A 229,845-nucleotide genomic window follows, 5' to 3' on the forward strand; every position below is an offset into this window, starting at 1 on the left:
CGGCTATATCCCACCTGACGCGCGCCCCACTCCGCCTCCTCTGAACCTTCAGGCAGCGTAAATGGGACGTAAGCCAAACAACGCGGGTGCGATACCGAATTTCCGGACTCGATTGAACCGGGACGGAACGGCCCGCTACTACTACGACTACGGCTGGGCGGACGGAAAGCGATCGTTGGAGCCGCTCGGTAGCGATCGTCAGGCCGCACTGCTCAAGTGGGCGGAGATCGAAGGGCTGCGCACCGCCGCAGCCGTCGACGTGCGGCCGACGTTTGTCGCGCTGGTCACCGAGTATCGGAAGAAGGAGTTGCCCGCCAAGGCGCTGTCGACACGACGCCTCTACGACATCATCCTCACCCGCCTGCAGGGCACCCTAGGCGAGCGAGCGCTCGACGACATTCGCCCAGCGGACGTGGCCCAGATCTGGCAGGCGACGGCGGAGAAACGCGGCGTTGTCACCGCCAATCGCACCAAGGCGGTGTTGTCGTTGACGCTCAATCAGGCTCGTTTGTGGGGCCTCATGACACAGGCAAATCCGTGCGTTGGTGTTCGCGGCCGTAAAGAAACCGGCCGCAAGGGCGTACTTGTCTCCGACGAGCTGTACGACGCGGTTTATAAGCACGCCGACCTGCCGCTTCGCAATGCGATGGATTTGGCCGATCTGACGAGCCAGCGCCCCGGCGATCTGCTCGCCGTTCGGCGCACGGACGTATCGAATGGATACCTGCGATTCTCGCAGGCGAAGACCGGCAGCGTTGTCGTTATAGAAGTCACCGGCGAGTTGAAGAAACTCGTAGACGCGTTGCTGGCGTGGCGAGGAAGCGAGGTCGACGTCTCGCCCTACCTGCTGCGCGATGAGAAAGGGCACCCGCTAACGCGCGGACAGCTGCGCTCGCGCTTCGACAACGCGCGGGACAAGGCCAAGATCGACAAGGCGGATTTTCAGTTCCGGGACTTACGCGCTCGGAGCGTCACGCGCAAAGCGATTGAGTCGGGATTGGAGGAGGCTCAACGTCTCGCAGGCCACACAACGCCCGGGATGACAGCCCACTATTCGCGTGGCGCACGCCCCGTAAAACCGTCTCGTTGAGGGAATTGCGAACGCGGAGGGGGGATTGCGAACGTCGGGCCTTTGCTGAAACTGGCCGCAAAGGCCCGACTGTATTGGTGCCGGCTGCAGGACTCGAACCCGCCACCTGATGATTACAAATCAACTGCTCTACCAGATGAGCTAAGCCGGCGAAGTCGTGTATTGTAACCGATTCGTCGGTCACTGCGACTACCTGTTGGTGCGAAATCGCTCGATATTTCGCAGCGCGACGCGACACCCGAAAGCCTCGCGTCTCACCGCCGTCACGAATTACTTCACGACCTTCAGATGCGCACGTCCGGCATTGCTGCCAGCCGCGCCATTACCGCCGGGACGGGTCGGATCCGGGTCGTCGCCTTCCGGCTCCTGCACCGTCGGCACCGCTTCCAGCTCGGGGCTCTCGTCCGCAGACGCCTGCTTGTCGACCGGGAACGCCATGCCCTGACCGTTCTCGCGCGCATAAATCGCAAGCACGTTCGGCACCTGCACTTCCACCTTCTGCGAAATGCCGCCAAAGCGGGCGCTGAATTCAATCCAGTCGTTGCCCATCTGCAATCCGCTCGTGGCGTCGAAGCTGATATTCAGCACGATCTCGCCATCTTTCACAAACTCGCGCGGAACACGCGTTCTGGCATCGACATGCACGGCCAGATACGGCGTGTACCCATTGTCGGTACACCACTCGTACAGCGCGCGCAGTAAATAAGGCTTGGTAGACGTTTCAGGCATATAACCAACTTATCCCGCCGCGAAACCCGTTCGCCATTCCCCGGCAAACCAGCCTCGCCAGCGGGCATATCGACACATTAGCGACGCATGACCTTTTCAGACGGCGTCAGTGCTTCAATGTACGCCGAACGGCTGAAAATCCGCTCGGCATACTTCATCAACGGCGCAGCGTTCTTCGACAGTTCGATGCCGTAGTGATCCAGACGCCACAGCAGCGGCGCGATCGCCACGTCGAGCATCGAGAACTCCTCACCCAGCATGTACTTGTTCTTCACGAAAATCGGCGCAAGCTGCGTCAGACGATCGCGAATCGACAAACGTGCCTTCTCGTGAGTCTTCTCCGCTGCCTTGCCCTTCTCGTTCTCGAGCGCGCTCACATGCACGAACAGCTCTTTCTCGAAGTTGAACAGGAACAGACGCGCACGCGCACGCTGCACCGGATCGGCCGGCATCAGTTGCGGATGCGGGAAACGTTCGTCAATGTACTCATTGATGATGTTCGATTCGTACAGAATCAGGTCGCGCTCGACAAGAATCGGCACCTGACCGTACGGGTTCATCACCGCAATGTCTTCCGGCTTGTTGAACAGATCGACGTCACGGATTTCGAAATCCATGCCCTTTTCGAACAGAACCAGCCGGCAACGCTGGGAGAAGGGGCACGTCGTGCCCGAGTACAAAACCATCATAGCGCGTCTTCCTTAAAAACCAACGGGGCCGGGGCGGGAAACCGAGCTTCCCAAACCCTGGCCCCGTCGTACAGACGTTATTTTACTTCACGTCCTTCCAATAGGCCGAATTCAGGCGCCAGGCAAGTACCGTAAAGAGTCCCAGGAACAACAGAACCCAGACACCCAACTGCCGGCGCGTGCGCTGCGCCGGTTCCGACATCCAATCCAGATAAGATACCAAATCCGCTATAGCAGAATCAAATTCCACTGGCTTCATCGTCCCTTGAGTGATTTGTACGAACTGCGCCGGACCATGTTCCGCCCCTTGCGCATGCTTCAGCCCCCGCTGTCCCTGCAACTGCCAGAACGGGTTCGGCATGCCCACATTGGGGAACGCGACGTTGTTCCAACCGGTCGGACGGGAATCGTCCCGATAGAACGTACGCAAGTAGGTGTACAGCCAGTCCGTGCCCTTGGCGCGGGCCTCGACCGACAGGTCGGGCGGGGCCGAGCCGAACCACTCCTTGGCGTCAGCCGCGCGCATGGCCACGGTCATCGTCTCGCCGATCTTGTCGGTCGTGAAGAGCAGATTGTTCTTGATCTCCGTGTCCGACAAGCCCAGATCCTTGAGCCGCGAATACCGCATCGACGCCGCCGAGTGGCAGTTCAGGCAGTAGTTCACAAACAGCTTGGCGCCCCGCTGCAGCGACGCCAGATCGTCGATCCGGTTGGGCGCGGTGTCCAGCGCCCCACCCTCTTCAGCCAAAGCCGGCGCCGTGAAGCCACTCAGGAGCGCCAGGATAAGCAACAGTTTTCTCATCTTGATATCCCTAGTCGTCGTTTGAGTGCGCTCAATGCGCCGCGAAGGTCACGCGCTCCGGCACCGGCTTGAAGGTGCCGCGCTTGCTCCACAGCGGCATCAGCCAGAAGAATCCGAAGTAATACAGCGCGCCAATCTGCGAGATGGCCGTCTTCACGGGCGTCGGCTCCTGGATCCCCAGATACCCCAGCACCGCAAAAACAACGACGAGAATACCCAGCAACACCTTATGGAAGCCCGGACGGTAACGAATCGACTTCACCGGGCTATGGTCGAGCCACGGCAGGAAGAACAGCGTCACCACCGCGCCGCCCATCACCACCACGCCCCAGAACTTCGCCTCGGTCAGGTACATCGCCAGCAGCAGCAACACCACACCGCCGGACGCAGCCACCTTGGTCGTCACCGCAGCCTTCCCCTTGATCCACCAGACCGCCGTGACCAGCACCGCAATGCCCATCAGCAGATGCTTGAAGTCATCGGTCGTGGCGCGCAGCATCGAATAGAACGGCGTGAAATACCAGACCGGCGCGATGTGCGGCGGCGTCTTGAGAGGGTCCGACGGGATGAAATTGTTCGCTTCCAGGAAGTAGCCACCCATCGTCGGCGCAAAGAACACGATCGCCGAGAAGACCATCAGGAACACGCCCACACCCATGATGTCGTGGACCGTGTAGTACGGATGGAACGGAATCCCGTCGAGCGGACGGCCGTTGGCGTCCTTCTTGTCCTTGATTTCGACGCCGTCCGGGTTGTTCGACCCGACTTCGTGCAGCGCGATGATGTGCGCAACGATCAGCCCGATGAGCACCAGCGGAATCGCAATCACGTGGAACGCGAAGAAGCGGTTGAGCGTGGCGTCCGACACCACGTAGTCGCCGCGAATCCACAGCGACAGGTCCGGGCCGATGAACGGAATCGCCGAGAACAGGTTCACGATCACCTGTGCGCCCCAGTAGGACATCTGGCCCCAAGGCAGCAGATAGCCCATGAACGCCTCGGCCATCAGACACAGGAAGATCAGGCAGCCGAACACCCACACCAGCTCGCGCGGCTTACGGTACGAGCCGTAAAGCAGCCCGCGGAACATGTGCAGATACACCACGACGAAGAACATCGAGGCGCCCGTCGAGTGCATGTAGCGGATGAGCCAGCCCCACGGCACCTCGCGCATGATGTACTCGACCGACGCGAACGCGAGGTTGGCGTCGGGCTTGTAGTTCATCACCAGGAAGATGCCGGTGAGAATCTGGATCACCAGTACCAGCATGGCCAGCGAGCCGAAGAAGTACCAGAAATTGAAGTTCTTCGGCGCGTAATACTCGGATGCGTGGTCTTTCCAGAGCTGCGTGAGCGGAAACCGGCGGTCGATCCAGCCCAGCAAGCCCGTCGTGTCGACTTGTTTGTCGGCGGCCATTTACGCTTCTCCTTTTTCGTCTTTACCGATCACGATCTTGGTGTCGCTCAGGAACATGAAACGAGGAACGTCGAGATTCTTTGGCGCCGGCTTGTTCTTGAAAACACGGCCAGACATATCGTAGGTCGAACCATGGCACGGGCACAGGAAGCCCGGGTCCTGGCCAAGGGCCGGGATGGTGTTCGCCACATAGGGACCGGAAGGGATGCAGCCAAGGTGCGTACAGACGCCGATGACGACGAGCAGATCCTTATGCTCGACGCGCGTGCGGAACTCGTTCTTGGCGTAATCGGGCATCGGAAACGAAAACGTTTCCTTGGAGTCCGGATCGGCCAGTTCGGCAGTCACTTTGGACAGCGAAGCCATTTCGTCCGGTGTGCGGCGTACGATCCACACGGGAAGGCCGCGCCACGCGACCGTCATCTTCTCGCCGGGCCGCAACGCGCTGACATCGGCTTCGACGGGCGCTCCGCCAGCCTTGGCGCGCTCCGAAGGTTCGAGGGAACTGACGAAAGGAACCAGTGTTGCAACGCCGCCTACGCCTCCAGCTACGGACGTTGCAATCAATAGGTTCCGGCGGTTGCTGTCGACGGCACGTTTCTGATTGTTACTCATCACAAGCCCCACACGGTTGAATTTGTATTTCCGTCAACCTTAAATCATACGCGAGCGTAAATGCCTGAAACAACGGCTAAACGCCCCAGTCTCCTAGTGGTTTTCGCGTATTTTCAAAGGATTAACGTACCCTGCGGGTGGCTACCGCCCACCCGGGGTTTCGCTTTTGGGATGCTGCTCGAGAACCGCTATCATCGCCGCTTTCGTTGACGCGTGCACGACATTTAGTCATCATTTTCCTTGTCTCGCCCCGGTGACATCGTGCGTGACAGCGATGCTCCCTGGCCACTCATTAAAACAGCGGAGGAATGGCATGAGCTTCATGTCGGAATTCAAGGAATTTGCCGTCAAAGGCAATGTGATCGATCTGGCCGTCGGTGTGATCATCGGCGGGGCCTTCGGCAAGATCGTCGACTCGGTGGTCAAAGACCTGATCATGCCGATCGTCGGCGCGATCTTCGGCGGACTGGACTTCTCGAGCAAATTCATCCTGCTCGGCACCATCCCGCCTGACTTCAAAGGCAACCCTACGTCCTACGCCGACCTGACCAAAGCCGGTGTTGCCGTGTTCGGCTACGGCAACTTCATCACCGTCGCCCTGAACTTCCTGATTCTGGCGTTCATCATCTTCATGATGGTCAAGCAGATCAACCGCCTGAAGCGTCCGGAGCCGGAAGCCCCGGCCGCCCCGGCACCCACCCCGGAAGATATTGTTTTGCTGCGCGAAATCCGCGACAGCCTCAAAAAGCAGAACGGGTAAGGCAACCGCAAGAACCGCCTGAAGCCGCCGCCCCTCGGGTGGCGGCCTTTGCTACCCCCGGTCTCAGGCCGGGTTCGGCATATCGAAGAATCGATGTTCGAGTCCGAAGCGTTCGGCGACATGCTCGCCGAGCGCGCGCGCGCCGCCACGCTCGGTCGCGTGATGCCCCGCCGCCAGATACCCCACGCCGCTTTCCATCGCGAGGTGCTGTGTGGGTTCGGACACCTCACCACTGATATACACGTCCGCCCCGGCGGCAATCGCCGCTTCGAAGAAGCCCTGCGCCCCACCGGTACACCACGCCACCCGACTCACTTGACGGCCGGGGTCGCCCAGCATCAGGGGTTGGCGTCCCAATTGGGTTTCGACGTGCGCCGCGAGGGCCGCCAGCGTCATCGGTTGCGCGGGCGCGCCGAGCCATCCGAGCTGATCGGGGCCGAAACGGCCACCATCGTCGGCGAATCCCAGCAGTTTGCCCAGTTGGGCGTTGTTGCCAAGCTCAGGATGCGCGTCGAGCGGCAAGTGGTAAGCGAACAGACTGATGTCGTGACCGATCAGCAACCCGAGACGCTTGCGCTTCATCCCGGTAATGCGGGCATCTTCGTTCTTCCAGAAATAACCGTGATGAACGAGCACGGCATCCGCGCCCCAGTCGCGGGCGGCTTCGAGAAATGCCAGGCTGGCGGTCACACCGCTGGCGATTTTCTTTATCTCGCTGCGCCCTTCGACTTGTAGGCCGTTCGGGCAGTAATCGCGAAATTGCGCGGTTTGCAGGGTATCGTTCAGATACAATTCGAGTTCAACACGATTCATATAAGGCCTCGCTTCTTCATGCTCAGACGCTTCTGGCTACTGTTCGCGCAAGCGGTCACCGTGCTGCTTGCGTTGCTCTTCATCATCGCCACTCTCAAGCCTCAGTGGCTGCAACGCCAGGGTTCCTTCGGCAAGCAACTCGCCAATCCGATCATCGCCTTGCAGGAAGTCGCGCCGAGTCTGTCCGACAAACCGGCAGCGGGTTCCTATGCGGATGGCGCACAAAAGGCCATGCCCGCGGTCGTCAGCATCTTTTCCAGCAAGGAACAAAAGCAGAATCGCGACCCGCGCCTCGATGATCCGCTGTTCCGCTATTTCTTCGGAGACGGCGGCGGCACGGTGCGTCAGGACCCGGTATCGAGCCTCGGTTCTGGCGTGATCGTGAGCAGCGAAGGCTATATTCTCACGAATCATCACGTGGTGGATGGTGCCGACGAGATCGAAGTCGCCCTCGCCGACGGCCGCAAAGCCCGCGCCAAGCTGGTCGGCAGCGACCCCGAGACCGATCTGGCCGTGCTCAAGATCACGCTCGACAATCTGCCCGCCATCACCCTCGGCCGTATGGAGCAGGTGCGCGTGGGCGACGTGGTGCTCGCCATCGGCAACCCGTTCGGCGTCGGCCAGACGGTCACGATGGGTATCATCAGCGCGCTGGGCCGCAACCACCTCGACATCAGCACGTTCGAGAACTTCATTCAGACGGATGCCGCCATCAACCCCGGTAACTCGGGCGGCGCGCTGGTCGACGTGAACGGCAATCTGCTGGGTATCAACACGGCGATCTACTCGCGCAGCGGTGGCAATATGGGCATCGGCTTTGCGATTCCCGTGTCGACGGCGCGCTCGGTGCTCGAAAGCATCATCACGACCGGCGGCGTCACGCGCGGCTGGGTCGGTGTCGAACCGCAGGACATTACCTCGGATATCGCCGAGTCGTTCGGCCTGCAACAGGATTCCGGCGTCATCATCGCGGGCGTCGTGCAGGGTGGTCCGGCCGACAAGGCAGGCGTCCAGCCGGGCGACATCCTGACGAAGGTGAACGACGAGTCGATTCGCGACACGACCGAGTTGCTCAACGTCATCGCCCAGATCAAGCCGGGCACGCAGACCAAGCTGCACGTCACGCGCAAGAAGAAGGAACTGGATCTGACGGTGACGATCGGCAAGCGTCCGCCGCCGCCCAAGCGCGCAGCGCAGGACGAGGACGACGGCAGCGACGAAAACAACGCTGACTGAAGTCCCGGAATCAAGAAAACACGGCTGCGCTTTCCGCGCGGCCGTTTTTCTTTATGCCCAACAAAAAAGCACGGGACGAAACCCGTGCTTCCTTGTGTTGACCCGGCAGGCGGCGATCAGGACGTTGCCTTGCCGTCCTCTTCGTTGTTCTCGCCGTTGGGGGCATGCCCCTGTTTGACGAAGATCCGTGCAGCAATAAGGCCCAGCTCATAGAGGATACAGAGCGGTACGGCCAGCATCAGTTGCGAGAGAATGTCCGGCGGCGTGACGACAGCGGCCAGCACGAACGCCCCGACCACCACATACGGACGAATCTGCTTGAGCTTGGCGATGCTCACCACGCCCATGCGTGCGAGCACCACGACCACCACCGGCACTTCGAACGTCACGCCAAACGCCATGAACATCGTCAGCACGAAGCTCAGGTAGTTGTCGATGTCGGTGTTCATCTCCGCGCCAAGGGGTGCGTTGTAGTGCGCGATGAAGTGAAACACCGTCGGGAAGACGAGGAAATACGCGAACGCCATGCCGATCAGGAACAGCGAGTAACTGCTCACAACCAGCGGCATCACCAGCTTCTTCTCGTGCTGATACAGCCCCGGTGCGATAAACGCCCACACCTGATACAGCACAATGGGCAGCGCAATCACGAACGCGACCATCAGCGTGACCTTCATCGGGACGAAAAACGAACCGGTGATGTCGGTGACGATCAGTTTGCCGTCGGCGGGCAGCGATTGGGTGAGCGGCCGGGCGAGCAGCCGGAAGATGTCCGGGGCCCAGTAGACCAGCGACAGGAAGACCACGATCACGGACGTGCCCGCACGAATGATGCGGTTGCGCAGCTCGACCAGATGCGAGATGAAGGTCTCTTCGGTGCCCCCTTCGGGGATTTGTTTCTCGTCGCTCACGTCGACTTATCCAGGAATGAAGCCAGCACAGTGCCTGATGGCAGGAAGTTCGGCGCGATTATGCCTCGGAAGGCCTCAGAAGAACTTGATGGGCCGGCGCAGCTTGGCCGGTGTGTGACGCGCCACGCGCGCCGCACCCGACTGCACCTGCGTGCGCGTCGTGCTGGCCTGCTTGAACCACATGGGTGTCGCTGCCCGGCGCACACGCCAGTTGCGACGCTTGGGCTTCGCGCGGAGGCTCGACGTCACCACCGGTTCGGACAGATAGCTGTCGGAGTACCCGGTCGCGGCATCGGTACCGCCCCCCGCGATCTCGTTCGACGACGTACCGGTGGCGCTCGCCCAGGCGTCGTTGAGCGACGCCTCCTGCTCGTGCAACTGCTTCTGAACGGTGTTCTGCGCACTGCGGGCCGCGTCCTCGAACTGGTTGCGCATGTTGCGCAGCTCGTCGAGTTCCATCTCGCGGCTCACTTCGGCCTTCACGTCGTTGATATAGCGTTGGGCGCGGCCAAACAGCGCGCCCGCCGTGCGCGCCACTTTAGGCAGGCGTTCGGGACCGATCACGACCAGCGCAACCACGCCGATCAACATCAGTTTGGAAAGGCCGAGATCGATCATGTCGACGCCGGCTTAGCCTTGCTTGTGATTGCTCGCGTCCTTGGCCTGCACGTCGATGGTGGTCGAATCGCGCAGTTCCTTGGCAGCCGCCGGATCTTCCTTGGACGGGGAGGCTTCGCCTTCCTTCATACCGTCCTTGAAGCCTTTGACCGCACCGCCCAGATCACTACCCATATTGCGCAGCTTCTTGGTGCCGAAAACCATCATCACGATCACCAGCACGATCAGCCAGTGCCAAATACTCAACGAACCCATGACCACTCTCCTTGCGTTTACCTACCTCTGCCGCGTCGCGACGAGGTTTTATCGAGCCCCACTGCGCAGGCCCTCCGGCCTTTGGCGCAGTGCGCTATGTTTGCCCCTTGTTACGCAACCATGTGCCCCATTGTGGCACATTGCGCGTCACGTCCAGCATCGTAACCGGGCGCGGCGCCGGGTAGAAATAAATGTTTCGTGAAACCTATCCCGATGCGGGCGCGTTGCACCATTCCATCACATAACGCGGCAAACCGTCGCGATATTCCCAGACTTTGCTGTCACGCTGACGTTACATGCGCTTCCACGGCCGCGGTCCGGCCAGAATGTGCATGTGAAGATGATAAACCTCCTGCCCACCCCCCGGCCCGGTGTTCATCACCACGCGAAACCCGTTGCCGTCGATGTTCGACGCGTCGCCATCGAAGGCATAACCCTGCTCACGGGCCAGCTTTGGCGCGAGCAGCATCATCTTGCCGAGCAGCGCCTGATCTTCCGGCTGGCAGTCCTGCAACGTGGCGATGTGCTTGCGCGGAACCATGAGCAGGTGCAGGTCGGCGGCCGGATTGATGTCCTTGAACACCACCACGTCGTCGTCGCTATAGACCTGCGCGCTCGGGATCTGCCCGGCGACGATCTTGCAGAAGATACAGTTGTCGTGCGTCATGCTTGTGTCTTCCTCTCGAATGCTCTGATGAATCGAAGCGCCACCCTGCGTACGTCAGGCGCGCGTCGCGTACATAGGTTTGTTGTCGTTCAGATACAGCCAGCCCTTGACGATCCGGTACAGCGTCCAGATGCCCAGCACCCAGAGAATCGCGAACCCGACCACCACGACGGCAAGCGCCACGCCCAGCACCGCCCAGACCACCGACCACCAGAAGGTGCGGATTTGCCAGGTGAAATGCGACGCGTACAGCGTGCCGGCCGCGTCGTCGCGCTTGATGTAGTTGATGATGATGGCCACGATGGCGGTCACGCCGCCCGTGAGCCAGAACAGCGCATACAGCGCGTAGAGCACGTGCGTGAGCTTGCGCATGGCACGTTCCTGCTCCTCGCTAGGCGCGCTCGCGACCGACGTCGTGTTGACGGTATAGGGATGGCCCGGGCCGCCGGATTGTTGCGGATCGTTCATGAAGCGTCTCCTCTTGAGAGCCTGCGTGATGAGCGTGATGACTCGGCAGTGTCGGACAAATGGAGTGCAGAAAGCAAAGTGGCTGGGGGGCTGCCGCCAGACAGCGGCAGACGCCGATATCAGTCCGCGTGTTCGCCGCGCGTGCCGCGCTGCGCCTTCTCGACAAGACCCGACAGCCCTTCGCGGCGCGCCAGCTCGGCGAGCACTTCGTTCGGGCTCAGGTCGTGGTGAGCGAGCAGCACCATGCAGTGGAACCACAGATCGGCCGTCTCGTTGACGAGCTTCTGACGCAGATCGTCCGCTCCGCCAATGCGAATGTCCTTGGCCGCGAGCACGACTTCGGTCGCTTCTTCGCCGATCTTCTTGCAGATGGCGTCGTCGCCCTTGTGAAACAGACGGGCAACGTACGACTTGTCGGGATCGGCGCCTTTGCGCGACGCGATCACTTCGGCAACACGCTCGAGCGTATCGTTCATGGCAATCACTTGTAGATCTTGTTCGGGTCCTTGAGCACCGGCTCGACGGTGGTCCACTGACCTTCCGCAGCGTTGCCCTCGAACTTCTGGAAGAAGCAGGAATGACGGCCCGTGTGACAGGCGATGCCATCGTTCTGCGTCACCTTGAGCAGCACGACGTCTTCGTCGCAATCGAGACGGATCTCGTGCACTTTCTGCACGTGTCCCGACTCTTCGCCCTTGTGCCACAAACGCTTGCGCGAACGCGAGTAGTAGACGGCCTCGCCGATTTCCACGGTGCGCGCGAGCGCTTCGCGGTTCATCCAGGCGAACATCAGCACGTCGTTGCTGCCGACTTCCTGCGCAATCACGGGCACGAGGCCCTGCGCGTCCCAACTTACCTTGTCCAGCCAGTCTTGCGTCATGATGCGTCGAGTCCCGTTCAGAGGCCTTACAGACGTACGGAAATGCCCTTATCGGCCATGAAGCGCTTCGCTTCGCCGACGGTGTGCTCGCCGTAGTGGAAGATGCTCGCGGCCAGCACGGCATCCGCGTGGCCTTCGGTCACGCCGTTGGCCAGATCGGCCAGCGAACCCACGCCGCCCGAGGCGATCACGGGAATGCTCACCGCGTCGGAGACGGCGCGCGTGAGCGCCAGGTCGAAGCCGCTCTTGGTGCCGTCGCGGTCCATGCTCGTGAGCAGGATTTCGCCAGCGCCCAGCGCCTCGATCTGTTTGGCCCAGGCCACAGCGTCCAGACCGGTGTTCTTGCGACCGCCGTGCGTGAAGACTTCCCAGCGCGGCGCTTCGCCGTCGGCTGAGACACGCTTGGCGTCAATGGCCACGACGATGCATTGCGAGCCGTACTTGGCTGCCGCATCGGCGACCAGTTGCGGATTCGCGACGGCCGACGAGTTCATGCTGACCTTGTCCGCACCGGCATTGAGCAGACGACGAACGTCTGCCACTTCGCGCACGCCACCGCCCACCGTGAGGGGGATGAAGACCTGCGCGGCCACCGCTTCGATGATCGGCAAAATGAGATCGCGTCCGTCGGAGGTCGCGGTGATGTCGAGGAACGTCAGTTCGTCCGCGCCCTGCTCGTCATAACGGCGGGCGATCTCGACGGGGTCGCCCGCGTCGCGAAGTTCGACGAAGTTGACGCCCTTGACCACGCGGCCGGCCGTCACGTCCAGACACGGGATGATGCGTTTAGCGAGAGCCATGATGTTGGCACGCGAGACGGCCGCAGCCGTAATCCCGCTTATGCCGCTCCTTCGGAAAGCTCGTCGGCACGCGTTTGCGCCGACGAGAAATTCAGATCGCCCGAGTAGATGGCACGGCCGCAGATGACGCCTTCGACGCCCTCGCTCTCGACCTTGCACAGCGCATCGATGTCGCCCAGATTCGACAGTCCGCCGCTGGCGATCACCGGCACGGTCACCGCCTGCGCGAGGCGCACCGTCGCGTCGATGTTGATGCCCTGGAGCATGCCATCGCGGCCGATGTCGGTGTAGATGATCGATTCGACGCCGTAGTCCTCGAACTTGCGCGCCAGATCCACGACTTCGTGGCCGGTGAGCTTGCTCCAGCCATCGGTGGCAACCTTGCCGTCCTTGGCGTCGAGGCCGACGATGATGTGGCCGCCGAACGCGCTGCAGGCGTCGCGCAGGAAACCGGGGTTCTTCACGGCTGCCGTACCGATGATGACGTACGACAGACCGGCGTCGAGAAAGCGCTCGATGGTGCCCAGGTCGCGAATGCCGCCGCCCAGTTGCACGGGGATGTCGGCGCCGACTTCCTCGATGATGGCGTGGATGGCCGCTTCGTTACGCGGCTTGCCAGCAAATGCACCGTTCAAGTCCACCAGATGAAGGCGGCGCGCACCTTGCTCGACCCAATGTCGAGCCATGGCGGCGGGGTCCTCCGAGAATACGGTGGCTTGATCCATGTCGCCTTGTTTAAGGCGAACACATTGACCGTCTTTAAGGTCGATGGCCGGGATGAGCAGCATAGGCAATCGTGAAACGTCGCTAGTGGGAAGTAAAAGGAATTCGCAAGTTACGCGGACAACATAAAACCGACCCCGGTCTTGCCGGACTTCGGCGCGTCGGGATCGGGTTCATCAGCATGACACAGTATAAGCCGTGATGGAGGGCACGCTCGGGAAGGAAACCGGATACCGGCGCGTCGCACGGGTCGTCATCAGGGCTTCCACTGTGCAAAATTGCGGTAAAGCGCAAGGCCCGCCTGGGCGCTCTTTTCCGGGTGAAACTGAGTGGCGAAGATATTATCTTGGGCCACTGCACAGGTAAAGGGCACACCGTAGACCGTCTCGCCGGCCGTCAGTTCGGGCTTCGCGGGCACAACATAGTAGCTGTGCACGAAGTAAAAATAGCTGTCGTCGGGCACGCCCGCCCAGATCGGGTGAGCGCCCTGCGTCTGACGCACGCGGTTCCAGCCCATCTGCGGCACCTTGAAGCGCGAACCGTCGTCCTGCACCTGACCTTCGAGATCGAAGCGCACCACGCGGCCCGGCAGCAGGCCCAGCGCAGGTGTGTTGCCTTCGTCCGACATGTCGAACAGCATCTGCTCGCCCACGCACACGCCGAACATCGGCTTGGTGGCGGCAGCTTCGACGACGGCCTCGCGCAGGCCCGACTCGTTCAGGCAACCCATGCAGTCGCGCATCGCGCCCTGCCCCGGCAGCACCACGCGGTCGGCGGCGCGAATCTCGGCGGCGTCGCTGCTGATGCTCACGTCGGCCTCCGGGGCTGCGGCACGCAGCGCCTGATAGACCGAGCGCAGGTTGCCCATTCCGTAGTCGACAATCGCAATCTTATTCATCTCAAACCCGGCAGCAGTATTTTCAAACCATCGATAATGAATTCCACGGCGAGCGCCGAGAGGATCAACCCCATCAGGCGCGTGCCGATGTTGATGCCCGTTCGCCCGAGCCAGCCTTCGATGCGACCGGCACTGCGCAACGCCACCCAGCACACTGCACCCACGCCCACACCGATCGCCATGAGCGCCAGAATCTGCGCCCAGCCATGCGCGCGGCCGGAGTAGATGATCACGGTACTGATCGTCCCCGGCCCGGTGAGCAGCGGAATCGCCAGCGGCACCACGGCGATGTTCGGCCGCTCCTCCGCTTCGTGACGCTCTTCCGCCGTCGCCCGCGTGTTCCCGGTCTGCGCGTTGATCATGTTCACTGCCATGAGCAGCATGATCACGCCGCCGCCGACTTCCAGCGACGCAATCGAGATACCGAAGAAGCGGATGATCGCCTCGCCGAACAGTCCCGAACCCGCGACCACCAGTGCGACGGCAATCGCCGCGACGTTGATCGTGTGGCGCTTCTCTTCCCGTGTCTGCGTAGACGTCAGGCTGATGAACAGCGGAATCGCCCCGAGCGGATTGATCAGGGCCAGCAACGAGATGAAGAACTTGAAGGCGTCGAGCGTCATAAGGGGCACACGGCGCCGGCGTGCGGCCGGTCGATGAATCGTCGCAGGGGCGCCGGACTCGCGTCCGGCGGGCTATCCGGCTGGCGACGCCGGTCAGACCGGCGTCACGAGCGCTACAGACCCGTCAATGTCAGAGGCTTCCCTTCGTGGACGGCACGACACCCGCCGCACGCGGATCGATCTCGACCGCCATGCGCAGGGCACGACCGAACGCCTTGAACACCGTTTCGCACTGGTGGTGGGCGTTGATGCCGCGCAGGTTGTCGATATGCAGCGTGACGCCCGCGTGATTCACGAAGCCACGGAAAAATTCGATGAGCAGGTCGACGTCGAAGTTGCCCACGCGAGCGCGCGTGAAAGGCACATGGAATTCGAGACCGGGACGGCCCGAGAAGTCGATCACCACCCGCGAGAGGGCTTCGTCGAGCGGCACATAGCTATGGCCGTAACGCACGATGCCCTTCTTGTCGCCGATGGCCTTGGCCACCGCCATACCCAGCGTGATGCCGACGTCTTCCACCGTATGGTGATCGTCGATGTAGGTATCGCCCTTGGCTTCGACATCCATGTCGATGAGGCCGTGGCGCGCGATCTGGTCGAGCATGTGGTCCAGAAACGGCACGCCGGTATCGAGCGTCTTCCGGCCGGTGCCGTCCAGGTCGATCTTGACGCGTATTTGCGTTTCGCTGGTATCGCGAACGACTTCCGCAATGCGCATGATGGTGAGTTCTCGTCGTATAGCTTGTTAGAGTGATGCCGCCAGAGCCTTGGCCATTGCGGCATTCTCCGTGGGGGTGCCGACCGTCAATCTGAGGCAATTGGCCAGCAATACGTGCATTTTACCCACGTTTTTGATCAACACCTTGTGCGCGAGCAGGCTGGTGTGGGTTTTGTCGGCATCCGGCACCCGAACGAGCAGAAAATTCGCGTCGCTGGCGAACACCGTCACCCCGGGAAGCGCCGCCAACGTGGCCGCCAGCCGGGCGCGCTCAGCACGCAACTCAGCCGCCTGCGCGTCGAGCACGTCCAGGTGATCGAGCATGAATTCGGCACACGCCTGCGTCAGCACGTTCACGTTATAGGGCGGACGCACCTTATCGAGCTGATCCAGCCACTCGGCGCTGCCGGCCACATAACCCAGCCGGATACCCGCCAGTCCGAGCTTGGAGACGGTGCGCATCACCAGCAGATTGGGGAATTCGGGCAGACGCGGCATCCACGTCTTGCCCGCGAAAGGCTGGTATGCCTCGTCGATCACCACCAGCCCGTTGCCTGCCGCGCGCACCAGCGTCTCGATATCCGCATCGGCAAACAGATTGCCGGTCGGGTTGTTCGGATACGCCAGATAGACCACCGCGCCGGGATGCGCCGCAATCGCGCCCAGCATCGCAGGCATATCGAGCGAGAAGTCGGCCGTGAGCGGCACGCCGACAAACTCGATCCCAGCGAACCGCGACGACATCTCGTACATCACGAAACCCGGCATCGGCGCGATGACCGCTGCCCCCGGGCGCGCCGTCGCCATCGCGATCATGCTGATGATTTCGTCCGAGCCGTTGCCGAGCAGCAGCTTCGCGCCTGCGGGCACGCCCATCGTGCGCGAGAGCTTCTCAAGCAACGCCTGCGGACGCGGCGCCGGATAGCGGTTGAGCGCCACATCGGCCAGACGCTGCGCGAGCACGGTGCGCAGCGCTTCGGGCAGACCGTACGGGTTCTCCATCGCGTCGAGCTTCAGGAAGCCGCTGGCATCGGGCACGGGATAAGTGCTCATGGCGAGCACGTCGGGGCGAATCACTTGGTCGACGGACATGGCGAATCGAAGGCGATGGATGACGGGTTAGGGACGAATCAATCAGAACGGCTGCGGCAACTCAATTGAACGCGAACGTCAGCAAGCCTGCGTCGGCCCCGTCGATCTTGACGGTGCAGCGGCGGCCGGTCTCCACGTTGCCCAGCGCGTCGGTAATGCGCTGCACGCGCACGCCCGTCTGCCACGACAACGCCTGCGCCACGGCCGGACTCACCCGCGCGGGCGACTCCTCGGCCTCGCAGCGCATGGCGACGAGCCGGTTGCCGACTCGGCCGAACACGCCGTGTGCCACCTCCTCGTCGGTGCCGCGCAGCGCGGTCTTGCCGTCCAGACGCAGCACATACACGTCGTTATCGAACGCCTGACGTCGCACGCACACCGTCATCTTCTCGACGGACGCACCTTCGAATCTGGCGTGCTGACAATAGCTACCCGCAGCGTGCGCGGCCGTGGCCATCGTCAGGCCCAGACCGAACAGCACGACGGTCTGCACGATAGAACGCAGCGCAGCCCGCACAAGGCGGGCTGGCAACGAAATCGTTTTGTAAAACTTGGAAAACTTGGGAGCAGCGTTTGCGCGGGTCCGACGCCGGGCAGTGGCCGGCGTCGAAGGACAATACGCGGGCCGCAGGGCGTCGTCGCGCATGTCAGGACTCGTGATGCAAACGGTATTCGGCGCTGCGCGCGTGCGCTTGCAGGCCTTCGCCGTACGCCAGTTCGGCCGCAATCTCGCCGAGCATGCGGGCACCGCCCTCGCTCACTTCGATGAGGCTCGAACGCTTGATGAAGTCGTACACCCCCAGCGGCGACGAGAAACGCGCGGTACGCGAAGTCGGCAGCACGTGGTTCGGACCGGCGCAGTAGTCGCCGAGGCTTTCGCTCGTGAACTTGCCCAGGAAGATCGCACCGGCGTGGCGGATCTTGTCGCCCCACTGCTGCGGCGTCTCGGCCGAGATTTCCAGGTGCTCCGGTGCGATCACGTTGGCGATCTCGCACGCTTCCGCCATATCGCGCACCTTGATCAGCGCACCACGGCCTTGCAGCGAAGCTGCGATCACCTCACGGCGCGGCATGTCGTCGATCTGACGTTCCAGCGACGCGTACACGCGCGCGATGTATTCGGCGTCCGGGCACAGCAGGATGGATTGAGCGAGTTCGTCGTGCTCGGCCTGCGAGAACAGGTCCATCGCCACCCAGTCGGGATCGGTCGAACCGTCGCAGATCACGAGGATTTCCGACGGACCGGCGATCATGTCGATACCGACGGTACCGAACACGCGCCGCTTGGCCGCCGCCACGAAGGCATTGCCCGGGCCGACGATCTTGTCGACAGCCGGCACCGTTTCGGTGCCGTACGCCAGCGCGCCGACCGCCTGTGCGCCACCGATGGTGAACACGCGGTCGACACCGGCAATGTGCGCCGCCGCCAGCACCAACGGGTTCTGCACGCCGTCGGGCGTGGGCACCACCATGACGATTTCCTTGACGCCAGCCACACGCGCCGGAATCGCGTTCATCAGCACCGACGACGGATACGCGGCCTTACCGCCCGGAACGTAGATGCCGACGCGATCGAGCGGCGTCACCTTCTGCCCCAGCACCGTGCCGTCCGACTCGGTGTATTGCCAGCTATGGCTGCCGCATTCGATGCGCTGCTTCTCGTGATACGCGCGCACACGCGCAGCCGCTGCTTCGAGGGCGGCACGACGCTTCGGCTCAAGCCCTTCGAGCGCCGCCGCCAACACGTCGGCAGACAGCTCCAGCGCACCCATGTCGGGGGCGCTGAGACGGTCGAACTTGTTCGTGTATTCGATGACGGCAGCGTCGCCGCGCGCTTTCACGTCGGCGAGAATTTCGGCAGCCGCACGGTCGATGGCGGCGTCTTCGCTCGCTTCGAACGCCAGTACGTCGCGCAACTGTGCGGCGAATCCTTCAGCGGACGAATCGAGTTTGCGAATATCGAGTTTCATGCTGTTTGCCGGGACGCCTGCTCAAAGGCATCCAGAATAGGCTGCAAAGACTCACGCTTCAATTTGAGCGCAGCCTGGTTGATCACGAGGCGGGACGAGATATCCATGATCTCCTCCACTTCCACCAGATTATTGGCCCGCAGCGTGCCGCCGGTGCTCACCAGATCGACAATCGCGTCGGCCAGACCCACGAGCGGACCCAGCTCCATCGAGCCATACAACTTGATCAGGTCGACGTGCACGCCCTTGGCCGCGAAGTGTTCTCGCGCGGTTTGCACGTACTTGGTCGCCACACGCAGACGTGCGCCCTGACGTACGGCATTCGCGTAGTCGAAACCCTTCGGTACAGCCACAGACATGCGGCAACGCGCAATGTTCAAATCGATCGGCTGATAAAGGCCGCCACCGCCGTGTTCGATGAGCACGTCCTTACCGGCCACGCCGAAGTCGGCGGCACCGTATTGGACATAGGTCGGCACGTCCGTCGCGCGCACGATGATCACGCGCAGATTCGGATCGGTCGTCGGCAGGATCAGCTTGCGCGAGGTTTCGGGATCTTCCGTCACCTCGATACCGGCCGCGGCGAGCAACGGCAGCGTCTCCGTAAAGATACGCCCTTTCGAGAGCGCCAGCGTAAGCGGTTGGGCCAGCGGCTGGGCCGACTTCACGGTACTCATGCAATCTCTCCCTGGCATGCTTCGACACGCCGGATTCGTGCGCCCACGGCGCACAACTTGGCCTCGATACGATGATAGCCGCGATCGAGGTGATGAATGCGGTCGACGAGGGTGCGGCCTTCAGCCGTCAGACCCGCGACGATCAGACTGGCGGACGCACGCAGATCGGTCGCCATCACGTGCGCGCCGGACAGACGATCCACGCCGGAAATCCGCGCCGTGTTGCCTTCGATGCCGATATTCGCGCCCAGACGCATCAATTCCTGCACGTGCATGAAGCGGTTCTCGAAGATCGTCTCGACGACCTGCGACGCGCCCCGCGCAATGCAGTTCAGCGCCATGAACTGCGCCTGCATGTCGGTCGGGAACGCCGGATATTCCGACGTCCGGAAACTCACGGCCTGCGCGCGACGATCCATCTGCACGCGCAGCCAATCCGCACCGCCGGTCACATTCGCGCCGGTCTCGCGCAATTTTTCGATGACGGCGTCCAGCGTGCCAGGTACCACGCGGCGCAGCGCAATGTCGCCGCGCGTGGCCACAGCCGCGCACAGGAACGTGCCCGCTTCGATACGGTCGGGCACGACATCGTGCGTTGCACCATGCAAGCGCGCGACGCCCGTCACCACCAGACGATCGGTTCCGATGCCGTCGATCTTCGCGCCCATCTTCACGAGCAATTGCGCCAGATCGGTCACTTCCGGCTCACGCGCGGCGTTGGCCAGCACGGTCACGCCGTCGGCCAGCGTGGCCGCCATGAGCAGGTTTTCGGTGCCCGTCACGGTGATCATGTCCGTCACGAGCGTCTCGCCACGAAGACGTGAAGCCCGCGCCACGATGTCGCCATGCGTCAGCGTGATCTCGGCACCCATCTTTTGCAGGCCCTTGATGTGCTGATCGACGGGCCGCGCGCCGATGGCGCATCCGCCCGGCAGCGACACGCGCGCTTCGCCACAACGGGCGAGCAGCGGGCCGAGCACCAGAATCGATGCGCGCATGGTCTTCACCAGCTCGTACGGTGCGGCCGGCTCGGTAATCTGCGACGCGTCCAGCGTCACCGACTCGCCGTTGCGTTCGACCTTCACGCCCATGCGCGCGAGCAGCGTCAGCATGGTGCGCACGTCGTGCAGATCCGGAACGTTGCCCAGCACCAGCGGCTCGGCCGTCAACAGGCTGGCACACAGAATGGGCAGGGCAGCGTTCTTGGCACCCGAGACGGTAATCTCGCCCTCCAGCCGCTCGCCGCCTTCGATTTCCAGGTGGTCCGCGGCCACACGCTCGCCGGCGAGAACCTCGCCGTTGCCGGCAGCGCCAGCGCTTTCTTGCGTAATCCTCATTGCGCCTGATACTCCGCCGGCGTGAGCGTCTTCATCGAGAGCGCGTGGATTTCGGCCTTCATGCGGTCGCCCAGCGCGCCGTACACGAGTTGATGGCGCGCAATGAGGCGCTTGCCTTCGAACTGCGCGCTGACGATGGTCGCGAAGAAGTGCTGACCGTCACCTTCGACGGCCACGTGATCGCAAGCCAGACCGGCTTCGATGTACTGTTTGATTTGTTCGGGGGTAGGCAGCATGGCTGATCCTGGAGAAGTTCAGTGACGCAGTTTGTAGCCACGGCGCAGCAGATTCAGCGCCACGGTTGCGAGTATCAGGAAAGTCACGCCGACGACGGCGAGACTCGTCGTCGGAGCCACATCGGACACGCCGAAGAAGCCGTAACGGAACCCGTCGATCATGTAGAAGAACGGGTTGAAGTGCGACACGGCCTGCCACAGCGGCGGCAACGACTGAATCGAATAGAACACGCCCGCGAGGAACGTTGCAGGCATGATCAGGAAGTTCTGGAACGCCGCGAGCTGGTCGAATTTCTCGGCCCAGATGCCTGCGATCAACCCCAGCGTGCCGAGGATCGCCGCGCCGAAGAAGGCGAAGCCCAAAATCCACAGCGGTGCGGCAAACGTCAGATGCGTGAACGCGACTGTCACGAGGAAAACGCCCAGCCCGACCGCCAGTCCGCGCACTACGGCCGCCAGCACGTACGCGCCGTACATCTCCCAATGCGAGAGCGGCGGCAGCAGCACGAACACGAGGTTGCCCGTGATCTTCGACTGGATCAGCGACGACGAGCTATTGGCAAACGCGTTCTGCAACACGCTCATCATCACCAGTCCCGGCACGAGGAAGGACGTGTAGTTGATCTGGTCGTAGACCTTCACGCGGTCTTCGAGCACGTGGCCGAAGATCATCAGATACAGCAGCGCGGTGAGCACCGGTGCGGCCACGGTCTGGAAACTCACCTTCCAGAAACGCAGCACTTCCTTGTAAAACAACGTGCTGAAGCCGGTCATGCTGCCACCTCCTGCGCGCGCGAACCCGACATGATCTGCACGAATACGTCCTCGAGGTCGGCCTTCTGAATGTCGATGTCTTCGACGATGCCGCCTGCCGCACGGCAGGTGGCGAGAATGGATTCCACTTCGTCGCAGCCCGACAGGCGCAGCGCGAACTGATGTCCGTTCGTATCCTGGCCGTCGACCAGCAACGGACGCAGCTCGGCCGGCAATGTGCCCTGCTTGAAGCGCAGCACGAGACGCGTACCCGCAAAGCGCTGCAACAGCGACGCCGTACGCTCGAGCGCCACGACTTCGCCGCGCTTGAGCATGGCGATGCGGTCGCACAGCGCTTCCGCCTCTTCGAGATAGTGAGTGGTCAGCACGATCGTGTGACCTTCGCGGTTCAGACGCGAGATGAACTTCCAGAGCGTCTGACGCAGTTCGACGTCGACCCCGGCGGTCGGCTCGTCGAGCACGATCACAGGCGGGCGGTGCACCAGCGCCTGCGCCACCAGCACGCGTCGCTTCATGCCGCCCGAGAGCTGACGCATGTTCGCGTCCGCCTTGTCGGTCAGATCGAGGTTAGCCATCACTTCGTCGATCCAGTCGTCATTGCGCTTGAGTCCGAAGTAGCCGGACTGGATACGCAGCGTCTCGCGCACGGAGAAGAACGGATCGAAGACGAGTTCCTGCGGCACCACGCCGAGCTTGCGGCGGGCGTCGCGGTAATCACGCACGACATCGTGACCGAGCACGCTGATGTTGCCCGAGTCCGCGCGCGCGAGGCCCGCAAGGATGCTGATCAGCGTGGTCTTGCCCGCGCCGTTGGGGCCGAGCAGACCGAAGAATTCGCCCTCTTCGATCGAGAAGCTGACGCCCTTGAGCGCCTGCAACGCCTGATAGCGTTTTTTGACGTTACGGATTTCGATGGCGGCCATGACTGCACGCACCCGTCTTCGCGGGTACGCCATTATTGTTTTCCGGGTCGGGGGATTGCACCCACCATAATGGCGGCGCCGGAGCCCGGACGGGGGGTCACTGCCCAAAAGTCGGCAGAAAACCTCTGATTATAAAGGAAGCCGGTGGTGGCCGTGCTCGCGCCCGCCCTAACCCACCTTAGCCCGGCTGTAACCCCGGTAACGCACAAGCGGCACGGCACCGAAGACTCATGGCCTGCACCGCCCTGCGCCCGGCCACAAAAAAAGCGCCGTCATATGACGGCGCTTCTTCGAAAGGGCGGCAGTCCGGCCGGACGAATCAGCTCGAGAGCAGATGGTCGACGCCGTACACCAGTGCAAGACTGGCCAGCCCTGTCGGCAAGTTAGTGAACGCCAACGTCGCACCACGCCGACCCGCGTGACGGCGCAAGGCCAGCAGCACCGCGAGCGCCGACGAGTCGAAATGCGTGAGCCCGGCGCAGTCGATCTGGGTCTCCCCCGCGTCGATGCGATCGATGGCCTGCGCGAGGACGTCGCCGGCAGTGTCGTGAGTCAGGTCGGTTTGCAACGCGAGCATGGGCTTACTTGCCGCCTGCGAGTTGCTGGTTACGTTGCGTCAGGAACTGGATCAGGCCGTCGACGCCCGATTCGGTGACCTTTTCCTTGAACTGATTGCGGTACGTCTGAACCAGCCACGCGCCCAGCACGTTCAGGTCATACAGCTTCCATTCGCCGCTCGCCGTCTTGTACAGACGGTAGTCGAGTTCGACCGGCTGGCCGTTGTTGATGACGTCGGTGTACACCACGGCATCGGTATCGCCCGGCTGACCGCGGAACGGCTTGTAATTGACCTGCTGGTCGCGAATCTGAGCGATGGCACCGGCATAGGTGCGCAGCAGCAACGTCTTGAACTGTTCGGTCAGCTGCTTTTGCTGCTCCGGCGTGGCCTTGCGCCATGCCGCGCCGGTCGCCAGTTGCGTCGTCTTGGCAAAGTCTGCGTGCGGCATGATCTTCTGCTCGACCAGGCGCGTAATGCTGTTCAGATCGCCCTTCTGGATGTTGGGGTCGCTCTTGGCCGCAGCCATCACTTCGGTCACGGTCTGCTTGACGAGTGCATCCGGGGACTGAGCCTGTGCCATGGCCGAGCCGGCGGCGGTGTACGTCATGAAAGCCATGACGGGAATGAGCCAGAACTTCTTCATTGTGGACTTCCTCTTTCGAGTGACGATTGTTGCGGGTTTTGATACCCGCGCGGCGTCTGGAGTTCTCGGATTGCCGGGAGTGTCGTGTAACAAACTGTTGCCCGGAGACGACGCGACTATCGCCTGGATAGCGCGCCGGACCCGTTTTCAGCAACAGTCGGCGACAGTCACCGACGATCGATGACGATTAGCGACGGAAGGGCAAACCGCCCGGCACCATCTTGCCCGGCACGGGCGAGCCTTGCGGTGCGTCCGGTTCGGCCTGCGCACCTGAGGCGGGCGCCGGAGCGCTCGCGCCCGAGGCCGGCTGGGCAGCGGGCATCGGCTGTGCGCCAGCGCCACCGGCCGCTGCTGCACCTGCCGCACCTGCACCGTCTTCATCTTCGTAATTCGGCAGCGACGTATCGCTCGTCGCCCCGCCGTTCACCAGATACTTGCGACGTGCAAGATACGCATCACGCGTGAACGAATACGGATCGAGCGCGGCGGCTTCGAGCAGGTTCGACGCATCGAGCAGGTTGGCGCGCGTATTCACGAGACGCACACCGTACAGCGAGTAGCTGATCCAGTCCGGCTTGATATACGAGGTCGGGTCGATGAACATGTTGCCAGCCATGCCGACGCTGTCGCGCACCGTGCTCGGGCCGAGCAGCGGCAGCACGAGGTACGGACCGTCAGGCAAGCCCCACTTGCCCAGCGTCACACCGAAATCCTGGCTGTGCTTCGGCAAGCCGGCCGGCGTGGCGAAGTCGAACAGACCACCGACACCGAAGAAGGTGTTGATCGTCAGGCGCATCAGATCCTGCGCGGCGGCCGTGACCTGCAACTGAAGCAGGTTGTTGGCGAGGTTGTACACGTCGCCCACGTTCGAGAAGAAGTTCGTGACCATGTCACGCGCCGGTTCCGGCACCGTGAAACGGTAGCCCTTTGCCACGGGCACGAGCACGGCCTTGTCGAGCGTGTCGTTGAACTTGTACATCGAACGGTTGAAACCTTCGATGGGGTCAGCGGGGTTGGGGTTCGTGACAGTGGCACAGCCTGCCAGCGCCAACGCGCCAGCGGCCAACACTGCCGAAGTACGGAAGCTGGTCATTTTCTCTTATTTTCCTTGGGTTACCGGTGCTGCCCCAGCCGCCGGCGCTGCCGCCGGCGCTGCCGATGCGCCGCCCGCCTGGGCGCCGCCGGCATCTGCTGCCTTGTTGTACAGGAACTGGCCAATCAGGTTTTCCAGCACGATGGCAGACTGCGTGAGCGTGATCGTATCACCGCCCTTGAGCATCTGATCATCACCGCCAGGCTCAAGTCCGATGTATTGCTCGCCGAGCAGACCCGACGTCAGAATCTTCGCCGAGGAGTCCTTCGGGAACTGGTACTGCGAATCCAGATTGAGCGTGACGTCGGCCAGATAACGCTTGTCGTCGAACTTGATCGACGCCACGCGCCCCACCACCACGCCGGCACTCTTGACCGCCGCGCGCGGCTTGAGACCGCCGATGTTATCGAACCGCACCGTGATCGGATAGGTATTCGAGAACGACAGCGAACTCATGTTGCCCGCTTTGAGCGCGAGGAACAGGAGGGCGGCAAAGCCGAGTACCACGAACAGGCCGACCCAGAAGTCGAGAGGGTGTTTTTTCATTATGTCAGTGTGCGCAAACTGTCTGTCTATGTCTTGGCAGGCGAGCCGGCCTCTTAGCTGAACATGAGTGCCGTAAGCAGGAAGTCGAGGCCGAGCACGGCCAGCGATGCCTGCACGACCGTACGCGTCGTTGCACGCGACACGCCTTCCGGCGTCGGCTGTGCTTCGAAGCCCTGATACAGCGCGATGAAGGTGACGGCAATGCCGAACACGATGCTCTTGATGACGCCGTTTGCGACGTCCGACCATACGTCCACGCCGCCTTGCATCTGCGACCAGAACGCCCCGGAATCCACGCCGATCATCTCGACGCCGACGAGGTAGCCGCCGAAAATGCCGACCGCAGAGAAGATCGCGGCGAGGATCGGCATGGCGATCACGCCCGCCCAGAAACGCGGTGCGACCACGCGTGCGATCGGGTCGATCGCCATCATCTCCATGGCCGTCAGTTGCTCGCCCGCCTTCATCAGTCCGATCTCGGCGGTGAGCGACGTGCCCGCACGCCCGGCGAACAGCAGCGCCGTGACGACCGGCCCCAGCTCACGCACCAGCGACAGCGCAACGAGCAGACCGAGGGCCTGCTCCGAGCCGTACTTGTTGAGCGTGTAATAGCCTTGCAGGCCAAGCACAAAACCGACGAACAAACCCGAGACGGCGATGATGACAAACGAATAATTGCCGACGAAATGAATCTGATCCGTCACCAGCCGCGGACGGCGCAGCAGCGCGGCGCTCGATCCGAGCATGCGCAGGAACATGCGCGCACCGTAACCCAGGCGCTCGACGTGGCCGCGAACAAAACTGCCAATGGTGGTAATCATGCACGCGCTCCGATACCGAAGTCTTCCGCGAGCGGCGGCGCGGGATACTGGAATTTCACGGGGCCGTCCGGCTGGGCATCGATGAACTGACGAACCGTCGGGTCGTTCGAGGCGCGCAGCGCATCGGGCGCACCCTCGGCGGCGATGCGGCCTTCGCTAATGAAGTAGATGTAGTCGGCAATGGTGAACGTCTCGGCGACATCGTGCGAGACGATGATCGACGTTGCGCCCAGCGCGTCGTTGAGCTTACGGATCAGATTCGCCGTAATCCCCATCGAGATGGGGTCCAGCCCCGTGAACGGTTCGTCGTACATGACGAGGTCCGGATCGAGCGCAATCGTGCGGGCCAGCGCCACCCGGCGCGCCATCCCGCCGGAGATCTCGGCGGGCTTCATGTCACGCGCGCCACGCAGGCCCACGGCATTGAGCTTCATCAGCACGAGGTCACGAATCAGGTCTTCGTCGAGACGGGTGTGTTCGCGCAGCGGAAACGCCACATTGTCGAACACCGTCATGTCGGTAAACAGCGCGCCGAACTGGAACAGCATCCCCATGCGGCGACGCAGGCGGTACCAGCCGTCGCGGTCGAGCGTGGAAACGTCGGTCCCGTCGAAATCGACCTGACCCCGACTGGCGTGCACGAGGCCCCCGATCAGACGCAGCACGGTCGTTTTACCGCAGCCGGAGCCCCCCATGACCGCGATCACCTTGCCGCGGGGAAACCGCATATTCAGCCCGGAAAGCACCAGACGTTCGCCATATCCAAAGCTGACGTCGCGCAGTTCGAGCAGATTTTCCGGATTCGGGGTAGGCACGTTTCGGGTCTTATAGTGCGGCGCAAAACGCCAATTATAGGGGGGTTTATCAATCGATGCCGTCCACGCCGGGTCGGCGAAAGCAAGGAACGGCGCTGCCCAGCGGGATTCTACAGGCCCCGGACGTATTGCTGCGAGAACGTTCCAATAGCCGCAACGCCGCAAAAACCCAACGGCACCAAGGACTTATCGTCTTCTGACCCCGCGCCGGTGTTGCGCCGTTGCTACAATACGACGTTTCGCGCTCATCATCGTTCCTCGGGATGTCCTCCGCTACCCCTCCCTCTTTGCGCCCCGTCTCGCCGCAGTCTACGGCGACGCAGGACTTTCGGATTCGTCCGATGCAACCTGGCGACCTTCCCCACGTGCTGACGGTGCAGGCCCTCGCCTATGGCCACCTGATGCTGGAATCGGAAGCCACGCTCGCCTCGCGTCTGGACTTGTCGCCGACGACTTGCTGGGTGGCCGTGGATGCGGGAACGACCGGGCCGACGGACACGGGCATCGCGGGCTATCTGTTCACGCACCCCTGGCGTCTCGCGGCACCGCCGCCGCTGGACACCGTCCTCGACGCGCTGCCGGACGCCCCCGACTGCTGGTACGTGCACGACATGGCGCTTGCCCCGCGTACGCGTGGCGGGGGTGTGGCCGGTCAGCTTTATGCCGCCGCGTTGTCGGCGGCGCAATCGCTCGGCCTGCGCGCCTCGGCGTTGGTCGCGGTGCAGCAATCGCAGGGATTCTGGGCCCGCTTCGGGTATCAGGTCACCGTGGACGTCTCGCCTCAGATCGCCGCCAAACTGGCGGGCTATGGCGATGGCGCAGTCTTCATGACGCGCAAACTATAACCACCGCTAAGGGCGTACCGCATTCGTGCCGCGCTTGTAGCGAGCTTCTGCCGCACTCGTGCCGTGCTTGTGCTGCGCTTGCGCCATTAACTCACGCCCGCCGCGCGAATTCCTTCTGCATCGAACGGACCGCTCCTGCCACGTCGTCGGCTTCCGTTACTGCGCGCACGACGGCCGTGCATCCCACCCCCGTCTCGAGCACCTGCGGCAGGTTAGCCGCGTCGATGCCGCCGATCGCTACCAGCGGGTAATGCGGTGCGATGAGCTTCACGTAACGCGCCAGCTTCGCCAGTCCTTGCGGTGCGGTGGCGATGACCTTGGTCGTCGTCGGAAACACCGCACCGACGGCCAGATAGCTCGGACGGAAGTGATGCGCCGCGAGAATCTCGAAATAGCCGTGCGTGCTGATGCCCAGCCGCATGCCGCTCGCGTGCAGCGTCGCGACTTCATCTGCCGAGAGCGCCGCCATGTCTTCCTGACCGAGATGCACGCCGTAGGCGTCGGCCTGCGCCGCCTCACGCCAGTGATCGTTGATGAACCACGCACTGTTGTGCGTCACGCGGCGACCCGCCGCCACTGTGCGCTCGATCTCGCTGCGCAGCCCCGGGTGCTCAGGGTCCTTGATGCGCAACTGGACCGTCCCGACCTGAAGATCCGCCATACGCTCGCACCAATCGGCGTTGGGCAGCACCGGGTAAAGACCCAGTCGCGCCGGGCATGCAGGAAAGCGCCCCGGCGACGGCACCTGCCCCAGCACGGCGGGGAACGTCTCCAGCACGGTCGGCCATGCGCCCAGCGTGTCGACGTCTTGCACACGCGCATGACTGCCGTCCGTGCGCCATGCGCGGCCGAGTACCAGCGCGTCGTGCGGGGCGAAACCGCAGTCCAGAAACGCGGCAAATGCAGGAAAGAATGCAGGATCGTCGAGACCCGCCACACGATAGACGCCATCCGGCGTGTACAGCGTGTCTTCCACGTGCCCCTGTGCGAGCGCGTGCGAGCAAAGCACGACCGCGCCACTCGCGCGCCATGCGTCCAGGCTGACGGACGCCAACGTGCCCAGTCCATGCTCAGGCACCAGCGGCAGCCAGACCACATCGCCCTGTCCCGCGCTAACGGGTGTCTCGGCGTGCAGACGCCATTGCGGCGATGTCGCCTCATCCGGCCACGGTGCGAGGCGCGCGCGGATCGCGTCGGCGGCCTGCTGCCAGGCCACCGCGAGCGGTGCGTCGGTGGGCAGGCATTGCACGTGCTGCATATGCACAGGCCCGGCGGCGCCAGCGTGCGTCGTCATGAAAAATCCTTGTTGATCCGGCCCCGCATCGCGCGACCGTTGGTCATGAAATCAGGCGCGATCAGCTACCGGACTGATGCCAGAAGGGAACACCCACGACCGGGGTGCTGGCTTCGGCGCTCTCGCGCTCGGCCATCGGACCCGCGAGCCATGCAGCGCGTCCCGCCTTGATCGCACCGGCGAACGCGCCAGCCATCTCCACGGGCTGCGCGGCGAGCGCGACAGCGGTGTTGAGCAGCACGCCGTCGTAACCCCATTCCATCACCTGACACGCATGCGACGGCAAGCCGAGGCCCGCGTCGACGATCAGCGGCGTATCCGGCAGACGGTCGCGCAACAGACGCAGACCGTACGGATTGATCACGCCCTTGCCGGTGCCGATCGGGGCGCCCCACGGCATCAATGCCTGACAGCCGACGTCGAGCAGTCGACGGCACAGCACCAGATCTTCCGTGCAGTACGGCAGGACCTTGAAGCCCTCGCGAATCAGTTGCTCGGCGGCCGTCACCAGACCGAACGGGTCGGGCTGAAGCGTGTAGTCGTCGCCGATGAGTTCGAGCTTGATCCAGTCGGTCTCGAAGACTTCGCGCGCCATTTGCGCCGTCGTCACCGCTTCCTGCACCGAATGGCAGCCCGCGGTATTGGGCAGCACGGGCACCGCAAGGCGGCGCAGCGTCTCCCAGAAATGACCTTCCGATGCTTGCGCCCCGGTGCCCGAGAGCTGACGGCGCAATGCCACCGTCACCATGCCCGGACGCGCTGCGTCGATGGAATCGTTCAGTGCTTGCAGCGACGGATAACGCGCCGTGCCGAGCAAGAAGCGGCTACCGAAGCGGGTGTCGTAAAGCGTGAGCGCGTCACGCGTGCTGCTGGCCGCCACGTTGTTCGATTCGGTGAATGCGTTCATTTCAGCCTCCGGCCACCGGTTGCACGACATCGATCTTGTCGCCCTGCGCGAGCGTGCGCGCGGCGTATTGCGTCTTGGGGACGAATTGCCCGTTGATCGCCGCCGCGAAAGGCGGCTTGGCGCCGTAGGCGGCGAGCGCCTCGGCCAGCGTCGCCGTGTCGGCCACGCTCAGCATCTGTTGATTGATATGGATGTCCATTGCGTACCGCTTCCTCTCATGCCTGACGAAACAGTTCCGGCCACGGCCGGCTGGCTCGCCACGTCTCCCAGTCGAACGCATCCGCCGATCCCGACGGCGCGCCCTTCGTTTGCATCAGTGCCTGCGCCAACGCGCATGCTTCGCCAGTGACTGCCGGTGCCAGCAAATAGCCGTGACGGTACAGACCGTTCACGCGCAGCAAACGTGCGCCGTCCCACTGCACGCGCGGCAGATGGTCGGGCAGCGCCGGGCGGCAGTTGACGTTCAGCTCGACGATGCGCGCTTCGCCGAACGCCGGGTTCAGCGAGTGCGCCGCCGAGAGCAGTTCGAGCGCCGAGCGCACGGTCATCGGCGACATGTCTTCCGATTCGAGTTCGGTCGCCCCGATCACGTAAAGATCGTTTTCCTTGGGCGCGATGTAGATCGGATAGCGCGGGTGCAGCAAGCGCACGGGGCGACGCAGACCGATCCCCGGCGCGTGAATGCGCACAACCTCGCCTCGCACACCGCGCAGTTGGGTGAGCGCTTCGCGCGCGCCCAGTCCGCGACAGTCGATGACCAGACCGGCGTCCGGATACTCGCCCTCGGCAATCGCGGTGTTCCAGTGCAGGTCCGCGCCCGCCTTCGCAAGTCCTGCGGCCAGCGCGCGCAATAACTGACGGTTATCCAGTTGCCCTTCGTTCGGCAGCAGCCAGCCTTCCTGGAAACGTCCAGCGAGCGCCGGCTCCACATCTTTCAGTTGTGCCGCCGAAATCCGCTCGACGCCGCCGCGCAGCAGTTCGGGCGGCGCATTCGCCCGCATCCGACGATCGAACATCACGGCCTCGGCGCGGTCGGGCTGATGCCACACGACCAGCGTGCCGTTGCGTTGGAAGAAGACATGTTCGGGAAGGCCGTCGATCAGCGCGGGCCAGCGCTCAAGCCCGACCGCGCCCATCTCGACGATGCTCGGCTCAGCCACGGCGGCCTCGGCCAGCGGCGCGAGCATGGCGGCGGCGACCCAGCCAGCAGCGGACGAGCCATCGGCGTCGCCCCGCTCGTACAGCGCCACGCGCGCGCCGGCGCGAATCAGTTGCCACGCCAGCAGACGGCCGGACAACCCGCCGCCGAGCACGGCAATGTCGGGACGAGACACGGCCGAACGCGAAGTGGAAATGGCAGCGGTCGCGCTCATACGCGCATTGCCGCGCAAGCCGTCAAGGCGCGCAGGCACTGAGGGGAATACGAAGAATGTTGTGGAAGGCAACGCATGGGGCCCTTTCCTCATGAAAGCAAAAGGACGAAACGGTGATGGCCACCTTACCCCAATGGAGGAGTCGGAAACTTCCCACGCCGGTATTACCCGGGTCGGGTGCAAAGGGTCTCTCTCAGCCCCGCGACTTCTTTGACGTGACTACGCCAATTACGGAGCACCCCTGTTTCGCCCGCAGCCATTACAACATAGATGCCGACGCCCGTGCAAGCTGGCTTCCCGGGCGATTGCACGCTCGTCGCGTCTCGTTTTTTGAGATCTCCCGCCCCTGATTCCGGCCGCTTGTAACGGTCCGTAAACTGAAAATCCCCGTCACGCGCGGCTCTGGCCGTAAATCGTGCAACGCACCATCGGGAACTGCGGTCAAATGGGCCATATGTGCGAAACGTATAGATAACAACGCTGCCCCACTGCGGTCCCGCCGCCCGACGATCATGGCCAACACGCCGACCCACACACCACACGCCCCGCAACCCTCGGGCGACACCGCCGCGCCACCACCCAATCCACCCAAACATCCCACCGCCTGGCAACTGATCCGTCCCTACTGGGTCTCGGAGAAGCGCTGGGAGGGTCGACGCCTGCTTGCGCTCGTGATCGCGCTGAACCTTGCCGTCGTGTTCATCAACGTGCGGCTAAACGCGTGGAACGCCAGCTTTTACGACGCCCTCGACAAGCGCAACTGGCCGGTCTTCAAGTCGTCGCTCGCGGAGTTCGCGGTGCTGGCGTTCAGCTTCATCATCATTGCGACGTTCCGCACCTACTTCCGTCAGATGCTGGAGATCCGCTGGCGGCAATGGGTGACGGACGCGAACCTCACGAAGTGGTTCGCGCATCGCGCTTACTACCGCATCGAACGCGATCACCTCGCCGACAACCCCGACCAGCGTATTTCCGAAGACATCCGCACACTCGTCAACTCGTCGCTCGCGCTGTCGCTCGATCTGTTGACGACGCTCGTCTCGCTGTTCTCCTTCATCACGATTCTGTGGACGATCTCGGGCGCAGTGTCCTTCGCGCTGGCGGGTATGAACGTGACGATCCCGGGCTACATGGTGTGGGTCGCCGCGCTGTACGCCATCGTCGGTTCGTTTCTGATCTTCAAGGTCGGGCGCCCGCTCGTGGGACTCAGCTACCGGCAGCAACAGGTTGAAGCCGACTTTCGTTTTCTGCTGGTGCGGCTGCGCGAATCGGCCGAGCAGGTCGCGCTCTATCGCGGCGAAGGCGCGGAGTTATCGCGTCTGAAGTCGGCGTTCGGCGCGGTGCGCGACAACTGGTGGCAAATCATGGTCGTCACGAAACGCCTGATCTTCGCGAACTCGATCTACGCGCAGATCGCCATCGTCTTTCCGATCATGGCGGCAGCACCCCGTTACTTCGCGGGAGCGTTCACGCTGGGCGTGCTGATGCGGATCATCGACGCCTTTGGGCAAGTGAGCGACGGTTTCTCCTGGTTCGTGAACAGCTTCTCGACGCTGGCCGACTGGAAGGCGACGATCAACCGTCTGCGCGAATTCACACGCGTCATCGACGCCACGCCGCACCCTCAAGGCGGTATTGCCGTGGTGCCCGCAAGTGGTGCTCCGGCCTACACTGCCGCCGACCTGCGGCTATCGTTGCCGAACGGCGCGCCGCTCGCGGCCGCCGGGTCGTTTGCATTCGCCCCTGGGTCGCGCTGGCTGGTGCGCGGCCGCTCGGGTTGCGGCAAGAGCACGATGCTGCGCGCACTCGCCGGACTGTGGCCGTTCGGCAGCGGACGCATCGAAGTACCCACCAATGCCCGCGTGTTGTTCCTCTCGCAGCAAAGCTATCTGCCGATCGACACGCTCAAGGCCGCGCTCGCGTTCCCGTCATCGCCCGACACGTTCACCGACGCCGAGTGCCGAGACGCCCTGAACGCCGTGAACCTCGGGCAATACGGCGACGACCTGCTGACCTCGGCGCATTGGGCGCGACGCCTCTCCGGCGGCGAACAACAGCGACTGGCGGCCGCGCGCGCACTGCTGCAAAAGCCCGATTTCCTGTTTCTGGACGAAGCGACAAGCGCGCTCGATGTTGAAACCGAAGAAGCCGTGTACGACGCACTGCACGCGCAACTGCCTGACACCGCCATCGTCAGCGTCGCGCATCGTGACACGCTGGCCCGCTTCCATCAGCACACGATGACGTTGCACGCGGTGACCGAGATCGAGCCGCCTCGGGTCGTCGGCGCGGTGTAGTGGACGCGAAGTGATGGCGCAGGGGGCGGACGATCTCACGCCATCCCGCGCCATTCCCACCGGGCGATTCATCCATTTTGTTCACTTCGTAAATAATATTGACGCGGCTGTTCCGGCACCGAGGCGGTTTGGCATAATCACGAGCACCCCATCAGGCTATCTCCGGGCTCATCGTGACTACTTCAGCTACCTCGTCCGGCCAGTCGCCGAATTCCTCTGAGCGCGACGGACGCACCGTTGTCGTCACCGGCGCCGCCTCCGGCATCGGCGCGGCCATCGCCCGCCGCCTCGCCTCCCCTGACACTCGCTTGCTGCTGCACACACGCGGCGCGTCCGACGCCAGTCAGGCGCGGCTCACTGAGGTGCGTCGCGCATGCGAAGACGCCGGTGCGCAGTGCGCCACATGGTTCGGCGATCTGACGCACGCGCAGTCCGCCGCGCGACTCGTCGACGCCGCGCATGACGCCTTCGGCCCGGTCGATCAGATCGTGAGCAATGCGGGCTTCGCCACGCGTCAGTCGTTGGCCGACATCGACGACGAGGCCTTCGCACGCACGCTCGCCGCCATGCCCGGCGCATTCGCCGCGTTGCTGCGTCACACGCTGCCCGATCTCCAACGTTCGTCGCAAGGCAGCGTAGTCGCCGTCAGCTCGTTCGTAGCGCATCGCTTCGCGCCGAACCAACCCGGATTCCCGGCGACGGCTGCTGCCAAGGCCGCCATCGAAGCGTTGGCGAAAAGCGCCGCCGCCGAGTACGCCCGCGCAGGGGTGACGATCAATTGCGTCGCGCCCGGCTACACGCGCAAGGACAGCGGCCACTCTGCCATCGATCCGGCCGCATGGCAGCGTGCGGCCGACGCCACACCGACCGGACGCCTCTGCGAGCCCGACGACATCGCCGCCCTTGCCGTCTTCCTGCTCGGCCCGCACGCGCGACAAATCACCGGCCAGGTGATTCATGTCGATGGCGGCCTGACACTCTGATGCTGCCCTGATAACTCACTGCTCACCGCTCACCGGGTCAGACGTGGACCCGAGCGTCGATGCCCCACATCGACACACAACATCCACACGTCGCACACATAACGACAAGCACACGATCCACCGAGGAGTTTTCATGGCGTTTTTTTCCTGGTTCCAAGAACTCAACACGAAGGAGCGCAAGGCCCTGTATGCGGGCTTCGGCGGCTATGCCGTCGATGCGTTCGACTTCATGATCTATTCGTTCCTGATCCCCACGCTCATTGCCGCGTGGGGCATGACGAAGGGCGAGGCGGGCATGATCGCGACCAGCTCGCTCATCTCGTCGGCCGTCGGCGGATGGCTTGCGGGCATTCTTGCGGACCGCTACGGTCGCGTGCGCGTACTGCAATGGACGATTGCCACCTTCTGCCTGTTCACCTTCCTCTCGGGCTTCACGAATTCGTTCTGGCAGTTGCTCGTGACGCGCACGTTGCAGGGCATCGGCTTCGGCGGCGAGTGGACCGTCGTCACGATGATGATGGGCGAGATGATTCGCTCGCCGCAGCATCGCGCGAAAGCCGTCGGCACTGTGCAAAGCAGCTGGTCGGTCGGCTGGGCCGCCGCCGCGCTGCTGTACTGGTTTTTCTTCGCAGTGCTCGATGAAGGCTACGCATGGCGTGCGTGCTTCTGGATCGGGATTCTGCCCGCGGTGTGGATCACGTATGTGCGTCGCAACGTATCGGATCCGGAGATCTTCACGCAAACGCGCCGCAAGATCGCCGAAGGTCAGTTGCAGGGCAACTTCACGCAGATCTTTGCCCCCGCGCATCTGAAGACGACGATCCTTGGCAGTCTGCTGTGCACCGGCATGCTCGGCGGCTACTACGCCATCACGACGTGGTTGCCGACGTATCTGAAGACGGTGCGCGGTCTGTCGGTGTTCAACACGAGCGCCTACCTGATCGTGCTGATCGTCGGCTCGTTCGTAGGTTATATCGTCGGGGCGATTCTCTCGGACAAGCTCGGACGCCGTGGCGCGTTCATCTTCTTCGCCGTCGCGTCGTTCGTGCTCGGCATGGTCTACACGATGCTGCCGATCACCGACAGTGCCATGCTGCTGCTCGGCTTCCCGCTGGGTATCGTCGTGCAGGGCATTTTCGCGGGCATCGGTGCGTATCTCACGGAGCTGTATCCGAACCACATTCGCGGCTCGGGTCAGGGCTTTTGCTACAACCTCGGGCGCGGCATCGGGTCGTTCTTCCCCATCGCAGTGGGCACGCTCGCGCAGACCGGCTCGCTCGTGAAGGCCATCGGGATGGTCGCGGGCGGCGGCTATCTGCTCGTGGTGGTGTGCGCGTTGCTGCTACCCGAGACGCGCGGCAAGTCGCTCGTCTCGACCGACTTCGTGCATTGATGGCGTATTGACCGTCAGCATGGCAAAACGGGACGCCGGATCGAACACCACGATCGACCCGACGTCCCGCCGCCTCACCGGATGGCCATTGTGTAAGCCAGCCAACCCGGAACCGCTTCAGTGCGCGCCGCTTATGCACTACCCGCGCGACGTCGCCACCTTCGTACCCCCGCCTACACCCTTGCCACCGGCAGCACGCCTGAATAAGGTGCTTCCGGTAATCCTTGCACGCCGCATCGCACGGCGAAGACATGACCGTCGTGTTCGTTCGCGTTCGCGCCGGGGCGAATCGACGTGACGAACAACGTGTCGAAGTCGCGCCCGCCAAACGCGCACATCGACGGCTTCGACACCGGCAACACGATCTCACGGTCCAGAACACCCTCTGGCGTGAAACGAAGCAAACGGCCACCGTCGTTGGCGCATGTCCAGTAACACCCGTCGGCATCGACGGCTGCGCCATCGGGACGCCCCGGATACTGGTTCATGTCGACGAAGAGACGGCGGTTGTGAATCGTGCCGCTGTGCGCATCGAAATCGAACGCCCACACGCGACGCACCGTCGGGTGCGAATCGCTCAGGTACATCGTGCGGCTGTCCGGTGAGAAGCCGAGACCGTTCTGTGTGACGAGTCCGTCGACGAGCGGTGCGGACAGCCCGTCCTTTGCATCGAAGCGATAGAGCGATCCGGCGTCGCGCGCGAGCGACATATCCGCCACCATCGTGCCCGCCCAGAAGCGGCCCTGACGGTCGCAACGCCCATCGTTGAAACGCATGCCCGAGGCAGGAAATTCGGGAGCGGCCAGACGCGTCAACGCGGACGCAGCCACGTCGCCCGGTGCGCCCAGCCGTACGGCGAACACCCCCGTCTCACACGCGGCGAGCAACGTGCCCGCCGTGTCGAACGAGAAGCATGCGACCTGCTCGGGGAACGTCCACTGACGGTGTTCGCCGTCGGCGGGCGTCACACGATGCAGTTGCTTTGCCGGGATGTCGACCCAGTAGAGCGCCTGTTCGTCGGCACGCCAGAGCGGGCTTTCGCCAACCGCATGCGGCGTCTCGCGCGACGGCGCCAACCGCTCGATGGAGACTCCGGCCACACTCATGCCTTCGGCTCCATCGGCCCCATCAGCACGAACGGGCCGCCCTGGAAGCGTTGCGTCCAGTCGTCCATTTGCGGATCGGGGGCCTTCGCGGGGAACAGACCGGCGAACTCGGCCGAACTGTCCTGCGGACGGAAGCCGAGGAAAGCCGCCTTGGTGTTGTCGACCCACAGCGTCGGGTTGTCCGACACGCCGTAGATGATTGCGTGGCCGACGCGATTCGTGAACAGCGAGCAGCGCACAAGTTCGATGAAGTCGCGGTAGCTCAGATACGTCACCATCATGCGCGGATTCTTCGGCTGTTCGAACGACGAGCCGATGCGCAGACACACGGTCTCGAGGCCGAAGCGGTCGAAGTAGTAGCGCGAGAGGTCTTCGCCGAAGCACTTCGAAATGCCGTACATGCCGTCCGGGCGGTGCGGCGCGTCGATGTCGAGTACTTCCGTCACGGGATGGAAACCGACGGCGTGGTTCGAGCTGGCGTAGACGATGCGCTTCACGCCTTGCTTCTGCGCGGCGCTGTACACGTTGTACAGCCCAAGGATGTTCGCTTGCAGGATGTCGTCGAACGGCGCTTCGACGGACACGCCGCCGAGGTGCACGAGCGCATCGACGCCTTCGAGCAGCGCATGCACGGCCGCACGATCGGCGAGGTCGACCTGCATCGACTCTTCGTGCGCAGCGGCGTCGGTGATCGGCACGATGTCGCTCACGCGCACGATGTCCGCCCACTCCGCGAGCTTGCCGCGCAGTTGTTTGCCAAGGTTGCCCGCAGCGCCGGTCAGCAGAAGACGGCGGAAGGGTTTGCCGGAAGTCTGGCTCATAGTGATCCTTATTGCTCCTGATTCATCGGTACAACAAAACCGACGCCGCGCCGCACACCCAAGGGGGAGTGTGCAGCGCGGCGTACGCTAAACCTTCAAACGTCTCGCTGGCTACGCATTCGCGGTCCGGTTCACATCCACACCGCTGGTGCCACGGCGAGCCTGCACCGGCGACGGCGTGGCCGTGCCCGTGATGTGCGGCTTGACCACCGTCCACAAAATCACCGCGCCGATCAGATCGCCCAGCCCCAGCGCCACGAAGAACGGCGCGTAGCCGACCGCCGTCACGAACGTGCCGATCACCAGCGTGAACAGCAGGTTGCCGATCCCGGCGGACAGCCCCGCCAGCCCCGTGACCGTCGCCACTTCGTTGCGCTGGAAGAGGTCGGCCGACATCGAGATCACAGTGACGGAGAGCGTCTGGTGCGCAAAACCGCCGAGGCACAGCAGGAAGATCGCCATCATCGGATCTTTCACGAAGCCCACGCCGCACATCGCCGTCATGATGAGCGCGCCGATGGTGAACACGACACGCTTGCCGTTGAAAATGGTGATCTTGAAGTGCTTGTTGAGCCACACCGACACCGTCCCGCCCATCAGGCACCCGATATCGGCCGCGACGAACGGCAGCCAGGCAGTCGCGGCAATCGTCTTCAGATCGAACCCGCGCGCCTGATTGAGGTACAGCGGCATCCAGAACACGATCGTGCCCCACACCGGATCGGCGAAGAAGCGCGGCAGCGCGATGCCCCAGAAGTTGCGTTGACGCAGGATCGAGCCGAGGTTCGGCTTGCGGGCATCGGCGGCGGCATCGACCACGCGGCCTTCGTTGATGTAATCGGACTCGGCCTGCGAGAGCGCCGGGTGATCGGTCGGGTGACGATAGAACACGAACCACAGCACGCCCCACACGAGACCGAGCGCACCGGCGATGACGAATGCCGTCTCCCAGTTGTAGCGCAGGATCGACCACGCGATCAGCGGCGGCGCGAGAATCGCGCCGATGGACGTGCCGATGTTGAAGATGCCCGCCGCGAGCGCACGCTCCTTCGACGGAAACCAGAACGCCGCAGCACGCATGCCCGCCGGAATGAACGACGCTTCGGCCAGCCCCAACAGTCCGCGCAGCACAAACAGTCCGACCCAGCCGTCGGCCAGACCGTGCAGCATGCACACCACCGACCACATCACGCCGCACAGCAGGAAGCCCAGACGCAGACCGATACGGTCCATCAGATAACCGGTGATAGGGGCACCGATCGGATACAAGACAAGGAAAGCGCCCGTGATCCAGCCGTACTGCTGGGTCGTGATGTGGAGATCCTTCATCACCGTAGGGGCGGCAACGGCAAGCGAGCTGCGTGCAAGGTAGTTCATGACGGTGCCGAGCGTCAGCAGTCCGATCATCCACCAGCGCAGGCCTTTGATCTTCAGTGCCATGATGGTTGTCTCTCTTTCGTGGATATTTTTATGGCAAGCATCGCGCTTGCTTGGAGAGGCATCCTACGTGAGACGATGTACGATGACAATGAAAGATTACGCGGTTTACGGATAATCCCTAGTCTTTCGCCGGATTCGCTATCGCAGCGCCATAAGCCTTATGTGGGTTGAAGTTTGCACATGTTGGGAGGGTTATCTCACATGTGCATGTGAGCAAATGGCATCTTGTTGTATGACGTCTTATATTTAGCCACCTACAGAATTTCGGCGACCGGCGGGATCGCGACGCACCGCGGGTAATGCGGGAGGAACAGGCAAGAAAAAACCGCCCGGACGTTTCCATCCGGACGGCTTCTTCACAGTGACGCAGATGCCTACCTCCGCGCCCCCTCCTCTCAAATCACAACCACCCCGTATTTGTGGTTTTGGCAGGCACAAACCTGCGCGCACCCGAAGGTGCGCTATCCAACTTAGGCAGACTTAGCGCGGCAGTTCCGAATGGCCCATCAGGAACTCGTCCACGGCACGGGCGCACTGACGGCCTTCGCGAATCGCCCACACCACCAGCGACTGACCGCGACGCACGTCGCCGGCCGCGAACACCTTCGGCAGGTTCGTCGTGTAGGCGCGCTCGCCTTCGGTCGAGGCACGCACGTTGCCGCGCGCGTCCTTGTCCACGCCGAACGCGTCGAGCACCGTTTGCAGCGGCGAGACGAAGCCCATCGCGAGCAGCACGAGGTCGGCCTTCAGTTCGAACTCCGAGCCCGGCACTTCCTGCATCTTGCCGTCCTTCCATTCGAGACGCACGGCGATCAGCTTCTCGACCTTGCCGTTCTTGCCTTCGAAGCGCTTCGTGGCCACCGACCAGTCGCGCTCGCAGCCCTCTTCGTGGCTCGACGACGTGCGCAGCTTGGTCGGCCAGTACGGCCACACCATCGGCTTGTTTTCCTGCTCCGGCGGTTGCGGCAGCAGTTCGAACTGCTTGACCGTCTTCGCGCCGTGACGGTTCGACGTGCCCACGCAATCCGAGCCGGTGTCGCCACCGCCGATCACGATCACGTTCTTGCCCGTCGCCAGCATCTGGTTCACCAGCTTGTCGCCCGCGTTGACCTTGTTTTGCTGCGGCAGGAATTCCATCGCGAAATGGATGCCTTCGAGCTCGCGGCCCGGCACCGGCAGATCGCGCGGCTGCTCCGCACCACCTGCGATGACCACGGCGTCGAACTGCGCCTGCAACTGGTCCGGCGTGATCGTCTCTTTCGAGAAGTTGTTGATGTGCGCTTCGGGGGCCTCTTTGCCCACGTAGACGCCGGTGCGGAACGTCACACCTTCGGCTTCCATCTGGCGCATGCGGCGGTCGATCAGCCACTTCTCCAGCTTGAAGTCGGGGATGCCGTAACGCAGCAGGCCGCCCACGCGATCGTTCTTCTCGAACACGGTGACGTCGTGACCGACGCGCGCGAGTTGCTGCGCGACCGCCATACCAGCAGGACCGGAGCCGACGACGGCGACCGTCTTGCCGGTCTTGTGCTTCGCCGGTTGCGGCTCGACCCAGCCTTCACTCCAGGCCTTGTCGATGATTGCGTGCTCGATCGACTTGATGCCCACAGCGTCGCTGTTGATGTTCAGCGTGCAGGCCGCCTCACACGGCGCGGGGCAGATACGTCCCGTGAATTCCGGGAAGTTGTTAGTCGAGTGCAAGACCGCGATGGCCGACTTCCAGTCCTGGCGATACACCAGATCGTTGAAGTCGGGAATGATGTTGTTGACCGGGCAACCGTTGTTGCAGAACGGAATGCCGCAGTCCATGCAGCGTGCGCCCTGCACCTTTGCCTGATCGTCAGAGAGCGCGAGCACGAACTCCTTGTAGTGCTTCACGCGTGCCAGCGGTGCTTCGTAAGACTCGCTCTGGCGCTCGAATTCGAGAAAACCTGTGACCTTGCCCATGTTTCTTCAGTCGGAAAGTTTTGTGGTTACCGTGCCTCACCCGCGCGCGGCACGCCTGCGGGGCCCTCACCCCGCGCAGCGTGACCGCGCCAGCGGATTCAGGCCGCCAGTGCTTGTTTGTCGCCCGCCTTGGCCATTTCGCCCAACGCGCGTTTGTATTCGCTCGGGAACACCTTCACGAACTTGCGGCGTGCGCCGTCCCAGTCTTCGAGCAGCGCCTTTGCACGCGTGGAGCCCGTGTACTGGAAGTGACGCTCGATGAGCTCGCGCAGTTGTGCCTCGTCCGTCTGGCCGCGATGCCACAGACCCTGGCTCACCGTACGCTCCTGCTCGCCGTGCGGCAGCACCGGATCGAGCGCGACCATCGCCGTGTTGCACTTGGCGGCGAATGTGCCGTCAGCGTCGTACACGTAGGCCACACCGCCCGACATACCTGCCGAGAAGTTACGGCCGGTCTCGCCCAGCACGACCACCGTGCCGCCCGTCATGTATTCGCAACCGTGGTCGCCCGTGCCTTCCACGACCGCCGTCGCGCCCGAGTTACGCACGCAGAAACGCTCGCCGGCCACGCCGTTGAAGAACGCTTCGCCTTCGATGGCGCCGATCATCACGGTGTTGCCCACGATGATGTTGTCTTCGGCATTGCCGCGGAAGTCGTTGGTCGGACGCACGATGATGCGGCCACCCGACAGGCCCTTACCGACGTAATCGTTACCGTCGCCCACGAGATCCAGCGTGATGCCGCGTGCGAGGAACGCACCGAAGCTCTGACCCGCCGTGCCCTTGAGCTGCACGTGGATCGTGTCTTGCGGCAGGCCTTCATGACCGTAGCGCTTGGCCACTTCGCCCGAGAGCATCGCGCCGACCGTACGGTTACGGTTACGCACCGGCTGGATGAACGAGACGTGCTCGCCCTTCTCCAGCGCCGGCATCGCCTTCTCGATCAGCGCGTGATCGAGGGCACCGGCCAGACCGTGGTCCTGCGTCTCGACATGCAGACGCGGCACGTCGGCTTCCATTTCCGGCAGGTGGAAGATGCGGCTGAAATCGAGGCCCTTCGCCTTCCAGTGCTCCACGCCCGACTTGGTGTTGAGCAGATCGGCGCGGCCGATCAGGTCGTCGAACTTCGCGATGCCCAGTTGCGCCATGATTTCGCGCACTTCCTCGGCCACGAAGAAGAAGTAATTGACGACGTGTTCCGGCTTGCCCTGGAATTTCTTGCGCAGCACCGGATCTTGCGTCGCGACGCCGACCGGGCAGGTGTTCAGATGGCACTTGCGCATCATGATGCAGCCCTCGACGACGAGCGGTGCCGTCGCGAAGCCGAATTCGTCTGCGCCGAGCAGCGCGCCGATCACCACGTCGCGGCCGGTCTTCATCTGACCGTCGGCCTGCACGCGGATACGACCACGCAGGCGGTTGAGCACCAGCGTCTGTTGCGTCTCGGCCAGGCCCAGCTCCCACGGCGTGCCGGCGTACTTCACCGACGACAGCGGCGATGCACCCGTACCGCCGTCGTGACCGGCGATCACCACGTGATCGGCCTTGGCCTTCGCGACACCGGCAGCCACCGTGCCCACGCCGACTTCCGACACGAGCTTCACCGAGATCGACGACGACGCGTTCACGTTCTTCAGATCGTGAATGAGCTGCGCCAGATCTTCGATCGAGTAGATGTCGTGGTGCGGCGGCGGCGAGATCAGACCCACGCCCGGCACCGAGTAACGCAGCTTGCCGATGTACTCGGTCACCTTGTGACCCGGCAACTGACCACCTTCGCCCGGCTTCGCGCCTTGCGCCATCTTGATCTGAATCTGATCGGCGGAGACCAGATAGTCCGCCGTCACACCGAAGCGGCCCGACGCGACCTGCTTGATCTTCGAGCGCAGCGAGTCGCCGTCTTGCAGTTCGATATCGGTCTCGATGACGTCGCGGCCCACGATCGAGGCGAGCGACTCGCCCTTCTTGATCGGAATGCCCTTGAGTTCGTTGCGATAACGACGCGGATCTTCGCCGCCTTCACCCGTGTTCGACTTACCGCCGATACGGTTCATGGCAACGGCCAGCGTAGCGTGCGCTTCGGTCGAGATCGAACCGAGCGACATGGCGCCCGTGGCGAAACGCGTGACGATGTCCTTCGCCGGTTCCACCTGATCGAGCGGGATCGCACGCTGCGGATCGACGCGGAATTCGAACAGACCGCGCAGCGTCATGTGGCGCTTGCTCTGGTCGTTGATCAGGTTCGCGTATTCCTTGTACGTCTGGTACGAGTTCGAGCGGGTCGAATGCTGGAGCTTCGCGATGGCGTCCGGCGACCACATGTGGTCTTCACCACGGATGCGGAACGCGTATTCGCCGCCAGCGTCGAGCATGTTCGCAAGCACCGGGTTGTCACCGAACGCGTCGCGATGCAGACGCACCGCTTCTTCGGCCACTTCGAAGATACCGATACCGCCGACGTTCGACGCCGTGCCCTGGAAGTACTTCTGAATCAGTTCCTGCGACAGACCGATCGCTTCGAAAATCTGTGCACCCGTGTACGACATGTACGTCGAGATGCCCATCTTCGACATGACCTTGTGCAGGCCCTTGCCGATGGCCTTCACGAAGTGCTTGATCGCCTTCTCGGGCGTCAGGTCGCCGCCTTGCTTGCGAGCGATTTGTGCGAGCGTCTCCATCGCGAGGTACGGGTGAACGGCTTCCGCGCCGTAGCCCGCGAGCAATGCGAAGTGGTGCACTTCACGCGCCGAACCCGTTTCGACCACGAGACCCGTGCTCGTACGCAGACCCTGTGCGACCAGATGCTGATGCACGGCCGACGTGGCGAGCAGCGCCGGAATGGCAACTTGTTCGCGGTTGGTCAGACGGTCCGAGACGATGAGGATGTTGTAGCCCGACTTCACGGCGTCGACGGCTTCCGCGCACAGCGAGGCGAGACGCGCTTCGATACCTTCCTTGCCCCATGCAACCGGGTAGCAGATGTTCAACTCGTACGAGCGGAATTTGCCGCCGGTGTACTTGTCGATGTGACGGATCTTCGAGATTTCCTTGAAGTCCAGCACCGGCTGCGACACTTCGAGACGCATCGGCGGGTTGATGTTGTTCGTGTCGAGCAGGTTCGGCTTCGGACCGATGAACGACACCAGCGACATCACCATGTTTTCGCGGATCGGGTCGATCGGCGGGTTCGTCACCTGCGCGAACAGCTGACGGAAGTAGTGATAGAGCGTCTTGTTCTTGTTGCTCATGACCGCGAGCGGGCTGTCGTTGCCCATCGAGCCCGTGGCTTCTTCGCCGTTGATCGCCATCGGCGTCATCAGCAACTTCACGTCTTCCTGCGTGTAGCCGAACGCCTGCTGCAGATCGAGCAACGGCGTGGCCGTGTCGTGATGCACACCCGCTTCCTCGACCTTGGAGTCGATCTCGTCGAGCTTGATACGCACGGCGTCGATCCAGCTCTTATAGGGCTTCGCGTTGGCGAGGTTGTCCTTGAGTTCCTTGTCGTCGATGATGCGCCCCTGATCCATGTCGATCAGGAACATCTTGCCCGGCTGCAGACGCCACTTCTTGACGATCTTCGACTCGGGGATCGGCAGCACGCCCGATTCCGAGGCCAGGATGACGACGTCGTCGTCCGTGATCACGAAACGCGCCGGACGCAGACCATTACGGTCGAGCGTCGCGCCGATCTGACGGCCATCGGTGAACGCGATGGCGGCGGGGCCGTCCCACGGCTCCATCATCGCGGCGTGGTACTCGTAGAAGGCGCGGCGATTCTCGTCCATCAGCGTGTGCTGTTCCCAGGCTTCCGGGATCATCATCATCACGGCGTGGGCGAGCGGGTAGCCGGCCATCGTGAGCATTTCAAGGCAGTTGTCGAACGATGCGGTGTCCGACTGGCCCGGGTAGATCAGCGGCCACAGCTTTTGCAGATCGTTGCCGAGCACGGCCGACGAGATCGCACCCGTGCGAGCGTTGATCCAGTTGACGTTGCCCTTCACCGTGTTGATTTCACCGTTGTGCGCAACCATGCGGTACGGGTGCGCGAGTTCCCATGCGGGGAACGTGTTCGTCGAGAAACGCTGGTGAACGAGGGCGAGTGCCGAGACAGTGCGCGGATCGGCCAGGTCGCGGTAGTAGCGGCCCACCTGATCGCACAGCAGCAGGCCCTTGTAGACGATCGTGCGCGCCGACATCGATGGCACGAAGTATTCCTTGCCGTGCTTGAGCTTGAGCGCCTGAATACGGTGGCTGGCGGTCTTGCGGATGACGTACAGCTTACGCTCGAGCGCGTCCGTCACCATGATGTCCTGACCGCGACCGATGAAGATCTGACGGATGATCGGCTCGGTGGCCTTCACGTTGGGCGACATCGGCATGTCGCGATCGATCGCGACATCGCGCCAGCCCAACACGACCTGACCTTCCGCCTTCACGGTGCGCTCGAGTTCCTGTTCGCAGGCCAGACGCGACGCGTGTTCCTTGGGCAGGAAGATCATGCCGACGCCGTATTCGCCAGCCGGCGGCAACGTCACGCCTTGCTTGGCCATCTCTTCGCGATAGAACTGGTCGGGGATCTGGAGCAGGATGCCTGCGCCGTCGCCCATCAGCGGGTCAGCGCCCACAGCGCCCCGGTGATCCAGGTTTTCGAGAATCTTCAGACCCTGTTCGACGATGGCGTGGCTCTTCACACCCTTGATGTGTGCCACGAAGCCGACGCCGCAGGCATCGTGTTCGTTGGCCGGGTCGTACATGCCCTGTGCGTCCGGCGCCAAGTACGCCTCACCCGGCAGCGCTGCTGCCGTCGCAATCGGTTGCTGTTTCTTTTCCACGAGTTACACCGTCTCTTGGCGAGGCCGCCGCGCGCATGATCGTCGCGGTCGACCGGGTTAAGTGGGGTTGGCCGGGCGGGCCAGAACTGCGGATTCGCGCGCGTCGAAGGTCATTCTCGGGCGTCGCCACAGGGCGCCGACTCAGCGCGCACGGTTTTCCGCATCGCACCAATCGGCCGAAGTTGGAATATACGCCATGAAATTCACAATGACAAAAGAATTTAATGGGGTCAGATTCCAATTAAAAACCGCACCAAAAGAAGGCTTGATTTTATTGGGGTCAGATTAATTTCGCGCGAGGAAGATTTAGTAGAAAAATCCGTAATTTCAAACGCTTGGAGAGCTTACCGGGGAGGGCGACAAGCCGGAGCCGGCCTGTCGGATTCTTGCATCAAAGGGCGTTGGGTACCGGTTTGCGGGGCCGCCCGCGCGTGAGAGGGCTCACCCGGCGATTCGCGGCAAGCGACATTCTCGCCTGATATTCGGGACCGCCGAGTAGCCATCCCTTTTGCGTGGCTGTACGCAATGCGTCCACTTCATGCGCCGGCAGCGGGATCGAGAACCCCTCCGCGTAAGCGCGCTGCCGCTCGAACGGCGTGTTGCCCAATTCCCAATAGAGCGCGTGGTCCGTCACGAGGCTGTCGACCGTCAAACCGACGTGATGGTTGTAACTCGACCACAGGTAGTTACCCGGAGCGTCGACCAGACCGGCACGAACGGGATTGAGCTCGACATAGCGGCTGGCGAGTAACAAATAGTGCTCTGCCTCGATCACTGTGGCGCGATATCGGCCCTCCCACAACGTGCCTGTGCGCTGATGGCGTCGGTTGAAATAGAGCACGTAGTAGCGACCGACCGCCTGCAAAGTGGCGGGCAGACTGCGCTCGTCGGAGGGCGTCGCGACCAGATGCAGATGGTTCGGCATCATGCACCAGGCGTGAATAGCCAGGCCGTTGGCACGTGCGGCGTCGCGCAGACGGTCGTGGAACACGCGCCGGTCCTCGTCGTCGACGAAGATGGCCTGCCGGTTATTGCCCCGCAGAATCACGTGCTGCGGCTGACGCGGAATGAAGAGTCTCGGTAATCGGGCCATGCTGATTCAAATGTAATGCTTTAAAGCTGGACATCACGATTTGCGAGAGAGTTTCACCATCAAAAATCTCTTTAAATACTGATATCTAGCTAAACCCCGTTGATTCGTACAAAAGTTCTAGATCCGACGATTGCGCACCGAAATCCCAAGCGCATAATGCATCGAAAAATAAATAAATAATCTTGGGAGGAAAGACAAATGACAACTCGGACCTATCGGTCCGCGGCGTGCTTATGCGCGCTCGGACTCGGCATTTCCCTGGCGTCCACCAGCGCCAGTGCACAACAAGCAGGCGATAACGTCGTCAACCTCGGTTGGTTCCACATCGCCCCGCAGGACTCCAGCAAACCGATGACCACCAGCGTCACTCAGGAGGGCCTCACACCCACCCTGGTGCCATCGAACTTTACTTCACCCGGCAGCGGCGCGAAGGTCAGCAACGCCGACACGCTCGGGCTCGTCATCACGCACTTCTTCACCGACAACATCGCCCTGCAGACCGTGGCCGGCGTGCCGGCCAAGTTCAAACTCACCGGACAAGGCGTGATTGCACCTCCGGGACTGGCCGGCGCGCTCACGAGTATCGACCTCGGCGCCGCACAAAACAACCCGATCGTGCAAAGCGTGCGCCAATGGAGCCCGGCCCTCGTGCTGCAGTACTACTTTGGACAAGCCAATTCGACGTGGCGCCCTTTTCTGGGTGTCGGTGTGAGTTATACGTTCTTCACGAACGTCAATCTCAATCCGAATTTTGAAGCGGCGCTGAATCAGAATTTCGGCAGTGTGCTGGCTTTTACTTCCGGACATAACGGGCCGACGACGGTCGAAGCCAAATCCTCGGCGTCGTGGCAACCGGTTTTCAACGCCGGTGTTTCTTATGCATTCGACAAGCACTGGGTTGCCAGCGCGTCGGTCTCCTACCTGCCGCTCAAAACCACTGCGAACATCAAAATCAAGGCGCAGGACGGAACGGTGCTCTCGTCGTCCGACGCAGAAATCAAGCTCAACCCGATTGTGACCTTCGTATCGGTCGGCTACAAGTTCTAAACCCAGCAGGCGGGACGCTAATTGCGTTCCGCCAGTTGCGGCCAGAATATCGGACTCCGCAGTTATTTCCGAAAGCGTGCATGACGTATAAGGGCACGCTTTTCTTTCGTCCAGCGCTTTCTTCTAAGGGCATTCCATAGGTCGATGCGTGGATACAACACCTTTAGAGCGACACCTCCAGAGTCGCGCTATCCGCGAATTTGCACGGTCGGCATAATGGCCCTGAATTTCATTTAACGAAATTCTCGACAATAAAGAATCTTGAGCAGGAGACGAAATCGATGAAGTTGAAGCATTTGACGATTGCTGCCGCGGCTATGCTGACGGCATCGGGGGCCGCCTTCGCACAGCAAGCCGGGGATACGATGGTCAGCGCAGGCTGGTTCCATCTCTCGCCCCAGGTTTCGAGTGATCCGCTGCACGTGACCGGATCGAACGTCCCGGGACTGGCGAATGCGGTGAACAGCCGTCTGGGCAACACGGGTGCCAATGTCGATGACGCCGACACGCTCGGCCTCACGCTGACCCACTTCTTCACCGACAACATCGCCGTGGAAGGCGTGTTCGGCGTGCCGCCGAAGTTCCGCCTGTATGGCACGGGCAATCTGGCGCTGCCGGGCGGGGGATCGCTGGCCTCAGCCAAGCAGTGGAGCCCGGCCATCTTGCTGAAGTACTACTTCGGTAAGGCGGGCGACACGTGGCGTCCGTTCCTCGGTATCGGCGCGAGCTACTTCTGGTACTCGAACATCGAACTGACGCCGGGCTTCCAGCAGCTCGCCAGCGCAAGCCTGACCGGCGGTGCGGGCGGCAACACCACGGCATCGCTCACCAACTCGTGGGCACCGGTGTTCAACGCAGGTTTGAACTGGAACGTCGACAAGCACTGGACGCTGGCTTTCTCCGTGTCGTATATCCCGGTGAGCACGACGGCCAAGCTGACGACGACGCGCGGCCCGATCACGACGACCAGCGAAGCCAAGGTCAAGCTGAATCCGGTCGTGACGTTCCTGTCGCTCGGCTACCGCTTCTAAGTCGCAGCACGACGCAAGTTACACCAAGTCGCATCAAGCTGTACTGGAAACGCCGCCTTGTGCGGCGTTTTCGCATTTCATGACGAGATAACCCCCATCTCAGCGCATGTCAGCGTATTCCGACAGCATCTTCAGCCAAAGCGCCGCAACTTTCCTTTTTTCGAAACTGTCTCTTCAGGTGTACGCACGCAAGTGGGCGGGCCATAATGGCCGCTCGCCTCAGGGTTCCACCGACGTTCGCCCCCCCCTGGGCTTACCGGACGTCGCATTTCAATACCACCTCTTGGGAGTCTGAAAATGGGAATTGCCTCGAAAGCGGAAACGGCACTCAACAGCAGCATGGAAGACGCACGCTTTGCCGGTCGTCGTACGGCACGTGCGGCGCGGTTAGCGAGTAGCGATGTGTCGTCGCGAGTCCGCGATCTGCTCGACGATCTGGACCACGCACTGTCCAACGCCAAGTCGGCGTCGGATGTCGAAGCACTTCGTGCGGAGATCGGCGATAAGCTGCGTCAGGCGCGCGACGACTTCGGCGATGCGCGTGCGAATCTGCGCCGTCGCGCCAATGAAGTCTGGGAAGAGGCCGATGGCTACGTGCATGAGCGCCCGTGGCAGACCGTCGGCACGGTGGCCGCAGCAGCACTGGCACTCGGCTTTATCCTCGGTCGCAGTTGATTCCGTTGGATGCATGGTGGCGGCGCGGTCGCGAAAGCGCGCCGTCTTCCGGTGGTGTCCGACTCGACGTAATCAGCTTTGAAATGAAAACAGCCGGCAAATGCCGGCTGTTTTTTTGTGCTTTGCGCCCAACCCTTATCGCCAATCTCAGAACCGAAAACGTGCGAGCGTCCGACATCCGTGACTCAAAGCGTCGGTTCGACGCTGAACAGTCTGCGGTATTCCTTAATCGCGTAACGGTCGGTCATACCGGCCACATAGTGAGCAATCCAGCGCGGCTGATCTTCCGGATTCTCCGGGCGGTAGTTCGGCGGCAACAGGCGCGGTTCGGAAATGAAGGCTTCGAACAACTCCTGCACGATGCGCTGTGCCTTGGCGGCCATTCGCATCACGAGATAGTGCCGGTAGAGGTTATCGAACAGGAACCGCTTGAGACTTCCCGCCTGTTCGCGCATCTCGGCACTGAATGCGACGAGCGGTCCCGAAGCGCGCACGTCATCCATTGAGAACGGCGAGGCGTCGGCTACGCGCTGACGTGTCGTCGCAATCAGGTCGACGATCAGCGCATTGATGATGCGCCGCGTGGTCTCATGCACCAGACGGCGACCGGAGATGTCCGGCCATGCGAGCCTGGCTTCCGTGCAGTACCGGTGCCAGAGCGGTACCTCATCGAGCTGTTCAAGGGTCAGCAGACCGGATCGCACACCGTCGTCGATGTCATGGTTGTTATAGGCGATCTCGTCGGCCAGATTCGCGATCTGCGCTTCGATGCCAGGCTGAAGCCCCTTGAGAAAGCGCTCGCCCAATTCGCCAAGCCCTCGCGCGTTCGCTCGCGAGCAGTGCTTAAGAATGCCTTCGCGCGTCTCGAAGCAAAGGTTCAGCCCGTTAAAGCCACCGTAGTGCTCTTCGAGCTCATCGACAACGATGAGGCTCTGCAAGTTGTGCTCGAACCCGCCGTAGTCCTGCATGCAGACGTTCAACGCGTCCTGCCCCGCGTGGCCAAACGGTGTATGGCCGAGATCGTGCGCCAACGCGACCGCTTCGACCAGATCTTCGTTGACGCGCAGATTTCGCGCGATCGACCGACCGATCTGCGCCACTTCGAGACTGTGCGTGAGCCGCGTGCGGAACAGATCGCCTTCGTGATTCACGAAGACCTGTGTCTTGTATTCGAGACGCCGAAATGCCGTCGAGTGGATGATGCGATCGCGGTCGCGCTGGAACTCAGAGCGTGTCGTGGGCGCGCTTTCCGCGAAGCGTCGGCCACGTGACGCGGTGGAGCGCGCCGCGTAGGGGGCAAGCGACGCTTCGTAATCGATCATCGCCAGCCCTCCTGACTCAGACGTTAGCGCGCAGCGTGGCGCGAAGTTCGGCGTCGGGCACACTCGTCATGAATGCCTGCCCCAACCGGTTGAGCAGCACAAAGCGGATATCGCCGCCTTCCGCCTTTTTGTCGACACGCATCAGATCGATATACCGGTCCTCGCCCAGGTCCGGCCCCGTCACAGGCAGCTTGGCCGCCGCGACAAGCGCCTTGATTCGCTGCACCAGCGTCTCGTCGATAAAGCCCAGACGCGCCGACAAGTCCGCCCCCATCACCATGCCGCAGCCCACGGCCTCGCCGTGCAACCATTCGCCATAGCCCAGGCCTGATTCGATCGCGTGACCGAACGTGTGACCGAAGTTGAGCGTGGCGCGCAATCCCTGCTCGCGTTCGTCGCTAGCCACGACCTGCGCCTTGATTTCACACGAGCGTTGCACGGCATACGCCAGCGCCGCCGTGTCGCGACCGTTCAGGGCATCGATATTGGCTTCGATCCAGTCGAAGTACTTCTCGTCCGCAATCGCACCGTGCTTGATTACTTCGGCCATACCGGCCGCCAGCTCACGATCCGGCAACGTCGACAGCGTGCCGATATCGGCCAGCACGGCGCTCGGTTGCCAGAAGGCGCCGATCATGTTCTTACCGAGCGGGTGATTGATGCCCGTCTTGCCGCCAACCGAGGAGTCGACCTGCGAAAGCAGTGTCGTCGGCACCTGAATGAAGGGCACGCCGCGCATGTAACACGCGGCAGCGAACCCGGTCATGTCACCAACCACACCGCCACCCAATGCGATCAGCGTGGCTTTGCGGTCCGCTTGCGCGCCGAGCAGTTCATCGAAGATCAGGTTGAGCGTCTGCCAGTTCTTGTAGGCCTCGCCATCGGGCAGCACCGCCTTCACCACGCGCTTACCGAGACGTTGCAACGTCGCCGCCACCCGATCCGCATAAAGCGGATCGACGGTCGTATTGGTCACGATCACGGCATGCGTGCCGCGCACGTGCGGCGCAAACAGCGCGTCCTGCGTCAGCAGGTCGGTGCCGATGTGAATGGGGTAGGCGCGCTCGCCAAGGTCGAGTTTCAGGGTAATCATGCCGCTTGTTGGCTTGTTGTCATGTTCTGCGATATCGGTCCGTGCGGGCCACTATCAGCGAGCAAAGGTATCACGGCCAGGCGTCACGGGCGCGGTCGTTATCGCGTCACCGGAGTCCACGGCATGCGTCGCGCCAGCGTCATCCGGAGGTAACTGTTGCGCTTCGGCATCGCCATGAGCGCTCTCCGAGGTGTCTGTCGCACCCGCTGCATCTGCTGCGTCCAGCGCATCCGTCGCATCAGGCGATAGCGCTGCGTTGCTCGGCACGATGCCCGCCATTTCCAGTTGCATCAGCACCATGTTGACGAGCGCATTGACGCTTGGCCGTCCGGTTTCGATGATGAACGTCGCGCATTCCCGGTAGAGTCCGTCACGCTCCTGATACAACTGTTCGAGTCGCGCACGCGGATCTGCCGTCTGTAGCAACGGCCGATTCTTGTCGCGACGCGTGCGCAGCCAGAGGTCGTGCGGATTGGCGCGCAGGTACACCACCGTGCCGCGCGACTTGATGTACTCGCGGTTTTCCGCGCGCAACACCGCGCCCCCGCCGGTGGCGAGCACGATTCCGCTGCGTTGGGTGAGTTCGTCGATGGTCTGGGTTTCGCGCTGACGAAAGCCGTCCTCGCCTTCGTGCTCGAAGATGACCGGAATGCGCACGCCCGTTCGCGCCTCGATCTCATGGTCGGAGTCATAGAACTGCCGTCCAAGACGTCGTGCCACTGCGCGTCCAACCGTGGTCTTGCCCGCCCCCATCAGTCCGACAAGTATTACGTTTTCCAGCATAAATCGCTGATATTTGGGTTCCAATCCCTGATGATACCGGTATCTGCGTCGGGCGTGCGGAACGCGTGGCCTCGGTGAACACCCCGAGAAGCCGGGGATGGCCGGGTGGAAGGTCATCACGCGGGTCGTCTGAGAAGGGCAGCGACGCCGCATCGGCGCTCGCCCCGGGCACAGCGGGCTCCCCAGACACATGAGGCATCTCGTCCGCGTCTGTCACGACTTGCGCCGAGGCTTTCCGCTCCGGCGCGCCGTGCCCCAAGGCGCCGGGAGCACCGTCCGCCACGCCGTCCGGCACCACGCTGGGTGTCAGAAATACCAGCAACTCCGTACGCCGGTCCTCATTGGCGCGGTTACGAAAAAGGGCGCCCAGTACCGGCACGTCTCCCAGCCAGGGAACGCTTGCGCGGCTGTTCCGCTTGACCTCCTGGTAAATCCCGCCGATCGCGACCGTTCCGCCGCTTTCGACTTGCACCTGGGTCCGGACATGCCGGGTATCGACGGCGAACCCTTCTGCCACGGCCTGCCCCACGCTGTCCTTGCGCACATCCACATCCAATATCACTTGCCCGTCCGGCGTAATCAAGGGCGTGACCTCAAGTCTTAGGGTCGCCTTTCGGAACTGCACGGATGCCACATTGCGTCGCCCATTGCGCGTTTGATAAGGCAACTCTGTGCCTTGCTCGATGAGCGCCTGCACCTTGTCTGCCGTGACCACGCGCGGGCGGGAGACCACTCGCCCTCGCCCGCTGGTCTCCAGTGCTGAGAGTTCCAATTGCAGGAAACGGCTTGCGGACCGGCCGAACAACGTGATCGCAAGACTCGGTGGCGCCACGCCCGCCAGCGCCGCCGCCGAAAGTCCGACATCCACCGCACTGCCGGGAGCGCTCGTGTCGCCGCCCGTTCCGCGGGTGCCACCGTTTGCGACGCGCCCGCCGTCCGGCGCATCTAATGATCCCAACGGTCCCGTATCCGACGTCGGACGCTTGTCGCCGCCACGTTCCGCATTCGCACCACCGTGTTGTCCCGCCAGCCGGACGCCGAGCGACTCGCTGAACCGGTCATCGGCTTCGACGATGCGGGCTTCGATCAGCACCTGTCGAACGGGCACATCGATGCGCTCGATGAACGACGCCAGCGCATCGAGCTTCTCGGGCAGGTCGGTGACAAACAGCTGATTTGTCCGTGGATCCGCAATGAGACCGCCGCGCGCGGACAAGAGTCGCTGCCCTTTGCTGTCCTTCTGTCCGAGAATGATCTCCCTCAACGCCTCGGCCCGCGGATAGTTCAGCCGGAACCGGCGTGCAGCCAGTGGCTGCAACGCCTCACGTTTCGCCGCAGCTTCCAGTTGCGTTCGCTCGTCGGCCAGCAGATCGGCTCGCGGCGCAATCCAGTCGACGCCGTTCACGGATTGCACACCCAGGCCCGCACTTCGGATCATGACGTCGAACGCCGTCGCAGCAGACACTCCCGTCACCTCCATATCGAGTCGCCCCGTGACCCGCTCTCCGATCGCCACGCTCCGGCCGGTCAACTGCGCAAACACCCGCAGCGCATCTGCAGCTTCAGCACCGTGCAAGGCCACGTCCACCGTCGAAGGGTCGGGATTCGACAGCGCCTTACCCGGCAATGCCCCGTCATCGCTCCAGGTGGCCGACAGCCCGGCGGTTGCGGTCCGGCGCAACACGACGCGACGAGCACCTGCACGCATTGCCCCCACAGGCTCAACATTTTCGACGGGCACCTGAGGCATCGATTGGGCCATGGTCACGGCATCCTGGGCAGACCGCCGTGTCATGGGCGTGAGAAACACGTCGACGATATCCACCGGCATCTCCCATCGCGGTAGCGGTTCAGGCAGCGCAGGGAGCGCATGTGTTGTCGTCATGTCGAGCGACTCGGCGGGCTCGACCGAACGGCGCCAACGATAGGCAGACACGGTGACGCTCAACGATGCTTCTGCGCTGTCGGGATGCGTTGCACCGCCAGTTGTGCCAGTTTGCACGCTAGGGCCGTCCAGCGAGAACTGCTCGATCACCAGATGTCGTGGCAGCCGGTCCACCTCAGCAAGCCAACCGAGCAAATTCGCGACCGTGCCTCGAAGACGCAACTCGGCGCGCTCGGTTTCCAGTTCGCTGGATGCTGCCGCCGGTCCCGGACGCGAAAACTCCAACGTCAGCCCGCTCCGGGAAACGAGCCGCTCAAGATCGGCGCGCCATGCTGTAAGGGCCTCGTCGTCAGCCTCGGGGGCGTCACTTGCATGCTTTGACAGGGTCGACGAAGCCGACGACTCGCCTTCGGACGCCCCCGCAAATGCCTCAGCCCCCGGCTCGACGACGGGCAGCATGCGTTGCCATGTTCTGGTTTCCGCCCCTTCGTTCTGAAGTCGGCGCATAAGCGTAGGTAAACGGTCGGCAGCATCGTTGGCACGCGCCAACATCTGTCGCTCGGCATCGAGCCCCTGTTTCAGGGCCGCACGCGCCGGGAGACTCATCAACCACCCAATCGACCATGCAAGACAGAAACCCGTCAGCGCCGCAGCGATCGCGAGACCCCACCGTACACCCGGCGACCATTCGGTCGGTGAAATGGGAAACCATGTCGCCCAGCGCGCCCGCCAACGCGCCTTCACTTCATGAAACATGTCACGCACATCGTCTGGAGGGTGATTTTCACCGTACATCAGGCACCTCCTCCGTCGTTTGGCCCTCGAGATCCGAAACACCGGCCAAGACGGCTGATGTTGGCATGGGTTTTAGCGCAATGCGCAGCGTGAAGCGACGAACGTTAGGTGCTCCGGCCTGCGTCTGCGCGTCCGTCCATTGGCGACGGACGCTTTCCGGCACCACACTCGATTCGACCTCGGTGACCTTGCGCACCCAGGACAACGCACGCAGTCGCTTCTGCGTTTCGCGCACCCGCGATTGCGTCGTCGCATAGCCCTCGATTCGCAGATGCGCGTCAGCCGCCTTCACCATCGACAACCGCACGCCATCGGCGCAGGCCCGCATGATGTCGAGCAGACGATCGGCTGTAGCAGACCGACGCTCAACCAGCGCAACGACGGTTCTGCGGTGAGCCCGCAGTTCCGCGAGCTGTCGCCGCGTCATGTCGAACGCCGCCACCTCACCGGCCAGCCTCTCGTTCGTCGCGCGTAATGCCGTTTGCTGCGCCAGCATTTCGCGGCGCTGGTGAAGGTCCCACGCAATGGGCACCAGCGAAGCAGTGGCGCCGCACGCCGCCAGGCAGGCCCAAACTCGCCATTGCCGACGCGTATCGCGGCGTCGCCACTGTGCCAGCGTGGGAAGGAAGTCGAGCGGCGGAAATGCCTTCGTCACTCGCATGCCACCCCCTGCATCGACATGGCTCGCAGCGCCAGCCCACAGGCGACAGTGAGGGCCGCACGCGACACGTACGTATCCTGACGCCGCCCTGCAGAATCGCCCCCCTCGAATGTCGCGAGCGGGTCGAAGGGACGCACAGCAATGCCGCATGCGCTTGCGACAGCGTCACAGATCGCCACCAGTTCCGCCGGACTAGCCCCTTGCGTCGCGACATCGATAACCCGTGGCGAGATCGGCAATGCTTGCGTCAGATCGCGAACCGCGCTTGCCAACGCCTCCGGGTGTCCGCGAACGCCGTCAAAGCGCTCACGAACATCCCCGACGCAAACCCCACCATCGAACACCGCCAGATCGAGTGTCTGGGCATCGATCTGCAATAGCGCGCCCGGCCCGCCCGTTCGATCTACGTCAACGGAGGCCGTAAGCGCGAATGCAGCGTGGTCATTGGATGCCGACGTTCGCTGGGCTGCACGCTGCGCCCACAGAAACGCGCGTCGGCCCGCCTGATGCGCGGCATCGATGGCTTGTGCGCGTAGCCCCGACATTTCAAGCACGGCCATCCTGTCGTCCACCGGGGTCGCTTCGCAGGCATACAGCCGGAGACGATGACTGCCCGGTTCAGCCCACGCCACGCCGACACGGCTGCGCAAATCGGGGTCACCGTCGCCGGGCAGCAAAAGCGCCGCGCGACGCTGACACCACGCCCGCAGCGCGCGCGGTGGCAGGTCCGCCGGACAGTCGATCACCTGCGTTTTCAGTCCGTGCGACGGAAGCGCCAGCACGATGGCGTCGTCCTGCAACGCCTCCGCCCGCGTGCCCAGGCGCTCCAGCAACTCCTCCAGACGACGCGCCACGGCCTCCGGCTTGACGATCAGTGCGCCACGCAGCATGTTGTCTTCCAACGCGGCAGCGCCATACGCGTCCAGACGCAATCGGCCGCTCCCCGATGTTCGCGTGATGCGAACGAATTGCATGCCATTGGCGTCGAAGTGAATTCCGCAACCGCCACCGCCGTTGCCCGGGCCCCTCGCCGCCCAGCGCTTCCCCATGTGACGCACCCCGCGCAAAACCGCTGCGATCATGACTTCCTCCTGCCCTTCGTCGTATCGATGCGATCGATGCTATCGGGCATGACACAGCGGTCCAATCGGACGATTCCGAATACTGGCGAGGGAAAGGCGAGCGAAAGGCGCTTTCGGAATTCATGCCGTTTTTGGCTCGGACGATTCCTAGCCCCCATAGGCTCAAATGCTGATTTCGGGGGGCTGTCGAAAGAGGTCGCGGGGCGTTCGTTATAATCGGCCCATCGTTTTTTCCGGTTCTCCCATGGCAAGCACACCCCAAACCGAGACACCCCGCGACAAGCGTCCGCCCAAACCGCGCCGCTCCATCTGGCTGCGCATCGCACTATGGTTCGTAGGCCTGATCGCTGCGATGGCCGTCTGCGGCGCGTTGCTCGCTGGGTACATCCTGGTGGTGATGACGCCACAGTTGCCGTCGCTCGACACGATCGTCGACTACCGGCCGAAGATCCCGCTGCGCATCTATACCGCCGACGAAATCCAGATCGGCGAATTCGGCGAAGAGCGTCGCAATCTCGTGCGTTTCGCCGATATTCCCGACGTCATGAAGAAAGCCGTCCTCGCCATTGAGGATGACCGCTTCTATCAGCACGGCGGCGTCGACTTCATCGGCATTTTCCGCGCGGGCGTCGCAAACTTCACGCGCGGCGGCTCGTCACAGGGCGCGAGTACGATCACCATGCAGGTGGCGCGTAACTTCTTCCTTTCCAGCGAGAAGACGTACACACGCAAGATTTACGAAGCGCTGCTCGCCTACAAGATCGAATCGCGCCTGACCAAGGATCAGATTCTTGAGCTGTACATGAATCAGATCTACCTGGGGGAGCGTGCTTACGGCTTCGCCAGCGCAGCACGCGTCTATTTCGGCAAGGATCTGAAGGACATCACGCTCGCCGAGGCTGCCATGCTTGCCGGGCTGCCGAAAGCGCCGTCCGCCTATAACCCGATCGTCAATTACAAGCGTGCGCGTGTGCGTCAGGAATACATCCTGAAGCGCATGTACGATCTCGGCTATGCATCCAAGGCCGAATACGATCAGGCAATGGCGCAGGAGCTCGTGGTACGCGGACTGGGCAGCGAATTCAGCGTGCACGCCGGGTATGTGGCGGAAATGGTGCGTCAACTGCTCTACGCGCAGTTCAAGGACGAGATCTACACGCGCGGCTTTAACGTCTACACGACCATCAATTCGGCGGATCAGGAAGCGGCGTACGAAGCGCTGCGCGCGGGCGTCATGGCGTACGAGCTGCGCCACGGCTATCGCGGCCCCGAAGCGAATATCGACTTGCCGGACGGCAAGGACGAGCGCGAACAACTGATCGACGACACGCTGGTCGAGCATCCTGACAGTGGCGACATGGTCGCGGCCGTGGTACTGGCCGCCTCGCCCCAGCAGGTGAAAGCCGTGCTTCTGAATGGCGACGATGTCACCGTGACGGGCGACGGGCTCCGATTCGCGGCCGCCGGGTTGAGCGCCAAAGCGCAGCCGAAGCAGCGGATTCGTCCGGGCTCGGTCATTCGCGTGACGAAGGATGCGAAGGACAATTGGCGCATCGTGCAGATGCCGGACATCGAAGCGGCATTCGTGTCGCTCGACCCGCAGAACGGTGCCATCCGCTCGTTAGTCGGCGGGTTCGACTTCAACCGCAACAAGTTCAACCATGTGACGCAGGCATGGCGTCAGCCGGGGTCGAGCTTCAAGCCGTTCATCTACTCGGCCGCGCTGGAAAAAGGCTTTGCGCCGGCGACCATCATCAACGACGGTCCGCTGTACTTCTCGGCAGCACAGACGGGCGGACAGCCGTGGGAACCCAAGAACTACGGCGGCGGCTTCGACGGACCGGAGCCGATGCGCGTGGCACTGATGCGGTCCCGTAACCTCGTGTCGATCCGCATTCTGCAAAGCATTACGCCAGCCTATGCCCAGAAGTTCATCGGACGATTCGGCTTCGAAGCGGACAAGCATCCGGCATATCTGCCGATGGCGCTGGGCGCGGGCATGGTGACGCCGCTGCAAATGGCGAGCGGTTTTGCCGTGTTCGCCAACGGCGGCTTCCGCGTCAATCCGTTCATCGTGGCCCGCATCACCGATTCGAAGGGCAACGTGATCATGGAAGAGAAACCGGTCGCGGCAGGCGACGAATCGATTCGTGCCATTCCTGCGCGTAATGCCTTCATCATGAATTCGATGCTGCACGACGTGGCGACGCGCGGCACCGCCGCAAAGACCAATGTGCTCAAGCGCAGCGATCTCGCGGGCAAGACGGGCACGACCAACGATTCGCACGATGCATGGTTCGCCGGGTATCAGTCTCAGTTGGTGGGTGTTGCCTGGATCGGTTTCGATCAACCGCGCAATCTGGGTGATCGTGAAACCGGTGGCGGTCTGGCTCTGCCGATCTGGATCGACTACATGTCGAAAGCGCTGCGTGGGGTGCCTGAGGCCCCGCGCGCGATGCCGCCTGGCGTCATTCAGGCGAATGGCGATTACTACTACGACGATTATCCGCCGGGACGTGCCGTCAGCACCCTCGGCCTGAGTGCCGAGACGGCACCGGACGGCTCGGCAGCCCCGGGGCCGTCCACGGGTGCCCTGCCCGGTCAGATGCCGGCGCAGCCGGGTGCAATGCCAGCACCCGCACCGGCCCCTGTGGACCGCCAGGAGCGTCAGCGCATCCTGGACATGTTCAACAGCAAGCCCTGACGAACTAAGGGAAAACGGGACTTTCGATCGCCGCAGCCCTTCGGGTTGCAATGATCGAAAGCGCCCCCGTGATCCGAGGCGCTTGCAATTCCTCAGTAACAGAGAACTCCCTCAGAGAGAACTCCCTCAGCGAACGCTCCGAAAAACGTTCAGACCGGTTCAAGCGTGACCGTCTCTCCGGCCTGTTGCGACGCAAAGCGCGACAGCGCTTCGAACAACTCGGAATCGTCGCGCGTGTCGCGCCACTCGTCGCCCTTCAGGCGGAAGTGGAAACCGCCAGAGCGTGCGGCAATCCAGATCTCGCTCATCGGCGTCTGAACGTTGACGATGATCTTGCTGCCGTCGTCGAATTCGAGCGTCAGGACATTCCCCGTACGCTCGCAATCGATATCCACATCGCTGTCGTCGACCACCGCCTCGACCGCCGCCTCCACCTGCGTCAGCACTGCCTCGGCGAGCGCCAGGAATTCACTTTCCGTCATGCTAAACTCCACGGTTTGCGTCATCGTTAGCATGCCGCACCACGCGGCGATACCCCCATGACTGCACCTATTCGAACCTGCGCGATTGTAGCGTCGATTGCTCTGTTAAGCGCGTTGGCCGCCTGCGGCCAGGCCGGTCCGCTCTACTACCCCGCCAAACCGGTGAAACCGACGCCGCCGCCGGGCGCCCCGCTGCCTCCGCCGCCACTCGTGCCCACGCCTGAGCGCGGGCCGTCCGTCGATGTGCCGCCGGCCGCCTCGCGCCCCGCAGCAAAACCGGAATAAGCGTAAATTAGCCGATGTTGACCGAATTCCGGCGAATTTGCCCTCGACGTTCGGGGCACATCGCCTTCGGCCCGTCTGGCGTCCCCTTGTTTTTCCCGTTGATTACCGAGCACCTCCGATGTCCGACGCCATCTTCTCCTACCGCGACGACGTGCTTCACGCCGAAGGCGTAGCGCTGCCCGCCCTCGCCGAGCGCTTCGGCACGCCGCTGTATGTCTACTCGAAGGCGGCTCTGACGAACGCCTATCAGGCCTATGCCAAGGCCTGCGAGGGTCGTAACGCCGCAGTGCATTACGCCGCCAAGGCCAATTCGAACCTCGCGGTCCTCGGCGTGTTCGCCAAGTTGGGCGCGGGCTTCGACATTGTTTCGGCAGGTGAGCTGGCACGCGTCATCGCCGCAGGCGGAGATCCGAAGCGCGCCGTGTTTTCCGGCGTCGGCAAGCATGCAGACGAAATGCGTTTCGCCCTGGAAAAGGATGTGTTCTGCTTCAACGTGGAATCGCGTCCGGAACTGGATCGCCTGAACGCGGTGGCTGGGCAAGTCGGTAAGCGGGCGCGCGTGTCGTTGCGCGTGAATCCGAACGTCGACGCGAAGACGCACCCGTACATCTCCACGGGCCTGCGCGGCAACAAGTTCGGCGTAGCGTATGAAGAAGCCTTCGACGCCTACCGCGCGGCGGCCGCCATGCCCAACCTCGAAGTCGTCGGCATCGACTGCCACATCGGCTCGCAAATCACCGAAATCTCGCCGTACCTCGACGCGACCGACAAGGTGCTCGATCTCGTCGAGAAGCTCGAAGCGGCTGGCATTTCGCTGCATCACATTGATGTAGGCGGCGGTCTTGGCATCACCTATACCGACGAGACGCCGCCGGACATCACGGCGTTCGCCACGACGCTGCTCGACCACATCGCCAAGCGTGGTCACGGCCACCGTCAGGTGCTGTTCGAACCTGGCCGTTCGCTGGTCGGCAACGCCGGTGTGCTGCTCACTCGCGTGGAATTCCTCAAGCATGGCGAGACGAAGAACTTCGCCATCGTCGATGCAGCGATGAACGATCTGGCCCGCCCGGCCATGTACGAGGCGTATCACGGGATCGACCCGGTGGTGCGTCGCGCCGGCGATACCGCGACGTTCGACGTCGTCGGCCCGGTCTGCGAGAGTGGCGATTGGCTCGGTCGTGACCGCGCATTGGCGATCGACGCCGGCGACCTGCTCGCCATTCGTTCCGCTGGCGCCTATGGGTTCACGATGAGCTCGAACTACAACACGCGTCCGCGCGCCGCCGAAGTCATGGTCGACGGCAATGAAGCCCATCTCGTACGCGAACGCGAGACGGTCGAATCGCTGTTTGCGGGCGAGCGGCTTCTCCCGGTCTGATCCTCACGATCTGCCGGATACACCGCATCCCCGCCTAAGGCTGCCGCCGCAACGGCCTGCGCAGCGCCCAGATCACACGGGCGCCCAGCAGGCCGGCTACCACGATCGCATAGATCAGCGGCTCGGCAAGATCGTTCTTGCCCGCCTTCATCCACCAGTAGTGCAGGATCGAGAGCACGGCTATCGCATAAATCGCGCGATGCAGCCGCTGCCAGCGTCGCCCGCCCAGACGGCGCATCACCGCGTGCGGCGACGTTATCGCTAGCAACGTCATCAGGACAAACGCCACGAATCCCACCGTGATGAAAGGCCGTTTGCCCGTCACATCGCGCAAAATGCTGGCCCAGTCGAACCATTGGTCGAGCCAGAAATACGTCGCGAAATGCAAGGCGGCGTAAAAGCACGCGAATAGCCCGAGCATGCGACGAAATCGCAGCAGCCATGACATACCGGTCATGCGTCGCACCGGCGTAACGGCGAGGGTGATGCAGAGCATCACGAGCGTCCACGTCCCCGTCGAACGCGTGATGAATTCCACCGGATTCGCACCTAGCTGGTCTGTCAGTCCATAGACCACGAGCCGCAACAGTGGCGCAAGCGCGAGCAGGAAGACAACGACCTTGGCCCACGGCACCCACCGATTCGGACGCTGCGCTGAACGACTGCCGTCGCGAGCGTTGGGCATCGAAGCAGCGTTGCCGGGTGTCGACGTAGGCGGCAATCGAGAAGGGGATGGCAGCACGGCGCGTCGACTCAGAAGAATTTACGTAGATCCATGCCCTGATACAGGCTGGCGACCTGATCCGCATACCCGTTGAACATCAGCGTCTTGCGCTTGGGCGTGAAAATGCCGCCCTCGCCGATGCGGCGCTCCGTCGCCTGACTCCAGCGCGGGTGATCGACCTCGGGATTCACGTTCGAATAAAAGCCGTATTCGTTCGACGCCGCGCGATTCCAGCTCGTCTGCGGCATCTTTTCGACGAAACGGATCTTCACGATGGACTTGGCACTCTTGAATCCGTACTTCCACGGCACCACCATGCGCACCGGCGCGCCGTTCTGATTCGGCAGCACTTCACCGTACAGGCCGAACGTCAGCAGTGAGAGCGGGTGCATGGCTTCGTCCATACGCAGCCCTTCGACGTACGGCCAGCTCAGCACCGGATAGGACAGTCCCGGCATCTGCTTCGGATCGGCCAGCGTCACGAACTCCACATACCGGGCGTTGCCCGTCGGCTGCACTTGCTTGATGAGCGCCGAGAGCGAGTAGCCGATCCACGGAATCACCATCGACCAGCCCTCGACGCAGCGCATCCGATAAACGCGCTCTTCGAGCGGTGCAAGCTTCAACAACGCGTCGAGATCGTAGATCTTCGGTTGCTTGACCTCGCCCTCGATGGCCACCTGCCAGGGACGTGGCTTCAGCGTGCCAGCGCGACGTGCCGGATCGGACTTGTCGGTGCCGAATTCGTAGAAGTTGTTGTAGGTGGTGACGTCCTTGATATCGGTCGGCTTGTCGGTCACGACATAGTTCGCGTTGCGCGTCGCCGCCAGCTTGGCCAGCCCGGCGCCGGGACTGTCAGCCGCGAAGGCCACACCGGACGGAAGCAGACCGAGTGCCGCACCGCCCATCCCCGTCAAGCCAATACCGGACGCCTGCAAGAAGCGCCGCCGACCTGTCGCCACTTCCTGCGGCGTAATGCTGCTCGCCGGGATGTCTGCCCCGCGCAGACTCGCTTTGCTTGTACTCATGATGCCTGCCTCCCGAACGTATCCGAGTTGTCTCACCGACTGACGTGCCGCCAAGTTGCGGGCTGCGCGCCGCCCAATTGTCACCTATAGGAGATGGGACTGGCATCCAAAGAATGCCGTTCCCCAAGTTGCGTTGTGAAAAATCACATATCAGGATGAAAAAAGCCGCCTACACATGAGTGAGGCGGCTTTTCAAACGCGATGGCCTTGCGGTCGCCCCTCGGTGACAGGGGCATCGCGGCGTCAGAGCTGTCCGTAACTATGCAGTCCGGAGAGGAACATGTTCACGCCGAGGAATGCGAACGTCGTGATCAGCAAACCGGTGAGCGACCACCATGCCGCCACCACACCGCGCAGGCCCTTCATCAGGCGCATGTGCAACCAGGCCGCGTAGTTCAGCCAGACGATGAGCGCCCAGGTCTCCTTCGGGTCCCAGCTCCAGTAGCCACCCCAGGCATCCGCCGCCCACAGCGCCCCGAGAATCGTGGCGATCGTGAAGAACGCGAAACCGACGGCAATCGCCTTGTACATCACGTCGTCGAGCAATTCGAGCGACGGCAGACGCGACGAGAAGAATCCGCTGTCGAGCGGCTTGCCATTGGCAGCCAGACGCTTGTTCTCCCCAGACTTGAGCAAATAGGCCACCGCCACCATCGCTGCGAGGGCGAACGTGCCGTAGCCGATGAAGTTCGCAGGCACGTGAATCTTCATCCACCAGCTTTGCAACGCGGGCACCAGCGGCTGGATTTCGTAGGCGCTACGCGCCACGCTGTACCAGAGGTTGAAACCGACGGCAGCACTGATCACGAGCAGCACGAACGGGCCGAGCGAGCGCGTCTCATAGCGCTGTTCGTAGTACAGATAGAACAGCGATGTAATCAGGCAGAACAGGACGAAGACTTCGTACAGATTCGAGATTGGAATATGGCCGACATCTGCGCCCACCAGATAGGACTCGTACCAGCGCACCATCATGCCGGTGAAGCCGAGCAGCACAGCCGCCCAGCACAGCGACGAACCGACGCTCGCCCCGAACGGCGAGCGGGCGAGGAGACCGCCCCAGTAGAAGAGCGTCGACAGGAAGAATAGCGCGCTCATCCACAAAATGGCGGACTGGCTCGACAGAAAGTACTTGAGGAAGAACGCCTGATCGGCCCGCGCCAGATCGTGGTGATACATCCCGATGCCCGCGAGCGCGAGAATCGCGATCCCTGCCATCAACCATCGCACCGAGCGCCAGTGCCAGCCGAGCAGGGCAAACGTCGGGACGGAGAGCACCAGAATCGTGTGCTCGTAATAGTCCATGAAGTGGCCGTAGCGATTGAGTGCGAAGCCCGCGCCCAGCGCCAGCGCCAGCGCAAACAACCAGTCGCCGATGCTGCGACGGCGCAGCCACGAGACCTCTGAATAGCCTTGGGATAACTCCATCTGTCTCACCTTCATCGTTTTGTGACGATCTCGTTCATCTCCGCCTTCGTGCGGGCGAATTCCTTTTCGAAATCCAGGGTGCGACGCGTCGTCGACACTGCCATCAATACCGAACTGCCACCTTCCGGCGTGTCCTTGACCCACAGCCACAGACGCCGCTCGCGCACGTAGAACATCGAGAAGATGCCCAGTACCAGCAGCAAGCTGCCAAGATACACGATCTTCTTGCCCGGCGAGCGCGTGAGCTGGAAGACGCTCGCCTGGATCTGCTCGAACGAATCGAGTTGCAGGAACACCGGGGCGTCATACAGGAAATTGTCGGACAACGCGTTAGTGGCCGTGTGCACGAAGCGCTCGGTCTCTGGCGACGGCACCGCCGCCGGCTGCCCCGCTTGCTCACGCGCGACCTGCCACAGTTGCCAGATCGTGCCGTCCAGAATGCGACGGAACATGTCGGCCGCACTCGACTGCTGTTCCTGCGGCACCTTCTCGTTCACGAACTCGGCAATTGCCTGCAAACCACCCGTCGCATGGCCGTTCTTGCTCGCGGGCATCGCACCAGCGAAAAGGTCCAGTTCGCGCTTGGCGCTTTCCTGCAATTGCCCGCGCAACTCGGCGGACGTCTGCGACGGCAGCGATTGCATCGCAAACCGGCGAGCCGCTTCGGTCCGCGCGCCGTCGTCCTGAAGCGCCGCGCGCAACAACATCCACTGCTTGACGGAGCCGTCGGCATCCGCGGGAATGCGCAGGTACTGGAACGGACCGTCCGGCGTGTCGCGCACGCCCGTCATGAACACACGCTCGCCGTCTTCCACCAGAATCGGCAGCATGTAGTTGCGGTATTCCTTGGCCTGACCGCTGCGGTCGCGCACCTTGTATTGCACCGACGGACCGACGTTTCGCAGATCCTTGCCCACGTCGGTTCGCGCACCGGAACCCAGTTGCGCCCCCAGTTCGTCACGCAACGATTTGCGAGCAACGCCGCGCACGTCGCGCTCACCGCCGCCGTTGCTGATGTTCTCGACGTTGATGGCACGGAAGTCGCTGAACTCGACGGTGTAGGCGTCCTTACCAGCAGCACCACCACGCAGTTGGGTCGACCCGCCGATGTCGCCGGAGAACGCGAACGGACGATCGGTCGCGCCGCGCATCGGGTAGCCGGTCAGCTTCAGCTTGCTGCCGCCGTCCTCGAAACTCGACTGATAGATCGCGACGCCCTTGTAGATGAACGGTTCGTTGACCTTGACCGTCGCATCCATCGACTTGCCGGTTTCAGGGTCCGTCACCACGATGTCGCTGGCGAACAGCTTCGGCATGCCCGTCGAGTAATAGTCGACGTGGAATTTCTTCAGTTCGATGGAGAACGGCAGATCCTGCACGACCGAGCCGTCCTGAAAATTCAGAATTGCCGTGGTGGACTTGCCGCCTTCCGGCACGAATGCGTAGCCGCGAAACGCGGGGTTGTTCGCCGACAGACGATGGTTCTCGGGAATTTGTGCGATGACGGCGTTGCCTTGCAGCGGCGACTTGCCGAATAGCGCCATCTGGACGCGGATCAGCAGGTCGCTGTCGACCAGACCGCCCAGACAGATGATCACGATGGCGCTGTGCGCGAAGATATAGCCGATCTTGTTGATCGCGCCTGCCTTGGCGGCCACCAACGTCGCCCCTTCGCGCTCGCGTACGACGAAGCGGTAACCGCGATGTCCGAGATAGCCCGTGACACGCTTGAGCAGATCCGTGCGCGAGAGGGGACCGGTGTACTCGGCCTTGTGACCAAACGCGCGCAAACTCCCTTCGCGCACGTGATCGCGCCAGCTGCGGATATCCGCGATCATCTTCGGCGCATTGCGCACGATGCACAGCGTCGTGGACGCCATCAGGAAGAAGAGAATCAGCAGGAACCACCACGAGCTGTACACCGTGTACAGGCCGAGCGAGCGGAAAACGTCGGCCCAGAACGGGCCGAACTGGTTGACGTAATTGGGGTAAGGGTCGCCCTGCTTGAGCACGGTGCCGACGATGCTGGCAATCGCGAGCACGGTCAGCAGACTGATGGCGAAACGCATCGAACTGACGAGCTCGACGCCATCGCGCACCCAGCGCTGCGCTCCCTTGATCTGCATTCCGGAGGTACTGATGCTCATTCTGTTTCCGACAACAAAAAAGGGCGGGGACGCGTATTTCACGCGCCCACCACCCTGTGTATGCTAAACCAGTTACCCCCGGTCGCTCTGCGGCACCGTAGCGGGTTTCGTTATAAGTCAGCGAATATACCCTGACGTTCACATGATGTCAGGGCAGGGCTCCCGATCATCACGCTTAGCGCAGACCGGCCACGTAATCGGAGACGGCCTTGATTTCCTTATCGGACAAACGTCCGCCGATCGTATGCATCGGCGCGTTGTTGCCGCGCGTCTCGTTACGGAAGGCGATGAGTTGTGCCTCGGTGTATTCCGCCCATTGCCCGGACAGGCGCGGGTATTGCGACGGCATGCCGGCACCGGTCGGGCCGTGGCATGACGCGCACGCCGGCACGCCCTTCTCCGCGATGCCGCCACGGTAGATCTTCTCGCCGAGCGGCACGGTGTCCTTATTGCGGGCGACGCCCGGCTTCTCGGTTTGTGAGGCAAAGTAAGCGGACACGTTGCGCATGTCCTGCTCGTTCAATGCCGCGACCATACCGGCCATGATGGGGTTGTTGCGTGCCGGGGTCTTGCCGGGCTGCGCCTTGAAGTCGACGAGCTGCTTGTAGAGATATTCGGCATGCTGACCGGCCAGCTTCGGATAAGCGCCACCGGGGCTATTGCCGTCTGCCGCGTGGCAGGCCGCACACACCTGTGTGGCGATGGCCTGTCCCCGGGCCAGGTCGGGTTTTGCGGGCGTCTGAGGCTCGGCGGCTTGTACTACACCGCTCAGAAGAATGCATGCCAGCGCCAACGGTGTTGCAGCGAGAGACTTCCACACTCCTCGGTTCATTCGCACACCTTATATCTGTTTTGTCGGGAAATCGGTCGTTCGAACTCACCGTCCGACGCCGCGTTTCTCCTCCAACCTCACGGCGCGCGAGACGTTCGGGCAAGCCTTGGCAAGGCCAAGGTTAACTTTCATATTGTACAATAAAGACTTTCCCCGGCTTTAGGGGATTTCCATGTAGAAGGCCGCAGAACGGGGCTTCCCGGCCTGTCGCCGGTGAGTGTTCAACCCCACCGTCTTGCGTGCCTGCGCCCGCGTTGCGGCCCGATTCCAGTGGCTGCGGCGCTCCCCGGTTTCCGTCATGTCCCTACTTCATCAAGCCCGCTTCTTTACGACCGTCAATCATCTGCGCGACCTGCCGCCTACGGCCGTGCCCGAGGTCGCCTTCGCGGGTCGCTCGAACGCGGGCAAATCCAGCGCGCTCAACATCCTCTGCAATCAGAAGCGGCTGGCCTTCTCGAGCAAGACGCCGGGCCGCACGCAGCACATCAACTATTTCGAGATCGCCCACCTCGAACACCTTTACGGTTACCTCGTCGATTTGCCGGGATACGGCTATGCCGAGGTCGGTGGCGGTGTGAAGGTGCACTGGCAACAGCTTCTCGGCGACTACCTCGTCCAGCGTCCGCAATTGCGCGGCCTCGTGCTGGTGATGGACTCGCGCCGCCCATTCACGGACCTCGATTGCGAACTGATCGACTGGTTCATGCCCACCGGACGTCCGATCCACGCCCTGCTGACGAAAGCCGACAAGCTGACGCGTCAGGAAGCCACGAACGTGTTGCGGGAGACGCAGAAACGCCTGTCAGCGCTGCCGCGTACCGATGGGCTGCCGTCCGACGACCCGACGATTGCGCCGCAATTCACGGCGCAACTGTTCTCGTCGCTCAAGCGCACCGGCGTCGACGCCGCGCAGCGCACGCTCGAAGACTGGCTCGCCATTCCGGCGCGCGAGAAGGCCAAAAAGTAAACGCCGGCCCGTAGACCGCACGCGGGTCTGGCTTCCAAAGGTAGACGTTCGGCTCCCCGGCCGTGCGCGACAAATCGTCGCGGCGAAGATCTGTGGGTCACGCGGCCCTCTCGGGGAAATCGATGGGGTCGACGCGGCGAGCCGCCGTATCGGCCGAACGGATGATGCCTGCGTGAACTCACCGGAAAGCGAGACGATCCGGGAGGTTGCCGTGGCGTTACGACACGATTCGAGCGCACATAAAAAAACCGCCGTGTAGGCACGGCGGGTTTAAATAAGCCTTATCGTAGAACGACAGGCGCCCGCTCAGGGAGGAGAAGCGGGGGACGTCACACGCAGTGCGAACATCCGGTTGGTATGATATACCATGCGTTCGAAAGTTTCCCGGCAAGCGCCCTTTTTTGCGCGCCTTCCCTCTTACGGAATCGTTGAGCCAGTCGCAACGACAGCACCGTTTTCGGGACACGTCAAAACGTCCGATTCACGGGAATTTCCGACGCGCCATTCTTCGTCCAAAGGACCGATCGCATGAGTTCCTACCCCCTGCTTCGTCCGCGCCGCATGCGACGCGATGACTTCTCGCGCCGTCTGATGCGCGAAAACCGCCTGACTTGCGACGACCTCATCTACCCGGTGTTCGTGCTCGAAGGTGAGAAACGCCGCGAGGCTGTCGATTCGATGCCCGGCGTCGAACGTGTTTCCGTCGACGAATTGATGCGTGTGGCCGACACCTGCGTCACGCTTGGCGTCCCAGTCATTGCACTGTTCCCGAACATCGAAGCCTCGCTCAAAACGCCGGACGGCATCGAGGCGACCAACCCCGACGGCCTGATTCCCCGCGCGGTGCGCGAGCTCAAGCGCAACTTCCCCGACCTCGGCGTTCTGACAGACGTCGCACTCGATCCGTACACGAGTCACGGACAGGACGGCGTACTCGATGAGAACGGCTACGTCATCAACGACGTGACGACGGACCTGCTCGTGAAGCAAGCGCTCACGCAAGCGGAAGCGGGCGTGGATATCGTTGCCCCCTCGGACATGATGGACGGCCGCATTGGCGCCGTGCGTGAAGCCCTGGAAGCCGGCGGCTATATTCATACGCGGATCATGGCGTACGCGGCGAAGTACGCATCGGCGTTTTACGGTCCGTTCCGGGACGCTGTCGGCTCGGCTGCGAACCTCGGCAAGAGCAACAAGATGACCTACCAGATGGACCCGGCCAACTCGGACGAAGCAATCCGTGAAGTGGCGCTCGACATCGAGGAAGGTGCCGACATGGTGATGGTCAAGCCCGGCATGCCGTACCTCGACATCGTGCGTCGCGTGAAGGACGAGTTCCGTTTTCCCACATACGCCTATCAGGTCAGTGGCGAATACGCGATGCTCAAGGCTGCCGCACAGAACGGCTGGCTCGATCACGACAAGGTGATGATGGAATCGCTGCTGGCCTTCAAGCGAGCCGGTGCCGACGGCATTCTGACCTACTTCGCACTCGACGCCGCACGCTTGCTTCGCGCGCAGGCATAGGGTTCAGATCGATTCGGGTCGGCGCCTCAGGCAGCCGGCCCGAATGCTTTCTCGAGGCTTCGCAGGAACAGATCAGCTGACTGCGCGCCGATCACGCGCGTTCCGGTGACTTCCTTGCCACTGCCGTCAAAAAAGATGATGCCCGGCGGGCCGAACAAGCCGAAGCGTTTGAGTAGCGCCTGATCGTCTGCGTTGTTGGCCGTAACGTCAGCCTGTACGAGCACGACCTGATCGAGGCGGGCTTTCACGCGCGGATCCGTGAAAACGAAACGCTCCATCTCCTTGCAGCTAATGCACCAGTCCGCATAGAAATCGAACATCACCGGCCGCCCGGCGCTCGCCACCACCTGATCCAGTTCCGCCACACTACGAACGCGTCGGAATTGCACACCCTCGACAGCAGGTGCGCCGGCGTTGGCGTTGCCCGACGCCACGGTCGACAAGCCAGCCAGCGGCGCTAACGGATCGCGCGCTCCGGCGGCTGCACCGACGAGCGCTACGGCCCCCAACAGGGCCACGGCAACGCCGAGGCCTTTCAAAAGACGTCGCGCACCGCTCACTCCATCGGGCAAATTGTCGAACACACGCATGAACGTGGCCGAGACCAACAGGAGAACACCTGCGCAGAGAAGCAGCACCGGCGTCGACAGCAGGGGACGAACGATCCACAGTGCAACCCCGAGCAGTAGGAAACCAAAGAAACGCTTCACGCCATCCATCCATGCGCCCGCGCGCGGCAACAACGTGCCCCCGCCACCTGCAAGGATCACCAGCGGCAGTCCCATCCCCAGCGACAGCGCAAAGAGCGTCGCACCACCGAAGACGGCATCACCGGTTTTGGCGATGAACGCCAACGCTGCTGCCAGAGGGGCCGTCACGCAAGGACTGACGATCAGCCCGGACAGTACACCCATCATTGCCGCACCGACCCACTGTCCCGACTGCTGTTTGCGCGCGGCATTGTCGATCCGGTCACGCAGCGCGGCAGGCAGCTGGATCTCGTACATCCCAAACATCGAAAGGGACAGGATCACCATCAGCAACGCGAACAGGGCAAGCACCCAGGGGGCCTGCAAGAAGGCAATCAAGCCCTGCCCTAGCAGTCCGGCCGCCACGCCAATAAGGGTGTTCACGATGGCCATGCCGAGGACGTACGCGATGGCCAGACGCACAGCCTTCCCACGACTGGCTTCCTGTCCCGCGACGATCGACAGGAGAATCGGCACCATCGGCAAAACGCACGGGGTGAAGGCGAGCGCAAGGCCTAGCACGAAGAAAACCCCCAACGCCAACGCAAAGCTGCCACCCGAGAGAATCCGCTCCGCCTCGTTGTAGTCGTCTCGTGCGGACAACCATCCCCCTGCCGAGCTACCAGTGGGCGCGACCCCTGCGGGGGAGACGATCGAAGCGTTTCCAGCCCCCTGTGCACCGCCACCCAGCAATGCTTGCGTCGCCGGGCCGACAGAGGAACCGGCGCTGGAAGTTCCACCGCTCCCATTGCCAATCGCCGCGGCGGAAATCTTCAGCGGTTTGTCCATTGGCGGATAGCACAGGCCTTTGTCTGCGCACCCCTGCATCGTGACGTTCAGCGTAAACGGCCCGCTCGCCTGATCGACCGGAATCCGGACATCGATCGGCTCGTGATATACCTCCATGTCCTTGCCGAAGGTGTCGTCGTGCTTGACCTCACCTTTCGGGAACACCGGCGCATCGAGTTTGACGGCGGGGTTATCCGCAGCAAAGGCGAACCGTTCACGATAGAGGTAGTACCCCTTCGCGACGTCGAAACGCAGCACCACGACCCCGGGCTGTTCCGATTTCGACACCTTGAAGGCGACGTCAGGATCGAGGAAGTCGTCCGCTGCATAGGCACGGCCCACGCCCAACATCAGCACGACCACCAGCATGGTCAGTGCAAGCACCCAGAGCCGCTGGACGCGATACGGCATCGTCGCTCCCCGGGTGCTGCTAGAAACCGCTAATCCCGGCCCGGCCAACGTCTTCTCGTCAAACATGCAACTGCCCCCGCGTTTCATCCTCGACCCATCGGGCGTAAGCGGGTAGTGCCGCCGTCGCGGGCCACGCCACAATCTCCGGGACGTCGTATGGATGGTGTTCTTTGATGTACTGCTCCAGCGCACCATAACGCGCGGCAGTCGTCTTGATGATGAGCGGTATTTCGACGCTCGTTTCACGCTTGCCCTGCCAGCGATAACTCGACCGCACAGGCGCCATTTGCTGCACACATGCCGCCAGACGTCCGGCAAGCATGCCGTCGATAGCCGCTTCTGCGCTGGCTTCGTCGGGAAATGTCGTCATGACGACGAGAAGGGCGTCCATGGTGTGCTGTCGACCGTTCAGGCGTGAGAGGTGTCCACTGTACACCGACACAGGCAATGATGTGTGCGGCGACAACGATTTCCGGACTGTGCCGATGCCTGCTCGGACGATGCCCAAAAACAAAAAAGCCAGGTCGATGACCTGGCTTTTTTTACGGCTGACGGCCCAAAAAGACCGTTGCGCGAATCGCTTACTCAGCGACTTCCGGCGCTTCCGTGTCGACTTCCGGACGATCCAGCAGTTCGACGAAAGCCATCGGAGCGTTGTCACCCACGCGGAAACCCATCTTCAGGATACGCAGGTAGCCGCCCGGACGGTTGGCAAAACGCGGGCCGAGTTCGTTGAACAGCTTCGTGACCATTTCACGATCGCGCAGGCGGTTGAACGCCAGACGACGGTTAGCGACGGAGTCCTTCTTGCCCAGCGTGATGAGGGGCTCGACGACCTTACGCAGTTCCTTGGCCTTCGGCAGCGTGGTCTTGATGGCTTCGTGCTGGAGCAGCGAATTCGACATGTTACGCAGCATAGCCAGACGGTGGCTGCTGGTACGATTCAGTTTACGCAAACCATGACGGTGACGCATTTTCACTTTCCTTTAAACAGAGTTTTCGACCAAGCTCTTCTATCGGTGGCAACCACCGCGGGCCGGTACCTTCGCAATCGGCCGTATCGGACATGCCGACGTGCCGCACTTACGTAGCAACACGGCCGCCCGAAGGCGGCCATGTCGTTACATTACTTCTCGAGACCAGCCGGCGGCCAGTTTTCGAGCTTCATGCCGAGCGTGAGACCACGCGAGGCAAGCACTTCCTTGATCTCGTTGAGCGACTTGCGACCCAGGTTCGGGGTCTTGAGCAATTCGTTCTCGGTACGCTGGATCAGGTCGCCGATGTAGTAGATGTTTTCGGCCTTCAAGCAGTTGGCCGAACGCACCGTCAACTCGAGATCGTCCACCGGACGCAGCAGGATCGGATCGATCTGCGGCGCACGCGACGGCGCTTCGCTGGCGGCTTCCGTGCCTTCCAGCGCAGCGAACACCGACAGTTGGTCGACGAGGATGCGAGCCGATTGACGGATCGCTTCTTCCGGCGACACCACACCGTTGGTTTCGATGTTCATCACGAGCTTGTCCAGGTCCGTACGTTGTTCCACACGGGCCGATTCGACCGCGTAGCTCACACGCTTGACCGGCGAGAACGACGCGTCGAGGACGATACGGCCGATAACCTTGGCCGACTCGTCGCCATAACGGCGCACGTTACCCGGGACATAACCACGACCCTTTTCGATCTTGATCTGAACGTCGAGCTTGCCGCCCTTCGCCAGATGCGCGATCACGTGATCGGGGTTGATCAGTTCCACATCATGCGGCACTTCGATATCCGAAGCGCGCACCACACCTTCACCATCCTTGCGCAGCGTAACGGTGACTTCGTCACGGTTATGCAGCTTGAACACGACACCCTTGAGGTTCAACAGGAAGTTGACGACATCTTCCTGGACACCATCGATGGTGGAATATTCATGCACAACGCCGGCGATCGTCACTTCGGTCGGCGCGTAGCCCACCATCGACGACAACAGCACGCGGCGAAGCGCGTTGCCCAAGGTGTGGCCGTAGCCACGTTCGAACGGCTCCATCACGACTTTGGCGTGATGCTCACCGACCGGCTCAACCGCAATAATCTTGGGCTTCAACAAACTGGTTTGCATAGGTTTCCTTTTCAATACCCTCGGCTCGTTACACCGATAAGGCTGATGGATGACAACCTGCACGGAACGCAAAACGCGCCGTGAGGCGCGTCAAGCATCATACGGATTAACGCGAATACAATTCGACGATCAGGCTTTCGTTGATGTCGCCTGCGATATCGCTACGTTCCGGCAGTGCCTTGAAAGTGCCTTCCATCTTCTTGGCGTCAACCGAAACCCAGATCGGGAAACCGACTTGCTCAGCCAGCGTCAGCGCTTCCTGAATACGCACTTGCTTCTTGGCCTTTTCGCGAATGCTGATCACGTCGCCGGCCTTAACCTTGATCGACGGGATGTTCGAAACGACACCGTTCACCACGATGGCCTTGTGGCCAACGAGTTGGCGCGCTTCAGCGCGCGTCGAACCAAAGCCCATGCGGTACACGACGTTGTCCAGGCGCGACTCGAGCAATTGCAGCAGGTTTTCACCCGTGTTGCCCTTGACGCGGTCGGCTTCCGCGAAATAACGACGGAACTGACGCTCAAGCACGCCGTAAATACGCTTAACCTTCTGCTTTTCGCGCAGTTGGTTGCCGTAGTCCGACGTACGAGCACCCGACGTGCGGCCGTGCTGACCCGGCTTGCTATCCAGCTTGCACTTGTCGGCGAGCGAGCGACGTGCGCTCTTCAGGAAGAGGTCAGTACCTTCACGACGGGAGAGTTTGGCCTTCGGGCCGATATAACGTGCCACGGTTGTTCCTTTATCTCAAAATTTGACGCAGCGAACTTTGTCCACTACGCAAGTCCGGTACCAATGTACCGGACGGTGGTCTTAGAAATTACTACGCGCACGGCCGAGACCGTGCGCGAACCCGCGATTATAGCAGGATTTTCTAAAGCGTCTTAGATACGACGACGCTTCGGCGGGCGGCAGCCGTTGTGCGGGACCGGCGTCACGTCCGAGATGGCCGTGATCTTGATACCCAGCGCATTCAGCGCACGAACCGCGGATTCGCGACCCGGGCCCGGGCCCTTGATGCGAACTTCGAGGTTCTTCACGCCGTATTCCAGTGCCACGCGGCCAGCCGACTCAGCAGCAACCTGGGCAGCGAACGGGGTCGACTTACGCGAACCCTTGAAGCCCTGGCCACCCGACGTCGCCCATGCCAGCGCATTGCCCTGACGATCGGTGATCGTGATGATGGTGTTGTTGAACGAAGCGTGGACGTGCACGACGCCTTCGGCAACGCTCTTCTTGACCTTCTTGCGAACGCGCTGCGAAGCGGCGTTGTTCTGTTGCTTAGCCATGAGTTCCTATCCTCTGGTTACTTCTTCAGCGAGACGCCGGCCTTACGCGGGCCCTTGCGGGTACGCGCATTGGTACGGGTGCGCTGACCGCGAAGCGGCAAGCCCTTGCGGTGACGCATACCACGATAGCAGCCCAGGTCCATCAGGCGCTTGATGCTCATGGTCGTCTCACGGCGAAGGTCACCCTCAACCGTCAGTTGACCAACTTGATCACGCAGCTTTTCAAGATCAGCGTCGTCGAGGTCCTTGACCTTCTTCGAGTGAGCCACACCGGCTGCGTCGCAAATCTGGCGAGCGCGCGTGCGACCGACACCGTAAATAGCCGTCAGGCCAATGACAGTGTGCTGGTGGTTCGGGATGTTAACCCCTGCGATACGAGCCATTCGTAATTCCCCAACTAAATAGCGTTAAAGGCCGATTAGCCCTGACGTTGCTTGTGGCGCGGATCCGAGCTGCAGATCACGCGCAGCACGCCTTTGCGCTTCACAAACTTGCAATTGCGGCAGATGCACTTAACAGATGCCAAAACTTTCATGACAATTCCCTCTCTCTAATCACTTCGCCCGGAAGACGATCCGCGCACGCGACAGATCGTAGGGCGTCAACTCTACCGTCACCTTATCTCCGGGAAGGATGCGGATGTAATGCATCCGCATCTTGCCGGAAATATGTCCGAGTACTACATGGCCATTTTCCAGCTTTACCCGGAAGGTGGCATTGGGGAGGTTTTCAACGACCTCACCCTGCATTTGAATAACGTCGTCTTTCGACATGATCCTGGATGATCAGCGAAGCGTCATGTTATTGCCGCCCTTGAAATTCGCCTTGCGGAGCAGCGACTCATATTGTTGCGACATCACATACGACTGCACCTGCGCCATGAAGTCCATCGTCACCACCACGATAATCAGCAGTGAGGTTCCACCGAAGTAGAACGGGACATTCCAGCGCAACACCAAGAACTCAGGCAGCAAACACACTAAGGTGACGTAAGCTGCACCGGCCAGTGTCAATCGCGTCAGGATCTTATCGATATAACGCGCGGTTTGGTCGCCCGGACGGATGCCCGGAACAAACGCGCCGCTCTTCTTCAGGTTCTCGGCGGTCTCCTTGCTGTTAAACACCAGAGCGGTGTAAAAGAAGCAGAAGAACACGATCGCCAGTGCGTAGAGCATCACGTAGATCGGCTGACCCGGCGACAACTTTGCCGCGATATCCTTGAGCCAGCGCGCGTTATCACCTGCGCCGAACCAATTCGCGATCGTTGCCGGGAACAGGATGATCGACGATGCAAAGATCGGCGGAATCACGCCTGCCATATTCAGCTTAAGGGGCAGGTGTGAAGCCTGACCACCGTACACCTTGTTGCCGACCTGACGCTTCGCGTAGTTCACCAGAATCTTGCGTTGACCACGTTCGACGAAAACGACGAAGAACGTCACGAGCACCACCAGGGCACAGATCACGATCGCCGAGAACGGACCGATCGAACCGGTACCGACCAACTCGAACAAGCCACCCACAGCGTTCGGCAAACCTGCCGCAATACCGCCGAAGATGATGATCGAAATGCCGTTACCGAGACCGCGTTCGGTGATCTGCTCACCAAGCCACATCAGGAACATCGTGCCGGTCACGAGCGTGATCACCGTCGTCAGGCGGAAAAGCATGCCCGGATCGACGACGAGCCCTGGCTCGCTTTCCAACGTCACCGCAATGGCAGCTGCCTGGAAGAGCGCAAGCACCACCGTGAAATACCGGGTGTACTGCGTGATCTTGCGTTGTCCGGCCTGGCCTTCCTTACGCAATGCTTCCAGCTGAGGCGAAACCATCGCCAGCAACTGCATGATGATCGACGCCGAAATGTACGGCATGATCCCCAGCGCGAAGATCGTGAAACGCGACAACGCACCGCCAGAGAACATGTTGAACATGCCCAGGATCCCGCCCGACTGGCGCTGGAACAACTGCGCCAGCTGATCGGGGTCGATGCCCGGCACCGGGATATGCGCACCAATACGGTAGACGATCAACGCCAGCAGCAAGAAAACCAGCCGCCGGCGCAGATCCGCATACTTCGGGCCCTGCGTACCAGGCTTAGCGAGATTAGGAGACTTGGCCAATGATGGCTCCGGGGTGTCCTAACTTACTCTGCGACCGAACCGCCAGCCGCTTGAATGGCGGTGAGCGCACCCTTGGTGACGCCCAGACCCTTCACAACGACCTTGCGGGTGATCTCGCCAGCGGCGATGATCTTGGCCGAAAGCGACAGCTCGCTCACCAGACCGGCCTGCTTCAGAACCAGCAGATCGATCTCGTCGACCGGCAGGTTGTTCAGGTCCGACAGGCGAACTTCGCCAACGAAACGACGCGTCAGCGACTTGAAACCACGCTTCGGCAGACGACGTTGCAGCGGCATTTGACCGCCTTCGAAGCCCACCTTGTGGAAGCCACCCGAACGCGACTTCTGACCCTTGTGACCACGGCCGGCGGTTTTACCCAGACCCGAACCGATGCCACGGCCGACGCGGCGCTTGGCGTGCTTGGCGCCTTCTGCCGGCTTAATCGAATTCAATTCCATTTTGCCCTCGCTCAGTCGACGATCTTCACAAGGTACGAGACCTTGTTGATCATGCCCCGCACAGCGGGCGTATCCTGCAACTCGCTGACCGAATTGAGGCGACGCAGGCCGAGGCCCTTCACGGTGGCGCGATGTTCTTCGCGCGTACCGATCAGGCTCTTGACCAGCTTAACTTTCACAGTTTGCTGCGACATATTGATCACCCTTAGCCGAGGATCTCTTCCACCGACTTGCCACGCTTAGCGGCGATGTCAGCAGGAGTCGATTGTTTCTTCAGGCCGTCGAGCGTGGCGCGGACCAGGTTGTACGGGTTCGTCGAGCCAAGGCTCTTCGTCACCACGTTGGTCACGCCCATCACCTCGAACACCGCGCGCATCGGGCCACCGGCGATCACGCCGGTACCGTCCTTCGCCGGCGACATCAGGACGCGCGAGGCGCCATGCTGGCCGAGAACGTTGTGTTGAAGGGTGCCGTTCTTCAGAGCAACCTTGAACATATTGCGGCGGGCTTGTTCCATTGCCTTTTGAACGGCAACCGGGACTTCCTTCGCCTTGCCCTTGCCCATGCCGATGCGGCCATCGCCGTCACCAACCACGGTCAACGCGGCAAAACCGAGAATACGGCCACCCTTCACAACCTTCGTGACACGGTTGACCGCGATCATCTTCTCGCGAAGGCCGTCGTCGCGTTCGTCAGCCTGAACTTTCGCTTGCATCTTTGCCATGACGGATCCTTACTTAGAACTTGAGGCCGGCTTCACGGGCTGCGTCGGCGAGAGCCTTAACGCGACCGTGATAGCGGAAGCCCGAGCGGTCGAAAGACACGCTTTCGATGCCGGCGGCCTTCGCCTTTTCGGCGATACGACGACCGATCAACGCAGCAGCGGCAGCGTTGCCGCCCTTGCCTTCCTTGTCGCCCAGTTCCTTGCGCACTTCGGCTTCCAGCGTCGAAGCGCTGGCCAGCACTTGCGTGCCGTCTTCCGAGAAAACTTGCGCGTAAATGTGCACGTTGGTGCGATGCACGGAAAGGCGATGCACCTTCTGAGCTGCCAGCTTGATACGAGTCTGGCGAGCGCGGCGCACACGTGATTGTTTCTTGTCCATGTTTCGCACCCTTACTTCTTCTTGGTTTCCTTGAGGATCACCGTCTCGTCCGCATAGCGGACACCCTTACCCTTGTAGGGCTCGGGCGGACGGTAACCGCGAACTTCCGCAGCCACTTGTCCGACGCGTTGCTTATCAACGCCTTTGATGATGATCTCCGTCTGCGTCGGGGTCTCGACCTTCACGCCTTCCGGCATGGCATGCACAACATCGTGCGAGAAACCCAGCTCGAGCTTCAGGTTGTTACCTTCAGCCTTGGCACGGTAACCCACGCCAACGAGTTGCAGCTTCTTTTCGAAACCCTTGCTCACACCGGTCACCATATTGTTGACCAGTGCACGTTCCGTACCATACAGCGCATTCGCTTCACGGCTTTCGTCGGCCGGGGCGAAGGTGATGGTGCCGTCTTCAATCTTGACGTTCACAAGGGCGTTCACGCCACGGGTCAACGAACCCAGGGCACCCTTGACCGTCAGCACATTGCCAGCCAGCGTCGTTTCAACGCCCTTCGGCAGTGCAATGGGACTCTTACCTACTCGAGACATTTCAACTCTCCTCGGTTAGGCCACGTAGCAGATGACTTCGCCGCCCACGCCAGTGGCGCGTGCCTTGCGATCCGTCATCACGCCCTTCGGGGTCGAGACGATTGCAACGCCCAGGCCATTCATGACCTGCGGGATATCGTTGCGGCTCTTGTACACACGCAGACCCGGGCGCGAAACGCGCTCGAGGCGCTCGATCACCGGACGGCCAGCGTAGTACTTCAGTGCGATGTTCAGCACCGGCTTGGTTTCTTCTGCTTCAACCGCGAAGTCTTCGATGTAGCCTTCGTCCTTCAGGACCTTGGCGATCGAGACCTTCAGCTTGGACGAGGGCATCTTCACCGATGCTTTCTCAACCATCTGAGCGTTGCGGATGCGAGTCAGCATATCGGCGATAGGATCGCTCATGCTCATGGTGCTTCTCCTATTACCAGCTTGCTTTGGTCACGCCCGGGATTTCGCCACGGAAGGCGATTTCACGGATCTTGTTACGGGCCAGGCCGAATTTGCGGAACGTGCCGCGCGGACGACCGGTCAGCTCGCAACGATTGCGTTGACGCGTCGGGTTGGCGTTACGCGGCAGCTGTTGCAGCGCCAGACGTGCTTCATAACGCTCGTCTTCCGACTTGCTGGTGTCTTCGATGATCGCTTTGAGGTCAGCACGCTTGCCAGCGTACTTCGCCGCCAGACGGGCGCGCTTCTTTTCGCGTTCGATAAGTGCCAGTTTAGCCACGATTACCTCAGTTACGGAACGGGAATTTGAACGCCGACAGAAGAGCCTTGGCTTCTTCGTCAGTCTTCGCAGTCGTCGTGATGCTGATGTTCAGACCACGCAGTGCGTCGATTTTGTCGTATTCGATTTCGGGGAAAATGATCTGCTCTTTCACACCGATGTTGTAGTTGCCACGACCGTCGAACGCACGACCCGAAATACCACGGAAGTCACGCACGCGCGGCAGAGCCACGGTGATGAAACGATCCAGGAATTCGAACATACGCTCGCCGCGCAGCGTCACCATCGTACCGATCGGGTAACCTTCGCGGATCTTGAAACCGGCGATAGCCTTACGAGCCTTCGTCACCACCGGCTTTTGACCGGCAATCTTCGTCAGGTCGCCAACGGCGTGCTCAATGATCTTCTTGTCAGCGACGGCTTGACCAAGGCCCATGTTCAGGGTGATCTTGGTGATACGCGGCACTTCCATCACGGACTTGTAACCGAACTGCTTGGTGAGCTCGGCGACAATCTTGTCCTTATAGAATTCTTGCAAACGGGCCATTATCTATACTCCCTTAGGCACCGACGACCGCACCGGTCGTCTTGAGGAAGCGGACCTTCTTGCCGTCTTCGACCTTGATGCCCACGCGCGACGGCTTGCCATTGGCATCCACCAGCGCCACGTTCGAAACGTGGATCGGCATCGTCTTGTCGACCACGCCACCTTGCGTACCCTTCATCGGGTTCGGCTTGACGTGCTTCTTGGCGACGTTCACGCCTTCGACGACCAGCTTGTCACCATCAACGGCCAGAACCGTGCCACGCTTGGCCTTGTCCTTACCCGTCAGAACGATGACTTGGTCACCCTTACGAATCTTGTTCATGTGTCGGCTCCTTACAGCACTTCCGGGGCCAGCGACACGATCTTCATGAAGCGTTCGGTACGCAGTTCACGCGTAACCGGCCCGAAGATACGGGTGCCGATCGGCTCGAGCTTGGTGTTAAGCAGCACGGCGGCGTTGCCGTCGAATTTGACCAGCGAGCCGTCCTGGCGACGCACGCCCTTGGCGGTGCGCACGACCACTGCGTTGTAGATTTCGCCCTTCTTGACGCGACCACGCGGGGCAGCATCCTTCACGCTGACCTTGATGATGTCGCCAATGCCGGCGTAGCGACGCTTGGAGCCGCCCAGCACCTTGATGCACATCACTTCGCGCGCACCGGTGTTGTCGGCTACTTCGAGCCGGGTTTCAGTTTGAATCATGGTGTTATCTTCCCAACTTAATCCGACACCTAGGCGTCGGTCAGTCTTGGTCCCCGTCAGCACCAAAGGGTGCCGTTTGGGTTGAGTCGTTCAAAAGTGGACAACCTTGCTACCTCGTCCAGACCCGTAGAGGATACGAATCGGCTTCGGAAGCCATCCACTCCCTTGCGAAACCAAAGACCGGTTTTGGCGAAAGAAGCGGAAAGTCCGGAATTATACATCGATAATTCCGGACTTGCAAGTCAAGCCTTCGCTTCAGACTGCCTTAGATGATACGGGCAGCTTCCACGAGACGGGCAACCGTCCAGGCCTTGGTCTTCGACAGCGGACGGGATTCTTGAATCTCGACCAGGTCGCCTTCCTTGTACTGGTTGGTTTCGTCGTGCGCGTGGTACTTCTTCGAGCGCACGATGTACTTGCCGTAGAGCGGGTGCTTCATTTGACGCTCGATCAGCACGGTAACCGTCTTGTCCATCTTATCGCTGACAACGCGACCAACGAGGGTGCGCTTCAGCGAAGTCTTAGCGGTATCGTTCATTTCTGGCTCGCCTTCTCAGTCAACACGGTACGCACACGCGCGATGTCCTTGCGCACCTTCTTCAGCTGGCTGGTGTTGCTCAGCTGTTGGGTGCCCGCTTGCATGCGAAGACCGAATTGGGCCTTCAACAGATCCGACAGTTCCTTGTTCAGGCCGTCGACATCCTTGGCACGAAGTTCGGATGCTTTCATTTCAAATTCTCCCTTCAGGCGCCAAGGCGACGGACGAAGAACGTCGTCTGAATCGGCAGCTTGGCAGCAGCCAGGCGGAACGCCTCGCGCGCCAGCGCTTCATCCACACCGTCCATTTCGTACAGCATCTTGCCCGGCTGAATCTCGGCGACGTAGTACTCAGGGTTACCCTTACCGTTACCCATACGCACTTCTGCCGGCTTTTGCGAGATCGGCTTGTCCGGGAAGATACGGATCCAGATACGGCCACCACGCTTGATGTGGCGGGTCATAGCACGACGAGCAGCTTCGATTTGACGAGCCGTCAGACGACCACGACCGACCGCCTTCAGACCGAATTCGCCGAACGACACTTCGTTGCCACGGGTGGCGACGCCAGTGTTACGGCCCTTCTGCTCTTTGCGATACTTTCTGCGTTTCGGTTGCAGCATGATTATTCTCCAGTCTTGGCGTCGCCTTCAGGCTTGCCAGCCGGACGGCGTGCACCACCGCGCTTCGCACCGGCCTTGTCGCCAGCATCGTCACGACGGGGGCGACGGTCGCCCGGACGCGCATTGCGGCGCGGACGCTTTTCTTCGGCCGGCTCTTCAGCCACCGGAGCGTCGTTGCGGCCCAGCGTGTCACCCTTGTACACCCACACCTTGATACCGATGATGCCGTACGTCGTCTTCGCTTCCGAGGTTGCGTAGTCGATGTCAGCGCGCAGGGTGTGCAGGGGCACACGGCCTTCGCGGTACCACTCGGTACGAGCGATTTCGATACCGTTCAGACGGCCAGCGCTCATGATCTTGATGCCTTGGGCGCCCAGACGCATCGCGTTCTGCATCGCGCGCTTCATTGCGCGACGGAACATGATACGGCGCTCAAGCTGCTGAGCGATCGAATCGGCGATCAGCTGCGCATCGGTTTCCGGCTTGCGGATTTCTTCGATGTTCACGTGCACGGGCACGCCCATGCGCTTTTGCAGCTCAGCCTTGAGGATTTCGATGTCCTCGCCCTTCTTGCCGATCACAACGCCCGGACGCGAGCTGAAAATCGTGATGCGAGCATTCTTGGCCGGACGTTCGATGACCACGCGGCCAACCGAAGCATTCTTCAGCTTCTTCTTCAGGTAATCGCGAACGCCGATATCTTCCTGCAGCATTTTCGCGAAATCCTGGTTGTTCGCGTACCAACGCGAAGCCCAGTTACGACTGACAGCCAGACGGAAGCCAGTCGGATGAATTTTCTGTCCCATCGTGACCCCTTAGTTGCCCAGCGTCACAGTGATGTGACAGGTTTGCTTCTCGATGCGGTTACCACGGCCCTTAGCGCGCGCGGTGAAACGCTTGAGCGAGGTCGCCTTGTCAACGAAGATGCCCTTAACGCGCAGCTCGTCAATGTCAGCACCTTCATTGTGCTCGGCGTTGGCGATAGCCGACTCCAGCACCTTCTTGATGATGACCGCGGCCTTCTTCGGCGAGAAGGTCAGTACATTCAGCGCACGCTCCAGCGGCAGGCCGCGAATCTGGTCAGCGACCAGACGCGTCTTCTGCGCCGAGATACGGGCACCGCGGTGAATTGCTTTCACTTCCATGATCGGCCCCTTATTTCTTCGCCTTCTTGTCGGCCGCATGGCCCTTGAAGGTACGGGTAAGTGCGAACTCACCCAGCTTGTGGCCGACCATGTTTTCCGTCACGTACACCGGCACGTGTTGACGGCCATTGTGTACAGCGATCGTCAGGCCGATGAAATCGGGCAGGACGGTCGAACGACGCGACCAGGTCTTGATCGGCTTCTTGTCACGCGATGCAGCTGCCGCTTCCACTTTCTTCAGCAGATGAGCGTCGCAAAACGGACCTTTTTTAACAGAACGAGTCATTTGCTAGCTCCAATTAGCGCTTCTTGCGACGCTGAACGATCATGCTGTCGGTGCGCTTGGTCGAACGGGTACGCTTACCCTTGGTATGCTGACCCCACGGGCTGACCGGATGACGACCAGCTGCCGTACGACCTTCACCACCACCGTGCGGGTGATCCACCGGGTTCATCGCCACACCGCGAACGGTCGGGCGAATACCGCGCCAACGCTTGGCACCGGCCTTGCCCAATTGGCGCAGGCTGTGCTCTTCGTTGCCGACTTCACCGATGGTAGCGCGGCACTCGATGTGCACGCGACGGACTTCGCCCGAACGCAGACGCACTTGAGCGTACGTGCCTTCGCGAGCCAGCAGCATTGCCGACGTACCAGCGGCACGGGCGATTTGTGCGCCCTTGCCCGGCAGCAGTTCGATGCCGTGAATCGTGGTACCGACCGGAATGTTGCGGATCGGCAGTGCATTGCCAGCCTTGATCGGGGCTTCGGAGCCGCTCACCACTTGCTGGCCGACGGTCATACCCTTCGGAGCAAGAATGTAACGACGCTCGCCGTCGGCGTAGCAAAGCAGTGCGATGTTCGCGCTGCGGTTCGGATCGTACTCAAGACGCTCAACCTTCGCCGTGATGCCGTCCTTGTTGCGACGGAAATCGACGATACGGTAGTGTTGCTTGTGACCGCCACCCATATGACGGGTGGTGATGTGACCGTTGTTGTTACGGCCAGCGGTCTTGCTCTTGGTATCGAGCAGCGGGGCGAACGGCTTGCCCTTATGCAGATCCTTGTTGACGACCTTGACCAGCGAACGGCGGCCCGGCGACGTCGGTTTCGTTTTGACGAGTGCCATGATTACTTGGCCTCCGCTTCAAAATTGATTTCCTGACCCGGCTTCAAGCTCACGTAAGCCTTCTTCTCGTGGTCGCGACGACCCATGAAGCGGCCAAAGCGCTTTTGCTTGCCCTTACGGTTCAGGATCTGCACCGACTCGACTTCAACCTTGAAGAGAAGCTCAACAGCAGCCTTCACTTCTTGCTTGTTCGCGTCGCGTGCAACTTGGAACACCACTTGTTCATTCTTGTCAGCCACCAGCGTCGCCTTTTCGGAGATCACCGGCGCGAGCAAGACCTGGTACAGACGATGGTCGTTTTTACGCACGTCGCTCATGACAGCATCTCCTCAATCTTGGCGATCGCGCCCTTCGTCAGCAGCACCTTCTTGAAGTAGATGAGCGACAGCGGGTCGGCGAAACGCGGCTCGGTGACGGCAACGTGAGCCAGATTGCGCGAGGCCAGGAACAGGTTCTCGTCCACGCTATCCGTGATCAGCAGCACCGACTCAAGACCCATGGCCTTGATCTTTTCAGCGAGCAGTTTGGTCTTCGGCGCATCCAGCTTGATGTCCTCGACCACCGACAGACGACCTTCACGGGCGAGCTGCGACAGAATCGAGCACACACCGGCGCGGTACATCTTCTTGTTGACCTTGTGGGTGAAGTTCTCTTCCGGCGAATTCGGGAAGATACGGCCACCGCCGCGCCACAGCGGGCTCGACGACATACCGGCACGAGCGCGGCCCGTACCCTTCTGACGCCACGGCTTCTTCGTCGTGTGCTTGACCTGTTCACGGTCCTTCTGCGCACGGTTGCCGCTGCGGGCGTTGGCTTGATAAGCCACCACAACCTGATGGATCAGCGCTTCGTTGTAGTCACGGCCGAACACGACGTCCGACGCGTTGACAGCAGCGCCTTCCTGACCTTGCTCATTCAGGAGCTTCAGTTCCATTGTTACGCTCCCTTCGCGAGTTTGGCCTTGACTGCCGAGGTCACGAAAACCTTGCCTTCGTTGGCGCCCGGAACGGCACCCTTCACGAAGATCAGGCCACGTTCAGCGTCAATGCGCGCGATTTCGAGATTCTGTACCGTCGTCGTGACGTCACCCAGGTGACCCGTCATGCGCTTACCCGGGAACACACGGCCCGGATCCTGCGCCATACCGATCGAACCCGGCACGTTGTGCGAACGCGAGTTACCGTGCGATGCGCGGCCCGAAGCGAAGTTGTAACGCTTGATGGTACCTGCGTAGCCCTTACCGATCGACACGCCTTGCACGTCGACCTTCTGGCCTACCTGGAACAGATCGACACCAACGGCTGCGCCCGGCTGCAGTTCAGCAGCTTTGGCAGCATCGATGCGGAATTCCTTGAGGATTTCACCGGCTTCGACACCAGCTTTCGCATAGTGACCGGCGGCGGCTTTGGTCACGCGCGAAGCGCGACGATTGCCGAAAGTGACTTGAACGGCGGTATAGCCGTCCGTTTCATCCGTCTTGATTTGCGTCACACGGTTGTTAGACACGTCGAGCACGGTGACGGGAATCGAATCGCCGTCGTCCGTGAAAATACGCGTCATGCCAACCTTGCGACCGACAAGGCCAAGGCTCATGATTTTCTCCATTCCCGACTGCGATTGGCCGGGGCTAAATGACAAAAGGATGGTCCACGGATGTGGGCCATCTTTTCAAAACTACACTTGAGCCCGCCATTATAGGCGGACTTTTATCGCTTGACAAGTGTTGCTAAATCACATAACAAAAGCCCCGCCGGGTCCAGCATTGGCGGGGCTTTCAAGAGCGAAAACGCTCGCAAGCCTTACTGCAGCTTGATTTCGACGTCGACGCCAGCCGGCAGATCGAGCTTCATCAGCGCGTCAACCGTCTTGTCCGTCGGATCGACGATGTCCATCAGGCGCTGGTGCGTACGGATTTCGAGCTGGTCGCGCGACGTCTTGTTGACGTGCGGCGAACGCAGGATGTCGAAACGCTCGATACGCGTCGGCAGGGGCACCGGGCCCTTGACGATTGCGCCGGTGCGCTTGGCGGTTTCAACGATTTCGGCAGCCGACTGGTCGATCAGGCGGTAGTCGAAAGCCTTCAGGCGGATACGGATCTTTTGGTTCTGCATGGAATTTCTCCAAAGAGCATGGCAACCCTCGTTCGGGCGCCGGGTAAATCACAAAGAGCAAACAGAATCACGACGATGGGGGCCAAAACCCCGCACCGTCGTTCAATCCGCTATTAGGCGACGATCTTAGCAACGACGCCCGAGCCAACCGTACGGCCACCTTCGCGGATTGCGAAGCGCAGACCTTCGGTCATGGCGATCGGAGCGATCAGCTTGACGCTGATCGACACGTTGTCGCCCGGCATGACCATTTCCTTGTCGGCCGGCAGGGTGATCGAGCCCGTCACGTCCGTCGTACGGAAGTAGAACTGCGGACGGTAGTTGTTGAAGAACGGCGTGTGACGACCACCTTCATCCTTCGACAGAACGTACACTTCGGCCGTGAAGCTCATGTGCGGCTTGATCGAGCCCGGCTTGGCCAGAACCTGACCACGCTGAACGTCTTCACGCTTCGTGCCGCGCAGCAGCAGACCCACGTTGTCGCCTGCCTGACCTTGGTCGAGCAGCTTGCGGAACATTTCAACGCCCGTGCAGGTCGTCTTGTCGATGTGCGGCTTGTCGCCGTCCATCTTGATACCGACGATTTCGATTTCTTCGCCGACCTTGACCACGCCCGACTCGATACGACCCGTCACCACCGTGCCGCGACCCGAGATCGAGAACACGTCTTCCACCGGCATCAGGAACGGCTTGTCAACAGCGCGCTCCGGCGTCGGGATGTACGAATCCAGCGCGTCGGCCAGGTTCATGATCGCGACTTCGCCCAGTTCGCCCTTGTCGCCTTCCAGCGCCAGCTTGGCCGAACCCTTGATGATCGGCGTGTCGTCGCCCGGGAAGTCGTACTTCGAGAGAAGTTCGCGCACTTCCATTTCGACCAGCTCGAGCAGTTCGGCGTCGTCGACCATGTCGCACTTGTTCAGGAACACGATGATGTACGGCACACCGACCTGACGGGCGAGCAGGATGTGCTCACGCGTTTGCGGCATCGGGCCGTCAGCAGCCGAGCAAACCAGGATAGCGCCGTCCATCTGGGCAGCACCGGTAATCATGTTCTTGACGTAGTCGGCGTGGCCCGGGCAGTCAACGTGTGCGTAGTGGCGCGTAGCCGTTTCGTACTCGATGTGTGCCGTGTTGATGGTAATGCCGCGTGCCTTTTCTTCCGGCGCTGCGTCGATTTCGTCGTACTTCTTGGCTTCGCCGCCGAACTTGGACGACAGAACCGTTGCGATAGCAGCCGTCAGGGTGGTCTTGCCGTGGTCAACGTGGCCAATGGTACCGACGTTCACGTGCGGCTTAGTCCGCTCGAATTTTTCCTTTGCCATTTCCGAATCCTCAGATACTGAATAGACGATTAAACAGTGTGTCGGGCGCCGCATCGAATGATGCGGACACCCTACAAATGAATTACTTGCTCTTGTTGCTGATGATGGCTTCGCTCACGTTCTTCGGAGCTTCAGCGTAGTGCTTGAACTCCATCGTGTACGTGGCGCGGCCTTGCGTAGCCGAACGCAGCGACGTCGAATAACCGAACATTTCCGACAGCGGAACTTCAGCGCGCACGATCTTGCCGCCGCCGACCATGTCGTCCATGCCCTGGATAATGCCGCGACGGCTCGACAAGTCGCCCATCACGTTACCCATGTAGTCTTCCGGCGTTTCCACTTCCACGGCCATCATCGGCTCGAGGATGACCGGCTTGGCACGGCGCATCGCTTCCTTGAAAGCCATCGAACCAGCCATACGGAACGCGTTTTCGTTCGAGTCCACATCGTGGTACGAACCGAACGTCAGGTGGACCGTCACGTCGACGACCGGGAAGCCAGCAAGCACGCCACTCTTGAGCGTGTCCTGGATACCCTTATCAACGGCCGGAATGTATTCACGCGGAATCACACCACCCTTGATTTCGTCGAAGAACTTGTAACCAGCGCCTTGCTCGCTCGGCTCAAGCGTAATGACAGCGTGACCGAACTGGCCGCGACCGCCCGACTGCTTGACGAACTTGCCTTCCACGTCGGCGGCCGTCGCGCGAATGGTTTCGCGGTAGGCAACCTGCGGAGCGCCGATGTTGGCTTCCACGCCGAATTCGCGCTTCATGCGATCGACCAGAATTTCGAGGTGGAGCTCGCCCATACCCGAAATGATGGTCTGACCCGATTCTTCATCGGTCTGCACGCGGAACGACGGGTCTTCCTGCGCCAGGCGGTTCAGGGCGAGGCCCATCTTTTCCTGGTCGACCTTGGTCTTCGGCTCGACAGCCTGCGAAATCACCGGCTCCGGGAACACCATGCGCTCGAGCACGATCGGTGCCGACGGATCGCACAGCGTGTCACCCGTCGTTGCATCCTTCAGGCCAACAGCAGCGGCGATGTCGCCAGCGCGCACTTCTTCGATTTCTTCACGCTGGTTCGCGTGCATCTGCACGATACGGCCCAGGCGTTCCTTCTTGCCCTTGACCGAGTTCAGCAGCGTGTCGCCCTTGTTCACAACGCCCGAATAGACGCGGAAGAAGATCAGCTGACCAACGAACGGGTCCGTCATGATCTTGAACGCCAGCGACGAGAACTTCTCGTCGTCCGAAGCCTTACGCTCCGTCGGCTGTTCCTTGTCATCCGTACCCTTGACCGGCGGAATGTCGACCGGCGACGGCAGGAAGTCGATCACGGCGTCCAGCATACGCTGCACACCCTTGTTCTTGAACGCGGTACCGCACAGCATCGGCTGGATTTCGCATGCGACGGTACGCAGACGAATGCCTTCGATGATGTCAGCTTCGGAGAGGTCGCCCTCTTCGAGGTACTTGTTCATCATCTCTTCGCTCGACTCGGCAGCGGCCTCGACCATGCCTTCGCGCCACTTCTGGGCTTCCGCTTGCAGCTCGACCGGAATGTCGACGTAGTCGAACTTCATGCCTTGCGAAGCCTCGTCCCAAATGATCGCCTTCATCTTGATGAGGTCGACCACGCCCTTGAAGTTTTCTTCAGCGCCGATCGGCACCACCACCGGCACAGGGTTGGCCTTCAGGCGGTTCTTCAGCTGGTCGTAGACCTTGAAGAAGTTTGCGCCGGTACGGTCCATCTTGTTGACGAACGCCAGACGCGGCACGCCGTACTTGTTGGCCTGACGCCACACGGTTTCCGACTGGGGCTGCACGCCACCCACGGCGCAATACACCATGCACGCGCCATCGAGAACACGCATCGAGCGCTCGACTTCAATCGTGAAGTCGACGTGACCCGGGGTGTCGATGATGTTGATGCGGTGCTTTTGATAGTTGTTGGCCATGCCGGACCAGAAGCAGGTCGTGGCAGCCGACGTAATCGTGATGCCGCGCTCTTGTTCCTGCTCCATCCAGTCCATCGTCGCCGCGCCATCGTGCACTTCACCGATTTTGTGGTTCACACCGGTGTAGAACAAAATGCGCTCGGTCGTCGTGGTTTTACCTGCGTCGATGTGAGCGCTAATACCGATGTTGCGGTAGCGCTCGATAGGGGTTGTACGAGCCACTTTAAGCCTCTTTCAATGTAGCCGCCATTTTTGAGGGGGCTACTAACACAAACGGGCGAGGCGCAACTTCTCATGCGCACCCGCCCCGGTTTCTGCTCTAGGTACTGCTTGCCAGCGTCAGAAGCGGAAGTGCGAGAAGGCCTTGTTGGCTTCAGCCATGCGGTGAACTTCGTCACGCTTCTTCATGGCGCCGCCACGACCTTCCGAGGCTTCAATCAGCTCACCAGCCAGGCGCAGGGCCATCGACTTCTCGCTACGCTTCTTCGCGGCCTCACGCAACCAACGCATCGCCAATGCCATACGACGCGACGGACGCACTTCGACCGGAACTTGATAGTTTGCACCGCCAACACGGCGGCTCTTGACTTCAACCACAGGCTTCACGTTACCGAGAGCCGTGTTGAAGACTTCCAGCGGATCCTTGCCCGCCTTGGTTTGGATCTGCTCGAAAGCACCATAAACGATGCGCTCTGCAACCGACTTCTTGCCGGCAAGCATGAGCACGTTCATGAATTTAGCGACTTCAACGTTGCCGAACTTCGGATCGGGCAACACTTCGCGCTTGGGGACTTCGCGACGACGCGGCATGATTTCTTCCTTAATCAATTCAGTTGGAGCTGAGCTCCAGGCCACCTACTAGCCATTTTTTGGCCGAGTGACCACTTACTCAGTGACGATGTACCACCATCACCGAACGTATATCCGCTAAGCCGCTTAGGCCTTCGGACGCTTCGCGCCGTACTTCGAACGGGCTTGCTTACGGTCCTTGACGCCTTGCGTGTCGAGGCTACCGCGCACCATGTGGTAACGCACACCCGGCAAGTCCTTCACACGACCGCCGCGAATCAGCACGACCGAGTGTTCCTGCAGGTTGTGGCCTTCACCGCCGATGTACGAAATGACTTCGAAACCGTTCGTCAGGCGCACCTTGGCAACCTTACGCAGTGCGGAGTTCGGCTTCTTCGGCGTCGTGGTGTACACACGGGTGCACACGCCGCGACGCTGCGGGCAGTCCTGCAGGGCCGGGCTCTTGCTCTTGATTTGAGCAGAGGTGCGCGGCTTGCGGACCAATTGGTTAATCGTTGGCATTGTGATTTCCTAAACGTGTCAAAAGCATGAAAGCCAAGGCGGGCCGTCATGCGACTTTACTGCGTACTCCCCGGCTGCTCTTGCGGATAGTCCGCATCTAAACGCTTGATGCATAAGCACTTTGCATTAGGCACGGGCATGCCGCCGGAAAAACCGGAGCCTGCGACTATACCCCCGCTGTTGGCAAGTGTCAACGCACTCTCGCGCAAATTCTCGTCGTAAGTCGTTGATTGTTAACGGTCATGGTCTTCATCACCATGGATCGCCACCGCCGCAGGCACCGCCTCAAGGTGCGTCTCCCCCTCTCAAATTCAAGACTTGCGACCCACATGTATGCAAACTACACTGCATACACAGGGTATTTACGTACGAATTTCCATACATAACACCGACATGGCTATGGACACTTCTCACGACACGCTTCGCGCCACCTTCTGGAAACCTGCGCTCACCGTAGGCAAAGGCCCCCGTTATCTGAGACTGGCGAGTTTCATCGAGCAGTCGGTCGCGGACGGCCGCCTGCGCCCCGGCGACCGCCTGCCGGCGCAGCGCGAGCTGGCGTCGTGGCTCGGCATCGACTTCACCACAGTCACGCGCGCCTACAACCGGGCCCGCGACCGGAGCGCCATTGAGGGTCGCGGCCCGCTCGGCACCTTCGTCAGCAAGCCACGCGTGGCGCTCGATCAGGTGCTTGATCTGGGCATGAACATTCCGCCCGCACCGGCCGGGCAGTTCCTTGGCGAGTTACTGCAAAAGGGGATCGACGAAGTCCTGCGGCACACCGATGCCTCGATGCTCATGGCGTATCAGTTAGGGGACGGGGGCGTTGCCGACCGCCAGGCCGGTACGCTCTGGCTCGCGCCCATGCTCGGCGCCCTCGACCCGGCAGACGTGCTCGTCTGCCCCGGCGCACAAGCCACGCTGGCAGCGTTGCTGCTCACCGAGACCGAGCGGGACGAAACGGTCTTGTGTGAGCCGATCGTCTATCCGGGGGTTCGCAGCGCGGCCCGCTCGCTCGGTCGCCGTCTGGAGGGCGTTGCCACCGATGCCGACGGCATGCTGCCCGACGCGCTGGCCGCTGCCGCCCGAGAGCACCGCGCGCGCATCGTCTATCTGAACCCCACGCTGCAGAACCCGACCACGCGCACGATGTCCGAGCGCCGCCGCCGGGAACTGCTCGCCGTGGCGGACAAACTCGACCTGACGCTCATCGAAGACGACCCCTACTGGCGTCTCATGCCGGACGCCCCGACGCCGCTCGCCCGCCTCTCGCCGCATCGCGTGCACTATGTGTCCACGCTGTCGAAATGCCTGACGCCGGGCCTTCGCACTGCGTATGTCCGTCTCGCCGACGGCCGCAAGCGCGACGTCTTCCTCAGTACGTTGCATTCGTTCGCGCTGATGGCGCCCCCGTTGATGGCGGGATTGGCGACGCAATGGATTCACGACGGCACTGCCGACCGCATCATGGATGGTGTGAAGGAAGCCGCCGCGCAACGTCAGGCCATTGCTGCCGATATTCTCGGGGACGCGAGCGCCCCGCCGATTCAGGGCATCCACCTCTGGCATGAGTTGCCCGCCCCCTGGACGGCCCGCGAACTGACCATGGCCGCCCGCGCCGAGGGACTCGCCGTCACACCTGCGGACGCCTTCTGTCTGTCGTCGGACGCGCCCAACGCGATCCGCATCTCGCTGGGTGGCGTACGTGATCCGGAGCGTCTGTCGAGTGCGCTCAAGCGTCTGCGGTCGCTGCTGCGCGAGGCGCCGCCGAGCCTGCGCGCCGCGATCGTCTGAGACTATCCGTTGGCCGCAGGCAAGTTCGACGGCCTCGGCCTGCGGCAACGGGCCCAGGTCTTCGAGCGCATGCCGCAGTGAGTGCGCAAGAAGCGGAACGGCTGACGGTAGCAAAGGGTCGGCGCTGACGTCGTGCACGCGCAGCGAGAGCGCCAATCCCCATCTGCAAACATCCCGGCCTCAACGCGACAACCCGATTTGCCCCAGCAGGAATACTCCGGTTCACGGAAATCCCCGTGACCTCAACCGGAGTGACGATGATTCTCTATTCAATGTCCGATTGGCTGACGTCGGCCGTGAGCGTAGCCAAGGAACTCCCCCGACTGCACACGCAAGCCCACGCGCCCCGCATCGCGAGCGACCTGGCACGCGCCTCATCCGCGCCCATCACATCCACCATGATTTCACCGGCGCTCCCGGACCGGCAGCCCGCGCAAGGGGCGGCATCCTTCAATTGGTCGCAACCGCCGGTCACACGGGCCCGCGTCTTTGCGGAGCGGTTGGCGGACGTGCGGCCAGTGTGCGTTGTCGGTGCGCGCGACGATACACAGAACTGCCTTCTCGACCTGCCTGCCGATGTTCATGTCGACGTCGACGCAAGCCGTCTGCTGCTCGCAGGCTGTGAGGCGTCATTGGGAGCGGAGATGCGCAAAACACTTTCGGGTGAGCGGCGTGACAGCGCGACACTGGAGCGGGAATTCTCCAGGGCCCGCGCTGCTGAATCTCGAGGTCAATATTCCGTTCGCTCCATTGAGCGGCGCCTGACCAAGCGACTGAACCAGTTGTTGCCCGGCATGGAACGCCTGCTGAAAGACACCAAAGCCCATATCGAAATCCCGCAGTTGTCGGTGACGCGCTTGCTCACGAGCGTGCCGGAAGCCCGACGGCATGGCATCGACGTTCCGTTTCAACACGCAGAGCTGCGTCTACCGCTGGGTGAGCCTGAGAACCAACGCGCCACGCTAGGCGCGTACATCCGCATTCCGGCCCGTGACCGGCAGTTGCTCCTGTTTGTTTCGCTGGCCACGCCGGATACGGTCGAATGGGTCAACCAGGACCTCACAACCCACGCCGCCCAGCACCGGAAGCAGTTGTTCGGCGAGATTCCCGAGCATTTCGATGCGACGCCGTTACCCATGCCTGCTGAGCTACGAGGCCCCAATCTCGTCCGGACTCTCGCGAAGCATCTTCATGACGGACATCTGCGTTATCACGATGTTGCCTACGGCGCGACCCGCGAGTCGCTGGCGCCGATATCGCACGCCGACGTCAGGCAGCCGCTCTGTTCGCTGCGTGGGCAAGAGACACCATCGGAGGCGAAGCGCTCGCCCCGCGCCCACGAACCGGTACCCGTGACACCCCTGACGCGGGCGCAAGCGTCAAAAGCAGTGGCAGAAGCAGCGGCAGAAGCAGTGCAAGCCACCGAACCTCCCGCGCCGCTGCTTAAGCGTCGCACGTCCCGCTCGATGAGCGTGTCGCTCGATGAAATGGCCAAGGCGATCGCGGCGCTTGAGCAGCTGGATCGGACGTACCGCCAGCTTGCTCGCCCCCGCTTCGGAAAATAGCGCAGTGCTTGCCCGGTGCGGTATGCGCGCTTGCGTCCGTCGCAAGTCACGTCAAGCTATCATTTCCCATAGCCCGATCTGTCGCATTAGGCGTAGCTGCTGTCACTCGGCACGTTTTACTTACTCTGGCGAATTCGTACACTCCCACATTTCGGCGGCAGCTCCCCCACTCCGCCCTGACACGAGTCCACTACCCGCCATGCAGGCAAGTTTCGAGAAAGACAGTATTTTGGTCCTCGATGTCGACGGTACGCTGACCGACTCGGTGCGCATCCATCAACGCGCCTTGCTTGGCGCGATGGAATCGCTGGCGTTCGATGAGTTGAACACCGACTGGGGAAGTTATCCGCATCACACCGACACCGGGATCCTGATTCACGCCCACGTCGAGAACGGTCGCGCCTTGCCGCAGCCGCACGATCTGGCCCGCTTCGAGCACGAGATCGACGAGCGCTTCACCGCCCTGCTCAATGCACACGGGCTGGCCGAGATCCCCGGTGCGCGCGCCTTCGTCGAGGCCGCGCACCGCTCCCGCTGGGGCGTGGTGTTTGCCACCGGCGGCATCCGTCAGGTCAGTCATCGCAAGCTGCGCTCCGTCGCCATCGATTACACGGACGCCATGCTCATCACTGCGTCCGAGTACAGCTCACGCGACCAGTTGGTGGCCGAGGCGATCAAACGGGCGCAGGCTGGCTACGGGATTACGCGCCCGCGGGCGGTGGTCTCGATCGGCGACGGGATGTGGGACCTGAAGGTCGCGCGCAAGCTCGGCATCGACTTCGTCGGCATCGGCTCGAAACGTCAGCGCTCGCCGCTGCTCGACGAAGGCGTACCGGTCTACGACGACATGTGGGACGCCATGCACTGGCTCACTCCGGGCCGCGGGCGCGCGTCAGGTACTCGCTTGGCGTCACGCCCATAAAGCGGCGGAACATGGTGGAAAAGGCGCTCGGCGTGTCGTAACCGACTTCGAGCGCCACTTGCGTGATGGGCCGTCCGGCCCCCAGCAACGGCAACGCACCCAGCAAGCGCATCTGCTGACGCCACTCCCGGAACGGCAAACCGAACTCCGTCATAAAGCGACGCTCCAGCGTACGGCTCGACGCCCCCACCTCCACGGCCCAGTCCTGAAGACTGCGGGGGTCGGCAGGCGTTGTCAGATAGGTGTCGAAGATCTTGCGCAGACGCGCATCGCGCGGCACCTGCAGGTGGAGCGGCGAATCGCTTTTCCACTCGACTTCTTCGAGCAGCAGCGCAATCACGAGCGCATCCTTGCCCCGCGGCGCCCAGTCGGGCGGCAACGACATTGCGCGCAGAATCAGCTCGCGTAGCAGCGCCGAGACACGAATGACGACGGGCACATCGGGTGCTGCCATGCCGAGTCGTTCGACATCGACATAGACCGTGCGCATCTCCACTTTGCCGCGCATGCGCACTTCATGCGTAACGTTGGCCGGAATCCATAATGCGCGCTGCGGCGGAATCACCCAAAACGACGTATCGGTGCGGACTTCCAGAATACCGGCGCTCGCATACATCAATTGCGCGCGTCGATGACTATGAGGACGCACTACATGACCATCGGGGTAATCTTTCGCCAACGCGTCGACGGGGCGGTCATGAGCCTGAAACTCCAGGGGTATCGCACTGGTGATCGGCATGGGGACCAAGCCTCAAAAAAGGCGAAATTTGGGACGTATTTGGCGACGTCGTCAGCGTAACACCGCCCACACGCCCAGACCAAGCCCAAACCAGGCCGAACGGAGGCCGAATCCCTTACCGCAGCGTTGCACCATGCGCACCGTTCAGAACGGTTTGACGATCACGAGCGCGACGACGATCGCCATCGAAATGAGGGTGACGGGCAGCGCACGTCCGAACACTGCAGGTGGCTGCGTGCTCTCGTCGCGCTCCAGACGCCGCAATGTGGCCGACAACCGACCGTGTAACGCCGATAGAACGATCACGAAAACAAGCTTCGCCATGAGCCAGGGGGCGTGCCACCAGTTGGCCATGATGGCGAGCGTCGGCCCCGTGATCCACACCACGATCAATGCGGGCGACGCCAGTGCGTAGTCCGCCCGTCGCGCCACGCGGCGCCACTCGGGCTGCGCCAGACGCCCGCCCAGCGCCATCGTCACAAGCCCCGCAATGAACGTGATGACCGCGATCAGGTGCACCGCCTTGATCCAGAGATAGAGCATCGGATGTCTCCTGTTAGGTTCGAACGATTATTTCCATCCATGCAACAGTTGCTTGTAATAAGTCGTCTTTATCGCGAGAGGTGACATTAATACACTTCAACTGTCGACGATGAATTGAACATCGCCTCTTTCAAAAGACAGGAGAAATATCATGAAGCGCACCCTTATTACTTCGGCTTTGGTTTCCGCAATGCTGGCTGTTTCGGCCGGTTCGGCTTTCGCCAGCGATGCATTCGACGGCCCCTCGGAATTCTCGTGGGTTCCGCAAACCAGCGCCCTGAGCCGCGCCCAGGTTCGTGACGAACTCATTCAGGCGCAGCAAGCCGGTCTCGTGGTGCAACACGACGCCGTCTACCCGAAGGCAGCGCCGAGCGCACAGCCGGTCGCAGCCAGCGCCCCGATCACGATGGGCTCGGTGGGCGGTCAGCAACGTGCCGGCACGACCTACTTCGGTTCGTAATGTAACTCGCCGCGCTGCGGACCTCTTGCCTGACGAGAGGCCGCGGCGCGGCGCGCGTTCTGCGCATAACGACGCACCGGTTGCCGGTGCTCAGTGTGATCTCCGGTCTTTTCCGACCTAAGACTCCTGTCGCTGTGCGTAGCGGTTCGACGCACAGGACTTTGCCCGTCGCTTCGGCGACGGGCTTTTTTAGCCGGGATGCTACCCGCCAAAAAACCGGCGACAGGTCCACAGTTGGTCGACAGTAGGCCGAAGAAGCAGGACGTACAAAAACGAAGAAGCCCGCATTGGCGGGCTTCTTTGCGTTTACCGGTCCGATGGCCAACGCGGCCATCGGGGGTGACAATGCCTTACTTCGCGAACGACTTCGCCAGGAATTCGAGCGCACGGCCGTGAGCCAGCGCGGCCGACGGCTGATGGTACGACTCGCGCGACCAGCAGTTGAAGCCGTGATCTGCGTTCGGGTACACAAACACTTCGGTGTTCGGACGCGACTTCACCGCGTCGCTCACCTGCGTGACGATGTCCGGCGTGATGTGGCTGTCGAGCGCGCCGTAGTGGAACTGCGTCGGCACGTTGAGGTTGGCCGCTTCGCTCAGATAGTTGTGAATGCCGCCGCCGTAGTACGGCACGGCAGCGTCGACCAGACCGCGTGCGGCGCTCAGGTACGACAGCAGTCCACCGAAGCAGTAGCCAATGGCGGCGACCTTGGCACCCGCATCCAGCTTGCCGCGCAGCGCCTTTACCGTCGCTTCGACATCCTTCACCGCCTTCTCGACGTCGACCGCCTTGCGCAGTTCCATCGCACGGCCCCAGTCGTCGCCCGAGTAGCCGAGTTCGACGCGCGGTGCCGAGCGCCAGAAGATGTCCGGTGCGAGCACGACATAACCGTCCATCGCGTACTGATCGGCCACGCCACGAATGTGCTCGTTCACGCCGAAGATTTCCTGCACCAGCACGACGCCCTGGGCGTTGGCCGTCTTACCATTCGGCGGCAATGCCAGATAGGCATCGAAGGCGCCATCCACGGTTTCAACACGAATCCATTGACTGTTCGACACGGAAGTTGCTCCATCAAAAGGGGGGAAATGCCTGCGCCCTGACATCGAAAAACGCCCGCGGGGGGATCGGGCGCGGCCGCTCGATACGTTCGAACTGGCCAGACGCAGTTAGGCCGGATCAGTATAGGGACTTTTGAGACGATTCACAGCGCGCCGGAAAGCCCGCCGGACAAGGCCCGACGCCACTTTACGCGACGCATCGCGCGACCTCCTGCCGCAGAAATCACGTCTTGTCGCGCGTCCTGCGCCGTTCATCGTTTCGACGTTCGAACCCACTGCGGCTCAGTCTGACGCTCTCAAGAGCGCTGCTTCCAGCAGTTTCACCACGCCGCCGAACCCCGCCACCTGCGCGGAGTCGATGCCGTACAGCGCGCTCAGCGAGGGTCCGGGATTCAGGAAATCCACCCGTACATCGTCGGCGCTTGCCGCCCACACCATCACTTTCAATGGCAATTCCAGTCCTGCATGGGGGTTTGCGGCCATGACGGGCGTACCGCCCTTCGGATTACCGAACAGCACGAGCCGGGTCGGACGCAGCGATGTCCCCGCCGAGGCCGCCGCCGCGCTCTGGTCGATGTCGGCGAAGATGGTCATGCCGTGCTGCTTGAGCGCATCGATCACGCGTGTGAGCGTAGCGTAGAAGTCGACCGGGCTGCGTAGCGACGTAACGCTCGCCGGATGCGCATGGCCGGCGGATGCGGCAGATTCGTTGGCTTGAGTGGCTTCGGTGGTCATACAGGCTCCTCGAACACTGAGGCGAGACAGACAGTAACGCCCGCGCAAAGTTCGCCGGGCAGCCGGGCCAGTGTACCGCCGCCCTCCTATGCGCATCACCCCCCGCATCACCCCCCGCATCACCCCCTTTAGGCAGCGCCGCCCACGCGCGCCTATCGTCTTCGCCAGCCGTTCGCATCACGCCCTCATACCCGCCCCACCTTACATGTCGTTACCGTCCCCCTGTCTGCTATTCGAGGCACGTTACGCTTGGCCTCGTCGTTCGACAATCGAGCGAACGCATTTAATACGGAGTCCATATGATAAAGATTTCGATGCACCAGACTGTAAGCGGGATTGCGCTGATGCTCGCGCTGACGGTTACCGGCGTCAGCCTGCCTGCGGCCGCCGCCACCGACGCCCCGCCGCCCGCCTGCACACAAGCCGCTGCCCCGGGCGAGATACCGCCCCCGCCGCCGGGCATGGGCAAGCACTTCGGCGGCCCCGGACCGCGTGGTCCGATGGGGCCTATCGGGCCGATGGGGCCTATGGGATCTGCCGGTCACGGCGGCCCGGGCTTCGCTGCGGTTCGCACCATCGAGGAGATCGCCCACCTCTATCGCGTCGGCGGCCACCCGGAGAACGTTCTGCCGTTCTACCGCGAGACGCTAACGCAAACGCGCGATCCGATGCTGCGACACCACTTGCGCGAGGCCATCGCGCGTGAGGAGCTAAAGCCCGCCGACACCACGGCGGCCATCGTCACGTTGCGCGCGCAATTAAGCGAAGACCTCGCCGCACTCCCCTCGCCCGACGCCAAGCGTCGCTAAGTTCTGACATTCACCGCACCCGGCGACAATGCGTAATGTGTAATGCGTCAGCTCGGGTGCGCCGCTCGCACATCAGAAAGCGTATTTCGCGCCGACGTTCACGAGCACGCCGCGCATGCCGCCCGTGCCGAAGCTCTTCTGATACGACACACGGCCGTACAGCGAAAAGCTCGCGCCCTGCACACTGTTCACCCCGAGCGAGAACATCATCGAGTCGCCGTACTTTCCGGTCTGGAACATTGCGTCACTGACCTGAACGCTGGTGCCACCCACAAACGCATGGATGACGTCGAACCCGAAGTACGGCGTGATGCGTCCGGTGCTGACATCGAAGGGACGCGTGAGCCGCATGCCAAGCCGACCGGTGAACTGGTTCTGTGAGCCGATGTTCACGGAAAGTCCGTCGGCATCGGTCACATTGTCGAAGCCAAGGTGCTGGCCAACGAACTGCAACTGCGGCTCCAGATTCATGCCATACGCCAGCGCCAGCGGATACCCGGCCTCGATGGACGCCGCGTAGCTGTTGCCTCGCATTGGCGCGACTTCACCGCGCGCGTCGGTCGTCGTGCGCCCATTGAACCAGCCGACCGACGCGATGCCGTCGACGTACCAGCCCTGCTGACTTTGGTACGTTCCATAGCCATACAGACGATAGACGCTGGCGCGCGTGGTACTCGGCCCGTCGATGGCGGTCGGCTCGTAATGCAGCCATCCCATCGAGCCCGCCGCGCCGAAGCGCCACGTGCCGTTGTCGGTGAAGTGTTTGAAGAGATTGCCGCCGATCTGAATCGCACCGTAGTCGGCGTTCATGTCGTAGCCGAACGCCTGAAAGCTCTGGTTGGAGCGGTACTTGAAGCTGCCGCCATAGCCACGCATGAACATCTCGCCCGGTCCGCGATCGCGGCCGAGAATCCGGTCGTCGCGCACTTCGCCCAGACGCCGGTGCAACGAGTCGATGTCCGTCATCCCTGCTTGCAGGAAAGCGGCTGGCGCGCTCAGATAAGACGCCACCTGCGGCGCCACTTCACGCCGCGCGTCCGGCGGCACTGGCTCGTCGACACCGCCCCCGGGGTTGCCCGGCCCCTCGGGATCGACCTCCCCTCCGGGTGATACATAGGCGCTCTGCAACCGGTAGTCCCAATAGCCCGCGCCGGTGCCGACAAGGTTCTGCGTCGGGTCGGCCGTCCCGTGTGCCGAACCGGGACCGTAGGCGTAAAGCCTGTATTCGTAAGGCGAATTCGGAGCCACGACATAGCCACCCGCCAGGCTGAACGCGTTGAACGTCGATGCGCCTGCCACCTGCACCAGCGAAATCCCTTCGTGGTTGTTGATGACCCCATTGAGCGACGTCAGCGCGCCCGGACTGCCTGTCGTCGGTCTGATACGCAGCGTTGTCGTGCCGCTCGCGCTGCCTTGAATCAGCAGACGGTCGGTGTATTGATTCGATAGCGCACCGCCTTCGTTCAGATATGTGTTGAGTGCGACCGTGCCACTACCGCCCGTATAGCCGTTGCCAATCGTCACGTTGCGATACGACCCCTGACTGGTCGGCGCGGAAGTGAGCAGCGCCGTCACCGGAAAATCGATCAGGCTGTTGGCGTTGTTCAGCTCGGTGACGTTGGACGATCCCGTCACCTGCCAGACGCTGTTGTTGCTCAGGTTGACGACCGACGTGCTGCTGTTGTCCGTGTAAATGCGCCCCGTAATGGTCGAGTGGCTGGCGTCGAGATTGAGCGTCGCGCCGAGACCGGACCTCGCAGAAGCATTGATCGCACCGCCGCCACCGCTCAGCGTCGAGTTCGTCAGATTAACGTTGGCGATGCCGCCGTAGATCCACAACGCGACCCCGTTGTCCGACGTCACCGTCGTGTCCTGCAAGGTCATGTTGTAGCCACCCGCGCGCGGTGGCGCGGCGATGCCCGCGCGTGATACGGCGGTCAGCACGGGCGACGGCACATCGCTGCCGAGATCCGTGGGCGCGGCGGGGACCGGCGTGACGATGGCGAATGGCGGGGCTGGATCGGTCGACGGGAGCAACGGCGTCGTCGCAGGCAAGGTCGGCAAACCCGGCGTCGGTGGCGGTGTCTGAATACCGGTGATGGCCTGCGGCGCGTCAAACACGATGGCGGCCGTGCCAGCGCCCGTGGCGCGTATCGCCGCGCCGGTCGCATTGAACATGCCGCCGTTCTGGATACGCACGGCGTACGCGTTCGTCCCCGCCGTGGTGATCGACGTTCCCGCGCCGCTCGCGCTGCTGCGCAGCAGGTTGACCGTCCCCGCATTGGCGTAGATGCCGTACGTGCTCGCCTGATCGGTCGTGATGGAGCCACCGGCGAAGTTGGTCGTGCTGCCCGTCCACGCATAAATGCCGTAGGCCTGCGTGCCGTGCGTGGCGATGGCGAAGTCGGAGAGATTCACCGTCGCCGCGCCGCTGCCGGAAAGCAAACCGTAGGCCGTCTGCCCCTGCGTGGTGATCGAACCGACGTTCAGCGTGGCCGTTGTGCTGCCCGAAATCCACATGCCGTAGGCGGAGGTGCCTCGCGTGTTCACCGCGACCTGCGATCCGGTGACGGTCGACGTGCCGTTCACGAGCAAGCCGTAAGTCGAGTTCTGCGTGGTCGAGAGGCTCAACCGGTTCAGGTTGCCGTTCGCCGTGCCGATGCGCACGGCGTGGCTGCCCGCGCTGGTCGTGCTGACGGTCACCGTGCCGGGGGTGTTGGGATCAGTGTTCGTGTTCAGCGTGCCGCCGGACTCCGCGTTCAGTCCGAGATTGCCCGCCACCGCTGTGGAGATGGTCGAATTACCGTTGATGGTGGCGATGGAGCCATTGAACACCTGCACACCGCCCGCGCCCGAGCCGACAGCACCATTCGACGTTACCGTCGAGTTCGTGAGTGTGATGTTACTGCCGCCCCAGGAACGCACGCCCCAACTGCCCTGACCGTTCACGGTAATCGACGTATCGCGTAGATTGATGGTCGACGATGCGCCGTAGGCACGTATGCCGTCGGCGTCCAGGCCCGTGGTGACAATGGTCACGTTGGCACCGCTCAGTAGCGAGTTGCCCAGCGACGATTGAGGCATGTAGACGCCCTGCACCTGATCGCCGACGCCCGTCAACAACACACCCGCCTGACTCGCGACGATATTGACCGTGCCGTTCGCGATGTAAAGCGCGTCGTTCGGCGCGCCCGCACGGTAGTCAGATGTCACCGACACAACGCCGGGCGTGCCGAGATTCGGATTGATCGTGACGCTCGCACCGCGAAACACCGCGATCCCCGCACCGCCGAGTTGCGCGGGATAGGGCGGTACGGGGTGAATCGTCACACTCCCCTGAATGACGCCGACCGGTACGACGTTGCCGTCGTAATACTGTTCGTAAGTGAGCGTGGTTCCCGAAACGATTTCGGGGAGCGGATAGGTCTGTGCGTGCGCCGCACCGGCGGCACCCGCGAGAAGGAAGACCAAAGATGCAGCCGTCGCAACGGGATGACGACGGGGCAAGCGTTCGTGCTTGGCGTGAGTCACTCTACCTCCTGGGGGATGGAGTCAAGCAGACACATCAGTAGCAATACGAAGCGTTTTAGGTTTTGCATCTCAATGGATGCTGGCGTAAACACTAAACCAATCGCTTCGAAAACTACAGCACGGACACGCGCCGGTACGTCGCTATTTCAGCGCATTTCGATAAGTGATTATTTAAATGATTAGATTCGGTGTGCTGATCGTAATAGTAATTACCGAATCGTTGCTTTCCGTGCGCCGCGACACACCCGATACGTCACGGACTCACGTCTTTGCGGTCTCCATGATCCGTGCGTTCCACTTCGGCAGCCACTCAAGCAGGAACTGGGCAAAACCTTCGGCCGCCGGAGACGGCGTACGCGACAACGGCTGGTAGACGCAAACCTGCCGAATCGTCTCGGGCGAGACGACACGACGCATCAGCAAACCGAACGGATGGGCGAGCGCCGCCACATAGCCGGGCGTGAGCGTCGCGGCCAAGCCTTGCGAGGCGACGCCAAGTGCCGTCGTCACGTTGTCGACGACATCGATGGACGTGATGCGCGCATCGGGCGGCGCAGACTGACGCATCTGCGCGACGCTGCGCTCGTGGTCGCGTCCGGCGGCGACGAGCGGCGTGTCGCGCAGGTCGGTCCACCGCACGCGCTTGCGCCGCGCAAGCGCGTGTTGCGGCGCGCACCACAGCACCCACGGGCTATCGAACGCGGGCGTACCGGCCACATGCGCGCCCGTTGCGCGATTCGGACCGATGGCAATGTCGAGATCGCCGTTGGCAACATGATCGATGAGTGCATCGACGGGGGTATCGACCACGCGCACTACGACCTTCGGCCGCGAGGCGGCGTATTCGCGAATCGCAGCGGGCAGCGCCATGCTGGCCAGCACCAGCGGCGCACCGACGCGCACGATGCCCGCGGCGCGGTTGCGCAGGTCGTCGGCCGTTTTCTCAGCGGCTTGCACGTAACGCAGCACCGACTCGGCAGACGCCAGAAAATCGCGTCCGGCGCTGGAAAGGGCGACGCGCCGCGTAGTGCGGTCGAAGATGCGAAAGCCGAGCACCGACTCCAGCTCGGCGACCAACTGACTGATGGCGGACGATGTGAGTCCCAGGCGATTGCCCGCCTCGGCAAAGCTGTGCAATTCGGCGATGGCTACCAGTGCTTCGAACTGGCGCAGCGTGACGCGGGTCAGGGGCATGGCGTTTCGATTATCAAGTTTCGCTTACGAATGGACCAGAATCGATTGATTGTTCCGCAAAGGGACGTCGCCCACAATCGATTTTCAAAATTCCCCCGTGAACCGAAGATCGAGACGGAGCGAGCCTCATGTTTTCCCACGTCGACGCCTACCCTGGCGACCCCATCCTCAGCCTGAACGAAGCCTTCGGTCAGGATCCCCGCCAGCACAAGGTCAACCTGTCCATCGGCATCTACTTCGACGACGACGGTCGTCTGCCGGTCATGCAGGCCGTGCGCGACGCCGAGTCGGCTGTCCTCGCCGACATCGGTCCACGTCCCTATCTCCCGATGGCGGGCACCCCGGCGTACCGCGACGCAGTGCAAGCCCTTGTCTTTGGCGAGCAGAACGCCGCGCGGCGCGAGCAGCGCATCGCCACCTTGCAGACACTGGGCGGCGGCGGCGCATTGCGTGTCGGGGCCGATTTCCTGAAACGCTACTTCCCCGAGAGCACCCTCTGGATCAGCGATCCGAGCTGGGACAACCATCGCGTGGTGTTCGAGAGCGCCGGATTCCAGGTGAAGTCCTACCCCTATTACGACGACGCCACCGGTGGCCTACGCTTCGACGCCATGATGGACAAGCTGTCCTCGCTGCCGCCGCAGAGCATCGTGCTGTTGCACGCGTGCTGTCACAACCCGACCGGCGTCGACCTCTCGCAGGCGCAGTGGGAAGCGCTCGTGCCGGTGCTGCGCGAGCGCGGGCTGATTGCGTTCGTCGACATGGCGTATCAGGGGTTCGGCGACGGACTCGACGCGGACGCCTTCGCAGTTCGCGCGCTGACCGACGCAGGTGTGCCGACGGTCGTCGCCAACTCCTTCTCGAAGAACTTCTCGCTGTATGGAGAGCGCTGCGGCGCGTTGTCGGTGGTTTGCGCCACAGCGGACGAAGCGTCGCGCGTGTTCGGCCAGCTGATGGGCACCGTGCGTGCGAATTACAGCAATCCGCCGACGCACGGTGCGCGGCTCGTGGCAGAAGTGCTGACGACGCCATCGCTGCGCAGCGCGTGGCAGACCGAACTCGACGGCATGCGCACGCGCATTGCATCGATGCGCAAGCAGATCCATGCACGCCTGGAACCCCATGTGAGCGGCGAAAAGCTGTCGCGCTACATCGCGCAGCGCGGCATGTTCACGTACACGGGCCTGTCGGCCGCGCAGGCGGACACGCTGCGCGAGACGCACGGTGTCTATGTGCTGCGCTCGGGACGCATGTGCGTTGCGGGCCTGAACAACCGCAACGTCGACACTGTGGCGCACGCCATCGCACAGGTGCTCACGCAGCGCTGACCGGGCATGACCGGCATTAACGCGGCGCGCATGCTCGCCGCACAACGCTAGACGAGCATGCGCAACATATAAGACAACGACTGGAGACTTCATGAACACTGCAACGGCTGCCGGTGCCCACATTCGCGGGCATTCGACTTCACACACCTGGCGCGCGGTGATATCGGCGTCCATCGGTAACGCGCTGGAATGGTTCGATCTGGTCGTGTACGGCTTCTTCGCCGTCACGATCTCGAAGCTGTTCTTCCCCACGCACGACGACACGACCTCGCTACTGCTCACGCTCGGCACGTTCGGCGTGTCGTTCTTCATGCGACCACTGGGCGCAATTGTGATCGGCGTCTATGCAGATCGACGGGGGCGTCGTGAAGCGCTGACGCTCACGATTTTGCTGATGATGGCGGGCACAGCGATCATCGCTTTCATGCCGACGTACGAGACCATCGGTTTGCTCGCACCGGCCGGCATCGTGCTGGCACGCATGATTCAGGGCTTTTCGGCGGGCGGTGAGTTCGGCAGTGCCACTGCGTTCCTTGCCGAACACGCACCACAACGGCGCGGCTTCTTCGCGAGCTTTCAGGTCGCGAGTCAGGGGCTGACGACGCTACTGGCAGCGGGCTTCGGTGCGGTGCTCACGAGCACGTTGACCCCGGATCAGATGATGAGCTGGGGCTGGCGCGTGCCGTTCCTGTTCGGCTTGCTGATCGGCCCGGTGGCGTATTACATCCGCCGTCACGTGAGCGAGACGCCGGAGTTTCTGGAATCCGAACCGACGCAAACGCCGCTGCGCGACACGTTGAGTCATCAGAAGATGCGTTTGTTGCTGGCGGTCGGCGCGGTCGTCGTTGCCACTGTCTCGACGTATCTGGTGCTGTACATGCCGACGTATGCCATCAAGCAACTGGGCCTGCCTGCGTCGGTGGCATTCGCAGCGACGGTCGCAACGGGGATCGTGCAGATGTTCCTCTCGCCGGTCGTAGGCGCGTGGTCGGATCGTGTGGGACGCGCCAAACCGATGATGATTGCCGCCGCGCTTCTGCTCGTGACGATCTGGCCGATGTTCTGGTTGCTGTCGACGCACCCGAGCTTCGGCGTGATGCTAGCATTGCAGACGGTGTTGGGCGTGTTGATGACGATGTACTTCGCGCCGCTCCCGGCGCTGGCTTCGGAGATCTTCCCGGTGAAGACGCGCACGACGGGCCTGTCGCTGTCGTACAACCTGTCGGTGACGTTCTTCGGCGGCTTCGCCCCGTTCATTCTGACCTGGCTGATCACCGCGACGGGCAGCAAACTCGCTCCGAGCTTCTACATGATGGCCGCTGCCGCTGTGGGACTGATGGCGCTGAGCCAGGTGTACCGGCACACGGGTGTGCGCTGATCGGCGCGCGTCATCCGAATCCATAAGAGAAAAGGGGCACCGCGGTGCCCCTTCTTCTTTATGCCCTGCCAGCGACGAACGACTTACTGCGGATACAACCCATGCACCCGACCGAACAATCGGGTCAGGCCCAGCAGCGCATCGATGTTCGGCGTCGGCACGCCGACCCGCTGACCGATCTCGCGCACAACGCTCACCAGCGCGTCGAGTTCGATGGGACGGTTCGCTTCCACGTCCTGCAGCATCGACGTCTTGAACGCCCCCAGCTTTGCCGTCACCTGATGCCGGTCTTCCGGCGACTGGTCGATGGCGCATCCGATCTTCGCGCCGATGGCCGCGGCCTCGCGCATCGCCGCCGAGCAGAAATCGCGCACCAGCGGGTCGTCGAGCAACCGGTCGATGGTTGCGCCCGTGATCGCCGACACCGGGTTCATCGTGAGATTGCCCCAGAGCTTGTACCAGATATCCAGACGCACGTTCTCCGACGCCTTCGCCTCGAACCCCGCACGCTCAAGCAACGCCGCCAGACGCTGCACGCGCTCGCTCGCACCGCCTCCCGGCTCGCCGATGATCAGCCCACGGCCCATCTTGTGATCGACCAGCCCCGGCTCCGGCGTCGAAGCACTCGCGTGCACCACGCAACCGATCACGTTCGCCAACGGAATCGCCGCGCCGATGGCACCCGCCGGATCGATGCTCGTAAGCGTCCCATCGCCAAACCCCGGCACGCCCTGACAGAACCACCACGGCACGCCGTTCATCGCGGGTAACACGAGCGTTTGCGGCCCGAGCAACGGCACCACCGACGCCGCCACCTGCGCCAGCGCCGGTCCCTTCACCGCAATCACGACCAGATCCTGCTCGCCAAGCTTCGCAGCGTCCTCCAACGGATGCGCCGCCGCCACCGGGCCGGTTGCCAGCGTCTCGCCCTGCCTGACCCGCCAGCCCCGCTCTCGCAGTGCGGCCAGCGTCGCGCCACGCGCCAGCGCGCTGACCTGCGCTTCGCCCGTCGCCGCGAGTCGCTGCCCGATCAGCCCACCGATGGCGCCCGCGCCAATGATCGTCACCTTCATCCGTCTACTCCGGTTGTTGTGCCGCGAGACGATAGTTCTCCTTGAATCGCTCCGGCACACGTTCGTCAAAACCCAGCGCCACACGGCGCACTTCCGGACTGTCGCCCGGCGGATGGCCCACACCGAGCGCCGCTGCACGCGGGGCATCGATCTGCACGACCCGGCCGGAGAGCCGTCCCAATCCCGTAATCTCGCACTCCACCAGATCGCCCGCATCCACCGAACGCGAGTGGCACGGCGTGCCCATCAGAATGACGTCACCCGGCATCAGCGTGATGTGACGCGCAATGTCCGCGATCACGTAATGCGGGCCCCAGATCGTTTCGTCGCCGATGTGCGCTTCCTGCACGACACGTCCGTTGCGATAGGTGCGCAACGTCTGTTCGAACAGGTTCACGCCTCGCACGATACCCGGTCCGATGGGCAGCAGCGTGTCCGCCCCCTTCACCCGCAGCATCGATCCCTGATCGGTGTCGCGAAAGTCCTGCAAGCCCATGTCCAGCGCCGGACAGAAGCCTTCGATGTAATCCCATGCTTCGTCCGGCAGCACGTTGCGACACGTGCGCCCGATCACCACCGCATACTCGCTTTCGTAGTTCAGATACCGGCAATCCGTCGGTTTCAGAATCTGGCCGTCGTGGCCGTTGAGCGACGTCGTCGGCTTCATGAAGTACGTCGGCGTGTCGGTGGGCTTGGGTTTGTTGCGCGTCTCCATGCTACGCGAGCGATAGGAGATGTGCACGGCGATGATCTTCGACGGATTCACCGGTGGCAGATGCGTCACCGTTTGCGGATCGACAAGACGTCCATCGTCGAGCCGGAGCATGCCCTGCGCGTCTCCCGTCTCATCGATCATCGTGCCCCAGAACGCGCTGCCGCCCAGCAGAATATGGCGACGCTCCACGCGCGGGCCGCGCATCACCGCAGGCAATTCACGCAGCGGAAATTCGAAATCCATGATGTCGCCTCGTCAGATCGTATCGAACCAGATATGCACGTTGCCCGTGCCTCGCGCGTTCTCGTAGTCCGACAGCACGGTGCCCGCGCTGCGGCATTCGGCCCCACCGAGCGCACCGACCATCTGCAGGTAGTGCGCGCCGTGCGCTTCCCACGGACGCTTCCGGTAGTCCGTATCCCAGTCCGCCAGAATCCGGTCGTGACGTCCCTCGCGAAACGCTTCGATGGCCCGCTTGTCGCTCTCGATGTTCTCCGGGCGCGACACGTTGCTCTCGTGAAAGATGCGCGGATGATTCGGCTTCCAGTCGATGCCGTTGAACTTGTGACTCAGCGCGCCTGACGCCAGCATCACCACCCGCAGATCGCTGCGGCGAATCGCCTCGCCGATCACTTCGCCTGATTGCAGGAAGTGCTGCGTCTCGCAGTTCTGGCACGAGCTCACGGTGACGATCGGCCATGCGTCCAGACGCATCTGTTTGATGACGTTAATCGTCGGGTAATGCCGTGCGAGATCCGGATGCTGCACGGCGCGCGCACGCACGCCACGCTCACGCGCTACGCCGTCGATGGCGAGCGCCAGTTCCGGGTGTCCGCGATAGTCGTAGGGCACACCGTGCAGATACCAAGGCATCTCGTCCGACGTGTACATGCCTGAGTAGCGCGCGCCGCCGTCGATCAGGTGATAGCCGGTCGTGAACCAGTGCGAATCGAAAATCATGACGACGTCCGGACGTACCGCTTCAATGCGCTCGCGCACTCGTGCGTACCCGGGAATCAGGTCCGAATCCGCCCCCGCGCCCTGCAACACGCGAAACTCCTCACATTGCATCAGGCCGGGGTGATGCGACACCAGCGCCGCGCCAACGATCTGTCCCATGCTGCTCTCCTCTTGTCCTATTGTCTTGCTGATTGTTTTGGCGATGCGACAGCGCGCCATCAGCGATGGCTGAAGCTCGCCTTGAACGGTTGTTTCGGCACGACGACATCCTTCACGTCGCAGAAGAATTCGAAGCTCCAGTCGCCGCCCTCGCGTCCAACGCCCGAGCGTTTGATGCCGCCGAACGGTGCAGCCAGATCGCGAATGCCGAAGCTGTTGATCCAGATGAAGCCCGTGCGCACGCGCTCGGCAATCGCGATGGCATGCGCCTCGTCGCCGTAGCAAACGCCGCCCAGCCCGTAGTCGGTGCCGTTGGCCATGCCGACGACTTCGTCGTCGCTCGCGAAGGTTTGCAGTGTGAGCACCGGGCCGAAGACTTCCTGCTGCACGATCTCGTCCTGCTGGCGCAGATCGGTGAGCAGCGTCGGCGCGAAGTACTGCGCGCCGAAGTCATGCCGCGTGCCGCCCCACAGCACGCGAGCGCCGAGCGCGACGGCGCGCTCGACGAACCCCTGCACACGCTCTAGCTGACGCATATGGATAATTGGCCCGACTTCGGTCGCGGCGTCGCGCGGATCGCCCACGACGAGACGCCCGACCACCTCGCGCAGCTTTTCGATGAACATGGGGGCCACGTCCGCATGCACGAGCAGACGCGTCCCCGCGAGGCACACCTGCCCCGCGTTGCGGTACATCAGCGCGGCGGTCGCAGCGGCAGCGTCGAGATCGGCGTCGGCCAGCACGATAAACGCCGACTTGCCGCCAAGTTCGAGGCTGCACGGCACCAGGTTGTCGGCGGCCGTCTTCGCAATCCATTTGGCCGTGGCGACCGAGCCGGTAAACGAGATGCGCGCGAGCCGTGCATCGCTGACCAGCGCCGCCCCGGTCTGCGCACCCGAGCCCTGCAACAGGTTGAAGACCCCCGGCGGCAATCCCGCCTCGTGCGCGCAATCGGCCAGTAGCGACGACGTCAACGGTGCCCACTCGGGCGCTTTGAGCACCACCGTGTTACCCGACGCCAACGCCGGGCCGATCTTCCACGTCGCCAGCATCAGCGGCGAATTCCACGGCGTGATGATGGCCACGACACCGGCCGGATCGTGGCGCACGAGGTGGCGTGCCTGCGGTGTCTCGATCACGCGGTCCTGCAGCGTCAGGGCATGCTCGGCGAACCATGTGATGTTTTGCATGGCGCGTGGCACGACACCGTGTGCCATGCGCGAGCGCAGCACGCCTGCGTCTGCGCTCTCAAGCGTAGCGAACGCGTCGGCGCGGCGACCGATGGCATCGGCGAAGCGCTGAAGATACGGTTGACGTTGCGCCGCGCTCAGCGCCGCCCACGCGGGAAACGCCAGCGAGGCCGACGTCACCGCAGCATCGACGTGACCGAGGTTGCCGCTGGCGATATTGCCCAGATGCGTCTGGTCGATGGGCGAGACGCACTCGAACGTCTCGGCAGACGCCACGCGACGGCCATCGATGTAGTGGTCCGGCGACACCGACACACCGGCGACGTCAAAACGGGTATCACTCATGCCTTGTCTCTTTAAATGAATATTCGGGGGAAGCACAAAGGGGTGGGCGGGGAAGGCAGGGAAGGCGCGCGATTCGGAACATCGGGGGGATCGCGCGCCCTTTTGTTGCCCGCTCAGCCCTTCTCGGGGTTTGAGGTGTCCGGGACAGCAAACTTCGCGGCCAGTGCGCGGCTCGCGTTGGCGAGCAACGTGGTGTCGATGCCGACCGCAATGAACGTCACGCCGAGGTCGAGGTAGTGGCGTGCCAGCGCCTCGTCGACGCACAGAATGCCCGCCGCCTTGCCCGCGCGACGAATGCGCGCAATGCCGTCTTCGACGGCGCTGCGCACTTCGGGGTGAGTGGCCTGCCCGAGGTAGCCCATCGACGCCGCGAGGTCCGCCGGGCCGATGAACACGCCGTGCACGCCATCGACGGCGGCGATCTCGTCGACTTGCGCGAGTGCATCGGCCGTCTCCACCTGGACGAGCAGACACGTCGTGTCGTTCGCAGCGTGCAGATAGTCCTCGTATCGATTCCAGCGCGACGAGCGCGCCAGTCCGCTACCGACGCCACGCGTGCCCTGCGGCGGATAGCGCGTGGCGCTCGCGAGATCGCGCGCCATCGCGGCAGACTCGACCATCGGCACGAGTAGCGTCGTTGCGCCGATTTCGAGCACTTGCTTGATGAGCGCCGCGTCGCCGTGCGGCAGACGCACGACCGGGTGCACCGGATAGGGTGCGACGGCCTGCAATGTCGCGAGCATCGTGCGCAGATCGTTCGGAGCGTGCTCGCCGTCGATCACGAGCCAGTCGAACCCGCTGCCTGCGCATAGCTCGGCGGCGTACGGCGTGGCGAGTCCCATCCACAGGCCGATCCGGCGCTCACCGCTTGCCAGTGCCTGACGGAAGGTGTTCGGAGGTGTTTTCATAACAAGGGCTTCCTGATGTGAGGGGCAGTCGGAGGCGGTCTATGGCCGCATCCGGCCGCAAACTAAACGTCAGACGAAGCGCACACCGATGGCGCCGAGCGGACCGTAATCCGCATGAAAGACGTCGCCCGCCGCGCAGGCCACCGGCCGCGTGAACGAGCCCGCCAGCACGATCTCGCCCGCCTGCAGCCCTTCGTCGAATGCGCCCAGCTTGTTGGCGAGCCATGCAATACCGTTGCCCGGATGGTTCAGCACGGCGGCACTCAACCCGGACTCTTCGATCACGCCGTTGCGATACAGCAGCGCGCCTGCCCAGCGCAGGTCGATGGCATCCGGCTTGACGGGACGGCCGCCGAGAATCACGGCGGCATTCGCCGCGTTGTCGGCAATCGTGTCGAAGACTTTGCGCGGCGCTTTGGTGTCGCGGTCGAACAGTTCGATACGACCGTCGATCAGTTCCAGCGCGGGTGTCACCCAGGCGGTGGCGTCGAGCACGTCGAACAGCGTCACGCCCGGGCCTTTGAGCGGCTTGGCGAGAATGAACGCCAGCTCCACTTCGAGACGCGGCACGATGAAGCGCGACGCCTCCAGCGTTGCGCCGTCGGCGACAAGCATGTCGTCGAGCAGCGTGCCGTGATCGGGTTCGGTGATCTGGGCGGCGACCTGCATGGCACGCGACGTCAGCCCGATCTTGTGCCCGATCACGCGACGACCCTCCGCGAACTTCAGCGCGAGCCACGCCTGCGAAATCGCATAACTGTCGGCAATCGTCATCTCGGGATAACGGCGGGAGAACTGCATTACGGGCGTGCGGCTACGCTCGGCTTCGTGCAGTTCGCGGGCAAGGGCCTGATGGGTCGAGGCGTCGAGCTTCGGCATCGCAGGGTCTCCGTTATCGGCATCGTTTTGAGTAGTCCCCTATTCTTGCGGCCCGGTGCACCACGAACAATCAATCGATTTTGGGCGATTGATAAGCAAAACTGGATAATCCGACGCCGCCGGAAACCCTATATACCGTGCGGTTGTAGCGCTGCAGCCACAGTCTCAACCGACCGTTGAAGCAAACATCGAGGTCGGCGTTTGCGATCGCTTCTTCCAGCTTCCCCCCGACATTGCACGCCATCTCGGCGCAATGTCGCGCATTCCCCCGGGCTTTGGTTGTCGTGCGTGCTCCCGCGTAATCCTCCTCACCCGAATACCGAGAGACGTTTGGCGACACCCATCAAAAATGAGAGTGATTTGCATTTATAATCCGCGTCGCTTTATTACAACGTATTACTCATAACGATTCGCACGCCGCAGATGTGCCTTGCCGTCACGCGCACATCCCTCAGCGGCCTCGCTCGCCACCGCCAGAAGTTACGAAGGTCTGCCAAGATGAAGATGTCCGCAAGTCGCCGCACCGCCGCTGCTGCCGTTGCCGCCGTTGCTACTCCCGCGATCCATTCCGCCGTCATTCCTGCCCATCGCCGCCAACGCCTGCCCCGCGCGACCGCTTGCGCCGCCGCATTGCTGATGGCCACGTTGGGGGCCGCGCACGCGCAGCAAGCCACGTCGGCGGCCGAAGCCAAAGCCGACGTCGAGCTCGGTGCAGTGAACGTCTCCGGCGACTGGCTGGGCACCGGCCTCGACAACAGCGCGAAGACCTTCCCGGGTGCGCGCACGGTGGTGAAGAAGGAGCAGATCGAAGAGTCCGGCGCGACGAGCATCGGTGACGTCATGCGCCGCATTCCGGGTGTGCAGTCGAGCGACAACTCCGGCACTGCGGGCAGCGCCATCTCGCTGAACATCGGGGTCCGCGGCCTCACCGGCCGATACTCGCCACGCTCGACGGTACTGCTCGACGGCATTCCGATGGCTGTCGCGCCTTACGGCCAACCGCAGTTGTCTTTCGCCCCGGTGAGCCTGTTCAACATCGAGAGCATCGACGTCGTGCGCAGCGGCGGTGCGGTTCGCTACGGCCCACAAAACGTGGGCGGCGTGATCAACTTCAAGACGCGTTCGATCCCGAACACACCGGGGCTGACCGCCGACGCGACCGTGCGCGAGAACATCTACACGACAGGTGGCGGCGCAAACACGCAGTACGGCGCGTTCCTCGGCACACAGATGGACAACGGTCTCGGTCTGGCGTTGCTGTACTCGGGTATGGTCGGACGCGACTGGCGTAAGGGCAGCGACGAGCACGTGAACGACGTCGCACTCAAGTGGCGCTATGACATCACACCCAGCCAGCAGGTGTACGGCAAGCTCTCCTACTACGACGTGAAGTCGATGACGCCCGGTGGCCTGAGCGTCGCGCAGTTCAATGCCGATCCGTTCCAGAACACGCGTCCGAACGACTACTGGAGCGGCAATCGCACGGGGCTCGACTTCGGTTACCTGAACACGATCTCCGAGACGCAGGAATTCGAGATTCGCACGTTCTACAACTCGAGCTACCGTCAGAGCACACTCATTAACGCGACGGGCACGTCGACGACGCATCAGCCGCGCAATTACGAGACGTTCGGCATCGAGCCGCGCTTCACGCAGCGTCTGTTCTTCGGCCCGACCGCGCACGACGTGACCGTGGGTTATCGCTACATCCACGAGCGTGGCGACGACAACAGCTGGACGACGACGCTCGCCACTGGCAAGAACTCGGCTACGCAAACGTTCAACAACTACACCAGCGCGAACGCGTTCTACATCGACGACCGCATGGCGTGGGGCAACTGGCGCTTCACACCGGGTCTGCGTTACGAATTCATCAATTCGCAACGTGTCGACAACGCGTCGGGTGCGACCTTCCGTTCGGACAACAACAAGGCGCTGCCGTCGGTGAACCTGTCATATCTCGTGAACAGCGCGTGGACGGTGTTCGCAGACTACAGCACGTCGTTCGGCCCGGTGCAGAACACGCAGCTGAACTCGATGTCGGCCACGAACCCGCTGGAACCGGAACTGGCGCGCACGTATGAAATCGGTACGCGCTGGACGGACAACCGCTGGAAGGCGGAACTGACGGCGTTCAAGATGAAGTTCGACAACCAGATTCTGCAAGTGCCCGGCTCAAACCCGGCCGTCTTCCAGAACATCGGGGCGACGGACCACGACGGCATCGAAACCGCCATCGACTACACGTTCGATCGCGACAGCGTGCTGCGCGGCCTGAACGTCTACGCCAACTTCACGTTCACGCGGGCGATTCAGAAGTCCGGCGCGACCTCGGGTCTGGACGTGCCGTTCTACTCGCGCTTCACCGACACCCTCGGCGCGCGCTACGCGATCGGCCAGTGGACGTTCAACGTCTCGACCACGCACCAAAGCTCGCAGTACTCGGATCTGGCGAATACCGAAGCCGAATCCGCCGACGGCAGCAACGGCAAGGTGCCGGGTTTCCGCGTGTGGAACCTGCAGGCGAGCTACAAGATCCCGTTCTACAAGAACGCCGACGTCACTGTGGGCCTGAACAACGTGTTCGACAAGCGCTTCTACACGCGCAACGTCGACGGCAACGCGGGCCGTATGGTCGGCGCACCGCGCATGGTTTATGTGCAAGGGCACTTCGGGTTCTAAGCGACGCTCTGAGCGACTGAGCAAAGCCCCGCCCTCGATTCGACGGCGGGGCTTTTTCATTTAGACCACTTCGTCTTCTTGGTCTTTTTCGGCTCGTAGTCGAGGTCCTTCGGATCGTCGTAATCTTCGGATTCCTCGTCGTCCCAATCGTAGCCCCCACTATGTTGGACACCACGCATCGGGGTGTGCGCTTCGTCGTCATCGGTGTCCGATAACGTTTCCTCTTCCGACAGACTCTCGTGGATAGTTCGCTTGCGGTTGAGGCTTGTCGACTTCGGTTTTGGTTTTGGTTTTGGTTTTGGTTTTGGCGTCGGTGTTTGCTTTGGTGTTCGCTTCGGTATCGGCGTTATCGTCGTTGTCGTTTGCTTCGGCGTTGGATTCGGCTTCAGTTCTTTCTGAATCTCGCGCGATATCGCAATTGTCAGACGACGTTTCAGCGCAATCGCGGCGGCATAGCGTTCTGGCTTGGTCGATGGCTCGACGTGTCCCCGCTTCTTCTTTTTTCTGCTCTCCCGGCGCTCGGCTTCCTGGCGCTCGTAATAGGCTTGCACGAATTCCGCCATCTCCTGACCAAACTGCGGCTGCAACCACGAGGGGAGATGTAACGCCAACGCAAGCAGCTCCTCTTCGACCCACATGTCTGCGTCATCGACGTCGGACTTGGAGATCAGAGCCTTTTCCTCCGCATCGACCTCCTGAAGCCGCTCAGCCATGTTCCCGCCCGCCAGACTGCCAATGAAGTCGTAAGCGCTATCCATGTCCGTCAGGGGCACGGTGCTCGGAGACCGCTTGCCTTGCGTCTCCGTCCCCGGCCGATAGTCGGCGAACTGGTTTTCCCAATCCGTGGGCGACGTGGTCTGGTCCTTGTCCTGATCGAACAAGCGCAACGGCTTGTCGCCGTATCCTGCCCGACGAAGGATCAGATAGGCATACGCGCGGCTCACGCGTCCGTTGGCGTCGTGGAGCGGATGCAGCACACTGATCTGCTGCTGAACACGTGCTGCCAGCTTCGCAATCCGGATTTCCTTTTCCGTGCCCGAGCCGACGTTTCGGCGTCCCTTCGATTTCGGGGCGAGAATCTTGTCGAATTCCTGCTTGCTTCGCGCAAGCAGCTCACCGAGCCCCGACACCTTGTCATCCTGCCGGTAACTCACATTGAACAAGCCTTTGTTGGCTTGTTCTGTGGCTTCCGTCACCGAGAGACCGTGCGCTTTCAGGTTCTCCTGCTCCTGAGGCGTCAGATTCACCGGCGCGCCCCAGAATGACGGCTCGTCGTCCTCTGCGATGAACTCGACGCCACTGCTCGTCTTGCCGGATAAGCGCGCGGCCACCGTGCGGAATCCGTCCACCGACCAGATGTCGATGCCATTGTCGGTAATGACGTCATGCCAAGCTTGCGCGGTCTTCTTCCCATAAGGAAATGCGAAGCTGGCGTCGCGCTGCCCCTCCACGGTGCCGCCGGTGCTGTTGGAAATGAACCACGACTGCGTACGCTGGTCGATGCCCGTATCGCCTAGTTGAGTCAGCCACCGGTCATTTCTGTTGATCAGCGCATCCTGACTCCGCTTGACAGCATCGATCTGCGACGTTGACTCCCCCTGTTCGACCATGGTGACGAGCCGCGTCGCGCCCGCACCGAAATTGCCTTGCTCGATGGTCAGGACTTTGAACGTCGCACTGGCCCGGAAGACGACCTCGCGTTGCCCATGCCCGATATCCGGGGCAACGGGGCTGATCGGTATTCCGTTCATTCCCTTGGCATAGATGCGGTAGCGATCGATCTGACCGCCTTTCTTCGTCATGCCACTCTTTGAAAACGCGACCGTCCCGCCCGCAGATTCGCTCGCGCTCAACGGCGTGCCCTGACTGAACAGATGACCGGGTGCGAGCGAGTCGTTTCTCGGGTAGGCGGCGTACAAGGTGCCCTCGATCGGCGCAATCCGTGCGAGCGTCGAATCCAGCAACGCGATATCGTCACCTGCGTGTTTCGGCGTTTGGCTCTTGGTCGCGATGCGGTCGTCCATGCCCGCGTTGTTCTTCTGCACCCCCGTCGCAGGCGAAGCCCACTTGGTCAGCATGTCCAGCGCATTCTTATCCTCCTTCGGGTCAAGATGTCTGTACACCTGTTCTCTTCGCTGACGCAGGAAGGGATGATCTTCGATCAGCGCCTTGTTCTTGGTCCAGTCGATGGACGACACCTGACTGAAGTTACGCGGCTTGTAAGTGTCGGACTCAAGCCCCTTTCCGCTTCGGATATCGACGATCTTCTGAACGTATGCGCCGTGATCCGCGAACCCCGCTTCCGCACCCACGGCGCGGGCGTCGCCCCGCAAGGCGGCGAGATGACTGTAAAGCGCGATGACGTAGTCGTTGCCCTTATCCGGCGCCTCGCTGAGCAGCCATTTCAGCTCGTCCATCAATACGCCGGGCTTGCTCCTATTCTCCAGCAGCGTCTCTTTCTGATAAAGCTCGAGGTTGTCCCACGTCGTGAAATCGACGGCCGGCAAGCGCTCCTCGAACTTGCCCGGCTTCTCGGGGTTCCACGGCTGGCGCGCCTCGTCGGACTCCTCTCTGGCGTAAGGAAAGATCGTGTTGGCATGCTTTCCGATTGCAGTTCGATGTTTGGGGGCATCGAAGCGTGACGTCATCGGAATGGCGCTCGCAGCCTTATCGAGAAGGTTTGCGTCATCTTCGGGGTATTGGGGAAGCGAAGTGGAAGCTTTGGCGCCGCGGCGTTTCGGCGTCGATACAGGCGTTGATGCCGACGTGGTTGGTGGCTGGAACGGTGCCAGCTTTGCCCAGGCCATCTCGATGTTGTCGGGCAGCGTGATGTGTTCCGTGGAGGCTTCGGCAGCGATCCACGTCCGCCGAATCTCGTCGAACGACAGATGACTGACGTGCATGAGCTTCGTCAGATACGCGTCTTTGGTGTACTGCCGCTCGACGTCGGCCGAGAAATCGATGACGCGCTGGATAGGGGCCGATGACGACGGCGTTGCGGTGCGCGGCGGCGGTGACGCCAGCGCTTGCTGCTGGGCCACCGCGCGGGTGCGCGGACTGGCGTCGATGGTGGTACGCATTTGCGCGTGAGCGCGACTGATCGGGCGATTATCGACGAGCGCGAGCGTGGAGGCGGATGCGGCCGATGCATCACCGACGAGCGGCACGCCCTCCTCGCGCGCAGTCACCGCTGGCCTTCGTGCCTTCGCCCCCTCGCTCATCGCTGCCCCGTGTCATTCGTGATTTTGTCGAACAACGTCTTTTGTGCTGCGCGTGCCCTGGTCGTGCGGCTCGCCCCTTCATCGGGGCGAGCGGGACTGCTCGGTGCTTGTCAGTCGCTTCCTGTGTCCTTCTGTGTGCTTCCTACGTGCTTCCTGCGTGCTTCCTGAGTACTTACTTCGTGCGGCCGTAGTCGTCCTGGAAGCGGACGATATCGTCTTCGCCCAGATACGCGCCGGACTGCACCTCGATCAGTTCGAGCGGCACGCGGCCGGGGTTCTCCAGACGGTGCGTCGTGCCCAGCGGAATGTACGTCGACTGGTTCTCGGTCAGCAGCGTCGTCGTGTCGCCGTTCACCACGCGCGCGGTGCCCTTCACCACAATCCAGTGCTCCGACCGGTGGAAGTGCATCTGCAAACTCAGCGAGGCGCCCGGCTTCACCACAATCTTCTTCACCTGGAAGCGGTCGCCCACACAGATGCCTTCGTAGTCGCCCCACGGGCGGAACACGCGCTGATGGAACACCGACTCCGAGCGGCCTTCGGCGATCAGCGTCTCGACCACACGCTTGACGTCCTGCACGTGATCCTTCGAAGTGACCAGCACGACGTCCGGCGTTTCCACGATCACGAGATTCTCGACACCGATGGCCGCGACCATTCGGCTCTCGCCACGCACATAGCTGTTCTTCACGCCGTGCGTCACCACGTCGCCGATCAGGCTATTGCCGTTCTCGTCACGCTCGGCAATCTCCGCGACTGCCGACCACGAACCGATGTCGTTCCATCCCAGACCGTCGGCATCCACCACGGCGGCGCGCTGCGCCTTCTCCATGACGGCGTAGTCGATGGAGTCCGACGGGCAGGCTTCGAGACTCGCCTTGTCCAGACGGAAGAAGTCGATATCAACCGCGCCGTGCTCCACCGCCGCTTTCACTTGCTTGAGCATCGCCGGGGCGAGACGTTCGAGTTCGTCGAGATACGCCGACGCCTTGAACATGAACATGCCGCTGTTCCAGTAGCAGTTGCCAGCGGCGATGAGGGCTGCGGCCTTCTCGGCGTCCGGCTTCTCGACGAACTGGTCGATGCGGAAACCGCTCGCGCACACTTGCGTGGCGACGCCGCGGCGAATGTAGCCGTAACCGGTATGGGGAGACGTCGGCGGAATGCCGAAGGTGACCAAATAGCCGTCGTCGGCGAGCGTCTTGGCCGCACGCACCGCTTCGAGGAACTTGGCCTCGTTGGCGATGGCGTGATCGGAGGGCAGCACGAGCAGCGTGGCGTCGGCGTCCTGGCGCAGGGCCACCAGCGCCGCCGCCGCGACCGCCGGTGCGGTGTTGCGTGCCACGGGTTCGAGCACGATGGCGCCCGGCGTCGTGTCAATCGCGCGCAGCTGCTCGGCCACGAGGAATCGCTGTTCGTTATTGGAGATGATCAACGGTGCGGCCACACCGTCGAGCGCGCCAACGCGCTTGACCGTCTGCTGGAGCAACGTGTCCGAACCGGCGAGCGCGAGATACTGCTTTGGATAGCTGGCTCGCGACAAAGGCCACAAACGTGTACCACTACCGCCGCACAGAATTACAGGAGTTATCGCCATATTCCGGTTCGTAGAAAGTTACGCCACACCGCTTAGGGAAGCGAAAATTATATCGTCATTTCAAACACTTAAAACGACATTGCGATGACGGAAGTTGCCGTCGGATTGGCGTTGGGGCCACGTTTTACCGTCGTGCAAAAGAAAAGCGGCACCCCGCAAAGGGTGCCGCTTTCGTACAACAGTACAGCGATACAGCGTCGTGCCGAACCGGCGGTGCCGGCTTGCGCCAGCGCCGCCTGCGTCCGGCTTACTCTGCCGTCGGCTCTTCCACCGAAGTGGGGATCGGGGCAAACGCCTCTTCCAGAGCGATCTGGTCGTGACGCTCGCGATCCGACGATTCGCGGGCCTTGCGGGCCTTGTGATACGCCAGACCCGTACCTGCCGGGATCAGACGGCCAACGATGACGTTTTCCTTCAGGCCACGCAGGTCGTCCTTCTTGCCCATGATGGCGGCTTCGGTCAGCACGCGCGTCGTTTCCTGGAACGATGCAGCCGAGATGAACGAATCCGTCGACAGCGACGCCTTCGTAATACCCAGCAGCACGTTCTCGTACTGCGCCGGACGCTTGTCCGCGGCGTTCATGGCGTCGTTCTCGTAGAGCATGTCCGAACGCTCGACCTGTTCGCCGATGATGAAGCGCGTATCGCCGTTGTCGGTGATCTGCACACGACGCAGCATCTGGCGAACGATCACCTCGATGTGCTTGTCGTTAATCTTCACACCCTGCAAGCGGTACACGTCCTGCACTTCATCGACGATGTAGCGCGACAGCGCCTCGATACCCTGCAGACGCAGGATGTCGTGCGGGTCGGCCGGGCCGTCCACGATCATTTCGCCCTTGTTCACCACCTGACCGTCGTGCACCAGCACCTGCTTTTCCTTCGGAATCAGGAATTCGTGCTGGTTGCCGTCCAGATCGGTAATGACCAGACGCTGCTTGCCCTTCGTGTCCTTACCGAACGACGTCGTACCCGTGACTTCGGCCAGAATGCCGGCGTCCTTCGGTGCACGCGCTTCGAACAGTTCGGCCACGCGCGGCAGACCCCCGGTAATGTCACGCGTCTTCTGCGCTTCGGTCGGGATACGTGCGAGCACTTCACCCACCGGCACTTGCTGACCATCCTTGATGGTGATCAGTGCGCCGACCTGGAAGCCGATCGTCACCGGGTGATCCGTACCCGGGATCTTCACTTCCACGCCGTTCTCGTCGAGCAGCTTGACCTGCGGACGCACGTTCTTCGACGCCGGACCACGACGCTTCGGATCGATCACGACCAGCGTGGACAGACCCGTCACATCGTCGATCTGCTTGGCAACCGTGACACCTTCCTCGACGTTCTCGAACTTGGCGAAACCACCGTGTTCGGTAATGATCGGGCGCGTCAGCGGATCCCACGTAGCCAGTTGGGCACCGGCCTTGACCTGTGCGCCGTCCAGTTGCAGCAGCGTGGCGCCGTACGGCACCTTGTGACGCTCGCGCTCGCGACCGTGATCGTCCGTGATCAGGACTTCACCCGAACGCGAAATCGCAATCTGCTCACCGCGGCCGTTCGTCACGTAACGCATGGTTGCCGTGAAGCGAACCGTACCGTTCGACTTGGCTTCGATCGACGAGGCCACTGCCGCACGCGACGCAGCACCACCGATGTGGAACGTACGCATCGTCAGCTGCGTGCCCGGTTCACCGATCGACTGTGCTGCGATCACGCCGACCGCTTCGCCGACGTTCACACGCGTACCACGGCCCAGATCGCGACCATAGCAAGCTGCGCACAGACCGAAACGCGTATCGCAGGTCAGCGGCGTGCGCACGCGCACTTCGTCGACACCCAGCGCCTCGATCATTTCGACGACGTCTTCGTCCAGCAGCGTGCCAGCTTCGAACACCGTTTCTTGCGTTTCCGGATTCACGACGTCGGCCACAGCCACACGACCCAGGATACGGTCACGCAGGGCTTCGACCACTTCACCGCCCTCGACCAGCGCCTTCATCGCCACGCCGTTGCTCGTGCCGCAATCGTCTTCAACCACGACCAGATCTTGCGTCACGTCGACCAGACGACGCGTCAGGTAACCCGAGTTTGCCGTCTTCAGTGCTGTATCGGCCAGACCCTTACGTGCACCGTGGGTCGAGATGAAGTACTGCAACACGTTCAGGCCTTCGCGGAAGTTCGCGGTAATCGGCGTCTCGATAATCGAGCCGTCCGGCTTGGCCATCAGGCCACGCATACCGGCGAGCTGGCGAATCTGGGCGCTCGAACCGCGAGCACCGGAGTCGGCCATCATGTAAATCGAGTTGAACGACTCCTGATCCACGACGTTGCCATCGCGATCGGTGGTCTTTTCCTTCGAGAGCTGCTCCATCATCGCCTTACCCACGGCGTCACCGGTAGCACCCCAAATGTCCACGACGTTGTTGTAACGCTCTTGCGCCGTGACCAGACCCGACATGTACTGACGGTCGTATTCCTTGACCTTCTTCGACGCTTCGCCGATCAGCTCTTCCTTCTTCGTCGGCACGAGCATGTCGTCGACGCAGATCGAGATACCGGCACGCGTTGCCAGGCGGAAGCCCGACTGCATCAGCTTGTCGACGAAGATCACCGTCTCGCGCAGACCGCAACGGCGGAACGCCGTGTTGATCAGCTTCGAGATTTCCTTCTTCTTGAGCGACTTGTTCAGCACCGAGAACGGCAGGCCCGGCGGCAGAATTTCCGACAGGATCGCGCGGCCGACGGTCGTCGGGTACAGCGTGATCTTCGGCGTCTTCTCGCCCGTTTCTGCGTCGACCAGGTACTCCGTAATACGCACGTTCACGCGCGAAGCCAGTTCGACTTCCTTGTTGTCGTACGCACGCAGCACTTCGGACACGTCGATGAACGACAGGCCTTCGCCCTTGCCGTTGATCTTGTCGCGCGTCGCGTAGTACAGACCCAGCACGATATCCTGCGACGGCACGATCGACGGATCGCCGTTAGCCGGGAACAACACGTTGTTCGAGGCCAGCATCAGGGTACGCGCTTCCATCTGCGCTTCGAGCGACAGCGGCACGTGAACAGCCATCTGGTCACCGTCGAAGTCGGCGTTGAACGCCGCGCAAACCAGCGGGTGAAGCTGAATTGCCTTGCCTTCGATCAGCACCGGCTCGAACGCCTGAATACCCAGGCGGTGCAGCGTCGGTGCGCGGTTCAGCATGATCGGATGTTCGCGGATCACCTCTTCCAGGATGTCCCACACCACCGCCGTCTGGTTCTCGACTTCCTTCTTCGCGGCCTTGATGGTCGTGGCCACGCCCATCACTTCCAGCTTGTGGAAGATGAAAGGCTTGAAGAGTTCGAGCGCCATCAGCTTCGGCAGACCGCACTGATGCAGCTTGAGCGTCGGGCCCACGGTAATCACCGAACGACCCGAGTAGTCGACGCGCTTACCCAGCAAGTTCTGACGGAAACGACCGCTCTTACCCTTGATCATGTCGGCCAGCGACTTGAGCGGGCGCTTGTTCGCACCGGTCATCGCCTTACCGCGACGGCCGTTGTCGAGCAGCGAGTCCACGGACTCTTGCAGCATGCGCTTTTCGTTGCGCACGATGATGTCCGGGGCCTTGAGCTCGAGCAGACGCTTCAGACGGTTGTTACGGTTGATGACGCGGCGATACAGATCGTTCAGGTCCGAGGTCGCGAAACGGCCACCGTCGAGCGGCACCAGCGGGCGCAGCTCGGGCGGGAGCACCGGCAGGACTTCGAGCACCATCCACTCGGGCTTGATGCCCGAGCGCTGGAATGCCTCGAGAACCTTCAGGCGCTTGGCGTACTTCTTGATCTTGGCTTCCGAGCCCGTGGCTTGCAGCTCGGCGCGCAGATGCTCGACCTGTGCGTCGATGTCGATCGAGCGCAGCAGCTCGCGCACGCCTTCCGCGCCCATCTCGGCACGGAATTCGTCGCCGTATTCCTCGACCTTGTTGTAGTAATCCTCCTCGGTCATGATCTGGCAACGCTTGAGCGGCGTCATGCCCGGCTCGAGAACCACGTACGCTTCGAAGTACAGCACGCGTTCGATGTCGCGCAGCGTCATGTCGAGCACCATGCCCAGACGCGACGGGAGCGACTTCAGGAACCAGATGTGCGCGACCGGCGAAGCCAGTTCGATGTGGCCCATGCGCTCACGGCGCACCTTGGCCAGCGTCACTTCAACGCCGCACTTCTCGCAGATCACGCCACGGTGCTTCAGGCGCTTGTACTTGCCGCAAAGGCACTCGTAGTCCTTGATCGGACCGAAGATCTTGGCGCAGAACAGACCGTCGCGCTCGGGCTTGAAGGTCCGGTAGTTGATCGTCTCCGGCTTCTTCACTTCACCGAACGACCACGAGCGGATCTTGTCCGGCGAAGCCAGACCGATCTTGATCGCGTCGAACTGTTCGTCCTGCTGGACTTGCTTGAATAGATCGAGCAAAGCTTTCATTGCTTTCTCCTGTTGCCTGAACGCGATTAACCGCGCTCCAGGTCGATATCGATACCGAGCGAACGGATTTCCTTGACCAGCACGTTGAACGACTCCGGCATGCCGGCATCGATCACGTGATCGCCCTTGACGAGGTTCTCGTACACCTTCGTACGACCCGTCACGTCATCCGACTTCACCGTCAGCATTTCCTGCAGCACATACGATGCGCCGTAAGCTTCCAGTGCCCACACTTCCATTTCACCGAAGCGCTGACCACCGAACTGAGCCTTACCGCCCAACGGCTGTTGCGTCACCAGCGAGTACGGACCGGTCGAACGTGCGTGCATCTTGTCGTCGACCAAGTGGTGCAGCTTGAGCATGTGCATGAAGCCGCAAGTGACCGTACGCTCGAAGGCTTCGCCAGTACGACCGTCGAACAGCGTGACCTGGTTCTTCGACGGCGTCATGCCGAGTTCCTTCGCGATGTGATCCGGGAACGCCAGATCCAGCATGCGACGGATTTCCTCTTCATGCGCGCCATCGAACACCGGCGTCGCGAACGGAACACCGTTCTGCAGGTTGCGTGCCAACGACATGATTTCGTCGTCCGACAGGCTGTCGATATCTTCTTGCTGACCGCTCTCGTTGTAGATCTTCGTCAGGAACTTGCGAAGCTCCTGGACCTTGGTGTGCGCTTGCAGCATTTCGCCGATACGCCAGCCCAGACCCTTCGCTGCCCAGCCGAGGTGCGATTCGAGAATCTGACCCACGTTCATCCGCGACGGCACGCCGAGCGGGTTGAGCACGATGTCTGCCGGACGGCCATCGGCCATGTACGGCATATCCTCGATCGGCACGATCTTCGAGACCACACCCTTGTTACCGTGACGGCCGGCCATCTTGTCGCCAGGCTGCAGACGACGCTTGACCGCCAGGTACACCTTGACCATCTTCAGCACGCCCGGCGGCAGTTCGTCGCCTTGCGTGAGCTTCTTGCGCTTCTCTTCGAAAGCCAGGTCGAACGAGTGACGCTTCTGCTCGATCGATTCCTTGATCTGTTCGAGCTGTTGCGCACCTTCGTCTTCTGCCAGACGAATGTCGAACCAGTGGTAGCGGTCCAGATCGGCCAGGTATTCCTTGGTGATCTTGGTGCCCTTGGCGAGCTTCTTCGGGCCGCCATTGGCGGTCTTGCCCACCAGGAAACGCTCCAGACGCTGGAATGCGTCGCCTTCCACGATACGCAGCTGGTCGTTCAGGTCGAGGCGGTAGCCCTTCAGTTCATCGTCGATGATCTGCTGAGCGCGCTTGTCGCGCTGAATGCCTTCACGCGTGAACACCTGCACGTCGATGACGGTGCCGCTCATGCCCGACGGCACGCGCAGCGAGGTGTCCTTCACGTCCGAAGCCTTCTCGCCGAAGATCGCGCGCAGCAGCTTTTCTTCCGGCGTGAGCTGGGTTTCGCCCTTCGGCGTGACCTTGCCCACCAGCACGTCACCGGCTTCGACTTCTGCACCGATGTACACGATGCCCGACTCGTCCAGACGGCTAAGTTGCACTTCCGCCAGGTTCGAGATGTCGCGCGTGATTTCTTCCGGTCCGAGCTTCGTGTCGCGAGCGACGACGTTCAGTTCTTCGATGTGGATCGACGTGTAACGGTCTTCCGCAACGACACGTTCCGAGATCAGGATCGAGTCTTCGAAGTTGTAGCCATTCCACGGCATGAACGCGATCAGCATGTTCTGACCCAGCGCCAGCTCACCCAGGTCGGTCGACGCGCCGTCGGCGATCACATCGCCGCGCGCAACCTTATCGCCCACTTCCACGATCGGACGCTGGTTGATGTTGGTGTTCTGGTTCGAACGCGTGTACTTGATCAGGTTGTAGATGTCCACGCCGACTTCACCGGCAACGGCTTCATCGTCGTTCACGCGAATCACCACACGGCCTGCGTCGACGTAATCGACCACGCCGCCACGGAACGCCTGCACGGTCGTACCCGAGTCAACGGCCACCGTACGTTCGATACCCGTACCGACAACCGCCTTTTCCGGACGCAGGCAAGGCACGGCCTGGCGCTGCATGTTCGAACCCATCAATGCGCGGTTCGCGTCATCGTGTTCGAGAAACGGAATCAGCGAAGCTGCGACCGAGACGATCTGCGACGGTGCCACGTCCATGTACTGGATGCGGTCCGGCGTGACCATCAGCGTTTCACCGGCTTCACGCGACGACACGAGTTCGTCGGTGAGTTCGCCGCTGGCGCCGATCGACGCGTTCGCCTGAGCGATCACGTAACGACCTTCTTCAATGGCCGACAGGTAGTCGATCTGGTCGGTGACCTTGCCGTCTTCCACCTTGCGGTACGGCGTCTCGAGGAAGCCGTATTCGTTCAGGCGGGCGTACAGTGCCAGCGAGTTGATCAGACCAATGTTCGGACCTTCCGGCGTTTCGATCGGGCACACGCGGCCATAGTGGGTCGGGTGCACGTCGCGGACTTCAAAGCCTGCACGCTCGCGCGTCAGACCGCCCGGGCCCAGTGCGGAAACACGACGCTTGTGCGTGATTTCCGACAGCGGGTTGGTCTGGTCCATAAACTGCGACAGCTGCGACGAACCGAAGAACTCGCGAATGGCCGACGAAATCGGCTTGCTGTTGATCAGGTCGTGCGGCATCAGGTTTTCCGACTCGGCCTGACCCAGACGTTCCTTCACGGCACGCTCGACACGCACGAGACCGGCGCGGAACTGGTTTTCTGCCAGTTCGCCGACGCAACGCACACGACGGTTACCCAGGTGGTCGATGTCGTCGACTTCGCCGCGGCCGTTACGCAGATCCACGAGGATCTTGATGGTCGCGAGAATGTCGTCGTCTTCCAGCGTCATCGGTCCGAGCACTTCGTCACGGCCAACACGACGGTTGAACTTCATACGACCCACCTTCGACAGGTCGTAAGCTTCTTCGCTGTAGAACAGACGGTTGAACAGGGCCTCGACCGCATCTTCGGTCGGCGGCTCGCCCGGGCGCATCATGCGGTAGATCGCGATACGTGCGGCCGTCTGGTCGGCGGTTTCGTCGATACGCAGCGTGGCCGAGATGTACGAACCCTGGTCCAGATCGTTCGTGTACAGCGTCTGGATGTCCGACACGCCCGACTCGCGCAGCTTGAGCAGCACGCTTTCGGTGATTTCATCGTTGGCGTTGGCGATCACTTCGCCGGTGTCGCCATCGATCACGTTCTTCGCGAGCACACGGCCGAGGAGATAGTCTTCCGGCACCGAGATGAACTTGGTGTTGGCGTTCTCGAGGTCGCGGATGTGCTTGGCGTTGACACGCTTGTCCTTCTGGACAATGACCTTGCCTTCGCGATCCGTGATGTCGAAGCGAGCCACTTCACCACGCAGACGCTCCGGCACGAACTCCATCTGTGCGCCTTCCGGCATCAGCTTGAAGTTGTCGAACACGAAGAAGTTCGCGAGGATCTGTTCCGGCGTCAGGCCGATGGCCTTGAGCAGGATCGTGACCGGCATCTTGCGACGGCGGTCAACGCGGAAGTACAGAATGTCCTTCGGATCGAATTCGAAGTCGAGCCACGAGCCGCGGTAGGGGATGATACGCGCGGAGAACAGCAGTTTGCCCGAGCTGTGCGTCTTGCCCTTGTCGTGTTCGAAGAACACGCCCGGCGAACGGTGCAGCTGCGAGACGATGACACGTTCCGTGCCATTGATGACGAAGGAACCCGTCGAGGTCATGAGCGGAATTTCGCCCATGTACACTTCCTGTTCCTTGACTTCCTTGACTACCGGCTTGTTCGGCGATTCCTTATCGAGAATCACCAGACGAACCTTGGCGCGCAGGGCCGAGCAGAAGGTCAGGCCGCGCTGTTGACATTCCTTGACATCGAACGCAGGCGTGCCAAGCAGATAGCTGACAAACTCCAGGCGTGCGAACCCGTTGTGAGAAACGATCGGGAAAATGGAGGAGAAGGCTGCTTGCAGACCCTCCGGCTTCCGCTCCGATGCAAGCGCATCGGCTTGCAAGAACGATGTGTACGAGGCGAGCTGGGTGGCCAGCAAAAACGGCACCTTGTGCACGGTCGGACGCTTCGCAAAACTCTTGCGAATGCGTTTCTTCTCGGTGAAGGAATAGTGCATTACGATCTCCGAATCACTACGCTGACGACGACGGCAGGCATCGCCAACGGGTGTTCATCGACTGAGACCAGACGTCCCCCACGGCGGGCTTGCCGCGGAGCAACGAGCTTGGTGGTTGGCCGCTACCAACCGCTGGCTGACGGCGACGGATGCCTGTGTTGCCCGTCGCCCGACCAAACTTGCCTTCTGCAGTCGCTTCAGAAGACAAAGAGAAAACCGTTACGGGCCGATGCCTGACGCATCGAATACGCTTCCCGTCGCGATTTTTTCTTTGGCCTCTCGCTTACTTCCCCAGTGCGGCACGTTGGCCGCCATCGCATGTCCTCAGACTCGTCTCGTCGGGCGAACGCCCGTTTGAAACCGTGCGAGTCACACGAGGCACAGCGAAATCACTTCAATTTCAAACACTTGGCTTAGCTTCAAGCCCACTTTCGAATTTGAAATCCCGGTTTTGGGATTTGCATCTCCTGAAAGCACAAAAAGGCTGACGACGTTTCGTCGCCAGCCTTCCCTACGCGCAGAGCCGAATTACTTAACTTCGACCTTGGCGCCGGCTTCTTCCAGCTTCTTCTTGGCTTCTTCAGCAGCAGCCTTGTCGACGCCTTCCTTGACAGCCTTCGGAGCGCCATCAACCAGATCCTTGGCTTCCTTCAGGCCCAGGCCGGTGATTTCGCGGACGGCCTTAATGACGCCGACCTTGTTTGCACCGACTTCTGCCAGGATGACGTTGAATTCGGTTTGCTCTTCAGCAGCTGCAGCAGCACCGCCGCCAGCAGCACCGCCAGCGACCATCATCGCGGCAGCCGACACGCCAAACTTCTCTTCGAACGCCTTGACCAGGTCGTTCAGTTCCATAACCGACATCGCGCCTACGGCTTCGATGATTTCGTCTTTCGAGATTGCCATTTGTAAAACTCCTAGATTGTGTTCGGACCGAAGTCAGCGATCGTGTAACCGGGGAGAGAATTAAGCAGCTTCCGCTTGCTTCTTCTCTGCCACGGCAGCCAGGACGCGAGCAAAGCCGGAAACCGGCGCTTGCATGACACCCAGCAACTTCGCGAGCAGTTCGTCGCGGCTCGGGATCGAGGCCAGCGCTTGCACGCCTGCCTTGTCCATCACCTTGCCGTCGTACGAGCCGGCCTTCAAGATCAACTTGTCGTTGCCCTTCGAAAAGTCGTTCAAGACTTTCGCAGCGGCTACGGGATCCGTCGAGATACCGTAGATCAGAGGACCGGTCATCTGTTCAGCCAAGTCAGCAAATGCAGTGTTTTCCACTGCACGGCGTGCCAGCGTGTTCTTCAGAACGCGCAGGTAGACGCCTTGCTGACGCGCATTGGCGCGAAGCTTCGTCAGATCGCCAACCGTGATTCCGCGATATTCAGCCACAACGATGGTCGAAGCGGCGGCGACTTGCGCCGATACTTCTGCCACGACGGCTTTCTTATCATCAAGATTAAGTGCCACGGTTAACCTCCAAAATTGACATCACCTCATGGTGATGCCGTTCCACTAACGGCTTACCGACATGTCTGGAGTTTCAACCCTCGCGCCCGGTTGCCCGCGTGCGACGGTGTGACTGCATAACTTGTTCGGGTTCGCCATCTGCGTTGGCTGGCGTATTAAGGGAGCGTCAGTGAATGCCCGTTCCCGCCAACGGTCTTTGATAACCGGAAGCGTCTTCCGAAGATTCCGCTTCCGCCCAAAGTCTTTTGCTACAGGCTGTCGATCTCAAGGATCTCAGCCATCGCAGGGGACGCCATCACCCTGCGATTGCGATACTTATCGCTTAGGCCGACAGGCTGGCCTGGTCCACACGCACGCCAACGCCCATCGTGCTCGACAGGGCGATCTTGCGCAGGTAGACACCCTTGCTCGAAGCCGGCTTCGACTTCGTCAGGACTTCCAGCAGAGCCGAAAGGTTCTGCTGCAGAGCAGCGGCTTCGAACGAAGCGCGACCGATCGTGGCGTGGATGATACCGGCCTTGTCGACGCGGTATTGCACCTGGCCTGCCTTGGCGTTCTTCACTGCCGTAGCGACGTCCGGGGTGACCGTGCCAACCTTCGGGTTCGGCATCAGGCCGCGCGGGCCGAGGATCTGACCCAGCGTACCGACGATACGCATCGTGTCCGGCGAAGCGATCACGATGTCGAAGTCCATGTTGCCGGCCTTGATCTGCTCGGCCAGGTCTTCCATACCGACGATTTCAGCGCCGGCAGCCTTGGCTTGCTCAGCCTTTTCGCCTTGGGCGAAAACGGCCACGCGAACCGACTTACCGGTACCTGCCGGCAGAACGACCGAACCGCGAACCACTTGGTCCGACTTCTTCGCATCGACGCCCAGTTGAACGGCGACGTCGATCGACTCGTCGAACTTGGCGCTTGCGCATTCCTTGACCAGGGCCAGAGCGTCGCCGACCGGGTACAGCTTGTTGCGGTCGACCTTTGCGGCCAGTGCTTGTTGACGCTTCGAGATCTTAGCCATTACAGACCCTCCACCGTGATGCCCATCGAACGTGCGCTGCCAGCGATGGTGCGAACCGCAGCGTCCAGATCGGAGGCGGTAAGGTCAGGCATCTTGGTCTTCGCGATTTCTTCCGCTTGTGCGCGGGTGATCTTGCCCACCTTGTCGGTGTGCGGCTTGGCCGAACCCTTTTGCAGGTTGGCAGCCTTCTTGATCAGCACCGTTGCCGGCGGGGTCTTCAGGACGAACGTGAAGCTCTTGTCCGCGAAGGCGGTGATCACCACCGGAATCGGCAGACCCGGTTCGAGGCTCTGCGTTTGCGCGTTGAACGCCTTGCAGAACTCCATGATGTTCAGGCCACGCTGACCCAGGGCCGGGCCCACGGGGGGCGACGGATTGGCTTTACCTGCAGGAATCTGCAGCTTGATAAAGCCGATGATTTTCTTTGCCATGGTTTACTCCGGAACGAATATGTGGCGCATATTCGGGGTTGAGTCATAGCGCGCGTTCACCAAAAACGGGCTACTGACGCTCCTCGGCGACGGGTGTCACCAACGCAAAAACGCGCCGGACGTCGCGCCGGCGCATTTTATTCTTAGATCTTTTCGACTTGTCCGAACTCCAGTTCTACCGGAGTTGCCCGTCCAAAAATGGTGACGGAGACACGGAGGCGGGACTTTTCGTAGTTCACTTCTTCCACCGAGCCGTTGAAGTCCGTGAAAGGACCATCCTTGACTCGAACCAGCTCGCCCACTTCGAACAACGTCTTGGGACGCGGCTTTTCAACCCCATCCTTGATTTGCGACATGATCTTGTCGACTTCGGCTTGTCGGATCGGAATCGGACGCGTGCCCGTGCCGCCGATAAAGCCCGTGACCTTGGGGGTGTTCTTCACCAAGTGCCACGATTCATCCGTCATTTCCATCTCACACAGCACATAGCCGGGGAAGAAACGACGTTCGGTGACCTTCTTATGGCCAGCCGTAGTTTCAACAACTTCTTCGGTCGGAACGAGAATCTGACCAAAGTAATCTTGCATGCCCTCACGCGTAATGCGCTCTTGCAGTTGCTTGGCTACGCTTTTTTCCATGCCGGAGTAGGCATGAATGACGTACCAGCGCTTCTTGCTCGGTGCAGCTCCGGTATCAGACATATCACTTCCAGCCAAGAATCAAAGAGAACACTGCCCATTCGATCGTCTTGTCGCTGATCCACAGATACAGCGCCATGATGATGACGAACGCGAACACAATCGCGGTCGTTTGGGCAGCCTCTTTACGGGTCGGCCAAACGACCTTACCCACTTCCCGATACGCATCCTTGGCAAAAGCCAGGAAGCCTTTGCCAGTTTGCGATGCCAATGCAACACCTGCTGCGATGGCCAGAACGACGACGATGGCAGCAACGCGCACATACAGTGCTTGTTGCTCCAAAGCGTAGAACGCCACGACGCCAGCAATCACCAGCAGCCCGGCCAGAGCCAGCAGCAGCTTGTCGCCAGTCGTACGTACAGTTTCTACGGGAGAATTCGCCATTTCCAGCTTGCAGACAGTTGTTTGGCAGGGGCAGAGGGAATCGAACCCCCAACCTTCGGTTTTGGAGACCGACGCTCTGCCAGTTGAGCTATACCCCTAAAACAGCAGAGAGGTCAGCTGCCAAAAGCTGACCTCGTAAGCGCGGACCGTTAAGGTACCGGCTTAAGCTACGATCTTTGCAACGACGCCCGAGCCAACCGTACGGCCACCTTCGCGGATTGCGAAGCGCAGACCTTCGGTCATGGCGATCGGAGCGATCAGCTTGACGCTGATCGACACGTTGTCGCCCGGCATGACCATTTCCTTGTCGGCCGGCAGGGTGATCGAGCCCGTCACGTCCGTCGTACGGAAGTAGAACTGCGGACGGTAGTTGTTGAAGAACGGCGTGTGACGACCACCTTCATCCTTCGACAGAACGTACACTTCGGCCGTGAAGCTCATGTGCGGCTTGATCGAGCCCGGCTTGGCCAGGACCTGACCACGCTGAACGTCTTCACGCTTCGTGCCGCGCAGCAGCAGACCCACGTTGTCGCCTGCCTGACCTTGGTCGAGCAGCTTGCGGAACATTTCAACGCCCGTGCAGGTCGTCTTGTCGATGTGCGGCTTGTCGCCGTCCATCTTGATACCGACGATTTCGATTTCTTCGCCGACCTTGACCACGCCCGACTCGATACGACCCGTCACCACCGTGCCGCGACCCGAGATCGAGAACACGTCTTCCACCGGCATCAGGAACGGCTTGTCAACAGCGCGCTCCGGCGTCGGGATGTACGAATCCAGCGCGTCGGCCAGGTTCATGATCGCGACTTCGCCCAGTTCGCCCTTGTCGCCTTCCAGCGCCAGCTTGGCCGAACCCTTGATGATCGGCGTGTCGTCGCCCGGGAAGTCGTACTTCGAGAGAAGTTCGCGCACTTCCATTTCGACCAGCTCGAGCAGCTCGGCGTCGTCGACCATGTCGCACTTGTTCAGGAACACGATGATGTACGGCACACCGACCTGACGGGCGAGCAGGATGTGCTCACGCGTTTGCGGCATCGGGCCGTCAGCAGCCGAGCAAACCAGGATAGCGCCGTCCATCTGGGCAGCACCGGTAATCATGTTCTTGACGTAGTCGGCGTGGCCCGGGCAGTCAACGTGTGCGTAGTGGCGCGTAGCCGTTTCGTACTCGATGTGTGCCGTGTTGATGGTAATGCCGCGTGCCTTTTCTTCCGGCGCTGCGTCGATTTCGTCGTACTTCTTGGCTTCGCCGCCGAACTTGGACGACAGAACCGTTGCGATAGCAGCCGTCAGGGTGGTCTTGCCATGGTCAACGTGGCCAATGGTACCGACGTTCACGTGCGGCTTAGTCCGCTCGAATTTTTCCTTTGCCATTTCCGACTCCTAACGGGTTATCTATTGCCGAGGTTGCTCGGCATGTTGATTGCCGCGCTTCACACTATCTTTTGGTGCCCATGGGCAGGATCGAACTGCCGACCTCTCCCTTACCAAGGGAGTGCTCTACCACTGAGCCACATGGGCGAATCCTGTACTACTGCTTCTGCGCGTCACCTGGAGCGGGTGAAGGGAATCGAACCCTCGTCATAAGCTTGGAAGGCTTCTGCTCTACCATTGAGCTACACCCGCTTGGATTTCGACTCTCGCCACTTGGTAACAAGCGCCGGAGAACTTTTGTTTCCGGCGCTTATCACTTCCGCATTCTGGTGGAGGAGGTTGGATTCGAACCAACGTAGGCGTAAGCCAACAGATTTACAGTCTGCCCCCTTTAGCCACTCGGGCACCCCTCCGCAGAGAATTTGCAATTATGGAGATGTCCCCCTGCCTTGTCAACACCTTCCACGCATTAATTATGCAGTTTCTATGCCTGCGGCCCGAAATAATTCATGAGAACGCGGCAACTGTTTGATTTATTGGATTATCTTGATTTTCGGGGGAATCGAGGAAGGGTGGTCAGCGAGCGCCCGCTAACAGTCGTCTACGCAAGACATACATATGGCTGTTCAGGCAGTCCATTCCCATATAAAACTCTCGCCGCAGCTTTTGCGCTAGACTCCGTTCCGCCTTTCGGCGGCCGACGATCGTGGTACCGAGATCGTCGCCGACGTCGACTACGATGTCTGGCGACATCGAGATCATGCGCACGCCATGCTCCCAATTGCGGTTCAGCATGTCATCGACTGGATGGATCATCCGTTTGGCGTAGTCCAACAGGGTCAACGCGGCGTCGCGACGAATAAGGTAGCCCTGCGTGCCGCCAGGCTGCTTGCGGTGGTCGTGGAGGATGCCGCCCTCCGGGAGCTCACCCACCTTCCAACGTCCGGAATCTCCACCACTCTTTAGCCTCATGATCCCCCAGTGGATCGAGACTTCCAGCGCCGCAGCGAGGCGCCCGGAGAAGTCAGGCGTCAGCTCGACGTCGTCTTCCAAGACACACCAGATATCGTCATTAGACCGCGCGAGCGCTTCCCAGATGCGATAGTGGCTGTCATAGCACCCCACTTCCCCGAGCGTCAGGTGACTGGAATACATTTTGAGGCGAGTCGCCTCGTCGTACGTCACCGGATATTGGTCAATGCGCTGCGCATCGAAGAATCTGAATGGGACGCCCGCTTTGTTCAGCTGCGCAGTGATATGAGCGCGCCGCTTATGACTGTCGACTAATGACACAACAATAACGGGAGGAAGACGTAACCCCGGGATGCACGTCTGGTTCATTTTTTTGGTCTACGTGAGCACCGCGTCGAGCATATGAAGCGCTCATATTGCTGTTCGAAACGACTGACAGCATAAACCGTAAATATGTCGAATTGCTAACTCAGCCATGCGCTTTCAGAGTTGTCTTATCCGAACTGAGCGTTTTCTTTTCCGGTCTTTAAATACCGGTCATTTTCTGTGGGGAAAAGCATAACAAGGCGTACGGACAAGGCTTCCACCAAGATCCGAGCCCGCACGACTCAACATGAATGAGTGCAGGAATAACGCTGCTAAAAGGCCGGATGAGTTGTTCGAATCACTTCGATGAACCCGGCGTGCTTGGCCGGACTGCAACGACACGTCCGAACGACTGGTCGAGAGAGGGCAGCGATCGTTGGAGGGGAATCGCGCACCATTCAACGAGCGAATCTTCTGCGAGCATCGTTTGTCAGTCGACGTTCAGTTTCCAAGAGCCCACGTCTAGGAGCAGACCTCATAGGATTTGCCGAGGCGTCCATGCGACGCGATTACGCCAACGGCTGCGACAGATCCCCTGCGGTCTTTCTCGAAGGCATTTACGTTAGCCCTTTGTCGCGACGTATGGGTGTCGCGCGCGCCTTATGTACGTCGGTCGAGCCGTGGGGTGTCTCGTAAGGATGTGAGGAGCTTGCGTCCGACACAGACATCAATAATGCCGACTCCCGGAGGCTCCACGAAGCGCTGGGCTTCGCAGAAACGGAACGCGTGGTTTTCTTCAAGAAGCGCTGCCGTAACTGCGCTATGTGAGCGGGACGCGTTAGGAGCGGTGGATACCCGAGCGCGCTCAAAGCGAGTGCTGCAAAGCGAGCGCTACAAAGCAAAAACCCCTTGCTACTGTGGTAGCAAGGGGTTTTTAAGGGGAGCCTGACGATTACCTACTTTCACACGGGTATCCGCACTATCATCGGCGTGGAGTCGTTTCACGGTCCTGTTCGGGATGGGAAGGGGTGGTTCCAACTCGCTATGGTCATCAGGCTTAACTTGTATGTTCTGCTGACCTGGGGTCAACAAAACCAATTCGGAAGAAGCGTAGTACAACAAATATTGTGGGTTGTGAGTTGTATCGGCACATTGCGATACTCACACCAGGAAAAACACACTGGTTATAGGATCAAGCCTTACGGGCAATTAGTATCAGTTAGCTTAACGCATTACTGCGCTTCCACACCTGACCTATCAACGTCCTGGTCTTGAACGACCCTTCAAAGGAATCGAGTTCCTAGGGAAGTCTCATCTTAAGGCGAGTTTCCCGCTTAGATGCTTTCAGCGGTTATCTCTTCCGAACATAGCTACCCGGCGATGCCACTGGCGTGACAACCGGTACACCAGAGGTTCGTCCACTCCGGTCCTCTCGTACTAGGAGCAGCCCCCTTCAAACTTCCAACGCCCACGGCAGATAGGGACCAAACTGTCTCACGACGTTTTAAACCCAGCTCACGTACCTCTTTAAATGGCGAACAGCCATACCCTTGGGACCGGCTACAGCCCCAGGATGAGATGAGCCGACATCGAGGTGCCAAACACCGCCGTCGATATGAACTCTTGGGCGGTATCAGCCTGTTATCCCCAGAGTACCTTTTATCCGTTGAGCGATGGCCCTTCCATACAGAACCACCGGATCACTATGACCTGCTTTCGCACCTGCTCGACTTGTCAGTCTCGCAGTTAAGCACGCTTTTGCCATTGCACTATCAGCACGATTTCCGACCGTACCTAGCGTACCTTCGTACTCCTCCGTTACACTTTGGGAGGAGACCGCCCCAGTCAAACTGCCTACCATGCACTGTCCCCGATCCGGATTACGGACCTAGGTTAGAACCTCAAACAAGCCAGGGTGGTATTTCAAGGACGGCTCCACAGAAACTAGCGTTCCTGCTTCAAAGCCTCCCACCTATCCTACACAGACCGGTTCAAAGTCCAATGCAAAGCTACAGTAAAGGTTCATGGGGTCTTTCCGTCTAGCCGCGGGTAGATTGCATCATCACAAACACTTCAACTTCGCTGAGTCTCGGGAGGAGACAGTGTGGCCATCGTTACGCCATTCGTGCAGGTCGGAACTTACCCGACAAGGAATTTCGCTACCTTAGGACCGTTATAGTTACGGCCGCCGTTTACCGGGACTTCAATCAAGAGCTTGCACCCCATCATTTAATCTTCCGGCACCGGGCAGGCGTCACACCCTATACGTCCACTTTCGTGTTTGCAGAGTGCTGTGTTTTTATTAAACAGTCGCAGCCACCAGTTTATTGCAACCCCTTCACCCTTCTGGCGCAGGCCAGTCAAGCTACAAGGGCGTACCTTATCCCGAAGTTACGGTACCAATTTGCCGAGTTCCTTCTCCCGAGTTCTCTCAAGCGCCTTAGAATACTCATCTCGCCCACCTGTGTCGGTTTGCGGTACGGTCTCGTATGACTGAAGCTTAGAGGCTTTTCTTGGAACCACTTCCAATTGCTTCGCGAACAAGTTCGCTCGCCCCACAGCCTTGAATTACGCGCCCGGATTTGCCTAAGCGCCTTCTCCACTGCAGGGACCGGGACTTCCAACACCCGGACAACCTTCCGCGATCCGTCCCCCCATCGCATCATACGACGGTGCAGGAATATTAACCTGCTTCCCATCAGCTACGCATCTCTGCCTCGCCTTAGGGGCCGACTCACCCTACGCCGATGAACGTTGCGTAGGAAACCTTGGGCTTACGGCGAGGGGGCCTTTCACCCCCTTTATCGCTACTCATGTCAGCATTCGCACTTCTGATACCTCCAGCATCCTTTACAAGACACCTTCACAGGCTTACAGAACGCTCTCCTACCATGCGAGCAAGCTCGCATCCGCAGCTTCGGTATATTGCTTAGCCCCGTTACATCTTCCGCGCAGGACGACTCGATCAGTGAGCTATTACGCTTTCTTTAAAGGGTGGCTGCTTCTAAGCCAACCTCCTGACTGTTTTAGCCTTCCCACTTCGTTTCCCACTTAGCAATATTTAGGGACCTTAGCTGGCGGTCTGGGTTGTTTCCCTCTTGACACCGGACGTTAGCACCCGATGTCTGTCTCCCGTGATTGCACTCTTCGGTATTCGGAGTTTGCTATGGCGAGGTAATCCGCAATGGACCCCTCAACCATGACAGTGCTCTACCCCCGAAGGTGATACACGAGGCACTACCTAAATAGTTTTCGGAGAGAACCAGCTATTTCCAAGTTTGTTTAGCCTTTCACCCCTATCCACAGCTCATCCCCTAACTTTTCAACGTTAGTGGGTTCGGTCCTCCAGTACGTGTTACCGCACCTTCAACCTGGCCATGGATAGATCACTTGGTTTCGGGTCTACACCCAGCGACTGAACGCCCTATTCGGACTCGCTTTCGCTACGCCTTCCCTATTCGGTTAAGCTCGCCACTGAATGTAAGTCGCTGACCCATTATACAAAAGGTACGCCGTCACCCCTTACGAGGCTCCGACTGTTTGTATGCATGCGGTTTCAGGATCTATTTCACTCCCCTCCCGGGGTTCTTTTCGCCTTTCCCTCACGGTACTGGTTCACTATCGGTCGATTACGAGTATTTAGCCTTGGAGGATGGTCCCCCCATCTTCAGACAGGATTTCACGTGTCCCGCCCTACTTTTCTCAAGCTTAGTTCCACACCAGGGTTTTCTCATACGGGGCTATCACCCACTATGGCCGGACTTTCCATTCCGTTTTGATAACACCGGTGCTAAATCTTGAAGGCTGGTCCCATTTCGCTCGCCACTACTTTGGGAATCTCGGTTGATTTCTTTTCCTGCAGCTACTTAGATGTTTCAGTTCGCCGCGTTCGCTTCGCTAGACCTATGTATTCAGTCTAGGATGACCTAAAAGGCCGGGTTTCCCCATTCGGACATTTGTGGATCAATGCTTATTTGCCAGCTCCCCACAACTTTTCGCAGGCTATCGCGTCCTTCATCGCCTGTAATCGCCAAGGCATCCACCACATGCACTTATTCGCTTGACCCTATAACGAGTGTGTCTTGCCGAAGCCAGACATTCGCTACAGGTTGAGTATTAGCGTTGTGCCGTATTCCAAGTCATCTTTCGATCACTTAAATACTGGTTGATACAATCACAACCCGTACAATTTCCACGCGCCATCTCTAACGCGCTTCCGTTGTACTACTTCTTCTTCCAAATTGTTAAAGAACATAAACTGCATGACATTGCTGTCATTCAAAAGCATTCACTTAGCTTGTAATTCATCACAGGGGATTTACTACAGACGTAAAGCGCTTTTGACTGACATCGATGTGATCTAAGGTTTTTGGTGGAGGATGACGGGATCGAACCGACGACCCCCTGCTTGCAAAGCAGGTGCTCTCCCAGCTGAGCTAATCCCCCAATCAAGCCGACTTACCACCACTTGAGTCTGTCACGCAGTGGTTAAAAGCTTGGTGGGTCTAGATGGACTCGAACCATCGACCCCCGCCTTATCAAGACGGTGCTCTAACCAACTGAGCTATAGACCCGACTTAGATCTACGCAGTCAACAACCGATAAGCGTGAACACTCAACTTCCAGTGCATGCTCTAGAAAGGAGGTGATCCAGCCGCAGGTTCCCCTACGGCTACCTTGTTACGACTTCACCCCAGTCATGAATCCTGCCGTGGTAAGCGCCCTCCTTACGGTTAGGCTACCTACTTCTGGCAAAACCCACTCCCATGGTGTGACGGGCGGTGTGTACAAGACCCGGGAACGTATTCACCGCGACATGCTGATCCGCGATTACTAGCGATTCCAGCTTCACGCAGTCGAGTTGCAGACTGCGATCCGGACTACGATCGGTTTTCTGGGGTTAGCTCCACCTCGCGGTTTGGCAGCCCTCTGTACCGACCATTGTATGACGTGTGAAGCCCTACCCATAAGGGCCATGAGGACTTGACGTCATCCCCACCTTCCTCCGGTTTGTCACCGGCAGTCTCCTTAGAGTGCTCTTGCGTAGCAACTAAGGACAAGGGTTGCGCTCGTTGCGGGACTTAACCCAACATCTCACGACACGAGCTGACGACAGCCATGCAGCACCTGTGTTACGGTTCTCTTTCGAGCACATCCACCTCTCAGCGGACTTCCGTACATGTCAAGGGTAGGTAAGGTTTTTCGCGTTGCATCGAATTAATCCACATCATCCACCGCTTGTGCGGGTCCCCGTCAATTCCTTTGAGTTTTAATCTTGCGACCGTACTCCCCAGGCGGTCAACTTCACGCGTTAGCTACGTTACTAAGGAAATGAATCCCCAACAACTAGTTGACATCGTTTAGGGCGTGGACTACCAGGGTATCTAATCCTGTTTGCTCCCCACGCTTTCGTGCATGAGCGTCAGTATTGGCCCAGGGGGCTGCCTTCGCCATCGGTATTCCTCCACATCTCTACGCATTTCACTGCTACACGTGGAATTCTACCCCCCTCTGCCATACTCTAGCCTTGCAGTCACGAATGCAGTTCCCAGGTTGAGCCCGGGGATTTCACATCCGTCTTACAAAACCGCCTGCGCACGCTTTACGCCCAGTAATTCCGATTAACGCTCGCACCCTACGTATTACCGCGGCTGCTGGCACGTAGTTAGCCGGTGCTTATTCTTCCGGTACCGTCATCCCCCGAGGTATTAACCCAGAGGATTTCTTTCCGGACAAAAGTGCTTTACAACCCGAAGGCCTTCTTCACACACGCGGCATTGCTGGATCAGGCTTTCGCCCATTGTCCAAAATTCCCCACTGCTGCCTCCCGTAGGAGTCTGGGCCGTGTCTCAGTCCCAGTGTGGCTGGTCGTCCTCTCAGACCAGCTACAGATCGTCGCCTTGGTAAGCTTTTACCCCACCAACTAGCTAATCTGATATCGGCCGCTCTTGTAGCGCGAGGCCCGAAGGTCCCCCGCTTTCCTCCTCAGAGCGTATGCGGTATTAATCCGGCTTTCGCCGAGCTATCCCCCACTACAAGGTACGTTCCGATATATTACTCACCCGTTCGCCACTCGCCACCAGGTGCAAGCACCCGTGCTGCCGTTCGACTTGCATGTGTAAGGCATGCCGCCAGCGTTCAATCTGAGCCAGGATCAAACTCTTCAGTTTAAACCTGTTACTGTTTTCGGTTTTTCGTGATAAATCACTAGAACCGGTCGCTCTCAAAGTATGCTGACAAGTTAATTACTTAACTTACCTATTACTATGTGAGCCTCAATAAATTTAAAGCCTATCTGCCGAAGCAGACGCACTATTCATCGAGTGCCCACACTTATCGGTTGTTTAATTTTTAAAGATCAATCGCATCTGACTTGGCTTCGTCGCTTAATTACCGCGCCGTCGCTTCGTTTTCTGCGTCGCTGCATCAGCAGCAGAGAAGTGAGATTATGTCGCAGCTTCTCGTCGTCGTCAACAGTTTTTTTCGCTTTCTTCGCTCGTCGCCGTAGCGACTCGCAAGCTCCAAAACCACTAACCATCGGGCTTTGCGGCCCGTCGCTTCAACCTCGTCGCTGCTTTCGCTGCGTCGCTGTCGTTGCGAGAGACGAGATATTAGTGAAAACCCCGAACACTGGCAAGCACTTTGTGAAAATAATTTGAAAAGGGCAAAAAAAGGCCCGCGTCGTGAGCGGGCCAAGATCCATGGGACAGGACACATGGAGGAGACGGGTTCAATGTATCCGCCCCACCCCCGGCGACGCAACGAATGAAATCGCATATGCTTCCTGAAAGCTTCCCTATATGGAAAGGAGAGGCCTGCGTCGCAGTTTCCGTGCGTCCCCTGATCTCTATATAAGAGCGTTTGAGATGCTCCCAGCGCGCGCCCTTGTCTCTTGCGTCGTCCAGCCGGTTCGCCGCTGGCGCATCGCGATGCTCATCCCGCTCGTCATGCTGGCCGGGGCTTGCACGTCGGTACGTCCACCGCCGGAGCCATCGCCGTGGACATCGCACACGCCAGCCGCCACGCCCGGTGAATTGGCCGCCGCCCTCGCCCCTGCCATTCGCGCGCATCCGCGCCAATCCGGCTTTCAGTTACTCTCGACGGGGTCTGCCGCCTTCACCACGCGTCTCGCGCTCGTTCAATCTGCCCAACATAGTCTCGACGTGCAGTACTACAGCGCGGGCGAGGACATCACCGGCCGTCTGCTGCTCCAGTCGCTGCTCTACGCCGCCGACCGGGGCGTACGCGTGCGCATGCTGGTCGACGACATCAACCGTCGCCACACCGATCCGGCCTTCGCCGCGCTGGACCAGCATCGCAACATCGAGATCCGGGTCTTCAATCCCTTCGGCACCCGCGACACCACGCTTCTCGAACGGGCGGGCAACCTCCTCACTCAGTTCGACCAGCTCAACCGCCGCATGCATAACAAGGCGCTGATCGCAGACAATCAACTCGCGATCGTCGGCGGCCGCAATCTGGGAGACGAATATTTCGACGCCAATCCCGACCTCTCCTTCCGCGACTTCGACCTGTTGTGTGCCGGACCGGTGGTCGAGGCCGTCTCCCGCAGCTTCGACCATTTCTGGACGAGCCCTCAGTCATATCCCCTCAAGCAAGTCCAGTCGAAGATCGACAAGGAGACGCTGGACGCCACACGCGACGCCCTCGCCCAACACTGGCGCGACGCGGACACCGTCCCTGCCGGGCACGAAGCGCTGAACCAGCCGCCCCTCGCCGCCGGACTGCGCGATGGCACGGTCCCGCTCTTCTGGGCCCCCGCCGAACTCGCCGCCGACACCCCGGACAAACTCGACGCCCCGGCCACCGAAACCCAGAGCGCCCCGGCCGACAAACTCCGCCAGCTCGCCGCGAAGGCGCAGCGCGAGGTGCTGATCATCTCGCCCTACTTCGTGCCGCTGGATGGCGGTGTCCGGTTCCTGTCGACGCTGGCGCAACGCGGCGTAAAAGTCCGCGTGCTGACGAATTCGCTGGCGGCGACGGACGTCGTCCCCGTCCACGCCGGATACGCACGTTACCGCCCGGCCCTGCTGCAAGCCGGTATCGAACTGTACGAGTTCAAGCCGATCCGCTCCGACGACGGCGAGCGCCCCACGCGCCGCGTCACGTTCGGCGGGTCATCGAAAGCGAGCCTGCACGGCAAGGCGTATGTCATCGACCGGCGCGACGTCGTCCTCGGCTCGTTCAACCTCGACCCTCGCTCGGTACGCCTGAACACCGAACTGGCGATCGTCATCCACAGCCCCGAATTTGCCGAACGTATGGCGCGCATCTTTGACCGGGCGACGTCACCGCGCAGCAGCTTCCGGGTCGAGCTGGCACCGCCGGGCACAGCGCCGCCCACGCCGACGCCACCGACAATGCCTGCGCTTCGCTGGGTCGGCGAGGAGAACGGCAAACCACGCACCTTTGACGTAGAACCCTACGCGACCTTCAGCCGCAACGCCGTCGCGGGCGCGTTCACGCTGCTTCCGAGCGACGACCTGCTCTGATCTGCCAGACCCACCCAGCTGACCATCCTCCAATGCAAAACCGCCGCCCCGATCTCTCGGGTGCGGCGGTTTCTCTATATAGAGACGACGGAAAGCGAACCCGCGCCGTCGATCAGAACTCGAACGTCGCCGACAACGTTGCGGAGCGCGCGTCGCCGATGGCCACGACCGTCTGGCTGACGCTCGACGGGTAGTAAGTCTTGTTGAACACGTTCTTCACGTTGAGCTGATAGTGGACGGGATGCCGCCCGATCTTCGTGTCGTAAGTCGCGAACACATCGGCGACGAAGTACGCGGGCAGCGTAAAACTGTTCGCCGAGTCGCCCGGTCGCGACCCGATGTACCGCCCCACCGCCCCGAGACGCAGGTTGCCGCTCCCATTGCCCAGCACCGGCCCCCAGTCATACACCCCTGCCAGCGACGCCGTATGCCGTGCCGCGTTGACCAGCGTGTTGCCGGCGTACATCGGATCGTCGGTGATCTTCGCATCGATGAAGGCGTAGCTCGCGATCACGTTCCAGCGCTGGCCGATGCGCCCCGACACATCCAGTTCGACACCCCGCGAGCGCGCCGCCCCGGACGTGCGCCAGTCCAGCGTACTGCTCCCGGGCACCGCCTGCGACACCAGCACGTTGCGCTTGTCGATATTGAAGACCGCGAGGTTGCCGCTCAGCCCGTTCGGCATATCGAGCTTCGCCCCGACCTCGTACGACTTCGCGTGTTCGGGCGCGACGTTCGAGTCGATGACCACGCCCGTCGACAGCGGCGCAATGGTGGACGTCGGCTTGAGCGACTCGGAATAGCTGCCGTAGAACGACAGATACTCCCGTGCCTTATAGACGACACCCGCGCGCGGCAGCCACTTCGAGTCGCTGATGTTGGTATTTTCCTTGAACGGCCGCCCCTTGCCCGCGATCTGGCTATACGTCAGCAGCCGCACACCACCGACGACAATCCAGCGATCGGTCAAATGAATGGCGTCCTGGAAGAACAGCGACGCGTCGTGCAGCGTATCGGTCTGATCGCTATCGGCGGCGGACACCGTACTCGGGATCACCTCGCAGCCGTACACCGGATTCAGATAAGAGAACGTGCACTTCGCGGCCTGACGCAGCAGATCGCGCCGATAAATGCGTCGATACTCCCAGTCGCCGCCGAATTGCAGGTCGTGACGCATCCCGGCGAGCATCACCTTGCCGTCGAGATACGCCGTACCGAAGCTGTCGGTACTGTCCGAGCCGAGCGTACCGTCGTTACTGCGCGAGACGATCCCGGTCGTGGAATTCACACCGGTAATGCGCAACTGCCCCGCGTCGTAGGTCTCGGTGTTGTAGCTGTAGCCGAAGTGCGCCTTCCAGTCCGGATTGAACTGATGGTCGACGGTGATCTGCGCCAGATGTGACTGCCCGGCCATTTCGTTGTGGACGTCATCCAGACGCTCCCGCGCCGAAATCGCCAGCGGCCGGTTCGTCTTCGGGTCCAACGCGGTGCCACGGTCGAACGGTGTCAGAAAGTTGCGGTACTCATAGGAGGCGACGACCTGCGTATCGCGTCCGTAATAGGCGAGCGTCGGGGCGACGAGCGTCTCGCGCTGCGAACCGAAGACGCGCCAGTACTGCTGATTGTTCTGATCGACGACCAGCCGGTAAGCCAGCCCTGAATCACCGATCGGACCGGTCGTATCGAGCGACTCCTCGACGCCGTTCTTGCCGTGACCATAAGTCGTGCCAGCCACGCTCACTGCGGTGTACGGCTTGAGCAGGGGACGCTTGCTCACCACGTTGATCACGCCACCGGGATCCATGATCCCGTAGAGCAGCGACGTCGGCCCTTTGAGCACTTCGACCGAATCCGCGTTCGCGTTCAGCCCCCGGCCCTGCACGAGTGGCATACCGTTGTGCATGATCGAGCCGTCGCGGTTGCCACCGAAGCCGCGCTTGAGCAGCGTGTCCTGCGTACTTGCGAGCGTATTGCCCTGCACGATGCCGCTGACATTGATCAACGCGTCGTCGAGCGTGCGGGCACGCTGATCGGCGAGCACCTGACGCGGCACCACGTTGATCGCCTGGGGGATGTCGAGGATCGGCGTGTCGGAGCGCGTGACGTTCGCGTCTACCGGCAGACGGTAGGCATCGGACCACGCTTGCCCCTGCACGTGCGTCGTCGGCAGTGCGACGTCGCCCGAGCCGCCACCGGAAGCCAGCGTCGCGGCCGCCGGGGCCGCCTGCGGCACGAGCGTGTAACCGGCCCCCTGTGGCGACGCCGTCAGTCCGGTGCCCGCAAGCATCTGACCGAACGCCCCCGGCACATCGAAGCGGCCTCGCACGCCGGGGCTCTGACGCCCGGCCGTCAGCGCAGGCGTGTACGTCAGCAAGATGCCCGCTTCGCGTCCAAAGCGCGTGAGCACGGCATCGAGCGCGCCTGCCGGGATGTCATAAGCTCGCGCGGCAGCGGCGACTGTGGCCGTCGCGGGCGCCTGATCGGACGTCTGCGCATGAGCAACGCCCGCGCCAAACGTCGAAGCGAACGACGCAAACGTCAGCGCGACGCCCGCGCAGACACGACGTCGACGCAACCCGGTGACGGTGGACGACAGGGCACGCAGTGGTTCGGGGAAAGCGGGTAAAGCACGTGAAGCGACGGCCATCATGTGAGATCTCGTTCAGGCAATGGAGAGAAGGTTTCACTTCCCTTGTCACGCGAGACCGGCAAATCAGCTCACTGACCGTAAAGAAATTTCAAAAAGATGGCGGGACGTTGGCCGACGAGTGCTCAGGCGTGGTGCGTCCGGCCGCTCATCCGCGAGGTCCGACCGTCACCCAGTACCGCGTGACGGAGGACACCGATACGGGCAACGCGTGCGGCAGCACGCCGAGAATGGCATCGATGTCCGCCAGCGGATACGTGCCGGAGACGCGCAGCGACGCCACCGCCGGATCGCACCGCAGATAGCCGCGTCGATAGCGCGACAGCTCGCGGAGGAAGGTGTCGAGTCGCATGTCGACGGCGACAAGTATGCCGTCGGCCCACGCGCCGTCGCCATCCGCAAGCGGCAGCGCCGCCTCGACGCCACGGGCGTTGAACGTCGCCTGCTCACCCGCGTGGACGATCCGCACGCTCGCTGTGTCGGTTGATGACGCGCTTTTCGGTGTCACGCGCACAGCGCCTTCGAACACTTGCACGGAGACGTCGGCGTCACCATCGATCTGACGCACGACGAAACGCGTTCCCAGCGGTTGGAGCGTGCCGTGTGCCGTAGCGACGATCAATGGCCGGGGCGGTACGTGCCGCATATGCGTCAGGTCTTTGCCGGTCGTCACCATGATTTCGCCTTCAACGAGATCGATGCGTCGCACGTCGCCATCCATCGACAGGCGCACGGCGCTGCGGGTATTGAGGACGAGCGTTGTGCCGTCGGCCAGATGCAATGTGCGTCGCTCGCCCGCCCCGGTGCGCGCATCCGCGCGCAGCCATTGCACCGCCATCGGATCACTGGCGACCCACGCGCCGGTGCCGACGAAGAGTGCGCCGACGATGGCCTTCACCGCCATACGGCGTCCGCGCGAGCGAGGTGCGCGTAGCGCCGCCTGCGCAACGGCCGCCCCCAACGTGCCCGACACATGACGCATACGCCGGTCGGCGTTCTCGATATGAAGCCACGCACGCTCGTGCTCCGGATTCGCCGCCCGCCAGCGCGCGCATGCGGTGCGCAGCGTCTCGGTGGCGTCGCCGCTGTGCAGCGTCACCCACCACTCGACCGCTTGCTGCGCAATCGTCGCGTCGAAAGTCGCGCTTCGCGTCACGCCGCCTCCATCGCGAAGAAGCACTGCGTGCCCGCACGCACGAGGTGACGTTTCACCGTCGCCAGTGAAATGCCAAGTTCGGTGGCGATTTCGGGATGCGTGAGGCCGTCCAGTTGCGCCAGCAGGAAAGCGCGTTTGACGAGCGACGGCAGACCGTCGAGACAACGGTCGATTTCGAGCAGCGTCTCCAGCACAATGGCGCGCTCTTCGGGAGACGGGGCAAGGGCTTCGGGTTGTTGCGCCAGAGCGTCGAGATAGGCGCGCTCGATCTGCTCGCGTCTCCAGTAGTTATAGAGGACGCGCTGCGCGACGGTCGTCAGGAACGCGCGCGGCGACGCCAACAGACGCGGCGGATCGCGCTCCAGCAGACGGACAAAAGTGTCGTGCGCGAGATCGGCCGCGCGATGCGAGCAGCCGGTCTTGCGATGCAGCCAGCCATGAAGCCAGCCGTGGTGATCGTTGTAGAGTCGCTGCAGCGTATTGCACGTATTGCACGTATTGAGCGAAGTGTCGCGCTGCAGCGTGTCGTCGGCGGGCATACGCCCCTCCTGTCCCCGGGCCAGGTGTGGCCGCAAGGCTCAGGCACCGTTTTGCAAATGAGAATCGTTCGCAGTATAGCAAACAAGTTTCACTGGCATGGGACGGACGATGCGCCACCGTCGCTACGCGTGGCGCGTATGCGACAGCGGCATCCGTCAGCTTCCGTCAAAGCGCTTGGTAATAGGCGTCCTCAAGCAGCATGTCTTCGAAGAACGCACCGAAACGCTGCTGCGGGTCACGCAGGTGAATCTCCAGAATCCATCGCATAGCGGATGGCGTGGTCTCGAAGTTCGCCAGCGAGCCGGTGTGGATCGCCGCGTGAGGGAAGTCCGAGACACGGTGGCCGGGCAGATCGAAATTCAGCGACCAACCCATACGGCGTGCGACGTCGTCGGCGTAGGCATAGAGCGCCTGTCCGGTCGACCCTTCACGCTGCCACTTCTGACGGACGTCGTGAAACAGCGCCTCGGCGTCTCGGGCGCACCGCTCATACGCGTCATGCTGGCCGACGACGAAGCTCGCACCGCCGTCGCCTTCCCACGCTTCGAAACGCGGCGCGATGTCGATGAAGAAGAGATCGTTCTCGCCGAGCACGACGCCCGGCTCGGACGGCTGACGCATTGGCTTGAGCGTGTTTTTGCCGAAGCGAACGCGCGTCGGGTGCCAGCTCAGTTCGAGCCCGGCGGACGTCAGCACGCCTTTGGCCATCGCGACGGCATCTTCCTCGACCATGCCGGGGCGCACGTTCGCAGCGATGTCGCGAATCGCAGTACGGGTCTTGTTGCGGGCGGCAAGCATGCCGTCGACGGAGAACGCGGGGCCGACGCGCTCGGCCAGCGAGGCTTCGTCGGGATAACGGACGGCGGCGGAAGTCATTTGATTCGACATCGAATACCTCTCGGTGGATGCGGTTGTTCTGGAGGGCATGCGACGGGGCTGCCGTCGCTCGAACCATTCTCGAATCACCGCTATGGCGCGACGCGCAACGTGAGCGGGTCGATCAGGCCAACCAGCGGCATCTTCGTGCCAGCGCCCGGCCGACATCTTGCCGATGGGCCGCGTTCTGCCAAAATGGGGCGCATCAACGCCAGTGTTTCCCCATCGCTTTGCCGCCAACCTGAACCGTCTTCCACCGAATCACCATGATCCGTAACGTCGCCCTGCTGGTGTTTCCCGGCGTGCAATCGCTCGATGTGAGCGGGCCGCTGGACGTCTTCGCCGAAGCCAATCGCTTCCTGCTGCCCGACGATCAGTACCAGACGGAGGTCATCGGCACGCAGCACGGGGCCATTGCCTGCTCGAATGGCATGGCGTTGCTGCCGCGACGTCACTATCAGGATGTCGGCGGACACGTCGATCTGCTGCTGGTGGCGGGGGGTCCGTCGCTACTGACGGACGATCTCGGGCCGAACGTCTATCGCTGGCTGAACGACATGGTCCCGCGCGCACGCCGCTACGGCTCGATCTGCAACGGCGCGCTGATCCTGGCGGCGGCGGGCCTGCTCGACGGCAAGCGCGTAACCACGCACTGGAACGATGTCGACGTACTGGCCGAGCGTGCCCCGGGCGCGAACATCGAAGTCGACCGGCTGTTCATTCAGGACGGGCGTCTGTTCACGTCGGCAGGGGTGACGGCCGGGATCGATCTGTCGCTGCATTTGCTGGCACAGGATCACGGGCAGGAGGTGGCGCTGAACGTGGCGAAGCGGCTGGTCGTCTTCACGCAGCGCGCGGGCGGTCAGTCGCAATTCAGTCCGTATCTGACGCCCTACGCCGAGCCGAACTCTCCCGTCGCGCAGGTCCAGCATTACGTGCTGGAGCATTTGGCGGAGCCGTTATCGGTCGGCGATCTGGCAGCCGTGGCAAAGATGAGCGTGCGCAACTTCTCGCGGGTATTCGCACGCGATGCGGGGGTGACGCCAGCCGATTTCGTGAGCGCCGCCCGCGTCGACGCCGCGCGCGTGATGCTGGAGAACGGCAATGCCCCGCTCAAGACAGTGGCGTGGGAATGCGGCTTCGGCGACCCGCACAACATGCGCAAGGTGTTTCAGCGCCGATTCGGCGTGTCGCCGCAGCAGTATCGCGAGAATTTCGGGCAGGCGCAGGGGTAAGCGGCGGCGACGAAGTCGAGGCTTCCTGACCCAAGGGCGGGCGCTTGAAGCGCACCACCGGGTCAAGCGCGGGGCGGCCGTTGTTCGCGCAGTACAGCGGCGCACCTTGTCTCGAATGAAGATGGCATGGGCTGTGTCGACATTCTGAGGGAGTCCCGATGGGACTCCTTTTTTGTTTTGTCGACGGGTCCCGACAGCTTGCGACCACGTCGCGCCATCGTTGCAGATGGCTGTCAATGGTCAACCACGTAGCAAATGGCCATCTTTGTCGCAACGTTGGCAGAAATTGCCACTTTGCTCCACTTTCGCTCCCCGCAGGCGGCTCCGATAATTTCCTTACAGCACGAACAAGGCGTGTCTGAGCATTTTCAGGCGCCGGTGCCTAACCAAGGTTTGAGCGAAAGAGATAGAGGACATCATGAGTATTGCCACAACTGCTGACCCGTCCATACGGCAGCGTAGCTCGGTGAAGCACCTTCCCGTGAATCTTTTCGGTTCCGTCATGGGGATTTCCGGACTGTCTCTTGCGTGGCGCGGCGCACATCACCTCTTCGGTGCGAACGCGGCGATCGCGGACGAAATCGGCATCATCGCCATCCTGACGTTTCTGGTTCTGGCGGCAGGATACCTGGTCAAGTGGGTTCGCTACCCGGAGGCGGTGAAGGCCGAATTCACTCACCCGATTGCGGGCAATTTTTTCGGCACCATCACGATTTCGGTATTGCTTCTCTCGTCAGTCATCGGTGTCTACAGTGCGGTGCTGGGTGAGATCGTGTGGTCTATCGGAACCCTTCTCACTATCGGTCTGACCTTCATCGTCGCCGGACGGCTCTTTCGGGGCAAACAGGAACCGATTCACGCTGCGCCGGCCTGGTTGATTCCCGGTGTGGCAACACTTGATATTGCGGTTGCGGGGGGCACCATGCCGATGGCGTGGGCGCACGAAGTCAACCTCTTCGCCATCGCTGTCGGCACGATGATGGCGCTCGTATTTTTCACGATGATTTTCTCTCGCATCGTTCACCACGACCCGCTACCGCAGGGGATGGTGCCCTCCCTGATCATCATGATCGCGCCGTTCGAGGTCGGTTTCCTGGCTTATGTGAATGTCGTCCAGCACGTGGACATGTTTGCGGGTCTGCTCTTTTACTTCGGGTTGTTCCTGTTCATCTCGTTGGCATTCAAGGTGTTCCGGCTCTCGATTCCGTTCGCCGCGTCGTGGTGGGCGGTCAGCTTCCCGATGGCCGCGCTGTCCAATGCCGCGATCAAGTATGCAGCCTACTCGGATACCTGGGCGCTGAAATTCATCGCTGCCATCATCCTGACGATGCTGAGCCTCACCATCCTGGTGCTCTTCGCGCGCACGCTGCACCGCCTCTTCACGAACCGCCTCCTCGTCGGTTGAGACAGCCCACCTTTTTCCAGTGCCCTCCACCCCGGGGGTGCTGGACTTTTTTGAACACCCTCGTCACCGCAACGGTCATCCCTATGTCCTGGATAGTGTTAAGTGTCGCTGGCCTGCTGGAAATCGCCTTCGCCTTCGGTATGAAATGGTCCGCGGGATTCAGCCGCCCCTGGCCGAGCGTTTTCGCGGCGCTCACCGGTCTATCGAGCATCTGGTTGTTGACCACATCGCTCAAATCGCTCCCGGTCGGTACGGCCTATGCGGTATGGACGGGAATCGGGGCGGCCGGTACCGCCGTTGTCGGCATGCTGTTCCTGGGCGAATCGGCCTCGCTCGGACGCGTGTTGTGTATTGCCGTCATCCTGTCAGGCGTGATCGGATTGCGTGTCGTGGGAGGGCAGGCCGCGTAAGGGTTGCCTCGACGTCGCTCGGCAACAGTCCAAAGACTACGCGGCGATCAGAAAACGTCGGCGATATTCCAACGGCGATACCCCGAGCCTGCGCAAGAACGCACGTCGCAGCCCGTTAGGATCTGCAAAGCCCGTCAGACTGGCCACCTTCTTCGGCGGATATCGGGTTTCTTCGAGTAGTCTGCGCGCCGCGTCGATGCGCGCGTCTTCCACAAATGTCGCCGGGGTTATGCCGCATGCCTCTTTGAAGACCCGGGCAAAATTTCGCGCGCTCATCCCGGCACGCTCGGAAAGCATCGTGACCGATAGCGGCTGAGCCAGATTCTGGAGTACCCATTCCTGAACGTCTCGTATCGCGTTCTTCTCCGAGGCCTGCACTGTCAGATAGGCGCTGAACTGCGATTGGCCACCGGGGCGTTTAAGAAACATCACGAATTCTCGGGCGACCTTCATCGCAACCGATCGCCCGAGGTCTTCCTCGACCAGCGCCAGTGCCAAGTCCAGACCCGCAGTCACTCCTGCCGATGTGTAGATGTTGCCGTCCCTGACGAAAATCTGGTCCGGTTGAACATTCACCTTCGGGTACATGCGACTCAGGCGCGCCGTGGCGTTCCAGTGCGTGGTAGCCCTTTTTCCATCCAGCAGGCCTGTCCGAGCCAGCAGCAGCGCGCCGGAACACACCGAGCCGATGCGACGCGCAGTCTTCGCGTAGCGCAATATCCACTGACGGATGACGGCATCGTCTTCGAGCAAATGCACCGAAGGGCTGCCCGCGATGAGTAAAGTATCGATGTCAGGACTGCTGGTGTCGAGCGTAGTGTCGGGCGTGATCCGCATGCCATTGGACGCTCTTATCACGCCAGGCGCCGTGGAGACAATTTCGAACTGATAGTTCGACGGTGCTCCCGCCTGGCGTGCGGCCTCGTGAAACACATCGATCGGCCCCACCAGGTCTAGCATCTGGACGTTGGGAAACGTGAGAACCGCAATCTTCATAGGTGCCGCGCGTTGGCTCGATGATTCCCCTAGTCTAGGCAGCAGTGCCGACTTTCTCCAGGCGATGGCCGCAACATCTCGCACTCTGGCCGACATCGACCGACCACCCCGCCACCCGCCTCACTGCGCCATCTCATTTCCTCTCAAGAAAATCTCAAGCCCTGTGGACAACGACACCTCCCCGGCCTAATGGAAAACATTTATTGACCGACCGGCCGGTCGGTTTATAATGCGTTCCATATCCCCACATGCCGCGGAGGCCTTCCTCTATGTATACGCAAGCCATCGATCTGGCCGGCAATAGCCCCAAGGGCGTGCAAGCCCTGAGCGAGGCCGAGCAGGCGCAGCAAGCTCGCTTCGACGCGCGGGTCGCCGCCGACCAGAAGATCGAGCCGCAGGACTACATGCCTGCCGAGTATCGCAAGACGCTCGTTCGCCAGATCTCGCAGCACGCGCACTCGGAAGTCGTCGGCATGCTGCCGGAAGGCAACTGGATCTCGCGCGCGCCCAGCCTCAAACGCAAAGCCATCCTGCTCGCCAAAGTGCAGGACGAAGCCGGTCACGGTCTCTATCTCTATTCCGCCGCCGAAACGCTCGGCACGTCGCGCGACCAGATGATCGACGCCCTGCACTCCGGCAAGGCCAAGTACTCCAGCATTTTCAACTACCCCACCCTCACGTGGGCCGACGTCGGTGTGATCGGCTGGCTGGTCGACGGCGCGGCCATCATGAACCAGGTGCCCCTGTGCCGCTGCTCGTACGGTCCGTACGCGCGCGCCATGATTCGTGTGTGCAAGGAAGAGTCGTTCCACCAGCGTCAGGGCTTCGACGCCCTGCTCGCCATGATGAGCGGCACGCAATCCCAGCGCGACATGGTTCAGGAAGCGGTGAACCGCTGGTGGTGGCCGGTGCTGATGATGTTCGGCCCGAGCGACAAGGAATCCATCCACAGCACCCAGACCATGAAGTGGGGCATCAAGCGAATCTCGAACGACGACCTGCGTCAGAAGTTCGTCGATGCCGCCATCGAACAGGCCAAGGTGCTCGGCGTGACCTTCCCCGACCCGGATCTGAAGTGGAACGAAGCCCGCAAGGCCCACGACTACGGCGAGATCGACTGGAGCGAATTCTGGCGCGTGGTCGGCGGTGACGGCCCGTGCAACAAGGAACGTGTCGGCACCCGCGTGGCCGCCCACGAAAAAGGCGCCTGGGTGCGCGATGCCGCCCTCGCCCACGCAGCGAAACAGCGCCAGCGCGCCGAGAAGCAGGCTGCATAAGCGGTCGCAAGAGCGCGCCGCCCTCACAAGACATCAGGAACGATCATGACGCAAGCAAGCAACAAGGAATGGCCCCTCTGGGAAGTGTTCGTGCGCAGCAAGATGGGCCTCGAACACAAGCACAGCGGCAGCCTGCACGCCGCCGACGCCGAGATGGCGCTGCGCATGGCGCGCGACGTCTACACGCGCCGTCAGGAAGGCGTGAGCATCTGGGTCGTGCCCTCGGTCGCCATCACGGCCTCGGCACCGGAAGACAAGGCCGAGCTATTCGATCCGGCCGCCGACAAGATCTACCGTCACCCGACCTTCTACCAGCTGCCGGAAGAAGTGAACCACATGTAAGCGGCTGCGCGCCGGCGTGACGAAACGCACGTCAATGGCGCGCCCCAAGCGAGACCCCAGAACATGAAACCGACGCAGGAACATCTGTCCTATCTGCTGCGCCTCGCCGACAACGCGCTGATCCTCGGTCAGCGCAACGCGGAATGGTGTGGTCACGGCCCCGTGCTGGAAGAAGACATCGCGCTCACCAACCTGAGCCTCGATCTCATCGGCCAGGCACGCATGCTGTATCAGCACGCCGCCCAGCTCGAAACCGAACTCACCGGCTTCGCGAAGCAGGAAGATGACTACGCCTTCTGGCGCGACGAATTCGCCTTCCGTAACTGGACACTCGTCGAGTTGCCCCACTACGGCCCGACCGCCGGTACCACGGCCGCCGAGCGCGATTACGCCGTCACCATCGTGCGCAACTTCCTCTACTCGGCCCTGATGGTCGAAGTGTGGCAAGCACTCGCGCAGTCGACCGACGAAACGCTCGCCGCCATCGCCGCCAAATCGGTCAAGGAAGCGCACTACCACCTGCACCACGCACGCGACTGGCTCGTGCGCTTCGGCGACGGCACGGAAGAATCGCATCGCCGCGCGCAGGCCGCGCTCGACTATCTCGTGCCGTACATGAACGAGATCTTCAAGCGCGACACGCTCGAAGACACGGTGGCCGCCGCCGGTACCGGCGTGACGATGGCCGATCTGAAGGACGCATGGCAAGCCACCGTCAACGATGCACTCGCGGAGGCCACGCTCACCGCGCCGGTCGGCGGTGCGTTCGAGAGCACGGGCAAGTTCGGTCACCACTCCGAACACATGAGCTATCTGCTCGGCGAGATGCAGGGTCTGGCCCGTCAGCATCCCGGCGCCACCTGGTAAGCCACGCGCGCACATCATGCCTACGACGAACATGTTTGCCGACGCGATGACGAATCTGCCGCTCACCCCTCCCGTTGCGCCCGACGTGCTCACGCCGGCCTCGGAGGCGTCGCTGCCGCTCGCCTGGCAAACGCTCGAAGCCGTGCCCGACCCGGAAATTCCGGTCGTGTCGATTCGGGAGCTCGGCATTCTGCGCGATGTGCGCGTCGTGACGAACGACGAAGGCCGCGCGGCGTTCGAGATCGTGATTACGCCCACGTACTCGGGCTGCCCGGCGATGCAGCAGATCGCCGAGGACATCGCCGCGGCCATGACGCGCGCAGGCCTCGGCCCCTGGCACGTCAAGACCGTGCTCGCCCCCGCATGGACGACGGACTGGATCAGCCCGGAAGCCCGCGAAAAACTGCGTGGCTACGGCATTGCGCCGCCCACAGGTGCGCAAGCCGTGTCCGCCGACGCGCCGCGCAAGATCACGTTCTACGGCCGACCGAAAGACGGCGTGCCGTGCCCGCACTGCGGCTCGACGCATACCGAAGTCGTCTCCGCCTTCGGATCGACCGCCTGCAAGGCGCATTACGTTTGCCGCTCGTGCCAAGAGCCGTTCGACTACTTCAAGCCATATTGATTGGCCAGATTGACCCCGCGCTTGATCCAATTGGGAAGCTGACAATGACGACCCCGCAATTCCATTCGCTGACGATTCGCGAAATCCGGCCCGAGACCGCCGACGCCATCTCCATCGCCTTCACGGTGCCGGACACGCTGCGCGACGCCTATCGCTTCACGCAAGGCCAGTTCCTCACGCTCAAGACCGAGATCGACGGCGAAGAAGCCCGTCGCTCCTACTCGATTTGCGTAGGCGTTCCCGAATACGAAGCCACGGGCGAACTGCGCGTGGGCATCAAGCGCGTGCCCGGCGGCAAGTTCTCGAACTTCGCGAACGATCAACTCAAGCCGGGACAGCAAATCGACGTGATGACGCCCGACGGCCGTTTCTTCACGCGCCTGTCGGCCACCAACGCCAAGCATTACGTCGGCTTCGCCGGTGGCTCGGGCATCACGCCGATGCTCGCGCTCATCAAGACCACGCTCGCAGCGGAGCCGGACAGCCAGTTCACGCTCGTCTACGGCAACCGCTCGGTGCCCGCGATCATGTTCGCCGAGTCGCTCGAAGACCTGAAGAACACGTATCTGGGCCGTCTGCGTCTGTATCACGTGCTGTCGGACGAAGCGCAGGAAGTCGAGCTGTTCAACGGTCTGCTCAATCAGGACAAGTGCAGCGCGTTCCTGGAGACGCTGATTCCCGCAGCGAGCATCGACGAAGCCTTCATCTGCGGCCCCGGCCCGATGATGGACGCCGCCGAAGCCGCCCTCGCCGCCGCCGGTGTCGCCAAGGAAAAGATCCACGTCGAGCGCTTCGGTGTGCCGTCGCCGCAAGCCGGTGCGAAGCCGGTCGTGATCACCGACGACACGCCGATGGCCGAGCTGGTCGTCGTGATGGACGGCAAAGAGCGTCGCCTGCGTCAGCCGTATGAAGGTCAGAGCATTCTGGACACGGGTCTCGCCGCAGGCCTGTCGCTGCCGTACGCCTGCAAGGGCGGCGTGTGCTGCACGTGCCGCGCCAAGGTGCTCGAAGGCGAAGTCGCCATGGAAAAGAACTACACGCTCGAAGACTACGAAGTCGAACAGGGCTTCGTGCTGACGTGCCAGGCGCGTCCGCTCACGGAGCGCGTCGTGGTCAGCTACGACGAGCGCTGATCGAAGCAGGCTTCGACGAAACCGAGACCGCGATGTCCCCAATGTCACCGGGATCGCGGTTTCGCCAGATCGAACGCCTGCTTGCCGCCGCGTGCGAACACGGCGGCAACGCAAGCGAAACCGGCATGAAATCCCGCGAATGCGTCGATTATTCCGGGCATTACGGGAGCGTCAACCCGAGGTAGCGGGAATACCGTAAACTATCGGGCATGAATACCATCCATGTCGTCTGTGGCGATATTGCCGCGCAGCAATTGCGTGCGGCGATGGCGCAAGCGCAACGTGCCGACCCTATCCTGGTTCTGCGCGACGATCTGGCCATCGGCCCGTTGCGTGAGATCGACGAGAACGAACGTCAGCGTGCCGCGTTCTGGCAGCGCGTCATGCCGTCGGCCGGCCGCGACTACGCCGGTGAGCTGCGCGAGGAACTGGCGTCGCTGCAACGCCTCGTCGAAGGCGACAACGCGGTGGTGTGCTGGCACGGCGATAGCGCGTCCGATCAGTTGACGCTGCGTCGTGTGGCCTTCATGCTGCGCGGCACGCCTGGCCGCCTGAACGAGATCTTGCTGCGAGGTAGCGACCTGACAGGCGCGGCGAACGGAAGCGACGCCTACCGTCGCACAAGCGTCGGCATGTACGCCCCGGAGGTGCTGGCCGAACGCTTCGTTCGTATCGCCCCGATCTCGCTGCTGCGCATTGGCCGTCTGTCGCTGGAATGGCGAGCGCTCAAGCAAGTGAATACGCAAGTCCGTCGCTGGGTGCACAACACGTTCGAAGGCGCGACGTTCGCCGAGATCGACGACCAGATTCTGACCCGCGCCCCGGTGGCCTGGACACCTATGGCGGCATTTCTCGGCGAAATGATGCCGCGCGTCGAAGGTTTTTTCGCCACCGACCGTTTTCTTTTGTGGCGCTGCCGCGAACTCGGTGCGGCAGGCCGACTCGCGTTACGCGGTGACACCACGGCCGCCGCCGCGTGCGATTTACGACTGGAGTAACCCCCGTTTATGGCACGTACCAAAGCGCCCGATCACGAATCGCAGCGCGAACAGATTCTCGACGTCGCCGCCGACGCCTTTGCCCGCGCGAGCTATCCGAGCACGTCGATGTCCGAACTGGCCGCCGCCTGCGGCACATCCAAGGCCCGGCTGTATCACTACTACGCCAGCAAGGACGCCATCCTCTTCGATCTGCTTGAGCGCTACACCAAGCGCCTGATGCTGATCGTCACCGAGGTCGAGGCGCTCGGCCAGCGTCGCGGCCTGTCGGAGCGCGACACCTTCCACGAACTGATCCGTGCGTTCCTCGACGAATACGAGACATCGCAGACGCGTCACATCGCCCTGCTCAACGACGTCAAGTTCCTGAACGACGAGCAACGCGAGATCGTGCTCAACCGCCAGCGTGATGTCGTCGCGGCGTTTGCACGCCAACTCACGCGCGCGTTCCCCGACCGGGTCGCAAAGCACAATCAGACCGCGCTGACGATGATGCTGTTCGGCATGATCAACTGGACCTTCACGTGGCTCAAACCGGGCGGCCGCATGCGTTATCGCGACTTCGCCAACGAAGTCATCGCGGTGCTCGAACATGGCCTTGCAGCCCCATTGCCTGACGGCATCGAAGCCGCCATTCCAGCCCCGGCGATGCCCGCGAAGCCTTAATCGGAGTTAGTGATCACTCTCACAAAAAGGGCGAATTCTCGCCCTTTTTTGTTGCCTCGCAGCAACTCTTATAGATGAGTCGTCAGAAGAGAAATCCAGAAAAGACGCCATTCTTCAGAGACTTAGACGCTTCCCTCCAGGGTTCGGACTTAATTTCCTAGGGTTTTTACCTAGCCCTTCGGGTATAATTCTTTTGCGTCGCACAATCAGGTGGACGCACTAAAGATTACCCAAGGATTACGCCATGACTGCCCCGAACCACACGCCCGACGTCGCACGCGCGACGGTTGCCGCCAACGAGCGGTCGAGCGTGCTGATTCGTGAGCTGACGTCCGGCGACATCCATCGACTCCAGCGCCATTTCCTGGCGCTCGGCGAAGAAGACCGCCTGCTGCGCTTCGGTCAGGCCGTCTCCGACGACATCATCACGCGCTACGTCGCCAGCCTCGATTTCTCCCGTGACAGCGTCTTTGGCGTCTATGACGACAATCTCGCGCTCGTCGCCGTGGCTCACGTCGCGCAACTGCCGGAAGGCAAGAACGGCCGTGTCGCGGAGTTCGGCGTCTCGGTGCTCGAATCGGCCCGTGGCCTGGGCATCGGCTCGCGTCTGTTCGAGCGCGCTGCGATCCATTGCCGCAACAAGCGCGTCGACACGCTGTACATGCACTGCCTGTCGCGCAACGCCCGCATGATGCGCATTGCGAAGAAGGCCGGTATGGAGATCAACTTTGCCTACGGCGAGGCAGACGGCTACCTGAGCCTGCCCCCGGCCGACACGCAGTCGATGCTCTCGGAAATGATGCAGGATCAGATCGCCGCGTTCGATTACGCGCTCAAGCGTCAGTTGCGCAACGCGCGTCGTCTGGTCGGTGCGCTGCTGCCGAATCAGCGCGCAGCCTGAACCCCGGCCTGACGCTTCGGCATCGCCCATGAAAAAACCCGGCCTCGGCCGGGTTTTTTGCTTTCGTTCATCGAACACGGTTCAGGGCAACGGCAGTGCCGTCGTTTCTTTCAACTGATCGAGCACGAAGCTGGTTTTGACGTCCACCACGCTCGGATGGACGAGCAGTTGCGTCTGCATGAAGCGCGAGAAATGCGCCATATCGCCCACATGCACGCGCAGGAGATAATCCATGTCGCCCGCCATCGCATAGCAGCCGACGACTTCCGACCACGAATCGACAACGCTGCGGAAATGTTCGATCACCGAACCGCCCTCGCCGTCGCCCGGGTGACGCTTGTCGAGTCGCACGTTCACATAGGCCAGCAATCCGAGCCCAAGCCGTGTAGGCTCCAGCAAGGCGACATAGCCGCGTATCACGCCAGCCTCTTCAAGGCGACGAATCCGACGCAGGCAAGGACTCGGCGAGAGCCGCACCTGTTCGGCGATTTCGAGATTGGAAAGACGCCCGTTGCTCTGTAGCAAGGCGAGAATCCGCCGGTCGATCTTGTCCAGTTCCAGCTTTGACATACCCCCTCCCTGTTTTTGGTATTTATGCGCAATATTATTGCGCACAAACCCACTTACTAGGAAGTTGGTATCAAAAATAGCCGGTTACGGGAAATTACACTGGATGGGAATCGAGAAAGCGGGCAAGAAAAAGGCGCCCACCGCTTCCGGCTGCGCCCTATGTCCGTCAATGACTGAGGGGGTTGAATGGAACGCCGACGTAGCCGTTCGGCGCTCGATTCGGGTGGATCGGGCCGACGGGATTATCGGCGCTGGAATTCTCGCGGGTCGATCGTGCGCTGGTCGAGCGGGCCTTCGTAACGCTGCGGCGTTTGGGTGGTGCGCTGCTGCGTAATGGGGGTAGGTTCGGCCGTCTTGTCGCGCGCCAGTTCGTCGGCGCGGGCGACGCTCACTTCCAGGGTCAGGAACGAAGCGGAAACCAGCAGGAATTTGGCGATGTTTCGTTGATTCACAGTGACTCCTTCTTACGTGTCGCTTTATTGTTGCTGCGTGCTTTCACAGCACGCTATGAATGTGCCCGAGGTGACGATAACGGTTTTGTCACGCATCGGGTAACGCATTAGTGAGCATTCTGCCCGCTGCGTTCCCGTTCGCCCCGCACCGTTACACGTTGTTACCCCCGTGTCAGAAGGCACCGACAAGCGTACGGTTGCCGACATAATCGCGACACAATGCCGCCATTTTGGGGATGATTCCTAAAGCGCGGAAGCGGCTCAATGCCGCACCTGTCGCTTATATGGGGGGTGCCCGGCCGGAAGACCAGACAGGGTTTACGCCAGACGTCTTACGTTTACGTAAACGTCATAATCCTCGTTATACTGCCGTCGATCGGCAACCCATGGAACGTCACCGCCAACGTCATCCGTCGTCAGGCAATGGCATGACACCGGTGCTACCATGAGTCCGACTGGCATCAGCATCACGAAAAAGGCCCCGCCCGACGAGTGACATCACGAATGTGAGCCCTCGGAAGCGCAAAATCAAAAGGCCGGCATTCACGCTGCCGTCCTGCTTCACGAGAGCGGGAGGGGCAGGAAGTTTTGGCGATCCCAAAATCAGTGAGAGTGAGGAGCACACCCCATGAACGCCCCCGTCAATCCGAGCTTGCTGGCCGCACTAGAATCGGTCACGCTCGACGACAAATACACGCTCGAGCGCGGTCGCGCTTACATGAGCGGCATCCAGGCCCTGGTTCGACTACCGATGTTGCAGCAGGCGCGCGACGCCGCTGCCGGGCTCAATACCGCGGGTTTTATCTCGGGCTATCGCGGCTCGCCGCTGGGCGGTCTCGACCTCTCGCTATGGAAAGCGAAGCAGCACCTCGCCGGTCATAACATCGTCTTCCAGCCGGGCCTGAACGAAGACCTTGCGGCCACGGCCGTGTGGGGCTCGCAGCAGGTCAATCTGTACCCTGCCAAGTTCGATGGCGTGTTCTCCATGTGGTACGGCAAGGGTCCGGGCGTCGACCGCTCGATGGACGTGCTCAAGCACGGCAACTCGGCGGGCTCGTCGAAGCACGGCGGTGTGCTGGTGCTCGCAGGCGACGACCACGCCGCCAAATCCTCCACGCTCGCGCACCAGTCCGAACACGTCTTCAAGGCGGCCGGCATTCCGGTGCTGTTCCCGTCGAACGTGCAGGAATACCTCGACTACGGTCTGCACGGCTGGGCGATGAGCCGCTACTCCGGCCTGTGGGTCGCGATGAAGTGCGTGACGGACGTGGTCGAATCGTCGGCCTCGGTGATGATCGATCCGCACAACGTCGACATCCGTCTGCCGAACGATTTCATCATGCCGCCCGACGGCCTGAACATCCGCTGGCCCGATCCGCCGCTGGTGCAGGAAGCGCGGATGATCGACTACAAGTGGTACGCCGCCCTCGCCTACATTCGCGCCAACAAGCTCGATCGCGTGACGGTCGACTCGCCCAATGCGCGCTTCGGCATCATGACGGGCGGCAAGGCGTACCTCGACGTGTGCCAGGCGCTTGCCGACCTCGGCCTCGACGACGCCACGTGCCAGCGCATTGGCATCCGTCTGTACAAAGTGGGCTGTGTGTGGCCGCTCGAAGCGCAGGGAGCGCGCGCGTTCGCACAAGGGCTTCAGGAAATTCTGGTGGTCGAGGAAAAGCGTCAGATCCTCGAATACCAAATCAAGGAAGAGCTGTACAACTGGCGCGACGACGTGCGTCCGCGCGTGTACGGCAAGTTCGACGAAAAGGACGGCGCGGGTGGCGAATGGTCGGTGCCGATGGCCAACTGGCTGCTGCCCGCCCATTACGAACTCTCGCCCGCGCTCATCGCGAAAGCCATTGCCACACGTCTGGAAAAGTTCGAGTTGCCGAGCGATGTGCGCGAGCGCATCGCCGCGCGTTTGCGTGTGATCGAGGCCAAGGAGCAAGCGCTATCCAAGCCGCGCATCGCCGTGGAGCGCAAGCCGTGGTTCTGCTCGGGCTGCCCGCACAACACGTCGACCAACGTGCCCGAAGGTTCGCGCGCCATCGCGGGCATCGGCTGCCACTACATGACCGTGTGGATGGACCGCAAGACGGACACCTTCTCGCAGATGGGCGGCGAAGGCGTGCCCTGGATCGGTCAGGCGCCGTTCTCATGCGACGAACACATCTTCGCGAACCTCGGCGACGGCACCTACTTCCACTCGGGTCTGCTGGCGATTCGCGCAGCGATCTCGTCGAAGGTCAACATCACCTACAAGATTTTGTACAACGATGCGGTCGCGATGACCGGAGGCCAGCCGGTCGACGGCACGCTTACCGTGCCGCAGATCGTGGCGCAGGTCGACGCAGAAGGTGCGGCGAAGATCGTCATCGTGACGGACGAGCCCGAGAAGTACGACGGCGTGAAGCTCGTCGGCGACATTCCCGTTTATCACCGCAGCGAACTCGACCGCGTGCAGCGCGAACTGCGTCTGGTGAAGGGCACGTCGATCCTGATTTACGACCAGACGTGCGCCACGGAGAAGCGCCGCCGCCGCAAACGCGGTGCGTATCCCGATCCGGCCAAGCGTGTGGTCATCAACGAGTCGGTCTGCGAAGGCTGCGGCGACTGCTCGGTGAAGTCGAACTGTCTGTCGGTGGAGCCGCTGGAGACGGAATTCGGCACGAAGCGCCAGATCAACCAATCGACGTGCAACAAGGACTTCTCATGCCTGAACGGCTTCTGCCCGAGCTTCGTGACGGTGGAAGGCGGCCAGCTCCGTAAGCCCAAGACGGCACAGGTCGACAGCAGCGGTCTGCCGCCGTTGCCGGAACCGGCACTGCCTGCGATTGCGCGTCCGTATGGCATTCTCGTGACGGGCGTGGGCGGCACGGGCGTGGTGACCATCGGCGGGCTGCTCGGCATGGCAGCGCACCTGGAGAACAAGGGTGTCACGACGCTCGACGTGACCGGCCTCGCCCAGAAGGGCGGCGCGGTGACGAGCCACGTGCAGATTGCGCAACAGCCCGAAGACATTCACGCCACGCGTATCGCCATGGGCGACGCGCGCGTAGTAATCGGCTGCGACGCCATCACGACCGCCAGCGACGACACGCTCTCGCGCGTCCAGCACGGCGTGACGAACATCGTCGTGAACAGCGCACACACGCCGACGGCCGAGTTCATCCGCAACCCGAACTGGCGGTTCCCCGGCGCAAGCACGGAGAACGACATTCGGGCAGCGGCGGGCGAGAACGTCGATTTCGTCGACGCGAACCATCTCTCGCTGCGACTGCTCGGCGACACGATCTACACGAACCCGTTCGTGCTGGGCTACGCGTGGCAAAAGGGCTGGGTGCCGCTGTCGTACGCAGCGCTCACGCGTGCCATCGAACTGAACGGCGTGGCCATCGAGAAGAATAAGCAAGCGTTCGAGTGGGGACGCCGCGCCGCACACGACCTCGCCACGGTGCGCAAGCTCGCGCAGCAAGGCGAAGCACCCGAGTCGGCGGCCACCGGCGGCAAGCTGATCACGCTGCATTCGCCGCGAGCGCTCGACTTGCTGATTCAGCGTCGCTACGACCAGCTCGTCGCGTATCAGGACCGTGCTTACGCAGAGCGCTTCAAGCAGACGGTGGACCGTGTGCGTGCTGCCGAATCGGCGCTGCCGAACGAGAACGCACAAATGCCGCTGACGGAAGCCGTCGCCCGTGCGCTGCACAAGCTCATGGCCTACAAGGACGAGTACGAAGTCGCGCGTCTGTACACCGATCCGGCGTTCATGAAGAAGCTCAACGAGCAGTTCGAAGGCGACTTCTCGCTGCGCTTCCATCTCGCGCCGCCGTCGCTCGCCAAGCATGACGACAAGGGCCATCTCGTGAAGAAGGCGTACGGCCCCTGGATGATGAAGGCGTTCGGCGTGCTGGCGAAGTTCAAGGGCCTGCGTGGCGGGGCGTTCGATATCTTCGGTCGGACGGAAGAGCGTCGCACGGAGCGCGCGCTGATCGGCGAGTATGAAGCGCTGGTGAACGAACTGCTGTCCCGTCTGAACGAGCACAACGTCTCTCTGGCCGTGCAACTCGCGGAACTGCCGCAGGAGATTCGCGGCTATGGACACGTCAAGGAGCAGAATCTCGCCGCCACGCGCATCAAGTGGACGAAGCTGCTTACGCAGTTCCGTGATGGTGATTCGCATCGCGTTGCTGCCTGACTCGACGACACTGACGACGGCTGTCCCATAAAAAATCCCGCCAGCGCGTAAGCGACTGGCGGGATTTTTTTATGCGCTTTCGAAGGCGACGCTCACCGGCAATGCACCGGCGGATGCCTTCGTCAGTATGGCATCAACGCGTGACGTTCGCCGCAGCCACGGCCGTCATGTTGATGATGCGGCGCACCGTCGCGGCCGGCGTCAGGATATGAACCGGCTTGGCGCAGCCCAGCAGGAACGGACCCACCGTCACGCCTTCGCCGCCCGTCATCTTGAGCAGGTTGTACGTGATGTTGGCCGCTTCCACGTTCGGCATGACGAGCAGGTTCGCTTCGCCCGACAGACGCGATGCCGGGTAAGCAGCGCGACGGATCGTCTCCGACAGCGCGGCGTCGCCGTGCATTTCGCCATCCACTTCCAGCGACGGGGCACGCGCGGCCAGCAGTTCAGCGGCGCGTGCCATGCGCTGAGCCGATGCCGACTTCACGCTGCCGAAGTTCGAGTTCGAGAGCAGCGCCACCTTCGGGGCGATGCCGAAGCGCTCGATTTCCTTCGCGGCCAGCACGGTCATTTCGGCGAGCTGTTCCGACGTCGGCACTTCGTTCACATACGTGTCGCTGATGAACAGGTTGCGGTTCTCCAGCATCAGCAGGTTCATCGCCGCGTAGTTCTCGACACCTGCAGCACGGCCCAGCACCTGATCGACCACATCCAGATGGCGGTGGTACGTATCGATCATGCCGCAGACCATACCGTCGGCTTCGCCCAGATGCACGAGGATCGCACCGATCAGGGTGTTGTCCTTGCGCATGGCCGCCTTGGCGACTTCCGGCGTCACACCATGGCGTGCGCCGAGGTTGTGATACGCCTGCCAGCAGCGCTGATAGCGCGCGTCGTCTTCCGGATTCACGATCTCGAAGTCGACACCCGGCTTGAGCTTCGAGCCGATCTTCTGCAGACGCATTTCCACCACGGCCGGACGACCGATGATGATCGGCTTGGCGATACGCTCGGCCAGCACGAACTGGGCGGCGCGCAGCACGCGCTCGTCTTCGCCTTCGGCGAACACGATACGGGCGGCATCGTTACCGAAGCGGGCACGCGCGGCAGCGAACACCGGACGCATGATGAAGCCGGTGCGATACACGGTCGTGCCGAGTTGTTCGCGATAGGCGTCCATGTCCTTGATCGGACGCGTGGCCACACCCGAATCCATTGCGGCTTGCGCCACGGCCGGAGCGATCTTGATGATCAGCCGCGGATCGAACGGCTTCGGAATGATGTATTCCGGGCCGAATTCGAGCGACTGGCCTTCATAGGCACGCGCGACTTCTTCGCTTTGCTCTTCTTCCTGCGCCAGTTCGGCGATGGCACGCACGGTGGCGAGCTTCATCTCTTCCGTAATGGTGGTGGCACCCACGTCGAGCGCGCCACGGAAGATGAACGGGAAGCACAGCACGTTGTTGACCTGGTTCGGGTAGTCCGAACGGCCCGTGGCGATGATGCAGTCCGGACGCGCAGCCTTCGCGATTTCCGGGCGGATTTCCGGCTCCGGGTTGGCGAGCGCGAGAATCAGCGGCTTCGTGCCCATCGTCTTGACCATGTCGGCGCTCAGCACGCCGGCGGTCGAGCAGCCGAGGAACACGTCTGCGCCGTTGCTGGCGTCGGCCAGCGTACGCGCGTCGGTCGCCACGGCGTAACGCGCCTTGCTCTCGTCGAGCTTGTCGCGGCCGGTGTGGATCACGCCCTTCGAGTCGAGAACGAGAATGTTCTCTTTCTTGAGGCCGAGGTTCACCAACAGATCCAGACAGGCGATGGCGGCAGCGCCTGCGCCCGAGCAGACCAGCTTGACCTTTGCGATGTCCTTGCCAACGACCTTCAGGCCGTTGAGGATAGCGGCCGAAGCGATGATGGCGGTGCCGTGCTGATCGTCGTGGAAGACCGGAATCTTCATGCGCTCACGCAGCTTCTTCTCGATGTAGAAGCACTCCGGCGCCTTGATGTCTTCGAGGTTGATGCCGCCCAGCGTCGGCTCCAGCATGGCGATGGCTTCGACCAGCTTGTCCGGGTCGTGCTCGGCGAGTTCGATGTCGAACACGTCGATACCGGCGAACTTCTTGAACAGGCAGCCCTTGCCTTCCATGACCGGCTTGGCGGCGAGCGGGCCGATGTTGCCCAGACCCAGCACGGCCGTACCGTTGGTAATCACGCCCACGAGGTTGCTGCGCGACGTGTAGCGATTGGCGGCGAGGGGGTCTTCCGCAATGGCTTCACAGGCGTAGGCCACGCCGGGGGAGTAAGCCAGCGACAGATCGATCTGGTTCGACAGCGGCTTGGTCGGCGTCACCGAGATTTTGCCCGGACGCGGATTCTCGTGGTACGCCAGGGCGCTTTGTTTCAGTTGTTCATCCATATCTCGATACCTAAGAACTGGGCGACGGCCGGGCCTGTGCCGCATGCGGGCAGCGTCTGGACTCAGCCGTCTTTTGACGGATCACGGCGGGGGGAAGAGCCAACCGGAGGGATTCGGCGATTGTGTCGTCGACGGGGTTCTTCACAGCGCAATGGCGTGATGACCATCGCTTCCCCGATCCTGAATACCGCGCTCGCGCGCGTCGGACCGTGGGACTTGCGGCGGCCGGTGCTCACCGCAGGACGCAAAGTGTACACCTTGCGCCAGAAGCGTGATGCCGCACGCGCAGCAAGGCTGGCGTGCGGCTGGGAATGCGTTCGCGCCTTACGGCAGGGACTTACAGCAATGCTTCGCCGCGACGTTCGGGGATCAGGAACAGCGTCGCGAGAATGTCGAGCACATAGATGCCAGCGAGGAACACGAGCGCCATCTTGAACGAGTACGCTGCCGCCAGCGCACCGACCGTCAGCGGGCCGAAGCCGCCGACCGCACGGCCGATATTGAACAGCACGTTTTGCGCCGTGGCGCGCGCCGCCGTCGGATACAGCTCCGAAATCAGCGCGCCGTAGCCGCCGATCATGCCGTTCACGAACATGCCCATCACCGCGCCGCCGATGAGCAGCGCGAACTGCGACTGAAGCTGCGCGTAGACGAACACCATGACGACCGCGCCGATCTGATAGCCGATGAACGTGGGGCGACGCCCGAACCGATCGGCCAGACGGCCGAACAACCAGATGCCGAACGCCATGCCCAGCACGGTCACGGCCGTCCACATGGCCGACTTGGTGAGCGAATAGCCGAACGTCTTCGACAGATACGAGGGCATCCAGATCATCAGGCCGTAGTAGCCGAAGTTCTGCACCGAACACAGGATGGCCACGCCGAGGCTTGCGCGCGTAGTCGCACAATCTTTCACCAGCAGCTTGAGCGGCGCGTGTTCGCGCGGCTGTTGCTGTTGGGCGAGGAACATCTCCGGCTCGCCCAGCGTGCGACGCATCACGAACGACACCACCGCAGGCAGCAAACCGACGGCGAACATGCCGCGCCAGCCGATGACCGGCAGCAGCAGCGGCGTAAGCAGTGCAGCAGCCAACACCCCGGCCTGCCAGCCAAGACCTACGAACGAGGACGCGCGCGCACGGCGTTCCGGCGCGCAGGCTTCCGCCGCCAGCGCCATGCCGATGCCGAACTCGCCGCCCAAACCGATACCGGCGATGGTCCGGTACGCCAGCAGATCCCAGTAGCCCTGCGCCAGCGAGCACAGACCGGTGAACACCGCGAACAGCAGAATCGTCCACGAGAGCACACGCACCCGGCCGTAGCGGTCCGAGAGCATGCCGAAGACGATACCGCCGACGACCGCACCGATGAGCGTCCACGTCACGAGCGCGCCAGACTGCGCACTGGAGAGCGCCAGATCGGCCGCGATGGCGGGCAGGATGAAGCCGAGGATCAGCAGATCGAAGCCGTCCATGGCGTAGCCGATGGCCGAAGCCCACAGGGCGCGGTTCGCGTAAGCGGTGTCTTGCTTGGCGACGGTGGAGGCCGGTGCGGCAAGGGAAGGCGAGGAATCGTTGGGCATGGGAATGGTCTGGACCGGTCTGAATTTCGGCGAGAGTGTATGCCTGTCATAAAGGCTCGGCAACTGTCTCTTTTTTTGGACACGTCTGTCGGAGAGGCTCTTTCATATGCGCCGTGCGCGCACACTGTGCGTACTAGTGCGTCGACGAATGTACGCTCAGTGCATAATTGACGTCGCATCTGCTGAAACTTGTGGCATAATTCGCGTTTAAGCGCAGGCCGTTCGTCGCAAGACGCGTCGCCCGCTGCCTCAGACGGTGTCCCGCCACAGTAAGCTGTTGATCTGCGTAGCCTGTTTTGCGCGGTATCGGGCGCGGTACATCGCTGACTCATCAACGACTCCTGGCTGCACGCCGCACGGCGGGCAGCTACGCTAAGGAACCGCATCATGATTGGCATCGACCGCCAGGCGATTTCCGACATCACCGCCAAGATCCTGCTCGAAGTGGGCGCGGTGCATTTCAACGCCGAGAAGCCGTACATCTTCACTTCGGGCTGGGCCAGCCCGGTCTACACCGACTGCCGCAAGCTGATCTCGTACCCGCGCGTGCGCCGTACGCTGATGGACTTCGCAGAGGCCGTCATCATTCAGGACGTGGGCTGCGAGCAGTTCGACACGGTCGCCGGCGGTGAAACCGCAGGTATTCCGTTCGCTGCCTGGATCGCCGACAAGCTGATGCTGCCGATGCAGTACGTCCGTAAAAAGCCGAAGGGTTTCGGTCGCAATGCGCAGATCGAAGGCGATCTGCCGGAAGGCTCGCGCGTGCTGCTCGTCGAAGATCTGACGACCGACGGCCGCAGCAAGATCAATTTCTGCAAGGCGCTGCGCGAAGCGGGTGCGAAGGTGAACCACGTGTTCGTGGTGTTCCACTACGACATCTTCCCGGAAAGCCGTCAGGTGCTTAAGGACATCGACGTGGAGCTGCACTCGCTGGCCACGTGGTGGGACGTGCTGCGTGTCGCGAAGCAGCAGAATCACTTCGACACGAAGACGCTCGACGAAGTCGAGAAATTCCTGCACGCACCGGCCGAGTGGTCGGGCGCGCACGGCGGCGCCACGTCGTTCCCGAAGGACTAAGTCCTTTGGCCATGTCAGTGGCAACGCGCGCAGTATTCGCTTGAGAGGCGAGGACGGTCAGCTTGAAACAGCTGGCCGTTTTTTTATTCTGTGGGATGGTCGGGAGGAATCACACATGCTGGCTTCGGTCGTCGCCATCAGCATCGGGGCTGCCCTCGGCGCGCTGCTGCGCTGGGTACTGAGCGTGCAACTCAACGCCATCCTGCCGACGCTTCCGCTCGGCACCCTCACCGCCAATCTCGGTGGCGGCTATCTCATCGGTATCGCCGTTGCGCTGTTCAGCTACATTCCGTCGATCCCCGTCGAGTGGCGGCTGTTCGTCGTCACCGGGTTTCTCGGCGGCCTCACCACTTTCTCGACGTTTTCCGCCGAAGTCACCACGCTGCTGCGCGAAGGCCAGATCGGCTGGGCGTCGTTCATCGTCGTCCTGCACGTGGGCGGCTCGCTGATCATGACACTGCTCGGCATGGCCACCGCTACGCTGCTCGTGCAGTGGCTGCGTCCTGCGGGTTGAGGGAAGGCTTAAGGGAAGGCCTAAGGGACGGATTAGGCAACGGATCAGCAACGTTTCGACTCAGCCCTTCGACGTCTCGGCTCACGCCAGCAACATGACCAGCTTGACGTCGTCGTGCCCCGACAGCCGGAACGTCACCTGCGCGAAATCGATGTCACCGCGCTCGGCGTGATGGAAACCGCGCCGTCCGCCTTCGCGCTCCACCACGTCCTGCTGCGACCACAGCGCCGCAAACACCGGGCTCTCACGTTGCAGCGCATCGGTCAGGGCGCGCACAGGCGTGTCGTCCAGATAGGCGCTGCACTCGGCGCGAAACTCGGCAACAACGCGCCGCGCACGGCTCTCCCAATCCTGAATCAACGTCCGTGCGCCTGCGTCGAGGAAGATGTAGCGCAGCAGGTTCTTCGTGGCAGTGCCACTTGCGCCGCCTGCACCGCCCGGCACATCGAGCCATCCACGAAAAATGTCGGCCGCCGCCGCGTTCCAGGCGAGCACATCCCAGCACCGGTCCAGCGCGTATGCGGGGGCGGCGATCGCCGCCACCGCCGCTTGCACCTGCGCCGTCGCGTGATGCGGCAGCGGTGCTGCGCCGCGCTCCGGATCGCGCTTACCCGCGAGGTCGAACAGATATGCCCGCTCGGCGCGCGAGAGCCGCAGCGCGCTCGCCACGGCGGCCAGCGCCCCCGCCGAGATCGATACCTCCCTCGCCTGCTCGATCCACGTGTACCAGGTCGACGACAAGCCGCATAACTGCGCGACCTCTTCGCGACGCAGCCCCGGTGTGCGTCGCCGTCCCATCGGCGGGAGACCGACGGCAGCGGGCGTCAGTCGCTCGCGATGAGCGCGCAGGAAGTCACCAAGCGCCCGACGCTGACGAGCGTCGTCGCTGTGGTGCGAAGTCGGCGTATGCTCGGCCGAAGGCGAGGAATGTGCGGGCATGGGGGTAGTTTTCATACCAGGATAAACAGGCAACTTGTACCGGTATCGATGAGCCATTATCGTGAGACCCATCGATGTCGCGCAAGCCCCCGGCACACACCGTGCAAGACGCGACAGATTGCGCCCCGCCCCACAAACGAAGGAGATTCCCCGTGAGCAATATGAGCGACACCCAGCGACCCAAAGCCTCCGCCTCGCATGACGCGCACAACGCCGTCGTCACCGGTCAGTTCGGCCCGCAGGCATCGGCCTATCTGACGAGCGCCAACCATGCACAGGGCGCCGATCTGGAGCAACTCGCCGCGATTGCCCGCGCGCACCCGAATGCGCAAGTCCTGGATCTGGGTTGCGGCGCAGGTCACGTAAGCTTCTTCACTGCGCCGCACGTCGCCCGTGTGGTGGCGTATGACCTCTCGGCGGACATGCTCGGCGTGGTCGCGGGCGAAGCGGCCAAGCGCGGGCTGACGAACGTCGACACGCAACTCGGCGCAGCGGAATCGCTGCCATTCGCCGACGCATCGTTCGATCTCGTCTTCAGCCGCTACAGCGCACACCATTGGGCGGATGTCGGTGCAGCGTTGCGCGAGATGCGGCGCGTGCTCAAGCCGGGCGGCCGTGTCGTGATCTGCGACGTCGCCTCCACTGGACAGCCGTTGTTCGACACCTACCTGCAAGCGGTGGAAGTGCTGCGCGACACCTCGCACGTGCGCAACTACTCGGCGGGTGAATGGCTGACGATGGCGGCTGGCGCGGGATTCTCGGTGGCATCGCTCACCCCGCGCACGCTCGACCTCGACTTCAAGACGTGGACGACACGCATGCGCACCCCGGCGCCGATGCAGGTCGCCATCCGCGCGTTGCAAACGGCGATGGCAGACAGCGTACGACAGCACTTCAAGATTCAGGACGACGGTTCTTTCACACTCGACACGCTCACGCTCGAACTGATCGTCGGCTGACGGCGGACGTCAAAAAAGGGCGCTGCCCGAACCGCTTCGTTGCTGAAGCCAGCTCGGGCAGCGCCCTTTTGCATTACGCGTGATGCCGTGCGCATTACTGCACGCGTTTCGGTTCCTCGCTTTCGCTCCAATCGCACGCGTCGTCGTTCTCGTCGTTCGCACCACTGATCTCGGCGGCGTCCGCGAGCAACGCCACATAGTGACGCAGCGCACGTGCGCGTGCCTGCTCGTACAACTGCGCCGCAATGCGCTCGGCCACGCGCTCGAACGGCGGCATGCGGCCCTTCACACGACGTTCGATACGCACGACATGAAAGCCGTAACGCGTATTGACGAGCCGCGGCAACACGCCCAGCCGGTCGCCACAAAACAGCACCAATTCGAACTCCGGCGCGCCGCTGCCACGCGCGAGCATGCCGAGGCTGCCGCCACTGCGTCCCGACGGACAATCCGACATGGCCTGCGCGACAGTTTCGAACGACGTCGGCTCTGCGAGCACGGCGTCGAGCGCGGACTGCGCGCGCCCCAACGTGCTGGAGAGCGGTACCCCTGCAGACAAGGCGAACAGGATGTGACTCGCCTGCACTTTGTCGCCCACGCGGAACTGGCCGGCGTGATCGTGAAAGTAGGTCCGGCACTCGGCTTCCGTGGGACGACGCACCTGCACGTCGCGCGTGAAGAGCGCGTCGACGACCGCGTCGTCGCTCGTCCCGCCATCCTCGGCCAGCAGGCGCAGATCGCGCGCCCGTTGGCGCAGCAACTCGCGACTCACGAGTGCGCGTTGCGCGGCCGCTTCCGGATCGGCCGCGTCCCGATGCTGATCGATCTCATCGGCGACGCGGCGTGCGTCGATGACAATACCGTTGACACTCAAAGACATGACGGACTCCAACAAAACGTTCACGGCCACCGCGCACTCGCCAGCAGCACGCTGGCGAGTCGCCACCTATCGTCAAAACCCGGTCAGAACTCGTTCTGAATCCGACGATAGGCGCGCGCGAGCTGCACGTTCGTGCGGCTCACCGATTCGGAGAACTCGCGCGCATCGACAGTGACCTTCGGAATGGTCGCGAGATCGGTCTCGCGGCTGATATGTGTGGTCGAGGGAATGTAGAAGTTCTCTGGAATATCGCGCCCGTCGATCACACTGTTGTGCCGCACCACTACGCCATCGTGCACGACGCAGTTGAACAGCACCGAATTGAAGCCGATGAAAACGTTGTTACCGATCACGCAAGGTCCATGCACGATGGAGCGATGGGCGATGGACGTGTTCTCGCCGATAGTCACGCGTGCGCCGTCTTTCGAATGGATCACGACCCCGTCCTGAATATTGGAATTGGCGCCGATCACCACCGGCTCCATCTTGCCGTCTTCGTCGACCTCGTCGGCGCGAAGCACCGCATAAGGTCCGATGAAGACGTTCTCACCCACGATGATCTGGCCGCACAAAATGGCCGTGGGATCGACAAACGACGTTTCGTGCACCACGGGGTAATCCCCGCGCGGATTCTTTCGCAACATGCTTGAGTCACTCCAGACCGCTCGCTCGTACGCCGGACCACGACAGCACATCGCGCAACAAAGCCATACGCGCAATGCGGACTGTCGACGCTGGTCACGTCGGAATACGCCCTGTGGGCGAGCGGGGGAAGGGAAACACGGACGGGCGCCGTGATACAGACTCTCTCACCGCCGCGAACGGTATATCGATGTTGTAGGCGATGAGAGACGGAAAGGCAAATGTCCGCGATGACGGTGCGGACTCCCGTTGCGTGCCGCACACACCGGTGTGCGGCACGAAGAAAACTCAGTGCGTCGGACGCGTTGCCGTCGCCTGGCTGTCGTTGACTGTGCCAGTCGGACGACCCCGCCAGTAACCTGCGAGCAGCGAACCCGAGAGGTTGTGCCAAACGGAGAAGAGTGCCCCCGGCAATGCCGCCAGGGGCGTGAAGTAGACCTTGCCGAGCGTGGCGGCCAGACCCGAGTTCTGCATACCGACTTCGATGGCCAGGGTGCGGCAGATCGATTCGTCGAAGCCCAGCAGACGACCGCCCCAGTAACCGCCGAGCAGCCCCAGTCCGTTGTGCAGAATCACGCCCACCATGACCAGCGGACCCACCGTGGCAATGTTGCCCTGATTCGCACCGACGACGGCGCCGATGATGAGCACGATCGCCACCATCGAGACCAGCGGGAGAATGCCTTCGATGGCACGTACCACGCGGCCGAAGAAGTGATTGATGAGCAGACCCGCGCCAATCGGCAGCGCCACGATCTGAAGAATCGACAACAACATACCCTCGACGTCCACAGCAATCGAGGCATCGACGTACAAGCGCGTGAGCAGCGGCGTCGCGAACACGCCGACGAGGGTCGACATGGCACTGATGGTGACTGACAGCGCAACGTCGCCGCGGGCGAGATAGATCATGACATTGGATGCCGTGCCGCTCGCTACGCTGCCAACAAGCACCATGCCCGCCGTCAGATCGGGGGGCATGTGAAGCACGCGTGCAATGATCCAGGCGGCCAGCGGCATCACCAGATAGTGCAGCACCACACCCGCAACGATGGGGGCGGGACGGGTGAACACACGCTTGAAGTCGTCGAACGTCAGCGTGACGCCCATCGCAAACATCACCACGGTGAGCAATGCCGTGACATGCGGCGTGATGCCGGTGAAACTGCCCGGCGAGAAGAATGCAAAGACGGACAGCAGCAAGGCCCACAAGGGGAACAGCCGGGTGACACGGGCGATCATGAGAGTCTCGGGCGCAAAAAGTTAATATTTTACTTATTTTGCGCGGAGCACCTGTCGGGGCCGACCCTGAGACACCTGCCAGCACTGGCGAAGGCGCGTCTTTGCGCTCGTTCGCGTGCGTACCGGAGCATGTATTCCGAAGTTGCCGGGCGGCATCTCTCAGACCCATGCCGCAGCTCAAATTCACCCGAATGTTGAGCTGCGTGCACATCGTCGATGCCTCCGGCGAAGCGCTTAATCGCGCTTCGGCTTGCCCATCAGCAATGCGCCACCGGCACCGTCGCGGCGCGCCGGACGCGGACCACGCTGGCCGAAGTCGCCGCGCTCGCCGCCACCGCCGCCGTTCTGCGTGCGCGGTGCGTTCTGCCCCTGACGTGCGCTACCGGCACCCTGTGCGGCGCGCGCGGGTGCGCGCTGAGTGTCACCGGGGTTGCCCGGACGCTTCGGTGCCTGCTCGCGGCGTCCGGCGGACTGCGCGACGTTGATGCTGTTGCCAGCATTACCACCGTTCCCGCCATTGCCACCATTGCCGCCCTGACGGCCGCTGCGTTCGCCTTCGCGACGCGGCTTCGCTTCGCCACCCTGGCGCGCGCCACGGCCACCGTCACGAGATTCGCGAGGCGCACGTGCGCCTTGACGCGCGTCGTCGCCACCGCCGTTGCGACCGCCACGACCGCCGCCACCCCCTGCGCCACGACCGTTACCCTGCTGATTCTTGCGAATCGGCTGCGCCACGGCGTGCGGATCCGGCTCGAAGCCCGGAATGATTTCGCGCTCGATGGTTCGCTTGATGAGACGTTCGATTTGCTGGAGCAATTGATGCTCGTCCACGCACACGAGGGAAACGGCCTCACCGTTCGCGCCTGCACGGCCCGTACGGCCGATGCGGTGCACGTAGTCTTCCGCCACTTCCGGCAGATCGAAATTCACGACGTGCGGCAGTTGGTCGATGTCGATACCGCGCGCGGCGATATCGGTCGCGACCAGCACTTGCAGCGTGCCGCTCTTGAACTCGGCGAGCGCACGCGTGCGTGCACCCTGGCTCTTGTTGCCGTGAATGGCGAGTGCGGGAATGCCGCCCTTCGTCAGTTGCTCGGCCAGACGGTTCGCACCGTGCTTGGTGCGCGTGAAGACCAGCACTTGAAACCAGTTGTGCTCGCGCACGAGGTGTTCGAGCAGTTCGCGCTTGCGATCGCGGTCGACCGGATAGATCTTCTGGTCGACGGTCTCGGCCGTGGTGTTGCGACGCGCGACTTCGATCAGCGCGGGCGACTTGAGCAAGCCATCGGCCAACTGTTTGATTTCGTCGGAGAACGTTGCCGAGAAGAGCAGGTTCTGGCGTTGAGCGGGGAGCACGGCCAGCACACGACGGATATCGCGAATGAAGCCCATGTCGAGCATGCGATCCGCTTCGTCGAGCACGAGAATTTCGACGCCGGACAGATCGACCGTCTTCTGTTGCATGTGGTCGAGCAGACGGCCCGGCGTGGCAACGAGGATATCGACGCCGCGTGCGAGTTGCTTGACCTGCGGCACCATCGACACGCCGCCAAACACGGTCATCGAGGTCAGGCGCAGATACTTACCGTATTGCGTGACGCTCTCTTCGACCTGAGCAGCCAGCTCGCGTGTGGGGGTCAGCACAAGGGCGCGCACCTTACGCTTGCCGTTGGCGGCAGCCGGGTGCGAACGCGACGAGAGCATTTGCAGGATAGGCAGCGTGAAGCCTGCCGTCTTTCCGGTTCCGGTCTGCGCACCGGCGAGAAGATCGCCGCCTTGCAGAACGGCCGGAATCGCTTGCAGTTGAATCGGGGTCGGCTGCGTATAACCGAGATCGGCTACCGCGCGCAAAATGTCGGCCGACAGGCCGAGCGTTTCAAAAGACATATAAAGACCAATGCGCGGACTCCACGATGTGTGTCCCCGCGCGTATCGATGTTGTTTGTTCTTGATGGAATGCCCGCGTGGGCGTGCGACACGCGTCGCGCTCATCCGGGCGACGCGTCTGAAGACGCCAGCAAGACGACCCGCCGACGAATGAAACGCTGCGGCTTGGCGGGGGAGACCGTCGCGGGTACGGCCGTGTCTTGAAAGCGCGTAGTTTACCATGCGCCCTTGCCCAAGTCAGTCGACATCGCGCCCGGACGAACCGCTACACTGACGACACCCCGTCTCTCATCCGTGCCCAGCGCCCGCTCATCCCGTGCCTATCTCATGCGCTTTGACCTGACCGATCTGCGTCTTTGCCTGCTGGTGGCCGAAGCCGGCAGCATCACGGGCGGCGCCGAGCGTGCGCATCTGACACTCGCCTCCGCCAGCGCCCGCATTCGCGGCCTTGAAGAGACGCTGGGTATTGCGTTGTTCGTGCGCCATCCTCAAGGCGTCGTGCCCACCCCCGCCGGACGCGCCCTGCTCGCGCACGCCCGACGCGTGCTGCTGCAAATCGAGCAGATGCGCGGCGAACTCGGCGAGTACGCCGCTGGCCTCAAGGGCAACGTGCGCGTCGCATCCAACACGGTCGCCATGTCCGAATTCCTGCCCGATCTGCTGGGCACGTTCCTCACCGAGCATCCCAATGTGGAAATCGCGTTGCGCGAGCAGACGAGTCCCGCCGTCGTGCAGGCTGTACTCGAAGGTGCAGCGGACATCGGCGTAGTATCCGACTGGATCGAGCTGACGGGACTTGAGACGGTGCCGTTCCGGCAGGATCGTCTGGTGATCGTTACGCCGCCGGGACACGCGCTGGCGGCGCGCGAAGGCGTTGCGTTTGCCGACGTGCTCGACGCGGAGTTCATCGGCCTGCCCGCGCAGAGCGCGCTGGCCGAGCACATCGACGGTCACGCCAGACGCGCGGGACGCGCCGTGCACTACCGGCTGCGTCTGCGCGACTTCGACAGCCTTTGCCGCGCAGTGGCGACGGGTGCTGCGCTGGGCATCGTCCCTTTGAGCGCCGCCCATCGTTCGGCCACCGTACTGAACATCGGCATCGTGCCGCTGGTCGACCCGTGGGCGCTGCGCACGCTGGTGCTGTGCGTGCGCGAACGCGACGCCCTGCCCGTCTACGCACGCCAATTGCTCGATCACCTGCAAGCGCCGCCCGTCGACATCACCCACACAAACAAAAACGGCACGACGTAATCGTCGTGCCGTGTTGGTCTCACGCCCCGGTACTCGCAGGCATGGGGTGAAACGTTACATCGCCGCCGGGCGCGACGCGCCGCGTCCCCGCAGCAGTGCGTACAGAATGATCGCGCCGAACGTCGCGCAACCGATGCCGCCCAGCGAGAAGCTGCCGAACTTCAGCGTGAAGTCGCCCGCCCCCAGCACCAGCGTCACTGCCGCGACGATCAGGTTGCGGTTGTCCGAGAAGTCGACCTTGTTTTGCACCCAGATGCGCGCACCGGCCACCGTAATCAGACCGAACACCACAATCGACACGCCTCCGAGCACTGGTCCCGGAATCGTCTGGATGATCGCGCCGAACTTCGGCGAGAAGCCCAGCACCAGCGCCAGCACAGCCGCGACCGCGAACACCAGCGTCGAGTAAATCTTCGTCACTGCCATCACGCCGATGTTCTCGGCGTAGGTCGTCACGCCCGTGCCGCCGACGCTGCCCGACACGATGGTCGCCAGCCCGTCGCCAAGGAACGCGCGCCCCATGTAACGATCCAGGTTCTGTCCCGTCATGGCGCTCACGGCCTTGATGTGCCCCAGATTCTCAGCCACCAGAATGATGGCGATGGGCGCGAGCAGTACCATCGCTTCCGGCTTGAACACCGGTGCGGCAAAGTGCGGCAGACCGAACCACGCGGCATTGGCCACGATGGCGAAGTCGATCGGCTTGCCCAGTCCCATGCCGTTCGTCAGCACGGCGTAGAGCACGTAGGCGAGCAGCAGGCCGACCAGAATCAGCAGACGCTGGACCATGCCGCGCGCGAACACGGCCACGAGGCCCACGCATAGCACCGTCGCCAGCGCCATCCAGGTGTCGAAGCTGGTGGCCGAGACGCCCTTGACCGCGACTGGGGCCAGATTCAGGCCGATCACCGCGACGACCGCGCCCGTCACGACCGGGGGCATGAGCGCTTCGATCCAGCGCGTGCCGACGACCATCACGATCAGGCCGATGATGGCGTAAAGCACCCCGCACGCGATGATCCCGCCGAGCGCGACGGGAATGTTCAGGTTCGGGCCGCTGCCCGCATAGCCCGTCACCGAAATGACCAGACCGATGAACGCGAAGCTGGAGCCGAGATAGCTCGGAACGCGTCCGCCGACGAGGACGAAGAACAGCAACGTGCCGATGCCCGACATGAAGATCGCGAGATTCGGATCGAAGCCCATGAGCAACGGGGCCAGCACGGTCGAGCCGAACATGGCGACCACGTGCTGCACGCCCATCGCGATGGTCTGCGGCCACGGCAAACGCTCATCGGGGGCGATCACGCGCCCCGAGGCGGTGTCCTGCGGTTGCCACTTCGGAAAGTAACCCTCGGCCATATCGATCTTCTCCTGTCTGTCGTGCCGTATCGTGTGGTCCCTACCGTATTCGTCGCACGCGAAACACGCTAAGTGCGTGACGCGATAGGGAAAAACTGGCCGCAGTGTACGGAGCGCCCGCACGGAAGGCAAGGCGAGAAAGCGCGGATACGTCGCGGTTACCCGATACGTTGGGACGGTACGACAGACGGCGGGAGACACCGGGCCTCACCCAGCCTTACCGGACGACACCGGGCGACACTGGACGGCACCGTCGTCCGTCAGCGCTTGGCGAGTCCCTGCAGGATCACGTCCGCCAGCGCGGTGTAGTTGCCGTCGAAATGGTGCCCGCCGGGCATCTTCACGACCTGCACCCGTTTGGGGTCGAGGCCCGGACAGTTGCTGTCGTCCTCGTCCGCGCCGTAGATGCACATCGCCATGCCGTCGGGCAGACGCTCTACCTCGGGGCGGATCGGCAGCCCGTTCTGGCTCGACATCACCCAGTTGGTCATGCGGAACTCGAAATCGGCCTTCTGACCAAGCCCCATCAGCACGAGCAGACCCACGCGCTCACGTGCCAGTGGCGGCATCCGGTTGACCATGAACGGCAGCACGTCGGCCCCTTGCGAATAGCCGATCAGGATCGCGCGTTTCTTGTTCCAGCGGGTCTGATAGAAGCGCATGAGGCGGTCGATGTCGAGTGCGCCGGACGCGGGCGTGCGCGCCGACCAGAAGTACCGCAGCGAATCGACACCCACGACGGGAATGCCGTGCGCGGACAGTGCCCCGGCGACATCGCGATCAAGTCCAGCCCAACCGCCGTCGCCCGACATCAGGATGGCGAAGGTATCGGCCAGATTCGCAGCGGGCTTGCCCGTCGCTGGCACCTCGATCACGGGCAGATCGGCGACGGCCGCAGGCGGTCGCGCCGTGCCTGCCACGTGGTGCGCGTTCAGACGCCGGAACGCATTCTTGTACTGCGTCACCCAATCGGCCAGCACCGGCGTGGACGAAGCACCGGTCGACGAGGCGGACGTCGTACCGCTTGTATCCATCGCCCCCAGACTGCCCGCCAGCCCGCCCACGAGCCAGTTGGAATTCGGTGTGCGCGCAGCGAACTCCTGCGCGACGTGGTCCGAACAACGCGGCGCGCGTGCCGGGCTGGCAGGCCCGCCCGACGGGCCTCCCATCGCCAGCCACGGAGCACTCATCACCGGCGCGGGGAGCAGACGCATCGGCGCGCCGCCTGGCGTGTGGGTGATGCCGCGTCCGAAATGCACGCCTTCGCCCTGACACAGCGGACGCGACATCGGCAGCACCGGACAGAAGTCGACGGACAGCGCACCGGAGAACGTGTCGCTACCGGCCTGCGCGAGCATGGCGTACGCGAACGTTCCGCCCACGCCGTCGCCCACGAGAATCGGCGGCGTGTAGCCCGGCAGTTTGACGGCGGCCTCGACCCATCGGCCGAAGTTGTCGAGATCGCCCGCCGCGTAGACGCATGCGATGTCGTCCTTGGTGTAGTTCGCCATCAACCGCGCGGTGTCGATGCCCGCGACCAGCGCGCCGGTGTCGGCCAGTGCCCTGGCCATGCGCTCGGCGCGTGGCGTCCAGCCGTCGTCGTCGGAGAAGAACAGCACCGTCGCGTTGGGTTCGCCTTCCGGCCGGAAGATGGGGACGCTCTCGAAGCGGCCATGCGTCATGATCTCGGGGGCTGCGCCGCCCGTGCCCGCGCTACGAAAGGCCGCCGCACCCGCTGCCGCAGCCGCCGCCTGGGGCATGACCGGTGCGGGCACGCTCGACGCTGCGGCGCGCGACTGCGCCACCGGTCCGGCCTTCGGCGCGGGCTTGAGCACGTTCAACGGATTGCCACCGTTGGCTACTGCTTCGGCAGTCTTCGACGTCTGCGCGATCGCGCAAGTGGCGGACACGCTGATCGCGACCGCCGCCGAATAGCACGCAGCCCGGATCGCCCGCGCGCGTCTGACGCCCGGTGTCACCGACGTCGCACGGTCGCCGTCGCTCTTGTCATCCATCGCCATCGCGCTTCCTGTCATTTCGTAATCATCCCTTTCCAGCCACCGCCCACGAGCGATGCGACGTCCGCCAGCGTCAACATCGGTGCAATGCCGCCCGGTGTCATCAGGTAGCGCGCCTCCCATTGCGGATCGAATTTGTCCTTGAAGCTGCGCAATCCCCGGAAGTTGTAGAACCGCGCGCCGTGCGCGAACATCATCCGCCCGAAGCGGTGCCAGCGCGGCGCAAGCTGATGCGTCTCCATGCCCGACATCGGCGCCATGCCCAGACCGAAGCGTTGATAGCCCTGCGCCTTGAAATGCAGCATCAGCTTCGCGAAGAGGAAGTCCATCGTGCCCGGGGGCGAATCGGGCACCTGACGCATCAGATCGATGCTCGCTTCGATGCGCTGCACGTCGGGACACATCAGCGTGGCGAACGCGACGAGCCGGTCTTCACGCCGCACGAGCGCCACCGGCTGACGCGCGACGTAAGCATCGTCGAACGCCCCCAGCGAGAAGCCCTTCTCGCGCGTGTGCTGACGCGCAAGCCACGCATCCGACACAAGCCGCATCTCCGCCAGATGGGGCGCGACGTTCTCCGGCGGCACGATCTCCAGCGTCAGTCCTTCGCGCTCACCGCGCGTCACACCATGCCGCAGATTCGCACGACGCGCGCCTTGCAGACCGAACTCCGGCAGCGAGACGAACGCCTCCTCACCCAGTTTGTACGCACGCAGTCCTGCGTCGATGTAAAGCGGCAATGCCTGTGGACGCGTCTTGTAGAACGCCGCGCGACCGCCGTGCGCGTCAGCCAGTTCGATGAACCGCCAGATCAGCTCCGGCCACTCCTTCTGATCGCCGACCGGATCCGAGAGCGACACCCACGAGCGACGATGCTTCGCGTACATGATGAACGCGTTACCCGACGGCGAGAACAGGAAGCTCTTGTCGCCCATGAGCGCGAGACACGCATCGGCGGCGGGTTGCTTGCGGATGACGGCCTTCGCGCGCGCCAGTTCGTCTTGCGTCGCAGGCACCATCGCGCCTGGCGATTGGCGCAGCAATTGCCATAGCGACAACCCGAGCCCGATCACGGCGACGACCATCAGCGCACGCATCGAGCGTGGCGCATCGCCGTCGAACGTGAATTGCCACCAGAGCTGATTGGCGTAGCCGACGCGCCGGTACGACATGAACATCAGCCACGTACACGCGCCCAGCACCGACAGCACGGCGATGATCCAGCCCGGTTCGAACGACTGCGTGAATAGCGACGAGCGCCGGTCGAACTGCTTGCGCGAGACGAGCAGCAAGGTGGCGAGTACGGCCAGCACGAAGAATTCCGATAACGCGATGCCCTTCGGAATCGCCAGCACTGCCGCGATGACGGTGAGGCCCAGCGAACCCCACCACGCGGCGTCGAGCCGGTGCAGCAGACCGCGCGCAAGGAACAGCATCGACAGCCCCGCCACGCTGCCCAGCAGGTGCGACACCTCCACGAGGAACAATGGGACATGACGTCGCAGGAAGTCCTCGGCATCGCGCGTTGCAGGCGTCACCCCGAGATCAGCAGCATCACACCGGCCACGAGCGTGAGTGCCGCGAGCAAACCGGGGAAGAGGCGTACGGCGGCGCGTCCGATCGGGGCGGCCGGCCCTTGCCGCAATTCGAACGCAGCGAGCAGGCACGCCGCGAAGATCAGCGGCAGCAGATAGTAGATGCCGCGATACAGCACCAGCGCGCCCGCGACCTGACTGATCGGTGCGTGACCGTTCGTCGCCAGCAGGATCACCGCTTCGAACACGCCGACGCCGCCCGGCACGTGGCTGAGCACGCCGAGCGCCATTGCAATGGCGTAGAAGACGACGAACGTCGGCAGATCGACCACACCGGCGGGCAGCAGGCACCAGAGCGCGGCGGCGGCCATGCCGAGGTCGGCGGCGGAGATCACCAACTGACGCACCGCGAGGCGCAGCGGCGGCAACGGCATCGACCAGCGGCCGAAAATCGCGACCGAGCGTTTGCGTGCGCACAGGACGAGGAACGCGGCCGCGCCCGCCAGCAGCAGCGCGGCGAAGGCCTGCAACATCCACGCGGGAATCGGCACCAGCGCCGAGACGCGCGACGCGCCCCACAACATCCCCAGCGAGCCGAACACCGTCATCCCGAGACCGAACGCCCCGGCGTTGAAGGCGACGGCCTGCGCGACCTTCGACGCATCGACGCCCGCCGCCGCGTACATCCGCATGCGCACCGTGCCGCCCGTCAGCACGCCGAGACCGACGGAGTTGCCGAGCGCATAGGCAATGAACGACGTCAGCACGACGGTCGAGCGCTTCACCTTCGCCCCGGCGTACGCGAGCCCCGAGATGTCGTAGCCGGTGAGCGCCGCATAGCTCGCCAACGTTGCCAGCATGGCCAGCACGAGGCGCGTCACCGGCGTGGCGTGAATGGCCGCGATCACGTTGTCGTAATGCACGTGTCGCAACATGTGGTGCAGCGCGTCGAAGACGAACAGGCCGAGCAGCAGCACACCGGCGACGATCAGCCACGGGCGGGCGGCACTCCACGGAAAGCGTCTGATCAGGCGGATAGGCGCGGGCAAGGCCAGCCAGGCGGCATCGACGGGCGAAGCGGGCGAAGCGGAGGAAGCACTGGGTAATTCGGGCGGGTTGCCGTCACCCTCGCCAGCGGCAGAGGCCGCAGCGCTGTGGCCGGCAGTGGCCGGAGAAAGCGCCACATCAGAAGCGGGATCGGCGGGCCGGCTCGGGCACGCACGGGGCGGTTCAGTCATGTTTCGGTCGTTCCTTCGGCCGGCACGACGTCATCGGGACGCCGCCCTCAAGGCCTGTGGGCGAGTCGGAGCCTGTCAGTCTTGGGAGATAGCTTACACCGCGATGCGTAACAGGTCTTGTCGGTGCCGCACTGACAAAGCGCGCACTTAATGTGATGAACCGCCCGCAAAGCGCCGCCGGACGGGCGTCTGCGGGCGATGCTTTACGTTATGAGGGAGTTTCGGCAGCGCAATATCGGTGACGTTCGCCGCGCAGCGCCCGTCGCGCGGGGTTACGCCCGGACGATTGCATTCCCCTATCGCCCTAAATGCGCGATATATGCAACTTAATGTAAAATGCGCAGGTTTTGCTGGGTATTTACCCGAAGTTTTTCCTACACTTCGATTTCGAACATCGCCGCAAAGCGGCACGTGCGCACTCCGAACCATTCCGACTCCGAAGAGAGTCGATCCGCGGTTCGAAGTTTTGTGCGCGGGGGGAGTTAAGTAATGAACGTCGAACGGCGCAGCCGTCCGGCAGCAGGGGCACGTTGTACAAAGCTATGGGCGATGTCAGGCGATTGGCATGACATGGCACGAGCTATGGGGCGTACCGGCGCGTCTGCACGCCGTGTTGTCCTGACTATCCTGCTGGGCGCTGCCACACTGATGACGGCGAGCCACGCGCTCGCCCAGACGCCGTCGAGCGCGTCGTCCGCCGCATCCGCCTCTGGTGCGACGAACACTACCGGTGCAGTCGTCGCCCTGCCATCATCGGGCGCGGTCACGCCGATCAAGCCCGCCGTGCCGATCGGTCAGTCGACTATCGCGCAGGGTGTCGCGCAGCTCAAGGAGCGCTACAACCTCTCGCATGTCTGGCTGCGCACCGAGTCGGACGGCGGCGTCGCGCTCGAAGCCGCCACGTCCGGCGACGAAGTCCAGCAGTTACTGCCCGTCGCGAGCCTGTCGAAGTCGGTGACGGCTATCGGGATCGCGCTGCTGGTGCAGCAAGGCAAGTTGTCGCTCGACGCCAAACTCAGCGACCTGCTCACCGACTACGCGAAGGAGCACGGCAAGCCGCTCGATCCGTCATTGCGCGATCTGACCGTGCGACGCCTGCTCGCTCACCGCGCGGGGCTGGCGACGAACGGTTTCAACGATCCGGTTAATGGTCTGTTCAGCGGGTTGGCCATCCGTCGGGTGGGCGGCAACGCCGACTTCTTCAACTATCTGGATGCGGGCGAGGCCAGTCATTCGACGGGCCGCTCCGACTTCGTCTATTCGAACGTCTCGTATCTGTTGCTCGGGATGGTGATCGAAGCGGTGTCCGGCGAGGATTACAAGGACTTCTGCGAGAAGAACATCTTCGCGCCGCTGGGTGTGACGGATGCGAAGCTGCCCGAAAGCTGGCGCCTGCTTGCGCCGTTCGCGGGCTGGCAGATGTCGACGGGCGCGTTGCTCAAGGTGTGGCGCGTGTTCGATGTCCGTCACCCGAGTCTGCTCACGGAAAAGACGCTGCGCACGCTGTTGCTCGATAAGCAGTCGGGGCCGGTGAATTCGGATCGCGATGTGTATTACACGCTCGGCGTGTTCCTGCTGCCGGGGGCCGGGGATCGAAGCTATCGCATCAGTCACGACGGCATCGCCGACTTCTTCCGCACGCAGTCGACCTATTACACCGTGGTGGAGAAGACCGTGCCGGGCGACGCCTGGGCGCTGGTGGTCTCGCCGATTCCGTCGCGCGGCCAGTTCGGCGCGCTGCAACGCGACGTGCGACGCATCATTCGACAGGCGCGTCTGGTGCCTTGAGGGATGACTCTGCGACGGGGGCGTCGCCCAGACCTGCGGCGTCTGTGAAATCGGAGAAGTCGCAGACGTACGTCCCCGCAATCAGGCCGCGTTTCTGCGACGCGGTCAATTGCTTGATGCGGTACTCGGCACGCGAGGCCGCCGACCGGTCGGCAAACGATAGCGACAACAACACACGCGACGGCGGATACGCCCGCGTGAAGCGCGCCCCCTTCCCCGCCACATGCGCGGCATAACGCGCTTGCACGTCGACCGTGATCCCTGTGTAAATGCGCCCACCGGCACACTCCAGCAAATAGAGATACCAGGGCTTCGGTGCTGCAACGGTCATGACTTCGTTCTGTTCCAACGCATGATTTCACTTCAGAAGGGATGCGCGTATTGTAGTCGCACCATCCCACAGACCGAACCATGTAAGATCGCTGTTCTGGCCCATCATCAAAACGACAAGCGCCATGAACGAAACGGTTTCGTCGGAGACACTGCACGCCTCGAATCTCTTGCGTCGCGAACGATTACGCGCCCGGTTGCGGGCGCTCGGCGGTTACGCCGCCTTCGCGCTTCTCGCGCTGGCGCTATGGGCAGCGAGTCATGGAAGCACCACGCTCGGGCTATCGCCCACGGCCGCGCAAGCAGCTGTCCTCGTGCTCTTCACCATCGGTGCGTGGGCGTTCGGTCTGTTCCCCGAACCGGTCACTACGCTGACCTTCTTCCTGCTCGCCACACTGCTACATGTCGCGAAGCCGGAAGTCATCTTTGCCGGTTTTCATTCCGCCGCGTGGTGGCTTGTCTTCGGTGGCGCGGTCACAGGGCTTGCCGTGCGCACCACCGGGCTCGGCTCGCGACTTGCGTCCACGGTATTCGCGCTGAAGCGTCCGACTTACCCCCGGTATGTCGCGTCTGTGATGGTGGCCGCGGTCGGTCTCGCCTTCGTGATGCCCTCGACCACCGGCCGTATTCTGCTGCTCATTCCCATCGTGCTCGCGCTCGCAGATCGCATCGGACTTACCGAAGGACGACGCGGACGCACCGGTCTCGTGATGATGGTCGCCGCCGCAAGCTACATGCCGCCCACGACGATCCTTCCCGCGAACATTCCGAACAGCGTGCTGATGGGCGCGGCCGACTCCTTCTATGGCGTGAAGCTGCATTACGCGCCGTATCTGCTGCTGCACTTCCCGGTGCTCGGCGCACTCAAGGCGGTCATTCTCGTGTGGGTCGTCTGCCGTCTATTCCCGGATGACGGCCCGCTCACGAACACATCCACCACAACCACGCCGCCGCTCACGGCCGACGCGCGCCACCTGTCCATTCTGCTGGCGCTCGCGCTGGCAGGGTTTGCGACGGACGCATGGCATGGCATCTCCCCCGCGTGGATCTCCGTCGCCGCCGCCATCCTTTGTCTGCTGCCCGCGATTCACATCGTGACGCCGAAGACCTTCACCGACCAGATGCAGATCACTCCGCTCATCTACGTCGCAGGGTTCCTCGGTGTGGGTGCCGTAGTCGCTGACAGTGGTCTGGGAGAGAAGGTCGCGCGGTTGTGTCTGGACGCCGTCGGTATGGTGCCCGGCACGCCGGTCGTCAATGCAGCGTGGCTCATCGCCATCGGCGCGGCCATCGGGCTTGTGGCGACCCTACCCGGTCTGCCCGCCGTACTCACACCGCTTGCGGGCCAGCTCTCCACGGCGAGCGGCCTGCCGCTCTACACCGTCCTGATGCTTCAGGTGCCGGTGTTCTCGACCGTGTTGTTGCCGTATCAAAGCCCGCCGATGATGATCGCGATGCACCTCGGCGGCGTCGGCATGCGAGACGGCACACGGCTGACCGTCGTCATGACGATCATCTCGCTGGTGCTGCTCTTTCCGTTGGATTATGTGTGGTGGCGTGTGCTCGGCATGTTGCCGTAAGCCACCGCAGACGAGGAAGAAGAGGAGGACGAGGAGGACGACGTGTCGCGAGCGACCATATGACGCGTCGGAATTCCCTGGTGATCGCGGCAAAATACCAACCAGCGATCGCCGTCCTCGTCGCGCCAGAATGCACCCTCACGCTCCAGGATCACGCCCAGCCGAAGCCGCGCGTCGCGCAAATGGGCGTCGCTCACGCCCGGCAGGATCATCCCCCGTACGTAGCTCAGATGCGGCACCGTTCGCAGCAACGTGCGGATCAGCTGACAGAATCGCCTCACCGCCTGATCGCTCGCCCGCGCCTGCGCATCAAGCCGAAAATCGGTGATCGTCAGCACGTAACCGGCAGCGACTTTGTCGAGACGATGACAAAGGGACAGCTCGCCGTTCTCGACGCGTTGTCCCAGGGCGATGTGCATGCGTTCGCAGACTTCCGCGCGCGCCTTGAAACGGTGAGTCCTGAAAAATGCCGCAACGGCGCGCTCGCAGACTGTCATGAATGGGTCACTGGATAAGTCACTGGCTGAGTTAGCGGATGGCTTCGTAAAGCTTGGTGAGATGTTGCCCCGCGAGGCCGTACAGCTGACGCGTGACGTCGCGCAACTCGCCGCTCGCCGCATCGATACGCTGACGCAAACGATCGTTGCTCTTGCGCGTCTCGTCGGTCAGTCCGGTGGCGAACTCGCCGACCACCTCGTTGTCCCGCCCCCGATTCGACAGGTCGGCGGCTGCGAACTCGAACGCCGGTTTGCCGAACTGCCCGACGCCGCTCACCACGCCCCCGAACATCTGCCCGATCTCCATCTTGTCGCGCATGCCGTAGCGCGCGCCGATTGCGCTGCCGCCGAGCGCCATGACGCCCGTGAAAAGTGACCCACCAGCGGACGTCATCGCGGCCTCGTAGTGCTTCTTGTTGGCCTGGTATTTCTCGTCACGCGCCGCCACGCCTCTCGCGAACAGCATCACGTCGTGACGCGTGCGGTACGACTGATCGGTGTTGCGTTCGCCGACGCGAATTTCCATCATCAGCTTCACCAGTTGCATGAGCGTCACCAGTCCATCGACGGCACGTCCGCCACGGTCCGGCATCTGCACATTCGACACCCATGCGCCGCGCTCACTCTGCGCCGTGGTCTGCCACGGCTTCGTCGTTGCTATGCCTGTCATTTGCGTTCCCCTTTGCGTTCCATTTTCCGAAGACGCAGCCGAAGCCGCGTCGATGATCGATAACACGCACGCCGCTCACGCCATCGAGGCGGCGATGCGCATGCGCACAGCGCCTGTCTTCGTCACGGCGTCGCTGGCCGATTCCGCGATCTCGCCCTGCTGCGCCGACAAGGTCTCCATGCGTTTGGCGACGCGCTTCTTGTCGTCGCCGTTGAGCTCCATCAGGAACTGCAACCACAGCATTTCCGTGCCGATATCGCGCGCCTGCCGCTGAAGCTTCGCGCGCTGAATACCGATCGCGCCCGCCGTGATCTCGCGCGCGCCCACCACGCCACCGCGAATCACACCCGAGAGCGACCACATGCCGCGCACGATGGCGCGACGTCCCTGAGCGCCGATCTGCTGGCTGAACGACTTCGTCACATCGGTCGCCGTCACGCGTGCGCCCTTGGCCACCTGCTTGCCCGTCGACTTGACGACGTTATCGAACGAGCGCGACACCATCCGCTCGACCATCTCCTGCGTGAACTGCTCGGCCATGCGGTTAAAGCCACGTTTGACGAGATTGCGTGCGGTGCGCGTGCCGCTCTGCGCGAGCGACTTGCCGACGCGTTTTCCGACTTCCATGCCGACCTGATACGAAACTTCGGAGACGACACGCTGTTTGATCGCACCGATCGCTGCGTCGTCACCGGCCTTGACCGCTTTCGTGAGCGCTTCGCCCGCGCCGCCCTTCATCACACGCGTGGCAGTCTTCGTCACTGAGCGCGACGCCATGAATCCGCGCACCGACGTACCGAAGCCGACGACCATGCCGAGCGCCTGAAACGCCATCTGCGCGTAGCCCCACTTCGTGGCTTCCGCCTCGTACTTCTCGGCGTTCTCCGGATCGACGAGCGCCATCGTTTTGTAGACCGCAGCGCCGATGCCCGCGACGCCCGCGCCGATGTCGGCAATGCCGCCCGCAATCATCAGCGGGTTCATCGTCAGCACGCCGGTCACGAGCTTGACGGCGCCCACGACGACATCGATGGCCGCGACGATCCAATCGAAGATCACACCGAAGATGCCGCCCTTGCGCGCCTTGTCGGCATCCTTCGTGGCGGCGTCCATCTGCTCGCGGAATTTCTGGAGGTCTTCTTGCCGTAGCTTGTCTTGACGCTCCGCCAGCAGTTCCAGCGCCTTCTGTGTCGACTTCGCCGTATCGCCCATCGCTTGCATCGAGATCATCGACGCCACCATCACGAGCGTGGACGGATCGAGCTCCTCGAGACTCGCCAGATCGATCACGCCGAACTGCGACTGGGGACGCATGCCATCCGCCGCCATCGCACTACCAAGCGAATACAGACGCTGCAGCAGGCGGGCGAACGCTCCTTCCGCGTTCTGCCACGCCCCGGCGTCGGTCGCGTCGGGAAGGAAGTCTTCCGACGAGAGCCAATCGTCGGACATCTTGTCGTTTCGCAGGGCATGCGGCCCGATCGTGTCCGTGAGCTGCCTCGTGGGCTCCCGAACAGCGCCCAGGGATGACGGACGGTATGCCGCGCCTACTGCGCCAATCACAGTCATGTGTTTCCTTTCGATGGAGAAGTTGACAGGGCGTCGCACCGGGCGCGCGCCGAATGTGCGAGCTTGCGATGGTGCGTGTTCTCGCCGCAGAGCCGCAACGTCGCGAGGTAGGCTTTCGTCGCGTAAGACGCATTACCCACACTCTCGTAACTCATGCCCGCCAGATACGACGGACGCGGGTCCGCCGCGCGGATCACACCGGCCTTGGCAAAGCACGGCAGCGCGTCGGCATGCTGGCCGAGCCGCTGATAGCACAGGCCAAGACCGAACCAGTCGTCGAACGACCATTGGTCGAGCGTGGCGAGCATGAAGTAGATACGTTGCGCGGCCGCGATCTCGCCTTCCTTGAAACGTTGAAGCGCGTACGCACGAACGCACGCCAGATCGCTTTCGTCGAGATCCGCCAGCATGCGCAGCGCGCCACCTCGCTCGAAGAAGCGCGAGAAGATCGCCGCTGTGTCGTCGGCTGACGTGTCGTGCGTCTTATGTGCCAGCAATGAGGACATCGATGAAGATGAATTCACGAGCGCATCGAACCGTTGATCTGATTGAGCTGCTGCCCGCGCGAGCTGATGATCGTGTTGGCGAGCGTCGAGACGCCGTTGTATTCCTGGAGAAACTTGTTGATTTCGATGTTCTCGATGGTGCGGCTGTCGGTCGCTTCTTCACCCCGGCTGTCGGCCGCCGCCTTGAGCGCGCGCAGATGGTCTGCGCGGTAGTCGCCCGACGCCCCCGACGGTCCGACATAACCGTCCTCGCCGACTTTCTTGCTGCGTGCTTCCCAATCCTTCAGCGTCTTCTTCGCGCCGCTGTCGTCGATGGTGATCCTGAGGTCGTGCTTGTCGAAAAATTCGCGGATGCCGTCACCGATTTTGGTCGTTGCCGTCGTGCTGGTGCCGAGCTTGTTGATGAGCGTTTCGATCTGGTTTGCCACGTCGCGCGCCTCGCGACCGTGCGCCTGACGCGCGCGCATCGAGTCGATCTTCAGCTTGGCGTCGCCGCCGCTGGCCTGCATGAGCGTGGCAGCGTGCGCCAGCAATAGCGAGTGAATGTCGACGGTGCGTGTGGACGTCAGCGTGACGTCCGGCGACATCTGCTGCGAGACCGACGCGCCGTAGCGATACACATTCGATTGGATTGAAGTCATGGGGTCGTTCCTGAATTCGGTATGAGAGGGGAAGAGATGAGACGTGAAGAGAAAGGCAGCCGTCAGAGGCTGCTGACGATCTTGCTCATGATGTCGCGCAACTTGGCGATGACTGCGTTGCTCAGCGTCAGCGCGTTCTCGTAGCGCGACAGAAACTGCCTGAGTTCGATCTGTTCGACGGTGGCCGACTCGCTCGCACCCGACGCCATCGACTGCACACCGGCCCTGAGGCTGTCCAGGGCGGCGGTGCCGAGCGCACCCGAAGCGTGCGACGTCGACATCAACGCGTTGCGCACTACAAACTCACGCAGTCCTTCCGGCAAAGTCACGGTGGATTCGCCTGCGCGCAAGCGCCGCTGCATCTCGTCAATCGACGTCAGCCAGTCACGCGCATCGCGAGCGCTCGCCGAACGGGCGCGCGCCTTGCCCAGCCATTCGTCGACGCGCACCTGCAAGCCGTCCATCTGCTCGCTTGCGCGCTGCATCGTGCTTAACAGCGGGTTGTCGACTGCGCGGCTTTGCGATGCGGAACTTGCTCCCGGCGCAAATACGCCACCCAGTCGGGGCGCGTAGTGCGTGTCGATCATTCGGTAGATCATGTCGCCTCCGTCACGCACAGGTCCGATGCATCGCCCGGCTACGCGCCGAAGCGCGCGCCGGTTCGTCGTCCGCTGCGGGCATCTCGGCGTTCAACCGTTCGATCACACCCGCCAGAGCGACCGCCATGCGTTCGATCTCGCGCGCTTCGCGCTGAAACGCTTCGCTGTCGAGCAGCGCGTCGAGACGGGCGAGCTTGTCCCTCGCCTGCGGTGTATCAGCCTTTTCCATGCGCTCGATCTCGTCGAGTACCGTCTGGTAGTCGAGCGTCTGACGCGCCAGCTTGCGACCGGCCATCTGGATCTCGCCGCACGCGCGCTCGTACTGCGCGAGCAGGGCTTCCGGGTCATGGCTTTCGGGGAGTGAGGAGGAGGAGGACGTCGCCTCGGTGGCGTTCTGGGCGTTCGGGTCTTGAGGCACTTCGGACTTCAAGGACTTCAGGGACATCTGGGACATTTCAGGGCACCTCCGTACGTTTCGTAGCGGTTGTCATCACGACAACGGCATCGTACGGAGGTCCTCATGGTGCGCCTTTGCAAAGACCGCATTCCCTTCCGGGAACCGGCCTCACTTCAGTCATTTCCCAGTGACGAAGTGGTTACGCGCATCGCGTTGCACGATGCGCAGCCCCTTATCCGGCGGGGCGCTCCGGCCATGCTGCTTTAGATCGAACCTTCGGATTCACGCCTGCCCGAAGCCACCGCCTCCCGGCGTCTCCACGACAAAGATGTCGCCCGGCCGCATCTGCGTGCGTCCGATGTGTGCCAACGCTTCGCGCGAACCATCTACGCGCTCAACGTAGTTAGCGCCCAGCGCGCCCGTCCCACCGCCCTGCGCACCGAACGGTGCGTGCACACGATTGTTGGACAGAATCGACGCAGTCATCGGCGTGAGAAAGCGAATACGTCGCACCGCGCCGTTACCGCCTTGCCAGCGTCCGCTGCCGCCCGACCCCACACGAATGCGATGGCTCTCAAGGCGCACCGGATAGCGCCACTCCAGCACTTCCGGATCGGTCAGACGCGAGTTCGTCATATGCGTCTGCACGGCATCCGAACCGTTGAAGCCATTGCCCGCCCCGCTACCGCCCGAGATGGTTTCGTAGTACTGGTATGTCTCGTTGCCGAAGGTGAAGTTGTTCATCGTGCCCTGACTTGAGGCCACGCTACCGAGCGCACCGTAAAGCGCGTTGGTGATCGCCGACGACGTCTCCACGTTGCCCGACACCACCGCCGCCGGATACACGGGGTTGAGCATCGACCCTTCCGGCACGATCACCGTGAGCGGCTTCAGACAGCCCGCGTTGAGCGGGATGTCGTCGTCCACAAGCGTGCGGAAGACGTACAGCACCGCCGCCATGCACACCGCACGCGGGGCGTTGAAGTTGTTCGGCAGTTGCGCCGACGTGCCGGTGAAATCGATGGTGGCGCTTCTCGACGCCTGATCGACACGAATCGTCACGTCGATGACCGCCCCGTTGTCGAGCGGATAGCGGTAATGCCCGTCGCCCAACGCACCGATCACGCGACGCACCGCCGCCTCGGCGTTGTCCTGCACGTGCCCCATGTACGCCAGCACGACGTCGCGTCCGAAGTCGTTCACCATGCGGCGCAGCTCGTCCACGCCCTTCTGGTTCGCTGCCACCTGCGCGCGCAGATCGGCCATGTTCTGGTCGATGTTGCGCGCCGGATAGCGTGCGCCACCGAGCAACTCTCGTGTCTCGCGATCGCGCAGTTCGCCGGCGGCCACGAGTTGCCAGTTGTCGATCAGCACGCCCTCTTCTTCGACGTGCGTGGAATCCGGCGGCATCGAGCCCGGCGTGATCCCGCCGATATCTGCGTGATGGCCACGCGATCCGACGTAGAACAGCGGTTCCGCCACGTGTGAACCCGATGCACCGTCGTCATCTTTGACGAACACCGGCGTGATGACGGTGACGTCCGGCAAGTGTGTGCCGCCGTGGTACGGATCGTTGAGCATGAAGACGTCGCCCTCGCGCATGCGCCCGCGATTGCGCTCGATCACCGTCTTGATGCTCTCGCCCATCGAACCCAGGTGCACCGGCATGTGCGGTGCGTTGGCGATGAGGCTGCCGTCACGGTCGAACAGCGCGCACGAGAAGTCCAGACGCTCCTTGATGTTCACCGAGTACGCCGTATTTTGCAGACGCAGCCCCATCTGCTCGGCAATCGACATGAAAAGATTGTTGAAGATTTCCAGGCGCACCGGATCGGCCTGCGTGCCGAGCCCGCGCTGGGTTTCCCGGGGCACCACGCGCGTGAGCACGAGGTTGCCCTGCCCGGTCATCTGCGCCTGCCAGCCCGGCTCGACCACTGTCGTACCGCTCTTTTCCGCGACGATGGCGGGACCGTCGAGGGTGTCGCCCGCCAGCAGGGTGTCGCGCTCGAACAGCGCCGCATCGTGCCACGTACCCGCGGCGTAGAGCTTCACCCGATCGATGGCTTGCGGCGCGCCGGATGTGCGGACTTCAAGCGGGGCAATGTCGACGGGCGCATCCGACAGTCCGATGGCCTCGACCGACGCCACTTCGACGATCAGCGCCGCCCCGTCCATCAGGAACGAATAGCGCTGACGGTACGCGGCTTCGAACGCGTCGCGCATCTGCGCCACGCTGCCGAACGGCACGGCGATAGCCGAGTCCGTGCCCGCATAACGCACGTGCACCCGACGCACCGTCTCGATACGCGACGGCGGCACGCCCTGCGACAGGAGCGCATTCACCGCATCGTCGGCTAGCGCGCCGAGGGCGTCTTCGAGTGCCGCGAGACCGTCGTCGGCCAGCGGCGCTTCGATCATGCGTTCGCGCATCGCCGTCTGGTCGGCCAAACCCATGCCGTAGGCCGACAGCACGCCCGCCAGCGGATGCGCGAAGACTTTGGTCATGCCGAGCGCATCGGCCACGCCGCACGCGTGCTGACCGCCCGCGCCGCCGAACGTCGTCAGCACATAGCGACTCACGTCGTGGCCGCGCTGCACGGAGATTTTCTTGATGGCGTTGGCCATCGCTCCGATGGCGATGTCGAGGAAGCCCTCGGCGAGGGCTTCTGGGGTCTGACGTCGGCCCGTCGCTTGCTCGATCTCGGCGGCCAGTGCCGTGAACTTCGCCACCACGACGTCGCGATCGAGCGGTTCGTTGGCGTGCGGACCGAAGACCTTCGGGAAGTGCGCGGGTTGAATCTTGCCGAGCATGACGTTGCAGTCGGTGACCGCGAGCGGGCCGCCCCGACGATACGCCGCCGGACCAGGGTTCGCGCCCGCCGACTCCGGTCCCACGCGCAGACGCGTGCCGTCGAACGACAATACCGAACCACCGCCCGCCGCCACCGTGTGAATGCTCATCATCGGCGCACGCATGCGCACCCCGGCGACCTGCGTCTCGAACACGCGCTCGAACTCACCGTTGTAGTGCGAGACGTCCGTCGACGTGCCGCCCATATCGAAGCCGATCACGCGCTCGAAGCCCGCAGCGCTCGACGCGCGCACCATGCCGACGATACCGCCTGCGGGGCCGGAGAGAATCGCGTCCTTACCCTGGAAGTTGTCGGCGCGCGTCAGCCCGCCGCTACTCTGCATGAATTGCAGATTCACGCCCGGCATTTCCTTCGCCACCTGTTCGACGTACCGGCGCAGGATCGGCGACAGATACGCGTCCACAACCGTGGTGTCCCCGCGCGAGACCAGCTTCATCAGCGGCGAGACTTCGTGTGAGACGGAGACTTGCGTGAAGCCGATGTCGCGCGCCATCACGGCGAGCGTCTTCTCATGGGCCTGATAGCGGTAGCCGTGCATCAACACGATAGCCACCGCACGAATACCCTTCGCATAGAGCGCTTCGAGCGCGCTGCGCGCAGTGACGACATCCAGCTCGCGAACGACTTCGCCGTGTGCACCCACACGCTCGTCGATTTCCACGACGTCGGCGTACAGCGCCTCAGGCAATGCAATGTTGAGATCGAACAGTCGAGGACGATTCTGATACGCGATGCGCAGCGCGTCGCGAAAGCCGTGCGTCGTCACGAGCGCCAGCGGTTCGCCCTTGCGTTCAAGCAAGGCGTTGGTCGCCACGGTCGTGCCCATCTTCACCATGTCTACGAGATCAGGCGTGATCGGCTCGTCTGCCCTCAGCCCCAGCAGGTGGCGGATGCCCGCGACGGCGGCGTCGCGGTACTGCTCGGGGTTCTCGGAGAGCAATTTGTGCGTGACGAGCGTGCCGTCGGGGCGACGCGCCACGATGTCGGTGAAGGTACCGCCACGGTCGATCCAGAACTGCCAGCGCGACGCGGTCTGATGCGCAGGCGCGCGGTTTTGGGCAGGGGGCGTGAGAGCGTTCGTCATGATGTCATTCGCAAAACAGGGGGGGTGTCAGTCGGGGGATCAGGCGAGAAGCGATAGCGCGGCGGTGACAGGCGGTGCGCAGAGCACCGCCTTGCCTCAATCGATCAATTCAGTCGATCAGTGCGTGGTGGTTTCAAGCGATTCGAGTTCGCGACCGCGCGTCTCGGGCAGCGTGAGTGCGGCGATGATCAGCACGCCGTAGGCCACACCGGCGAAGATGCCGATGGTCGTGCCCAGGCCGTATTCCTTCGAGAGCATGCCGATCAGAAACGGGAACAGTGCGCCGATGGCACGGCCGACGTTGTAGCAGAAGCCTTGTCCGGAGCCGCGAACCCGCGTGGGGAACAACTCGGTCAGGAACGCGCCCATGCCGCTGAAGATGCCCGACGCGAAGAAGCCGAGCGGGAAGCCGAGCCAGAACATCGCGCTGTCCGTCAGCGGCAACGAGGTGTACGAGAACGCGATCACCATCGAGCCCACAGCGAACAGAATGAAGTTCGGCTTACGGCCCAGACGATCCGTCAGATACGAACTCGCGAGATAGCCGACCCACGAGCCGAAAATGATCATCGCGAGATAGCCGCCGGTGCCCATCACGGTGAGGTGGCGCTCCGTCTTCAGGTACGTCGGCAGCCAGGTCGTGATGGCGTAGTAGCCACCTTGTGCGCCGGTCGTCAGCAATGCGGCGCGAATCGTCGTGGAGAGCAGCGCCGGGCTGAAGATGGCCGCCATACCGGGTGCGTCTTCCGACTTCGCCTGCTTGGCCTTCTCCTTCTGGTACACCTCCGGCTCCTGCACATAGCGGCGAATGAAGAGCACGAGCAATGCAGGCAGCAGCCCGATCAGGAACAACGCGCGCCATGCCAACTCGCCCGGCATCAGCGAGAACAGCACCGAGTAGAGGATGGCCGTCAGCCCCCAGCCGATGGCCCAGCCCGATTGCACGAGGCCCACGGCTTTGCCGCGGTCGCGAGCGCGGATCACTTCGCCGATGAGCACGGCGCCCGCCGTCCATTCGCCGCCGAAGCCGAAGCCCATGAGCGCACGCGCGGCGAGCAGTTGATGGTAGTTCTGTGCCAGGCCGCACAGCCCGGTGAATACGGCGAACCACAGCACGGTGAGTTGCAGCGTGCGCACGCGGCCGATGCGATCCGAGAGGATGCCCGCCACCCAGCCGCCGAGGGCCGAGGCGAGCAGCGTGAGTGTGCCGATGAAGCCCGCGTCTGCGAGGCTGATGCCCCACGTGGCGATCAACGTCGGGATGACGAAGCTCAGCATCTGCGTGTCCATGCCGTCGAGCATGTAGCCGACCTTGCAGCTCCAGAACGCGCGCTTTTCGCGCGGTGTGGCGTCGCCGTACCAGCCGAACAGGCTGCCGCCACCTTCGGTGGGTACCGAGGAATCTGTCCCGACGGGGGGCGCGAGAGGGGTTTTGCTTTCCATGAGAAAAAGGCTCCGGTGATGTCCTGACTTGCCGTGTGATGCACTCGGGCCACGCTCATCCGACAGGCGTAAGTCGTCACCGGCGGGCAACACCTCTCCCGCCGCAGCCCTTGATGGCGCGGTTCTTTTGCTGATTCGTTAATGCTGGGTAGTGCGGGGACTGCGGGTATTGCGGGTCTTGCAGTTCCTGAATGACGTCAGAAGACGGCCAGCGACGCGTTCGTGATGTCCGTCATCAGCATGTAGCCGGGGCGGTGCCCGATCGCGAGCGGCAGCTTCGCGCCCATGAGCGCCGTTTGCGGCGTGACGCCACAGGCCCAGTACACGGGCAGCTCACCGTCGCGAATCGTCACGGCGTCGCCGAAATCCGGCTTCGACAGGTCGGCAATGCCCAGCGCCGACGGGTCGCCGATATGGATCGGCGCGCCGTGCACGCCGGGAAAGCGGCTCGTGATCTGCACGGCGCGAATGGCATCTGCGCCCTTCATCGGCCGCATCGACACGACCAGTTCGCCACCGAACTTGCCAGCGCGCTGATTCGCGATGTTGGTGCGGTACATCGGCACATTGCGGCCCTCTTCCACGTGACGCAGCGGGATGCCCGCTTTCGCCAGCATGTCTTCGAACGAGAACGAGCAACCGATGGCGAACACCACGAAGTCGCTCTGCCAGAACTCTGCGAGGTTATCGACCTGCGCATCGAGCTTGCCGTCGCGATAGACGTTGTAGCCCGGCACGTCGGTGCGGATATCGACTTCGCGCCCCAGCGCAGGCACGTGCCACTGCCCCGGCTCGCCAACGCCCAGCAGTGGGCACGCTTTCGGATTGCTCTGGCAAAAACGCAGGAAATCGTGCGCATGCGCTACCGGCACGATTGCGAGATTTGCCTGCGCGAAGTCGCCGCAATAGCCAGCGGTCGGGCCACGGAACTGCGCCGAGCGCACGGCCTGACGAAACTCGTACGGCGTGATGGTGTCGCGTTGCGAAGTGAAGTCGTGCGGGGTGGCTCGGTGGTTCATGGCAGATCCGGCTTGAGTGGGAGATGCCAATGCGGCATCAGATGGCAGAAGCATAGGAAGAAAAAAAAGTTGCCGCTAACGAGTTTTTGTTCGCCTCTGTGTATAGAATTTCTTAACAACTTCGGGGGTTTTCCCGAGGTTCGTTGCATTTATTTTCACTGCACCGTTCAGCACACTGCACACCATGCGTCGCAGACTTTGGGTCGCTTCCCGGCCTTTGCGGCCTACCGACGCTCACGGAGCCTCATGAACACGCGCTTTCTCGAAACCTTCGTTACGCTCGCCAAGCTGCGCAACTTTCGCGCGACAGCCACTGCGTTGCATGCGACGCCCGCGGCCATCTCGCAGCGTCTCAAGGTGCTGGAAGAGGAACTGAAGACCGAGCTTGTCGACCGCGACAGCCGCGAGTTTCGACTCACGCCGAACGGGGAATACCTGCTGGGCTATGCGAAGGCGGTGGTGGAGGCTGCGCGTCGCTTGCAGGCGGCAGCGTCCGGGGAAAGCACGTTGCGCGGACGGCTGCGTCTGGGGGTGATCGAGACGGTCGTACACAGTTGGCTGCCGAACTATCTGCGACGCCTCGCTGCCGACTACCCGACGCTCGAGGTCGAGCTGACGGTCGACGTCTCCGTGCAGTTGCAGCGGCGTCTCATGGCCGACGAGCTCGACCTCATCATTCGCGTGGAAGGCAGCGACGACAGCAGTGTGGTGTGCAACGCACTCGCCAACTATCCGGTGCACTGGATTGCGCGCAAAGGCATGTTTCCGAACACGCGCAGCGGGCTTGCGAAGCAGGTCTTACAGCATCCGATCCTGACGTACGGACGCGGGACCGCGCCGCATCGCGCGCTTGAAGACATCGTCGCCAAGCTGGCCGGTGTGCACGGCGTGCCGCTCTCGGAGACGCGCATTACCGGCTCGCCGTCGATTGCCGTGATCGTGCAGTTGGTGCGCGACGGGTTCGGTGTCGCCGCGATTCCGCGTCTGTTCGTCGACGCACTGATCGCCAACGGTGAGGTCGTCGAGCTGCCCTTGCAGCCAGCGCCGCCGTCCATCGTCGTGTCGATGTCGCGCCGTGCCGACGCGCCGCTGTTTGTGCATGGCGCGGGCAACGCCGCGCGCGCCGCGTGTGCGGAGTATTGTCAGAAGAGCGACCGTCGACTGGTGGAATTGCTGTGAGGCGCTGACGTTGCCGACGTCTCCAGCGAATCGTCGCAACTCAGTGAAAGTGCGCGAGCCGCGTGACGAACGTGAAGTCCGCTTCCGACGCCATCAGCGACATCAGCACCAGCAGGGCCAACGGCGGAATCAGAATGGCGTAGACGAGCGCGAGTCGCTCCCATCGCATGTGCATGAACACCGCGACGATGAGGCCCGCCTTGGCGATCATCAGCGCGAGAATCAGTCCCCAGCGCAGATAGCCTTGCAGATTCGCGTAGTCGACGAGATACGAGAACGTCGAGAGCACGAACAGCAGCCCCCACACTTTCAGATAGAGGCCGACCGCGTGTTGTTGTCCGGTGTGACCGGCACTTTGCGTCGCCGCCGCAGAGGATTCCATCGCGCCTCCTACCAGAGATAAAACAGCGCAAAGATGAACACCCACACGAGATCGACGAAGTGCCAGTACAGGCCCGCGATCTCCACCAGTTCGTAGTTGCCGCGTCGCTCCAGTGTGCCGTTGAGCACCTTGCGCATGACCGTCAGCAAATAGATCACGCCTGCGCTGACATGCAGCCCGTGAAACCCGGTGATCATGAAGAAGCACGCACCGAACTGCGCCGCCCCCATCGAATTGCCCCACGGACGAATGCCTTCGTGCACGATCAGGTTCGTCCATTCGAAGGCTTGCATGCCGACGAAGGCGATGCCGAAATACGCCGTTGCGAGAATGCACGCCGCGGTCTTGTCGCGGTCGCGCCGGTACGCGTAATTCACCGCCATCGCCATCGTGCCGCTGCTCGTGATGAGCACGAACGTCATGATCGCAATGAGCAGGAGCGGCACCGGATGTCCACCCACATTGAGCGCGAAGATCTCCGCCGGATTCGGCCACGTCGCGGTCGTCGACATGCGCACCGTCATGTAGCCGATCAGGAAGCTGCTGAACACGAAGGTGTCCGAGAGCAGGAAGATCCACATCATCGCCTTGCCCCACGGCACCCGGAACGTTGCGCGGTCGCCGGACCAGTCGGTGACGACGCCGCGCCAGCCGTCAGGCGGTGCGATGGCGGGCACAGCGGAGGATGGGGTAGTCGATGACGTATTCACGAGGCGTCTCCTGGCCGGGCCGATGCATGGACTTACGGCGCAACGCCGGTGCCGCACAGACGCTGCGCGATCTCCGGCGTGAGATTGACGATGGCCGCGAACAGCACCACCCACAACACGAACAGGAAGTGCCAGTACTGCGCGGTGAGCGAGAGACGTCTGGCCCGTGCGGCGTGCGTCACACGACGCGGAATCAGCAACGCCCATGCCACCACGCCGCCAAGCAGATGCAGTGCGTGCAGTCCGGTCAGCAGGAAGAAGAAGCTGTTGGCCGGGTTGCCCGACACGCCGTAGCGACGCAGCGCGAGATCTCGCCATACCCAGAATTGTCCGGCAATGAACGCCAGCGCGAGTGCACCGGCGAGGACCCAGTCGCGCTGCGAGCGTCGTAGTTCACCTCGCTTTGCCTGCGACGCGGCCGACTGCATCACGATGCACGCCGCCGCCAGCACGCCCGTATTGACCCACAGCGCATTGACGGGCGGCAACGGGCGCCAGTCGCCAAGACTCATGCGCATGACGTACGCCACGAGCATCAGCGCGAACAACATGCCGATCACGCCCATGAGCCACCAGAGCGCCACTTGCGATGCCGCACGCCTGCGCGGTTGCATCACGGGAACGCCGCCGGGAATGCCATCGGGGGGCATCGGCGGCCACGACGGAACGGGTCTCATGGTGTCGCTCCTTTCGGGGCATCGGGCGAGGGGGGTGCTTTGCTGCCACCGCCGTGCAGCGCCGCCGAGTCGCCGTCCACCAGCGTGGCGGGACGTCGCGGATCGGGGGCGAGGTTCTGCGGCACGAAATCGTCGACATCGCCCGGCACGCTGTATTCATAGGGCCAGCGATATGTCGTCGGCAACACCGTGCCCCAGTTGCCATGTCCGGGCGGCGCGTGTGGTGTCTGCCATTCGAGCGACGCGGCACGCCACGGATTCAGACCGGCCGGTTTGCCGTGTCGCACACTCCACGCAAGGTTGAACAGGAACAGCAACTGCCCCAGCGCCACGACGAATGCGGCGACCGAGATATATGCGTTCATCGTGTGCGCGGATTCGGGAATGAAGCTGTAGTTCTGGAACTCGTAGTAGCGTCGCGGCATGCCGAGAATGCCGAGGTAGTGCATCGGGAAGAAGATCGCGTAGGTGCCGAGAAAAGTGATCCAGAAGTGCCACTGACCGAGCCGGTCGTTCAGCCGTCTGCCAGTGACCAGCGGATACCAGTGGTAAATGCCGCCGAAGACCACCAGCAGGGGCGCCACGCCCATCACCATGTGAAAGTGCGCAACGACGAAGTAGGTGTTCGACAGCGGCATGTCCACACTCACATTGCCGAGGAACAGCCCCGTCAGTCCGCCGATCACGAACGTGCTGATGAAGCCGATGGAGAACAGCATCGGCACCGTCAGATGGATGTCGCCACGCCAGAGCGTGAGCACCCAGTTGTAGACCTTGATCGCGGTCGGAATCGCGATGATGAGCGTAGTCGTCGCAAACAGAAATCCGAAGTACGGATTCATGCCGCTGATGAACATGTGGTGCGCCCACACGACGAACGACAGCACGCCGATGGCAAGAATTGCCCAGACCATCATGCGGTAGCCGAAGATGTTCTTGCGCGCGTGAACGCTGATGAGATCGGACACGATGCCGAACGCAGGCAACGCGACGATGTAGACCTCGGGATGGCCGAAGAACCAGAAGAGATGCTGGAACAGCAGCGGGCTGCCGCCGCGATAGTCGAGCGGCTGCCCCATCGACACGACTGCAGGCATGAAGAAGCTCGTGTGCAGCGTCTTGTCGAGCAGCATCATCACGCCGGAGACGAACAGTGCGGGGAATGCGAGTAGCGCCAGCACCGTGGCCATCACGATGCCCCACACGGTGAGCGGCATGCGCAGCAACGTCATGCCTTCGGTGCGTGCCTGCAATGCGGTAGTGACGTAGTTCAGGCCGCCCATCGTCGCTGCCACGATGAAGATCAGCAGCGAGACGAGCATGAGCACGATGCCCCACTCGGTGCCCGGTGTGCCGGGCAGGATGGCCTGTGGAGGATAGAGCGTCCAGCCTGCACCGGTGGGGCCACCGGGCACGAAGAAGCTCACCATCAACACGATCACGGCCAGCAGATACACCCAGTAACTGAGCATGTTCAGGAACGGGAAGACCATGTCGCGCGCGCCGACCATCAGCGGAATCAGGTAGTTGCCGAAGCCGCCGAGGAAGAGCGCAGTGAGCAGATAGATCACCATGATCATGCCGTGCATGGTGACGTACTGGTAGTAGTGACTGGCGTCGATGAAGGAGAACTTGCCGGGGAAGCCCAGTTGCAGACGCATGAGGTTGGACAGCACGAGGCCGACCAATCCGACGGCAATGGCGGTGCAGGCGTACTGCACCGCGATCACCTTGTGGTCCTGACTCCAGACGTACTTCGTCCAGAAACTCTGCGAGCCGTCGTGCCCACCGTAGCCGCCGTGGGCACCGGCATGGGTGGAACCGTCGGCATTCTCGGCATTGCCAGTCATGACGTTGTCTCCCTCTGTTGCCGGTGCGGCCCGCGCGTGGCTTTTTGCGACGCGCGTCGGGCTACGGCGCCGGCCTGATCATCGGCACACTCGGTTGCGCCGGTCCCGACGATTGCGGACCGGTGGACTGCCGCGGCGGGATCGCCAGCGGCGGGGCGTACGTGTTCGGATCGTTCTGCAACGGCAGTCCCGGCGTCCCCCCCTGGCGGCGTGCAGGCTGGGACGGCGGTTGTGTTCCCTGATTCGTCTGATTGCCCGGTGCGGACGGCGTCAGCGGACCGTATTGCACCGGCGGGCGCGGCGACTGAAGCGTGTTCTGGGCGAGTTGCATCGCGGGCGCGTCGGTTCGGGGCGAAGACTGTGCGGGGGCAGCGGTGGCCGCCAACGCAACGGCAGTGAGTGGAATAGCGAGATGCCGGACAGGTTTGAGCATGGCGGACGAATGAGGTGTGTCGGATGAAGCGGACGACGTGGTCGACGGGGGCGACGTGGACGGCGCTGGCGCCCCGGGCTGCGTCGCCGGTTGGGCGCCCAGCGTCCGGATGTAGGCGATGAGCGCCTTCAGATCGTCGTCGCTTAGCTCCAGTTTAGGCATGATCGGGGCGAAGCCCTTGGGCACGCGTGCCGTCGGGTTGCGGATGAACTCGGTGAGATAGGCGTCGTCGACGTGCGCAGAACTGCCGTCCTGAAACGTCTCCGTCTTTCCGTAAAGCCCGTGCCAGGTCGGCCCGACGCCTGCCGAACCATCCACCGAATGGCAACCGGCGCATCCTTTGGCTTGCGCCAGCAACTTCCCCTTCGCGGCGAGCGGGTTCAGCGCGCTCGCCCCGGCGTGCTGCGTTTGCAGTGCAGCAAAGGTGGGGAGTTTGGCCACCCAGGCGTCGTAGGCGGGCTTGTCGTCCACGACGACCACGCCGCGCATGTTGGCGTGACCCACGCCGCATAGCTGGGCACAGAGGATGTCGAAGCGTCCGGTGCGGGTCGGGGTAAGCCACATCTGTGTGACCATGCCCGGGACCATGTTCATGCGCGTGCGAAACGGTGGAACGTAGAAGTCGTGCAGCACGTCTTTTGCGCGCAGCAGCAATTTCACTGGCTGGCCGACGAGCAGGTGCAGTTCGGGCGCGTCGACGATGCGATTGTCCTGATTCGCCGGATCCTTGGGATTCAGGCCTAGCGGATTGTCGGCGGTGACGTAGCTGGGATCCGACGTGCCGAGCCGTCCGTCCGGCCCCGGGAGACGGAAGCGCCACTGCCATTGCTGGCCAACGACTTCGACGACATGGGCGTCCTTCGGAGCGTCGATCAGCTTCGCGTAGACAAACAGGCCCGGCGCGAGCATCGCGACGATGCCGACCGTCGTAATGCCGATCAGCCAGAATTCGAGACGTCGGTTATGAGGCTGATACGCGGCACGGTGCCCGTCGCGATGACGGTAGCGAAAAATCGCCCATGCAACGAAAAGATTGATCACGACGAAGGCTACGCCGGTGATCACCAGCGTAAGGGTGAGGGTGTCGTCCATCTGGTGCCAGTTCGACGCCAGCGGGGTCTGCCACCACGGACTCCAGAAATGAAACGCGAGCGCCGCAGCGACAACGACGATCAGGAGGATGGGCAGGGCCATGGCTTCGAATACATGCCAGACACGCGCCATCCGGGCGCGGCGACGACAAGATTCATCGCGGCCTCCTCTGCTATCGTCTAGTTTTCACCGGTGTGCGCTCGCTCGCACGACGAACGAGGGTTCATCCCCCCACCGCAGTCCGTCCGCGGCAACTCTATTCAAAATTAGACGTTAGCCAGACAGAGTCAAGATTGCTTGCGCTCGTCGTTGACTTTCCGGCCGACCCAACCCAGACAAATGGTTCAGAGCACGCGCTGCACTGCGGGGCGGCGCATTTCGTAGAGATGGTCGCGGATCTCGGACTCCGGATTGAAGCCGGACACGCAGTTACGCAACGTATTGATGATGACGTCGTGACGATTGTTGGCACAGGCGTCTTCCAGAATCGTCAGCACGCTAGCCAGCTCTCCGCGCGCTAGGAAATGTTCGCTGGCCATCATGATTTTCGCGTGCCGGGTACCGGTTACGTCACTGCCGATAAGCAGCTCTTCGTAGAGCTTCTCGCCCGGGCGCAAGCCGGAGAACTCTATGGCGATATCGCCGTCGTCATTCCCGTCATCCTTCACTGAAAAGCCGGAGAGGTGAATCATCCGCCGAGCCAGATCCACGATCCGCACGGGCTCCCCCATATCCAGGACGAAAACTTCCCCGGACGCCCCCATCGCACCAGCCTGAATCACCAACTGCGCGGCTTCAGGAATGGTCATGAAGTACCGAATGATCTCCGGATGCGTCACCGTAACAGGACCACCGGCCAGAATTTGCTTACGAAACAGCGGCACCACCGACCCGGACGAACCAAGCACGTTGCCGAAACGCACCATGCAAAACCGCGTCTTGACCGCCGGATCATTGGCGAGCGCCTGCAGCACCAATTCCGCAAAACGCTTGCTCGCCCCCATTACGTTGGTCGGACGTACCGCCTTATCGGTCGAAATGAGTACAAACGTCTCGACACCGGCCGCAATCGCCGCTTGCGCTGCAGCACGCGTACCGAACGTATTGTTAAGAACGCCCTCGGTCACATTGAACTCGACCAAGGGAACGTGCTTGTACGCCGCAGCGTGGTAGACGGTCTGCACACAGTGCAACTTCATGATGTCGCGCAAGCGAACCTCGTTCTGCACCGAACCCAGCACAGGTATGATCGTCACACTCAAATTGCGTTGATTAACAATCTCGTCCAGTTCCTGGGAGATTGAGTAAAGCGCAAATTCCGAGATTTCGTATAGAACAAGCGTTTTGGGTCGAATCAGCACGATTTGGCGACACAATTCCGAACCGATCGAGCCGCCTGCACCTGTAACCATGACATGCTTGCCGTTCAGGTTAGCCTCTAGCAATGACTGATTAGGCGGTACGATATCGCGCCCCAACAAATCGTCGATATCGATTTCCCGCACATCCGTGGCCTGCACCGCCCCGCCAACCAGATCGGCCATGCCCGGGATGGCGCGCACCTCAACCTTCAGTGCCTCTAGGGCATTGATGATCGCCAGTCGGCGGGCGCGCGTGGCTGACGGAATCGCCAACAGCACCTGGCGCAACTTGTATCGCTCGATCAGCTTCGGCAAATGGGCTGGATTTCGGACCTTCAAACCGAGAATTTCAAGGTCGTGCAACGCCGGATTGTCGTCCACGAACGCCACCGGGTGATATTCCACGCCCGCGCGCAACGCCACCGCGAGCTGACATCCGGCCCTGCCCGCCCCGTAAATAATGACGGCCCGCTTGCGCGACGACGGATCTCGCGCACTCACGTGTTGGAGCATAGCTCGCGCAAGAAAGCGGCTCGTCAGGATATAAACGATTGCGATGAGCCAATATATTGCGAGGGCACCGCGAGGTACGGGAGGCAGCACGAGCATGGCGAGCAAACCCGCGAACATGCAAACCGAAATGGTGACGGTCAGCACCACCATAACCGTCGCCCGATTGCCCATATATCGGACCACCGCTCGATAAAAGCCGAGTCGGATGAACAGCGGAATTGCGAGCAACGGAGGGAGGAGATAAACCCACCAGGCATGCAATTGCGGGAAGTTCCAATAATCCAGTCGCAGGCCGATCGCGGTCCACAGGGATAGGGGCAGCAAGAGGAGGTCCGCCAAGACCATTAGCGAAATTTTCGCCGTACGGGGCAAATTGACGATGTTGCGGAGCATGATGCCCTCAGATTCTCCGTTTTCGCTATCGAAAATCGCAGAGTAATAATCAAATTCAAATTTGGGAAACCGCTCGCAATGGCAGCGCAATTACGCTACTCAAATCGGTAAGGAGCTCGATAACACCAAATCAAATTCAACACTCAAATTTTCGATTTGAAAAAGGAAACGAGTTTTATTTTTCGATGAAGTTAGCCGATTGAATTCTGGTCTAGAAGAATACAGGCCACCGCTCGACAATGTGCGAAGCGCCAAGTGAGCGGATTGGAAAGCATCGGCTTATCAGCAGCGCCATTACAGCGTAATGTGCGGCTTGTCGGTCCGGCAATTGTAGCGCGCCAGCTCCCACCACGGGAAAATTGGTTCGAAAATGTTACACTCTTTGCGTTCAAGGCCCACGAGAGGTCATGCTATAGGTTCGTCGGCGTAAGGTGCCGGGAACTTCCAATCCACACCACTATTCCGAACTATTCCCCGAGAGCTTTGATAAAATCCGGCGCCGGCAGGCGTCGCCTCCGCACCACGCATCTCGTCATAGCGTTGCTTGCGCGTTGACTACACCTGCCCCGCGGACCGCCAGCATTCTTTAGTTGGCCTCTGCTCCTAAATCTTGGATACCGCATTGTGACGTTGGACGCAGACAATCTGATCAAATCTCACATCACGCCCGTTGTGCTTTGCGGCGGCGCCGGAACGCGCCTGTGGCCCCTGTCTCGCAAGCTGTTCCCAAAGCAGTTTATTCCCCTCGTTGGCAACAAGAGCCTGTTGCGCCTGACGCTCGAACGCCTGCGTGGGCTGAATGGCGTACAAATCTCGTCGAATGTCGTATGCGTAGCAGCTGAGGATCACCGGTTCCTGGTTGCCGAAGCGCTTGAGCAAAGCGGTGTTGCGGGCACGGTCCTGCTCGAACCAGCCGCCCGCAATACGGCAGCAGCCATGACCCTGGCCGCCGTCAATGCGGCGCCCGATGCCACGTTGCTCTTTTGTCCCGCCGACCACTACATCCCGGACGCAGACGCCTTCACCGCTATGGTTCGCGAAGCGACGCAAGCGTTGACTGACGACACGATCGTCACCTTCGGCGTTGTGCCGACATTCCCGAGCACGGCCTACGGCTACATCGAAATGGACGCGCGAGAGCACGCTCAAGCCCTCTACCCTGTCTCTCGCTTTATCGAAAAACCTGTATTTCAGCGCGCCCACGAGCTCATCAGCCAAGGCAATGTGCTTTGGAACGCGGGTATCTTCCTATGCCGCGCAAAAGCGCTGATCGTCGCGATGCACGAACATGCCGACGACATTCTCGTGCAATGCCGCGAGACGATGGCCAACGCGTCCTACGACAGGCAGTTCGTCCGCCCTGAGCGCGAAGCGTTCCTCGCGTGCCGCTCCGAGAGCTTCGACTACGCCGTCATGGAACGGCACGCCAACGTGCGCGTCGCTCCCTTCAAAGGCGCATGGAGCGATGTCGGCAGCTGGAATGCTGTGGCCGACCTCACGCCCGCTGATGACGCCGGCAACCGAATCGACGGTGACGGCCACGCCATCAATGCAAGCAATACGTTTATTCACGCGCCATGCAGGCCGGTGGTCGCACTGGGTACGCAAGACATGTTGATCGTCGACACGCCGGACGCCGTCCTCGTGACCACACGCGAGCATGTCGAACAGGTCAAGCACGTGGTCGCAGAGCTTGATCGCAAGGGACGTCCGCACGTGGCGTTGCACCGTAAAGTCGCGCGCCCGTGGGGCTGGTACGACTCGGTCGACGCCGGCGAGCGATTTCAGGTCAAGCGCATATGCGTCAAGCCTGGCGCCAGCCTGAGCCTGCAAAAACACCATCACCGTGCGGAGCATTGGATCGTTGTTAACGGTACGGCCGAAGTGACCCGCGGCGAGGCAACATTCCTGCTGACGGAAAACCAGTCTACTTACATCCCCATCGGCGAAATTCATCGCCTGCACAATCCTGGTAAGACGCACCTGGAAATGATCGAGGTTCAATCGGGGTCGTATCTGGGTGAAGACGATATCGTCCGCCTGGAAGACACCTACGGTCGGACCACGGAGAAGAACTAAATGAGCGTTAATCCCAAGATTTATGTGGCCGGCCACCGAGGCATGGTGGGTTCGGCCATTGTTCGAGCCCTTCAAGCACAGGGCCAGGACAACATCGTGAAACGCACTCACGCAGAGCTCGATCTCACGGATCAGGCGGCGGTGCGCGCTTTCATGCAAACCGAGCGGCCCGACCAGGTATATCTGGCGGCGGCCCGAGTCGGTGGCATCCACGCCAACAACACGTATCCGGCCGATTTCATCTACGACAATTTGATGATCGAGGCTAACGTCATTCACGAAGCTTTCAAGGCGGGCGTCAAACAACTACTGCTGCTGGGGTCAAGCTGCATCTATCCGAAACTCGCACCGCAACCGATGACGGAGTCAGCTCTGCTGACGGGTGCGTTGGAGCCCACCAATGAACCCTACGCGATCGCCAAGATTGCGGGCATCAAGCTCTGTGAGAGCTACAATCGACAGTACAACGCTTCGCATGGCGTCGACTACCGCAGCGTCATGCCGACTAACCTGTATGGTCCGGGCGACAACTATCATCCGGAAAATAGCCACGTCATTCCGGCCATGCTGCGGCGTTTCCATGAGGCGCGCGAAAATAACGCACCCTCGGTCGCCATCTGGGGCACGGGTACGCCGCGCCGCGAGTTCCTTTATGTCGATGACATGGCATCTGCTTCGGTTCACGTCATGAACCTCGATCGCGCAACCTACGGTCTCCACACTTCGCCCATGCAAAGCCACCTCAATGTGGGCTGGGGAGACGACCTGACCATCGCGGCGCTGGCACAAGCCGTCAGTGATGTCGTGGGCTATCGCGGCGAAATCGTCTACGACACGAGCAAGCCCGACGGCACTCCCCGCAAGCTCATGGACAGCGCGCGTCTCACCTCGCTTGGCTGGCGGCCGAAAGTCTCCCTCGCTGACGGCTTGCGCCTCGCCTACGACGACTTCGTGCGACACGCGTACGTTGGCGCCAAGGCCAACTAAGGCCTCAGCATAGCCCAGACACATAACCAGGCACTCGTTCTCGTCATGCAAGAAATTCAACGCAAAGTCGCGCTCATTACCGGCATTACCGGCCAGGACGGCTCTTATCTGGCCGAACTCCTGCTTGATAAGGGTTACGTCGTACATGGCATCAAGCGTCGCGCTTCCCAATTCAATACGGAGCGTATTGACCACCTGTATCAGGACCCTCACATCGATCATCGCAACTTCGTGTTGCACTACGGCGATCTGTCAGATACGAGCAACCTGATCCGTATCATCCAGGAAACGCAGCCCGACGAGATCTATAACCTTGGCGCACAAAGCCATGTCGCCGTCAGCTTCGAGAGTCCGGAATACACGGCGGACATCGATGCCATCGGGACGCTGCGAATTCTTGAAGCCATTCGCATTCTGAACTTAGAAAAGAAGACTCGCTTCTATCAGGCAAGCACGAGCGAGCTGTATGGACTCGTTCAGGAAATTCCTCAACGCGAGACCACGCCGTTCTATCCGCGTAGCCCGTATGCCGTTGCAAAAATGTACGCCTACTGGATCACGGTCAACTACCGTGAGGCGTATGGCATCTACGCCTGCAACGGGATCTTGTTCAATCACGAAAGCCCGCGCCGCGGCGAGACATTCGTGACGCGCAAGATTACACGTGGTCTTGCAAATATCGCGCAGGGATTGGACAGTTGCCTGTACATGGGCAATCTGGATGCGCTTCGCGACTGGGGCCATGCCAAGGACTATGTGCGCATGCAGTGGATGATGCTGCAGCAGGCGCAGGCGGAAGATTTCGTCATCGCAAGCGGTGTGCAGTTCAGCGTGCGTGAATTCATTCAATGGTCGGCCGCAGAGTTGGGCATCACCCTGGAATTCAGCGGCGAAGGGGTGGAAGAGACCGCGAAGGTCACAGCCATCTCGGGTAGCGATGCGCCTGGCGTCAAGGTGGGCGACATCGTGGTTCGTGTTGACCCTCGCTACTTTCGTCCGACGGAAGTGGAGACCCTGCTTGGAGACCCGAGCAAGGCACGCGAGAAGCTCGGCTGGGTACCGGAGATCACCGTACAGGAAATGTGTCGTGAGATGGTCGCCGCCGACTTGTCCAAGGCAAAGCAGCACGCCGTGCTTCGCTCGCATGGCTTTAACGTGTCGGTGAGCCAGGAGAACTGACGCGTGAATCAACCCTACACCATCCTCGTCAACTCCTCGGACGGATTCGACGATTGCTGGCAGCCATTCTTCACGTTACTAAAACGCTACTGGCCTGCCTGCGATGCCCCCATTCTGCTCAACACGGAACGTAAGTCTGCCGTGTTCTCGGATTTGCCGGTGAGATGCACGCAGGTGCAACGTGCTGACGAGGGCCGGTTGAGCTGGAGCGAGTGCTTGCTGCGCGCGCTCGATCAGGTGCAAACGCCGCTGGTGATGTATTTCCAGGAAGACTACTTCCTGGATAAACCGGCTGACAACGCTCGCATTCGCGAGGCCGTTTCGTTCATGATGGAACACGCTGACGTGAAGCATGTTGCTCTCACGCGTCATGGTAGCCTCGGCCCATACGACCCATACCCTGCCGCTCCCGGCATGCAGGCAATTCGCCAGAGGGCGCGCTATCGTATTTCCACGCAAGCTGCGCTTTGGCGTGTGGATACGCTGCGCTCGTACCTTCGCTCGGAAGAAAGCGGTTGGATGTTCGAGATTTACGGTACGTGGCGAGCCCAGCGACGAAACGAAACATTCCTTTGCCTGAACTTTGACGAGGCAGCGGGCGGGCCCGCGCTCGACTATGTCCATACCGGCATCGTCAAAGGCAAATGGCTGCGCGACATCGTGCCAGTCTTTGAGGCCAACGGCATCGACATCGACTTCGCGCGCCGCGGATTCTATCAACCCAAGCCGTACCTCCTGCACAAGTACGAATTAGCACGCAAACTGCTTGAGCGCCCTGGGTATCTGCTCAAGCAACTTGTCTGAGCCATGCTGCGATCTTCGATCGTCGTGACTTTCATCACGCTACTGGGAAGCGCGCTGGGATTCATCGTCCAGTTAATTCTCGCGCATCGCTTCGGTGCCGGAACGGACGTTGACACCTACCTGTTTGCCATTTCGTGGCCCACGTTCGTTGCTGGCATGGTTTCAGCATTTCTAAGCTATGTCGCCATACCGGAACTGGTATCGCGAGAACGAAATGCCGATATTCAGCGCGACTACTTCATGACGAGTCTCGCAGTCATCGGTGGCTTCTCGGTACTGATTCTCATCGCGGGCATCGGCCTAGGTAGCCTCCAACTGGCGAGCCTGCCTGCCGACTCGGTCATTCGAGAACATCCCGCGCGCAATTCGCTGGTTCGTCTTGGTTGGCTGATCTGCGCCAGCCAAATCGTTCAGGCCTATCTGTTATCGACTCTGCACGCCCGCCGCCGCCATATATCTTCGGCAACCCTGGGGCTGCTGCCGTACGTAGGCATGATCTGCCTAACGGCGACGCTGTCGTCTCAAATTGGTGTGACAAGCATTGCGCTCGGCATGCTGCTCGGCAGCGTGGCAGCCGCGCTTCTCGCCGGCGCCTGCCTGCGCGGACAGTTCACTGGCGACGCGCCACGCCGCTGGCTGTGGCGTGATGTCGGAACATTGTTCGCGACGGCCCCTTATGCTGCGGTTGCTTTGTCGTGCTTCTCGATTTACGCAGTCGTTGATGCCTACTGGGCGCCTCGCGCGGGCGAAGGCGTACTCGCGTCGCTCGGCTACGCTCAACGCCTAGTCATCGCCATCGGCAACCTCGCCGTGGCAGGTCCTTCAGCCATTCTTGTGCCTCGCATCACCGATCTCGCGCGGCATGGCGATCCCGCTGCGCTGCGGGGCTTTCTTCGCAAGACAGTGCTAATCGTGGCGGCGGCCGCTACGGTGTTTGCATTGCCGTTGGCCGTGCTACCGGACTTGCTGGTGCGCCTGATGTTTGCTCGCGGTAACTTCAGCTCACATGACGTGGCGAACGTGGCATCGACGTTGGCGCACATGACGCCAGGCATGGTCTGCATGCTGATATCGGTCATTTCGCTGCGCGCGCTATTCTGTCTGCCCGGTGCCGAAAAGGTGGCAGCAGTGCTCGGTGCGGCATGGGGCGTGCTCTATTTTGCGGCGTCCGCCCTGTGGATGCATGACGGGGCAACTGGCCTGGCTAACGCCTATTCGGTCACCTGGATGATGATCTGCGCGGCCATGGTGACGATCCTATTCAAGAAAGCGGGGGGCGATGCCCATGGACGGGCTACTGCTAGCGTTTGAAACCGTGCTCTTTGGGCTAGGACTGGCGTATATCTATCCGCGCGACAAGATGTTCGGGTTCTATTTCGTCTTCCTGTTCATCTACGGTATTTTCGCGCAGCTCGGATATCACTTCTTCCCAGAGGCGTCCGAGGCGATCATGGCTTACTTCGGCGACGACGTGTGGTTGCCGAGTGTACTGTTCATCATCGCATCGCTGGTGTCATTTGTCCTCGCATTCGTTTTTTTGCGACCGGTATTTTATGGATTAATGGCATTTCGCTTCAGCGCGCGCCCTGCAGCCATGCCCGGCCTGTGGCGCAAACTCGCCCTGGGCTGGTTGCTCGCCACGTCCGCGTACATGATCGGCTTCGTCGTGCTTAACGGGGCAGACTTGAGCTGGTACTCGGCACAGCAGGATGACTTGCGATCGACGGCACCGGCGCTAGCGCTGTTGATTTTCTTCGTCAAGATCGATGTCGGTACACTCGTCGTGCTTTACCGCCTCGCGCGGCAGCGGGTACATCTGATCCCTCATATCTCCCCGTGGCTGCCGTTCGTCGTGCGCGGTGCTTTCTTCCTGTTCATCACGTTCAAGCTGGGCAATCGAACGGATGTGCTCGCGTGCTTTCTCGGCCTCGCATTGATGGAGATGAGTCAAACACGGCTGTCGGTGCGCATCATGTTGCGTGCACTTTTTTTCGGTTTTTTGGTCGTCTCGTTGCTGCTGTTGATCGAAGCCACTCGCTATAGTGACAGCGATGTGGGACCACCGGTGCCGACGTCGGTCAAGTTGCTGGTCAAGGACTATTACCCGCCAGCCCACATGCTATTCGCCGCAATGGCTTATGACTATGTAAGTCCATGGGAAGTCATTGAATCCAATACATCGAATGCGGCCATTCTGCTCGGCTATCCGTACCTGCAAGAAACGGTAACTGACCTGTTCCGTCCGGACCTGGCCACGCGCTCGGTTGGATACGCCTTCTACGTGCTGACAGAAGGCTTCATGTTTATGGGGTACTGGGGCTTCCTATACAACGGCGTCGTGCTGATTGCCGGACTCTGCCTCTGGCGCCGTATGGCAACGTCCGACTCCCGCGAATATAACTTGCTGTTGCTCGGTCTGTTTGGCTGCATGATGGTCAATGTAGTTCGCGGACAGTCGTCTTATTTCGTCAAATACCTGTACATGTTTGTACTACCCAACGCACTGCTCTATCTGAGCCTTGTCGGCATGCGGATTCGCTTACGGATTGCTGGGCCGAGACCAGCACGCAACCCCGCTTAGGCGGTGCAGCGCCTGTCGCATTTGACCTAGATCGCTATTCGATGAAAGACCCCGCAATTCTGATCTTTCGCTCCGCCGCACTCGGCGACTTCATTCTGGCGTCACCTGCGCTTGAGCAGGTACGCCTGGCATTTCCGCACGCGAAAATTGTTCTGCTCACGACTCAGTCGGCCAGCAAAACACAACGCAACAAGGTGGCGCAGTATGCAGGCGACGCGAAGAGCCTGCCTTGGGTGGAACTAGCAAGGCCGCACCTGATAGACGACGTACGTGTGCTGTCGGGCCTGAGTTTCGGCAATCTTTTGGCACTCCGCAAATCGCTGCGTGGTTATCGCTTCGAACGCGCGGTCTTGATGCTCGACCCGTGTGCACCGTGGATAGGCCGAATCAAGAAGATGCTGCTGCTGTTCGCATTGCTCGGTCTGGTGCCGCAATCCGGGTGGCGCGGCCGCGGCTCGCTCGCGGGTGATCGCGCTGCGCTCAAAGCAGCAGGCCTCCTGCGTCATCACGTTCACGGTCCGTTGCAATTTCTGTCCGAGTTGCCAGTGCCGCAGCAATACGAAGACAGCAAGTTGCGATTCGACCTGCGTCCCGGTCCCAACGCGTACGCTTGGGCCACGCGCTGGTTCACCGAGCACATACCGAAAGACGCCGAATGTATCGCGATCTCGCCGGGTGCGATTCAGCCACATAAGCGTTGGCCGATCGAGAAGTACGCTGAACTTTGCCAGACACTACTGGTACGGCGACCGCAAACTCGCTTGCTGATCATCGGTGTGCGTGCCGACGCCGAGTACGGTGCCATTCTCCGCGCCGTCGATCCGACTCGCATTTATGATTTGATGGGGGCGACATCGATTGCTCAGTCGGCTGCCCTGCTGACACGCTGCGATATGCTGGTCGGCAATGACGGTGGATCAATGCACCTGGGCGATGCCATGGGATGTCCGACCGTGTCCATCGTACCGGGCATCGAGTATCCGGACTCGATCGAGCCTTGGCACAATCAAGCACTGGCGATTCGCCACGCTGTGCCGTGCGCTCCCTGTTACAACTTTACTTTCTGTCCGGAAGGGCATAACCGCTGCATGCTCGACATCTCGGTCGCTCAAGTGCTGGATCGCTGCCTGAGCGTGTTGGAGCGTCCCCCCATGACGGAGTCTCTACCCGTATGAGTACCAGTTTCACGAAAGCCGTTGAGGCTCACCTCACGGTCATCCAGTCGCTTCCTGCCATTACCTCGGATGTCGAAACGGCAGCACGCGTGTGCGCTGAAGCCATCGCCAGAGGCGGGCGTATTCTATTCTGCGGTAATGGCGGTTCTGCATCTGACAGCCAACATCTGGCAGGCGAACTTGTCGGCCGCCTCAAAGGCAACCGCAGGCCGCTCGCGGCCCACGCCCTGGGTGCCGACTCTGCCGTCGTCACGTGCATCGCCAACGACTTCGGCTATGACGAAGTGTTCGCCCGTCAGGTGGAAGGCATCGGTCGTGAAGGTGATGTGCTGATCGCCATCTCCACCAGTGGCAACTCTGCCAATGTGGTTCGGGCCGTTGAATGCGCAAACGAAATGGGTATCGTGACAATCGGCCTGCTGGGCGGGAGCGGCGGCAAACTGCTCGATATGGTCACCCACGCGCTTTGCATCTCCGTCACAACAGACACGGCACGCATTCAGGAAGCGCACATTTTGATCGGGCATGTGATCTGCGCTGATATCGAGACGCGTCTGGGCCTTGCATGAAAGCCGAAATGCGTGTCGCCAAGCCCTTGAACGTGTGGATCGTCAATCCCTACGGCACTCTGCCCGATGAAGCCTGGCGTGAATATCGCAGCAGCATGCTCGCGAGCGCGCTGCGCGCCGCCGGCCACCGCGTCACCTGGTGGATTTCGAACTTCGAGCATCGTGACAAACGCTTCCGTACACCGCGCTTTGAGCGCCGCGAACTCGCTGACGGCACAATCGTCAACATCGTCCCAACCACGGCCTACGCCGGGCATATCTCGCTCGCTCGCATCAAGAGCGAGCAGGTGTATGCACGCGGTGTGGCCGCACTAGCGCTCAGTGCGCAGCAAGATCGACCTGATCTCATCGTGCTTGCCGAGCCCTCATTATTCTTTGGCGGCCTCATCCTGGCCATGGCTCGCCGACTCGGCGTACCCATCGTGTCGGACATTCTCGATCTTTGGCCGGAATTGTTTACGCTCGTACTACCCCGGCCGCTACGACCGTTGCAGCGACTGGTGTTTGCGCCGCTCTACTGGCGGCGCGCGCGCACTCTGCGTGCATCACGCGGCATCGTTGCCGTATCCCGCGATTACCTGAATATCGGTTTGCATGCCGCCCCAGGCAAACCTTCGCTTGTGTCGTACCTGGGTGTCGACGTAGCGAGCGTGCGGACGGCGGCCAAGGACGCAGCTCGCGTGCTCGCGCAGCTCGACATCGCGCCGAAAGTATCGGGCGAGATATGGGTCATTTACGCTGGCACCCTGGGCGAAAACTATGACATCGCGTCGATCATCGGCGCCATGGAAGACGAACGCCTGCGCCAACTTCCGGTGCGATTCCTGTTTGCCGGCAACGGCCCCCAGCGCGAAATGCTCCGGGCCGCCTGCAATCGCAGCCAAGGGCGCGCTCGATATCTCGGCACACTTGAACCTGCCAGCCTGAACGCCTTGTACACGCAGTGCGACATCGGACTGAGCACATACCTCGAAGGATCTACGGTGTCGATGCCAGTGAAGTTCTACGATTACCTGGCCGGTGGCCTCGCCGTGGTCAACTCATTAGGGCGCGAAATCGGCACACAGGTCACCGAACGCCGCTTGGGTCTGCAGTACGGGGCGGGAGATGCCCGCTCGCTTGCCGACGCGCTGGTTGCGCTGACCGAGTTTCCGGAACTGCTGGCAGAATATCGGCGTAACGCCAGCGAAGCTGCCATGGCTTTCGATCAACGCGCCCAGCACGATCGATATGTACAATTTTTGACCTCCCTCGTCGAGAACCCGACATGTTGAGACAGCTCTATCTTTCGCCGGTTGGCTACATCATCTCGTTGGTGATGAATGTCGTCGGCATCTTTACCCGCCCCTTCATGGTGTACGGATACTACTGCCGCCCTGACAAGCGATTTCTGCGCTACACGCGCATCAGCTCGAGCGTAAAGGTGCTAGATGCTAACCAATTTCGGGTCGGAGATCATTGCTGGATCGGCCATTATTCGATCATTGACGCAAGCGGTGGAGTCACGCTTGGCGAAGGTGTCCAGTTCGGATTCCTGAGTGCGATTTTTTCGCACAGCAGTCACGCCTCGATCCGCCTCCTCGGCAAGCGTTATATTGACGTACCCACCGAGCAACGCCTCGGACTTGAGCGCGCGCCGGTGAAGGTCGGCGATTACTGCTTTATCGGCACCGGTTCCATTCTGCTGCCCGGAGCGGTCCTGGGCAAAGGCTGCGTCGTGGCCGTGGGCAGCGTCGTACGCGGTGAGTTCCCCGATCACTCCGTCATCGCCGGCAACCCGGCGCGCCGCGTCGGCGACACTCGCAAGCACGACACGCCCTACATCAACGAACCCGGCATCGACGAGACCTATTTCGACCCTGAGCGACTGGCGGAACTACGCCGGCTGCAACAACAAGACAACATCGAGAGCCAGACATCATGAATGAATCGTTCCTGCCCTTTGCCAAGCCCGAAATCGGTGAAGAAGAGATTGCGGAAGTGGTTGAGGCACTGCGCTCCGGCTGGGTGACCACAGGCCCGAAGACGCGTCAATTTGAAGCCGACTTCGCTGCCTACCTAGGCGGTGACGTCGAAGCCATCTCGGTCAATTCGGCCACGGCGGGCCTGCATCTCGCCCTGGAGGCTGTGGGTGTCGGCCCTGGCGACGAAGTCATTACGACTACGCATACATTTACCGCTACGGCCGAAGTCGTACGCTACCTGGGTGCCGACCCCGTGTTTGTGGACATTGACCCGACCACCCTGTGCATCGATGTGGCGGCGATTGAGCGCGCCATAACTCCGCGCACGAAGGTCATCATGCCGGTGCACTTTGCCGGTCGCGCTGCCGATATGCCCGCCATTCTCGATCTTGCCCGCCGCAAAGGGCTGAAGGTTGTCGACGACGCGGCCCATGCCTTGCCCGCTACCAGCGCCGGCGTGATGGTCGGCAAGCAAGGCGCCGACGTGACCATCTTCAGCTTCTATGCCAATAAGACGATCACTACCGGCGAGGGAGGCATGCTAGTCACGCAGAATCCGGAAATTGCGAAGCGCGCGCGCATCATGCGCTTGCACGGCATCAGCCGGGATGCCTTTGATCGCTTCACGGCCAAGACGCCGAGCTGGTATTACGAAATCGTCGCGCCTGGCTTCAAGTACAACCTCACCGATATCGCATCGGCGATCGGCATTCACCAATTGCGCAAGGCCAATCGCTTTCATGAACGCCGTCAGGCCATCGCCAACCACTACGACACCGGCCTGAAGGATCTGCCGATCATTTGCCCGCCGCATGCCGCGCCGGGCGACATCCACTCCTGGCACCTGTACGTAATCCAGCTTGGCGATAACGCGAGGGTCGCGCGCGACACGTTTATCGAGCGACTGTTCGAACAAGGCATCGGTTGCAGCGTGCACTACATTCCGTTGCACCTGCAACCTTACTGGCGTGACCGGTATCACCTCAATCCCGAGGACTTTCCGGTGAGCCAGCGCGTCTACGAGCGCACCTTGTCATTGCCACTGTACACAGCAATGACGGATGTGGATGTCGACCGCGTGCTTGGCGCGATTCGCCAGGCGCTTGCCGAATGAGCAGCGCTAAACGCTTACTGGATCTGGCGGGCAGCAGTGCCGGCCTGCTGGTGCTGTCGCCCGTGTTGCTGGGTATTGCGTTGGCCGTCAAGCTCGACTCGCCAGGCCCTGTGTTCTTCCGTCAGGAACGAATCGGGCTGCAAGGCGTACCGTTTCGTATCCACAAATTCCGGACAATGACGGTCGATATGACCGGCATGGCGCGTCAGATTACCGTCGGCGCGGATCGACGGATCACCCGTGTAGGGTACGTTTTGCGCAAATACAAGCTCGATGAATTGGCACAGTTGATCGACGTATTCACTGGGGCAATGAGTCTTGTCGGACCACGCCCTGAAGTTCCCAAGTACGTCGCCGTCTACCCGTCCGACGTTCGCGACATCGTGCTCTCGGTCAAACCCGGCATTACTGATCTGGCGTCGATCGAGTATCGCGACGAAAGTACACTTCTGGGTCAAAGCGACGATCCTGAGCGGACATATATCGAGGAAGTGCTGCCAGCGAAGCTGCGCTATTGTGTGGAATACGCGCAGCGCCACTCGGTCTGGCTTGACGTGCGAATCATTCTGCGGACGATCAAAGCCATCGTGACGTGAGCATGACGTGCCGCAAGACGGCACGTCATGCATCGGCTCCGGACATCCTGCGCCGCCTTGTCAGGCGAGCCGCTATCGGAACACGCAGATTGGATGTACGCTGTCCCACAGATTTTCGCCGGGAGAACCTGCACATCCAAGAGGTACAATGGCGACCCGCGCGACGCGAACACGCCGAAGGCGAAGTGCCGCGGCTGAGTCATGTGGCTACTTACGAGAACCTTACATGTCGCCGATTTCCAGCCCCGTCACCACAAATTGATGAACGCATCCGGATCCGTAACGCCCCCCCTCCGCCCGGCGAAGGTATCACCGATGTATTGATTTACCTGTACATAATCACCTTTCCTGCGCTTTCAATGCTGGTACGGGGTGGCGCCAGTGCGTTACTGATTGGCGGTAGTGTGTTGGCGCTTATCGGCCTGTTTTTTGTCCCCAGGCCACGCCAGGTATTGACCCGGGCCGACTGGACTTTCCTGGCTTCAATGGCTGCACCGGTGGTATTGGTCGTCGCGACCGAGCTTTCGCATGGCGAAATCGTGTGGAACACGATCGATTCACCGTCGCGATTCCTGCTCGCCATTCCGCTTTACCTGCTGATGCGACGGCACGCCCGCCCGATGCGCAGTCTGCATCTCGCGTTTATGGCTGGTGCAATCGCATCCATTCTGATCATGGTCCCCAATCACCGTGAGTGGGGTGCAGATCGTTTCGGTAGCTACTTCCTCAACCCCATCCATTACGGCGACATCGCCCTGATCTTCGGCGTGCTCTCGGCACTGTCCGTGTGTTGGGGCCGACGAGATCACTGGCTGTTGGCCGCGGTAAAGATCTCAGGCCTGATCGCAGGCCTACTCGCATCGCTGCTAACCGGCTCGCGTGGCGGATGGGTGGCGTTACCGCTCCTAGCGATACTCGTGTTGGTATATCAGTATCGGAATCGCACTTGGCGCTTCAAAATGCTAGTCGCGCTGGGGGTCGCCGCAGCCTGTGTGCTGCCGTACGCGGCATCACCATTCATTCGGGATCGCATCGACGACGTCAAGACTGACATTCAGCACTATCGGGAAGGGCAACGGGACACATCCGTTGGCGTTCGACTCCAGCTCTGGGAGGCAGGCCTGTCGTTCGTGCGTGACAACCCCTTTACCGGCCTCGGTGGTGGTGGCTACAAACGCAATATGCCGGAGCTTCAGGCCAGCGGTGCGCTAACGCCGCTCGCGGCCCAAGCCGGCGAGGGCGAGATGCATAATCAAATGATCGCGTACGCGGTCGACTACGGACTGATTGGTTGGTTGGCCCTAATGCTCGTCTACTGCGGTCCAGCGGCCATCTTCGCGTGTAGCTTGCGCTCAAGCGACAGCACAGTTCAGCGGGCCGCATTACTGGGCCTGGCTTTCGTACTTGCCTTCTGGATGTTTGGCTTAACGGTCGAGACCTTTAATCTGAAATCGACCACGTCAACCTACTCTGGCATTCTTGCCATGCTTTGCGCCTACTGCGCAGCCAGCCGCCACAGCGCCACCGACGGGCAACAGATGCCCGATCGAACCACTTAACCCTGTACATCACTCCATAAAAATAGCCTCGTACCGTTGCCTGTACGAGGCTATTTTTATCGTCGGCCGCTAACCGGCTTGGCGCACAATCTTTGGTGGAGCGGAGGAGGATCGAACTCCCGACCTTCGCATTGCGAACGCGACGCTCTCCCAGCTGAGCTACCGCCCCACACGAAGCTCCGATTATAGCGATTTTTCCGGGCGCGGCGAGCAGCCGACAAATTTGCTCGGGATTGCACGTCAGACGCGCAATCCCCGTGTTTTGCGGACCCTTTAAGCGGCCCCCAGATTGCCCTTCATCCCCTTGATGACAGGGACTTTCGGAGTTTTCGCAACAATCGTCTTCTGCGCTTTGAGATGGCGGGCCACGACGTCCCAGACCGGCTCACCCTGCGCGCCTTCCGCCACCGGCGCCCAACCGGCCACCTTGTAGGTCTTGTCCGCCTCGATCAGCTTGCCGTTCAGTCGCATTTCAGAAATCCGCTGCCCCATCGGCGCCATCGGATCGATGGTGTAGTCCATGCCGCCCACACGCACCATATCGCCACCCTGCTGGTAATACGGGTCCGGGTTGAACAGGTTGTCCGCCACGTCTTCGAGCACCGTCTTGATCGTCTCGCCGGTCATGGGGGTGAGGGTCGTGTACGGATAAGTGATCGCCGTCTGGTCGAGCAGTTGCTCCATCGTGATCGCCTGGCCCGGCAACAGCGACGTCCCCCAGCGAAAGCCCGGCGAAAACCCGATCTCGGCGTCCTTCTCGGCCATCACGGCGTCGAGCAGCAACTGGTCGAAGGTGCCGTTAAAGTTGCCCCGGCGGTACAGTGTGCCTTCGGTGATCGCCAGCGGCTCGGCCAGCTTCGCCGCAAACGGTGCGCGCACGCGCTCGATGAGCGCCTGCATCTGCGCATCCGCTGGCAGCAGGTTCGCGAACACCGGCAGGAGCTTGTAGCGGAAATCCACCGGCTTGCCGCCCTTCACGTCGAAGTCCAGCACCGCAAGGAACTTGCCGTTCGAACCCGCATTGGTGACAAGCGTCTTGCCGCCCGCGTTTTCCACCACGACCGGCTTGGGTACGCCGTCATGCGTGTGGCCACCGAGAATCGCGTCGATGCCGCGCACGCGCGACGCGAGCTTCAGGTCGACGTCCATGCCGTTGTGCGAGAGCACCACGACCACCTGCGCGCCCTTGCCGCGCACTTCATCGACCATCGACTGCAAACGCTCCTCCTGAATACCGAACGTCCAGTCCGGTACGAAGTAGCGCGGATTCGCGATCGGGGTGTACGGGAACGCCTGACCGATGATGGCCACCGGCACGCCGTTCATCGTCTTGATGGCGTACGGCGCGAACACCGGATCACCGAAGTCGTTCGTCTGCACGTTCTGTGCGACGAAGTCGATCTTGCCCTTGAGTTGCTCTTCGACGACGGACTTCACGCGCTCCGCGCCGTAGGTGAATTCCCAGTGTGCCGTCATGACGTCGACGCCGAGGGCCAGCGTGGCGTCGACCATGTCCTGCCCCTTCGTCCACATGGCGGTACCGGAGCCTTGCCACGTGTCGCCGCCGTCGAGCAGCAGCGCGCCCGGGCGCGACGCCTTCATGCGCTTGACCAGCGTCGCCAGATGCGCGAAGCCACCGACCTTGCCGTACGTGCGCGCAGCGGCAGCAAAATCGAGATAGGTGAAGGCGTAGGCATCCTGCGTGCCGGAACGTAATCCGTAGGCCTTCAGGAAGGCGTCGCCCACGAGATGCGGTGCCTTGTTGGCCTGCTCGCCAATGCCCAGATTGACGCTCGGCTCACGGAAGTAGATCGGCAGCAACTGCGCGTGGCAATCGGTGAAGTGCAGCAGGTGCACATTGCCGAACTTCGGCAGATCGTAGAACGCTGCGGCTGCCTTGGCCGCTGCCGTCTCGTGATGCGACAGCGCCATCCCGCCTGCGGCCGCCACTGCCAGTACTTCCATGAACTCGCGTCGATTCATCTCGTCTCCGTTGCATCTGCGGGGCGCAGCGCATCTCACAATGCGTCGCCGCTGTTATTCGTGCATTCGTGCGCGTTGGATTTTGCGTCGATTCGTTCGTCAGGCCAGTTCACTTGCCTGCGTAGTCCGCGAGCGCCGCCACGTCCTCGCCGAACATCTCGCCGACTTCCTTGCGCAAGACCTTGCCGTTGCGTCCGATCACGTACAACTCCGGCAGCTCGCGACGCTTGCCCAGCGCCGCCTGCCAGGCTTGCGTCTCCATCCCGGCGGGGAACGTGTAGCCGTGCGCCTTGATGTAGTCGACGGCATCCGCGGGCTTCTTGTCGATGGACAGCGTGACGATCTGGATCGGCTTGCCCCGCGTCGCTTCATAAAGCTTCTGCACGTGCGGATTCTGCTGCGCACAGAACGGGCACCACGACGCCCAGTATTCGACGATGACCGTGCGGTCCTTGAACGCGCTGGCGGGCAGCGTCTTGCCGTCGAGCAACGTGAGCGACGGCAACGTCACCGTGTCGCCCACTTCGACCGCTTGCGCAGGCGCACTCGCGAGCGTCGCCACCACGCTCAACACGATGGCCAGTCCATTAACGGCGCGTGCCGCGCGTGCGCGCGCACGGCCAGGCCGTTCAGACCAGGCGAAAGCGTCAGATTGGGAAGTCATGCGGCACTCCGAGAGCCGTCGGCGGAGGTTGCCCCTCCGCCCGAACGGCAAAGGACAATCGCCTTATTGATTGACCGGCGAGGCCGGGTCGAGCAGCAATGCCATGACATCCTTCAACTGCTTTTCCGTCAGGATGCCTGCCGCCCCGAAGCGCGGCATGTTAGAGCAGGCCATGTAGCTGTGCGAGTCGTAGACCTTCGCCCACGTGTACTTGACCACTTCGGGCGAATCGCCGCGCAGCTTGCCGTAGTTATAGAGCGACGGACCGATGTTGCCGAACGAGATCTCGCTCTTGGTCAGTTGATGGCAGGCGTAGCAGTTGCCGCCGTTGACGGTGTCGGCCTTGTCGGTGAACTGCATGCCGCGTCCGTTCTGGGCGACCTTCTCGCCTTCCTTCCAGTCGCCGAGGTACTTGCCGTCCGCCGGTGCCTTGACGTTCGCCAGTTCGGCCTTTTGCAGACGCTCGGCGATCTTCGCCGGCATCGGCTTGGTCGCGTACTGCGTGCAAAGCTTCTGCAATTCGCTCTGATCGATGCGATCGAGCTGTGCGATACCCGAGCCACGGAACGAGTCGCGCAGTTCCTGCACGACGACCGCGTCGGTGGTGCCGGTGACGCGCTTCACGCCGTCATCCTGAGCGAAGGCCGCGCCGACGACGAGAGCCCCGGCCGCTGCCAGCGCGACACACGTCGCGCGCAATGCGAATGATTTCATGGGTGTGCCTCGCAATCGGTCAGCGCTTCAGGCCGGGGGCGTCCATCTTGCCGCCGTTGGCCATCACACCGAGGAAAGTAATCAGATCGATCGACGCCTGCGAACCGTAGTTCAGCTCGGGCATGCGCTGCTGTCGGAAGCAGTCGTACATGCGCCACTGAATCGTGCGCAGCGCGCCTTGCGAGACACGGTAGCCCGGCCACGTCGCGAAGGCCTGACGTGCGGCCGCCGGTTTGGTCAGGTTCGGCAGATCCTGCAAGCGGATACGCTTGTCGTCCGCCCCGTGGCACGACGCGCACGAGAAGTCGTACGGCCCGGCACGGTAATAGAAAATCTTCTGACCACGCGCGTAGGCCTCCTTCTCTTCCTTGTGCGACTGCGGCACGCGAATGAGTGCACCGCGCGACTGACCTGCCACGTAAGCGGTGAGCGCTTCGAGATCGGTCGGGTCCTGGCCTTCCTTGGAGAACGGTTGCTTGATGACGTCCGCGCGCTTGAAGCCTTGCAGATTCACCATGCATTCGACGATGCGCGACTCGCCGTCGAGTACACGCTTCGTATCCGGAAAGTAGCGCGGCAGTTGCGCATAGGCGTCCTTCACGACACCGGCGCCGAGCCCGAGGTCGCACTGCGCGAGCGACACGTTGTTCGGGCCACGCGGCGTCTTCCAGAGTTCCTCGCCGCGCATTTCGATGAGTTCCGCCGGGTTGCCGTCGGCGAGCATTTCGCGATATTGCGCGATGGCATCGGCCGTCGAGTTGTCGGCAGCGTGCACCGTGGCGATGGGCGCGCCAACGCCCGCGATCGCGAGCAGGCCACCCAGCA

At 61.9% G+C, this 229,845-nt stretch carries 208 protein-coding genes, 8 tRNA genes, 3 rRNA genes, 2 pseudogenes and 1 riboswitch (2 of these 222 running past the window's edge); of the genes and pseudogenes, 58 read left to right on the forward strand and 163 right to left on the reverse strand.

Annotated elements, in window-relative coordinates:
- On the forward strand, nt 1–61 hold the end of the coding sequence (locus NA29_RS23370) for a DUF4224 domain-containing protein (protein ID WP_257125710.1). It extends 167 nt beyond the left edge of the window; the window shows 61 of its 228 coding nt (coding positions 168–228); the start codon falls outside the window, past its left edge; it ends in the stop codon at nt 59–61.
- Nucleotides 62–112: 51 nt separating this feature from the next.
- A complete protein-coding gene (locus NA29_RS23375) occupies nt 113–1,090 on the forward strand; it encodes a tyrosine-type recombinase/integrase (RefSeq protein ID WP_231965105.1) in 978 nt (325 codons plus the stop codon).
- A 75-nt stretch (nt 1,091–1,165) separates the two neighbouring features.
- On the opposite strand, the gene NA29_RS23380 is transcribed toward NA29_RS23375, so the two are convergent.
- From NA29_RS23380 to petA, 6 genes are all read right to left on the reverse strand, one after another.
- Nucleotides 1,166–1,241, reverse strand: a tRNA-Thr gene (locus tag NA29_RS23380).
- Between the two features lie 119 nt (nt 1,242–1,360).
- A complete protein-coding gene (locus NA29_RS23385; RefSeq protein WP_039393581.1) occupies nt 1,361–1,819 on the reverse strand; it encodes a ClpXP protease specificity-enhancing factor in 459 nt (152 codons plus the stop codon).
- A 77-nt stretch (nt 1,820–1,896) separates the two neighbouring features.
- Nucleotides 1,897–2,508 carry a glutathione S-transferase N-terminal domain-containing protein gene (locus NA29_RS23390; protein WP_039393582.1) on the reverse strand — a complete coding sequence of 204 codons (612 nt, stop codon included), beginning with the start codon at nt 2,506–2,508 and terminating at the stop codon, nt 1,897–1,899.
- A gap of 82 nt (nt 2,509–2,590) precedes the next feature.
- Nucleotides 2,591–3,310, reverse strand: coding sequence for a cytochrome c1 (locus NA29_RS23395; RefSeq protein ID WP_039393583.1), 720 nt, complete (start codon nt 3,308–3,310; stop codon nt 2,591–2,593).
- Nucleotides 3,311–3,341: 31 nt separating this feature from the next.
- Nucleotides 3,342–4,727, reverse strand: a complete 1,386-nt coding sequence (locus NA29_RS23400) for a cytochrome b (RefSeq protein WP_039393584.1) — start codon at nt 4,725–4,727, stop codon at nt 3,342–3,344.
- Nucleotides 4,728–5,342: a ubiquinol-cytochrome c reductase iron-sulfur subunit gene (gene petA, locus NA29_RS23405; protein ID WP_039393585.1), complete on the reverse strand. Its 615-nt coding sequence runs from the start codon at nt 5,340–5,342 to the stop codon at nt 4,728–4,730. It lies immediately after the preceding gene.
- Between the two features lie 313 nt (nt 5,343–5,655).
- Here petA and mscL point away from each other — a divergent pair, with 313 nt between their 5' ends.
- Entirely contained in the window at nt 5,656–6,102 is a 447-nt protein-coding gene (gene mscL / locus NA29_RS23410; protein WP_039393586.1) for a large conductance mechanosensitive channel protein MscL, read from the forward strand.
- Between the two features lie 63 nt (nt 6,103–6,165).
- Here mscL and NA29_RS23415 read toward each other — a convergent pair whose 3' ends face one another.
- A complete protein-coding gene (locus tag NA29_RS23415) occupies nt 6,166–6,915 on the reverse strand; it encodes a Nif3-like dinuclear metal center hexameric protein (RefSeq protein ID WP_039393587.1) in 750 nt (249 codons plus the stop codon).
- An 18-nt stretch (nt 6,916–6,933) separates the two neighbouring features.
- Here NA29_RS23415 and NA29_RS23420 point away from each other — a divergent pair, with 18 nt between their 5' ends.
- Nucleotides 6,934–8,151 carry a Do family serine endopeptidase gene (locus tag NA29_RS23420; protein ID WP_039393588.1) on the forward strand — a complete coding sequence of 406 codons (1,218 nt, stop codon included), beginning with the start codon at nt 6,934–6,936 and terminating at the stop codon, nt 8,149–8,151.
- A gap of 116 nt (nt 8,152–8,267) precedes the next feature.
- Here the strand turns inward: NA29_RS23420 and tatC are convergent, their stop codons facing one another.
- The 26 genes from tatC to NA29_RS23550 form a co-directional block, all read right to left on the reverse strand.
- Nucleotides 8,268–9,062: a twin-arginine translocase subunit TatC gene (gene tatC, locus NA29_RS23425; RefSeq protein ID WP_039393589.1), complete on the reverse strand. Its 795-nt coding sequence runs from the start codon at nt 9,060–9,062 to the stop codon at nt 8,268–8,270.
- A gap of 75 nt (nt 9,063–9,137) precedes the next feature.
- On the reverse strand, nt 9,138–9,680 hold the full coding sequence (gene tatB, locus NA29_RS23430) for a Sec-independent protein translocase protein TatB (RefSeq protein ID WP_039393591.1): 543 nt from the start codon (nt 9,678–9,680) through the stop codon (nt 9,138–9,140).
- 12 nt (nt 9,681–9,692) lie between these two features.
- The gene (tatA, locus tag NA29_RS23435) at nt 9,693–9,935 is read right to left on the reverse strand and encodes a Sec-independent protein translocase subunit TatA (protein WP_039393592.1); all 243 of its coding nucleotides are present in this window, start codon (nt 9,933–9,935) and stop codon (nt 9,693–9,695) included.
- 292 nt (nt 9,936–10,227) lie between these two features.
- On the reverse strand, nt 10,228–10,602 hold the full coding sequence (locus NA29_RS23440) for a histidine triad nucleotide-binding protein (RefSeq protein WP_039393594.1): 375 nt from the start codon (nt 10,600–10,602) through the stop codon (nt 10,228–10,230).
- Nucleotides 10,603–10,656: 54 nt separating this feature from the next.
- Nucleotides 10,657–10,974 carry a DUF4870 family protein gene (locus tag NA29_RS23445; protein ID WP_052253130.1) on the reverse strand — a complete coding sequence of 106 codons (318 nt, stop codon included), beginning with the start codon at nt 10,972–10,974 and terminating at the stop codon, nt 10,657–10,659.
- A gap of 215 nt (nt 10,975–11,189) precedes the next feature.
- The gene (locus tag NA29_RS23450; protein ID WP_039401587.1) at nt 11,190–11,546 is read right to left on the reverse strand and encodes a phosphoribosyl-ATP diphosphatase; all 357 of its coding nucleotides are present in this window, start codon (nt 11,544–11,546) and stop codon (nt 11,190–11,192) included.
- Between the two features lie 5 nt (nt 11,547–11,551).
- Complete coding sequence (hisI, locus tag NA29_RS23455; RefSeq protein ID WP_039393598.1) at nt 11,552–11,950, reverse strand: phosphoribosyl-AMP cyclohydrolase; 399 nt, start codon at nt 11,948–11,950, stop codon at nt 11,552–11,554.
- Nucleotides 11,951–11,976: 26 nt separating this feature from the next.
- Complete coding sequence (gene hisF, locus NA29_RS23460) at nt 11,977–12,750, reverse strand: imidazole glycerol phosphate synthase subunit HisF (RefSeq protein ID WP_039393600.1); 774 nt, start codon at nt 12,748–12,750, stop codon at nt 11,977–11,979.
- A gap of 38 nt (nt 12,751–12,788) precedes the next feature.
- Entirely contained in the window at nt 12,789–13,538 is a 750-nt protein-coding gene (gene hisA, locus NA29_RS23465) for a 1-(5-phosphoribosyl)-5-[(5-phosphoribosylamino)methylideneamino]imidazole-4-carboxamide isomerase (RefSeq protein ID WP_039393603.1), read from the reverse strand.
- A gap of 191 nt (nt 13,539–13,729) precedes the next feature.
- Nucleotides 13,730–14,371, reverse strand: coding sequence for an imidazole glycerol phosphate synthase subunit HisH (gene hisH, locus NA29_RS23470; RefSeq protein WP_039393605.1), 642 nt, complete (start codon nt 14,369–14,371; stop codon nt 13,730–13,732).
- Nucleotides 14,368–14,994, reverse strand: coding sequence for a MarC family protein (locus NA29_RS23475; RefSeq protein WP_039393607.1), 627 nt, complete (start codon nt 14,992–14,994; stop codon nt 14,368–14,370). The genes hisH and NA29_RS23475 overlap by 4 nt, the downstream gene beginning before the upstream one ends.
- Before the next feature lie 130 nt (nt 14,995–15,124).
- Nucleotides 15,125–15,712 (reverse strand): imidazoleglycerol-phosphate dehydratase HisB, encoded by a 588-nt coding sequence (gene hisB / locus NA29_RS23480; RefSeq protein WP_039393608.1) that lies wholly within the window; start codon nt 15,710–15,712, stop codon nt 15,125–15,127.
- 27 nt (nt 15,713–15,739) lie between these two features.
- The gene (gene hisC, locus NA29_RS23485) at nt 15,740–16,804 is read right to left on the reverse strand and encodes a histidinol-phosphate transaminase (RefSeq protein WP_039393611.1); all 1,065 of its coding nucleotides are present in this window, start codon (nt 16,802–16,804) and stop codon (nt 15,740–15,742) included.
- Nucleotides 16,805–16,865: 61 nt separating this feature from the next.
- Nucleotides 16,866–17,336 carry a hypothetical protein gene (locus tag NA29_RS23490; RefSeq protein ID WP_150661955.1) on the reverse strand — a complete coding sequence of 157 codons (471 nt, stop codon included), beginning with the start codon at nt 17,334–17,336 and terminating at the stop codon, nt 16,866–16,868.
- A gap of 115 nt (nt 17,337–17,451) precedes the next feature.
- The gene (gene hisD / locus NA29_RS23495; protein ID WP_039393615.1) at nt 17,452–18,774 is read right to left on the reverse strand and encodes a histidinol dehydrogenase; all 1,323 of its coding nucleotides are present in this window, start codon (nt 18,772–18,774) and stop codon (nt 17,452–17,454) included.
- Nucleotides 18,771–19,424, reverse strand: coding sequence for an ATP phosphoribosyltransferase (hisG, locus tag NA29_RS23500; RefSeq protein ID WP_095178579.1), 654 nt, complete (start codon nt 19,422–19,424; stop codon nt 18,771–18,773). Before hisG ends, hisD begins: the two co-directional genes overlap by 4 nt.
- Before the next feature lie 23 nt (nt 19,425–19,447).
- On the reverse strand, nt 19,448–20,788 hold the full coding sequence (gene murA, locus NA29_RS23505) for a UDP-N-acetylglucosamine 1-carboxyvinyltransferase (protein WP_039393619.1): 1,341 nt from the start codon (nt 20,786–20,788) through the stop codon (nt 19,448–19,450).
- Complete coding sequence (locus NA29_RS23510; RefSeq protein WP_039393621.1) at nt 20,785–21,024, reverse strand: BolA family protein; 240 nt, start codon at nt 21,022–21,024, stop codon at nt 20,785–20,787. Before NA29_RS23510 ends, murA begins: the two co-directional genes overlap by 4 nt.
- Before the next feature lie 18 nt (nt 21,025–21,042).
- Nucleotides 21,043–21,798, reverse strand: coding sequence for an ABC transporter permease (locus NA29_RS23515; RefSeq protein WP_039393623.1), 756 nt, complete (start codon nt 21,796–21,798; stop codon nt 21,043–21,045).
- Complete coding sequence (locus NA29_RS23520; protein ID WP_039393625.1) at nt 21,795–22,721, reverse strand: ABC transporter ATP-binding protein; 927 nt, start codon at nt 22,719–22,721, stop codon at nt 21,795–21,797. Before NA29_RS23520 ends, NA29_RS23515 begins: the two co-directional genes overlap by 4 nt.
- Nucleotides 22,722–23,040: 319 nt before the next feature.
- Nucleotides 23,041–23,298, reverse strand: a complete 258-nt coding sequence (locus NA29_RS23525; RefSeq protein ID WP_039393627.1) for an STAS domain-containing protein — start codon at nt 23,296–23,298, stop codon at nt 23,041–23,043.
- A 4-nt stretch (nt 23,299–23,302) separates the two neighbouring features.
- Nucleotides 23,303–23,923: an MlaC/ttg2D family ABC transporter substrate-binding protein gene (locus NA29_RS23530; protein WP_039393630.1), complete on the reverse strand. Its 621-nt coding sequence runs from the start codon at nt 23,921–23,923 to the stop codon at nt 23,303–23,305.
- Nucleotides 23,924–24,110: 187 nt separating this feature from the next.
- The gene (locus tag NA29_RS23535) at nt 24,111–25,016 is read right to left on the reverse strand and encodes an MlaA family lipoprotein (protein WP_039393633.1); all 906 of its coding nucleotides are present in this window, start codon (nt 25,014–25,016) and stop codon (nt 24,111–24,113) included.
- Between the two features lie 6 nt (nt 25,017–25,022).
- Complete coding sequence (gene mlaD / locus NA29_RS23540) at nt 25,023–25,562, reverse strand: outer membrane lipid asymmetry maintenance protein MlaD (protein ID WP_039393635.1); 540 nt, start codon at nt 25,560–25,562, stop codon at nt 25,023–25,025.
- A gap of 53 nt (nt 25,563–25,615) precedes the next feature.
- Nucleotides 25,616–26,383: a lipid asymmetry maintenance ABC transporter permease subunit MlaE gene (gene mlaE, locus NA29_RS23545; protein ID WP_039393637.1), complete on the reverse strand. Its 768-nt coding sequence runs from the start codon at nt 26,381–26,383 to the stop codon at nt 25,616–25,618.
- Entirely contained in the window at nt 26,380–27,198 is an 819-nt protein-coding gene (locus NA29_RS23550; RefSeq protein ID WP_039393639.1) for an ABC transporter ATP-binding protein, read from the reverse strand. Before NA29_RS23550 ends, mlaE begins: the two co-directional genes overlap by 4 nt.
- A 341-nt stretch (nt 27,199–27,539) precedes the next feature.
- Between NA29_RS23550 and NA29_RS23555 the strand changes: the two genes are divergently transcribed.
- Nucleotides 27,540–28,043, forward strand: coding sequence for a GNAT family N-acetyltransferase (locus NA29_RS23555; protein WP_039393640.1), 504 nt, complete (start codon nt 27,540–27,542; stop codon nt 28,041–28,043).
- 91 nt (nt 28,044–28,134) lie between these two features.
- Here NA29_RS23555 and NA29_RS23560 read toward each other — a convergent pair whose 3' ends face one another.
- The 4 genes from NA29_RS23560 to NA29_RS23575 form a co-directional block, all read right to left on the reverse strand.
- On the reverse strand, nt 28,135–29,337 hold the full coding sequence (locus NA29_RS23560; RefSeq protein ID WP_224786882.1) for a thiamine phosphate synthase: 1,203 nt from the start codon (nt 29,335–29,337) through the stop codon (nt 28,135–28,137).
- Between the two features lie 61 nt (nt 29,338–29,398).
- Nucleotides 29,399–30,244, reverse strand: a complete 846-nt coding sequence (locus tag NA29_RS23565) for a thiazole synthase (RefSeq protein ID WP_046290003.1) — start codon at nt 30,242–30,244, stop codon at nt 29,399–29,401.
- A 1-nt stretch (nt 30,245) separates the two neighbouring features.
- The gene (thiS, locus tag NA29_RS23570; protein WP_039393642.1) at nt 30,246–30,443 is read right to left on the reverse strand and encodes a sulfur carrier protein ThiS; all 198 of its coding nucleotides are present in this window, start codon (nt 30,441–30,443) and stop codon (nt 30,246–30,248) included.
- Between the two features lie 16 nt (nt 30,444–30,459).
- On the reverse strand, nt 30,460–31,617 hold the full coding sequence (locus NA29_RS23575) for an FAD-dependent oxidoreductase (RefSeq protein WP_052252351.1): 1,158 nt from the start codon (nt 31,615–31,617) through the stop codon (nt 30,460–30,462).
- A 133-nt stretch (nt 31,618–31,750) separates the two neighbouring features.
- A riboswitch (TPP riboswitch) is annotated at nt 31,751–31,870 on the reverse strand.
- A 259-nt stretch (nt 31,871–32,129) separates the two neighbouring features.
- Here NA29_RS23575 and NA29_RS23580 point away from each other — a divergent pair.
- The 3 genes from NA29_RS23580 to NA29_RS23590 all read left to right on the forward strand — a co-directional run bounded on the left by NA29_RS23580 (nt 32,130) and on the right by NA29_RS23590 (nt 36,290).
- Nucleotides 32,130–33,914 (forward strand): ABC transporter ATP-binding protein/permease, encoded by a 1,785-nt coding sequence (locus NA29_RS23580; protein WP_052252352.1) that lies wholly within the window; start codon nt 32,130–32,132, stop codon nt 33,912–33,914.
- Nucleotides 33,915–34,087: 173 nt separating this feature from the next.
- Nucleotides 34,088–34,897, forward strand: a complete 810-nt coding sequence (locus tag NA29_RS23585; protein ID WP_039393644.1) for an SDR family NAD(P)-dependent oxidoreductase — start codon at nt 34,088–34,090, stop codon at nt 34,895–34,897.
- Between the two features lie 133 nt (nt 34,898–35,030).
- Nucleotides 35,031–36,290 (forward strand): MFS transporter, encoded by a 1,260-nt coding sequence (locus NA29_RS23590; protein ID WP_039393646.1) that lies wholly within the window; start codon nt 35,031–35,033, stop codon nt 36,288–36,290.
- Between the two features lie 173 nt (nt 36,291–36,463).
- Here NA29_RS23590 and NA29_RS23595 read toward each other — a convergent pair whose 3' ends face one another.
- The 6 genes from NA29_RS23595 to NA29_RS23620 form a co-directional block, all read right to left on the reverse strand.
- The gene (locus NA29_RS23595) at nt 36,464–37,396 is read right to left on the reverse strand and encodes an SMP-30/gluconolactonase/LRE family protein (RefSeq protein ID WP_039393648.1); all 933 of its coding nucleotides are present in this window, start codon (nt 37,394–37,396) and stop codon (nt 36,464–36,466) included.
- The gene (locus tag NA29_RS23600) at nt 37,393–38,217 is read right to left on the reverse strand and encodes an NAD-dependent epimerase/dehydratase family protein (RefSeq protein WP_039393650.1); all 825 of its coding nucleotides are present in this window, start codon (nt 38,215–38,217) and stop codon (nt 37,393–37,395) included. Before NA29_RS23600 ends, NA29_RS23595 begins: the two co-directional genes overlap by 4 nt.
- Nucleotides 38,218–38,328: 111 nt before the next feature.
- A complete protein-coding gene (locus NA29_RS23605) occupies nt 38,329–39,657 on the reverse strand; it encodes an MFS transporter (protein ID WP_052252353.1) in 1,329 nt (442 codons plus the stop codon).
- 480 nt (nt 39,658–40,137) lie between these two features.
- Complete coding sequence (locus NA29_RS23610) at nt 40,138–41,604, reverse strand: glutamate synthase subunit beta (RefSeq protein WP_039393652.1); 1,467 nt, start codon at nt 41,602–41,604, stop codon at nt 40,138–40,140.
- Between the two features lie 98 nt (nt 41,605–41,702).
- Entirely contained in the window at nt 41,703–46,436 is a 4,734-nt protein-coding gene (locus tag NA29_RS23615) for a glutamate synthase-related protein (RefSeq protein ID WP_371328949.1), read from the reverse strand.
- 391 nt (nt 46,437–46,827) lie between these two features.
- Nucleotides 46,828–47,529, reverse strand: a complete 702-nt coding sequence (locus NA29_RS23620) for a transposase (protein ID WP_039393655.1) — start codon at nt 47,527–47,529, stop codon at nt 46,828–46,830.
- A 198-nt stretch (nt 47,530–47,727) separates the two neighbouring features.
- Here NA29_RS23620 and NA29_RS23625 point away from each other — a divergent pair, with 198 nt between their 5' ends.
- From NA29_RS23625 to NA29_RS23640, 3 genes are all read left to right on the forward strand, one after another.
- Nucleotides 47,728–48,576: an OmpW/AlkL family protein gene (locus NA29_RS23625; RefSeq protein ID WP_039393657.1), complete on the forward strand. Its 849-nt coding sequence runs from the start codon at nt 47,728–47,730 to the stop codon at nt 48,574–48,576.
- A 281-nt stretch (nt 48,577–48,857) separates the two neighbouring features.
- Nucleotides 48,858–49,607 carry an OmpW/AlkL family protein gene (locus NA29_RS23630; RefSeq protein ID WP_039393659.1) on the forward strand — a complete coding sequence of 250 codons (750 nt, stop codon included), beginning with the start codon at nt 48,858–48,860 and terminating at the stop codon, nt 49,605–49,607.
- A 297-nt stretch (nt 49,608–49,904) separates the two neighbouring features.
- A complete protein-coding gene (locus NA29_RS23640) occupies nt 49,905–50,282 on the forward strand; it encodes an ElaB/YgaM/YqjD family protein (RefSeq protein WP_052252354.1) in 378 nt (125 codons plus the stop codon).
- Between the two features lie 185 nt (nt 50,283–50,467).
- On the opposite strand, the gene NA29_RS23645 is transcribed toward NA29_RS23640, so the two are convergent.
- The 6 genes and pseudogenes from NA29_RS23645 to pilM form a co-directional block, all read right to left on the reverse strand.
- Complete coding sequence (locus NA29_RS23645) at nt 50,468–51,604, reverse strand: deoxyguanosinetriphosphate triphosphohydrolase (RefSeq protein WP_039393661.1); 1,137 nt, start codon at nt 51,602–51,604, stop codon at nt 50,468–50,470.
- Nucleotides 51,605–51,620: 16 nt separating this feature from the next.
- Nucleotides 51,621–52,697, reverse strand: a complete 1,077-nt coding sequence (aroB, locus tag NA29_RS26130; RefSeq protein ID WP_039393663.1) for a 3-dehydroquinate synthase — start codon at nt 52,695–52,697, stop codon at nt 51,621–51,623.
- Between the two features lie 264 nt (nt 52,698–52,961).
- Nucleotides 52,962–53,480: pseudogene (locus tag NA29_RS26135) on the reverse strand (shikimate kinase); the annotation flags it as partial.
- The gene (locus tag NA29_RS23660; RefSeq protein ID WP_084104090.1) at nt 53,386–56,160 is read right to left on the reverse strand and encodes a type IV pilus secretin PilQ; all 2,775 of its coding nucleotides are present in this window, start codon (nt 56,158–56,160) and stop codon (nt 53,386–53,388) included. The gene NA29_RS23660 and the pseudogene NA29_RS26135, both read right to left, overlap by 95 nt.
- A complete protein-coding gene (locus NA29_RS23665) occupies nt 56,150–56,656 on the reverse strand; it encodes a PilN domain-containing protein (RefSeq protein ID WP_150777538.1) in 507 nt (168 codons plus the stop codon). Before NA29_RS23665 ends, NA29_RS23660 begins: the two co-directional genes overlap by 11 nt.
- Nucleotides 56,657–56,811: 155 nt before the next feature.
- Nucleotides 56,812–57,903 (reverse strand): pilus assembly protein PilM, encoded by a 1,092-nt coding sequence (pilM, locus tag NA29_RS23670; protein WP_039393669.1) that lies wholly within the window; start codon nt 57,901–57,903, stop codon nt 56,812–56,814.
- A 244-nt stretch (nt 57,904–58,147) separates the two neighbouring features.
- Here pilM and NA29_RS23675 point away from each other — a divergent pair, with 244 nt between their 5' ends.
- Complete coding sequence (locus tag NA29_RS23675) at nt 58,148–60,607, forward strand: penicillin-binding protein 1A (protein ID WP_039393671.1); 2,460 nt, start codon at nt 58,148–58,150, stop codon at nt 60,605–60,607.
- Nucleotides 60,608–60,756: 149 nt separating this feature from the next.
- On the opposite strand, the gene cyaY is transcribed toward NA29_RS23675, so the two are convergent.
- Nucleotides 60,757–61,089 (reverse strand): iron donor protein CyaY, encoded by a 333-nt coding sequence (gene cyaY / locus NA29_RS23680; protein ID WP_039393673.1) that lies wholly within the window; start codon nt 61,087–61,089, stop codon nt 60,757–60,759.
- A gap of 57 nt (nt 61,090–61,146) precedes the next feature.
- Here cyaY and lptM point away from each other — a divergent pair, with 57 nt between their 5' ends.
- Together lptM and lysA are read left to right on the forward strand one after the other, a co-directional pair.
- Nucleotides 61,147–61,374 (forward strand): LPS translocon maturation chaperone LptM, encoded by a 228-nt coding sequence (lptM, locus tag NA29_RS25930; RefSeq protein WP_039393675.1) that lies wholly within the window; start codon nt 61,147–61,149, stop codon nt 61,372–61,374.
- Between the two features lie 118 nt (nt 61,375–61,492).
- On the forward strand, nt 61,493–62,755 hold the full coding sequence (lysA, locus tag NA29_RS23685; protein ID WP_039393677.1) for a diaminopimelate decarboxylase: 1,263 nt from the start codon (nt 61,493–61,495) through the stop codon (nt 62,753–62,755).
- 34 nt (nt 62,756–62,789) lie between these two features.
- On the opposite strand, the gene msrQ is transcribed toward lysA, so the two are convergent.
- The 5 genes from msrQ to NA29_RS23710 all read right to left on the reverse strand — a co-directional run bounded on the left by msrQ (nt 62,790) and on the right by NA29_RS23710 (nt 68,914).
- Complete coding sequence (gene msrQ, locus NA29_RS23690) at nt 62,790–63,440, reverse strand: protein-methionine-sulfoxide reductase heme-binding subunit MsrQ (RefSeq protein WP_052252356.1); 651 nt, start codon at nt 63,438–63,440, stop codon at nt 62,790–62,792.
- Nucleotides 63,441–63,508: 68 nt separating this feature from the next.
- Entirely contained in the window at nt 63,509–64,507 is a 999-nt protein-coding gene (msrP, locus tag NA29_RS23695; RefSeq protein ID WP_039393682.1) for a protein-methionine-sulfoxide reductase catalytic subunit MsrP, read from the reverse strand.
- Between the two features lie 243 nt (nt 64,508–64,750).
- Nucleotides 64,751–65,935 (reverse strand): c-type cytochrome biogenesis protein CcsB, encoded by a 1,185-nt coding sequence (ccsB, locus tag NA29_RS23700; protein ID WP_039401611.1) that lies wholly within the window; start codon nt 65,933–65,935, stop codon nt 64,751–64,753.
- 11 nt (nt 65,936–65,946) lie between these two features.
- Nucleotides 65,947–68,082: a cytochrome c biogenesis protein ResB gene (locus NA29_RS23705; RefSeq protein ID WP_039393684.1), complete on the reverse strand. Its 2,136-nt coding sequence runs from the start codon at nt 68,080–68,082 to the stop codon at nt 65,947–65,949.
- Nucleotides 68,083–68,257: 175 nt separating this feature from the next.
- The gene (locus NA29_RS23710) at nt 68,258–68,914 is read right to left on the reverse strand and encodes a c-type cytochrome (protein ID WP_039393687.1); all 657 of its coding nucleotides are present in this window, start codon (nt 68,912–68,914) and stop codon (nt 68,258–68,260) included.
- 298 nt (nt 68,915–69,212) lie between these two features.
- Here NA29_RS23710 and yihA point away from each other — a divergent pair, with 298 nt between their 5' ends.
- Both yihA and hemB read left to right on the forward strand, forming a co-directional pair.
- A complete protein-coding gene (gene yihA / locus NA29_RS23715; RefSeq protein ID WP_039393689.1) occupies nt 69,213–69,881 on the forward strand; it encodes a ribosome biogenesis GTP-binding protein YihA/YsxC in 669 nt (222 codons plus the stop codon).
- 528 nt (nt 69,882–70,409) lie between these two features.
- Complete coding sequence (gene hemB / locus NA29_RS23720; protein WP_039393691.1) at nt 70,410–71,408, forward strand: porphobilinogen synthase; 999 nt, start codon at nt 70,410–70,412, stop codon at nt 71,406–71,408.
- 26 nt (nt 71,409–71,434) lie between these two features.
- Here the strand turns inward: hemB and dsbD are convergent, their stop codons facing one another.
- The 35 genes from dsbD to rpsL form a co-directional block, all read right to left on the reverse strand.
- The gene (gene dsbD / locus NA29_RS23725; RefSeq protein WP_039393693.1) at nt 71,435–73,357 is read right to left on the reverse strand and encodes a protein-disulfide reductase DsbD; all 1,923 of its coding nucleotides are present in this window, start codon (nt 73,355–73,357) and stop codon (nt 71,435–71,437) included.
- Nucleotides 73,358–73,415: 58 nt separating this feature from the next.
- On the reverse strand, nt 73,416–73,748 hold the full coding sequence (gene cutA / locus NA29_RS23730) for a divalent-cation tolerance protein CutA (protein WP_039401614.1): 333 nt from the start codon (nt 73,746–73,748) through the stop codon (nt 73,416–73,418).
- A 190-nt stretch (nt 73,749–73,938) separates the two neighbouring features.
- Nucleotides 73,939–74,331 (reverse strand): 50S ribosomal protein L17, encoded by a 393-nt coding sequence (gene rplQ / locus NA29_RS23735; protein WP_039393695.1) that lies wholly within the window; start codon nt 74,329–74,331, stop codon nt 73,939–73,941.
- A 152-nt stretch (nt 74,332–74,483) separates the two neighbouring features.
- Nucleotides 74,484–75,461, reverse strand: coding sequence for a DNA-directed RNA polymerase subunit alpha (locus tag NA29_RS23740; protein ID WP_039393697.1), 978 nt, complete (start codon nt 75,459–75,461; stop codon nt 74,484–74,486).
- A 106-nt stretch (nt 75,462–75,567) separates the two neighbouring features.
- The gene (gene rpsD, locus NA29_RS23745; RefSeq protein ID WP_039393699.1) at nt 75,568–76,191 is read right to left on the reverse strand and encodes a 30S ribosomal protein S4; all 624 of its coding nucleotides are present in this window, start codon (nt 76,189–76,191) and stop codon (nt 75,568–75,570) included.
- 152 nt (nt 76,192–76,343) lie between these two features.
- A complete protein-coding gene (gene rpsK / locus NA29_RS23750; RefSeq protein ID WP_010804113.1) occupies nt 76,344–76,748 on the reverse strand; it encodes a 30S ribosomal protein S11 in 405 nt (134 codons plus the stop codon).
- A gap of 17 nt (nt 76,749–76,765) precedes the next feature.
- Nucleotides 76,766–77,131, reverse strand: a complete 366-nt coding sequence (gene rpsM, locus NA29_RS23755) for a 30S ribosomal protein S13 (protein WP_039393701.1) — start codon at nt 77,129–77,131, stop codon at nt 76,766–76,768.
- Between the two features lie 35 nt (nt 77,132–77,166).
- Nucleotides 77,167–77,283 (reverse strand): 50S ribosomal protein L36, encoded by a 117-nt coding sequence (gene rpmJ / locus NA29_RS23760; RefSeq protein ID WP_010804115.1) that lies wholly within the window; start codon nt 77,281–77,283, stop codon nt 77,167–77,169.
- A gap of 19 nt (nt 77,284–77,302) precedes the next feature.
- Nucleotides 77,303–77,521: a translation initiation factor IF-1 gene (gene infA, locus NA29_RS23765; protein WP_007869286.1), complete on the reverse strand. Its 219-nt coding sequence runs from the start codon at nt 77,519–77,521 to the stop codon at nt 77,303–77,305.
- A gap of 12 nt (nt 77,522–77,533) precedes the next feature.
- On the reverse strand, nt 77,534–78,871 hold the full coding sequence (gene secY / locus NA29_RS23770; protein ID WP_010804117.1) for a preprotein translocase subunit SecY: 1,338 nt from the start codon (nt 78,869–78,871) through the stop codon (nt 77,534–77,536).
- Nucleotides 78,872–78,894: 23 nt separating this feature from the next.
- Nucleotides 78,895–79,329 carry a 50S ribosomal protein L15 gene (gene rplO, locus NA29_RS23775; RefSeq protein ID WP_039393709.1) on the reverse strand — a complete coding sequence of 145 codons (435 nt, stop codon included), beginning with the start codon at nt 79,327–79,329 and terminating at the stop codon, nt 78,895–78,897.
- Nucleotides 79,330–79,340: 11 nt separating this feature from the next.
- Complete coding sequence (rpmD, locus tag NA29_RS23780; protein WP_010804119.1) at nt 79,341–79,523, reverse strand: 50S ribosomal protein L30; 183 nt, start codon at nt 79,521–79,523, stop codon at nt 79,341–79,343.
- Between the two features lie 11 nt (nt 79,524–79,534).
- Nucleotides 79,535–80,053: a 30S ribosomal protein S5 gene (gene rpsE, locus NA29_RS23785; protein WP_039393711.1), complete on the reverse strand. Its 519-nt coding sequence runs from the start codon at nt 80,051–80,053 to the stop codon at nt 79,535–79,537.
- Nucleotides 80,054–80,066: 13 nt separating this feature from the next.
- Nucleotides 80,067–80,432, reverse strand: coding sequence for a 50S ribosomal protein L18 (gene rplR, locus NA29_RS23790; protein WP_039393713.1), 366 nt, complete (start codon nt 80,430–80,432; stop codon nt 80,067–80,069).
- 11 nt (nt 80,433–80,443) lie between these two features.
- Nucleotides 80,444–80,977 carry a 50S ribosomal protein L6 gene (gene rplF, locus NA29_RS23795; protein ID WP_039393715.1) on the reverse strand — a complete coding sequence of 178 codons (534 nt, stop codon included), beginning with the start codon at nt 80,975–80,977 and terminating at the stop codon, nt 80,444–80,446.
- A gap of 15 nt (nt 80,978–80,992) precedes the next feature.
- Nucleotides 80,993–81,388 (reverse strand): 30S ribosomal protein S8, encoded by a 396-nt coding sequence (rpsH, locus tag NA29_RS23800; RefSeq protein ID WP_010804123.1) that lies wholly within the window; start codon nt 81,386–81,388, stop codon nt 80,993–80,995.
- A 13-nt stretch (nt 81,389–81,401) separates the two neighbouring features.
- On the reverse strand, nt 81,402–81,707 hold the full coding sequence (gene rpsN / locus NA29_RS23805) for a 30S ribosomal protein S14 (protein ID WP_039393717.1): 306 nt from the start codon (nt 81,705–81,707) through the stop codon (nt 81,402–81,404).
- Between the two features lie 7 nt (nt 81,708–81,714).
- Nucleotides 81,715–82,254, reverse strand: a complete 540-nt coding sequence (gene rplE, locus NA29_RS23810; RefSeq protein WP_023593829.1) for a 50S ribosomal protein L5 — start codon at nt 82,252–82,254, stop codon at nt 81,715–81,717.
- Between the two features lie 13 nt (nt 82,255–82,267).
- Nucleotides 82,268–82,576: a 50S ribosomal protein L24 gene (rplX, locus tag NA29_RS23815; protein ID WP_023593828.1), complete on the reverse strand. Its 309-nt coding sequence runs from the start codon at nt 82,574–82,576 to the stop codon at nt 82,268–82,270.
- Nucleotides 82,577–82,587: 11 nt separating this feature from the next.
- Entirely contained in the window at nt 82,588–82,956 is a 369-nt protein-coding gene (gene rplN / locus NA29_RS23820) for a 50S ribosomal protein L14 (RefSeq protein WP_010804127.1), read from the reverse strand.
- 265 nt (nt 82,957–83,221) lie between these two features.
- Nucleotides 83,222–83,494, reverse strand: coding sequence for a 30S ribosomal protein S17 (rpsQ, locus tag NA29_RS23825; protein WP_039393722.1), 273 nt, complete (start codon nt 83,492–83,494; stop codon nt 83,222–83,224).
- The gene (gene rpmC / locus NA29_RS23830; protein ID WP_010804129.1) at nt 83,491–83,685 is read right to left on the reverse strand and encodes a 50S ribosomal protein L29; all 195 of its coding nucleotides are present in this window, start codon (nt 83,683–83,685) and stop codon (nt 83,491–83,493) included. The genes rpsQ and rpmC overlap by 4 nt, the downstream gene beginning before the upstream one ends.
- A gap of 14 nt (nt 83,686–83,699) precedes the next feature.
- On the reverse strand, nt 83,700–84,116 hold the full coding sequence (gene rplP / locus NA29_RS23835; protein WP_010804130.1) for a 50S ribosomal protein L16: 417 nt from the start codon (nt 84,114–84,116) through the stop codon (nt 83,700–83,702).
- A 2-nt stretch (nt 84,117–84,118) separates the two neighbouring features.
- A complete protein-coding gene (rpsC, locus tag NA29_RS23840) occupies nt 84,119–84,922 on the reverse strand; it encodes a 30S ribosomal protein S3 (RefSeq protein WP_039393724.1) in 804 nt (267 codons plus the stop codon).
- A 9-nt stretch (nt 84,923–84,931) separates the two neighbouring features.
- Nucleotides 84,932–85,261 carry a 50S ribosomal protein L22 gene (gene rplV / locus NA29_RS23845; protein WP_039393726.1) on the reverse strand — a complete coding sequence of 110 codons (330 nt, stop codon included), beginning with the start codon at nt 85,259–85,261 and terminating at the stop codon, nt 84,932–84,934.
- A 10-nt stretch (nt 85,262–85,271) separates the two neighbouring features.
- Nucleotides 85,272–85,547 (reverse strand): 30S ribosomal protein S19, encoded by a 276-nt coding sequence (rpsS, locus tag NA29_RS23850; protein WP_010804133.1) that lies wholly within the window; start codon nt 85,545–85,547, stop codon nt 85,272–85,274.
- Between the two features lie 13 nt (nt 85,548–85,560).
- Nucleotides 85,561–86,388 carry a 50S ribosomal protein L2 gene (rplB, locus tag NA29_RS23855; RefSeq protein ID WP_039393727.1) on the reverse strand — a complete coding sequence of 276 codons (828 nt, stop codon included), beginning with the start codon at nt 86,386–86,388 and terminating at the stop codon, nt 85,561–85,563.
- 2 nt (nt 86,389–86,390) lie between these two features.
- Nucleotides 86,391–86,705: a 50S ribosomal protein L23 gene (gene rplW / locus NA29_RS23860; protein ID WP_010804135.1), complete on the reverse strand. Its 315-nt coding sequence runs from the start codon at nt 86,703–86,705 to the stop codon at nt 86,391–86,393.
- On the reverse strand, nt 86,702–87,322 hold the full coding sequence (rplD, locus tag NA29_RS23865; RefSeq protein WP_010804136.1) for a 50S ribosomal protein L4: 621 nt from the start codon (nt 87,320–87,322) through the stop codon (nt 86,702–86,704). Before rplD ends, rplW begins: the two co-directional genes overlap by 4 nt.
- Nucleotides 87,323–87,324: 2 nt before the next feature.
- Nucleotides 87,325–87,981 (reverse strand): 50S ribosomal protein L3, encoded by a 657-nt coding sequence (gene rplC, locus NA29_RS23870; protein ID WP_039401616.1) that lies wholly within the window; start codon nt 87,979–87,981, stop codon nt 87,325–87,327.
- Nucleotides 87,982–88,187: 206 nt separating this feature from the next.
- Nucleotides 88,188–88,499, reverse strand: coding sequence for a 30S ribosomal protein S10 (rpsJ, locus tag NA29_RS23875; RefSeq protein WP_010804138.1), 312 nt, complete (start codon nt 88,497–88,499; stop codon nt 88,188–88,190).
- 113 nt (nt 88,500–88,612) lie between these two features.
- Nucleotides 88,613–89,821, reverse strand: coding sequence for an elongation factor Tu (gene tuf / locus NA29_RS23880; protein WP_039393730.1), 1,209 nt, complete (start codon nt 89,819–89,821; stop codon nt 88,613–88,615).
- Nucleotides 89,822–89,903: 82 nt separating this feature from the next.
- A complete protein-coding gene (gene fusA, locus NA29_RS23885) occupies nt 89,904–92,006 on the reverse strand; it encodes an elongation factor G (RefSeq protein WP_039393731.1) in 2,103 nt (700 codons plus the stop codon).
- 117 nt (nt 92,007–92,123) lie between these two features.
- Nucleotides 92,124–92,594: a 30S ribosomal protein S7 gene (gene rpsG / locus NA29_RS23890; RefSeq protein ID WP_023593821.1), complete on the reverse strand. Its 471-nt coding sequence runs from the start codon at nt 92,592–92,594 to the stop codon at nt 92,124–92,126.
- Nucleotides 92,595–92,720: 126 nt separating this feature from the next.
- Nucleotides 92,721–93,095 carry a 30S ribosomal protein S12 gene (rpsL, locus tag NA29_RS23895; RefSeq protein WP_010804142.1) on the reverse strand — a complete coding sequence of 125 codons (375 nt, stop codon included), beginning with the start codon at nt 93,093–93,095 and terminating at the stop codon, nt 92,721–92,723.
- A gap of 399 nt (nt 93,096–93,494) precedes the next feature.
- Here rpsL and NA29_RS23900 point away from each other — a divergent pair, with 399 nt between their 5' ends.
- From NA29_RS23900 to NA29_RS23910, 3 genes are all read left to right on the forward strand, one after another.
- Nucleotides 93,495–94,889 carry an aminotransferase-like domain-containing protein gene (locus NA29_RS23900; RefSeq protein ID WP_072633372.1) on the forward strand — a complete coding sequence of 465 codons (1,395 nt, stop codon included), beginning with the start codon at nt 93,495–93,497 and terminating at the stop codon, nt 94,887–94,889.
- 257 nt (nt 94,890–95,146) lie between these two features.
- Nucleotides 95,147–96,454, forward strand: coding sequence for a hypothetical protein (locus NA29_RS23905; protein ID WP_039393735.1), 1,308 nt, complete (start codon nt 95,147–95,149; stop codon nt 96,452–96,454).
- 199 nt (nt 96,455–96,653) lie between these two features.
- Nucleotides 96,654–97,376, forward strand: coding sequence for an HAD family hydrolase (locus tag NA29_RS23910; protein WP_039393737.1), 723 nt, complete (start codon nt 96,654–96,656; stop codon nt 97,374–97,376).
- Here the strand turns inward: NA29_RS23910 and NA29_RS23915 are convergent.
- Together NA29_RS23915 and NA29_RS23920 are read right to left on the reverse strand one after the other, a co-directional pair.
- Nucleotides 97,324–98,115, reverse strand: coding sequence for an AraC family transcriptional regulator (locus tag NA29_RS23915; RefSeq protein WP_052252357.1), 792 nt, complete (start codon nt 98,113–98,115; stop codon nt 97,324–97,326). The two genes, NA29_RS23910 and NA29_RS23915, sit on opposite strands and share 53 nt — an antisense overlap.
- 144 nt (nt 98,116–98,259) lie before the next feature.
- Nucleotides 98,260–98,658, reverse strand: a complete 399-nt coding sequence (locus NA29_RS23920) for a CopD family protein (protein ID WP_039393739.1) — start codon at nt 98,656–98,658, stop codon at nt 98,260–98,262.
- 151 nt (nt 98,659–98,809) lie between these two features.
- Here NA29_RS23920 and NA29_RS23925 point away from each other — a divergent pair, with 151 nt between their 5' ends.
- Nucleotides 98,810–99,118 carry a DUF4148 domain-containing protein gene (locus NA29_RS23925; RefSeq protein WP_072633373.1) on the forward strand — a complete coding sequence of 103 codons (309 nt, stop codon included), beginning with the start codon at nt 98,810–98,812 and terminating at the stop codon, nt 99,116–99,118.
- A gap of 350 nt (nt 99,119–99,468) precedes the next feature.
- On the opposite strand, the gene NA29_RS23930 is transcribed toward NA29_RS23925, so the two are convergent.
- The gene (locus NA29_RS23930) at nt 99,469–100,224 is read right to left on the reverse strand and encodes a dienelactone hydrolase family protein (protein ID WP_052252358.1); all 756 of its coding nucleotides are present in this window, start codon (nt 100,222–100,224) and stop codon (nt 99,469–99,471) included.
- 237 nt (nt 100,225–100,461) lie between these two features.
- Nucleotides 100,462–100,914, reverse strand: coding sequence for a DUF302 domain-containing protein (locus NA29_RS23935; RefSeq protein WP_052252359.1), 453 nt, complete (start codon nt 100,912–100,914; stop codon nt 100,462–100,464).
- 314 nt (nt 100,915–101,228) lie between these two features.
- Between NA29_RS23935 and NA29_RS23940 the strand changes: the two genes are divergently transcribed.
- Complete coding sequence (locus NA29_RS23940; RefSeq protein ID WP_039401624.1) at nt 101,229–101,723, forward strand: hypothetical protein; 495 nt, start codon at nt 101,229–101,231, stop codon at nt 101,721–101,723.
- 72 nt (nt 101,724–101,795) lie between these two features.
- On the opposite strand, the gene NA29_RS23945 is transcribed toward NA29_RS23940, so the two are convergent.
- Nucleotides 101,796–105,254: an autotransporter outer membrane beta-barrel domain-containing protein gene (locus tag NA29_RS23945; protein WP_150777542.1), complete on the reverse strand. Its 3,459-nt coding sequence runs from the start codon at nt 105,252–105,254 to the stop codon at nt 101,796–101,798.
- A gap of 261 nt (nt 105,255–105,515) precedes the next feature.
- Complete coding sequence (locus NA29_RS23950) at nt 105,516–106,448, reverse strand: LysR family transcriptional regulator (protein WP_039393747.1); 933 nt, start codon at nt 106,446–106,448, stop codon at nt 105,516–105,518.
- 128 nt (nt 106,449–106,576) lie between these two features.
- Between NA29_RS23950 and NA29_RS23955 the strand changes: the two genes are divergently transcribed.
- Both NA29_RS23955 and NA29_RS23960 read left to right on the forward strand, forming a co-directional pair.
- Nucleotides 106,577–107,776: an amino acid aminotransferase gene (locus NA29_RS23955; RefSeq protein WP_039393749.1), complete on the forward strand. Its 1,200-nt coding sequence runs from the start codon at nt 106,577–106,579 to the stop codon at nt 107,774–107,776.
- Nucleotides 107,777–107,867: 91 nt separating this feature from the next.
- Nucleotides 107,868–109,154 carry an MFS transporter gene (locus tag NA29_RS23960; RefSeq protein WP_039393751.1) on the forward strand — a complete coding sequence of 429 codons (1,287 nt, stop codon included), beginning with the start codon at nt 107,868–107,870 and terminating at the stop codon, nt 109,152–109,154.
- Nucleotides 109,155–109,237: 83 nt separating this feature from the next.
- On the opposite strand, the gene NA29_RS23965 is transcribed toward NA29_RS23960, so the two are convergent.
- The 6 genes from NA29_RS23965 to hpaH form a co-directional block, all read right to left on the reverse strand.
- Nucleotides 109,238–110,227 carry a 2-dehydropantoate 2-reductase gene (locus tag NA29_RS23965; protein WP_039393753.1) on the reverse strand — a complete coding sequence of 330 codons (990 nt, stop codon included), beginning with the start codon at nt 110,225–110,227 and terminating at the stop codon, nt 109,238–109,240.
- Between the two features lie 4 nt (nt 110,228–110,231).
- Nucleotides 110,232–111,185: a fumarylacetoacetate hydrolase family protein gene (locus tag NA29_RS23970; protein ID WP_039393756.1), complete on the reverse strand. Its 954-nt coding sequence runs from the start codon at nt 111,183–111,185 to the stop codon at nt 110,232–110,234.
- Nucleotides 111,186–111,197: 12 nt separating this feature from the next.
- A complete protein-coding gene (locus NA29_RS23975; protein WP_039393758.1) occupies nt 111,198–112,061 on the reverse strand; it encodes a DODA-type extradiol aromatic ring-opening family dioxygenase in 864 nt (287 codons plus the stop codon).
- A gap of 59 nt (nt 112,062–112,120) precedes the next feature.
- Nucleotides 112,121–113,596 carry an aldehyde dehydrogenase family protein gene (locus NA29_RS23980; RefSeq protein ID WP_039393760.1) on the reverse strand — a complete coding sequence of 492 codons (1,476 nt, stop codon included), beginning with the start codon at nt 113,594–113,596 and terminating at the stop codon, nt 112,121–112,123.
- A 113-nt stretch (nt 113,597–113,709) separates the two neighbouring features.
- Entirely contained in the window at nt 113,710–114,504 is a 795-nt protein-coding gene (hpaI, locus tag NA29_RS23985; RefSeq protein ID WP_039393762.1) for a 4-hydroxy-2-oxoheptanedioate aldolase, read from the reverse strand.
- Between the two features lie 69 nt (nt 114,505–114,573).
- Nucleotides 114,574–115,383 carry a 2-oxo-hept-4-ene-1,7-dioate hydratase gene (hpaH, locus tag NA29_RS23990; protein WP_039393765.1) on the reverse strand — a complete coding sequence of 270 codons (810 nt, stop codon included), beginning with the start codon at nt 115,381–115,383 and terminating at the stop codon, nt 114,574–114,576.
- Nucleotides 115,384–116,019: 636 nt separating this feature from the next.
- Here hpaH and NA29_RS24000 point away from each other — a divergent pair.
- Nucleotides 116,020–118,065 (forward strand): TonB-dependent receptor family protein, encoded by a 2,046-nt coding sequence (locus tag NA29_RS24000; RefSeq protein WP_052252361.1) that lies wholly within the window; start codon nt 116,020–116,022, stop codon nt 118,063–118,065.
- 56 nt (nt 118,066–118,121) lie between these two features.
- Here NA29_RS24000 and NA29_RS24005 read toward each other — a convergent pair whose 3' ends face one another.
- From NA29_RS24005 to NA29_RS24080, 16 genes are all read right to left on the reverse strand, one after another.
- A complete protein-coding gene (locus NA29_RS24005) occupies nt 118,122–121,253 on the reverse strand; it encodes a Fic family protein (protein WP_039393767.1) in 3,132 nt (1,043 codons plus the stop codon).
- A gap of 205 nt (nt 121,254–121,458) precedes the next feature.
- A complete protein-coding gene (locus tag NA29_RS24010; protein ID WP_039393769.1) occupies nt 121,459–122,883 on the reverse strand; it encodes a mannose-1-phosphate guanylyltransferase/mannose-6-phosphate isomerase in 1,425 nt (474 codons plus the stop codon).
- Between the two features lie 247 nt (nt 122,884–123,130).
- Entirely contained in the window at nt 123,131–127,342 is a 4,212-nt protein-coding gene (rpoC, locus tag NA29_RS24015; protein ID WP_039393772.1) for a DNA-directed RNA polymerase subunit beta', read from the reverse strand.
- Nucleotides 127,343–127,368: 26 nt separating this feature from the next.
- Nucleotides 127,369–131,475 (reverse strand): DNA-directed RNA polymerase subunit beta, encoded by a 4,107-nt coding sequence (gene rpoB, locus NA29_RS24020; RefSeq protein ID WP_039393774.1) that lies wholly within the window; start codon nt 131,473–131,475, stop codon nt 127,369–127,371.
- A gap of 528 nt (nt 131,476–132,003) precedes the next feature.
- Complete coding sequence (gene rplL, locus NA29_RS24025) at nt 132,004–132,381, reverse strand: 50S ribosomal protein L7/L12 (protein WP_039393775.1); 378 nt, start codon at nt 132,379–132,381, stop codon at nt 132,004–132,006.
- Nucleotides 132,382–132,441: 60 nt separating this feature from the next.
- Nucleotides 132,442–132,939: a 50S ribosomal protein L10 gene (gene rplJ, locus NA29_RS24030; protein ID WP_039393778.1), complete on the reverse strand. Its 498-nt coding sequence runs from the start codon at nt 132,937–132,939 to the stop codon at nt 132,442–132,444.
- Between the two features lie 322 nt (nt 132,940–133,261).
- Complete coding sequence (gene rplA, locus NA29_RS24035; protein ID WP_039393780.1) at nt 133,262–133,957, reverse strand: 50S ribosomal protein L1; 696 nt, start codon at nt 133,955–133,957, stop codon at nt 133,262–133,264.
- A complete protein-coding gene (gene rplK, locus NA29_RS24040; protein ID WP_039393782.1) occupies nt 133,957–134,388 on the reverse strand; it encodes a 50S ribosomal protein L11 in 432 nt (143 codons plus the stop codon). The genes rplA and rplK overlap by 1 nt, the downstream gene beginning before the upstream one ends.
- Before the next feature lie 143 nt (nt 134,389–134,531).
- Entirely contained in the window at nt 134,532–135,089 is a 558-nt protein-coding gene (gene nusG, locus NA29_RS24045; protein ID WP_039393784.1) for a transcription termination/antitermination protein NusG, read from the reverse strand.
- A gap of 1 nt (nt 135,090) precedes the next feature.
- Complete coding sequence (gene secE / locus NA29_RS24050; RefSeq protein WP_039393786.1) at nt 135,091–135,471, reverse strand: preprotein translocase subunit SecE; 381 nt, start codon at nt 135,469–135,471, stop codon at nt 135,091–135,093.
- Between the two features lie 22 nt (nt 135,472–135,493).
- Nucleotides 135,494–135,569, reverse strand: a tRNA-Trp gene (locus NA29_RS24055).
- A gap of 64 nt (nt 135,570–135,633) precedes the next feature.
- Nucleotides 135,634–136,842 (reverse strand): elongation factor Tu, encoded by a 1,209-nt coding sequence (gene tuf / locus NA29_RS24060; protein WP_039393730.1) that lies wholly within the window; start codon nt 136,840–136,842, stop codon nt 135,634–135,636.
- A 72-nt stretch (nt 136,843–136,914) separates the two neighbouring features.
- Nucleotides 136,915–136,989: transfer RNA gene (locus NA29_RS24065), tRNA-Thr, on the reverse strand.
- A 31-nt stretch (nt 136,990–137,020) separates the two neighbouring features.
- A tRNA-Gly gene (locus NA29_RS24070) sits at nt 137,021–137,094 on the reverse strand.
- A 75-nt stretch (nt 137,095–137,169) separates the two neighbouring features.
- A tRNA-Tyr gene (locus NA29_RS24075) sits at nt 137,170–137,255 on the reverse strand.
- Between the two features lie 163 nt (nt 137,256–137,418).
- On the reverse strand, nt 137,419–138,135 hold the full coding sequence (locus NA29_RS24080) for a glycosyltransferase family 25 protein (RefSeq protein ID WP_157744792.1): 717 nt from the start codon (nt 138,133–138,135) through the stop codon (nt 137,419–137,421).
- A 543-nt stretch (nt 138,136–138,678) separates the two neighbouring features.
- Here NA29_RS24080 and NA29_RS26420 point away from each other — a divergent pair.
- Entirely contained in the window at nt 138,679–138,816 is a 138-nt protein-coding gene (locus NA29_RS26420) for a GNAT family N-acetyltransferase (RefSeq protein ID WP_231965108.1), read from the forward strand.
- A gap of 247 nt (nt 138,817–139,063) precedes the next feature.
- Here the strand turns inward: NA29_RS26420 and rrf are convergent.
- The 5 genes from rrf to NA29_RS24110 all read right to left on the reverse strand — a co-directional run bounded on the left by rrf (nt 139,064) and on the right by NA29_RS24110 (nt 144,290).
- A 5S ribosomal RNA gene (gene rrf, locus NA29_RS24090) occupies nt 139,064–139,176 on the reverse strand.
- A 132-nt stretch (nt 139,177–139,308) separates the two neighbouring features.
- Nucleotides 139,309–142,186, reverse strand: a 23S ribosomal RNA gene (locus tag NA29_RS24095).
- A 304-nt stretch (nt 142,187–142,490) separates the two neighbouring features.
- Nucleotides 142,491–142,566 (reverse strand) — tRNA-Ala (locus NA29_RS24100).
- A 51-nt stretch (nt 142,567–142,617) separates the two neighbouring features.
- Nucleotides 142,618–142,694, reverse strand: a tRNA-Ile gene (locus tag NA29_RS24105).
- Between the two features lie 64 nt (nt 142,695–142,758).
- Nucleotides 142,759–144,290, reverse strand: a 16S ribosomal RNA gene (locus NA29_RS24110).
- Together the 16S, 23S and 5S rRNA genes with 2 tRNA genes alongside form the textbook arrangement of a ribosomal RNA operon.
- Nucleotides 144,291–145,049: 759 nt before the next feature.
- Here NA29_RS24110 and NA29_RS24115 point away from each other — a divergent pair.
- Nucleotides 145,050–146,633, forward strand: coding sequence for a phospholipase D family protein (locus NA29_RS24115; protein ID WP_224786928.1), 1,584 nt, complete (start codon nt 145,050–145,052; stop codon nt 146,631–146,633).
- Nucleotides 146,634–146,745: 112 nt separating this feature from the next.
- On the opposite strand, the gene NA29_RS24120 is transcribed toward NA29_RS24115, so the two are convergent.
- The 4 genes from NA29_RS24120 to NA29_RS24135 all read right to left on the reverse strand — a co-directional run bounded on the left by NA29_RS24120 (nt 146,746) and on the right by NA29_RS24135 (nt 151,864).
- Nucleotides 146,746–149,283 carry a TonB-dependent siderophore receptor gene (locus NA29_RS24120; RefSeq protein WP_095178494.1) on the reverse strand — a complete coding sequence of 846 codons (2,538 nt, stop codon included), beginning with the start codon at nt 149,281–149,283 and terminating at the stop codon, nt 146,746–146,748.
- A 145-nt stretch (nt 149,284–149,428) separates the two neighbouring features.
- Entirely contained in the window at nt 149,429–150,436 is a 1,008-nt protein-coding gene (locus NA29_RS24125) for a FecR domain-containing protein (protein WP_039401632.1), read from the reverse strand.
- Complete coding sequence (locus NA29_RS24130) at nt 150,433–150,975, reverse strand: sigma-70 family RNA polymerase sigma factor (RefSeq protein WP_084104096.1); 543 nt, start codon at nt 150,973–150,975, stop codon at nt 150,433–150,435. Before NA29_RS24130 ends, NA29_RS24125 begins: the two co-directional genes overlap by 4 nt.
- Before the next feature lie 166 nt (nt 150,976–151,141).
- The gene (locus tag NA29_RS24135) at nt 151,142–151,864 is read right to left on the reverse strand and encodes a M24 family metallopeptidase (RefSeq protein WP_224786927.1); all 723 of its coding nucleotides are present in this window, start codon (nt 151,862–151,864) and stop codon (nt 151,142–151,144) included.
- Nucleotides 151,865–152,121: 257 nt separating this feature from the next.
- On the opposite strand from NA29_RS24135, the gene NA29_RS24140 reads away from it, so the two are divergent.
- The 3 genes from NA29_RS24140 (at nt 152,122) to NA29_RS24150 (ending at nt 154,902) form a co-directional block, all read left to right on the forward strand.
- Nucleotides 152,122–153,087: a GlxA family transcriptional regulator gene (locus NA29_RS24140; protein WP_224786931.1), complete on the forward strand. Its 966-nt coding sequence runs from the start codon at nt 152,122–152,124 to the stop codon at nt 153,085–153,087.
- 418 nt (nt 153,088–153,505) lie between these two features.
- Nucleotides 153,506–154,492: an SLAC1 anion channel family protein gene (locus NA29_RS24145; protein WP_084104098.1), complete on the forward strand. Its 987-nt coding sequence runs from the start codon at nt 153,506–153,508 to the stop codon at nt 154,490–154,492.
- 83 nt (nt 154,493–154,575) lie between these two features.
- Complete coding sequence (locus NA29_RS24150) at nt 154,576–154,902, forward strand: DMT family transporter (protein ID WP_039393796.1); 327 nt, start codon at nt 154,576–154,578, stop codon at nt 154,900–154,902.
- A 36-nt stretch (nt 154,903–154,938) separates the two neighbouring features.
- On the opposite strand, the gene NA29_RS24155 is transcribed toward NA29_RS24150, so the two are convergent.
- Nucleotides 154,939–155,898 (reverse strand): GlxA family transcriptional regulator, encoded by a 960-nt coding sequence (locus tag NA29_RS24155; RefSeq protein ID WP_039393798.1) that lies wholly within the window; start codon nt 155,896–155,898, stop codon nt 154,939–154,941.
- A 269-nt stretch (nt 155,899–156,167) separates the two neighbouring features.
- Here NA29_RS24155 and paaA point away from each other — a divergent pair, with 269 nt between their 5' ends.
- The 8 genes from paaA (at nt 156,168) to NA29_RS24195 (ending at nt 162,707) form a co-directional block, all read left to right on the forward strand.
- Complete coding sequence (gene paaA, locus NA29_RS24160) at nt 156,168–157,175, forward strand: 1,2-phenylacetyl-CoA epoxidase subunit PaaA (protein WP_039393800.1); 1,008 nt, start codon at nt 156,168–156,170, stop codon at nt 157,173–157,175.
- 45 nt (nt 157,176–157,220) lie between these two features.
- Entirely contained in the window at nt 157,221–157,517 is a 297-nt protein-coding gene (gene paaB, locus NA29_RS24165; RefSeq protein WP_039393802.1) for a 1,2-phenylacetyl-CoA epoxidase subunit PaaB, read from the forward strand.
- Nucleotides 157,518–157,580: 63 nt separating this feature from the next.
- Nucleotides 157,581–158,384 (forward strand): 1,2-phenylacetyl-CoA epoxidase subunit PaaC, encoded by an 804-nt coding sequence (gene paaC / locus NA29_RS24170; protein ID WP_039393804.1) that lies wholly within the window; start codon nt 157,581–157,583, stop codon nt 158,382–158,384.
- A 16-nt stretch (nt 158,385–158,400) separates the two neighbouring features.
- A complete protein-coding gene (paaD, locus tag NA29_RS24175) occupies nt 158,401–159,009 on the forward strand; it encodes a 1,2-phenylacetyl-CoA epoxidase subunit PaaD (RefSeq protein WP_072633375.1) in 609 nt (202 codons plus the stop codon).
- A 44-nt stretch (nt 159,010–159,053) separates the two neighbouring features.
- The gene (gene paaE, locus NA29_RS24180; protein ID WP_039393805.1) at nt 159,054–160,142 is read left to right on the forward strand and encodes a 1,2-phenylacetyl-CoA epoxidase subunit PaaE; all 1,089 of its coding nucleotides are present in this window, start codon (nt 159,054–159,056) and stop codon (nt 160,140–160,142) included.
- 209 nt (nt 160,143–160,351) lie between these two features.
- A complete protein-coding gene (locus NA29_RS24185; protein ID WP_039393806.1) occupies nt 160,352–161,140 on the forward strand; it encodes a DUF1835 domain-containing protein in 789 nt (262 codons plus the stop codon).
- Nucleotides 161,141–161,149: 9 nt separating this feature from the next.
- Nucleotides 161,150–161,806, forward strand: a complete 657-nt coding sequence (locus tag NA29_RS24190) for a TetR/AcrR family transcriptional regulator (protein WP_039393807.1) — start codon at nt 161,150–161,152, stop codon at nt 161,804–161,806.
- A gap of 244 nt (nt 161,807–162,050) precedes the next feature.
- Complete coding sequence (locus NA29_RS24195; RefSeq protein ID WP_039393809.1) at nt 162,051–162,707, forward strand: GNAT family N-acetyltransferase; 657 nt, start codon at nt 162,051–162,053, stop codon at nt 162,705–162,707.
- 81 nt (nt 162,708–162,788) lie between these two features.
- On the opposite strand, the gene NA29_RS24200 is transcribed toward NA29_RS24195, so the two are convergent.
- Both NA29_RS24200 and NA29_RS24205 read right to left on the reverse strand, forming a co-directional pair.
- Nucleotides 162,789–163,277: an Lrp/AsnC family transcriptional regulator gene (locus NA29_RS24200; protein WP_039393811.1), complete on the reverse strand. Its 489-nt coding sequence runs from the start codon at nt 163,275–163,277 to the stop codon at nt 162,789–162,791.
- A gap of 242 nt (nt 163,278–163,519) precedes the next feature.
- Nucleotides 163,520–163,729: a hypothetical protein gene (locus tag NA29_RS24205; RefSeq protein WP_039393813.1), complete on the reverse strand. Its 210-nt coding sequence runs from the start codon at nt 163,727–163,729 to the stop codon at nt 163,520–163,522.
- A gap of 628 nt (nt 163,730–164,357) precedes the next feature.
- On the opposite strand from NA29_RS24205, the gene NA29_RS24210 reads away from it, so the two are divergent.
- Entirely contained in the window at nt 164,358–167,924 is a 3,567-nt protein-coding gene (locus NA29_RS24210) for an indolepyruvate ferredoxin oxidoreductase family protein (RefSeq protein WP_039393818.1), read from the forward strand.
- A gap of 133 nt (nt 167,925–168,057) precedes the next feature.
- Here the strand turns inward: NA29_RS24210 and NA29_RS24215 are convergent, their stop codons facing one another.
- On the reverse strand, nt 168,058–170,337 hold the full coding sequence (locus NA29_RS24215) for an NADP-dependent malic enzyme (RefSeq protein WP_039393820.1): 2,280 nt from the start codon (nt 170,335–170,337) through the stop codon (nt 168,058–168,060).
- Between the two features lie 337 nt (nt 170,338–170,674).
- A complete protein-coding gene (locus NA29_RS24220; RefSeq protein WP_039393822.1) occupies nt 170,675–171,922 on the reverse strand; it encodes an MFS transporter in 1,248 nt (415 codons plus the stop codon).
- Nucleotides 171,923–172,309: 387 nt separating this feature from the next.
- Between NA29_RS24220 and NA29_RS24225 the strand changes: the two genes are divergently transcribed.
- Together NA29_RS24225 and crcB are read left to right on the forward strand one after the other, a co-directional pair.
- Nucleotides 172,310–172,999, forward strand: coding sequence for an orotate phosphoribosyltransferase (locus NA29_RS24225; protein ID WP_039393823.1), 690 nt, complete (start codon nt 172,310–172,312; stop codon nt 172,997–172,999).
- 115 nt (nt 173,000–173,114) lie between these two features.
- Nucleotides 173,115–173,513, forward strand: coding sequence for a fluoride efflux transporter CrcB (gene crcB, locus NA29_RS24230; RefSeq protein ID WP_039393825.1), 399 nt, complete (start codon nt 173,115–173,117; stop codon nt 173,511–173,513).
- A gap of 81 nt (nt 173,514–173,594) precedes the next feature.
- Here the strand turns inward: crcB and NA29_RS24235 are convergent, their stop codons facing one another.
- Nucleotides 173,595–174,452 (reverse strand): helix-turn-helix transcriptional regulator, encoded by an 858-nt coding sequence (locus tag NA29_RS24235; RefSeq protein WP_039393827.1) that lies wholly within the window; start codon nt 174,450–174,452, stop codon nt 173,595–173,597.
- Between the two features lie 161 nt (nt 174,453–174,613).
- On the opposite strand from NA29_RS24235, the gene NA29_RS24240 reads away from it, so the two are divergent.
- Nucleotides 174,614–175,411: a class I SAM-dependent methyltransferase gene (locus NA29_RS24240; RefSeq protein WP_039393829.1), complete on the forward strand. Its 798-nt coding sequence runs from the start codon at nt 174,614–174,616 to the stop codon at nt 175,409–175,411.
- A 94-nt stretch (nt 175,412–175,505) separates the two neighbouring features.
- Here NA29_RS24240 and NA29_RS24245 read toward each other — a convergent pair whose 3' ends face one another.
- The 4 genes from NA29_RS24245 to NA29_RS24260 all read right to left on the reverse strand — a co-directional run bounded on the left by NA29_RS24245 (nt 175,506) and on the right by NA29_RS24260 (nt 180,062).
- Nucleotides 175,506–176,291: a peptidylprolyl isomerase gene (locus tag NA29_RS24245; protein WP_072633376.1), complete on the reverse strand. Its 786-nt coding sequence runs from the start codon at nt 176,289–176,291 to the stop codon at nt 175,506–175,508.
- An 83-nt stretch (nt 176,292–176,374) separates the two neighbouring features.
- Nucleotides 176,375–176,935 (reverse strand): DapH/DapD/GlmU-related protein, encoded by a 561-nt coding sequence (locus NA29_RS24250; RefSeq protein ID WP_039393831.1) that lies wholly within the window; start codon nt 176,933–176,935, stop codon nt 176,375–176,377.
- A 286-nt stretch (nt 176,936–177,221) separates the two neighbouring features.
- Nucleotides 177,222–178,175: a ketopantoate/pantoate/pantothenate transporter PanS gene (gene panS, locus NA29_RS24255; RefSeq protein ID WP_039393833.1), complete on the reverse strand. Its 954-nt coding sequence runs from the start codon at nt 178,173–178,175 to the stop codon at nt 177,222–177,224.
- Nucleotides 178,176–178,409: 234 nt separating this feature from the next.
- On the reverse strand, nt 178,410–180,062 hold the full coding sequence (locus NA29_RS24260; protein ID WP_084104100.1) for a DEAD/DEAH box helicase: 1,653 nt from the start codon (nt 180,060–180,062) through the stop codon (nt 178,410–178,412).
- Between the two features lie 327 nt (nt 180,063–180,389).
- Between NA29_RS24260 and NA29_RS24265 the strand changes: the two genes are divergently transcribed.
- On the forward strand, nt 180,390–181,313 hold the full coding sequence (locus NA29_RS24265; RefSeq protein ID WP_039393834.1) for a LysR substrate-binding domain-containing protein: 924 nt from the start codon (nt 180,390–180,392) through the stop codon (nt 181,311–181,313).
- Between the two features lie 54 nt (nt 181,314–181,367).
- On the opposite strand, the gene NA29_RS24270 is transcribed toward NA29_RS24265, so the two are convergent.
- The 4 genes from NA29_RS24270 to NA29_RS26615 form a co-directional block, all read right to left on the reverse strand.
- Nucleotides 181,368–182,675, reverse strand: coding sequence for a solute carrier family 23 protein (locus NA29_RS24270; RefSeq protein ID WP_039393836.1), 1,308 nt, complete (start codon nt 182,673–182,675; stop codon nt 181,368–181,370).
- A 260-nt stretch (nt 182,676–182,935) separates the two neighbouring features.
- The gene (locus NA29_RS24275) at nt 182,936–184,711 is read right to left on the reverse strand and encodes a virulence factor family protein (protein WP_224786926.1); all 1,776 of its coding nucleotides are present in this window, start codon (nt 184,709–184,711) and stop codon (nt 182,936–182,938) included.
- Nucleotides 184,708–186,231, reverse strand: coding sequence for a bifunctional lysylphosphatidylglycerol flippase/synthetase MprF (gene mprF, locus NA29_RS26610; RefSeq protein ID WP_257125711.1), 1,524 nt, complete (start codon nt 186,229–186,231; stop codon nt 184,708–184,710). Before mprF ends, NA29_RS24275 begins: the two co-directional genes overlap by 4 nt.
- Complete coding sequence (locus NA29_RS26615) at nt 186,228–187,466, reverse strand: lysylphosphatidylglycerol synthase domain-containing protein (protein WP_257125712.1); 1,239 nt, start codon at nt 187,464–187,466, stop codon at nt 186,228–186,230. Before NA29_RS26615 ends, mprF begins: the two co-directional genes overlap by 4 nt.
- Before the next feature lie 570 nt (nt 187,467–188,036).
- On the opposite strand from NA29_RS26615, the gene NA29_RS24285 reads away from it, so the two are divergent.
- Nucleotides 188,037–189,254, forward strand: coding sequence for a serine hydrolase domain-containing protein (locus NA29_RS24285; protein WP_157744793.1), 1,218 nt, complete (start codon nt 188,037–188,039; stop codon nt 189,252–189,254).
- On the opposite strand, the gene NA29_RS24290 is transcribed toward NA29_RS24285, so the two are convergent.
- Nucleotides 189,226–189,585, reverse strand: coding sequence for a GIY-YIG nuclease family protein (locus NA29_RS24290; RefSeq protein WP_072633480.1), 360 nt, complete (start codon nt 189,583–189,585; stop codon nt 189,226–189,228). The two genes, NA29_RS24285 and NA29_RS24290, sit on opposite strands and share 29 nt — an antisense overlap.
- A gap of 124 nt (nt 189,586–189,709) precedes the next feature.
- Between NA29_RS24290 and NA29_RS24295 the strand changes: the two genes are divergently transcribed.
- Nucleotides 189,710–191,164: an SLC13 family permease gene (locus NA29_RS24295; RefSeq protein WP_039393841.1), complete on the forward strand. Its 1,455-nt coding sequence runs from the start codon at nt 189,710–189,712 to the stop codon at nt 191,162–191,164.
- Here NA29_RS24295 and NA29_RS25935 read toward each other — a convergent pair.
- The 10 genes from NA29_RS25935 to NA29_RS24345 form a co-directional block, all read right to left on the reverse strand.
- Nucleotides 191,128–191,583: a hypothetical protein gene (locus tag NA29_RS25935; protein ID WP_150777621.1), complete on the reverse strand. Its 456-nt coding sequence runs from the start codon at nt 191,581–191,583 to the stop codon at nt 191,128–191,130. The two genes, NA29_RS24295 and NA29_RS25935, sit on opposite strands and share 37 nt — an antisense overlap.
- Nucleotides 191,584–191,692: 109 nt before the next feature.
- A complete protein-coding gene (locus tag NA29_RS24305) occupies nt 191,693–192,331 on the reverse strand; it encodes a hypothetical protein (RefSeq protein ID WP_039393845.1) in 639 nt (212 codons plus the stop codon).
- 75 nt (nt 192,332–192,406) lie between these two features.
- A complete protein-coding gene (gene sctE / locus NA29_RS24310) occupies nt 192,407–193,783 on the reverse strand; it encodes a type III secretion system translocon subunit SseC family protein (protein ID WP_039393847.1) in 1,377 nt (458 codons plus the stop codon).
- A 113-nt stretch (nt 193,784–193,896) separates the two neighbouring features.
- Complete coding sequence (locus NA29_RS24315; RefSeq protein WP_224786925.1) at nt 193,897–194,424, reverse strand: CesD/SycD/LcrH family type III secretion system chaperone; 528 nt, start codon at nt 194,422–194,424, stop codon at nt 193,897–193,899.
- On the reverse strand, nt 194,421–195,047 hold the full coding sequence (locus tag NA29_RS24320; RefSeq protein ID WP_039393849.1) for a hypothetical protein: 627 nt from the start codon (nt 195,045–195,047) through the stop codon (nt 194,421–194,423). Before NA29_RS24320 ends, NA29_RS24315 begins: the two co-directional genes overlap by 4 nt.
- A gap of 62 nt (nt 195,048–195,109) precedes the next feature.
- Complete coding sequence (locus NA29_RS24325) at nt 195,110–195,646, reverse strand: hypothetical protein (protein WP_039393851.1); 537 nt, start codon at nt 195,644–195,646, stop codon at nt 195,110–195,112.
- Nucleotides 195,647–195,656: 10 nt separating this feature from the next.
- Nucleotides 195,657–196,100, reverse strand: coding sequence for a hypothetical protein (locus NA29_RS24330; RefSeq protein ID WP_150777620.1), 444 nt, complete (start codon nt 196,098–196,100; stop codon nt 195,657–195,659).
- Nucleotides 196,101–196,325: 225 nt separating this feature from the next.
- Nucleotides 196,326–200,000, reverse strand: a complete 3,675-nt coding sequence (locus NA29_RS24335; protein ID WP_039393856.1) for a hydantoinase B/oxoprolinase family protein — start codon at nt 199,998–200,000, stop codon at nt 196,326–196,328.
- A gap of 117 nt (nt 200,001–200,117) precedes the next feature.
- Nucleotides 200,118–201,443: an MFS transporter gene (locus NA29_RS24340; RefSeq protein WP_039393858.1), complete on the reverse strand. Its 1,326-nt coding sequence runs from the start codon at nt 201,441–201,443 to the stop codon at nt 200,118–200,120.
- 197 nt (nt 201,444–201,640) lie between these two features.
- Nucleotides 201,641–202,414 carry a putative hydro-lyase gene (locus NA29_RS24345; protein ID WP_039401654.1) on the reverse strand — a complete coding sequence of 258 codons (774 nt, stop codon included), beginning with the start codon at nt 202,412–202,414 and terminating at the stop codon, nt 201,641–201,643.
- A gap of 294 nt (nt 202,415–202,708) precedes the next feature.
- Between NA29_RS24345 and NA29_RS24350 the strand changes: the two genes are divergently transcribed.
- Nucleotides 202,709–203,641 carry a LysR family transcriptional regulator gene (locus NA29_RS24350; protein WP_039393860.1) on the forward strand — a complete coding sequence of 311 codons (933 nt, stop codon included), beginning with the start codon at nt 202,709–202,711 and terminating at the stop codon, nt 203,639–203,641.
- A gap of 40 nt (nt 203,642–203,681) precedes the next feature.
- Here the strand turns inward: NA29_RS24350 and NA29_RS24355 are convergent, their stop codons facing one another.
- From NA29_RS24355 to NA29_RS24380, 6 genes and pseudogenes are all read right to left on the reverse strand, one after another.
- Nucleotides 203,682–204,023, reverse strand: a complete 342-nt coding sequence (locus NA29_RS24355) for a cytochrome C oxidase subunit IV family protein (protein WP_039393862.1) — start codon at nt 204,021–204,023, stop codon at nt 203,682–203,684.
- A gap of 8 nt (nt 204,024–204,031) precedes the next feature.
- Nucleotides 204,032–204,733: a heme-copper oxidase subunit III family protein gene (locus NA29_RS24360; RefSeq protein WP_052252363.1), complete on the reverse strand. Its 702-nt coding sequence runs from the start codon at nt 204,731–204,733 to the stop codon at nt 204,032–204,034.
- 32 nt (nt 204,734–204,765) lie between these two features.
- Entirely contained in the window at nt 204,766–205,410 is a 645-nt protein-coding gene (locus tag NA29_RS24365) for a cytochrome c oxidase subunit 3 (RefSeq protein WP_084104106.1), read from the reverse strand.
- Nucleotides 205,407–207,260: a cytochrome c oxidase subunit I gene (ctaD, locus tag NA29_RS24370; protein ID WP_039393868.1), complete on the reverse strand. Its 1,854-nt coding sequence runs from the start codon at nt 207,258–207,260 to the stop codon at nt 205,407–205,409. Before ctaD ends, NA29_RS24365 begins: the two co-directional genes overlap by 4 nt.
- 499 nt (nt 207,261–207,759) lie before the next feature.
- Nucleotides 207,760–208,887: pseudogene (locus NA29_RS24375) on the reverse strand (cytochrome c oxidase subunit II); the annotation flags it as partial.
- A 242-nt stretch (nt 208,888–209,129) separates the two neighbouring features.
- Nucleotides 209,130–211,052 carry a polysaccharide biosynthesis protein gene (locus NA29_RS24380; protein ID WP_052252364.1) on the reverse strand — a complete coding sequence of 641 codons (1,923 nt, stop codon included), beginning with the start codon at nt 211,050–211,052 and terminating at the stop codon, nt 209,130–209,132.
- A gap of 624 nt (nt 211,053–211,676) precedes the next feature.
- On the opposite strand from NA29_RS24380, the gene NA29_RS24385 reads away from it, so the two are divergent.
- From NA29_RS24385 to NA29_RS24445, 13 genes are read left to right on the forward strand one after another with little or no spacing between them, the layout of a single operon-like run.
- Nucleotides 211,677–213,131, forward strand: coding sequence for a mannose-1-phosphate guanylyltransferase/mannose-6-phosphate isomerase (locus NA29_RS24385; RefSeq protein WP_224786924.1), 1,455 nt, complete (start codon nt 211,677–211,679; stop codon nt 213,129–213,131).
- Nucleotides 213,132–214,118, forward strand: a complete 987-nt coding sequence (gene fcl / locus NA29_RS24390) for a GDP-L-fucose synthase (RefSeq protein WP_039393870.1) — start codon at nt 213,132–213,134, stop codon at nt 214,116–214,118.
- Nucleotides 214,119–214,163: 45 nt separating this feature from the next.
- Nucleotides 214,164–215,297 carry a GDP-mannose 4,6-dehydratase gene (gene gmd, locus NA29_RS24395; protein WP_039393873.1) on the forward strand — a complete coding sequence of 378 codons (1,134 nt, stop codon included), beginning with the start codon at nt 214,164–214,166 and terminating at the stop codon, nt 215,295–215,297.
- A 3-nt stretch (nt 215,298–215,300) separates the two neighbouring features.
- Nucleotides 215,301–216,101, forward strand: coding sequence for a hypothetical protein (locus NA29_RS24400; RefSeq protein ID WP_039393876.1), 801 nt, complete (start codon nt 215,301–215,303; stop codon nt 216,099–216,101).
- A 3-nt stretch (nt 216,102–216,104) separates the two neighbouring features.
- Nucleotides 216,105–217,412 (forward strand): lipid II flippase MurJ, encoded by a 1,308-nt coding sequence (locus NA29_RS24405; protein WP_039393878.1) that lies wholly within the window; start codon nt 216,105–216,107, stop codon nt 217,410–217,412.
- Nucleotides 217,387–218,682, forward strand: coding sequence for a hypothetical protein (locus tag NA29_RS24410; protein ID WP_039393880.1), 1,296 nt, complete (start codon nt 217,387–217,389; stop codon nt 218,680–218,682). The genes NA29_RS24405 and NA29_RS24410 overlap by 26 nt, the downstream gene beginning before the upstream one ends.
- A gap of 41 nt (nt 218,683–218,723) precedes the next feature.
- Nucleotides 218,724–219,857, forward strand: coding sequence for a glycosyltransferase family 9 protein (locus tag NA29_RS24415; protein ID WP_039393883.1), 1,134 nt, complete (start codon nt 218,724–218,726; stop codon nt 219,855–219,857).
- Complete coding sequence (locus NA29_RS24420) at nt 219,854–220,426, forward strand: D-sedoheptulose-7-phosphate isomerase (protein ID WP_039393885.1); 573 nt, start codon at nt 219,854–219,856, stop codon at nt 220,424–220,426. Before NA29_RS24415 ends, NA29_RS24420 begins: the two co-directional genes overlap by 4 nt.
- Nucleotides 220,423–221,700 carry a glycosyltransferase gene (locus tag NA29_RS24425; protein ID WP_224786923.1) on the forward strand — a complete coding sequence of 426 codons (1,278 nt, stop codon included), beginning with the start codon at nt 220,423–220,425 and terminating at the stop codon, nt 221,698–221,700. The genes NA29_RS24420 and NA29_RS24425 overlap by 4 nt, the downstream gene beginning before the upstream one ends.
- Complete coding sequence (locus NA29_RS24430; RefSeq protein ID WP_039393886.1) at nt 221,694–222,350, forward strand: acyltransferase; 657 nt, start codon at nt 221,694–221,696, stop codon at nt 222,348–222,350. Before NA29_RS24425 ends, NA29_RS24430 begins: the two co-directional genes overlap by 7 nt.
- Nucleotides 222,347–223,504: a DegT/DnrJ/EryC1/StrS family aminotransferase gene (locus tag NA29_RS24435; protein WP_039393888.1), complete on the forward strand. Its 1,158-nt coding sequence runs from the start codon at nt 222,347–222,349 to the stop codon at nt 223,502–223,504. Before NA29_RS24430 ends, NA29_RS24435 begins: the two co-directional genes overlap by 4 nt.
- On the forward strand, nt 223,501–224,100 hold the full coding sequence (locus tag NA29_RS24440; protein ID WP_039393890.1) for a sugar transferase: 600 nt from the start codon (nt 223,501–223,503) through the stop codon (nt 224,098–224,100). The genes NA29_RS24435 and NA29_RS24440 overlap by 4 nt, the downstream gene beginning before the upstream one ends.
- Before the next feature lie 2 nt (nt 224,101–224,102).
- The gene (locus NA29_RS24445) at nt 224,103–225,659 is read left to right on the forward strand and encodes an O-antigen ligase family protein (RefSeq protein ID WP_084104108.1); all 1,557 of its coding nucleotides are present in this window, start codon (nt 224,103–224,105) and stop codon (nt 225,657–225,659) included.
- Nucleotides 225,660–225,752: 93 nt separating this feature from the next.
- Here NA29_RS24445 and NA29_RS24450 read toward each other — a convergent pair.
- From NA29_RS24450 to soxA, 5 genes are all read right to left on the reverse strand, one after another.
- Nucleotides 225,753–225,828 (reverse strand) — tRNA-Ala (locus NA29_RS24450).
- Between the two features lie 104 nt (nt 225,829–225,932).
- Nucleotides 225,933–227,642 carry a thiosulfohydrolase SoxB gene (gene soxB / locus NA29_RS24455; RefSeq protein ID WP_039393892.1) on the reverse strand — a complete coding sequence of 570 codons (1,710 nt, stop codon included), beginning with the start codon at nt 227,640–227,642 and terminating at the stop codon, nt 225,933–225,935.
- 109 nt (nt 227,643–227,751) lie between these two features.
- Complete coding sequence (locus NA29_RS24460) at nt 227,752–228,306, reverse strand: TlpA family protein disulfide reductase (protein ID WP_167370911.1); 555 nt, start codon at nt 228,304–228,306, stop codon at nt 227,752–227,754.
- A 63-nt stretch (nt 228,307–228,369) separates the two neighbouring features.
- Nucleotides 228,370–229,020 (reverse strand): sulfur oxidation c-type cytochrome SoxX, encoded by a 651-nt coding sequence (gene soxX / locus NA29_RS24465; protein ID WP_039393894.1) that lies wholly within the window; start codon nt 229,018–229,020, stop codon nt 228,370–228,372.
- A 19-nt stretch (nt 229,021–229,039) separates the two neighbouring features.
- Nucleotides 229,040–229,845, reverse strand: partial view of a sulfur oxidation c-type cytochrome SoxA gene (gene soxA, locus NA29_RS24470; RefSeq protein ID WP_224786921.1) — the 3' portion only. Its footprint extends 76 nt past the window's final position; 806 of the gene's 882 nt are visible here — the last part of the coding sequence; its start codon lies off the right edge, out of view; it ends in the stop codon at nt 229,040–229,042.

The organism is Pandoraea sputorum, assembly GCF_000814845.2.
Taxonomy (GTDB): domain Bacteria; phylum Pseudomonadota; class Gammaproteobacteria; order Burkholderiales; family Burkholderiaceae; genus Pandoraea; species Pandoraea sputorum.

Excerpts from the sequence above, each read along its gene's own strand:
- NA29_RS23385 (WP_039393581.1), bottom strand. The coding sequence starts at position 1,819 with ATGCCTGAAACGTCTACCAAGCCTTATTTACTGCGCGCGCTGTACGAG.
- NA29_RS23390 (WP_039393582.1), bottom strand. The coding sequence starts at position 2,508 with ATGATGGTTTTGTACTCGGGCACGACGTGCCCCTTCTCCCAGCGTTGC.
- NA29_RS23395 (WP_039393583.1), bottom strand. The coding sequence starts at position 3,310 with ATGAGAAAACTGTTGCTTATCCTGGCGCTCCTGAGTGGCTTCACGGCG.
- NA29_RS23400 (WP_039393584.1), bottom strand. The coding sequence starts at position 4,727 with ATGGCCGCCGACAAACAAGTCGACACGACGGGCTTGCTGGGCTGGATC.
- petA (WP_039393585.1), bottom strand. The coding sequence starts at position 5,342 with ATGAGTAACAATCAGAAACGTGCCGTCGACAGCAACCGCCGGAACCTA.
- mscL (WP_039393586.1), top strand. The coding sequence starts at position 5,656 with ATGAGCTTCATGTCGGAATTCAAGGAATTTGCCGTCAAAGGCAATGTG.
- NA29_RS23415 (WP_039393587.1), bottom strand. The coding sequence starts at position 6,915 with ATGAATCGTGTTGAACTCGAATTGTATCTGAACGATACCCTGCAAACC.
- NA29_RS23420 (WP_039393588.1), top strand. The coding sequence starts at position 6,934 with ATGCTCAGACGCTTCTGGCTACTGTTCGCGCAAGCGGTCACCGTGCTG.
- tatB (WP_039393591.1), bottom strand. The coding sequence starts at position 9,680 with ATGATCGATCTCGGCCTTTCCAAACTGATGTTGATCGGCGTGGTTGCG.
- tatA (WP_039393592.1), bottom strand. The coding sequence starts at position 9,935 with ATGGGTTCGTTGAGTATTTGGCACTGGCTGATCGTGCTGGTGATCGTG.
- NA29_RS23440 (WP_039393594.1), bottom strand. The coding sequence starts at position 10,602 with ATGACGCACGACAACTGTATCTTCTGCAAGATCGTCGCCGGGCAGATC.
- NA29_RS23445 (WP_052253130.1), bottom strand. The coding sequence starts at position 10,974 with ATGCGCAAGCTCACGCACGTGCTCTACGCGCTGTATGCGCTGTTCTGG.
- NA29_RS23450 (WP_039401587.1), bottom strand. The coding sequence starts at position 11,546 with ATGAACGATACGCTCGAGCGTGTTGCCGAAGTGATCGCGTCGCGCAAA.
- hisI (WP_039393598.1), bottom strand. The coding sequence starts at position 11,950 with ATGACGCAAGACTGGCTGGACAAGGTAAGTTGGGACGCGCAGGGCCTC.
- hisF (WP_039393600.1), bottom strand. The coding sequence starts at position 12,750 with ATGGCTCTCGCTAAACGCATCATCCCGTGTCTGGACGTGACGGCCGGC.
- hisA (WP_039393603.1), bottom strand. The coding sequence starts at position 13,538 with ATGCTGCTCATCCCGGCCATCGACCTTAAAGACGGTCAATGTGTTCGC.
- hisH (WP_039393605.1), bottom strand. The coding sequence starts at position 14,371 with ATGAATAAGATTGCGATTGTCGACTACGGAATGGGCAACCTGCGCTCG.
- NA29_RS23475 (WP_039393607.1), bottom strand. The coding sequence starts at position 14,994 with ATGACGCTCGACGCCTTCAAGTTCTTCATCTCGTTGCTGGCCCTGATC.
- hisB (WP_039393608.1), bottom strand. The coding sequence starts at position 15,712 with ATGCGCATTGCGGAAGTCGTTCGCGATACCAGCGAAACGCAAATACGC.
- hisC (WP_039393611.1), bottom strand. The coding sequence starts at position 16,804 with ATGTCCGTCGACCAAGTGATTCGCCCCGACGTGCTCGCCATGAGCACT.
- hisD (WP_039393615.1), bottom strand. The coding sequence starts at position 18,774 with ATGAAACTCGATATTCGCAAACTCGATTCGTCCGCTGAAGGATTCGCC.
- murA (WP_039393619.1), bottom strand. The coding sequence starts at position 20,788 with ATGAGGATTACGCAAGAAAGCGCTGGCGCTGCCGGCAACGGCGAGGTT.
- NA29_RS23510 (WP_039393621.1), bottom strand. The coding sequence starts at position 21,024 with ATGCTGCCTACCCCCGAACAAATCAAACAGTACATCGAAGCCGGTCTG.
- NA29_RS23515 (WP_039393623.1), bottom strand. The coding sequence starts at position 21,798 with ATGACCGGCTTCAGCACGTTGTTTTACAAGGAAGTGCTGCGTTTCTGG.
- NA29_RS23520 (WP_039393625.1), bottom strand. The coding sequence starts at position 22,721 with ATGGCCGCCATCGAAATCCGTAACGTCAAAAAACGCTATCAGGCGTTG.
- NA29_RS23525 (WP_039393627.1), bottom strand. The coding sequence starts at position 23,298 with ATGCTCGCGTTGCAAACCGACCTGACTCACGACACTGCCGGCGACGTC.
- NA29_RS23530 (WP_039393630.1), bottom strand. The coding sequence starts at position 23,923 with ATGAAGAAGTTCTGGCTCATTCCCGTCATGGCTTTCATGACGTACACC.
- NA29_RS23535 (WP_039393633.1), bottom strand. The coding sequence starts at position 25,016 with ATGACCAGCTTCCGTACTTCGGCAGTGTTGGCCGCTGGCGCGTTGGCG.
- mlaD (WP_039393635.1), bottom strand. The coding sequence starts at position 25,562 with ATGAAAAAACACCCTCTCGACTTCTGGGTCGGCCTGTTCGTGGTACTC.
- mlaE (WP_039393637.1), bottom strand. The coding sequence starts at position 26,383 with ATGATTACCACCATTGGCAGTTTTGTTCGCGGCCACGTCGAGCGCCTG.
- NA29_RS23555 (WP_039393640.1), top strand. The coding sequence starts at position 27,540 with ATGCAACCTGGCGACCTTCCCCACGTGCTGACGGTGCAGGCCCTCGCC.
- NA29_RS23560 (WP_224786882.1), bottom strand. The coding sequence starts at position 29,337 with ATGACGACGCACGCTGGCGCCGCCGGGCCTGTGCATATGCAGCACGTG.
- NA29_RS23565 (WP_046290003.1), bottom strand. The coding sequence starts at position 30,244 with ATGAACGCATTCACCGAATCGAACAACGTGGCGGCCAGCAGCACGCGT.
- thiS (WP_039393642.1), bottom strand. The coding sequence starts at position 30,443 with ATGGACATCCATATCAATCAACAGATGCTGAGCGTGGCCGACACGGCG.
- NA29_RS23575 (WP_052252351.1), bottom strand. The coding sequence starts at position 31,617 with ATGAGCGCGACCGCTGCCATTTCCACTTCGCGTTCGGCCGTGTCTCGT.
- NA29_RS23580 (WP_052252352.1), top strand. The coding sequence starts at position 32,130 with ATGGCCAACACGCCGACCCACACACCACACGCCCCGCAACCCTCGGGC.
- NA29_RS23590 (WP_039393646.1), top strand. The coding sequence starts at position 35,031 with ATGGCGTTTTTTTCCTGGTTCCAAGAACTCAACACGAAGGAGCGCAAG.
- NA29_RS23595 (WP_039393648.1), bottom strand. The coding sequence starts at position 37,396 with ATGAGTGTGGCCGGAGTCTCCATCGAGCGGTTGGCGCCGTCGCGCGAG.
- NA29_RS23600 (WP_039393650.1), bottom strand. The coding sequence starts at position 38,217 with ATGAGCCAGACTTCCGGCAAACCCTTCCGCCGTCTTCTGCTGACCGGC.
- NA29_RS23605 (WP_052252353.1), bottom strand. The coding sequence starts at position 39,657 with ATGGCACTGAAGATCAAAGGCCTGCGCTGGTGGATGATCGGACTGCTG.
- NA29_RS23610 (WP_039393652.1), bottom strand. The coding sequence starts at position 41,604 with ATGGGCAAGGTCACAGGTTTTCTCGAATTCGAGCGCCAGAGCGAGTCT.
- NA29_RS23620 (WP_039393655.1), bottom strand. The coding sequence starts at position 47,529 with ATGGCCCGATTACCGAGACTCTTCATTCCGCGTCAGCCGCAGCACGTG.
- NA29_RS23625 (WP_039393657.1), top strand. The coding sequence starts at position 47,728 with ATGACAACTCGGACCTATCGGTCCGCGGCGTGCTTATGCGCGCTCGGA.
- NA29_RS23630 (WP_039393659.1), top strand. The coding sequence starts at position 48,858 with ATGAAGTTGAAGCATTTGACGATTGCTGCCGCGGCTATGCTGACGGCA.
- NA29_RS23640 (WP_052252354.1), top strand. The coding sequence starts at position 49,905 with ATGGGAATTGCCTCGAAAGCGGAAACGGCACTCAACAGCAGCATGGAA.
- NA29_RS23645 (WP_039393661.1), bottom strand. The coding sequence starts at position 51,604 with ATGATCGATTACGAAGCGTCGCTTGCCCCCTACGCGGCGCGCTCCACC.
- aroB (WP_039393663.1), bottom strand. The coding sequence starts at position 52,697 with ATGATTACCCTGAAACTCGACCTTGGCGAGCGCGCCTACCCCATTCAC.
- NA29_RS23660 (WP_084104090.1), bottom strand. The coding sequence starts at position 56,160 with ATGTACGGTGAAAATCACCCTCCAGACGATGTGCGTGACATGTTTCAT.
- NA29_RS23665 (WP_150777538.1), bottom strand. The coding sequence starts at position 56,656 with ATGCTGGCGCAGCAAACGGCATTACGCGCGACGAACGAGAGGCTGGCC.
- pilM (WP_039393669.1), bottom strand. The coding sequence starts at position 57,903 with ATGATCGCAGCGGTTTTGCGCGGGGTGCGTCACATGGGGAAGCGCTGG.
- NA29_RS23675 (WP_039393671.1), top strand. The coding sequence starts at position 58,148 with ATGGCAAGCACACCCCAAACCGAGACACCCCGCGACAAGCGTCCGCCC.
- cyaY (WP_039393673.1), bottom strand. The coding sequence starts at position 61,089 with ATGACGGAAAGTGAATTCCTGGCGCTCGCCGAGGCAGTGCTGACGCAG.
- lptM (WP_039393675.1), top strand. The coding sequence starts at position 61,147 with ATGACTGCACCTATTCGAACCTGCGCGATTGTAGCGTCGATTGCTCTG.
- lysA (WP_039393677.1), top strand. The coding sequence starts at position 61,493 with ATGTCCGACGCCATCTTCTCCTACCGCGACGACGTGCTTCACGCCGAA.
- msrQ (WP_052252356.1), bottom strand. The coding sequence starts at position 63,440 with ATGCCCAACGCTCGCGACGGCAGTCGTTCAGCGCAGCGTCCGAATCGG.
- msrP (WP_039393682.1), bottom strand. The coding sequence starts at position 64,507 with ATGAGTACAAGCAAAGCGAGTCTGCGCGGGGCAGACATCCCGGCGAGC.
- ccsB (WP_039401611.1), bottom strand. The coding sequence starts at position 65,935 with ATGGAGTTATCCCAAGGCTATTCAGAGGTCTCGTGGCTGCGCCGTCGC.
- NA29_RS23705 (WP_039393684.1), bottom strand. The coding sequence starts at position 68,082 with ATGAGCATCAGTACCTCCGGAATGCAGATCAAGGGAGCGCAGCGCTGG.
- NA29_RS23710 (WP_039393687.1), bottom strand. The coding sequence starts at position 68,914 with ATGAACCGAGGAGTGTGGAAGTCTCTCGCTGCAACACCGTTGGCGCTG.
- yihA (WP_039393689.1), top strand. The coding sequence starts at position 69,213 with ATGTCCCTACTTCATCAAGCCCGCTTCTTTACGACCGTCAATCATCTG.
- hemB (WP_039393691.1), top strand. The coding sequence starts at position 70,410 with ATGAGTTCCTACCCCCTGCTTCGTCCGCGCCGCATGCGACGCGATGAC.
- dsbD (WP_039393693.1), bottom strand. The coding sequence starts at position 73,357 with ATGCCGTATCGCGTCCAGCGGCTCTGGGTGCTTGCACTGACCATGCTG.
- cutA (WP_039401614.1), bottom strand. The coding sequence starts at position 73,748 with ATGGACGCCCTTCTCGTCGTCATGACGACATTTCCCGACGAAGCCAGC.
- rplQ (WP_039393695.1), bottom strand. The coding sequence starts at position 74,331 with ATGCGTCACCGTCATGGTTTGCGTAAACTGAATCGTACCAGCAGCCAC.
- NA29_RS23740 (WP_039393697.1), bottom strand. The coding sequence starts at position 75,461 with ATGCAAACCAGTTTGTTGAAGCCCAAGATTATTGCGGTTGAGCCGGTC.
- rpsK (WP_010804113.1), bottom strand. The coding sequence starts at position 76,748 with ATGGCTAAGCAACAGAACAACGCCGCTTCGCAGCGCGTTCGCAAGAAG.
- rpsM (WP_039393701.1), bottom strand. The coding sequence starts at position 77,131 with ATGGCTCGTATCGCAGGGGTTAACATCCCGAACCACCAGCACACTGTC.
- rpmJ (WP_010804115.1), bottom strand. The coding sequence starts at position 77,283 with ATGAAAGTTTTGGCATCTGTTAAGTGCATCTGCCGCAATTGCAAGTTT.
- infA (WP_007869286.1), bottom strand. The coding sequence starts at position 77,521 with ATGTCGAAAGACGACGTTATTCAAATGCAGGGTGAGGTCGTTGAAAAC.
- rplO (WP_039393709.1), bottom strand. The coding sequence starts at position 79,329 with ATGGAATTGAATTCGATTAAGCCGGCAGAAGGCGCCAAGCACGCCAAG.
- rpmD (WP_010804119.1), bottom strand. The coding sequence starts at position 79,523 with ATGTCGCAGCAAACTGTGAAAGTTAAGCTGGTCAAGAGCCTGATCGGT.
- rpsE (WP_039393711.1), bottom strand. The coding sequence starts at position 80,053 with ATGGCAAAGATGCAAGCGAAAGTTCAGGCTGACGAACGCGACGACGGC.
- rplR (WP_039393713.1), bottom strand. The coding sequence starts at position 80,432 with ATGGACAAGAAACAATCACGTGTGCGCCGCGCTCGCCAGACTCGTATC.
- rplF (WP_039393715.1), bottom strand. The coding sequence starts at position 80,977 with ATGTCTCGAGTAGGTAAGAGTCCCATTGCACTGCCGAAGGGCGTTGAA.
- rpsH (WP_010804123.1), bottom strand. The coding sequence starts at position 81,388 with ATGAGCATGAGCGATCCTATCGCCGATATGCTGACTCGCATCCGCAAC.
- rplE (WP_023593829.1), bottom strand. The coding sequence starts at position 82,254 with ATGGCCCGTTTGCAAGAATTCTATAAGGACAAGATTGTCGCCGAGCTC.
- rplX (WP_023593828.1), bottom strand. The coding sequence starts at position 82,576 with ATGAACAAGATTCGTAAGGGTGACCAAGTCATCGTTCTGACGGGTAAG.
- rplN (WP_010804127.1), bottom strand. The coding sequence starts at position 82,956 with ATGATTCAAACTGAAACCCGGCTCGAAGTAGCCGACAACACCGGTGCG.
- rpsQ (WP_039393722.1), bottom strand. The coding sequence starts at position 83,494 with ATGAACGATACCGCTAAGACTTCGCTGAAGCGCACCCTCGTTGGTCGC.
- rpmC (WP_010804129.1), bottom strand. The coding sequence starts at position 83,685 with ATGAAAGCATCCGAACTTCGTGCCAAGGATGTCGACGGCCTGAACAAG.
- rplP (WP_010804130.1), bottom strand. The coding sequence starts at position 84,116 with ATGCTGCAACCGAAACGCAGAAAGTATCGCAAAGAGCAGAAGGGCCGT.
- rpsC (WP_039393724.1), bottom strand. The coding sequence starts at position 84,922 with ATGGGACAGAAAATTCATCCGACTGGCTTCCGTCTGGCTGTCAGTCGT.
- rplV (WP_039393726.1), bottom strand. The coding sequence starts at position 85,261 with ATGGAAGTGAAAGCAATTCACCGCGGTGCCCGTATCTCGGCGCAGAAG.
- rpsS (WP_010804133.1), bottom strand. The coding sequence starts at position 85,547 with ATGACTCGTTCTGTTAAAAAAGGTCCGTTTTGCGACGCTCATCTGCTG.
- rplB (WP_039393727.1), bottom strand. The coding sequence starts at position 86,388 with ATGGCACTCGTCAAAACGAAACCGACGTCGCCGGGCCGCCGTTCGCTG.
- rplW (WP_010804135.1), bottom strand. The coding sequence starts at position 86,705 with ATGAGCGACGTGCGTAAAAACGACCATCGTCTGTACCAGGTCTTGCTC.
- rplD (WP_010804136.1), bottom strand. The coding sequence starts at position 87,322 with ATGGAACTGAAGCTCCTGAATGAGCAAGGTCAGGAAGGCGCTGCTGTC.
- rplC (WP_039401616.1), bottom strand. The coding sequence starts at position 87,981 with ATGAGCCTTGGCCTTGTCGGTCGCAAGGTTGGCATGACGCGTATTTTC.
- rpsJ (WP_010804138.1), bottom strand. The coding sequence starts at position 88,499 with ATGCAGAACCAAAAGATCCGTATCCGCCTGAAGGCTTTCGACTACCGC.
- tuf (WP_039393730.1), bottom strand. The coding sequence starts at position 89,821 with ATGGCAAAGGAAAAATTCGAGCGGACTAAGCCGCACGTGAACGTCGGT.
- rpsG (WP_023593821.1), bottom strand. The coding sequence starts at position 92,594 with ATGCCGCGTCGTCGCGAAGTCCCCAAGCGCGAAGTGTTGCCCGATCCG.
- rpsL (WP_010804142.1), bottom strand. The coding sequence starts at position 93,095 with ATGCCAACGATTAACCAATTGGTCCGCAAGCCGCGCACCTCTGCTCAA.
- NA29_RS23900 (WP_072633372.1), top strand. The coding sequence starts at position 93,495 with ATGGACACTTCTCACGACACGCTTCGCGCCACCTTCTGGAAACCTGCG.
- NA29_RS23905 (WP_039393735.1), top strand. The coding sequence starts at position 95,147 with ATGATTCTCTATTCAATGTCCGATTGGCTGACGTCGGCCGTGAGCGTA.
- NA29_RS23910 (WP_039393737.1), top strand. The coding sequence starts at position 96,654 with ATGCAGGCAAGTTTCGAGAAAGACAGTATTTTGGTCCTCGATGTCGAC.
- NA29_RS23915 (WP_052252357.1), bottom strand. The coding sequence starts at position 98,115 with ATGCCGATCACCAGTGCGATACCCCTGGAGTTTCAGGCTCATGACCGC.
- NA29_RS23920 (WP_039393739.1), bottom strand. The coding sequence starts at position 98,658 with ATGCTCTATCTCTGGATCAAGGCGGTGCACCTGATCGCGGTCATCACG.
- NA29_RS23925 (WP_072633373.1), top strand. The coding sequence starts at position 98,810 with ATGAAGCGCACCCTTATTACTTCGGCTTTGGTTTCCGCAATGCTGGCT.
- NA29_RS23930 (WP_052252358.1), bottom strand. The coding sequence starts at position 100,224 with ATGTCAGGGCGCAGGCATTTCCCCCCTTTTGATGGAGCAACTTCCGTG.
- NA29_RS23935 (WP_052252359.1), bottom strand. The coding sequence starts at position 100,914 with ATGACCACCGAAGCCACTCAAGCCAACGAATCTGCCGCATCCGCCGGC.
- NA29_RS23940 (WP_039401624.1), top strand. The coding sequence starts at position 101,229 with ATGCACCAGACTGTAAGCGGGATTGCGCTGATGCTCGCGCTGACGGTT.
- NA29_RS23950 (WP_039393747.1), bottom strand. The coding sequence starts at position 106,448 with ATGCCCCTGACCCGCGTCACGCTGCGCCAGTTCGAAGCACTGGTAGCC.
- NA29_RS23955 (WP_039393749.1), top strand. The coding sequence starts at position 106,577 with ATGTTTTCCCACGTCGACGCCTACCCTGGCGACCCCATCCTCAGCCTG.
- NA29_RS23960 (WP_039393751.1), top strand. The coding sequence starts at position 107,868 with ATGAACACTGCAACGGCTGCCGGTGCCCACATTCGCGGGCATTCGACT.
- NA29_RS23965 (WP_039393753.1), bottom strand. The coding sequence starts at position 110,227 with ATGAAGGTGACGATCATTGGCGCGGGCGCCATCGGTGGGCTGATCGGG.
- NA29_RS23970 (WP_039393756.1), bottom strand. The coding sequence starts at position 111,185 with ATGGATTTCGAATTTCCGCTGCGTGAATTGCCTGCGGTGATGCGCGGC.
- NA29_RS23975 (WP_039393758.1), bottom strand. The coding sequence starts at position 112,061 with ATGGGACAGATCGTTGGCGCGGCGCTGGTGTCGCATCACCCCGGCCTG.
- NA29_RS23980 (WP_039393760.1), bottom strand. The coding sequence starts at position 113,596 with ATGAGTGATACCCGTTTTGACGTCGCCGGTGTGTCGGTGTCGCCGGAC.
- hpaI (WP_039393762.1), bottom strand. The coding sequence starts at position 114,504 with ATGAAAACACCTCCGAACACCTTCCGTCAGGCACTGGCAAGCGGTGAG.
- hpaH (WP_039393765.1), bottom strand. The coding sequence starts at position 115,383 with ATGCCGAAGCTCGACGCCTCGACCCATCAGGCCCTTGCCCGCGAACTG.
- NA29_RS24000 (WP_052252361.1), top strand. The coding sequence starts at position 116,020 with ATGGCCACGTTGGGGGCCGCGCACGCGCAGCAAGCCACGTCGGCGGCC.
- NA29_RS24010 (WP_039393769.1), bottom strand. The coding sequence starts at position 122,883 with ATGGCGATAACTCCTGTAATTCTGTGCGGCGGTAGTGGTACACGTTTG.
- rpoC (WP_039393772.1), bottom strand. The coding sequence starts at position 127,342 with ATGAAAGCTTTGCTCGATCTATTCAAGCAAGTCCAGCAGGACGAACAG.
- rpoB (WP_039393774.1), bottom strand. The coding sequence starts at position 131,475 with ATGCACTATTCCTTCACCGAGAAGAAACGCATTCGCAAGAGTTTTGCG.
- rplL (WP_039393775.1), bottom strand. The coding sequence starts at position 132,381 with ATGGCAATCTCGAAAGACGAAATCATCGAAGCCGTAGGCGCGATGTCG.
- rplA (WP_039393780.1), bottom strand. The coding sequence starts at position 133,957 with ATGGCTAAGATCTCGAAGCGTCAACAAGCACTGGCCGCAAAGGTCGAC.
- rplK (WP_039393782.1), bottom strand. The coding sequence starts at position 134,388 with ATGGCAAAGAAAATCATCGGCTTTATCAAGCTGCAGATTCCTGCAGGT.
- nusG (WP_039393784.1), bottom strand. The coding sequence starts at position 135,089 with ATGTCTGATACCGGAGCTGCACCGAGCAAGAAGCGCTGGTACGTCATT.
- secE (WP_039393786.1), bottom strand. The coding sequence starts at position 135,471 with ATGGCGAATTCTCCCGTAGAAACTGTACGTACGACTGGCGACAAGCTG.
- tuf (WP_039393730.1), bottom strand. The coding sequence starts at position 136,842 with ATGGCAAAGGAAAAATTCGAGCGGACTAAGCCGCACGTGAACGTCGGT.
- NA29_RS26420 (WP_231965108.1), top strand. The coding sequence starts at position 138,679 with ATGCGACGCGATTACGCCAACGGCTGCGACAGATCCCCTGCGGTCTTT.
- NA29_RS24115 (WP_224786928.1), top strand. The coding sequence starts at position 145,050 with ATGCTCATCCCGCTCGTCATGCTGGCCGGGGCTTGCACGTCGGTACGT.
- NA29_RS24120 (WP_095178494.1), bottom strand. The coding sequence starts at position 149,283 with ATGATGGCCGTCGCTTCACGTGCTTTACCCGCTTTCCCCGAACCACTG.
- NA29_RS24130 (WP_084104096.1), bottom strand. The coding sequence starts at position 150,975 with ATGCCCGCCGACGACACGCTGCAGCGCGACACTTCGCTCAATACGTGC.
- NA29_RS24135 (WP_224786927.1), bottom strand. The coding sequence starts at position 151,864 with ATGTCGAATCAAATGACTTCCGCCGCCGTCCGTTATCCCGACGAAGCC.
- NA29_RS24145 (WP_084104098.1), top strand. The coding sequence starts at position 153,506 with ATGAGTATTGCCACAACTGCTGACCCGTCCATACGGCAGCGTAGCTCG.
- NA29_RS24150 (WP_039393796.1), top strand. The coding sequence starts at position 154,576 with ATGTCCTGGATAGTGTTAAGTGTCGCTGGCCTGCTGGAAATCGCCTTC.
- NA29_RS24155 (WP_039393798.1), bottom strand. The coding sequence starts at position 155,898 with ATGAAGATTGCGGTTCTCACGTTTCCCAACGTCCAGATGCTAGACCTG.
- paaA (WP_039393800.1), top strand. The coding sequence starts at position 156,168 with ATGTATACGCAAGCCATCGATCTGGCCGGCAATAGCCCCAAGGGCGTG.
- paaB (WP_039393802.1), top strand. The coding sequence starts at position 157,221 with ATGACGCAAGCAAGCAACAAGGAATGGCCCCTCTGGGAAGTGTTCGTG.
- paaC (WP_039393804.1), top strand. The coding sequence starts at position 157,581 with ATGAAACCGACGCAGGAACATCTGTCCTATCTGCTGCGCCTCGCCGAC.
- paaD (WP_072633375.1), top strand. The coding sequence starts at position 158,401 with ATGCCTACGACGAACATGTTTGCCGACGCGATGACGAATCTGCCGCTC.
- paaE (WP_039393805.1), top strand. The coding sequence starts at position 159,054 with ATGACGACCCCGCAATTCCATTCGCTGACGATTCGCGAAATCCGGCCC.
- NA29_RS24185 (WP_039393806.1), top strand. The coding sequence starts at position 160,352 with ATGAATACCATCCATGTCGTCTGTGGCGATATTGCCGCGCAGCAATTG.
- NA29_RS24190 (WP_039393807.1), top strand. The coding sequence starts at position 161,150 with ATGGCACGTACCAAAGCGCCCGATCACGAATCGCAGCGCGAACAGATT.
- NA29_RS24195 (WP_039393809.1), top strand. The coding sequence starts at position 162,051 with ATGACTGCCCCGAACCACACGCCCGACGTCGCACGCGCGACGGTTGCC.
- NA29_RS24200 (WP_039393811.1), bottom strand. The coding sequence starts at position 163,277 with ATGTCAAAGCTGGAACTGGACAAGATCGACCGGCGGATTCTCGCCTTG.
- NA29_RS24210 (WP_039393818.1), top strand. The coding sequence starts at position 164,358 with ATGAACGCCCCCGTCAATCCGAGCTTGCTGGCCGCACTAGAATCGGTC.
- NA29_RS24215 (WP_039393820.1), bottom strand. The coding sequence starts at position 170,337 with ATGGATGAACAACTGAAACAAAGCGCCCTGGCGTACCACGAGAATCCG.
- NA29_RS24220 (WP_039393822.1), bottom strand. The coding sequence starts at position 171,922 with ATGCCCAACGATTCCTCGCCTTCCCTTGCCGCACCGGCCTCCACCGTC.
- NA29_RS24225 (WP_039393823.1), top strand. The coding sequence starts at position 172,310 with ATGATTGGCATCGACCGCCAGGCGATTTCCGACATCACCGCCAAGATC.
- crcB (WP_039393825.1), top strand. The coding sequence starts at position 173,115 with ATGCTGGCTTCGGTCGTCGCCATCAGCATCGGGGCTGCCCTCGGCGCG.
- NA29_RS24235 (WP_039393827.1), bottom strand. The coding sequence starts at position 174,452 with ATGCCCGCACATTCCTCGCCTTCGGCCGAGCATACGCCGACTTCGCAC.
- NA29_RS24240 (WP_039393829.1), top strand. The coding sequence starts at position 174,614 with ATGAGCGACACCCAGCGACCCAAAGCCTCCGCCTCGCATGACGCGCAC.
- NA29_RS24245 (WP_072633376.1), bottom strand. The coding sequence starts at position 176,291 with ATGTCTTTGAGTGTCAACGGTATTGTCATCGACGCACGCCGCGTCGCC.
- NA29_RS24250 (WP_039393831.1), bottom strand. The coding sequence starts at position 176,935 with ATGTTGCGAAAGAATCCGCGCGGGGATTACCCCGTGGTGCACGAAACG.
- panS (WP_039393833.1), bottom strand. The coding sequence starts at position 178,175 with ATGATCGCCCGTGTCACCCGGCTGTTCCCCTTGTGGGCCTTGCTGCTG.
- NA29_RS24260 (WP_084104100.1), bottom strand. The coding sequence starts at position 180,062 with ATGTCTTTTGAAACGCTCGGCCTGTCGGCCGACATTTTGCGCGCGGTA.
- NA29_RS24265 (WP_039393834.1), top strand. The coding sequence starts at position 180,390 with ATGCGCTTTGACCTGACCGATCTGCGTCTTTGCCTGCTGGTGGCCGAA.
- NA29_RS24270 (WP_039393836.1), bottom strand. The coding sequence starts at position 182,675 with ATGGCCGAGGGTTACTTTCCGAAGTGGCAACCGCAGGACACCGCCTCG.
- NA29_RS24275 (WP_224786926.1), bottom strand. The coding sequence starts at position 184,711 with ATGACAGGAAGCGCGATGGCGATGGATGACAAGAGCGACGGCGACCGT.
- NA29_RS26615 (WP_257125712.1), bottom strand. The coding sequence starts at position 187,466 with ATGACTGAACCGCCCCGTGCGTGCCCGAGCCGGCCCGCCGATCCCGCT.
- NA29_RS24285 (WP_157744793.1), top strand. The coding sequence starts at position 188,037 with ATGGCACGAGCTATGGGGCGTACCGGCGCGTCTGCACGCCGTGTTGTC.
- NA29_RS24290 (WP_072633480.1), bottom strand. The coding sequence starts at position 189,585 with ATGACCGTTGCAGCACCGAAGCCCTGGTATCTCTATTTGCTGGAGTGT.
- NA29_RS24295 (WP_039393841.1), top strand. The coding sequence starts at position 189,710 with ATGAACGAAACGGTTTCGTCGGAGACACTGCACGCCTCGAATCTCTTG.
- NA29_RS25935 (WP_150777621.1), bottom strand. The coding sequence starts at position 191,583 with ATGCACATCGCCCTGGGACAACGCGTCGAGAACGGCGAGCTGTCCCTT.
- NA29_RS24305 (WP_039393845.1), bottom strand. The coding sequence starts at position 192,331 with ATGACAGGCATAGCAACGACGAAGCCGTGGCAGACCACGGCGCAGAGT.
- sctE (WP_039393847.1), bottom strand. The coding sequence starts at position 193,783 with ATGTCCGACGATTGGCTCTCGTCGGAAGACTTCCTTCCCGACGCGACC.
- NA29_RS24320 (WP_039393849.1), bottom strand. The coding sequence starts at position 195,047 with ATGACTTCAATCCAATCGAATGTGTATCGCTACGGCGCGTCGGTCTCG.
- NA29_RS24325 (WP_039393851.1), bottom strand. The coding sequence starts at position 195,646 with ATGATCTACCGAATGATCGACACGCACTACGCGCCCCGACTGGGTGGC.
- NA29_RS24330 (WP_150777620.1), bottom strand. The coding sequence starts at position 196,100 with ATGTCCCAGATGTCCCTGAAGTCCTTGAAGTCCGAAGTGCCTCAAGAC.
- NA29_RS24335 (WP_039393856.1), bottom strand. The coding sequence starts at position 200,000 with ATGACGAACGCTCTCACGCCCCCTGCCCAAAACCGCGCGCCTGCGCAT.
- NA29_RS24340 (WP_039393858.1), bottom strand. The coding sequence starts at position 201,443 with ATGGAAAGCAAAACCCCTCTCGCGCCCCCCGTCGGGACAGATTCCTCG.
- NA29_RS24350 (WP_039393860.1), top strand. The coding sequence starts at position 202,709 with ATGAACACGCGCTTTCTCGAAACCTTCGTTACGCTCGCCAAGCTGCGC.
- NA29_RS24355 (WP_039393862.1), bottom strand. The coding sequence starts at position 204,023 with ATGGAATCCTCTGCGGCGGCGACGCAAAGTGCCGGTCACACCGGACAA.
- NA29_RS24365 (WP_084104106.1), bottom strand. The coding sequence starts at position 205,410 with ATGAGACCCGTTCCGTCGTGGCCGCCGATGCCCCCCGATGGCATTCCC.
- ctaD (WP_039393868.1), bottom strand. The coding sequence starts at position 207,260 with ATGACTGGCAATGCCGAGAATGCCGACGGTTCCACCCATGCCGGTGCC.
- NA29_RS24380 (WP_052252364.1), bottom strand. The coding sequence starts at position 211,052 with ATGCTCCGCAACATCGTCAATTTGCCCCGTACGGCGAAAATTTCGCTA.
- fcl (WP_039393870.1), top strand. The coding sequence starts at position 213,132 with ATGAGCGTTAATCCCAAGATTTATGTGGCCGGCCACCGAGGCATGGTG.
- gmd (WP_039393873.1), top strand. The coding sequence starts at position 214,164 with ATGCAAGAAATTCAACGCAAAGTCGCGCTCATTACCGGCATTACCGGC.
- NA29_RS24405 (WP_039393878.1), top strand. The coding sequence starts at position 216,105 with ATGCTGCGATCTTCGATCGTCGTGACTTTCATCACGCTACTGGGAAGC.
- NA29_RS24410 (WP_039393880.1), top strand. The coding sequence starts at position 217,387 with ATGGACGGGCTACTGCTAGCGTTTGAAACCGTGCTCTTTGGGCTAGGA.
- NA29_RS24415 (WP_039393883.1), top strand. The coding sequence starts at position 218,724 with ATGAAAGACCCCGCAATTCTGATCTTTCGCTCCGCCGCACTCGGCGAC.
- NA29_RS24420 (WP_039393885.1), top strand. The coding sequence starts at position 219,854 with ATGAGTACCAGTTTCACGAAAGCCGTTGAGGCTCACCTCACGGTCATC.
- NA29_RS24425 (WP_224786923.1), top strand. The coding sequence starts at position 220,423 with ATGAAAGCCGAAATGCGTGTCGCCAAGCCCTTGAACGTGTGGATCGTC.
- NA29_RS24430 (WP_039393886.1), top strand. The coding sequence starts at position 221,694 with ATGTTGAGACAGCTCTATCTTTCGCCGGTTGGCTACATCATCTCGTTG.
- NA29_RS24435 (WP_039393888.1), top strand. The coding sequence starts at position 222,347 with ATGAATGAATCGTTCCTGCCCTTTGCCAAGCCCGAAATCGGTGAAGAA.
- NA29_RS24440 (WP_039393890.1), top strand. The coding sequence starts at position 223,501 with ATGAGCAGCGCTAAACGCTTACTGGATCTGGCGGGCAGCAGTGCCGGC.
- NA29_RS24445 (WP_084104108.1), top strand. The coding sequence starts at position 224,103 with ATGACGTGCCGCAAGACGGCACGTCATGCATCGGCTCCGGACATCCTG.
- soxB (WP_039393892.1), bottom strand. The coding sequence starts at position 227,642 with ATGAATCGACGCGAGTTCATGGAAGTACTGGCAGTGGCGGCCGCAGGC.
- NA29_RS24460 (WP_167370911.1), bottom strand. The coding sequence starts at position 228,306 with ATGACTTCCCAATCTGACGCTTTCGCCTGGTCTGAACGGCCTGGCCGT.
- soxX (WP_039393894.1), bottom strand. The coding sequence starts at position 229,020 with ATGAAATCATTCGCATTGCGCGCGACGTGTGTCGCGCTGGCAGCGGCC.